134 protein-coding genes and 1 tRNA gene are annotated in these 174,744 nt (G+C 46.7%); 103 read left to right on the top strand and 32 right to left on the bottom strand.

Features of this window, described 5'->3' with window-relative positions; translation table 11 throughout:
* The first annotated feature begins 78 nt into the window (after window positions 1–78).
* Window positions 79–169, top strand: a tRNA-Ser gene (locus tag CWB99_RS12680).
* Between the two features lie 60 nt (window positions 170–229).
* On the opposite strand, the gene CWB99_RS12675 is transcribed toward CWB99_RS12680, so the two are convergent.
* Window positions 230–535: an HPF/RaiA family ribosome-associated protein gene (locus tag CWB99_RS12675; RefSeq protein ID WP_138550623.1), complete on the bottom strand. Its 306-nt coding sequence runs from the start codon at window positions 533–535 to the stop codon at window positions 230–232.
* A gap of 170 nt (window positions 536–705) precedes the next feature.
* Here CWB99_RS12675 and nhaR point away from each other — a divergent pair, with 170 nt between their 5' ends.
* The 34 genes from nhaR (at window position 706) to CWB99_RS12505 (ending at window position 52,816) form a co-directional block, all read left to right on the top strand.
* The gene (nhaR, locus tag CWB99_RS12670) at window positions 706–1,608 is read left to right on the top strand and encodes a transcriptional activator NhaR (RefSeq protein ID WP_138550622.1); all 903 of its coding nucleotides are present in this window, start codon (window positions 706–708) and stop codon (window positions 1,606–1,608) included.
* Window positions 1,609–1,754: 146 nt separating this feature from the next.
* The gene (locus CWB99_RS12665) at window positions 1,755–4,517 is read left to right on the top strand and encodes a cation-transporting P-type ATPase (protein ID WP_138550621.1); all 2,763 of its coding nucleotides are present in this window, start codon (window positions 1,755–1,757) and stop codon (window positions 4,515–4,517) included.
* Window positions 4,514–5,074: a Na+/H+ antiporter subunit E gene (locus tag CWB99_RS12660; RefSeq protein WP_138550620.1), complete on the top strand. Its 561-nt coding sequence runs from the start codon at window positions 4,514–4,516 to the stop codon at window positions 5,072–5,074. The genes CWB99_RS12665 and CWB99_RS12660 overlap by 4 nt, the downstream gene beginning before the upstream one ends.
* On the top strand, window positions 5,071–5,328 hold the full coding sequence (locus CWB99_RS12655) for a monovalent cation/H+ antiporter complex subunit F (protein WP_138546157.1): 258 nt from the start codon (window positions 5,071–5,073) through the stop codon (window positions 5,326–5,328). Before CWB99_RS12660 ends, CWB99_RS12655 begins: the two co-directional genes overlap by 4 nt.
* Complete coding sequence (locus CWB99_RS12650) at window positions 5,325–5,669, top strand: monovalent cation/H(+) antiporter subunit G (protein WP_138550619.1); 345 nt, start codon at window positions 5,325–5,327, stop codon at window positions 5,667–5,669. Before CWB99_RS12655 ends, CWB99_RS12650 begins: the two co-directional genes overlap by 4 nt.
* Window positions 5,656–5,898 carry a DUF4040 domain-containing protein gene (locus tag CWB99_RS12645; protein ID WP_138546155.1) on the top strand — a complete coding sequence of 81 codons (243 nt, stop codon included), beginning with the start codon at window positions 5,656–5,658 and terminating at the stop codon, window positions 5,896–5,898. Before CWB99_RS12650 ends, CWB99_RS12645 begins: the two co-directional genes overlap by 14 nt.
* A gap of 33 nt (window positions 5,899–5,931) precedes the next feature.
* Window positions 5,932–6,693: a Na(+)/H(+) antiporter subunit B gene (locus CWB99_RS12640; protein WP_138550618.1), complete on the top strand. Its 762-nt coding sequence runs from the start codon at window positions 5,932–5,934 to the stop codon at window positions 6,691–6,693.
* Entirely contained in the window at window positions 6,690–6,977 is a 288-nt protein-coding gene (locus CWB99_RS12635) for an NADH-quinone oxidoreductase subunit K (protein ID WP_138550617.1), read from the top strand. The genes CWB99_RS12640 and CWB99_RS12635 overlap by 4 nt, the downstream gene beginning before the upstream one ends.
* Window positions 6,977–8,491, top strand: a complete 1,515-nt coding sequence (locus tag CWB99_RS12630; protein ID WP_138550616.1) for a complex I subunit 5 family protein — start codon at window positions 6,977–6,979, stop codon at window positions 8,489–8,491. The genes CWB99_RS12635 and CWB99_RS12630 overlap by 1 nt, the downstream gene beginning before the upstream one ends.
* The gene (locus CWB99_RS12625) at window positions 8,488–11,718 is read left to right on the top strand and encodes a complex I subunit 5 family protein (protein ID WP_138550615.1); all 3,231 of its coding nucleotides are present in this window, start codon (window positions 8,488–8,490) and stop codon (window positions 11,716–11,718) included. The genes CWB99_RS12630 and CWB99_RS12625 overlap by 4 nt, the downstream gene beginning before the upstream one ends.
* Before the next feature lie 88 nt (window positions 11,719–11,806).
* Window positions 11,807–12,184 carry a hypothetical protein gene (locus CWB99_RS12620; RefSeq protein WP_138550646.1) on the top strand — a complete coding sequence of 126 codons (378 nt, stop codon included), beginning with the start codon at window positions 11,807–11,809 and terminating at the stop codon, window positions 12,182–12,184.
* A 122-nt stretch (window positions 12,185–12,306) separates the two neighbouring features.
* The gene (locus CWB99_RS12615) at window positions 12,307–12,765 is read left to right on the top strand and encodes a GAF domain-containing protein (protein WP_054017184.1); all 459 of its coding nucleotides are present in this window, start codon (window positions 12,307–12,309) and stop codon (window positions 12,763–12,765) included.
* The gene (locus CWB99_RS12610; protein WP_138550614.1) at window positions 12,766–13,050 is read left to right on the top strand and encodes a hypothetical protein; all 285 of its coding nucleotides are present in this window, start codon (window positions 12,766–12,768) and stop codon (window positions 13,048–13,050) included.
* Between the two features lie 8 nt (window positions 13,051–13,058).
* A complete protein-coding gene (gene proQ / locus CWB99_RS12605; RefSeq protein WP_054017147.1) occupies window positions 13,059–13,730 on the top strand; it encodes an RNA chaperone ProQ in 672 nt (223 codons plus the stop codon).
* 10 nt (window positions 13,731–13,740) lie between these two features.
* Window positions 13,741–15,777, top strand: coding sequence for a carboxy terminal-processing peptidase (prc, locus tag CWB99_RS12600; RefSeq protein WP_138550613.1), 2,037 nt, complete (start codon window positions 13,741–13,743; stop codon window positions 15,775–15,777).
* Window positions 15,778–16,018: 241 nt separating this feature from the next.
* Window positions 16,019–17,494: a Na+/H+ antiporter NhaC gene (gene nhaC / locus CWB99_RS12595; protein WP_138550612.1), complete on the top strand. Its 1,476-nt coding sequence runs from the start codon at window positions 16,019–16,021 to the stop codon at window positions 17,492–17,494.
* Window positions 17,495–17,687: 193 nt separating this feature from the next.
* Complete coding sequence (gene pepN / locus CWB99_RS12590) at window positions 17,688–20,279, top strand: aminopeptidase N (protein WP_138550611.1); 2,592 nt, start codon at window positions 17,688–17,690, stop codon at window positions 20,277–20,279.
* A gap of 42 nt (window positions 20,280–20,321) precedes the next feature.
* Window positions 20,322–20,543: a DUF2835 domain-containing protein gene (locus tag CWB99_RS12585; RefSeq protein WP_010386048.1), complete on the top strand. Its 222-nt coding sequence runs from the start codon at window positions 20,322–20,324 to the stop codon at window positions 20,541–20,543.
* Window positions 20,544–20,779: 236 nt separating this feature from the next.
* The gene (locus tag CWB99_RS12580) at window positions 20,780–22,897 is read left to right on the top strand and encodes a DUF1302 domain-containing protein (RefSeq protein WP_138550610.1); all 2,118 of its coding nucleotides are present in this window, start codon (window positions 20,780–20,782) and stop codon (window positions 22,895–22,897) included.
* An 11-nt stretch (window positions 22,898–22,908) separates the two neighbouring features.
* Window positions 22,909–24,276, top strand: coding sequence for a DUF1329 domain-containing protein (locus CWB99_RS12575; protein WP_138550609.1), 1,368 nt, complete (start codon window positions 22,909–22,911; stop codon window positions 24,274–24,276).
* A 108-nt stretch (window positions 24,277–24,384) separates the two neighbouring features.
* Complete coding sequence (locus tag CWB99_RS12570) at window positions 24,385–25,383, top strand: WD40/YVTN/BNR-like repeat-containing protein (RefSeq protein ID WP_138550608.1); 999 nt, start codon at window positions 24,385–24,387, stop codon at window positions 25,381–25,383.
* The gene (locus tag CWB99_RS12565) at window positions 25,383–27,713 is read left to right on the top strand and encodes an efflux RND transporter permease subunit (RefSeq protein WP_138550607.1); all 2,331 of its coding nucleotides are present in this window, start codon (window positions 25,383–25,385) and stop codon (window positions 27,711–27,713) included. Before CWB99_RS12570 ends, CWB99_RS12565 begins: the two co-directional genes overlap by 1 nt.
* Before the next feature lie 202 nt (window positions 27,714–27,915).
* Window positions 27,916–32,754, top strand: a complete 4,839-nt coding sequence (locus tag CWB99_RS12560) for an NAD-glutamate dehydrogenase (protein ID WP_138550606.1) — start codon at window positions 27,916–27,918, stop codon at window positions 32,752–32,754.
* Window positions 32,755–33,011: 257 nt separating this feature from the next.
* Complete coding sequence (gene pyrD, locus CWB99_RS12555; RefSeq protein WP_138550605.1) at window positions 33,012–34,022, top strand: quinone-dependent dihydroorotate dehydrogenase; 1,011 nt, start codon at window positions 33,012–33,014, stop codon at window positions 34,020–34,022.
* A gap of 246 nt (window positions 34,023–34,268) precedes the next feature.
* Window positions 34,269–34,796: a cell division protein ZapC domain-containing protein gene (locus tag CWB99_RS12550; protein WP_138550604.1), complete on the top strand. Its 528-nt coding sequence runs from the start codon at window positions 34,269–34,271 to the stop codon at window positions 34,794–34,796.
* 100 nt (window positions 34,797–34,896) lie between these two features.
* The gene (rlmKL, locus tag CWB99_RS12545) at window positions 34,897–37,008 is read left to right on the top strand and encodes a bifunctional 23S rRNA (guanine(2069)-N(7))-methyltransferase RlmK/23S rRNA (guanine(2445)-N(2))-methyltransferase RlmL (protein WP_138550603.1); all 2,112 of its coding nucleotides are present in this window, start codon (window positions 34,897–34,899) and stop codon (window positions 37,006–37,008) included.
* A complete protein-coding gene (locus CWB99_RS12540; protein WP_138550602.1) occupies window positions 37,001–37,231 on the top strand; it encodes a glutaredoxin family protein in 231 nt (76 codons plus the stop codon). Before rlmKL ends, CWB99_RS12540 begins: the two co-directional genes overlap by 8 nt.
* A gap of 1 nt (window position 37,232) precedes the next feature.
* Window positions 37,233–39,146 (top strand): ATP-binding cassette ATPase Uup, encoded by a 1,914-nt coding sequence (uup, locus tag CWB99_RS12535; protein WP_138550601.1) that lies wholly within the window; start codon window positions 37,233–37,235, stop codon window positions 39,144–39,146.
* 11 nt (window positions 39,147–39,157) lie between these two features.
* A complete protein-coding gene (locus CWB99_RS12530; RefSeq protein ID WP_138550600.1) occupies window positions 39,158–40,879 on the top strand; it encodes a DUF3466 family protein in 1,722 nt (573 codons plus the stop codon).
* Window positions 40,880–41,575: 696 nt separating this feature from the next.
* The gene (locus tag CWB99_RS12525; RefSeq protein ID WP_138550599.1) at window positions 41,576–44,737 is read left to right on the top strand and encodes a glycosyl hydrolase family 18 protein; all 3,162 of its coding nucleotides are present in this window, start codon (window positions 41,576–41,578) and stop codon (window positions 44,735–44,737) included.
* 48 nt (window positions 44,738–44,785) lie between these two features.
* Window positions 44,786–46,375: a lytic polysaccharide monooxygenase gene (locus tag CWB99_RS12520; RefSeq protein ID WP_138550598.1), complete on the top strand. Its 1,590-nt coding sequence runs from the start codon at window positions 44,786–44,788 to the stop codon at window positions 46,373–46,375.
* A gap of 19 nt (window positions 46,376–46,394) precedes the next feature.
* On the top strand, window positions 46,395–49,037 hold the full coding sequence (locus tag CWB99_RS12515) for a glycosyl hydrolase family 18 protein (RefSeq protein WP_138550597.1): 2,643 nt from the start codon (window positions 46,395–46,397) through the stop codon (window positions 49,035–49,037).
* 87 nt (window positions 49,038–49,124) lie between these two features.
* On the top strand, window positions 49,125–51,881 hold the full coding sequence (locus tag CWB99_RS12510) for an Ig-like domain-containing protein (RefSeq protein WP_138550596.1): 2,757 nt from the start codon (window positions 49,125–49,127) through the stop codon (window positions 51,879–51,881).
* 206 nt (window positions 51,882–52,087) lie between these two features.
* Window positions 52,088–52,816 (top strand): hypothetical protein, encoded by a 729-nt coding sequence (locus CWB99_RS12505; RefSeq protein WP_138550595.1) that lies wholly within the window; start codon window positions 52,088–52,090, stop codon window positions 52,814–52,816.
* A gap of 119 nt (window positions 52,817–52,935) precedes the next feature.
* Here CWB99_RS12505 and CWB99_RS12500 read toward each other — a convergent pair whose 3' ends face one another.
* Both CWB99_RS12500 and CWB99_RS12495 read right to left on the bottom strand, forming a co-directional pair.
* The gene (locus CWB99_RS12500) at window positions 52,936–53,343 is read right to left on the bottom strand and encodes a phosphate ABC transporter substrate-binding protein (protein ID WP_138546131.1); all 408 of its coding nucleotides are present in this window, start codon (window positions 53,341–53,343) and stop codon (window positions 52,936–52,938) included.
* Between the two features lie 10 nt (window positions 53,344–53,353).
* Entirely contained in the window at window positions 53,354–54,427 is a 1,074-nt protein-coding gene (locus CWB99_RS12495) for a porin (protein ID WP_138550594.1), read from the bottom strand.
* Between the two features lie 205 nt (window positions 54,428–54,632).
* Between CWB99_RS12495 and CWB99_RS12490 the strand changes: the two genes are divergently transcribed.
* From CWB99_RS12490 to CWB99_RS12475, 4 genes are all read left to right on the top strand, one after another.
* Window positions 54,633–56,255, top strand: a complete 1,623-nt coding sequence (locus CWB99_RS12490) for a methyl-accepting chemotaxis protein (protein WP_138550593.1) — start codon at window positions 54,633–54,635, stop codon at window positions 56,253–56,255.
* 399 nt (window positions 56,256–56,654) lie between these two features.
* Entirely contained in the window at window positions 56,655–57,386 is a 732-nt protein-coding gene (locus tag CWB99_RS12485; protein ID WP_171045332.1) for a tetratricopeptide repeat protein, read from the top strand.
* The gene (locus CWB99_RS12480; protein WP_349304470.1) at window positions 57,272–58,408 is read left to right on the top strand and encodes an ATP-binding protein; all 1,137 of its coding nucleotides are present in this window, start codon (window positions 57,272–57,274) and stop codon (window positions 58,406–58,408) included. Before CWB99_RS12485 ends, CWB99_RS12480 begins: the two co-directional genes overlap by 115 nt.
* Before the next feature lie 83 nt (window positions 58,409–58,491).
* Window positions 58,492–58,902 (top strand): MAPEG family protein, encoded by a 411-nt coding sequence (locus tag CWB99_RS12475; protein WP_138550590.1) that lies wholly within the window; start codon window positions 58,492–58,494, stop codon window positions 58,900–58,902.
* Window positions 58,903–58,915: 13 nt separating this feature from the next.
* On the opposite strand, the gene CWB99_RS12470 is transcribed toward CWB99_RS12475, so the two are convergent.
* From CWB99_RS12470 to CWB99_RS12450, 5 genes are all read right to left on the bottom strand, one after another.
* Window positions 58,916–59,389: a hypothetical protein gene (locus CWB99_RS12470; RefSeq protein ID WP_138550589.1), complete on the bottom strand. Its 474-nt coding sequence runs from the start codon at window positions 59,387–59,389 to the stop codon at window positions 58,916–58,918.
* A 159-nt stretch (window positions 59,390–59,548) separates the two neighbouring features.
* On the bottom strand, window positions 59,549–60,088 hold the full coding sequence (locus CWB99_RS12465; protein ID WP_138550588.1) for a TetR/AcrR family transcriptional regulator: 540 nt from the start codon (window positions 60,086–60,088) through the stop codon (window positions 59,549–59,551).
* A complete protein-coding gene (locus CWB99_RS12460) occupies window positions 60,085–60,585 on the bottom strand; it encodes a DUF2867 domain-containing protein (protein WP_138550587.1) in 501 nt (166 codons plus the stop codon). The genes CWB99_RS12465 and CWB99_RS12460 overlap by 4 nt, the downstream gene beginning before the upstream one ends.
* A 146-nt stretch (window positions 60,586–60,731) precedes the next feature.
* Window positions 60,732–61,517 (bottom strand): nucleoside-binding protein, encoded by a 786-nt coding sequence (locus CWB99_RS12455; RefSeq protein ID WP_249331872.1) that lies wholly within the window; start codon window positions 61,515–61,517, stop codon window positions 60,732–60,734.
* A 133-nt stretch (window positions 61,518–61,650) separates the two neighbouring features.
* On the bottom strand, window positions 61,651–62,964 hold the full coding sequence (locus CWB99_RS12450; RefSeq protein WP_138550586.1) for a Na+/H+ antiporter NhaC family protein: 1,314 nt from the start codon (window positions 62,962–62,964) through the stop codon (window positions 61,651–61,653).
* 444 nt (window positions 62,965–63,408) lie between these two features.
* On the opposite strand from CWB99_RS12450, the gene dapB reads away from it, so the two are divergent.
* From dapB to CWB99_RS12365, 17 genes are all read left to right on the top strand, one after another.
* Window positions 63,409–64,212, top strand: a complete 804-nt coding sequence (gene dapB / locus CWB99_RS12445; protein ID WP_138550585.1) for a 4-hydroxy-tetrahydrodipicolinate reductase — start codon at window positions 63,409–63,411, stop codon at window positions 64,210–64,212.
* 206 nt (window positions 64,213–64,418) lie between these two features.
* Window positions 64,419–65,555 carry a glutamine-hydrolyzing carbamoyl-phosphate synthase small subunit gene (gene carA, locus CWB99_RS12440; protein ID WP_138550584.1) on the top strand — a complete coding sequence of 379 codons (1,137 nt, stop codon included), beginning with the start codon at window positions 64,419–64,421 and terminating at the stop codon, window positions 65,553–65,555.
* 18 nt (window positions 65,556–65,573) lie between these two features.
* On the top strand, window positions 65,574–68,792 hold the full coding sequence (gene carB, locus CWB99_RS12435) for a carbamoyl-phosphate synthase large subunit (protein WP_138550583.1): 3,219 nt from the start codon (window positions 65,574–65,576) through the stop codon (window positions 68,790–68,792).
* Window positions 68,793–68,837: 45 nt separating this feature from the next.
* Window positions 68,838–69,314 carry a transcription elongation factor GreA gene (greA, locus tag CWB99_RS12430; protein ID WP_046003103.1) on the top strand — a complete coding sequence of 159 codons (477 nt, stop codon included), beginning with the start codon at window positions 68,838–68,840 and terminating at the stop codon, window positions 69,312–69,314.
* A 130-nt stretch (window positions 69,315–69,444) separates the two neighbouring features.
* Window positions 69,445–69,759: a TraR/DksA family transcriptional regulator gene (locus CWB99_RS12425; protein WP_138550582.1), complete on the top strand. Its 315-nt coding sequence runs from the start codon at window positions 69,445–69,447 to the stop codon at window positions 69,757–69,759.
* A 13-nt stretch (window positions 69,760–69,772) separates the two neighbouring features.
* Window positions 69,773–70,024: a YdcH family protein gene (locus CWB99_RS12420; RefSeq protein ID WP_058795273.1), complete on the top strand. Its 252-nt coding sequence runs from the start codon at window positions 69,773–69,775 to the stop codon at window positions 70,022–70,024.
* 436 nt (window positions 70,025–70,460) lie between these two features.
* Complete coding sequence (locus CWB99_RS12415) at window positions 70,461–74,033, top strand: hypothetical protein (protein WP_138550581.1); 3,573 nt, start codon at window positions 70,461–70,463, stop codon at window positions 74,031–74,033.
* Complete coding sequence (locus tag CWB99_RS12410) at window positions 74,015–76,078, top strand: hypothetical protein (RefSeq protein WP_138550580.1); 2,064 nt, start codon at window positions 74,015–74,017, stop codon at window positions 76,076–76,078. Before CWB99_RS12415 ends, CWB99_RS12410 begins: the two co-directional genes overlap by 19 nt.
* A gap of 143 nt (window positions 76,079–76,221) precedes the next feature.
* Entirely contained in the window at window positions 76,222–78,603 is a 2,382-nt protein-coding gene (locus tag CWB99_RS12405; protein ID WP_138550579.1) for a type I restriction-modification system subunit M, read from the top strand.
* A gap of 4 nt (window positions 78,604–78,607) precedes the next feature.
* Entirely contained in the window at window positions 78,608–79,912 is a 1,305-nt protein-coding gene (locus CWB99_RS12400; RefSeq protein WP_138550578.1) for a restriction endonuclease subunit S, read from the top strand.
* Window positions 79,913–81,325 carry a DUF262 domain-containing protein gene (locus CWB99_RS12395; protein ID WP_138550577.1) on the top strand — a complete coding sequence of 471 codons (1,413 nt, stop codon included), beginning with the start codon at window positions 79,913–79,915 and terminating at the stop codon, window positions 81,323–81,325. It abuts the gene before it with no gap.
* Window positions 81,318–83,306: a DUF262 domain-containing protein gene (locus tag CWB99_RS12390; protein ID WP_138550576.1), complete on the top strand. Its 1,989-nt coding sequence runs from the start codon at window positions 81,318–81,320 to the stop codon at window positions 83,304–83,306. The genes CWB99_RS12395 and CWB99_RS12390 overlap by 8 nt, the downstream gene beginning before the upstream one ends.
* A gap of 38 nt (window positions 83,307–83,344) precedes the next feature.
* Window positions 83,345–86,416: a type I restriction endonuclease subunit R gene (locus CWB99_RS12385; RefSeq protein WP_138550575.1), complete on the top strand. Its 3,072-nt coding sequence runs from the start codon at window positions 83,345–83,347 to the stop codon at window positions 86,414–86,416.
* Window positions 86,417–86,675: 259 nt separating this feature from the next.
* On the top strand, window positions 86,676–86,972 hold the full coding sequence (locus tag CWB99_RS12380; RefSeq protein WP_138550574.1) for a hypothetical protein: 297 nt from the start codon (window positions 86,676–86,678) through the stop codon (window positions 86,970–86,972).
* Window positions 86,973–87,607: 635 nt separating this feature from the next.
* Window positions 87,608–90,385, top strand: coding sequence for a collagenase (locus CWB99_RS12375; protein WP_138550573.1), 2,778 nt, complete (start codon window positions 87,608–87,610; stop codon window positions 90,383–90,385).
* A gap of 169 nt (window positions 90,386–90,554) precedes the next feature.
* A complete protein-coding gene (locus CWB99_RS12370) occupies window positions 90,555–91,244 on the top strand; it encodes a transporter substrate-binding domain-containing protein (protein WP_138550572.1) in 690 nt (229 codons plus the stop codon).
* Between the two features lie 75 nt (window positions 91,245–91,319).
* A complete protein-coding gene (locus CWB99_RS12365) occupies window positions 91,320–92,219 on the top strand; it encodes a hypothetical protein (RefSeq protein ID WP_138550571.1) in 900 nt (299 codons plus the stop codon).
* 1 nt (window position 92,220) lies between these two features.
* On the opposite strand, the gene CWB99_RS12360 is transcribed toward CWB99_RS12365, so the two are convergent.
* The 4 genes from CWB99_RS12360 to CWB99_RS12345 all read right to left on the bottom strand — a co-directional run bounded on the left by CWB99_RS12360 (window position 92,221) and on the right by CWB99_RS12345 (window position 96,913).
* A complete protein-coding gene (locus CWB99_RS12360) occupies window positions 92,221–92,661 on the bottom strand; it encodes a VOC family protein (RefSeq protein WP_138550570.1) in 441 nt (146 codons plus the stop codon).
* 95 nt (window positions 92,662–92,756) lie between these two features.
* On the bottom strand, window positions 92,757–94,715 hold the full coding sequence (locus tag CWB99_RS12355; RefSeq protein WP_138550569.1) for a pre-peptidase C-terminal domain-containing protein: 1,959 nt from the start codon (window positions 94,713–94,715) through the stop codon (window positions 92,757–92,759).
* Between the two features lie 3 nt (window positions 94,716–94,718).
* On the bottom strand, window positions 94,719–95,417 hold the full coding sequence (locus CWB99_RS12350; RefSeq protein WP_138550568.1) for a DUF1566 domain-containing protein: 699 nt from the start codon (window positions 95,415–95,417) through the stop codon (window positions 94,719–94,721).
* On the bottom strand, window positions 95,414–96,913 hold the full coding sequence (locus CWB99_RS12345; RefSeq protein ID WP_138550567.1) for an ethylbenzene dehydrogenase-related protein: 1,500 nt from the start codon (window positions 96,911–96,913) through the stop codon (window positions 95,414–95,416). The genes CWB99_RS12350 and CWB99_RS12345 overlap by 4 nt, the downstream gene beginning before the upstream one ends.
* A gap of 182 nt (window positions 96,914–97,095) precedes the next feature.
* Between CWB99_RS12345 and CWB99_RS12340 the strand changes: the two genes are divergently transcribed.
* The 7 genes from CWB99_RS12340 to CWB99_RS12310 all read left to right on the top strand — a co-directional run bounded on the left by CWB99_RS12340 (window position 97,096) and on the right by CWB99_RS12310 (window position 105,799).
* Entirely contained in the window at window positions 97,096–98,304 is a 1,209-nt protein-coding gene (locus CWB99_RS12340) for a GGDEF domain-containing protein (protein ID WP_138550566.1), read from the top strand.
* A gap of 107 nt (window positions 98,305–98,411) precedes the next feature.
* Complete coding sequence (locus tag CWB99_RS12335; RefSeq protein ID WP_171045331.1) at window positions 98,412–99,467, top strand: DUF2066 domain-containing protein; 1,056 nt, start codon at window positions 98,412–98,414, stop codon at window positions 99,465–99,467.
* Between the two features lies 1 nt (window position 99,468).
* Complete coding sequence (hda, locus tag CWB99_RS12330; RefSeq protein ID WP_138550564.1) at window positions 99,469–100,173, top strand: DnaA regulatory inactivator Hda; 705 nt, start codon at window positions 99,469–99,471, stop codon at window positions 100,171–100,173.
* A gap of 192 nt (window positions 100,174–100,365) precedes the next feature.
* Window positions 100,366–101,346: a phenylalanine--tRNA ligase subunit alpha gene (gene pheS, locus CWB99_RS12325; protein WP_046004550.1), complete on the top strand. Its 981-nt coding sequence runs from the start codon at window positions 100,366–100,368 to the stop codon at window positions 101,344–101,346.
* A gap of 13 nt (window positions 101,347–101,359) precedes the next feature.
* A complete protein-coding gene (gene pheT, locus CWB99_RS12320) occupies window positions 101,360–103,747 on the top strand; it encodes a phenylalanine--tRNA ligase subunit beta (RefSeq protein ID WP_138550563.1) in 2,388 nt (795 codons plus the stop codon).
* Between the two features lie 2 nt (window positions 103,748–103,749).
* The gene (ihfA, locus tag CWB99_RS12315) at window positions 103,750–104,049 is read left to right on the top strand and encodes an integration host factor subunit alpha (protein WP_010384797.1); all 300 of its coding nucleotides are present in this window, start codon (window positions 103,750–103,752) and stop codon (window positions 104,047–104,049) included.
* Window positions 104,050–104,236: 187 nt separating this feature from the next.
* On the top strand, window positions 104,237–105,799 hold the full coding sequence (locus tag CWB99_RS12310) for an EAL domain-containing protein (RefSeq protein ID WP_249331870.1): 1,563 nt from the start codon (window positions 104,237–104,239) through the stop codon (window positions 105,797–105,799).
* A 55-nt stretch (window positions 105,800–105,854) separates the two neighbouring features.
* Here the strand turns inward: CWB99_RS12310 and CWB99_RS12305 are convergent, their stop codons facing one another.
* Complete coding sequence (locus tag CWB99_RS12305; protein WP_138550561.1) at window positions 105,855–107,477, bottom strand: alpha-glucosidase family protein; 1,623 nt, start codon at window positions 107,475–107,477, stop codon at window positions 105,855–105,857.
* A gap of 730 nt (window positions 107,478–108,207) precedes the next feature.
* Between CWB99_RS12305 and CWB99_RS12300 the strand changes: the two genes are divergently transcribed.
* From CWB99_RS12300 to CWB99_RS12270, 7 genes are all read left to right on the top strand, one after another.
* On the top strand, window positions 108,208–111,003 hold the full coding sequence (locus tag CWB99_RS12300; RefSeq protein WP_138550560.1) for a TonB-dependent receptor: 2,796 nt from the start codon (window positions 108,208–108,210) through the stop codon (window positions 111,001–111,003).
* 81 nt (window positions 111,004–111,084) lie between these two features.
* Complete coding sequence (locus tag CWB99_RS12295) at window positions 111,085–112,602, top strand: tryptophan halogenase family protein (protein ID WP_138550559.1); 1,518 nt, start codon at window positions 111,085–111,087, stop codon at window positions 112,600–112,602.
* Window positions 112,603–112,691: 89 nt separating this feature from the next.
* On the top strand, window positions 112,692–114,548 hold the full coding sequence (locus CWB99_RS12290) for an alpha-amylase family glycosyl hydrolase (RefSeq protein WP_138550644.1): 1,857 nt from the start codon (window positions 112,692–112,694) through the stop codon (window positions 114,546–114,548).
* Window position 114,549: 1 nt separating this feature from the next.
* Window positions 114,550–116,040, top strand: a complete 1,491-nt coding sequence (locus CWB99_RS12285) for an MFS transporter (RefSeq protein WP_171045330.1) — start codon at window positions 114,550–114,552, stop codon at window positions 116,038–116,040.
* A 19-nt stretch (window positions 116,041–116,059) separates the two neighbouring features.
* The gene (locus tag CWB99_RS12280; protein ID WP_138550557.1) at window positions 116,060–118,453 is read left to right on the top strand and encodes a glycoside hydrolase family 15 protein; all 2,394 of its coding nucleotides are present in this window, start codon (window positions 116,060–116,062) and stop codon (window positions 118,451–118,453) included.
* Window positions 118,454–118,702: 249 nt separating this feature from the next.
* Window positions 118,703–120,091, top strand: a complete 1,389-nt coding sequence (locus tag CWB99_RS12275) for a fibrinogen-like YCDxxxxGGGW domain-containing protein (RefSeq protein ID WP_138550556.1) — start codon at window positions 118,703–118,705, stop codon at window positions 120,089–120,091.
* 516 nt (window positions 120,092–120,607) lie between these two features.
* A complete protein-coding gene (locus CWB99_RS12270; RefSeq protein ID WP_212748516.1) occupies window positions 120,608–120,991 on the top strand; it encodes a DUF805 domain-containing protein in 384 nt (127 codons plus the stop codon).
* A gap of 23 nt (window positions 120,992–121,014) precedes the next feature.
* Here the strand turns inward: CWB99_RS12270 and CWB99_RS12265 are convergent, their stop codons facing one another.
* Complete coding sequence (locus CWB99_RS12265; protein ID WP_138550554.1) at window positions 121,015–121,389, bottom strand: nuclear transport factor 2 family protein; 375 nt, start codon at window positions 121,387–121,389, stop codon at window positions 121,015–121,017.
* A gap of 107 nt (window positions 121,390–121,496) precedes the next feature.
* On the opposite strand from CWB99_RS12265, the gene CWB99_RS12260 reads away from it, so the two are divergent.
* Window positions 121,497–122,375: a LysR family transcriptional regulator gene (locus CWB99_RS12260; protein ID WP_138550553.1), complete on the top strand. Its 879-nt coding sequence runs from the start codon at window positions 121,497–121,499 to the stop codon at window positions 122,373–122,375.
* A gap of 288 nt (window positions 122,376–122,663) precedes the next feature.
* Complete coding sequence (locus tag CWB99_RS12255) at window positions 122,664–123,518, top strand: hypothetical protein (protein ID WP_138550552.1); 855 nt, start codon at window positions 122,664–122,666, stop codon at window positions 123,516–123,518.
* Window positions 123,519–123,593: 75 nt separating this feature from the next.
* Here the strand turns inward: CWB99_RS12255 and CWB99_RS12250 are convergent, their stop codons facing one another.
* Complete coding sequence (locus tag CWB99_RS12250; RefSeq protein ID WP_138550551.1) at window positions 123,594–124,412, bottom strand: substrate-binding periplasmic protein; 819 nt, start codon at window positions 124,410–124,412, stop codon at window positions 123,594–123,596.
* A 261-nt stretch (window positions 124,413–124,673) separates the two neighbouring features.
* Here CWB99_RS12250 and CWB99_RS12245 point away from each other — a divergent pair, with 261 nt between their 5' ends.
* From CWB99_RS12245 to CWB99_RS12220, 6 genes are all read left to right on the top strand, one after another.
* Entirely contained in the window at window positions 124,674–125,870 is a 1,197-nt protein-coding gene (locus tag CWB99_RS12245) for a serine hydrolase domain-containing protein (protein ID WP_138550550.1), read from the top strand.
* Between the two features lie 219 nt (window positions 125,871–126,089).
* Entirely contained in the window at window positions 126,090–126,980 is an 891-nt protein-coding gene (locus CWB99_RS12240; RefSeq protein WP_138550549.1) for an NAD-dependent epimerase/dehydratase family protein, read from the top strand.
* An 86-nt stretch (window positions 126,981–127,066) separates the two neighbouring features.
* Window positions 127,067–128,065, top strand: coding sequence for a hypothetical protein (locus CWB99_RS12235; RefSeq protein ID WP_138550548.1), 999 nt, complete (start codon window positions 127,067–127,069; stop codon window positions 128,063–128,065).
* Window positions 128,066–128,257: 192 nt separating this feature from the next.
* Window positions 128,258–128,761, top strand: a complete 504-nt coding sequence (locus tag CWB99_RS12230) for a hypothetical protein (protein WP_138550547.1) — start codon at window positions 128,258–128,260, stop codon at window positions 128,759–128,761.
* A gap of 52 nt (window positions 128,762–128,813) precedes the next feature.
* Entirely contained in the window at window positions 128,814–129,419 is a 606-nt protein-coding gene (locus CWB99_RS12225; protein WP_138550546.1) for a DsbA family protein, read from the top strand.
* A 149-nt stretch (window positions 129,420–129,568) separates the two neighbouring features.
* Window positions 129,569–130,417 (top strand): S1 family peptidase, encoded by an 849-nt coding sequence (locus CWB99_RS12220; protein ID WP_249331865.1) that lies wholly within the window; start codon window positions 129,569–129,571, stop codon window positions 130,415–130,417.
* Between the two features lie 123 nt (window positions 130,418–130,540).
* Here the strand turns inward: CWB99_RS12220 and CWB99_RS12215 are convergent, their stop codons facing one another.
* The 6 genes from CWB99_RS12215 to CWB99_RS12200 form a co-directional block, all read right to left on the bottom strand.
* Window positions 130,541–131,218, bottom strand: a complete 678-nt coding sequence (locus CWB99_RS12215; protein WP_138550544.1) for a hypothetical protein — start codon at window positions 131,216–131,218, stop codon at window positions 130,541–130,543.
* Between the two features lie 4 nt (window positions 131,219–131,222).
* Window positions 131,223–131,993 carry a hypothetical protein gene (locus tag CWB99_RS12210; protein ID WP_138550543.1) on the bottom strand — a complete coding sequence of 257 codons (771 nt, stop codon included), beginning with the start codon at window positions 131,991–131,993 and terminating at the stop codon, window positions 131,223–131,225.
* A 425-nt stretch (window positions 131,994–132,418) separates the two neighbouring features.
* On the bottom strand, window positions 132,419–132,553 hold the full coding sequence (locus tag CWB99_RS24810; RefSeq protein WP_283235354.1) for a hypothetical protein: 135 nt from the start codon (window positions 132,551–132,553) through the stop codon (window positions 132,419–132,421).
* A gap of 13 nt (window positions 132,554–132,566) precedes the next feature.
* Window positions 132,567–132,698: a hypothetical protein gene (locus CWB99_RS24805; RefSeq protein ID WP_283235353.1), complete on the bottom strand. Its 132-nt coding sequence runs from the start codon at window positions 132,696–132,698 to the stop codon at window positions 132,567–132,569.
* Between the two features lie 186 nt (window positions 132,699–132,884).
* The gene (locus CWB99_RS12205; RefSeq protein WP_138550542.1) at window positions 132,885–133,142 is read right to left on the bottom strand and encodes a hypothetical protein; all 258 of its coding nucleotides are present in this window, start codon (window positions 133,140–133,142) and stop codon (window positions 132,885–132,887) included.
* Window positions 133,143–133,998: 856 nt separating this feature from the next.
* Window positions 133,999–135,213, bottom strand: a complete 1,215-nt coding sequence (locus CWB99_RS12200; protein WP_138550541.1) for an endonuclease/exonuclease/phosphatase family protein — start codon at window positions 135,211–135,213, stop codon at window positions 133,999–134,001.
* Between the two features lie 117 nt (window positions 135,214–135,330).
* On the opposite strand from CWB99_RS12200, the gene CWB99_RS12195 reads away from it, so the two are divergent.
* Window positions 135,331–135,771 (top strand): hypothetical protein, encoded by a 441-nt coding sequence (locus tag CWB99_RS12195; RefSeq protein ID WP_138550540.1) that lies wholly within the window; start codon window positions 135,331–135,333, stop codon window positions 135,769–135,771.
* 80 nt (window positions 135,772–135,851) lie between these two features.
* On the opposite strand, the gene CWB99_RS12190 is transcribed toward CWB99_RS12195, so the two are convergent.
* Complete coding sequence (locus CWB99_RS12190) at window positions 135,852–136,691, bottom strand: alpha/beta fold hydrolase (RefSeq protein WP_138550539.1); 840 nt, start codon at window positions 136,689–136,691, stop codon at window positions 135,852–135,854.
* Between the two features lie 154 nt (window positions 136,692–136,845).
* On the opposite strand from CWB99_RS12190, the gene CWB99_RS12185 reads away from it, so the two are divergent.
* The 6 genes from CWB99_RS12185 to CWB99_RS12160 all read left to right on the top strand — a co-directional run bounded on the left by CWB99_RS12185 (window position 136,846) and on the right by CWB99_RS12160 (window position 142,493).
* Window positions 136,846–138,210 carry a DASH family cryptochrome gene (locus CWB99_RS12185; protein ID WP_138550538.1) on the top strand — a complete coding sequence of 455 codons (1,365 nt, stop codon included), beginning with the start codon at window positions 136,846–136,848 and terminating at the stop codon, window positions 138,208–138,210.
* Window positions 138,207–139,658 (top strand): cryptochrome/deoxyribodipyrimidine photo-lyase family protein, encoded by a 1,452-nt coding sequence (locus tag CWB99_RS12180; protein WP_138550537.1) that lies wholly within the window; start codon window positions 138,207–138,209, stop codon window positions 139,656–139,658. Before CWB99_RS12185 ends, CWB99_RS12180 begins: the two co-directional genes overlap by 4 nt.
* Before the next feature lie 15 nt (window positions 139,659–139,673).
* Window positions 139,674–139,826, top strand: a complete 153-nt coding sequence (locus tag CWB99_RS12175) for a DUF2256 domain-containing protein (RefSeq protein WP_125717458.1) — start codon at window positions 139,674–139,676, stop codon at window positions 139,824–139,826.
* The gene (locus CWB99_RS12170) at window positions 139,819–141,381 is read left to right on the top strand and encodes a cryptochrome/photolyase family protein (RefSeq protein WP_138550536.1); all 1,563 of its coding nucleotides are present in this window, start codon (window positions 139,819–139,821) and stop codon (window positions 141,379–141,381) included. The genes CWB99_RS12175 and CWB99_RS12170 overlap by 8 nt, the downstream gene beginning before the upstream one ends.
* Before the next feature lie 63 nt (window positions 141,382–141,444).
* Entirely contained in the window at window positions 141,445–142,095 is a 651-nt protein-coding gene (locus CWB99_RS12165) for a flavin reductase family protein (protein ID WP_138550535.1), read from the top strand.
* A gap of 29 nt (window positions 142,096–142,124) precedes the next feature.
* Window positions 142,125–142,493, top strand: coding sequence for a hypothetical protein (locus CWB99_RS12160; RefSeq protein ID WP_138550534.1), 369 nt, complete (start codon window positions 142,125–142,127; stop codon window positions 142,491–142,493).
* A 16-nt stretch (window positions 142,494–142,509) separates the two neighbouring features.
* On the opposite strand, the gene CWB99_RS12155 is transcribed toward CWB99_RS12160, so the two are convergent.
* The 3 genes from CWB99_RS12155 to CWB99_RS12145 all read right to left on the bottom strand — a co-directional run bounded on the left by CWB99_RS12155 (window position 142,510) and on the right by CWB99_RS12145 (window position 144,335).
* Window positions 142,510–142,863 (bottom strand): DUF6768 family protein, encoded by a 354-nt coding sequence (locus CWB99_RS12155; protein ID WP_138550533.1) that lies wholly within the window; start codon window positions 142,861–142,863, stop codon window positions 142,510–142,512.
* Window positions 142,860–143,378 (bottom strand): RNA polymerase sigma factor, encoded by a 519-nt coding sequence (locus tag CWB99_RS12150; RefSeq protein WP_138550532.1) that lies wholly within the window; start codon window positions 143,376–143,378, stop codon window positions 142,860–142,862. Before CWB99_RS12150 ends, CWB99_RS12155 begins: the two co-directional genes overlap by 4 nt.
* Before the next feature lie 63 nt (window positions 143,379–143,441).
* On the bottom strand, window positions 143,442–144,335 hold the full coding sequence (locus tag CWB99_RS12145; RefSeq protein WP_138550531.1) for a LysR family transcriptional regulator: 894 nt from the start codon (window positions 144,333–144,335) through the stop codon (window positions 143,442–143,444).
* Window positions 144,336–144,433: 98 nt separating this feature from the next.
* Here CWB99_RS12145 and CWB99_RS12140 point away from each other — a divergent pair, with 98 nt between their 5' ends.
* From CWB99_RS12140 to CWB99_RS12080, 13 genes are all read left to right on the top strand, one after another.
* On the top strand, window positions 144,434–145,420 hold the full coding sequence (locus CWB99_RS12140) for a zinc-dependent alcohol dehydrogenase family protein (RefSeq protein ID WP_138550530.1): 987 nt from the start codon (window positions 144,434–144,436) through the stop codon (window positions 145,418–145,420).
* Between the two features lie 81 nt (window positions 145,421–145,501).
* Window positions 145,502–145,954, top strand: a complete 453-nt coding sequence (locus CWB99_RS12135; protein WP_138550529.1) for a sodium:calcium antiporter — start codon at window positions 145,502–145,504, stop codon at window positions 145,952–145,954.
* Window positions 145,955–146,201: 247 nt separating this feature from the next.
* Complete coding sequence (gene astB, locus CWB99_RS12130; protein WP_138550528.1) at window positions 146,202–147,539, top strand: N-succinylarginine dihydrolase; 1,338 nt, start codon at window positions 146,202–146,204, stop codon at window positions 147,537–147,539.
* A gap of 112 nt (window positions 147,540–147,651) precedes the next feature.
* Window positions 147,652–148,083 (top strand): GNAT family N-acetyltransferase, encoded by a 432-nt coding sequence (locus tag CWB99_RS12125; RefSeq protein ID WP_138550527.1) that lies wholly within the window; start codon window positions 147,652–147,654, stop codon window positions 148,081–148,083.
* Window positions 148,084–148,213: 130 nt separating this feature from the next.
* Window positions 148,214–149,101, top strand: coding sequence for an ABC transporter six-transmembrane domain-containing protein (locus tag CWB99_RS12120; RefSeq protein ID WP_138550526.1), 888 nt, complete (start codon window positions 148,214–148,216; stop codon window positions 149,099–149,101).
* Window positions 149,091–150,236, top strand: a complete 1,146-nt coding sequence (locus tag CWB99_RS12115) for an efflux RND transporter periplasmic adaptor subunit (RefSeq protein ID WP_138550525.1) — start codon at window positions 149,091–149,093, stop codon at window positions 150,234–150,236. The genes CWB99_RS12120 and CWB99_RS12115 overlap by 11 nt, the downstream gene beginning before the upstream one ends.
* Complete coding sequence (locus tag CWB99_RS12110) at window positions 150,233–153,325, top strand: efflux RND transporter permease subunit (protein ID WP_138550524.1); 3,093 nt, start codon at window positions 150,233–150,235, stop codon at window positions 153,323–153,325. The genes CWB99_RS12115 and CWB99_RS12110 overlap by 4 nt, the downstream gene beginning before the upstream one ends.
* Before the next feature lie 54 nt (window positions 153,326–153,379).
* The gene (locus CWB99_RS12105) at window positions 153,380–154,279 is read left to right on the top strand and encodes a helix-turn-helix transcriptional regulator (RefSeq protein WP_138550523.1); all 900 of its coding nucleotides are present in this window, start codon (window positions 153,380–153,382) and stop codon (window positions 154,277–154,279) included.
* Window positions 154,280–154,300: 21 nt separating this feature from the next.
* Complete coding sequence (locus CWB99_RS12100) at window positions 154,301–154,630, top strand: gamma-glutamylcyclotransferase family protein (RefSeq protein WP_138550522.1); 330 nt, start codon at window positions 154,301–154,303, stop codon at window positions 154,628–154,630.
* Window positions 154,631–154,848: 218 nt separating this feature from the next.
* Window positions 154,849–156,594 (top strand): PAS domain S-box protein, encoded by a 1,746-nt coding sequence (locus CWB99_RS24800; RefSeq protein WP_138550521.1) that lies wholly within the window; start codon window positions 154,849–154,851, stop codon window positions 156,592–156,594.
* Between the two features lie 278 nt (window positions 156,595–156,872).
* Entirely contained in the window at window positions 156,873–157,595 is a 723-nt protein-coding gene (locus tag CWB99_RS12090; protein WP_138550520.1) for a substrate-binding periplasmic protein, read from the top strand.
* Between the two features lie 156 nt (window positions 157,596–157,751).
* Window positions 157,752–159,779 carry an amidohydrolase family protein gene (locus tag CWB99_RS12085; RefSeq protein ID WP_249331863.1) on the top strand — a complete coding sequence of 676 codons (2,028 nt, stop codon included), beginning with the start codon at window positions 157,752–157,754 and terminating at the stop codon, window positions 159,777–159,779.
* 714 nt (window positions 159,780–160,493) lie between these two features.
* Window positions 160,494–160,934 carry a hypothetical protein gene (locus CWB99_RS12080; RefSeq protein WP_138550518.1) on the top strand — a complete coding sequence of 147 codons (441 nt, stop codon included), beginning with the start codon at window positions 160,494–160,496 and terminating at the stop codon, window positions 160,932–160,934.
* A gap of 114 nt (window positions 160,935–161,048) precedes the next feature.
* Here the strand turns inward: CWB99_RS12080 and CWB99_RS12075 are convergent, their stop codons facing one another.
* Both CWB99_RS12075 and CWB99_RS12070 read right to left on the bottom strand, forming a co-directional pair.
* On the bottom strand, window positions 161,049–161,474 hold the full coding sequence (locus tag CWB99_RS12075; RefSeq protein WP_138550517.1) for a hypothetical protein: 426 nt from the start codon (window positions 161,472–161,474) through the stop codon (window positions 161,049–161,051).
* Between the two features lie 128 nt (window positions 161,475–161,602).
* Window positions 161,603–162,412: a fascin domain-containing protein gene (locus tag CWB99_RS12070; protein WP_138550516.1), complete on the bottom strand. Its 810-nt coding sequence runs from the start codon at window positions 162,410–162,412 to the stop codon at window positions 161,603–161,605.
* A 353-nt stretch (window positions 162,413–162,765) separates the two neighbouring features.
* Here CWB99_RS12070 and CWB99_RS12065 point away from each other — a divergent pair, with 353 nt between their 5' ends.
* From CWB99_RS12065 to CWB99_RS12055, 3 genes are all read left to right on the top strand, one after another.
* Window positions 162,766–163,629: a hypothetical protein gene (locus tag CWB99_RS12065; protein WP_138550515.1), complete on the top strand. Its 864-nt coding sequence runs from the start codon at window positions 162,766–162,768 to the stop codon at window positions 163,627–163,629.
* A gap of 629 nt (window positions 163,630–164,258) precedes the next feature.
* The gene (locus CWB99_RS12060; protein ID WP_171045329.1) at window positions 164,259–165,710 is read left to right on the top strand and encodes an alkaline phosphatase; all 1,452 of its coding nucleotides are present in this window, start codon (window positions 164,259–164,261) and stop codon (window positions 165,708–165,710) included.
* Window positions 165,711–166,431: 721 nt separating this feature from the next.
* Entirely contained in the window at window positions 166,432–169,626 is a 3,195-nt protein-coding gene (locus CWB99_RS12055; RefSeq protein WP_138550513.1) for a carbohydrate binding domain-containing protein, read from the top strand.
* Between the two features lie 248 nt (window positions 169,627–169,874).
* Here the strand turns inward: CWB99_RS12055 and fur are convergent, their stop codons facing one another.
* The 5 genes from fur to CWB99_RS12030 all read right to left on the bottom strand — a co-directional run bounded on the left by fur (window position 169,875) and on the right by CWB99_RS12030 (window position 172,323).
* The gene (gene fur, locus CWB99_RS12050; RefSeq protein WP_010384733.1) at window positions 169,875–170,321 is read right to left on the bottom strand and encodes a ferric iron uptake transcriptional regulator; all 447 of its coding nucleotides are present in this window, start codon (window positions 170,319–170,321) and stop codon (window positions 169,875–169,877) included.
* Between the two features lie 100 nt (window positions 170,322–170,421).
* Window positions 170,422–170,949: a flavodoxin FldA gene (gene fldA, locus CWB99_RS12045; RefSeq protein ID WP_138545604.1), complete on the bottom strand. Its 528-nt coding sequence runs from the start codon at window positions 170,947–170,949 to the stop codon at window positions 170,422–170,424.
* Between the two features lie 14 nt (window positions 170,950–170,963).
* Complete coding sequence (ybfE, locus tag CWB99_RS12040; protein ID WP_010384731.1) at window positions 170,964–171,242, bottom strand: LexA regulated protein; 279 nt, start codon at window positions 171,240–171,242, stop codon at window positions 170,964–170,966.
* Window positions 171,242–171,463, bottom strand: coding sequence for a DUF2788 domain-containing protein (locus CWB99_RS12035; RefSeq protein WP_046004500.1), 222 nt, complete (start codon window positions 171,461–171,463; stop codon window positions 171,242–171,244). The genes ybfE and CWB99_RS12035 overlap by 1 nt, the downstream gene beginning before the upstream one ends.
* A gap of 86 nt (window positions 171,464–171,549) precedes the next feature.
* Window positions 171,550–172,323: an alpha/beta fold hydrolase gene (locus tag CWB99_RS12030; protein ID WP_138550512.1), complete on the bottom strand. Its 774-nt coding sequence runs from the start codon at window positions 172,321–172,323 to the stop codon at window positions 171,550–171,552.
* 125 nt (window positions 172,324–172,448) lie between these two features.
* Between CWB99_RS12030 and seqA the strand changes: the two genes are divergently transcribed.
* Window positions 172,449–172,991, top strand: a complete 543-nt coding sequence (gene seqA, locus CWB99_RS12025) for a replication initiation negative regulator SeqA (protein ID WP_138550511.1) — start codon at window positions 172,449–172,451, stop codon at window positions 172,989–172,991.
* Between the two features lie 9 nt (window positions 172,992–173,000).
* On the top strand, window positions 173,001–174,638 hold the full coding sequence (gene pgm / locus CWB99_RS12020; protein WP_138550510.1) for a phosphoglucomutase (alpha-D-glucose-1,6-bisphosphate-dependent): 1,638 nt from the start codon (window positions 173,001–173,003) through the stop codon (window positions 174,636–174,638).
* Window positions 174,639–174,744 lie beyond the last annotated feature (106 nt).

The following is a 174,744-nucleotide window of genomic DNA, read 5'->3' as shown; positions in this document are numbered from 1 at the left end:
AAATCCCTATCTCTCCGCCACTAATTTTACGATAATTTGCCAAGTGAAGTTCACCGGCGAGTTTATACAATCTGATTTGGAGAGATGGCTGAGTGGTTGAAAGCACCGGTCTTGAAAACCGGCATACGTTAATAGCGTATCTAGGGTTCAAATCCCTATCTCTCCGCCATATTAAGGCCGCAAGTCTCAGTCTCGCGGCCTTTTTACTTACTTCATCTTGCACTGGTTGCTAACCTGATAGCCTCAGTGCGCGTTTTACGTAACGTTTAGCCCGGTGAGCGCAGGCGTTAATCGCATCAGACGCCTTATCTGCCACCTCATTCACTTCAACCTGCTGATAGCCTCTCAGCCCTACTCGGATCGTACAATGAACTTGTTGAATGTCGTCTAACTGGTTTTCATCCATCAAAAGATAAACTTCGACTTTGTCAATTTGCCCTGCATAGCGGCCAAGCATTAGCCTGATTTGTGCATCTACATGATTGTTTTCGGCTTCTGTCGCGTCACTATGGGATGAAAACACATCTACCCACATAATTTACTCTCATTAATTGATTTAAAGTTCGTTTATCTGCTTAAACGTCGCCTGTAATGTGATCGTGCTACCTCATCAAGCGTATCAATCGAAAAGAATTAAGTGAAATCGTTTGTTCTATATACTACAGTTCGGATTATTCGAAGTGTTGTTTATTGTGAGGAAGCACTATGCAGGATGTTATTAACTACAAACACTTAAAGTACTTCTGGGCTGTTGCGCATGAGGGCAGTATTGCCAAGGCCAGTGCTAAACTAAACATTACCCCGCAAACCATCAGCGGTCAGCTGTCGTTGCTCGAAGAACGAGTTGGGAACGAGCTTTTGCAAAAAGAGGGGCGGGGACTGCGACTAACCGACACCGGCAGAGTCGTATTGCGTTACGCTGATGAGATCTTTGAGTTGGGTAATGAGCTGAGTGATGTTTTAAAAGGCAACAGTGCTGTGGGCCCGGCAGAGTTTATTGTCGGCGCCTCCAGTGTATTGCCCAAAACCATAGTCCATAAGATTATTGAGCCTGCCATGCATATTGAGCAGGACATTCGCCTGACCAGCCTGGAAGGGCCAGTAGACAGTATGCTTGCAGATTTGGCGGTTCATAAAGTTGACCTAGTGTTGAGTGATGTGCCTGTTACAGGGGCGTTCAGCGTTAAGGCGTATAACCATTTGCTGGGAGAAAGTAGTATTACCTTTTTGGCGGCCCCTGCACTTGCCAGACAATACGCCAAGAATTTCCCTATGTCGCTTAATAATGCACCTTTATTACTGCCGACACAGCAACATGAGATCCGCAAAGAGTTTGATTTTTGGCTAAGCGATCAGAATATTCACCCTAATATCGTGGCGCAGTTTGACGACAGTGCGTTAATGAAATCGTTTGGTCAGTCTGGTTTGGGGCTGTTTTTTATGCCCAGTACCATTGCTCAAGATGTGTGTGACGCGTTCCATGTACGCCCGGTGGGTGAGTTGCCAAACATAAAACAAAAGTTTTATGCGATTTCAGCAGAGCGAAAAATCCGCCACCCGGCTATTGTTGCCATATTCAACGAAGCCAAAGCGTCGTTATTTAAATGAACTACGTTATTAAAGTGGCAAAAGATCAACCTTGTGCCAGAATTAAACTTCGTATTTTTCGACGCTTTAAATTTAATAATTCGAGTTTTACATATTGTTGCCGCACCCTAATATGAGGTTAATACAACTAGCTCCCGAGGTGTTTTATGCAAGATCTGAAAGACTGGCACAGTCAACACTCAGAAGAAGTACTCAAGCAGTTCGAGGCCGACCCGGAGCGAGGTTTATCTTCGCAACAGGTCGACAGGCAACAGGCAGAATTTGGACCAAATGCCATCACTAAACACGATGGAGACGGGCCGATAAAACGGTTTGCCCTGCAGTTCCATCAGCCTTTGGTTTACATCTTGCTCTCGGCAGTGGTGGTGACGCTGGCACTCCAGGAATGGGTCGACGCCATCGTCATTTTTGCTGTGGTGCTACTCAACGCCATCATTGGCTTTGTACAAGAATCCAAAGCGATCAATGCCATCAATGCCTTGTCTGGCAGTATCAAATCAACCGCAACCGTGATCCGTGACGGGGTAAAAACGACCATTGCTGCACAACAGCTGGTGCCTGGCGACATTGTATTGCTGCAGGCCGGTGATAAAGTGACCGCGGATATGCGCCTGGTGAAGGTCAGAGATTTACAGGTTGATGAGTCGGCACTGACCGGTGAATCCGTACCTGTGGAGAAAAATCTGGAGGTGCTGGCGAAAGAAGCGCTGCTGGGAGACCGCCAGAATATGGCGTTTTCGTCGACGCTGGTGGTTTACGGCACCGGCGTTGGGGTGGTCACTGAAACAGGCGATAACACTGAGATAGGTAAAATTTCTGAACTGATCGCTACGACGCCAACGCTGGATACACCGTTGACCAAACGCATCAAGCAATTTAGTCATGTTTTGTTATATGCGATTGTCGGTCTGGCTGCGATCACTTTGCTGATAGGGTATTTGCACGGACAACCACTACTTGATTCCTTTATGGCGGCGGTAGCTTTGGCTGTGGGGGCTATTCCGGAAGGTTTGCCTGCAGCAGTCACGATTATGTTGGCCATTGGCGTTTCCCGCATGGCTAAACGTAAAGCCGTTATTCGTAATCTCCCCGCGGTTGAAACGCTGGGAAGTACCACCATTATCTGCTCCGACAAGACAGGTACTTTGACCAAAAATGAGATGACCGTAGAGCAGATCTACAGCGGCGGGCAGCTCTATGCGGTATCTGGCAATGGTTATGATCCTGCCGGTGAGATCCAAACTCACATGCCGCAGTCTGAGTTACAGTCAGCCACAGTTGAGGCCAACACCCAGCCTGGTCTTTATGCAACACTCAGAGCTGGTGCGCTGTGCAACGATGCTCAACTCTTGGCACCGGATACAGAAAATGCACAGTGGCGTATCAGTGGTGACCCGACCGAGGCAGCATTGCTGGTGTCTGCACGAAAAGCCAACATGGCCTCAGAAAGCCTGAATGCCAAACGAGTTGATTGCATACCGTTTCAATCAGAATACCAGTACATGGCCACCCTGGATGACGTCGACGACACGCGCATAATCCATATGAAGGGGTCCATCGAGAGTATTCTGCCTAAATGTCGGTTTATGCTTAATGAGCAGGGCGCCTCAATTCCTCTTGATCAGGGGGCGGTAGAGCAGCAAGCCGAACGCTTGGCTGCTAAAGGCTTGCGCGTACTGGCTTTTGCCAGCAAAGCGACAAGTCGGGAGCAAACGAGCCTGAGCCATGACGATGTTGCTCAGGAGCTGGTGTTCCTGGGGCTACAAGCAATGATAGATCCGCCTCGTCCTGAGGCCATTGAAGCTGTTGCTGCCTGTCACAGAGCCGGGATCCGGGTCAAGATGATCACCGGAGATCATGCGTTGACTGCCACCAGTATTGCCAAGCAGCTCGGAATTATTCAACCGCAAAGCGCAGGAAAAACCGTTACGGGCTATCAGCTCGGCGACCTATCGGAGCATGAGTTCAGTGATATTGCCAGTAATAATGATGTGTTTGCACGGGTCAGTCCTGAAAATAAACTTCAACTGGTGAAATCGTTACAGGCTGAAGGCCATGTTGTGGCCATGACAGGGGATGGTGTTAATGATGCTCCCGCGCTCAGACGGGCCGACATTGGTGTTGCCATGGCACTCAATGGCACTGAAGTGGCAAGAGATGCGTCGGATATGATGCTGACCGATGATAACTTTGCCACTGTGCGGGCTGCTGTTGAGGAAGGTCGGGGTGTCTTTGACAATCTGAAGAAGTTTATTGTCTGGACCTTGCCAACCAACGGTGGTGAAGGCCTGGTGATTTTGCTTGCGGTGTTACTTGGCGTGTCATTGCCTCTATTGCCGGTACATATTCTATGGGTCAACATGACCACTGCCATTTTACTCGGTTTGATGCTGGCGTTTGAGCCCAGAGAAAAGGGCATTATGGACCGTCCACCCTACGACCCAGATGCACCTATCATTGACAGGATCTTAATGTGGCGAATTTTGTTGGTGTCCTCTTTATTATGTATCACGGCCTTCGGTTTATACGAGCTTGAATTAATGTGGGGCGCGACTGAAGCGCAAGCCAGAACCGTCGCAGTCGCTATGTTCGTGGTCGGTGAAGCATTCTACCTGTTCAACTGTCGCTCGTTGGATCGGTCGGTATTTTCGGTTGGCTTGTTTTCAAACCGCTGGATCTGGATAGGCATCGCACTGATGATGGCATTACAGTTGCTGTTTACTTACCTGCCCTTGATGAACGACTGGTTCCAGAGTGCGCCTATCTCACTTGAGGCCTGGTTACGAGTTATCGCCTGTGGTTGGTTGATCTCCCTGATTGTTGGAGCTGAAAAGCACCTGCGCAGTCGCAACAAAGAACCACAGCCAACCTCAGATTCAAATACCAACAGAGTGAGTGAATCAATATGAATAAAAAGACGCATTCTCACAATTCAGACAAACGGACCTTGCTTATTCGGGCAGTGATATTCAGCGCTTTATGGCTGCTGCTCACGAAAGGGGTTTGGTCCTCCTGGGCAATAGGTATCTTCGTTGTACCTGTGTCAGTTTGGATGAGCATGCGTCTTTTTCATAACGCGGCAGCTGAGCCTGTTCATTCTGTAACAGGGCAGCTGCATTATGGTCGTCTGTTGCGCCTGCTGCCGTATTTTTTGCTTAACTCGTTGAAAGGGGGAATACAAACAGCGCGGCTGGCTTTTGCTCACCGCATTGAAATGCGGCCTGGGACGGTTTCCTATCCGCTACGTTTGCCTTCGGGCCATACACAGCTGTGGTTTATTCACCTGATCAGCTTGTTACCAGGCACGTTGAGTGCCCAACTGAATGGTGATTCCTTGTTGGTACACATGCTGGAAGTAAATGAAAGCAATTATCGGGATGTGATTGACTGTGAACAAAAGATAGCCTATTTGTTTGATTTAGAAATAGATAAGCAAGTGGTGCCGGTTTTGAAGGAGCAACTATGAGTGAGTATTTAAACCTGGTTATTACAATTTTAACGCTGGTTCTGCTTGGCGGGCTGTGGCGGCTCTGGCTGGGTCCGTCAAAGCTCAATCGAATACTGTCTCTGCAATTGTTTGGCACCATAGGCGTTGCGATTTTGGCGCTGCTGGCAGTCGTATATCAACAAAGTGCTTTATTCAACGTAGCGCTGGTATTGGCCCTGCTGGCTCCAACCGCAACGGTCATTTTAGTCAAAATGGGAGACACTAAATCATGACGCTTTTGGATTGGTACAGTGTCGTTATGGTGACGCTCGGCGTGTTCTTTTTCATTGCTGGGGGCGTTGGTCTGTGGCGTTTTCCAGATGAGTTATCCCGGCTGCATGCGCTGACCAAGGCCGACAATCTGGGCTTAGGGTTTGTCGTATTAGGGGTGTTACCTCAGGTTGTAGAAGTGGCAGATGCAATTCAACTATTGTTGATCTGGGTCGCAGTGATGCTGGCAGGAGCCGTCTCTTGCTATTTATTGGCCAGTCACTCAGATTTGGAGCAAGATGAACTCTCGGTAGAGCACCGAAGCAGACTGGAGGTTCAGGAGGAAATACATGATAAGCGGTGAATTATTTATCGACCTACTATTGGGAATTGGGGCCTTAGTAACCGCAATATTGTGTCTCACAGCTAAAGACCTATTTCAGGCGATTTTACTGTTTATCAGCATGGGTCTGCTAGTTACGCTTGCCTGGGTCAGGCTGGGTGCGTGGGATGTTGCCATCGCAGAGGCGGCGATTGGAGCGGGTTTGACTGGCGCATTGCTTATCGCCACACGTCGACAGCTCAACCAATAAAACTGCGTTAAATAATAACAAAAGAGGTAACTTATGTTTAATAACATGACGTTAAGTGACAGTGCAAAACAAGAAGCAGACTTGCCCGGTTGCGTCTTGTTGATTGTTGGTATGGTGGTTGTTGCAGCCTGTTTTTTTCTGGCTATGTCCCTGGTCCAGTTTCAGCCAACAGACCAACCGCTAGTGACACTGGTTGCCTCTAACCTGGAGCAAAGTGGTGTAGAGAACCCGGTTACGGCCGTGCTACTTAACTTTCGCAGTTATGATACCTTGCTGGAAGTTGCGGTGCTGTTGATTGTTGCCCTGGCAGTGATGCCCTTCAGTTTACAAGACACCAGGCTGCCATTTATTAAAGTATCTGAACCCATAGAGCGAAGTTTGGTACTTGAAGCTTTCCTGCGGTGGTTGTTACCGGCGATAGTGGTTACATCCGGGTATTTACTTTGGACTGGTGCGGCATTGCCTGGCGGTGCGTTTCAGGCAGGTGCATTGTTGGCAGGCGCAGGGATTTTGCTGCTACTTGCCGGTCATCATAGTTTTAACTTCAATGCACTAGCCGCACGCCTGTTGTTGGTGGTTGGCTTAGCCATGTTTTTGTTGGTCGGTGCAGGTGTCGTCCTGTCAAGTGGCATTGCGTTGGCCTATCCGGTGGCTATGGCTGGCACGTTAATTCTGGTAATAGAAGTGGCGGCGACAATAACCATAGCGGCGGTCTTGGTTTTGCTATTTTGTGCGTTGCAGATTGAGCCTTTGGGCCCACAGCCAAATCGTGTTGAGAAGGAGAAGCACTTATGACACAAGCTTTGTTGTATGGTGTATTTGGTATAGCACTGTTCGGTATTGGTCTGTTTGGCGTCTTGGCAATTGCCCATGTCGTTAAGAAGATACTCGCCATCAATATTTGTGGTGTGGGGGTGTTTATGGTGTTTATAGCTAATGCCTCATCCGGCGCTGCACCAGATTTTGTCCCACACGCTATGGTATTAACTGGGATCGTGGTCGCGGTCGCAGGTACGGCAATGGCTTTGTCTTTGGTGGTTCGGATCAACGCACTTGAAAAGCCTGAGGAAGACGCTTAATGCCAGTAATCGACGTTGCTTCTTTACTACCCCTGCTGATTGCGATCCCCCTGGTTGGGGCTATTTTCTCGGTATTGCTGAGTACCAAATATGCGCAAGTGCTGATTGGGCTGCTTAGCGCACTGGCCTTGGTGCTCGTAATTGGACTCATCTTGGTCAATTTGCCTTCTGTAGGCACTGAGTTTACGACACCGCTGAGGTATGTCCTTGCGGGCTGGGAGGCTCCTTTGGGTATTGCGCTAAGCCTTGATGGGTTCTCAGCTCTGCTGCTGTCATTGACCGTTTTTTTGGTCACAGTATTGACCTTTTATTCTGCTTTCTATTTCGCAGCATCACCTGCACGTGTGCGCTTTTGGCCTCTGTGGTGGTTGTTGGTGGCGGGGATCAATGCGCTATTTCTGTCTGCTGACATTTTCAATGTCTATGTGACACTCGAAATTATCGGATTGGCAGCGGTTGCTCTGGTCGCGTTAAGTGGCAATAAAGCGGGCCTGACGGCAGCGTTGCGTTATTTATTAGTCGGTCTGTTAGGGTCTCTTTGCTATCTGCTAGCTGTGGCTTTGTTGTATCACGTCTATGGTACTCTAGACTTTGCACAGCTTGCAGCCAAAGCTGAATCAAATCCATTAAGCTGGGCTGCATTGGCGCTAATCACTGTGGGTTTGGTGCTAAAAACCGCCCTGGTTCCATTGCACTTTTGGTTACCTCATGCTCATGGCAGTGCACCGGCACCAGTTAGTGCTATTTTGTCCGCTTTGGTTGTCAAAGCGTCGTTTTATTTGTTGGTACGATTTTGGATGGAGATCCTGGCACCCGCCGTTACCAATGAAGCGTTAATGCTATTGGGCATATTAGGAGGGGCAGCTATTCTTTGGGGGTGTGTGCAGGCACTCAGAGCAAAGCGTCTCAAACTGATGGTGGCATACTCGACCGTCGCGCAAATTGGTTATCTGTTTTTGCTGTTTCCACTTTTGATGAGTACTGAGGAAGCATCGGCATCACAACTGGCTGCCCAGCAGCAAAGTGCGCTCGCCGCGGTGTCTTATTTTATTGTCGCCCATGCCTGTGCCAAGGCAGCGATGTTTATTGCTGCCGGCAACATCATACATTCGCTTGGTCATGACGACATTGCTAAGCTGCAGGGCATGGCAAAGTATATGCCATTGAGCTTGTTCACTTTTGCGATAGCAGGAGGCAGTTTAATCGGTCTGCCACCCAGCGCAGGCTTTATCGCCAAATGGTTATTGCTCAATGTTGCCATTGATACTCACCAGTGGTGGTGGGTTGTGATCATTCTTACCGGCGGACTGTTGGCAGCACTGGCGATATTCAGAGTGCTGGACCTGGCATTTATTAAACCGGAGCAGGCGTCTGATCACGTTGCCCCTGATAGCTGGCAGAAGGTGCCTGTGGCTATGCCTGCCAGCGGCCTGGCGTTGGCCCTGTGTACTATGGCGTTGGGTTTCAATGCTGACCTGATCATTGACCTGATAGCGATAGGAGGCGGCGAATGATGTGGCAAAGTACTCTGCCTTTATTGATTTTACTGAGCGCACTGGTATCCGGGGTTGCGATATTTTTTGTCAGCGACAACAAGCCTATACTCAGAAAAACCCTGAACTTTCTTGGGGCCGGCAGCTGTGTTGGCCTGATCTTAGTGATGATCTCAGGTGTGTACCAGGGACAGGTTTTTGAAACGCGTTTGCCTTTGCTGCCCAATATGGATCTGGTTCTTCATGCTGATGCTTTGTCCTTGCTGTTTGTTGCGCTATCCGGTTTTTTGTGGCTATTAACGACGATTTATGCCATTGGCTATCTGGAACAATCACCTAATCGTAGCCGCTTTTTCGGGTTCTTTAGCCTGTGTGTGTTCGCAACCATAGGCGTCGCGCTGGCGGGTAACTTAATCACCTTTTTGATTTTCTATGAGTTACTGACGCTGACAACTTATCCTCTGGTAGTCCATAAGGGGAATAAAGCCTCGCTGGCGGCAGGACGTAAATATTTGATCTATACCATGCTAGGTGGCGCCAGTTTGCTCGCCGGTGTTGTTTGGTTAAAAGCTCTGGCTGGGTCATTGGACTTCACCGCGACGGGGATCCTCGCGTCCATGCCCCATCTAGACCCATTACACCTGAAGGTAATTTTTGCCCTCATAATTATAGGGTTAGGGGTAAAGGCTGCATTGATCCCTCTGCATGGCTGGCTACCTTCTGCCATGGCTGCACCTGCTCCTGTGAGTGCGTTGTTACATGCGGTTGCTGTGGTTAAAGCGGGGGCATTTGGCATAGTACGGGTTGTTTATGACGTCTTTGGGGTTGAATTTGCTCAGGAGCTCGGGCTGACCATCATTCTGGCCGTGATGGCTTCTGTGACAATTGTTTATGGCTCTACCCGAGCCGTGTTCCAGGATGATCTTAAACGCAGGCTGGCTTATTCAACGGTCAGTCAGGTTTCCTACATTGCACTGGGCACTGCCATTGCCGGGCCAATCGCCACAATCGGCGGCATTGCACACCTGGTCCATCAGGGGTTGATGAAAATCACCATGTTCTTCTGCGCCGGTAGCATAGCAGAAACTCTGGGTGTCACTAAGGTCAGTCAGATGAATGGGGCCGGAAAACGAATGCCGTTAACCATGTTGGCGTTTAGCCTGGCGGTGCTGGGCATGATAGGGATCCCACCGGCTGCGGGTTTTATATCAAAATGGTATCTGGGGACCGGTGCGCTCGAGGCAGGCTTTTATTGGGTATTGGGGGTACTTATTATCAGTAGCTTGCTCAATGCTATCTACTTTCTACCTATCCTATATGCAGCCTGGTTTAAACCACAGCAGGGGGCCTGGCCAAAAGAAAAACCCAGAGGGCGGCTAGAAACGCATTGGATGCTCATGCTACCACCCGTAGTGACTGCACTACTGGCGCTCAATGCAGGCTTGTTTGCTGATGCCCAGTTTAGCCCGCTGAATTGGGTGAAGCTAATAGCAGCCCGAGAATATGGCAGTGAGTTTGTATCAATACTGGCAGCCAGTTCGCAACAAATTCCTGCAATATGGCTGGCGCTTGGTGCACCGTTATTGTGTGCGCTATTGCTGGTGCGCAAGCAAATGCAGGAGGTAGCACACTGGTTTTTACCTTTATCGGCAGGTATCGCGTTGCTTGCCTATGCAATTTCTGGACAAGGCACTAACACCACGCCTTGGTTATTTTTTGGCAGTGTACTGACGCTAAACGATACGACATCGACTTTCTTTCTGCTTGCTGCTTGCCTGTGGCTGCTGGCTGCGGTTTTTGCCGTTAATTTTGTCAAAGCTGATGAGCGCAAAGTTAGGTTCTGCCTGTTTTTCCTGCTAGCCATGTGCGGTAATTTTGGGCTTGTGCTGGCCCAGGATATTTCAGGCTTTATCAGCTTCTTCACCTTGATGAGTCTGGCTTCGTACGGCCTGGTTGTGCACTTTGATACGGATGAAGCCCATCAGGCGGGCAAATCATACATGCAATGGGCTGTACTGGGAGAGCTGTTGCTCTTTACAGGACTCGCAGGTCTGGCATTTGGATCAATTGATCCGTCCTCAGCTGGAAATCTGGAGCAAACTTATCCGGCCTGGGCAATCGGGTTTTTACTTGCCGGGTTTGGGGTAAAGGCAGGCTTGTTTGGCTTGCACGTATGGCTGCCAATGGCCCACCCGGTGGCACCTGTTGCAGCCAGTGCACTGCTAAGCGGAGTTATGGTGAAAGCGGGGCTGCTGGGGTGGCTTAAATTTATTCCTTTTGGTGAGGTGGCCTTTGCAACTTTTGGTTCTGTGCTCGTGGTGCTCGGGTTGTTTGCTGCATTTTTTGGTGTTCTGGTAGGGGTTACACAGGATAATCCTAAAGCCTTACTTGCATACTCAACTATGAGCCAGATGGGCATTTTGATTGCGGCTGTTGGCGTTGGGCTGAAATATCCCGAGTTGTGGTCCTTATTGCTGCCTGCAATTGTGTTGTATACAGTTCATCATGGCCTGGCCAAGGCTGCACTGTTTCTTTTTGCGGGCATGAATAGCACTTTAACATGGCACAAATATCGCTGGGTTTGCTGGCTGGCTGCTGCATTACCCGCCGCCGCACTGGCCGGGTTACCACTAACCAGTGGTGCGGTTGCCAAGGTCGCGCTAAAGGATGTCGTCGAGCGGGATTTGCTTATGGGAACAGTCCTACCGCTGACAGCAATAGGGACCACCTGGCTGATGATGCGATTTTTACAGTTGATTGCACAAAAGCGACCAAAAACGGCGACTGGCCAACCTGATGTACTTCAGATAGGTGCGTACGGCGCATTATTGGTATTGGTGACAGTGCTGAGTTATTTGATACCACAAGCCAATGACGTATGGGCTACTCAACTGACTGTGACAAGCTTTTGGAGCAGTGCATGGCCTGTACTTCTCGGTCTGGGGATTTATTTTATAACACGAGCATTTGTTGACAATATGGGAGCATTACCGGCCGGAGATATCAATGTTGCCTATTCGGAAGCAGGCAGCCTGGTACGTCTTGGTGCTGATACCCTCTCGCAGGGATTAAAATTGTTAAAAGATGAAATTGAGAATACCTCTTGGCAGTTGCCTCAGCGTGTGGTTTATCGCCAGGCGCGTGTAGTTGGTCTCGCGATGGCGGCCGTACGTTCATTGATGACGCCGGGCGTATTGTTTGCATTGCTTTTGTGCATGCTGCTATGGGCGATGATAGCAGCAAGATAAGCTTATACGACCAAAGTTGACTTGTGATACTTGTGTTTCGCGTCAACACTGAATATCTCTGTGCAAAGTTATAAAGGTGAAAGAGATGATCAAAAGGCAAGTGGCAAAAGCGGTGGCATATTCGTTGTTATCACCGCTTATCGTTGGCATAGTGCTCGGCGGGTATTATGCGCTGCTAAGTGGCCAGAGCAAGATTTTGTTTCAAATACTTATGACGGCCGTCGCCAATGCCCATATCGTTGGCCTGTCAATGGCATTCTTTGTTTTGCCGGCTTATATAATGCTTCTGCGCCATAACAAGTTGAGTTATTCTGGGGTTTTAACTGCAGGCATGCTCGGAGGTGCCTTGTTTAGCTATATATTTGTTGCAAGCTCTGGCATGGTTTTCATTATTAATGCAGTGATGGCGGCGCTGGGAGGCGGGCTGTTTTTGTTCAGTTTACGGCGTAACACTCAGAGTGCCTGATGGCTTTTTGTACAGTGCGGCGTTGTTTTACACTAATTTAATAGTTTTTCTGTCTAAAAGGTTTCATTTAGCTGCACGAAAGAGTACCTTTACCTCTTATGTAAATTTGTTGAATGACCGCAATGCAGAAGAAAAAGTTCTACGATACTCTCAGCCTACAAGCTCAGGCCCTGATTGGTGATGAGCATAATTACATCGCCAATATGGCAAACCTCAGCGCCCTGTTATTTACCTCAATGGAAGACATAAACTGGGCAGGCTTTTACCTGTTAGATGGTAAAGATGAGCTCGTATTAGGTCCTTTCCAGGGCAACCCAGCCTGCATTCGTATCCCGTTAGGTAAAGGCGTTTGTGGGACTGCGGCCGCTGAGTTAACGACTCAGCTCGTCGAAGACGTACACAGCTTTGATGGTCATATTGCCTGTGATGCTGCGTCAAACTCTGAAATTGTTATTCCCGTTATGAGAAACGGTGAATTGTTTGCTGTATTGGACATTGATAGTCCGAGTTTGGCTAGATTTGACGATGAAGATAAACTTGGCCTGGAAGCACTGGTAAAATGCTTTGAAGGTACATTGTAAATGAAAGAATTACTCAACGTTCAGGACTACCTGTTTTCCAATTTTGATGTGGGAGACTGGGAAGGGGAAGAAGAGCGAGTTGCTGAGACGCTGAATGAGCTTATCCACGTAGCCTGGGACCTGCTTCCCGATGATCTGGAATGTGAGAAAATCGATTTAATTATAAATGGAATATGGGAACATCTGCGCGGCGAGCTGGCGCTTGTCGAAGCCGAGTATGATGAACTCGTCGACTGGGTTACACATTACATTCAGTCATCTCTTGATGAAAATATTGAACTATAGGTTTAGACATGGAAACCACAAACAAGCTAAAAGATATCAAAGAGGTTCTCGACTTTTTATATGCCGAGTTTCCTCAGTGTTTTAAACAAAAAGACGGTATTAAACCGCTGAAGGTTGGCATATTTAAAGATATTGCTGCCAGAATCGAAGGCTCTGACAAGGTCAGTAAGACACAGGTTCGTCAGGCATTACGCAAGTACACTTCTTCTTGGCGTTATTTAGAAGCCGTCATCAACAATGAGTTCCGTGTTGATTTAGATGGAAACGATGCTGAAAAAGTTGAGCAAGAGCACGTAGAGCACGCGCAAAAGGCGTTGGAAGAATCACGTGCAAAAATGGCTAAACGTAAAAAGCCTCAACGTCCCAGACAGGATGGCCGTGGTGAGCGTCGTCGCGATGGTGACACAAAATCTTACAAATCACGTGGTGATAACAAGCACCGCCACGGGAATAAAAACGCTAAAGTTAATGCTAAGCCTGAGCAGCAGCAACGTCGTAGTTCAGGGAAAGTTGAACCTCTGCCAGCAAATGAGGTCAAGGTAAATAATAAGGTTAAAGTGAAGTTAGGACAGGCTCTGGTTAATGCAACCATCACAGAAGTCAACAAAGATGAAGTTCATGTTGAGTTAGTGACAGGAATGCAAGTTAAAACCAAAGCAGAAAGCCTGTTTATTCTTTAAGGAGTTGTGTATGAGTAATAAGTTACCTTTAGTTGGTGTAATCGCACTGTTTGTATCTGGCGTGTGCTCAGCTGCAACACAGACGGTGACGGAAAAAGATATTCCCATATTGGAACCTGAAATCCAGCATGCGACGGCAACCAAAAGGGTAACCAGTAAATTTACTCGTGAACACTATAAGCGCTTTAAGTTAGACGATGCGTTGTCTGAGCAGATATTTGACCGTTATATCGAAAACCTCGATTATAATAAGTCTCTTTTCCTGCAGTCTGACATTGACAAATATGCAGGGTATAAAAAGCAATTCGACGACGCTTTGAAAAAGGGCAAGCTCGATTTTGCTTTTGCTATGTTCAACGACAGTATGCAACGTCGCTATGAGCGCTTTAACTATGCAATTTCTCTGTTAGATACAGAAATGAAGTTTGATAAACCAGACGAATTTGTGTTTGACAGAGAAGACATGCAATTTGCCACGACTCAGGCCGAGCTGGATGAGTATTGGCGTCAGCGTGTTAAGTCTGATGCGCTGAGGTTAAAACTCACAGGCAAAGACTGGGCCGGCATCAAAGAAGTCCTGACCAAGCGTTACAAAAACACCATCAAGCGCCTGGTACAGACCAATAATGAAGATGCTTTTCAAATTGTAATGAATGCATTTGCACGTAGCATCGAAGCTCACACTTCTTATTTGTCACCTCGTCGTGCCGAACAGTTTAAGATGGATATGGAGCTTGAACTAGAAGGCATTGGTGCAGTACTAGGTTACGATGAAGATTACACCATCATCCGCAGCCTGGTGCCTGGCGGTCCAGCGGACAAGACGGAAAAGATAAAGCCTGACGACCGCATTGTTGGCGTTGCACAAGATGGGGAAGAATTTGTCGACGTGATTGGCTGGCGTCTTGATGATGTCGTTGATCTCATCAAAGGTCCTAAAGGAACCAAAGTAAGACTACAGTACCTTAAGGGAAGTGATACGCACGGGACACCTAAGGTTGTTGAAATCGTCCGAGATAAAATACGCCTTGAGGACAGAGCCGCAAAATCGGAAATCTTCGAAGCAAAATATTCAGATCTCACCAGCAAAATAGGCGTGATTGAGATCCCAAGCTTCTACAACAATCTGTCGAAAGATGTGAAAAAAGAGCTTGAAAAGCTCAAAGAACAAAATGTTGATGGGATCATCGTTGACCTTAGACAAAATGGCGGTGGTTCCTTATATGAAGCGACTCAGTTATCAGGTTTATTTATAGACAAAGGCCCGATAGTCCAGATACATACCGCATATAACCGTGTCGAAGCGCAAAAAGACAGTGATGGGGTGACTTATTATAACGGCCCACTAACTGTGCTGGTTGATCGTTATAGTGCGTCGGCTTCAGAGATATTTGCAGCGGCGATGCAGGATTATGGGCGTGCTGTGGTCATTGGCGAACAAACTTTTGGTAAAGGAACGGTTCAACAACACCGTGGCCTTAGAAAGACCTATGACCTGTTCGACAACGCACTAGGCAGCATTACCTATACTATTGCCAAGTTCTATCGTATCGATGGTGGCAGTACGCAAAACAAAGGCGTAATTCCAGATATTTTATTGCCTTCTGCAGTAGAGCCAGCAGAGTGGGGCGAGAGCCAGGAAGACAATGCTTTACCTTGGGACAGCATTGTCAGAGCCAAGTATCAACAGTTGGATGACTTGGATCCGACCATTAAATATTTGAATGAGCGTCATGGTTTGCGGATAGCCAAAGAGCCTGAATTTGCTTACGTTTACGACGATATTGCGCGATATAAAGCCCAAAAAGACGACATCTCGATTTCTCTGGTTGAAGCTGAGCGCACAAAAGAGCGTGAGGAGCGTGATGAGCGTGCGTTAAAACGGACCAATGAGCGTCTTAAACGCTTAGGGCAAGAGCCTGTAAAAGATTTGGATGATGTACCAGATATCATTGCTGAGCTGGATCCTTACCTGGAAGAAGCAGCACTGATCACACAGGACATGATCAACTATGGTCGCCTGGCAAAAAACGAGGCAGGTGACTGAGTCTCTGGCTGCAAGTAAGACGTGCAGAAGGCTAAACTATGAAAAGGCGCATTGAGCGCCTTTTTTCGTTACCAGTGCGTGGGAAATTTGTTATTATTGTCAGCTGCAATATTAAAAATAGTCGGGCAGGAATATGCCTGGCGCTGTCTTGGGCGCAGATTCACGTGTTGTGCTTAACATTGAACTGACCCGACAGAGATAATAATAAAGCACTCCATTAAGTGCGAAGGAGTATTCTGGTTTGAGACAACAAAAACAAGCATCCTATCTGGATGCCTTTATTCCTATTGTGGTATTGGTCAGCTTATTAGGCGCTGCGGTATACCTTTACGGTGATAACTCTTCTTCGGGGCCGAACCAGATAGCCCTGTTATTTGCTACCTTTACAGCCGCGTTGATAGGGCTGAAGAATGGCTTTACCTGGAAAACACTCGAAGAGGCAATGATCAAAGGGATCACCATCTCGTTAGGCGCCATTCTCATTCTACTCATGGTAGGTGCTTTGATTGGCACCTGGTTACTGTCTGGCACAGTACCAACCTTGATCTACTATGGTTTGCAAATAATTCACCCTTCCTGGTTTTATGCTGCTGGCTGTTTGATCTGTGGCATTGTCGCTATGAGTATTGGTAGCTCCTGGACTACGGCCGCAACCATAGGTGTGGCATTACTCGGTGTGGCCAACGGCTTAGGGCTCGATCCGGTTGTTACCGCCGGTGCGGTGATCTCAGGTGCTTATTTTGGTGACAAATTATCACCGCTCTCAGAAACAACTAATTTGGCGCCTGCGGTAGCCGGCAGTGATCTGTTCGAGCATATTCAGCACATGTTGTGGACCACAGTACCAAGCTTTGTCATCGCTCTGATTATCTTCATCGTAATGGGATTCAATGCCGATGTATCGAGCGAGTCCGGCAAAATAGACGAAATTGCGACGATTCTGGAAACAAACTTTAATATTGGTTTGGTGAACCTGGTACCCTTGATCATTCTGCTTGCACTGGCAATTAAAAAAATGCCAGCCTTTCCTGCCATCTCTATCGGTGCTGTGATTGGTGCAATCTGGGCATTACTATTCCAGGGGGATTTGATAGCAAGTCAGGTCAACCCGGATGAAGGTGTATTGGTTAGTCACTTTAAACTGGTTTGGGCTACTTTCTTTGACGGATTCAGCCTGGAAACCGGCAATGCTAAAATGGATGATCTGCTCAGTGGCGGCGGCATGTCCAGCATGTTAACGACCACCTGGTTGGTAATGACTGCATTGATGTTTGGTGCAATCATGGAAAAAACGGGGTTACTAGAGCTGTTTGTTAAGAGCATTCTCAAGGTTGCGAAAAGCACAGGCTCACTGATCGCTTCAACCGTCGCTACTTGTTTTGGTACTAACCTGGTAGCAGCCGATCAGTACATCGCAATCGTAGTTCCGGGTCGCATGTTTAAAGAAGAATACAAGCAGCGGGGGCTGCGCAGTGTCAATCTTTCAAGAACGCTTGAAGATGGTGGCACGATTACGAGTCCACTCATCCCGTGGAATACCTGTGGTGCTTACATGCAAAGTGTACTGTTGATCAACCCTCTGGATTATGCGGTCTATGCGTTTTTCAACCTGATCAACCCATTCCTGGCGATAGTCTATGCCTATCTGGGTATTAAGATTTTGAAAATCAAGCCAAAGGCAATGCAACAGGCTGAGACCACAGCTAACGCGTCGTAATTGCTAACACATAACAATAAACAAAGCGCCTCACTTAATTTGAGGCGTTTTTGCACGTCTTCAATTCATAAATCCCTTTGCCCTCAGCGCAGGCCGTTCTACAATAAAGATATTGATTTATACTCATTTTTTACTTTTTGCTTCGTCGCGTCATGCGTACTTCAGCAACTGTAAATTGATAATAGGAATTGTCATGACCTCAAAACCTCAGGCCAAATATTTGCATGATTATCAGCCGCCCACACATGTAGTTGAAAACCTCTCCCTAACGTTTGAACTGGACCCGCAACACACTAAGGTAACCGCTCGGTTTATACTAACAGCACAGGGCGACACCAGCTCTGTTATACTAGATGGCGTTGAATTGACACTGAACTCAGTGCATGTCGATGGACAGGTGCATACCAATTATAGGTTACACGATACGGGCCTGGAGTTATTCGGGCTGGGTGAGCGCGCTGAAATTGAAATAGTTAACACCATTTCACCTGGGGCAAATACATCGCTTGAAGGTCTGTACCTGTCAGATGGCGCGTATTGCACGCAATGCGAGGCAGAAGGTTTTCGTAAGATAACTTACTTCCTGGATCGCCCAGACGTACTGACGACCTATAACGTAAAGATAATCGGCCCTAAACAAATGCCGTACCTTTTATCCAATGGTAACAAGGTCGACAGTGGTGAATTATCAGACGGTCGCCATTATGTTTGCTGGGAAGATCCCTTTAAAAAGCCTTCTTATCTTTTTGCCTTGGTGGCAGGGGATTTCGATGTACTGACGGATCAATTTGAAACACGAACGGGGCGTAAAGTTGATTTACAGCTGTTTGTTGATAAAGGAAACCTGAGCAAAGCACCTCATGCAATGACCTCTCTGAAAAAGGCCATGGCCTGGGACGAACAACGTTTTGACCTGGAATACGACCTCGATATTTATATGATAGTGGCGGTCGACTTTTTCAATATGGGTGCGATGGAGAACAAAGGTCTGAATGTTTTCAACAGCGCCTGTGTACTGGCAAACCAGGAAACAGCAACGGATCGGGATTTCCATATCATAGAGTCGATCGTCGGACATGAGTATTTTCACAACTGGACTGGCAACCGCGTGACCTGTCGCGATTGGTTTCAGTTGAGCCTTAAAGAGGGCCTCACGGTATTCCGTGATCAGGAGTTTAGTAGTGACCTGGGCTCTCGCGCACTGAACCGCATAGATGCCGTCAATACGGTCCGTACACATCAGTTTGCTGAAGACGCAGGGCCTATGGCGCACCCAATCAGGCCACAACAAGTAATCGAAATGAATAATTTCTATACGGTCACTGTGTATAACAAAGGCGCTGAAGTGATCCGCATGATGCATACCATCCTGGGTGAGGCTGGTTTCCAAAAGGGTATGAAGCTCTATTTTGAGCGTCACGATGGGCAGGCTGTGACTTGTGATGACTTTGTAGCCGCCATGAGTGATGCCAATGGTAAAGATTTAAGCCAGTTTAAACTCTGGTATAACCAGGTTGGTACGCCAAAGGTCAGCGCTCGCACGAATTATGACGATCAACAAGGGGAGTTTACCCTCCATCTGGCGCAAAGCCATGCAGATAATGACCCGGTAGAAGCCCCACTGCATATTCCGGTTGCTATAGAGCTGCTTGATAAGCAAGGACAGGTAATTAAGGTGCCTGAGTCGACTGCCAAGCAGGGTAAAGTCCTGGAGCTGACCGAGAAGCAACAAAGCTTTGTATTCTGTGGACTCGAAAGCGAGCCTGTGATTGTGTTACTTGAAGGATTCTCCGCACCTTGTTTATTGAGTTACGACTATCAGCAGCACCAATTGCTCCACATTGCCAAGTTTGCAAGCAGTGATTACGCACGTTGGGAAGCCATTCAGCAGCTATACAAGGCTGAGATTAAGACACTGGTAAAAACTCAGGCGTTTTCTGAGTATCAGTTGCCCGAATGTTTGACGCAGGCACTAAGCATGTTACTTGACGATCTCAGCGGTGATTTATCAATTTTAGCTGAACTATTTACTGTACCTGGTTTCGATGCGCTCAGTGCGGAGTACACCCCAGTTCCCGTTGCGCAGCTGGATCAGGCTATTTCTACCGTAGAGTACCAAATAGCAGAACAACTTAAGCCAGCCTGGTGTGCAGCTTATTCTCAGCTTCAGGATGATGGCAGCCTCGACGCTGTGGCTGTGGCAATTCGCACAATGAAAAACAAATGCCTGTTTTATCTTGCCCAGGTATCGGACTCACAGATCCAAGGCTGGATACAGGCGCAAAGTGAAAGCCACAATATGACATTAAAACTCGGGGCGATCAGGGCAGCAGTGAATGCCCAGCACGTGCTGACGCAGTTGTTGTTAGATGATTTTGACAAACAATGGCAGTCAGATCTGTTGGTAATGGACAAATGGTTTGCGCTGCAAGCAAGCCGACGCGATGAGCGCTGTATAGACAACATTTTGTCACTTTACACCCACCCTTGTTTTGACAAAGCCAATCCAAACCGGGTACGTGCACTCATCGGTGCTTTCACGCGTACTAATCCGCGTCATTTCCATCGCGAAGATGGCCGGGGCTATGAGGTGCTGGCCGATCTGATCGCAGAGCTAAACCAGGTTAACCCGCAAAATGCTGCCAGGATCATTACACCTTTGTTGTCTTTCAAACGCTTTGACGAGACTCGTCAGGGCCTGATGAGGGCGCAGTTAGAGAAATTAGCGCGCTTGCCTGAACTGAGTGATGATTTGTACGAAAAAATTGACAAAGCGCTGAACTAACAGCGCTTTTAGTTGTGATATGTAAAGGTTTTTATCCACAAAATGCATGAGTATTACTTTTACATGGATTTGAGCCATGAACAGTGCATGGCGTATTACCATGGACACGTTGAGTTTATACAGGTCGTTGAGGATGGTGGGAAGCGGATCCGCTTCCCCGCTCATCATATCAGGCGGCATGTCTCAACTTTAGGGGTCCGTGGGCGCTTTCGTTTGTTGCTTGATGAAAATAACCGCTTCGTAGCGTTGGAAAAAGTAGTTTGATGACAATTATGCGACGAGACATAAAGTATTTTTGTTAAATCGGTTTGTTTTAAACTTAAATTACGTGTTATAACTACTCTGGTAGGACGTCTTACCATGAGTGAAATGCGCTCCAATGAGATAAAAATGCACCGATCAGACGCGTATTATTTGTAATTTAAAGCTATCGCTTCTATCGTTACGACAACAAAAAACAATAACTTGATAAGAATTACCCGCCAAAGGGGGGAGAAATAATGATAAAAACATCGCGCTTTGTGAAGAACAAGATCATGCTGGGCCTTAGTGCTGCATGTCTTGGTGTCGCTGGCACTGCTGCGCAAGCCGCCACGTTCCAAGTTGGTGATTTTGATGTAACCTTTGATTCTACGTTTTCTTATGGCCAAAGTATTCGTATAGAAGACCGTGACTTTGACCATATAGGTAAAAGTAATCACCCACGCTATAACTGGACAGGTTATAATGCCTCGTTAGGCAACACCATCTATTCATCTTCTCAGATCTGGTCGCAGCAGGGTGCATACTCAAACAATGGTGATGCCGGTAATTTAAACTTTGACTCGGGTGACACATTTTCTCAGTTGCTAAAAGGAACACATGAATTTGGCATTACGAAGGACAACTACGGTTTCTTCTCTCGCTTCATGTATTTCAAAGATTTTGCAATGGAAGATGGTGACTTTGCTTACACTAACCCAGTGTCAGGCCAAAAAGTGGATCCCTGTGCAGACGACGATACTAAGGAGCAGGTATGTTCAGATTTACGTTTGTTAGATGCGTTCGTTTGGGCTGATTTTGACCTCAATGGTGGTCAAACCCCATTATCTGTCAGACTTGGTCGTCAGGTTGTCAACTGGGGTGAAAGTACACTGATCAGCCATGGTATCAACGTAAACCCGGTGGACATTGACCGTCTGAAAGCGCCCGGGGCTGAACTTAAAGAAGCCTTTATTCCGGTTGGTATGTTCTGGGCTTCACTCGGCCTGACAGACAACGTAACGTTGGAAGCCTTCTATCAGTACGAGTGGCACGAGACTCGCCTTCCCGCGACAGGGAGTTATTTCTCTACTAACGACTTCGCGTCAGAAAACGGTTACAACCAGAATATTCAGCTCGGCTTTACCGCTAACCCTGATATAGACCTGACACACCTGACGGAAGCGCTTAACAACCTGCATACAAACTGGATGGGGGCATTAGCTGCTCAAGGTTTGGATGTAACTGACACAAATGTACTGCAAAGTGAAGAAGCCATTTCTCAGTTAACGTCAATGTATCTGGCTTATCCAACCAAGGTAGCTCTTAAGGGCAAAGGCCACAACGGTAAGATAGAGCCAAAGGACAGCGGTCAGTTTGGTGTTCGACTAGGTATTTTCGCGCCTGAGCTTAATGATACTGAGTTTGCACTATACTACATCAACTATCACGCGCGTCGACCGCTAATTTCGGGTAAAGCGTCTGACTTCCGCGCCGAGTCAATTGCTGCTGATCTTGAATATATCAAAAACAACACACTGGATGCCGATAATTTCACCAATTTGAAAGCCTTCACGCAGGGGTTGATTGAATACCCTGAAGATATCAAGTTATATGGTTTGAGCTTTAATACCGCAATCGGTGAAACAGCGTTTTCTGGTGAATTTGCATACCGTCAGGACGAGCCACTACAGATCGACGACGTAGAACTGCTGTATGCCGGTATGCTGGAGCAATTGGCATTGTCAGGCATCCGCGAAGACGTTGCTGGCTTGTCTCAGTTGAGTAAGGGCGATCAAACTGCTTATGTTGGTCCTGGTGAAATTGCACAAGGCTACATTTTGAAAGACACAATGCAGCTGCAATTTACGGCAACGCATTTGTTTGGTCCGTCACTGGGGGCCGATAGTTGGGCATTGGTTGGTGAAGTGGGTGGTGTCACCATTAAAGACATGCCTAGTTATGATGAGTTACGTTTGAACGTTGCCGGAACTGGTCGAAGTGGCACAATCGAAGGGGTTAAAGATTACGAGTATGACCTGCTCCATGCAGCGATTTCAAACGGACCTGAAGTGAACCCTTTCCCTACGGCTTCGGCATGGGGCTATCGACTCATCGCTAAAGGTGAGTACAACAACTTGTTTGCAGGCGTCAATATGTCACCGCGCATTGTATTTTCTCACGATGTTAACGGTATCACGCCAGATCCTATGTTCTTGTTTGTTGAGGACCGTAAATCACTGGGCCTGACGCTGAACTTCAGTTATCAAAATGCCTGGTCATTTGACTTTGGTTATAACGCATTCTGGGGTGGTGGCAAGACCAACACATTCTCAGATCGCGACTTTGTTTCATTTAATATCAAGTATTCAATTTAAGGGCTTTCAATATGTTTAGAAAACCTACTATGCTTGCTGCAACAATTATAACGATGATGGCAGCACCGGGTGCATTTGCAAAAATGACCCCAGAAGAAATTGCGCGCCTGGGCGCCGACCTGACGCCAATCGGTGCAGAAAAAGCAGGTAACGCAGACGGCAGTATCCCAGCCTGGACAGGCGGAATCACTAAGCCTCCCGCAGGGTATAAAGTGGGTATGCACCACCCAGACCCGTTCGCAGATGACAAAATATTGTTCACGATTGATAAAAACAACCTGGACAAACATAAAGATAAATTGAGCCCAGGTCAGGTTGCCTTGTTTGAAACGTATCCAGACACGTTCAAAATGCATATCTACCCGACTCGACGCAGTGCTTCATATCCGCAGTTAGTGTACGATGCGACGAAAAAATATGCCGCAACAGCACAGCTAATTGAAGACGGTAACGGTATTAAAGATACTGCAATTGGTATCCCGTTCCCGATCCCTAAGAATGGCTTAGAAGCTATCTGGAATCACTTGCTTCGCTATCGCGGTTTGTCTATTGCACGTTTCGGCGGGCAGGCAATGCCAACTGCATCGGGCTCATACAACATCATCGGCTTTGATGAAAAACTGTTGGTTAAATACTCCAGCCCTGAAGTTACCCCTGAAGAGCTAAAAGAGTCTAATGTTCTGTTTAAGTTTAAACAGAAAGTGACTCAGCCTGCAAACCTGGCTGGTACTGCTTTGTTGGTACATGAAACAATGGACCAGATCCTGACACCTCGTCAGGCATGGACATATAACACAGGTCAACGTCGAGTGCGTCGTGCTCCGAATGTAGCATACGATGCACCAGGAACTGCGTCAGACAGTCTGCGTACAACAGACGATTTCGATATGTTCAACGGTTCACCTAACCGTTATAACTGGACATTGAAAGGAAAGCAGGAACTTTATATTCCATATAACAGCTACAAACTTCACAGTGATAAGCTAAAGTATGATGATATTCTGATGGCAGGTCACGTAAATCCTGAGCACGTTCGTTATGAAAAACACCGTGTCTGGGTGGTTGAAGCAAACCTGAAAGAGGGCACTCGCCATATTTATAAGAAGCGTGTTTTCTACATTGACGAAGATAGCTGGCAAATCCATGTTGCCGACCTGTACGATAACCGTGACCAAATGTACCGCGTCGCAATGGCACATGGTTTGAACTACTATGAAGTGCCGACGCACTGGAGTACGTTGGACGTGTATCACGACCTTAACTCTCGTCGTTATCTGGCAATTGGCCTGGATAATGAAGAAAGCATGTATGACTTCAGTCAGTCTTTCCAGGACAATGAGTTCACACAAAGCGCTTTACGCCGCGAGGGCAGACGATAAGCGTAACTGCCGGCTAGTGCTGGCAATGCGCAACTCCTCAGGGGCCACAGTAGTGGCTCCTGACTTGCACTTCCTATTCTCTCTCACAATAATTTTCGAGTATTCATCATGATTAAGAAGTTAGTCGCAACCACGATTGCTGTTCTGGCAATGCAAAGTGATGCAGTAGTCGCAGCTTCTGATGCACTAATGGTGGCACATCCACAGCGCACATTACTAACAGATATCAGTTTTACAGGCTCCCGGCTCGTTGCAGTTGGCAAATATGGCACGATCGTCACAAGTAGTGATGGGAGTAACTGGCAACAAGCCCAGGTTCCCGTGCAAAGCTTATTAACTGCAGTGACTTTTGTAAGTGAAAGTAAAGGCTGGGCATGTGGTCATGACGCTACAATTCTGAACACCGAGGACGGTGGTCAGAGCTGGCAGATCCAGCAACATTTACCTGACATCGAAAAGCCCTGCCTGGATATTACCTTTGCTAATGAGCAAATTGGATATGCTGTGGGTGCCTATGGCATGATGTACGAAACCACTGACGGTGGAAAAAACTGGCAAAAGCGCTTTATTGATGCCTTTGTCCATCCAGATGACATTGAGTATCTGGCCGAACTAAAAGAAGAAGACCCCGTCGCTTATGAAGACGAAACAGCCTTCATTCTCCCTCACTTTAACTCACTTATGATTGATGGTTCAGACCATTATCTGGCTGGAGAAATGGGCCTGTTTGCTGTCAGTAAGGACGCCGGAAAAAGCTGGCAGAGAATGCCAAGTTTTTACGCAGGCTCACTGTTTTCAGTAAATAAAACGTCTGATGGCCGTGTACTCACAGCCGGACTGCGCGGAAATGCGTTTATTTCCGACTCTGATCTCTCCTCGTTTAATCGCTTGGCACTCAGTAAAACCACAACCATTAATCAAGTTCTGTCTGTTGAAAAGCAGCAGTACCTCTTCGCAAACAGCGGTGTGATTTTCAACCGAACCCAAGACGGGTTATCCAGTAAGCAGCTGAAAAATGGCAAATCCATTATGGCCGGCGTTTTATTCAATGGAAAACTGGTCCTGGCGACTGAACAAGGGATCCAGATAGTAGAGGCTAAACACTAATGCAGTCATTGTTAAACCAACTTGTGTATGTCGTGTTCAGACACAGAGTTGCGATGATCTTTATGTTCATTGTGGCCACTTTGTTTTTGGGTTATCGCACAACCCACATCCAGCTCGATGCATCTTTTAATAAAAACATTCCGTTAAATCATGAGTATATGAAAGTATACCTCAAGCATGAAAAGCAATTTGGCGGTGCGAACAGTATTCTTATTTCGGTGTGTGATGCAGACGGCGATATCTTTAACCCCGAGTTTTTTACCCAATTAAAAGCCGTTCATGACCAACTTTACTTTATTCCCGGTGTAAACCGTCCTCTGGTGAACTCGATTTTTGCACCGAGCGCGCGTTTTGTTGAGGTTGTGGAAGATGGATTTGCCGGTGGCCCTATCATTCCAGCCAATTTTACGGCAGATGAAGCTGGTCTGGCGGTTGTTAAACAAAATATAGAAAAAGCCAAAGTTGTAGGACGTATGGTGGCCAGTGACTACTCCTGTGCCATGGTGACTGCCCAGTTAATGGAAATTGACCCTCAAACGCAGGAAAAGCTCGATACATTGGCGTTTGCTAAAAAACTGGAAAGTGAAATTCGTGCACCACTCAGTACAGATAAAGTCTCTATCCATATTATCGGTTTTGCCAAGATGGCTGGCGATATAGCGGATGGTGCAAAGGGCGTTGTGCTATTTTTTGCGGTCGCGATTTTGTTTACCTTTGTGATGGTGTGGCTATTCTGTAAGAGCTTCAAGTTAACACTCTTGCCTATTATGTGCTCCTTGATTGCCGTGGTATGGCAAATGGGCCTGCTCACTATACTTGGGTTTGGTTTAGATCCCATGTCTATCCTGGTGCCTTTCCTTGTCTTTGCAATTGGTGTGAGCCATGGTGTGCAAATGATCAACGCGATTGGTAAAAAAGTGGCGGAAGGCGTGAGCAGTAAAGTGGCAGCCGAAGCGAGCTTCAAAGCCTTGTTAATCCCGGGCGGTATCGCTTTACTATCAGATACTGTGGGCTTTTTGACCTTGCTTGCCATCGACATCGGCATCATTCGTGAACTGGCGATCACCGCGAGTTTAGGTGTGGCTGTGATTATTTTCACTAACCTGATTTTGCTACCAATTCTGGCGTCTTACTACAATTCCAGCAAAATTCACCGTGTCGATGATGGCAATTCTCTGAGCCACAGGTTATTTACGGCGTTGCGTGAAGCCTTAGTTAAAACCACTGACAAACGTGTTGCACGCGTTATTCTACTGGTAAGTGCGGTGCTATTTGGTCTGGGCTACTGGCAATCTCAGCATATGCAAATCGGTGATCTACATGCCGGAGCACCCGCGCTACATGAGGATGCGCGTTATAATCAGGATACTTTCCTGATCTCTGACCGCTACGCAATTTCATCTGACATCCTTAAAGTATTGGTAGAGGCTTATCCTGCTGCTTGTACTGAGCATGATACGATGGATAGGATCAGTCGTTTCCAATGGCGTGTGGAAAACTTACCGGGCGTTCAGTCAGCTGTGTCTTTGAGCTCAGTCGCGCAGTCAGTCAACGCGGGTTATAACGAGGGTAATCTGAAATGGCAAACCCTGCCGCGTAACAGTTCATCTCTGGTGCAGGCTACGTCTCGAGTAGAAACGAGTACCGGTCTGCTAAATGGTGATTGCTCAGTGATGCCTATCATCATTTTCATGGCCGACCACAAGGCCCAGACCATAGATAGTGTGGTGTCTCAGATCAAGGCTTTTGCTAAGGAAGAGGGCACAGATACTGTGCAATTTAAACTTGCATCAGGCCCCATTGGTGTAATGGCTGCAACGAACGAGTCAGTATCGGCGGCGCAGCTACCTATGATGATCTACGTGTATGGCGCAGTGATTATACTATGTCTGATTAGCTTCAGAAGTATACGCGCGACTATCGCCGTTGTATTGCCTCTGTATATAGTATCGACTCTGGCACAAGCATTGATGGTTAAACTCGAAATTGGCCTGACTGTCTCGACCTTACCAGTAATCGCTTTGGGCGTGGGCATTGGTGTCGACTATGGTATTTATATCCTGTCGTCAATGATGACACAGCTCAAACAAGGCATGCCACTTTCACATGCTTATCGTAATGCGCTGGCTGAAAGAGGCAGTGCAGTCTTGTTCACAGGGATCACATTAGCGATAGGTGTCAGCACCTGGATTTTCTCGGCGCTCAAGTTCCAGGCGGATATGGGGATATTATTAACCTTTATGTTCCTGGTTAATATGCTGGGTGCGGTTTTATTATTACCTGCAATAGGAACCTTAATCTGGACAGACCAGAAAAAAAAGTGTGAATAAAAGTGCTTATAAATGGCCGGTTTCGGCCATTTATATCTATATTTAGTGAATATCTGACCAACCGGCTGAAAAGGCTATAATGTTTTCGTCGAAAAGGCTTTTTATTAGCGCCAGAAAGGTTAAAATTCACATGACTCCACGCTAATAAATGGCTGTACAAATAATCTACCGTTCAAAGGTGGTATAGATTAAGGAACACATAATGACACAAAATGAAGGTCCAGCATCGGTTATCCTGGATAACGTCACCAAGCTGATCCACAAAAAAGTTCATGCCGAAAACGTGTCGCTCGTTGAAACTTTTGCCAAAGCCTTGTACAGCAATATGTCTAAAGAGGACTTGGCACATCGTAACGACAGTGACTTATACGGAGCCGCATTGAGTCTTTGGAATTCTCTTGAAAAGAATGCCACTGACGATGCGGTTATTCGCGTTTTCAACCCTGAAGTCGCCAAAGATGGCTGGCAATCCTCTCACACGATCGTAGAGATCATCGCGAAAGACATGCCATTTTTGGTTGATTCTGTGCGCATGGCGCTTAGCCGTAAAAACATCGTGTCTCACTTACTGTTACATAGCCCGCTTAAAATCAAGCGCGACAGTAATAATAAGATCACTGCACTATCAAATTTAAAAGCAGATCAAGAATCATCGTCGACCAAGACGGTGTTTTTCATTGAGATTGATCGTCAGACCGATGCTAAGGCAATCAAAGAGTTCACCGAGGAACTGGAATCAGTATTGAAAGACGTGTCTGTAGCCGTTGAAGACTGGAAGCCAATCCGCGACAAGCTGGTTGCTGTCAGTAAAGAGATCCCAACGCGTCACCATGACTGCTCTCAGGCAGAAGTCGATGAAGCGGTTGAGTTCCTTGAGTGGCTATCTTCAGATAACTTCACCTTTATGGGCTATCGTCAATACGACTTAGTGCCTGTACAAGGGGATCACGAATTACGCGCAGTGCCAGACACTAGCCTGGGTTTGATGAAAAACTCAAGCCACGATGGTGGTCGTCTGCTTTCAGAATTGCCAGAAGTTGCGCGTAAAGAAGCGCGCAGTAAAAACCTGCTGATTTTAACTAAGACTAATTCATTGTCTCGTGTTCATCGTCCAGCTTACATTGATTATGTCGGTATCAAGCGTTTTGACGAGCAGGGCAATGTGATCGGCGAAGACCGCTTCATTGGTTTGTTCTCATCAAGTTTTTATAACAATAGTGCGGCAGATGTACCAGTCCTTAAGAGCAAGATCCAACGCATTATGGAGCAGTGTGACTTTGCAGAAGGGACACACGCTTACAAGGCAGTACTGAACTTATTGGAAACGTACCCACGTGATGAACTGGTACAGGCCCGTGAAGCCGAGCTATTAGAAGTTGCGACAGGTGTTTTGCAAATTCAGGAACGCGACATGTGTCGTCTGTTCGTCCGCCGTGATGTATACGGACGTTTCTTCTCATGTATGGTCTATGTACCCCGTGAGCGCTATAACACGGCACTACGTCGTGAAACTCAAAAGTTATTGGCAGATGCATTTAAGTCCAATGAAAAAGTTGAGTTTACGACCTTTTTCTCAGAGTCCACACTGGCGAGAACGCATTACATCGTGCGTGTGGCAGATAACAGTATTAAGTACAACGTGAAAGACATCGAAAACAATCTGGCAGAAGCCGCTCGCACTTGGGAAGATAAACTACAATCTGCATTGCTTGGCAGCAATGGTGAAACCCGTGGTAACGAGCTAAACCGCAAATATGCTAACGCGTTCCCACACTCATACAAAGATCAGGTTTTACCTAGTGCCGCTGTGGTCGACATTGAGAAGCTTGAGCAACTGAGCGATGAGAAAAAGCTGGAAATGCTTTTCTATCGCCCTCAGGAAGAAGCTAACAGTGAAATCGTACGCCTGAGCCTGTTCCATAAAGATGTACCAATTCACCTTTCCGATGTTATGCCTATGTTGGAAAACTTTGGCCTGCGCGTCATTGGTGAAACACCTTATGCAATCAAGAGCAGCGATGGTCAGGTAAACTGGATCATGGATTTCTCTATGATGATCGACTCCAAAGGCATTGCTGATTTCGATAAAGTTTCAGCACGTTTTCGCGCCGCATTGACTAACGTGTGGAATAACCGTCTGGAAAGCGATGGTTTCAACCGCATGGTATTGCTGGGTGGCATGACCGGTCGTGAAGCGTCTATTTTGCGTGCGTATGCCAAGTATATGCGTCAGATCGGTGTGACATTCTCGCAATCTTATATCGAAAATACCTTTGAGCACTATCCACACATCGCAGCGCAAATTGTAGAGCTGTTTGTGAAGAAATTCTCTCCTGCAAAGAAAGCGGCACAGAAAACGCTGGACAAGCTGATTGAGAAAATCTATCTGGAACTTGAAAACGTTGCGAACCTGGATGATGACCGTATCATTCGCATGTACGTTGACATGATCAACGCGACACTGCGCACTAACTTCTATCAAAAAGAAGCGGACGGCACAAACAAGTCATATATTTCATTTAAGATTAATCCTCGTGCCATTCCAGAAATGCCACTGCCGTTACCAGCGTTTGAAATCTTCGTCTATTCACCGCGCGTAGAAGGTGTTCACCTGCGTGGAGGCAAGGTAGCTCGTGGTGGTCTTCGCTGGTCTGACCGTCGTGAAGACTTCCGTACTGAAGTTCTGGGTCTGGTTAAAGCGCAGCAGGTTAAAAACACAGTAATTGTACCTGTTGGCTCAAAAGGTGGATTTGTATGTAAGCAACTGCCTAATGACCGCGAAGGCTTCTTTAAAGAAGGCCAGGAATGCTACAAGATGTTTATCCGTGGCCTGTTAGATATCACAGATAACATCAGTCATGGTGAGATAGTACCGCCGGTAGACGTCGTACGTCATGACGAAGATGACCCGTATCTGGTTGTTGCCGCAGACAAAGGCACCGCGACTTTCTCTGATATTGCCAATGGCATTGCTGAAGAATACAACTTCTGGTTGGGTGATGCATTTGCCTCTGGTGGTTCAATCGGTTATGACCACAAGAAAATGGGTATCACAGCGAAAGGTGCGTGGGAGTCTGTTAAACGTCATTTCCGTGAAATGGACATCGACTGTCAGACTACAGATTTCACCGCGGTTGGTATCGGTGACATGGGTGGGGACGTATTTGGTAATGGTATGTTGCTGTCTAAGCACATTCGCCTGCAGGCAGCCTTTAACCACATGCACATTTTCATCGACCCGAACCCGGATGCAGCAAGCTCTTATGTAGAGCGTGAACGCTTGTTTAATCTGCCTCGCTCAAGCTGGGAAGATTATAACAAAGAGCTGATCTCGGAAGGGGGCGGCGTATTCTCTCGTGCGGCCAAGTCAATTAACCTGACGGCTGAAATGAAAAAGATGCTGGGCACCAAAAAAGCCAGCATGACACCAAACGAGCTGATAAAAGCCCTACTTAAAATGCCGGCTGACCTGTTATGGAACGGCGGTATCGGAACATATATTAAAGCTAAGTCTGAATCCAATGCAGACGTAGGCGACCGTGCGAACGACGGTTTACGTATCGATGGGTCAGAACTGGGTGCTAAGATCTTCGGTGAAGGTGGTAACCTGGGTGCAACGCAACTGGGTCGTATCGAGTTTGCCGAGAAGGGCGGACGCATTAACACCGACTTCATTGATAACGTAGGTGGTGTAGCATGTTCGGATAACGAAGTAAACATCAAGATCCTGTTAAACGGCCTGGTTGCTGAAGGCGATCTGACCAAGAAACAGCGTGACGAATTGCTGTATGCCATGACGGACGAAGTGTCTGAACTGGTACTGGCTGACTGTTACCGTCAAACACATACCTTGTCTATCACTAAGTCGAAAGGTCCGGCAACACTGAAAGAAAAGATCCGCTTTATTCATGCGCTGGAAAAAGAGGGTAAACTGGACCGTACCATCGAGTTCTTGCCAACTGATGAAGAGCTGGCTGAGCGTGCTGCGGCAGGGTCTGACCTGACTCGTCCAGAGCTGTCTGTATTGGTTTCTTACTCTAAGATGGTGTTGAAAGAATCACTGGTTGTCGATGAGATTTCGGAGAATCCATACTACCGTCAGCTGTTAGTGAATTCATTCCCGGTGCCGCTGCGTGAGCGCTTTAACGCGGCGATGGATAACCACCCACTGCGTAAAGAAATTATTGCGACTAAACTGGCCAATAACATCGTTAATGATATGGGTCTGAACTTCATGATCCGTATGCACGAGGAAACCGGTGCAACGGAAGCAGAAATTGCGCTTTGCTATTCAATTGCCAGCGAAATTTTTGAAATGAAGGATACCTGGCAGTCAATCGCAGCACTGGATAACCATATTCCTTCGGCTGTTCAGACTGAAATGCTGTATCAGCTACGCCGCACTGTACGTCGTACCACACGTTGGTTCTTGCGTCACCGTAACAAAGGTATGACGATTGAAGAAACCATCGCGTTCTTTGCGCCGACCTTTGCAGATCTAAGCAACAACCTGAACAACTACATGGTTGAAGAAGAAAGTGCACGTTTGGCTGAAAAAGCCGATGCACTAATCGCACAAGGTGTACCAGAGCAAATCGCTATGCGCATTGTTTCTCTGTCTAGCTTGTTCTCAGTCATGGACCTGGCAGAAGTAGCTGCAAACTCGGGCCGCGCAATTGATGTGGTGTCTAACACATACTTCAAACTGGGTGCGAATATGGGTCTGCACTGGTTCCTGGATCAGATCACTGCACAACCTGTTGCAAACCACTGGCAGGCGCTTGCACGTGCCTCTTACCGTGAAGAGCTGGACTGGCAACAACGTGCATTGTCTGAAGTTGTATTGAACAGCTTTGAGGGCGATGACCACGATGTTGACTCACTGATCAATCAGTGGATGGAAAATCAGTCTACTTTACTGCTACGTTGGCAGCAGATGCTGGCTGAGTTTAAAACGTCGCAAAGTCATGACTTTGCGAAGTTCTCAGTGGCATTGCGTGAACTGATGTTGTTGAGTCACAACTGTGACACTTCCAAATAGAAAATAACCCGTTAAAATACCCCGGCTTTGCTGGGGTATTTTTTTATCCCAGATTTGAAATTGATACCAAGTCGCTTCATTAATAGTCTAATCATTGTGAGGCAAGAAAATCTCGACGATAACCAGGCAAAGATTTTGCTGGTTAGTTGTACTAAATAAAAAATCTTTTACTTAGTCAGCGGCAGATTTTATCCTTTAAATTGGTTACGCATGAATGTGCTTGGTGTCATACGTTACTAGGAACTTAAGGAGTCTCCATGTTTTATGATTTAGCGCGTCGCTATATGTTCAGTAAAGATGCCGAGTGGGCTCATGATTTTGCACTCGGAAATTTACGCCGCTTCGCGAATACCCCATTAAGTATGGCCTGGTCACAGTCACTTCCAAAGAAACCGGTTAATTTTCTGGGTCTCGAGTTTGATAACCCTGTAGGGCTCGCGGCAGGCTTAGACAAAAATGCAGAGTGCATTGATGCGTTCAGCCAGATGGGTTTTGGGTTCATTGAAGTTGGTACAGTTACACCCAGACCCCAGGTTGGCAATGACAAGCCACGCATATTTCGTTTGCCAGAAGCCAATGCCATCATTAACCGCATGGGATTTAATAACAAAGGGGTTGATAATCTGGTTGCGAATGTTAAAGCAGCTCGCTATCAGGGGATCCTGGGTATCAATATTGGTAAAAACAAAGACACACCAAATGAGCAGGGCAAAGACGACTATATCCATTGTATGCGTAAAGTTTTTGAGCACGCGTCATATATCACAGTCAATATTTCCTCACCTAATACGCCGGGATTGAGGGATTTGCAGTACGGCGAGGCCTTAGATGACTTGTTGCAAAGTCTGAAAAATGAACAGGTTGATTTGATAGAGAAGCATAAGAAGTCGGTTCCTATGCTGGTCAAAATTGCCCCAGATGTGGATGCAGTGCAATTGCAGCAAATTGCTGAGTCGTTAGTGAATAACCGCATCGATGGTGTGATTGCAACCAATACCACATTATCACGTGACGCGGTCAAAGGACTGGAACATGCTGAGGAAGCCGGTGGTTTATCTGGTCGTCCGGTACGTGAAAAGTCCACCCAGGTTGTTAGTGAACTAAAACGCATGACACAAGGCAAGCTACCTATTATAGGTGTAGGCGGGATCGACAGCGCTGCAGCGGCAAAAGAAAAGCTTAATGCCGGCGCAGATTTAGTGCAGGTATACACAGGCTTTATCTATGAAGGCCCTCAGCTGATCAAAAAGATTGTCACAGAGATCTAACCAGCTGTTCTATAAGTAATTGAATGTATGTGTAATTAATCTGTAATATTGTGGCGCATACAGCAAAGCTTCACTTAAACGATCATTTTTTCGCAAGGATGATCGTTTTTTCCTTATAAAGATCATTCATATAACGCAATGATCTAAAACAATTTGTTATTACAAAAATTTTTACACTGTGATAATTCGCGATATACTTCTGAACAGGTCTTAAATACGTAACACATTGATATCAGGAGGTCAGTTTTGCAAGCATCCAAAGAGTGGCGTTGGATAAGATGTAGCCACAGAAACAGACTGCTTGTGGACTTAGGCGACGACCTTCAGTTGTGTACGCCGTTTCGTCTAAGACAACTCACGGAAGACTCACTACACAGCGTCGATATGAGTGTGGATGAAGCCGCCTTCTACCGTAATGTGTACGATTATTTACTCGGATTTAAAGTCTGGTCCGAGCCACAATGTTGCCAAATTGCACTCAATGCCACCGCGGCTAAATTCCATTTACTCCCCGTGCAAGCTAAAAGCTGGTTTTTTAAAAGCTATACAGGTGGCCAGCCTCTGGTGGATGCGGTTATCACGTTACATTCGAAGTGCCAGCCAGGTGAATTCTTGATTGTGGATCATAATCACGAGAGCAGCCTGTGTATCAATCTTACCCATGGATTTATGTTAGATGAGAACATCGAGCTTGAGCAATTTCAGGCTATTAAAGTGCTCAACGACAGGGTACACCCGCTTATTCAGGCACATAAGCTTACTCAATCAGCCTGATAACAACCCAATCATTCTGGCTTATGTCATATGACTAGGCTGCACACACAGGTGCTTGCTGTGTTATACTCGCTGCAATTGAAATTACTGAGTATTTACATTGCAGTTTATCGCCTTAACGTCTATCGGCATTGAAAACCTGTTGCTTGAAGAGCTTCAGTCTCAGGGACTTGAAGTCGTCAAACAAACTGTCGGTTCAGTTCGCTTTACCGCGGATAGCCTGGCAGTTCAAAAATTCTGTATGACCACGCGTTTCGCAACACGTGTGATGATGCTGATTGATGAGCACGAAAACATCAACAACAAAGATGACTTGTATAAATTTGCTCGCTTTCAGGGCTGGCAGGAATGGTTTGGTCCAAAACAGACGTTTGCGATTGAATTTAACGGCACTAACCGGGAACTGAAAAACACGCAATTTTCTGGCCTGGTGATCAAAGACGCCATTGTTGATTATTTTCAGGACCTTTACGAGCAGCGTCCATCAGTCGATAAGCAAGATGCCAATGTTCGCGTTATAGCTAAGCTCAATAAACAAAAGATCGCGCTTTATATCGATTATTCTGGTCCGCGTCTGTCGGACAGAGGGTATCGTACCAAACAGGGTAGAGCACCTATCCGCGAAAATCTGGCTGCCGCTTTGGTACAGCGCAGTGGTTGGCTGAGCGATACATCAAAACCTCTGTTTGATCCATGCTGTGGCTCAGGCACTTTACTGATTGAAGCTGCCAGTATGGCACTGAACATCCCTGCCAATCTGAACAAAGACTTTGCCTTCAAGCGCTTACCAGGTTTTCGTGACGCTAAATTTAAGGAACTGAAAACTGAGTTAAAACAGGCTCAACTGGATAAGCCCTTGTGGATCATTGGTCAGGATATTGATGTCCAGGTCTTGGACACCGCCAGAGGAAATGCGAAGCGAGCAGGACTGGAGGACGTCATTCGTTTTAGCGAAGGGGATGCCAGTAAACTGACCTGTGTTGCTAAGCGCCCGGGGACATTACTAAGTAACTTACCTTATGGTGAGCGTTTAGGGTCAATGGCGGAGCTGATCAACCTATATCGAGGTATGGGCGAGCGGTTTAAAAAGCATTACAAAGACTGGTCTTTGGCGTTACTTGGCACAGATGAAGCACTGTTTAAAACGCTGAAACTGTCGTCGAAAAAACGCTATAAGTTTAAAAACGGTCCGCTTGATGTGGCATTGTATCTGTATGACATGGACGAGCGTCAGGTGGCACAAAATGAACAGTCGGGAGCGTTGCATTTTGAACAATCTCGGGCGTTTGCTAACCGAGTGAAAAAGAACAGGCAGTCATTAAAAAGCTGGCTTAAAAAAGAACAGGTTCAGGCTTATCGCGTCTACGATGCCGATATCCCAGAGTATAATGTCGCAGTGGATGTCTATGGTGACAGTGCTGTAGTGTTTGAGTATGCTGCACCGAAAGAAATAGATGAGCAGATTGCAAATAAGCGCCTTCAGGACATCATTACCTTGACTGCTGAGACCTTAGACATCGACCCCAGCAATATAGCGGTTAAGGTACGTAAAAAACAAAAAGGCCAGGAGCAGTATAACGCGCTCAGTAAGCATAATCGGGTGCAAGTGGTTGAAGAGTTTGGCGCCAAGTTCAAAGTTAACTTGTTCGACTATCTAGATATCGGGCTGTTCTTAGATCACCGACTCGCCAGACGCTATATTCAGCAAAATGCCAAGAACAAACGCGTACTTAACTTGTTTGCATATACCGGCAGTGCGTCGGTCCACGCGGCACTTGGTGGCGCAAAAGCCGTGACTACCGTCGATATGTCTAAAACTTACCTGAAGTGGGCAGAAGAGAACTTCGCGTTAAATGAGTTGCGTAACCCACGTTTTAGGTTTGAGCAGGCAGACTGCCTCAAATGGCTTGAGCACGCACAAGGGCAATATGACTTAATCTTCCTCGATCCGCCGACCTTTTCGAATTCAAAGCGTATGAAAGAGGTGTTTGACGTTCAGCGCGACCATATCCAGCTGCTTGAATGGGTGAAGAAAATTCTTAGCCCGGGTGGTACCTTGTTGTTCTCTAATAACAAGCGAGGCTTTAAGATGGATGAAGTCGGTCTGATGGGATTGGGCCTTAAAGCGGAAAACGTATCAGATAAAACCTTGTCGCCGGACTTCAAGCGTAATAAACAAATCCACAACAGCTGGTTGATCACCCATGGCTAAACTCACATTATTTTATACTGACGGTTGTCATCTTTGTGAGCAGGCATATGAGCTGGTCCTCCGGTGTGTCACCAGTGACGCTGTCATACATAAGGACATAGTGGACGATCCTCAGTTGATGGCTGAGTATCAGACATCAATTCCCGTACTTAAGTCAACAGAGAGTGCCAGAACCCTGTTCTGGCCTTTTACAGAACAAGATATAAAAGAGTTGTTAAAGTAAGATGGATTTAATCAGAATTGCGAGAGCCCAGCTGGCTTTTGGTACTCACCCCCTGTTAGACCAAGCCGACGCGGTGATTGAAGCCGGAGAGCGGGTCTGTATTGTTGGTCGTAACGGCGCCGGAAAGTCAACCCTGCTAAAAGTGCTGGATGGCCAGGTTCAACTGGATGATGGAGAAATCAACCGGGTATCAGGGTTAAAAGTTTCACGGTTGGAGCAAGATCCGCCAAAAGGCGCACAAGGCAGTGTATTTGATTACGTAGCCGGTGGCCTGCCTGATATCGCTCAACTGCTGATTGACTATCACAATGTCAGTGAAGCCTTGCAGAGCGATCACTCGAGTAATCTTTTGAGTCGACTTGAGCGTTTATCCGCTGACATTGAAGCGAAAGATGCCTGGCGCTTTGAAAGTCGTATCAAGCTCGTTTTAACTCAGTTACAGCTAACCGCCAATATGAAACTGGAAAAGTTATCTGGTGGCTGGTTACGCAAAGTAGCTCTGGCAAAGGCTTTGGTGAGCGATCCAGATCTGTTACTGCTGGATGAACCGACCAACCACCTGGACATGAGTAGTGTTGAGTGGCTTGAACAGTTCTTGAAAGAATTCAAAGGCGGGATTGTTTTTATATCGCACGACCGGGCATTTATCCGCGGCGTTGCGACTCGTATTCTTGATCTGGACCGCGGTAAGCTTATCTCTTATCCAGGTGATTATGCTAAGTACCTGGAGCAAAAGGCGCACGATCTCAAAGTTGAAGAGGCACAAAACGCCTTGTTCGACAAAAAGTTAGCCGAAGAAGAAGCCTGGATCCGGCAAGGGATCAAAGCACGGCGTACGCGTAATGAAGGCCGTGTCAGAGCCCTCAAAGCACTGCGGGTAGAGCGCAAGCAACGTGTTGAGCAAGTCGGCAAGACTGACTTTAACATTGAATCAGCTGAACGTTCAGGCAAATTGGTGTTTGAGGCGCAACATATTGGCCATGCCTTTAAAGATAAACGCATAGTCGATGAATTCTCGACTTTGGTTATGCGCGGTGATCGGGTTGGCTTAATTGGTCCCAACGGGGTAGGTAAAACGACGCTACTCAAAATTCTCTTTGGTGATATTGCTCCGGATAAAGGTAAGGTTAAGCAGGGCGTTAACCTCGAAGTCGCCTATTTTGACCAGTATCGGGAAAAGCTGGATGAAGAGAAAACGGTTCAGGACAATGTCGCTGAAGGTAAGCAGGAAGTACAAATGGGTGGCCGAAGCCGCCATGTTCTGGGGTATTTGCAAGACTTCTTGTTCCCGCCAGCACGAGCGCGCACGCCAGTTAAAGCATTGTCGGGTGGAGAGAAGAACCGCCTGCTGTTGGCCAAGTTATTCCTCAAACCTTCAAACGTTTTGGTACTGGATGAGCCAACCAATGACTTGGATATCGAAACACTGGAGCTGCTGGAAGAGATCATCAACCAGTATCAGGGAACAATCCTGATTGTCAGCCACGACAGGGAATTTATCGATAATACCTGTAACAGCGTATGGGCGTTTGAAGGCGAGGGTAAAGTCACAGAGATTGTCGGTGGTTTTAGTGATTTTGAGGCGTACCGGGCGCAACGGCTTGAGCAGCAAAAAGCACTGGAAAAGCTCGACAAAGAGAAGCAACAGGCGAGCGATAACAAAAAAACCGCCAATAAAAACAAATCGGGCAAGTTAAGCTACAAATTAAAGCTTGAACTGGAAGCATTGCCGGGTAAAGTAGAGGCTCTGGAAAACGAGCTCGAAGAGCAGCAAAACCTGGTGAATTCACCGGAGTTTTTTAAGCAAGATCCTGAAACGACCCAAACCGCGTTGAACCATTTGGCTGACCTTGAGTCCAAGCTTGAAGCCGCGTTTGAGCGTTGGGAAGAATTAGAAGCATTACAGAATCAGTAGTAAGGATTGAAATGAAATATTCACTTATGGCCGCCAGTATTATTTTCGGCCTATCTGGTCAGGCAATTGCCGCGACCTACAAACTCACTGAATTACCAACCAGCGACATCGGCAAAATGCAATATGTCTCTGATGTCAATGAAAGTGGTGAGGCCGTTGGCTATGTGACAGGTTTGTTTAACTTGCCAGTAGACATTAGCTATATTAACTTTTCGGACACGTCGCTCACCGAATACTACAAACTCTACAAGGATGATTCAATAGAGAAAGGTGAAGCCATCGAATTCACCTTAGATGATATCGAAAATGGTGACGCGCTTTCAACAGATGCAGAAGCGCACACTTTTATGCTGAGCTATTTATCGTCTGGTGCGCAAAGTGCTAGCGCTGAATTCCAAAAAATCAGTTCTAAAGCAGGGCTCGAATTTACCGGCACCACTGCTAATCAGATTGACATATTTGATGTAGAGTCGCCCGACTATGCGGGACTGACACGTTCTGTCAGTAATGCAATGACTGCCATCGCGGCAGATGGCACTGTGGTAGCCTGGGGGTCTGCGCCTTTTAAAAAAATCACGTTTACCCCTGATGGAGAAAGTGAAGCAAAAACCTACTTTGTTCGTGACTGGCATGCGCGTGGATTAGTGATATCTCCAGGTGGCAAGCGTGTTACTCTTGAGCCCCCGTTTACTGAATATGGCGGCTACAGCATTGCAAATGATATAACCCTGACAGACGAAGGTAACTACCTGATTGTTGGTCAGGCCTCTGTAGGTTTACCTGAAAACAGCCAAACCACGATTACTGACAACTGTGATGATAAAGATGAACCTGAAGCGGTGTGTATCTGGCGTCAGGGAAGGGGGGTCTATGATTTGCGAGCTTATCAATGGACGTTGGATAAAGATTTCAATGTCATTGATACAAAAGATCTGGGTATTGGTCTGGAGCGTAAGGATGATGAAAACAACCCGTTCTATAGTTCTGCATTTGCCATCAATAAAGCAGGTATTGCCGTAGGTAAGTCCAGAGTCAGGATCGACGATAGCCTCAAAGCCTTTGAAGAGCCAGGCTATTATCAGGATGGTCAGTTTTTCACTTTGCGCGAGCATGATGACATTTATCAGGCAGGGTTTGCTGTTGATATCAACGACAGCAATGTGATTGCGGGATACGTAGGCAGGCAAAACCAGGGCACCTTATTCGACGTGACCGGGTATTACTACGACATGAATGATAAAAAATTTGTAGAGCTCCCTACCTATTTCAATGGCTCAGACACTGTTGTCAGAGATATTAATAATGCTGGATATATGGTTGGTGAAGGCGAGGTTGAGAAAAATGTTACTAGTCCTCGCACTGAAGGTTTCATTTTTAAAATCGGCGATGAGACGCTAACTAACATCAATGATTTACTACCTTGTAAAAGCGATGACTTTCCATATACCGTATCCGAAGCGATCCGCATCACGGATGACAATACGATATATGCAATTGCAACCAAAACGGTTGGAAAGCTAGACTCGCTGGGGAAACCAGATAAAGACGCGAATGGCAATGATGCATCAGAGTCAATCGCGGTGCCTGTGGTGCTGACTCAAACCGGTGGCACTGAGCTGGATCAATGTGTTGCGCCGGAAGCGGAAACTTATGAGCGCCAGTCAGCTTCTCTGGGCTGGTTGTCTTTACTTGCATTTCCATTGGCGTGGACGCGTCGCAGACGCCGCAAATAACACCTACCTGCAAGGCCCAGCCGTTTGCGGCTGCGGCCTTGTTATTTGCCTGATTTATCAAATAAGTACTTATAGCTACGTTTGGTCAGTGGAAACTGCTCACCCAACCCACACGCATTTCAATATCTATTTACGTTTTATCCGAGACATTCTATATAGCTGCACGTTCAAACGCAGCCAGTTCCCTTAATTGCTCAAAATTTAACGGATTTTTGTCGGTTTTGAGAGACACTCATCTGATTATGACTGACGATTGGCAGCGGTAAAAACGCTTTTTTTGTTTGATTTTTACTCTGCTTCTTTACTCATTGCAAGCGTATCTGATCCTCAAAAAAAGCTACGGATGAGAATGCGCCGATCCTAAAGTGCTAATTTATTTTATTTTAGCCATCCTTATGGCTGTTCTTACCAGTGCCGTTTGTAAACAATAAATTCCACTGAGGAACGTTCCAAATATATTGTTATTCATAAAAGTGCAACAAATAAATAATCTTCATAATAAACAAGGGGGTAACGGAATTCTAGTGTGTTCACAAGAATAGAGGGAAAGTAATAATGTACTAGAATATTATTTTCAACTAGTTACTTGTTATGTTTTTTTGCATCGATACACTGCCTCCACCTGCACCGATGATAGGAAATAACGCCATTTTCATTGATGTTAGGTTAAAAAGAAAAACAAGTGAGGATGCATTTATGCAACTAATTAACATAAAAAAACCAGCCGTTAAGCTAAGCGCAATAGCGCTGGCATTAACGGCACACCACGCGAGTGCGGCAGTGGATTGTAGTGGGATACCCCAGTGGCAGGCCGGACAGGTATATACGTCCGGCCATAAAGTGCAACAAGATAACGTTGCATACAGGGCAAATTGGTGGAACCGCTCATCACCTAAGCTGCGCTCCGGGCAATGGCAGGAATGGCACAAACTGGGTGCTTGTCACGGGGGGGAGCAACCTAACCAATCACCTGTGATTGACCTGAAGCAGCCGGATAGTGATATGAAGGTGACAGAAGGCGAAAAGCTTCAGTTTGTTTTCAGTGCACACGACAGCGATGGCGTCGTCAAGCAGGTTTCAATCTATCACAATGAGGTTTTGGTTAAGGTACTAGACCAGGCGCCTTATGTGCTCAACTGGAAGGCGCGTGTTGGTGAGCATGTTTTCCATGCCGTTGTGATTGATGACGAAGGTGCAAAGTCGGTATCGGCAAAGCGCTCAGTGCAGGTGACAGCCGTACCGCCGGAAGAAAAAAACACCGCACCTGTGTCACGTCTGACAGCTGAGTTACCCAGTGAACTGGAAGTTGGCAGTGCAGTTCGCCTCACATTGCGAAGTCATGATAAAGAAAATGACAGTTTAACTCAGGTACTGACGCTTAATGGTCAAGAGATTAAACGCACAGAGTTGACTGAAGCACATTATGAGTGGTCTGCTTCATCTGCTGGACGTCATGAGTTTACTTTGCAGGCAACGGACGAGCATGGCCTGGTGTCTGAGTCCATCCACCGTACCTTTGTTGTCAAAGAAGCTGGGGATGGTCAAACAAGTCAGCTGGACTGTTTACCGGCCGGTCTATATCGCACGCCCGGCGTAACCAGTGCCTATTGTGATGTATACGATAGTGAAGGTCGGGAGAAGATGGGTGCTGATCATCCACGGCGCGTGATTGGTTACTTTACCAGCTGGCGCCATGGTAAAAATAACCAGCCAAGCTATCTGGTTAATGATATCCCCTGGGACAAGATCACCCACATCAACTATGCCTTTGCCCATGTAAACAGTCAGAATGAGCTAAGTATTGGCGACCCTAAAGCTGAGGGCAATGCGGCAACCAATATGACCTGGCCGGGCGAAGCCGGTGCCGAAATGGACCCAAGTCTGCCGTATACCGGTCACTTTAACTTATTGAATCGTTACAAAAAGCAGTATCCACACGTCAAAACCATGATCTCCGTTGGCGGCTGGGCTGAGACGGGCGGTTACTTTGATGAAACAGGCAAACGCGTCAACAGCGGTGGGTTCTACACCATGACCACCCACGCCGATGGCAGTGTTAATCACGAAGGGATACAAGCATTTGTCGCAAGTTCTGTGACCTTCTTACGTCAGTATGGCTTCGATGGACTGGACATTGACTACGAATACCCGTCATCAATGAAGGACTCGGGCCACCCTGAAGATTTTGAACTCAGCAACCAGCGCCGTGCTGGCCTGAATAAGTCTTATCAGGTTCTGATGAAGTCACTGCGTGAAGCGCTGGACAAGGCGGGTGAGCAGGATGGTAAGCACTATATGCTGACCATTGCTTCTCCGTCCTCAGGCTATCTGCTAAGAGGAATGGAAACTTTCCAGACTGCACAATATCTTGATTTTGTTAACATCATGAGTTACGACCTGCACGGCGCCTGGAATGACCATGTTGGCCACAACGCGCCTTTGTATGACACGGGTAAAGACACCGAGCTGAAAACCTGGAATGTCTATGGCACCAGAGAATTTGGGGGAATTGGTTATCTCAATACAGATTGGGCCGTGAATTATTTCAGAGGTGCATTGCCTACCGGGCGGATCAACATAGGTATCCCTTATTACACCCGCGGATTCAAAGATGTGCGTGGCGGTGAAAACGGCCTTTGGGGGAGAGCACCTCTGCCGGATCAAAATGCGTGTCCGAAAGGGACGGGGATTGGCGAGAAAAACAAATGTGGTAATGGTGCCATTGGCATCGACAATCTCTGGCATGACGTTGAAAACGGGAAAGAAGTTGCAGCAGGTTCTAACCCTTTATGGCACGCAAAGAACTTGCAACACGGTATCAACCCAAGCTATCTAACCGACTATGGCCTGACACCTGCTACAGATCCGGATGATGTACTGCGTGGCGATTATGTGCGGCATTACGATGACATCGCTGTCGCGCCCTGGTTGTACAATGCGCAGAAAAAAGTCTTCCTCTCTATGGAAGATACCGAATCCATGCAGACTAAGCTCAATTATGTGGTTGAAAAAGGTCTGGGTGGCGTGATGTTCTGGGAGCTGGCCGGCGACTTCGACTACCATGCGGATAAAGGTGAGTACTTCATGGGCTCGACTATGACGAGCCTTGCTTACAACACCTTCAATCAAGATGGGTCCGACTACGCAACGACACAGGGTGATGCCGAGTTCGCGGTACCTGAGATGGCAGTTGATATTCGCTTTGATGCCAAAGATTTCCCGGTTGGCGATCAGAACTACCCGATCAGACCTACATTTGAGTTCACGAATCACTCGGAGCTGGACCTGAGCGGGGCAACTATCAGCTTCAATGTGCCAGTATCAACCTCTGCGATTTTCAAGTCCAACTGGAACGCCCGCAAAAAGCTGGGCATGAAAGTAGAGCATGATGCCAGCAACACACGCGGTAATAACATTGGTGGCTTTGACAACGAATTCCATCGTTTCTCTATTACCCTGAAAAACGAGTGGGGTGGCCAGCTGGAGTCGTTTAAGCCTGGCGAGACCGTGAATGCTCAGGTTATGTACTACATGCCGATCACGGGGCCCGTTAACTTTGTTATTGAAAAAAATGGTAAGCAATATGCCTTCAGTAGTGAATACCCCCAACTACCTGTAGCGAAAAAGTCGGACGACACATCCGGTGGTAATCCACCACAGGGCTCAAGTTGTCAAGGCGTTGAACTGAGTAATATCAACCAGTATCCCCAGTGGCCTCGCACTAATTGGGCAGGTACACCGAGCCATGCACTCGGTGGCGATATGCTGATCCATAACGGTTACGTCTACAAAGCAAAGTGGTGGACCAATGCAACACCGTCTAATGGTGGTGCCTGGCAGCAGGTTTGCTCGCTTTAATCCTCAAAAAATAGCGGTGGCATAACTGCCACCGCAGGAGATAACCCTATGAAATATAATAAAACCCTATCGGCTATGGCCGTGGGGATGACCTTGGCTGCTGCCAATCAGGCGCTTGCACATGGCTATATGGACTTTCCGAAGGCCCGTCAGGCGATTTGTCAGGAGCAGGGCGGTTTCTGGTGGCCAAAAGATGGTTCCAAAATCCCTAATGCAGCTTGCCGTGCCGCATTTTTGAAATCCGGCCATGTGCAGTTTATCCAGAAGCATGAATTTGCCGTCAATACAGCAGAGTTTAACGATCAAAGTGCGGTTGAGGCGAACATTCCCGATGGGACTTTATGCCATGCTGGCGATAAAAATAAAGCCGGCATGGGTTTGCCCTCAAAAGACTGGCAGAAAACCCCTGTGACGGTCGATGGTAAAGGGCAAATCAAGATCCGTTATCGCGCCACAACGCCGCACAACCCGAGTTTTTGGCAGTTCTATCTGACCAAGCCGGGTGTTGATTTTGAAAACAAAGCGCTCAGCTGGGCTGATCTGGAGCTGGTGCAAAGTCATGGCAATATTGACTTTTTTATGGCACCCGACGGTAAACGTTACTACGAGATGACAGTGGCCATTCCTGACAAGTTTTCAGGCGATGCTGTCCTGTATAGTCGCTGGCAACGGGATGATGTGGTCGGAGAAGGTTTTTACAACTGTAGTGATATTACTATCATCAGAGACGCTGACCCCCAGCCGCCACAAAGCTGGCATAGCGCCGGGTATTATCTGCGTCAGGGGCAGCAGGCCAATATTGGCGACACGGTCTGGCTGCGGGCGTTCGACGGCAACGGCAAAGAACTTATACAGGAAAAGCTCACCATTTCTGAGCAGCGTCTTGCCGACTGGCCAGCGTATTTTGCGACTCAGCTCAATGAGGCGTTTGCTGCACTGATCCGTATTGGGGTGCAAGATGAGCATGGCAATATTCACTTTGATGCAACCAATCTGGCGAGCAATCAGGTTTTTGTGAGCGACCAGGCGCATACCTTTAATCTCAGTGTGGTTGCAAAGCCTGTGAATACACCACCGACAGTGCATACCCCGGCCGTATTGACGGTGCAAGAAGGACAAAGCGCACATTTGCATGTGCATGCCTTTGATGACCAGCAAAGCAGACTGGATTTCGACTGGCAGTTGCCTGCCCAGATCAGTTACACCGGCAACGGCGCAACCATCACAATCACGGCCCCACAAGTAGATAAAGACACGCAATTTAGCGGCAAAGTCACTGTTTCCGACGGGCAACTTAGCACCTCAGTCAATCTAGTCATTGCCGTGACCAACCAAAATGATACCCCGGCGCCGCCTGATAGTGATGCCTGGCAGGCGGATAAGGTCTATACCGGCGGAGACATTGTCAGCTTTAACGGCAGCCAATATCGCGCCAAATGGTGGGTTCGCGGGCAACGTCCCGATACAAGCCATGCCTGGGAGCGCATTGCGTCACCTTCTGAACCAAAAGACCAATGGCAAGCCTCCGTGGCTTACGCCGGCGGCGCAATTGTGCGCTATCAGGGCGAGCGTTATCAGGCGCGCTGGTGGACCCGAGGCCAGCAACCTGGCAAACACAGCGTGTGGAAAAAACTATAACAATTTAAGAGGAAAAAACATGTTTAACTATTTGATCAGTGCGGCTGCAGTCGCATCAGCTTTATCAGTAGCGACAGCTGTCGCCGCACCATCAACCCCCAGTATTAACTGGAAACCGCAAAACTACTCCTTTGTTGACGTCAACATTTACGGCAGAGGTTCCTACAAACAGCTGATCCAGGCCAAAGAGGTGGTCGATATCGCCATTGAATGGAATGCCTGGTCAGGCAAGGGGGGTGACAGTTACAAAGTGTACTTTGATGACAAGGTGGTCAATGAAGGTAAACTGGCGAAAGGCACCACCAGCGGGGTGATCCGCTTCCCTTATCATAAATCAGGGCGTCATGAATTGCGTATTGCATTGTGTGATGCGTCGGGCTGTGCCACCTCTGCCAGCAAGCCTATCGTGATCGCGGATACCGATGGCGGACACCTGGAGCCGCTTAAGCTGAACGTCAACCCCAATAACAAAAAGTATGACACCGACCCCAATACAGTGGTAGGTGCCTATTTTGTTGAGTGGGGAATATATGGCCGAAACTTTGATGTGACCCAGATCCCGGCAGATAACCTGACCCACCTTTTATATGGTTTTATTCCGATTTGTGGCCCGAATGATTCGCTGGCTGAGATAGAAAATGGCAATAGTCTGCGCGCTTTAAAGCTGGCCTGTGGTAGCTCTGAAGACTATGAAGTGGTGATCCACGACCCCTGGGCTGCGGTGCAAAAGGCACTGCCTGGGATCAGCAGTAAAGATCCAATTCGTGGCACCTATGCGCAATTAATGGCGCTGAAACAACGCAACCCGGATCTGAAGATCTTGCCTTCGGTGGGGGGCTGGACTTTGTCAGACCCATTTTTTGATTTTACGGACAAAGCAAACCGCGACACCTTTGTGAAGTCAATGCGCGAGTTCCTGACCACCTGGAAATTCTATGACGGCGTGGACATTGACTGGGAATTCCCCGGTGGTGATGGTGCTCACCCTGATTTGGGCGCCAGCACGGATGGCGAAACCTATGTGTTGCTGATGAAAGAGCTCAGAGAGATGTTGGATGAGCTGGAAATTCAAACCGGTCGTGAATACGAATTAACTTCAGCCATTGGTACTGGCTGGGACAAAATCGAAGATGTTGATTATCGCGACGCTGCGCAGTACATGGACTACATCTTTGCCATGACCTATGACTTTTACGGTGGCTGGAACAATGAGACAGGCCACCAGACTGGCATTTACTGTGGTTCACACCTGAGTTCAGATGAATGCCGGGGCACGGGTGTTGATGAGCAAGGTGAGGCAAGAAAAGGTCCTGCTTACACACTGGACAATGCAATTCAGTTATTGCTTAAGCAAGGTGTTCCCAGCGAAAAACTGGTCGTCGGTGCAGCCATGTACGGACGTGGCTGGGAAGGGGTATATCCAAAAAATGCCAAAATCGCCGATAACCCGATGACGGCACCAGCCAATGGTAAGTTGCGTGGCAGCACGTCACAGGGCGTTTGGGAAGCGGGTGTCATTGACTATAAGGGCCTAAAGGCGCACATGATTGGCAGTGGTGAGCAGGGCATTAATGGCTTTGAAGTAGGTTATGACACCACAGCTGAAGCGGCCTATGTGTGGAATCGCGATACCGGCACCCTGGTGACCTATGATAGCCCACGTTCGGTCAAAGCCAAGGGTCAGTATGTCCGTGAACACAATCTGGGTGGTTTGTTTGCCTGGGAAATTGATGCGGATAATGGCGATATTCTCAATGCTATGCACGAAGGTTTGGCTGGGAAAGTGACTGAGCCAGTACCTGTGAACAAAGCACCCATCATCACTATGCCGGCTAACCTGACGTTGGCGGCGGGTGACATCTATATCCTTACTGCCGACGCGCGAGATCCGGAAGGTAAGGCACTGACGTATCGCTGGTCAGGCGATGCTCAGCTGAATCTGCAAAGCGAGCATGACAGCGTTATCGTGGCGGCGCCGAATGTCACTCAGGACGCGGTGTTTACGGTCACCTTGCAGGTTTCTGATGGGGTGAACCAGGTACAGCGCCAAGTCAAAGTAATGGTGAAAGCCCCTGAGGTTGAAAACAAAGCACCAGTTGTTGGAGACATAGCGAGTATTCGCCTGGATGAAAAGTCCAGCAAAACGCTGACTGTGGGGGCCACTGATCCAGAAGGTAAAGCTCTGAGTTATCAATGGAATGTGCCGGGTCATGCAATCAGTGGTCAGGGCGCGTCTGTCACCCTGATCGCCTCTGAAGTGGATAAAACACAGACTGTGACCGGGACTGTGACCGTCAGCGATGGCGTCCATGAAGTACAACGTCAATTCAACGTCACAGTAAAAAATCTGACTGAAACACCTGAACCGACCCCTGGTGATGGCAACACCACCTGGGATGCCAATAAAGTGTATGTAGGCGGCGACAAGGTGTTTTACAAAGGTGTGGAATATCGCGCTCGCTGGTGGACACGAGGTGCGTTGCCTTCCAATGGCGGTGTATGGCAGGAGATCATCCCAGACGATGGCAAAGTACGTGCCTGGCGCAGTGACCTGGTTTATACCGGCGGTGACAAAGTAACACATGGCGGCGAAACCTGGCAGGCACGCTGGTGGACCCGTGGTCAGACGCCTGGCAGTAACGGTGTGTGGCGCAAGCTATAAATTAATTGGCTGTTACGGATAACTCCCGTGAGCGCAGGGATGCGCTTCTAAAGATAAATAAAAACAACGAACAAAAAGAGTAAAATCATGTATAAGTTATCACCCATAGCTTCTTTTCTCGCTGCAGTGAGTGTATTTGGTGCTACTGCAAACACCGCACCGATCAGTGTCCACAGTAACAAACAGCTGGAATCTCAGCTGATTGAACAGTTGCAGCAGTCAACGCGCTTTTTCCAGTCCCGTCAGGCAAGTACTCAGCCAGACTTTGAATTTAAAACCCACAGCCGCAGCGAAGATGGCAAGCACCTGCGTCGCAGTCAGTATTACCAGGGAATACGGGTACACGGTGGTGAAATTGTGACCCATCATGATGCGCAAAACCTGCTCAGTGTGTGGTTTTCCCCGGAGGGGAATATCACGGGTGTCAGTGGCTCAGTGGTGCCGGCGCCTAAGCTGGATTCGGTTGTGGCGTCAATTGATGAAGCGCAAGCTTTGCGCAGCGCAAAAGCCAGTATCCCGAACCTTTTGCTGACTCAGGACGAACAGATTGAGCTGGTGGTGTACCCCTATCATAATGGGTTCAGATTGGCCTATCGGATTAGCTTTTTTGCTGAGACAGAGCAAGCACCCAGCCGACCGGAGTTCTTTATTGATGCCCATAGTGCAGAGGTATTGAGTCATGTTGAAACACTGACCCACGGCAAAATTGGCACAGGTCCGGGCGGCAATGAGAAAATCGGCCGCCACTATTATGGTGAGGATAAGCCAAAGTTTTATGCCACAGAGCGTGAAGATGGGCGTTGTGCCCTGGCACATGAGGATATTCGCGTTATCGACATGGAACACGACATCAGTAATACAGAGACCTTTGTGTTTGATTGCCACGAGAACCAGCATAAGTCAGTTAATGGTGCCTATTCTCCACTCAATGATGCTATGTATTATGGTAAAGCAACACTGGAGATGTTTGATGACTGGTACAGCAGCCGCGCACTGGAAGGCGATTTGGTGATGCGTGTTCACTACCGTGAAAATTACCTGAATGCATTTTGGAATGGCAAGGAAGTAACGTTTGGAGATGGCAACTTGTCTCGTTATGGCGTGTATCCTTTTACATCACTGGGTGTGGTCGCCCATGAAATTGCCCATGGTGTGACGTCACAAAACTCAAAGCTGGCGTACCGTAGCATGTCCGGCGGTGTAAACGAAGCGTTTTCAGACATGACGTCGGAGGCACTGGAGTGCTTTTTGAATCAAAATGCCGATGGCAGCTGCGAAGTAGACTGGTTAATTGGCGCCAGTATTTTCAAAAACCGCACAGCATTGCGTTATATGGATGACCCAACCAAAGACGGCGAGTCGATTGGTCATGCGGATGATTACACCATAGGGATGGATGTTCACTATAGCTCTGGGGTGTTTAATAAAGCATTTTATCATCTGGCAAACACACCCGGTTGGGGCGTGAAAAAAGCCTATGAAGTGATGTTGCATGCCAACAAGCACTACTGGGTTTACAACGGCAATTTTGAGTCGCTGGCTTGCGGGGTAACAGATGCTGCCGAGGAGCTCGGATACGACATAAAAGATGTTGGCGAAGCGTTTAAACAAGTGGGGGTCTTTGCCTGTACAGAAAATAAAGCACCAGAAATCACCATAACGAACCCGGGTGAGGGGAGTCGCTTTAAGATTGAGTCAGAGTTGACCTTCAGTGCTGATGCAAAAGATGACTATGGTGAGGTTGCAAAAGTGACCTTTATGGTGAACGGTAAACAATATCGGACATTGACCGCTGAACCTTTTGAGGTGCGCTGGCAAAGCGGTGAAACCGGTATCTATCAACTCAGTGCTGTCGTAGAAGATAACGAAGGGCTGACAGTCACCTCAGAGCCTGTGCAGTTTACTTTAATAGACCCTGCACAATGCCAGACTCCTCAGTGGAGAGAAAACCAGGTCTATGTGCAGGGCAATAAAGCTGCCTTTGATGGCTATGAATATATCGCCAAATGGTGGAACCGAGGCCAGAGTCCCGAGCATAACTCGGGTTCCTGGGGCGTATGGCAGCGTGGTGTTGAGTGCGGTGTCACTCAGGAGCAGCCAAATCAGATACCTGAATTGGCCTTTTTATCACCAGACAATCACCTCGAAGTGAGTGAAGGCACTAAGGTCGCGGTGGCATTAAATGCAACCGACAGAGATGGCACAATTAAACAGGTACTCGTTAGTGTCCATGGGCAGTTGCTGACTGAGCTTACTCAGGCACCTTATGCATTTAACTTTGATGCAAAACAGGCTGGAGAGTACACCCTCAGTGCGGTTGCCATAGATAACAAGGATGCCCGCTCCGCGGTGGTAACACGCACAATCAAAGTGAATGCAGCAAAAAGTGAGGCTCATGCACCAGAAGTAACTTTGAATAGCCCTAAAAATGGCAGTGAGTTTGCCCCGGAGCAGCCGATAGCACTGCAGGTCAGTGCCTCTGATAAGGATGGCGACCTGGTTCAGATCCGGTATTTTGTTAATGGCAAACAGGTGGCCAGCAGTCACACAAAGCCATACTCTGCTTCGGTGACTCTGAACGAAGTGGGTGCCTATGAGGTATATGCGGTGGCCAGCGATAAGGGGGGACTGCAAACTCGTTCAGCCACGCACAAGATAAGCATCAAAACTAAGACACCGCAATGTCGGGTTGGTGCCTGGTCCGCCAATACGGTTTATACCGCTGGCGATCAGGTGAGTTACAACGGGCGATTGTTCCAGGCCAAGTGGTGGACACGCAACCAGAATCCGGCCGACAACGCCAGCCGCTGGGCAGTGTGGAAAGTGATGGGGGCATGTAACTAAACTAATATAGGGGCCTGATCGGTCAATGACGTCAGGCCCTCTTTTTTACAGTGAAAAAGCCAGCCAAGCCCTTAAAAAGGCCTGCACAATCACAACCAGAGTATGGTGTTTTATTGCACAAAGGGTAACATTTAATAACACATAAGCCATTGTTACTCATACATATCCAGATACAATATGACGCACTTGCAGTTTAAGGACAACACATGATGAGGATAAAAACACTGGGTGTACTGGCGCTATCGGGCATGTTAACAGGCTGTGGTTCAGGCAGCGACGGAACGACTCCCGGGCCGGATTTGCCTCCTCAACCCAGCGCGAAAAAATCCAACACAGTCACCGAAGGGTTTGAGGTTCGCATATACAATCGACTGGTGGAACAAGACGCGCAAAACCCTGAATATAATCGAGACACTCCGTATCAGGCAGCTGAGGAAGTGACCTATCAGGACATTGTTTTTGGTCTGGATACTCAAACGATGTCGGTCACAGCGGCATCCTGGCTTGATATACCGCACTCGTTTTCTTTGATCACAAAAGCCTATGCTTTGTCGCCCGTGCCGCCTCAAACAGAAGAAAACATCGTCTCCATTGATATTACTTCAGCCACAGACTTTAGCCAGGCCTATCCGTCCGGTAGCAATCTAAATGCACTATTTTCGGTAACTTACGCTGATGCACTGAATAAGTACTACACCTACAAAAACGAGACGAAAACGTTTTTTACGGTTGCGGAGTATGTGCAATATGGTCAGCTTAATGGTGGGCTAAACGCTGGGTTTACACGCAATCTGGTGTTGAATACCGGGCCAGACTATCCAGCGAAGATGACGTTTTATATCGAGATTGAGTTGGATAATGGCAAAATCTTCTCCCTTGAAACGCAAGAGGTTACCTTCAAGCTCGCTGGTGAGGAAGGGGTAACTGAACCCTAGCCCTTATTAAATGGGTTCGCTGGGGCGTCAGAGCGTAATCTTAGTCTCACAATTGCAAAAGCCGGTATATAGAACCCGGCTTTTATTTTGGAACAAAACGTACATTTCTGTATATTCAGTTAGTATTGCTGTACTACCTTAACGGCATCCGTTACCGCGTCGGATGATACAAAACCAATTGTGTCTGGGTTTGCTGAGACCATCTTGAGCACTTCCGCATCATTTGATACTTCTTTGGGTGGCGTTCCTTTGCCGGTAAAAATCAGTTTTGACCAGTAAGCTTTGAGCTGCGCAGACGACTTACTGAGCGCTTTGTTATTAAACTCATCGGTGACTGCATTTCCGGCTTCCTGTGAAACCGGGATAGCTTTGTTTCCGTTGGAGAATGACTTCTCTTTACCTGTAAATATACGCTTAATTGTTGAGGTATCGAAACTACTGTCATTGCTGGGATGAACTACAACGGATACGCCGGCAAAGGCATTCAGCGCCGACGACAATAACACTACACCTATTAATTTTTTCATGTCATTTCCCCTAAAAAACTAAATCAATACCAAGCGTGAGTGATTCGCTGTCGCCTGCGACTGCCAGTGCTGTGGAGTCGTCCTCGACTTTGTCGTACTGTACCTTAAAGGCGGCTGATGGATGAAAATCCCATCTGACCCCTACGGCACGGGTGTCGTGTTTTTCCGGGTCGTCACCATCTTTTTGCTCAAAGTTGGAGTACATAATATAGGGAGTGATACTGTCAAAGCGATAACCGGCGCTGATCATATAGGTATCCAGGTCACCATCCAGATCGAGGCGGTTAAATTCAGATAAAATAAAGACATTACCAAAGTCAGCATTAGCGGCCAGACCATAAAACTTACCATCTCGCGAATCCGAACCATTCCACATTTCAGGTTCACCGTTACGGAAGCGTTTGTTGGTGTAGCGCATATGCGTAAAGCGCAGCTCTAGCCAGTCGTAACTGAGTTGTACTACTCCACCTAAAATGTCCTCCCAGATTTCGCGGGTTGGCGTCTGGAAGAAAAACTCAGAAAGGAGTTTGTTTTCGGTGTCATCCTCGCGTCCAGTATAGACGTTGGCAGATACCCCCCAGTCACCAATTGAACCGCTATATAACAGGTTGACCCCTTCATAGTTAAAGATTTGCCAGGTGTAGTTGTCAGCAGGGGCTCGCATCCATACATAGGCGTAACCCACGTCATAAAAGTCAGAGTAGTAGAATAATGGCAGACGCTTTTTACCGGCTTGCAGTGTCCAGCTGTCGTTAATGTCGTATGAGACATAGGCCCATTCAAATTCGGCATCATAGTCATTGGCACCGCGGGCAACGATCTGTCCCGTGACGCTTAACCCCTCACCAAGATCGCCGCTGACCTGTAATCCGATTAAGGATTCCGGCGAGAGTGAAAAGTCTTCTTTATAGGCACTGACTATGGGGTAATCGGCTAAAAAAGTGGGCTCCAGGCCAAACTGAGGCACGCCCGACCCACTTAGGACCTGACCTCCTGTGATACTGGCAAACCCGGATATGTTGACCTCGGCATGAAGCGCTGTCGACGATAAAGCTGCGACCAAGAGAGTAAATTTTAGTTTCATGGATAGCTCCGCTAAACTCGTGTTATTGGCACGGCTAAGTATAGTTAAATATGCGAAAAAGAAAGTTTTATTGAATAAATTACGAACAGCGCTAAGCTTTAGCTTGATGGGTGTATGTTAAAGTGGTAGGCGCAAGGAGTCAGGCTGCCTGTTGTACATCAGAATCGTTTTTACGCTAATTTAGCGTCAGCTTACAAGGTGTGATATGTCGATACTGTCTGGCTTAAAAAACTTAAGTATTTCTAAGAAAATACATGCTCTTACCGTGGTCGCCGTTGCTGCTTTTGTTGTTCTGGTGATGATCAATTATACCTCTTTGCTTGAAAATCAACGTTCTTTGGATGAACTGGAAAACCAGACTTACAAGCTGCTCATTTTAACGTCTAAGAATGTCACCACAATGCAAGTCATTGACGAAACGTATACGCAGTCAGTCACCTTTGGGGACGCTGAATTGATCGAAAAGGCCCAAAATATGAGTGCTGAGTTACTCGATAGCCTACGTCAGATACCTGCGTTAAATGATAACTTTCCGACCGCCTCTACCATAGATGACATCAGAGCCTATGAGACCATCGCCAGAAATATTGCCAGTAGTATGCTCGATGGCACCGCTGACTTTTCGACCCTGCCACAAAAAGCAAACCAAAAGAGAGACCTGTTTGAAGGCGTGATGCAGCGCCTTAGTGATGATCAGAAACGTGCCGATGCACGCTTTTTTGAGCTGGTGAACAACACCAAAATGAATGCCGATAGTGCATTGGGAATGATGTTCATTGTCGCAATCGTTTCTTTAATCATCGTGATTATTCTCGCCGTACTGATTGCAAAGGGGATAAGCTCAGCGGCCAAAGAAGCGGCCAGCAACCTACACTTGCTCGCCGAAGGAAAGGGGTCACTCAGCTCGCAGCTAACGGTACACTCAGAAGACGAAATTGGTCAGGTTTCAAAAAACTTTAACTCTTTTATAGGGTTACTAAGAGCAACTGTGGTGGACGTTGTTGCCGTAGTTGAACCTTTGACCAAAAACTCGACGCGACTGGTAGAGGGCATGCAGTCTGCAGAGCATGCAACGCAAAGACAGTCCAGTGATGCCGAAGTTGTCAGGCAATCAATGGAAGAAATGAAACAGAGTGTGGGAGATATTTCTCAGTCGGCTGCCAGTGCATTTCAGGCTGCTGAGCTGGCCGAAGGTGCGGTTGATGAAAGTATGAAGCAAATCGATGTGTCGGTTGCTCAGTCGCAGGAACTCAGTGCGGAGATCAATAAGGCCGCCAGCACTATCAACAAACTCGCGGACGACACTCAGAATGTCACTCAGATCCTGAATGTAATTACCTCAATCGCCGAGCAAACGAATCTTTTGGCGCTCAATGCAGCGATAGAAGCCGCCAGAGCGGGTGAGCAGGGGCGTGGATTTGCGGTAGTCGCTGACGAAGTACGAGAGCTGGCTTCGCGGACGGCAAAATCAACCAATGAAATACGTGAGCTCATTAATGTGCTGACCGTGGCGGCATCCGATTCGGTAAAAGCCATGAACAGTGCGCGGGATATGGCAACCAACAATGCGGAGGCCGCGCAAGCTACAGGCGCATCTATCCAGTTAATCTCAGAGCAGATACTTGCTATCAACGGGATGAACTCACAAATAGCCACTGCCACCGAAGAGCAGACCTCCGTTGCTGCTATGGTTGTGACCAACGTATCTAACATGCATAGCTCGTTTGAAGAAACCATGACGGCTCTGTCTCAAGTTGGTGATGTGGCCCAGAATCTACATAAGCTGTCAGACAACTTGCTCAGCTCAACGTCTAAATTTAAGGTGTAACACAAACAGCAGCGAGCAGTGACTGCTTGGGTGGCGTCATTGTTCACTTCTTAGGTGTGTTCCCTTTTTTTGGGGGGGATGTTTTGGCAGTGTTTAGCGATCTCCGTCGGTTTCGACTTGTGCTGTTACTTTACTGAGCATATCACCTTACATGTTTGTGTCTGTATTCGAGTAAAAAGCTATCGGACGCAAGTCTTAGTTCAATAAATGTTGATAATTGATGTAAGCTTTGACAAAAGCAGACGTAACTGTTTCAGGTAGTATCATGGCCGAATTCACATTTCGCTTTAAACTCATCGCGTGCCTTTCGTTTTGCCTCCTATTTAGTTCGTTGTGCATGGCGGACCCCTCCGTCACTCCAGAGGGAATGGCCAAAAAAATTGAGCACAGTAATGGACTTTGAAAAGGCACTCGCTGATTTTTTTGCAAAGCCTGAATTTATATCGCAATTTGCAGGATACCTACAGAGCATCTTCGATTCATCAAAGTCTGGCCTCTCTATACAGAAGAATGAATCTCTACGAAAAGGTGTTGTTTCATCAGAACAAGGCTATCCAGATAGCGCTACAGCTTAAAGATGACAGAAAGCTGGGAGTTTATTACAGCAATATGGGTACCTACCTTGAAGAGCTTGGTGACTATAACAGTGCTATTGACTCGTACACTAAATCTTTGGAATACAGGAAAGTACTGGATTATAAAATGGGTATGATCCACACCTACAATCGCTTAGGCTCTGCATATCGTTTAGCTAAAGACTATAGCAACGCTGAAAATAGCCTTCTGGCAGCGCAGCGTTTGAAGCAGGAGATCAATCGCTTTGACACCAACATATCTACTTACTTGGATCTGGGGCGATTACACATAGACGCTGGAGATCTGAAAAAAGCTGAAGACTATCTTAACAAAAGTTTGCCATTGTATCTGGGGTCACCATGGGAAGACCGGATAGCTGAGATTTATCAGGCATTCGTGCAATTGTCGTTGCTGCGGGTGTTATCACGCGAGATAATCGACTGGGTAACTTACAATTACCTGACGCTCACATTGGCTCTGATCTTGGCACACTCAAAGCGTCCGTTCATCCACAAGACTACCCAAGGTTACAGGAGGCGTTTAACGCACACCTAAGCGGAGAAAGTGACTATTATGAGGTGAGTTACCGGGTTAAAGACAAGCAGGGTAACTGGTTGTGGGTGTTGGACAGAGGGAAAGTTACAGCACGAAACGAGGATGACGAAGCCATCAGAGCGTGTGGCACAATCAAGGATATTTCAGAACTTAAGGCCACAGAACTGGCGCTGGCAGAGCTCAATAAATCCCTTGAAAAGCGAGTGGAAGAACGAACCGAGCGTTTGCAACAATCAAGAGATGAGCTGGCAAATACCCTGGAAGAACTCACCGCAACGCAATCTACGCTGGTAGAAGCACAAAAAATGGCGTCTCTTGGACGTCTTGTCAGTGGTGTTGCTCATGAACTTAACACACCACTGGGCACAGCTATAACAGCAAGCTCAGTATTAACTCAGTCTTTGCGAAGCTTTAAGGATAAACTGGACAGTGGCAAGCTGACATTGAGCGACACTCAGGCCTTTATCGAAGTTTCAGAGTCTAGTGCGCAATTAATGGATAGTAACACAACACGTGCCGCTCAGCTGGTTAAGCGCTTTAAGCAGGCATCTGCACATGAATATGTCAGTAGTGACGACTCAATTGAATTGAAATCCTTTATCGCGACATTTCTGGCATATCGGACAAAGGAAAGCAAGGCTGTGGTTGAACTCGACTGTCATGATTCAATCTGTATTCGCAGCAATGGGCAAGCACTCGAAAAAATACTGGAAGACTTGCTTTCAAATGCCATAGACCATGGTTTCAGCGCAGCTGAGGGGCGCATATTGATTCAAGTCAGGCAAAAAGAAGAAGCGATAAGCTTACTGTTTTCAGATAATGGTAAGGGGATTGACGAGGCTGAACTTACACAGATTTTCGAGCCATTCCATACTACTGCGCGCCATAAAGGTAACGTTGGCTTGGGTTTATATATGGTATTTAACCTGGTGACCTATGTACTGAATGGCAGCATTCAGTGCACACCCAATGTGCCAAAGGGCTGCACATTCGAGCTGGTTTTTCCGTCAAAAAGACTATAGATTTTTGCAGTGACTGAGTTGAATTAATCGATTCTTTAGGTCAATGTATATGCACCCAAAATAAATACAATAAGGAGCTTTGCGTGACGGAGTTACTGGTCCCATATCAACTGACTATTCTGGTGCTCGGGTTAACGGGTGGTTTGTTTTTAATTCAACTGGCGGTTGTGGATATTATTGCAATTAAGCAAAAGCATCCGCCCGGCGTTGCGGTGACGCAGGACCCTCAAACGCTGTTGTTTCGTAGTAACCGAGTATTTGCCAACAGCAACGAAACAGTGGGGATCTTAATACTGGTGGTGCTTTTTGCGGTTTTCTCGGGTACACATCCGGGTTGGCTAAACGGATTAGCTGTCACATATTTGCTATCCAGAGTCGGACATATGGTGTGTTACTACTTAGACCAAAAACTACTGCGTAGCATTTCTTTCGGTGTTTGCTATCTCAGTCTGTTGGGTATTTTTATTAGTGGCATGGCCGCCTGGTTAAGTTAATCCTGGCGCGTATTCAGGTTATGGCGCGAATAATGATCCCGGGATCTGTGATCCCTTCTTTTTTCAGCGCCTCCTGAATGTTTTTGATCATGTCAAAATACTGCTCCTGCAACTGCATCAGATACTGGCTTTTCATTTCTGTCAGCTGTTGCGTTGCCTCATCGGGTTCTCGCTCCGTTTGTAATGCCATTAACTCTTCTTTGAGTAAGGTCATTTCCTCTTTGAGCTTTTCCAGACGCTCCAGCATTCGCTGGATATAGGCAGGGACATCTTCAAATTCCTCAGCGTCTTCTTTGGCTTTTTCTCCGGACAGTACATGCTTGTCTTCATTAGATAAAGTTATGCCTTGGGCTTCTTCTGCGGTGTCTGTTGCAGACGGCGTCGTCTGTTGTTCTTTGGTTGCAGTCGCTTCGTCAGGCGTTGGTGCGGCAGGTTTGGCTTGAAAAAGTGAAATGTCTCTGGGTGTCTGGTGAATTATAAATGTCATAGCACTTTCCCTGATCTCGCTTGGCTAAACATACAAAGTATTGATTAATACTTTTATCTTAATCTCTATCGACAATCATTTGGACATCTTTAGGATTAAAACCACTACAAATGCGACGGCCTGTGACAATCAAGCCGTTTCCTAAAAAAGCGGCGCGATTCATAATAATGCCTCCAGTTGCGTTTTCGCTTGTCGGGAACTCAGTGTCAGGCATTCCTGAACGGACAGGCGAGGGTAGAGCTGCTGTAGCCCCAGAAAGCTGGCATAGCTGGTGGCTGCTAGTTGCTCTGCCTGTGTTGAGTCTAAACCTAATTCAAGGTAACAGGTTTTAAGATAATGCTGACGCTGAGTGTCTATGGTGCACAAGTGATGCTGGATGCTGGTATCTTTCAGGGCCCAGGCGCGAATATGCATTTCAGCTTCAATGTCCGTTGCTGCAATGGCTTCATCGAGGCGTTCCAGCCTGGTTTTGGGGCAGGGCTGTGTATCGGCAATGGCAATCAGGCGTGCTGTGGCTTGCTCATACCAGTAAGTCATCAATGCATCGATAAAAGCCTGGCGATTTTTAAAGTGATGATAAAAAGAGCCTTTAGTCACTTTTTTACGGCTGCACAGGCGATCTATAGTCAGGGCGCCTGGTCCACTGCGGATCAGCGTTTTTAGTGCAAATGCGAGCCAGCTTTGTTTTGCGTCGCTCATAATCTGCCAGCCTTCTTGGCATTGTGAATAACACTGCGAGCGATGATATGATGAAAGGGTAGAATGGCAGTGAGGTAAATGCGACCCGTTAAGGTTTTTGGATTTACCAAAGTGGATACAATCACCGTGTTTTGTTGTTTTTTGACGCTCAGATAAAAGGTCATATGGCGGTCTTCAGCGCTGCTGATAATCTCCTCTGGGTACTTTTCGCAAACGTTCAGAAAGCCTGCCTGATCGCCTACATCCAACTCATCACTGGCGGGCACCATAGTGCTTTGCCCGACTGAAAAACCAAATGCAGCAACTAACTTATTTCTGAGTCGCATCAATTGTGATACCCACCCGGGCATCGTATTAAAAATCCGGTATTGCAACTGGCTGGGTGTCAGGGATGGTGTGTCGAGTGTAACTTGTAATGCGTCACGAAAATGGTGCGCACATGCTTTGGCCTGAAGGCGGTCAGGCACTGAGGTAAGGCTCATAATCTGACTAAACATAAACAACTCCGTTTGATGATAATTGAAAATACCATACTGTATGGTATGTTTTTGTGCAATGGGTTTGCGTGTTTTTTATTCGAAAGTAATAGCAAGGGGGGGACGTAAGCCGGGTCAGTGACAATGACCCGGCAAAAGAGCGAGGCTTAGAATGTCCAGGACAGGTGCACCTGAGGAACAGATTCATTGGTGTCTGTGCCCAGTTTATTTCGCCAGTACTGCCATTCGACACCCAGCATCAGCTGGTTTTCGGGCATTTCCAGTGCGTGACCCAGATCCCAGCGCAGAATAGGTTGCGCCAGTAGCCAGCCTTTCACATCGCCACCCACTTCGTTATCACGGCCGGTAATGTATTCCACATGACCCGTAAACTCAAACTTGTGTCCGCCAATGGTAAACGGGTAGCCCCAGGCCACATCCAGCATATAACTGTTGGTTTCTTTTGGCGCGCCACCGGCATTCACGCCGCGACTGTCGTCGATATAGCCGGTCAGGGTGGTAGAAAAGAAATTAAACCCGTCGATATTCCAGGAGAGTTTTACGCCTGGCAGATATTTCATCACCTTGGCATCGCCCGCGGCGTTAAAGCCCATCACAATCCCAACGTCCTGAAGTGGTGAGTCATTAAACTTCAGATCTGTCAGCTTCCCCAGGCTCAATGTAGAGTACCATTCGCCGTAAAAGTCGCCATCCTGATAGCCATCGTCCAGATCGTCTGTGCTGTAATCGATAAAGAAGAAGTTATCGCCATAACGGTAACCGGAGGCATGTTGCAGAGAATAAATCGTCTGATTGGCCTTTTGCTGACTAAATGGATTTTTAAATTCACCGTGATTAAGGTGTAGCTGAGTGTTACTCCAGTCAGCCGCCGCAGCCGTACCAGCACCAAGCATAAGACTCAGAGTGAGCGCAGAAAAAAGTGGTGTTTTCATTGTTTCTCGTGTGTATGGGGTTATAAACAGCTGAATTATAAACGCAAATCAACAAACAAGTGGAATAAAAACACGCATTTTCTTGGTTTAGGACAAATAATGGCACCCTGAGGATGCCATTTCTGTTTGGTGATTAGTCTTTATGGCGGCGCAAACATATAACGGCAATGGCCGTAAACGCCAGAATAAAGCAGTAAAATGAAGAGGTGGAGACTTCCCAGGGGCTGATCTTAAAGGTCGCGCCCAGCAACAAAGCCTGTGCGCCATAAGGCAGCGAGCCCTGCATGACGCAGGCAAAAATATCCAACAGACTGGCTGAACGCTTGCCTGAAATCTTGCCATCATCCGCCAGCTTTTTAGCAACCGGACCGGCGACAATAATACTCACAGTGTTATTAGCGATACACAGGTTACTGGTTAGCACCAGCGCGGCAATACCCAGCTGATCGGCCACTTTTCTGTGCCATTTGGCAATGATGGCCGTGATTGCCTGGATCTTGTGAGCCAGGTAATCCAGCCCGCCATTGACGCGAATGAACTCAGACAAGCCGCCGATGAACATAGACAACAGGAAAATTTCCTGCATATCACTGAAGCCTTTATACACGTCTTTAACAAAAGCGGCGCCCTGATAATCTCCTGTGAACCCCATCAATGCGGCAAAGATAATACCGCTAAAGAGCACCACAAAGACGTTAATGCCGATCACTGCCAGTACCAAAATAAAGGCATAGGGCAGTACCAACAGCCAGTCAAACGGTTTGGTTTCAACCGCCTGTGGCTCAGGTGTTAAAAACACCAATAGTGCAACCGTAAGGGCAGCAGCAGGCAGGGCAATTTTCAGGTTTTCTCTGAACTTGTCTTTCATTTCACAGCCCTGCGTACGGGTTGCTGCAATGGTGGTATCCGAAATGATAGACAGGTTATCACCAAACATCGCACCGGAGACAATAGTACCGGCCATCAGAGCGGGATCGATACCGGTTTTGACTGATACCGCGTAGGCAATCGGGCCAATCGCACCGATAGTACCCATTGACGTACCCATGGCAGTCGAGACCACAGCGGCAATTAAAAACAGCCCGGGTAACAACAGGCTTGGCGGGATCAGAGACAAGCCGGCATTGACGACGGCGTCAACGCCGCCTGTGGCACTGGCCACCGATGAGAACGCACCGGCGAGCAAGTAAATTAAGCACATGGTAATGATGTTGCTGTGCCCGGCGCCTTTAATAAAGGTTTCAACGCTCTGGTTGATGGTGCCTTTGTTGATCCAAAACGCGATCACTATGGCAGGCAAAATGGCTACCGGTGCCGGTAGCTGATAAAAAGCATAGTCGACGCCCTGTGATTGCAGGTACAGACCTGCGCCCAGGAACAGGCCAACAAAGGTTAAAAGAGGTAGCAAAGAAAGTTTTGCTTGTGTGTGATTTAAGTGTGGCTGCATAGCACTCCCCAAAAACTAACCACAGCCAACGAGTCCATTATTAGCTGCATTTAAACTACATCGCCCGCAATAATTGAAATCGGCGAGGGCGGAAGTTTATATGGTTAGACGTCTAAAGTCCATTGTGTTTCGTTATTATATTTTTCTATCTATCTGAGCGTTTAGCTTTGAGCGTGAGCAGAGCTTTTGATAGCTCACAACACGACTTTAAAGTGTGCTCGGCCTTGCTGGTTGCACGTCAATGACGAGTCTGCAAAACAGGATAGATTCGTATTATTGTCAACTGACTATGACACAGAGATAGGGTAAACTCTAGAGCACAAAATTAATCACCCGGCATAAAAGCGGGGTGATCGAGCTTATCTCTCTTGCGCTGAAAATCGGGAAAATACGTTTCCGTACCACCAAACAGGTGGCATATCTAACACAAAGGAAAACCGTAAAATGACACAAATCGGTATTTTTGGCGCCAATGGCCGTATGGGCCTGGCGCTGATTGAAGCAGTCCAACAGTCTCAGCATTGCCAGCTTGGCAGCGCATTCGTCAGAGCTTCATCGCCACACCTTAACCAGTCTATTGCCACGTTACAGCCGCAAGCACCTGCCGGATCGACCTTCAGTTCTGAACAGCAACTGGGCTCTGAGCTGGATGTATTAATCGATTTTACCCTGCCAGAGGGCATGCTTGGTCACCTGCAACAGGCTGTGGCCAACAAAACACCTATGGTGATTGGCACAACCGGCCTGAGTGCAGAGCAAATGCAGGCATTAGAAACCGCCTCTGAGTCTATTCCGATTGTTTTTGCACGTAACTTTAGTGTGGGCGTGACGCTGATGCTGGACCTGGTGCAAACTGCCGCGGCAAAGCTGGCCGATGAAATGGACATTGAAATCTTTGAAGCCCATCACCGTAATAAAGTCGACGCACCGTCGGGGACCGCACTGGCGATTGGTGAAGCCATTGCCGAGGCAAAAGGCTGGGACCATGACCAGGTTGCACGCTATGACAGAACTCAGGTACATGAGGCTAAAAGTCAACAAGAAATTGGCTATTCAGTGCTCAGAGCTGGCGATATAGTTGGTGAACACACGGCTTATTTTGCCACTATGGGAGAAAGGCTGGAATTAACACACAAAGCAACATCAAGATTAACCTTCGCATCAGGTGCTGTAAGGGCTGCGCAGTGGTTAAAAGATAAGCCGAACGGACTTTATTCCATGCAAGATGTGCTTGGATTGAAGAGGTAAGCTTACTATTTTAACGTGTTCGTTAGTAAAAGTCGCTAAAAACCTTATTTTTTTATTTTTTACGCGAATTATTAGACGAATCTGAGAAAGTGCTGTAGACTATAACGAATTTGCCAAAATTTTAATAACTGCGTGTTACCAAGCGCTTTGTAGACGGGAAAACAAGCGTTGGCTTGCTCCCGTTTTTTACTATCTAGGAGGTTAACTTGACTAAATCCGCTCTCTTAGTCCTTGAAGACGGCACTGTGTTTCGCGGTACTGCCATTGGCGCTGACGGCCTGTCCGTTGGTGAGGTAGTATTCAATACGTCTATGACGGGATATCAAGAAATTTTGACGGATCCTTCTTATGCAGAACAGATTGTGACGCTGACTTATCCACACATCGGGAATACCGGTACCAACAGTGAGGATGAAGAAGCCGATAAAATCTGGGCTAAGGGTCTGGTAATTCGGGATTTGCCATTGCTTGCAAGTAATTTCCGTAACGAGCAATCGTTAAGTGACTACTTAAAAGCACGCAATATCCTTGGGATTGCCGATATAGATACGCGTAAGCTGACGCGTATCTTGCGTGATAAGGGCGCTCAAAATGGCTGCATCATCGCGGGCGATGAAATTGATGAGCAGCAGGCACTGGAAGCGGCAAAAGCGTTTCCTGGCCTTAAAGGGATGGATTTAGCGAAAGTCGTAACAACAGAACAGACTTATGAGTGGCGTGAAGGGAGCTGGACTTTAGGTCAGGGCTTCCAGACTCTGAGTGCTGAAAATGAGCAATTCCATGTTGTTGCGTATGATTTTGGTGTGAAAAAGAACATTCTTCGCATGTTAGTAGACCGTGGCTGTAAACTAACTGTAGTACCAGCAGAAACCTCCGCTGCAGAAGTACTGGCGATGAATCCTGACGGTATTTTCCTGTCTAATGGCCCTGGCGACCCAGCGCCTTGTACCTACGCAATCGATGCGATTAAAGCTTTCTTAGAAACTGACACGCCTATTTTTGGTATTTGTTTGGGCCATCAGTTACTGGCGCTGGCCTCAGGTGCACAAACGGTGAAGATGAAGTTCGGTCACCACGGTGGTAACCACCCGGTGAAAGACCTGGATCGTGACGTGGTAATGATCACAGCACAGAACCATGGTTTTGCTGCGGATGAAGCAACTTTGCCAGATAACCTGCGTGCAACGCATAAGTCGTTGTTCGACGGAACCTTGCAGGGCATTCATCGTACCGACAAACCGGCATTTAGCTTCCAGGGTCACCCAGAAGCAAGCCCGGGTCCGCACGATGCAGCACCGCTGTTCGACCACTTCATTGAATTAATGCAAGCACGTAAAGCCTAAATTAGAACCGGAGTAACAATGCCAAAACGTACCGACTTAAACAGCATACTGATCCTGGGCGCAGGCCCAATCGTCATCGGCCAAGCCTGTGAGTTTGACTACTCTGGTGCTCAGGCGTGTAAAGCGCTAAGAGAAGAGGGCTACCGGGTTATTCTGGTTAACTCAAACCCGGCAACCATCATGACTGACCCGGAAATGGCAGATGCGACTTACATCGAGCCAATTCACTGGGAAGTAGTTGAGAAAATCATTGAAAAAGAAAAGCCAGATGCGGTACTACCGACTATGGGTGGTCAGACTGCTCTAAACTGTGCGCTTGACCTGGACAAGCATGGTGTACTGGCTAAGCACGGTGTTGAGCTGATCGGTGCAACTGCGGATGCCATCGACAAAGCTGAGAACCGCGAGCGCTTCGACGCGGCAATGAAGAACATTGGCCTTGAGTGTCCTCGCGCAGAGATTGCCCACTCAATGGATGAAGCGCACGACGTACTGTCGCGCATTGGCTTCCCGTGTATCATTCGTCCTTCTTTCACTATGGGTGGTACCGGTGGTGGTGTTGCTTACAACATGGAAGAGTTCGACGAGATTTGTACCCGTGGTCTTGATCTGTCTCCAACCAACGAGCTACTGATCGACGAGAGTTTGCTGGGCTGGAAAGAATACGAAATGGAAGTGGTGCGTGACAAAAACGACAACTGCATCATTGTGTGTTCTATCGAAAACTTCGACCCAATGGGTGTTCATACCGGTGACTCAATCACAGTTGCACCAGCACAAACTCTGACTGACAAAGAATATCAGATCATGCGTAACGCTTCGATGGCGGTACTGCGTGAGATTGGCGTAGAAACCGGTGGTTCAAACGTTCAGTTCGGTGTTAACCCGGATGATGGCCGTATGGTTATCATTGAAATGAACCCACGCGTATCGCGCTCATCTGCACTGGCCTCAAAAGCAACCGGTTTCCCGATCGCTAAAATTGCGGCTAAGCTGGCAGTGGGTTATACCCTGGACGAGCTACAAAATGACATCACAGGCGGTGCAACCCCTGCGTCATTCGAGCCGTCAATCGATTACGTCGTGACTAAGATCCCACGCTTTAACTTTGAGAAGTTTGCCGGCGCTAACGACCGTCTGACGACACAGATGAAGTCAGTGGGTGAGGTGATGGCCATTGGTCGTAACCAGCAAGAATCACTACAAAAAGCACTTCGTGGTCTGGAAGTGGGCGCAACGGGTCTTAACCCAATTGTGGCACTGGACGACCCGAAAGCGAAAGAAACCATCATTCGTGAACTACGTGAGCCAGGCGCTGAGCGTATCTGGTACATCGCCGATGCAATGCGTCACGGCATGAGCGTAGAGGAAGTGTTCGAGCTGACCAAAGTTGACCGCTGGTACCTGGTTCAGATTGAAGACATTCTGAAAGACGAAGCAACCATCGCTGAAGTGGGTATGGCCGGTCTGAACAAAGACTTCCTGCGTCGCCTGAAGCGTAAAGGTTTCTCAGATCCGCGTATCGCAGAAATTGCGGGTGTGTCTGAAAAAGAAATTCGCAAAAAGCGTCACCAGCTGGATATCCTGCCGGTTTATAAGCGCGTTGATACCTGTGCTGCGGAATTCAGCTCAGACACCGCTTACATGTACTCATCTTACGATGAAGAGTGTGAAGCGGCACCGTCTGACAAAGACAAAATCATGGTTATCGGTGGTGGTCCTAACCGTATCGGTCAGGGCATCGAGTTCGATTACTGTTGTGTACACGCTGCGCTGGCAATGCGTGAAGACGGCTACGAGACCATCATGGTTAACTGTAACCCTGAAACGGTTTCAACTGACTACGATACGTCAGACCGTCTATTCTTCGAGCCTATTACGCTGGAAGACGTGCTTGAAATCGTGCGCGTTGAAAAGCCAAAAGGGGTGATTGTTCAGTACGGTGGTCAGACACCACTGAAACTGGCGCGTGACCTTGAAGCGAACGGTGTACCAGTAATTGGTACTTCTCCGGACGCGATTGACCGTGCGGAAGACCGTGAGCGCTTCCAACAGCTGGTTGAGCGTCTTGACCTGCTTCAGCCTGAAAACGCAACGGTAACGTCACTGGAAGAAGCGATTGCTAAATCTCAGGAAATCGGCTTCCCGCTGGTTGTACGTCCTTCCTATGTACTGGGTGGTCGCGCGATGGAAATCGTGTACGACGAAGATGACCTGCGTCGTTACATGACCGAAGCGGTATCTGTGTCTAACGAAGCACCAGTATTGCTGGACCGTTTCCTGGATGACGCTATCGAGGTAGACGTTGATGCGATCTGTGACGGTGAGAACGTCATCATTGGCGGTATCATGGAGCACATTGAGCAAGCCGGTGTTCACTCAGGTGACTCAGCTTGTTCATTGCCTGCACACTCATTGTCGCAGGACATTCAGGACGTAATGCGTAAGCAAGTGCGTGACATGGCACTTGAGCTGGGCGTGGTTGGTCTGATGAATACTCAGTTCGCAGTCAAAGACGGTCAGGTTTACCTGATTGAAGTGAACCCGCGTGCTGCGCGTACTGTCCCGTTTGTTTCTAAAGCAACCGGTGTTGCGCTGGCAAAAGTGGCGGCCCGTTGTATGGTTGGCCAGTCACTGGAAAGCCAGGGCGTGACGAAAGAAGTTATCCCGCCTTACTACAGCGTAAAAGAAGTGGTACTGCCATTTGCTAAGTTCCAGGGTGTTGACCCTATGCGTGGTCCTGAGATGCGCTCTACCGGTGAGGTAATGGGTGTTGGTGAAAACTTCGCCGAAGCCTTCGCAAAAGCGCAATTAGGTGCATCAAACGCTTTACCACGTGGTGGTCGCGCGCTACTATCTGTTCGCAATGGTGACAAGGCACGTGTTGTAGAGCTGGCTAAGACCATGAAAGCCATTGGCTTTGAGCTGGATGCAACCAAAGGTACAGCACAAGCTCTGGAAGACGCCGGCATCGAAGTACGTCGCGTAAACAAGGTATTTGAAGGTCGTCCACACATTCTTGACCGCATCAAGAACGGTGAGTACAGCTACATTGTAAATACCACAGAAGGCCGTCAGGCCATCGAAGATTCGAAGGTGTTACGTCGTGGTGCACTTCAGCATAAGACTAACTACACCACTACGCTCAACGCAGCGTTTGCAAACTGTACAGCCAATGAGGCTGACGACAGAAGTTCTGTAAACTCTGTTCAGGAGCTACACCAGCGTTTGAACTAAGAAGAACAAGGCCAGGGCGCAAGCCCTGGCAATGAGTGAGATACTATGCAATCAATTCCGATGACAGTACGAGGCGAAGAAATGCTTCGTGAAGAACTGAACCATTTAAAGAAAGTCGTCCGTCCTAAGATCGTTGCCGACATCGCGGAAGCGCGTGAGCACGGCGATCTGAAAGAAAACGCCGAGTACCACGCTGCACGTGAGCAGCAGGGATTCTGCGAAGGCCGCATCCAGGAAATTGAAGCCAAACTGTCTACATCACAGGTTATTGACGTCACTAAAATGGCAAACAATGGCAAAGTGATCTTTGGCAGCACGGTGACCATAGTCAATGTTGATACAGACGAGGAAGTGACCTACAAGATCGTAGGTGACGACGAGGCAGACATTAAAAACAATCTGATCTCGGTTAACTCGCCTATTGCACGTGGTCTTATCGGAAAAGAACTGGATGATTCAGTGACCATTCAAACTCCAAACGGTAGCGTTGAATACGACATCATCGAAGTTGAATATGTCTAGATTTGTCTAACCTATAGCACCAAAAACCCGACCCAGTGTCGGGTTTTTTATTGCCCACTCCTTAACCTTGTGCCAGATCAAAGAGCCGCAAAAGCAGCGCGTTATGATGAGTTTAACAAAGGAGAACATCATGACTGCTGACCAATTAACGAGTTTTCTCAAATCCAAACAAAATGAACTGAGTCAACGGATAGCCGCCATTGAAGCCGATTTCAGAAAGGGCCGGTCGGCCAACTTTGCAGAACAAAACACAGAGCGCGAAAACGACGATGTACTGGATGAAATCCATCAGGAAGCCAAGCAAGAGCTGGAGATGGTCAATAACGCGATACTGCGAATAGAGCAGGGCACCTATGGCCTGTGTCAGCATTGTGAAGAACAAATCAATCCGCAGCGCTTAAACGCTCTGCCTTACACAACGACTTGTATTAAATGCGCAAAATAGAAAGGACCGTATTATGACAATTGAAAAACATGACTTGCACCACGAATTTCCTGAATATAAAGACGAGATCCACCACCTGAAAATGAACGACGCGCACTTCGCTCGCCTGTTCAAGGAGTACCACGAGTGCGATCACGAAGTACATCGCATTGAAACCGGCGCAGAGAACACCTCTGACGACTACCTTGAATCACTGAAAAAACAGCGCCTGCACCTAAAAGACCAGCTGTTTTCTATTATTAAGAAGTCGCAAACTGTTGCTTGATTCTCAAGTGCGCCCATCCGGGCGCACGCTTACAATGAGATTTAGGCCAGATAATTTAGAGGTTGTTATTATCACTTCATGACAGTATTAGCTGAATTTAATGACGAAAAAGCAGTTAAGGCAATAACAAATCAATAGAGCAATCATAAACAAGGCTGTGCATCCAATAACCTGGAATTAATATCCTTTTAAGCTGGCTGATGAATCATCACAAAGCTCTACATTATATAACCTGTATTTATTCTTCTTTCTTCAGAGTGAAATGATCTAGATCATTATGTATCGAAGTCGAAGAACCTATCTAATTTACCCGTTACGTGGTGAAAATAAATATCGCAGTTTATTTTTTGTGTATATTTATTGTAAATTCATGGTAAGGGTTCAGTGTCATTGGATTGGTCATTGAGATATCACGCACTGCGTAGGGAGTATTAAATTGAATGTATCTATAGAAGCGTTTCGTCATTTTGATTTTCGGCTCATTCCTGAACCATCGCCGCTTGATCTTGTCATTACTGAATCGCTCGAAAGTCACACTAAAGTTAATGGCACCAAATCTGGCGCTTTGCTTCCACTACCGTTTCAGACTGGGATCGGAAAGACATACACGGCATTAAACTTTTTGCTCCAGCAGATGCTTGATCAAGTGCAAGATGAATTACAGGAAGAAGAGAGAGGTAGTAGATCCAAGCGTTTACTCTATTACGTTACTGATTCAGTAGATAACGTGGTAAGCGCGAAAGCAGACTTGTTGAAGTTAATTGAAAAGCAAACCGTCAAGGGTGAGCCTCGCTTTACTCTAGAACAGCAAGAGTATCTTACAGCGCAAATAGTCCACCTACCTAACCAGTCAGAGCAGTTATTGCAATGTTCTGATGCCGTCTTAAATGAAGTAATAGTCGGATTTGATTTGAACGCCGAGCGCGATGTTAAAGCAGAATGGAGCGCTATCTCGGGCCTAAGGCATCATGCGAGCAAGCCAGAAGTTAAAGTTTCTTTAAGTCGTCAAGCCGGTTACTTTTACCGCAATTTAGTTGCCCGCTTGCAAAAGAAACAAAAAGGGACCGATAGAATCTCGCTGAATGGCTCGTTACTGACCTCTGTTGAAGCACTTCTGCCGGGAGAAAAAATCCGCAATGGAAGCGCTCATGTTGTTTTCTTAACGACGAGCAAGTTTCTGAAAGGCTTCCACAATACCCGCTCGCGCTACAGTCCATTACGCGATTTAAGTGGTGCGGTGCTTATCATTGATGAAATTGACAAGCAAAATCAAGTCATCCTTTCCGAACTGTGTAAACAACAAGCGCAGGACTTAATTTGGGCTATAAGAACTCTGAGAGCAAACTTTCGAGATCACCAACTTGAGAGTTCGCCTCGCTACGACAAGATTGAAGACCTGTTTGAACCACTGCGTGAGCGACTCGAAGAGTTTGGCACCAAGTGGAACCTAGCGTTTGCGTTTAATACGGAAGGACCTAACTTGAATGAACGACCTGTTCGGTTGTTTTCAGATAGAAGCTTCACGCATGTAAGCAGTGCCACTCATAAGCTGTCATTAAAATCAGATCTATTGAGGCAGAAAAATCTCATATTTAGTGATGATAAAGTGGAAGGTTCTCTCATTGAAAAAAATGGGCTTTTAACCCGCTTTGTCAATGAAGCGGATGTTATATACCAGTGGTTTCTTCGCACTATGCGTAAAGCCGTGTTTCAGTACTGGGAGAACGTTCGTAGCCTTGAAATTGAAGGGCGCGAAAATAGAAGCCTAGAAGGAACGTTTCAAGAAGCCGTTCAATCCCTGCTTACTCACTTTAACCTACAAGAATTTGAGTCTGCTGTTTACGAGTCTTTTGATACTAGGGGGCTGCGGCAATCAGCGGGTGGACAAGCGAGCAAGTTGAGTTCTAGCAAGAGCTACCATCATACCGGAATGAAACTTGTTGAAGTCGCCCATAATCAGGGGACTCGCGATACCGTAAATTGTAAAGCGTCATTCTTAAATCTTTCACCATCGGGTGTCTTGGCGGATATGGTTGATGCCGGAGCTGTTATTCTCGGTATAAGTGCAACAGCGAGAGCTGATACCGTAATACATAACTTTGATTTTAAGTACTTGAATGAGCGTTTGGGTAAAAAGCTTTTGTCTTTGTCGAGAGAGCAAAAACTGCGGGTAAATGATTATTATCATAGTAAGCGCAACTATAAAGATAACGGTGTAATTTTAACGGTCAAGTATCTCAATAGCCGAGATGCGTTTCTTGATACTTTGTTAGAAGAATATAAGCCGGAGGCTCGCTCAAGCCACTTTATCCTAAATCACCATCTGGGTATTGCTGAGTCAGAGCAGGCATTTGTTCGGAGCTGGCTGTCTAAGCTCTTAGCGAGTATTAAAGCGTTTATGTCAGTTCCTGATAATCGTTATATGCTGTCGCTGTTAAACCGTACTCTTGATACAACACGACAGGATATTAATGATTTCATCCAGTTTTGCTGTGATAAATGGGCGATAGAATTTAATGTTCCAACCAAGACATATTTTGGCGTGAACGCTGATTGGATGAGGTTAGTTGGCTATGATGAAATTTCCAATCACCTAAACACAGAAGCAGGGAAAGTCGTTGTATTCAGTACATATGCTTCAATGGGTGCTGGTAAAAACCCTGATTATGCAGTCAATTTAGCGTTGGAAGGTGGAAGCCTAATATCCGTTGCCGATGTCACTTATAGCACCCAGCAGCGAAGCGATATAGACAGTATATATCTTGAAAAACCTACTCAGCTAATGTTGTCAGATGATTATTCGCATACTGCTAACCAGCTTTGTCAGTTTCACCAAATCTTATCTTTGCAAGAGAACGGAGAGTTGTCGCCGAAAAGTGCTGAAAGCTGGTGTCGTCAGCAACTTATGGGCATGAGCAGAGAACGCTCTTTACAGCAATATTACCAAACAAGTGACTACCAAAGCGCGGTAAGGAAATACATTGAGCAAGCGGTAGGAAGAGCCGGGAGAACATCTCTGAAACGAAAACAAATTCTCTTGTTTGCTGATTCCAGTTTGAAAGAAATTCTGGCGGAAGAGAGTAGAGACCCAAGCTTGTTTTCGCACGAATATGTTGCTTTGGTTGATAAAGCGAAATCAGCTAATAAGTCTTTAGTTGAGGACAGGGTTGTTCGACGTTTATTCAATCTTGCTCAAAGAAACAACAAAGACGGTATGCAGTCAATCAAAGCACTAGTTCGTCGTCTACATAATCAACCTGCATCTGATAATGATATTCAAGAGTGGCAAGACATTAGAACTCAGTTACTTCGCTATCCGACGATTGTCTCTCAACCGGAGCGATTTAATCGATTGTACTTACAGTCTATGACCAACGGTTACTACCGTTATCTGGGTAACTTAGATGGTGATCCGAATGCCTTCGAGTTCTTTGATAGAGTGTCTACTGGCGATATGGTTTCTGAGGAAGCATGCAGCCTAGCTACGTTAGTTCAGAACCAATATGTGAGGCCGTGGTTTGAACACAAAGGTTTTGCCTGTTCGTGGCAAAAAGAAGCGTATGTGATGACGCCAGTTATGTTTACCAACATTTATAAGGGAGCATTGGGCGAGCAAGCGGTAGAGGCGGTGCTAACAGCATTCGATTTTATCTTTGAAGAAGTTCCAAATTCTATTTACGAGCGATTTGATAATAGAGTCAAATTTGCAGGGGTTGAGCAACCGATCTGGCTAGACAGCAAATACTGGAAGCATGAAGGTAATGAAAGCAGCGAAGATTACAGTTCGAAAATTTCATTGGTAGAAGAAGAGTTTGGACCTTCGAAGTTTATTTACGTGAATGCGTTAGGTGATGCCTCAAAGCCGATTAGATATTTGGACTCGTGCTTCGTAGAAACCTCACCACAGTTAGCTAAAGTTATTGAAATTCCGGCACTAATTGATGATAGCAATGCCGATACCAACCTAACCGCAGTACAGGAGTTGATAAAATGGTTACACAACAGCTAGAACCTTCCTCACACGGTCCTTTATCAACCTTAGTGGAACAAATATCCATTGACACTGATTGGGTTGATAGAAGCTTCGTGATTTACTGTGTCAGTTTTAAAGGAATAGACTTCTCAGAACGACCTAAGCGTTTAGTAACATTAGCGTCTGAAATCTATAAGTCAGGAAGTGTTTATTGTTTAGTCAAAGGTGCCAATAAAGAAGCGTGTTATTGGGTGCTGTTACCAAAGGACGCCAAATTAGACCTCAAAGACACGTCTTTGGCTATCAAACCAGTTAACGCTGCCGAGCTACCTACATGGCAATTGGCCCGTTTACTGATTAAAGCGATACCAAAAGTATTGAGTGGCGCTACGCCAGAGATAAAGCGCTTTGAAAGTGAAGGCTTATATTATCTAGTCAAAAGCAAAAAGTTACCGAAAGGTCACTCAGGCTATGAATTAACGACCGTGGAAATCGATTTAGCGCCATGTGCAGCGCTTGGATTCAAACAAACACTGTCAATGAGTGCCAAAACGTTTTCTCCTTTGTCTTGGTTTACGTTAGAGAACGGAGAGATACAGAAAAAGGCAAAGTTTGCTACACGTTATCAACTTGATGATGTGGGGATGTTGGTAAGCAAATCCATAAAGGGAGACTACATCAAGAAGCCGCTTTACTCTAATGCGAAAAGTCGAGTTCAGGCGATTGATATAACCAAAGAATCTTATAGTGGTTTTCAACTATCTAAGGTCGGTATTCTTGAGCAGTTCATGCAAGATCTTAAGCAAGCTTATGGCGATTCAGTTTCAGTGAAGTTGCAGCGGATTCCCGGAGAAAAGCACAGGTTCGTTTCAGATACGATTGTCAAAAATCACTATGTCGGGCTGTTTGATACGTTGAAAGAGCATCGTTTGGTGATCTGTGATTTAACCAAAAACAAAGATACTGATGCTGCACTAACCTTGCTTCATGGTATCGAGCATCTTGATATAAACGCAGAAATAGCTGAAGTTCCGATTCGTGGGGCACTGAATATCCTAATTGTTGGTAATAAAGACACCTACAAGTCAGCTGAAGAAGACCCGTATCAGGTTTATCGCAAAAAGTACCAAGACACAGTTTTTCAGTCGTGTTATCCAGAGCGCTTATGGAACCGTCAAGGCCAGCCAAACCGCCATGTGGTGGAGGTGCTGTTAAAAGAACTACTTATCAAGCTAGAAGTTCATACAAAAAAGCATTTGATTGAATACCCAAGAAGCCCTGAAGGATGTGTATATTACATGCCTCATCGACCACAAGGCGAATTTTCAGAGGTTCGAGACGGGTCCTGGCCAGTGTATGCGTCTAAGTTAGTGGGCGATGAATGGCAATATACACAAGCGATTCAAGAGGAGCTTGAAGATATTGAACTCGATTTAGGTAATGATAAATGGCAAGTATTTCAAGGATTCCAACGTTCCCCTTATATTTATTGGCCGGAGACGGGGGACTATGCCATTTTCATTGATACGGGTATTCAAATGCTGCCGGAATTTGAAGCGGTTGCGGAGCGATTGCGTGAGCTTAAAAAAGGACGAGCCCAAGATGTCCCGATTGCATTGTTGACTCAGTTCATTGAAGAAAACCCAGAGAGTAAAGTAATCAACAAACTGAGAGCGATATTGTCTGAGTGGGATGATACGACCCCTCTACCGTTTGATGAGTTTTCGACAATTGCATACAAAAGCAATGATGAAAAACAATTCTATGATTGGCTGCGCGAACAAGGATTCTTCTTAAAAACATCGATGAGAGGACAAAGTGAGGGGTTCTTTAATGCATCTTTAGGTTTCTTCTATAACCGAGAGCAGGGTATGTACTTTGCTGGTGGTAAAGGCAGTCCACAGAGCAAAATCGAGACCTTTAGCCATTTATACCTGATAAAACATTCGTTTGATGCATTACCTGAAGAGGTAGAAAGTTTGTTTGATGTATATCACTTAAGACATCGCTTACCAACCGTAACGCCTTATCCATTTAAGCATCTACGTGAGTATGTTGAGATGCAGCGTTTTAAATCTTGATAGTAGGCTAAACTAAGGAGCTAGTAGCGAGCAGAAACCAATGTTTTATTCGCTACTAGCGTCAAAAGTCAGTAAAATCCTTCCCAATTATCCCTGTTGTTATTGTTTGAATTTCAAGCAACTATCGTTTTAAGAAGAATATTATGGACCACTCAGTACATAACAAACTCGTTTCATTTATATGGTCGATTGCCGACGATTGTCTTCGTGATGTCTATGTTCGTGGTAAATACCGCGACGTTATCTTACCTATGGTGGTGCTACGCCGTCTGGATACGCTTTTAGAACCATCCAAAGAAGCAGTATTGGAAGAAGTTAAATTCCAAAAAGAAGAAATGAATGAAACTGAGCTTGATGATGCGCCATTATGTGCAGCATCAGGTTATGTGTTTTACAACACTTCCAAGTGGACCCTCCAAACGCTATTCAGTACTGCGACCAATAACCAACAGATTCTGCTGGCTAACTTCGAAGATTACCTCAACGGTTTTAGTGACAACGTAAAAGAGATTGTTGAGTGTTTTAACCTGAAAGCTCAAATCCGCCACATGGCGGGTAAAGACGTGTTGCTAGATGTGGTTGAGAAATTTGTCTCGCCATACATCAACTTAACGCCAGAGGTTAAAGAAGATCCTGAGGGCAACAAACTACCAGCGCTCAGCAACCTTGGTATGGGTTATGTATTTGAAGAATTGATCCGTAAATTCAACGAAGAGAACAACGAAGAGGCGGGCGAGCACTTCACCCCACGTGAAGTTATCGAGCTGATGACGCACCTTGTCTTTGACCCAATCAAAGATAACTTGCCACTTTCAATCACAGTGTATGACCCTGCATGTGGTAGTGGCGGTATGCTGACAGAAACACAGAACTTTGTTGAAGAAAAGTACCCAGCATCAAACCGTGATATCTACCTCTACGGTAAAGAGATCAACGATGAGACTTACGCTATTTGTAAGTCAGATATGATGATCAAAGGTAACAACCCAGAGAACATCCGTGTTGGTTCAACCCTTTCTACCGATGAATTCTCATCAGAGCGCTTTGACTTCATGCTTTCTAACCCGCCTTACGGTAAGAGCTGGGCGAGTGAGCAAAAGCACATCAAAGACGGTAAAGATGTCGTAGATGGTCGCTTTAAAGTGAAGTTAAAAGATTACTGGGGTGTTGAATCAGAACAAGATGCGATTCCTCGTTCAAGCGACGGTCAGTTGCTGTTCCTTATGGAAATGGTCACCAAAATGAAGTCGCCGCAAGTCAGCCCGTTAGGGGCTCGTATTGCATCGGTTCACAATGGTTCAAGTTTATTTACCGGTGACGCAGGCAGTGGTGAAAGCAATATTCGTCGTTATATTATTGAAAATGACATGCTGGATGCGATTGTTCAGTTGCCAAACAACCTGTTCTACAACACGGGTATTACTACGTATATCTGGCTTCTAAATAACAACAAACCTGAAAGCCGCCAAGGTAAGGTGCAACTGATTGACGCTAGCTTATTGTTCCGCAAACTGCGCAAAAACTTGGGTAACAAAAACTGCGAGTTCTCACCAGAACACATTGCGGAAATTGTCTCGACCTATCTAGATAACCAATCCGTTGAACGTGCAATTGATGAGAAAGGCGATTCGGTCGGTATTGCTGCGCAAGTCTTCAAGAACCAAGATTTTGGTTACTACAAAGTCAATATTGAGCGCCCAGATCGCCGTAGTGCTCAATTCCGTGCCGACCTGATTGAGCCATTACGTTTTGAAAAATCACTGCGTGAAGTGATGGAGTATTTGTACGCCGAATATGGCGAGCAAGTCTATGATGCTGGGTTTGTTAAAGGGATTAAAAACGAGATCACCAAGTGGTGTGAAGAAAATGATATCAGCCTAAACAAAACAGCGAAAACCAAATTACTGGATACGAAAAACTGGATTAAACAGCGCACACTGGTGAATGCAGCAAGCCAGTTGCACAGCAAGATTGGTGATGATGTTTACAACGACTTTAACCAGTTCAAACAATCAGTAGATGCAGAGCTTAAATCACTGGGGCTTAAACTTGCGGCAACTGAGAAAAAAGCCATTGTTGATGCGGTAAGCTGGTATGACGAGAACGCAGAAAAAGTCATCAAGAAAGTCGCTAAGCTAAAGCAAGACAAGTTAGTTGACTTGCTAGAAAACTACGAATGCGAGCTGCAAGACCTACCCGATTTCGGTTACTACCCAACGGGCAACCACAATGAGTTCGTGACTTATGAATCAAGCTCAGACCTGCGTGACAGCGAATCCGTGCCGCTTGAGCAAAGCATTTATCAATACTTCCTTGATGAAGTGAAGCCACATGTGGATGAAGCATGGATAAATCTTGAATCCGTCAAGATTGGTTATGAGATCAGTTTTAACAAGTATTTCTATCGCCACAAGCCTCTGCGTTCTATGGATGAAGTTGCGAGCGACATTATTGCACTCGAGCAAAAAGCAGAAGGTTTGATTGCTGATATTCTTGGAATCTCTGTGGCTAAGGTTCAGGGGTAATCTAATGAGCAATACAGTTATTGAGCAGATACCAAAGTACGACTCCTATAAAGAGTCAGGTGTAGAATGGCTGGGTGAAATCCCTGAACATTGGTCGCTAACTCCTAACAAGCGCATTTTCAACCTAAAGAAAAAGTTGGTTGGTAAGCGTTCTAGTGAATATGATCTTTTATCCCTGACCTTAAAAGGCATCATCAAGCGAGATATGGATAACCCAGAGGGTAAATTCCCCGCAGAGTTTGACACTTATCAGGAGGTAAGCTCAGGAGACTTCGTATTTTGCTTGTTTGATGTAGAAGAAACTCCTCGAACCGTTGGTTTATCTAAATTTGATGGGATGATTACTGGTGCATACACCGTATTTAACCCTAGTGAACAATATAGTAGAGAGTTTCTATACTATTTTTATCTTAATTTAGATACAGATAAAAAGCTTAAGCCTCTCTATAAGGGTTTAAGAAATACGATTTCAAAAGAAGTTTTCTTTAGCTTTAAAGCATTTGTGCCTCCTATTAATGAGCAGGTAAAGATAGCCAAGTACCTTGATAGAACAACAGCACAAATCGATGAAGCGATCGTAATCAAACAAAAGCAAATCGAGCTACTAAAAGAGTGCAAGCAAATCATCATTCAGCAAGCGGTGACGCAAGGCTTGAATCCTGATTCACCTATGAAAGATTCTGGTGTGGATTGGATTGGAACCATTCCAGAGCACTGGGAGGCGATAAAGCTAAAGCACTTGTTTAAAGAAACCACTTCTCGTACAAAGACGGGAGAGGAAACTCTTTTGTCATTAAGAATGGAGCGTGGTCTTGTTCCGCATAATGAAGTATCAGATAAGCCGATTTCTGCTGAAAATCTAATTGATTACAAGATGGTAGAGCCTGGTCAGATGGTAATGAACCGAATGAGGGCTGCAATTGGTATATTTGGGATTCCTTCTCAGGCGGGTTTGGTTAGCCCAGATTACGCTGTATATAATGTCTCTCAAGAAATAGTAGCTGAATTCTACTTACTGCTTTTCAAAACTCAGATTATGGGGACTCAGTTTCGTTTAGCTTCAAAGGGGATGGGTACTGGTTCTTCTGGGTTTATGCGTTTGTACAACGAAAACTTTGGAAATATTAAGGTACCTTTTGCTCCTTCAGTGGAGCAAAAAGAAATATTGGAAAAAATTGAAAAAGAGTCTTCAAAACTAAATAGAGCTATCGATAACCTAAATCTTTCGATAGACAAGCTTAAAGAATACAAAACTACCCTCATCAACAGCGCAGTTACAGGCAAAATCAAAGTGACGGAGCTGGCGTAAATGGCGGTTGTTGTTGCTAGCTGCACACTAGAAAAGCTGTTTTCTGGTGTACCGATTTTATCTTCAGACGGTAAGGTTGAAAAAGACGTTCACGGGATGCTTTCCATCCCTGAATATCAGCGCCCATATCGCTGGAATGAAGAACAAATCACCCGTTTATTGAATGACTTTAAGCTTCATCAGCATGAGCTAGCTGGTAAGCCTGAAGCGGAGCATTTCCCATTTTACTTGGGCAGTGTCATTTTGCATCAACAAGGTGACAAGCTGAATATTATCGATGGTCAGCAACGCCTGACCACAATGGCGTTGGTTTCTTACTTAGCAAATAAACACTCCGACCTTGAGTTAGTTTATGAATCCCCAGAGAGCCAACAGCAAATCAAACACAACCTTGGTTGGCTGTTTACCCAAGAAGCTTCATTGGTTGATGTCGATTTTGCGCAAATCAACATCACCTTGGTAGTGACAGACAGCGAAGATGAAGCCTACCGATTTTTTGAAACCCAAAACACGGGCGGGGTGCGTTTAGCAGGGCCAGATATTATCAAAGCTCACCATCTGCGAGCCGTTGATGAGAAAGACAAATCTGCGGTAAACACCTTTGCTACTCGTTGGGAAGCGCTGGGGGATTTAAACCCTGTTGTTGATATTTTGCTGCGTGGTCGCTATTGGCAATACCTTAACTTCCGAGACTACCCGCTTCACAACCAAACTCAGCAAGTGCGTAATAGCATTGTTACCGAGCTGGCAGAGCAAACAGGCAAAGGCGACGATATTGCATTTGGCAGAATTGCTCGTACTTACATGCCAAATGGCGGTGAGAGCTTGGCTCAGCCTCAAGTCGGCTATGAACTGCGCCAGCCGTTAAATAGTGGTGCCAATACCATTCACTATTTGCAGTATTTTGAGCAGCTGCGCCAAACCTACTTGTTGAATAATACAGCGCAAGGTGAGCTTGCTGGCTTTTACGAGTTTTATCAAAAGCTGGTCTGTAAACTTGATGGCTGCGGCTATCTTAAACAGCTCTATGACGCATGCCTGTTGCTCTACATCAGTCAGCATGGGCAGCGAAGCCTAGAGGTAGCAGCGAAAAAACTTTTCCGCGTGGTTTATTCTCGTCGAGTAGAGAACCAGAAAGCAGTAAAGGAGAAATCGGTTCCTGCTTTTGCCAAAGAAACCCCAGTGCTGGATTGGATTGCAATGAGCTATACCCCAGAGCAGTGTTTTGCACAGTTAGATAGTTTCAAGTTGTCGGTCGACAAGAGTGGCTTTGACAAAAACAGCGTTAAAAAACGTTTCGTCGAAAAAGTATCTCAATACTTTGGCCTGGATATAGAAAAGCAAGATTATGCCAATCAATTTGGCCCTGCATTTAGCCAGCACATCTCTGCGTTAGGAGCAAAACATGGGTGATCATTTATCAGTGCAAACTGAGCTTTTGACGCTCGAGAAAATCTACACCGAAAACTACCAGTTTTCTATTCCTAGCTATCAGCGTCCTTATGTCTGGTCAGACGATGATGTCTTACTGCTGTTCAGAGATATTAAAGAAGCGTGTCGATTAAAAGAGCCAAACTATTTTATCGGCACCATCCTGTCGTCTCGCATTGAACAAGATGGAGAGCGGATCTATGAGTTGATCGATGGCCAGCAGCGCACGACAACGCTAATGCTCATGACCATTGCCTTTAAATACGCAGGCATTAAATCTGATCTTGCAGGGCTTGCTGTTTATACATCGAGTGATGGTGAAGATAAGCCACGTCTCCAATTCTCAATTCGTGAGCAAGTTCAGCAGCTTTTGGGTGGCCTAGCGGGGCTAAATAACTATCAAGTGCCGTCTAAGGAAACGATCGCCGACAATGCTTATTTGAAACAGATGGGCGTGGCGTTAGATGTATTGACCAAAGAGGTAGAGAAACTCAAATCAGATGATGAGGTGAGTGCCGAAGCCATGGGGGATTACCTCTACCGCCAAGTTCAATGGGTAAATAACATTGTGCCAACACAAATGGACTTAAACCGATTGTTTGCCACCATGAATACCGCTGGCATTCAGTTGGAACAAGCGGACATTTTAAAGGCGAAGCTCTTCAAGCACATTCATACTGACAAAGCACAGTATGATGCAATGTGGGTGGCGTGTGAGCACCTGGAAAACTATTTTGAACGCAATGTACGCAAAGTATTCCCTAATGCTGATTGGTACCATATTGAACCCGAACATTTGGCGTCTTTTGATGCTGAACGCTTCGCTGCAAAAGATGAAACGTCAGAGGCGTTACCTGGCTTGTCGATTGCTCAGTTAGCGTCACAAGTTAAAGTAAGTTCAATTCCTGATAACACCGAGCAAGAGAAGTTTGAAACCTACGATTTGGATGTTGAAACAGTTTACTGTCGCCCAATCATCAAGTTCCCGCTGTTATTGATTCACGCTTACCGAGTCTACTTGGCGCTTAATGATCATAATGATATTGAGCCACGTCTGCATAGTGATCGCTTGTTGGAGATATTCGAGCCACTTATCAATGGTGATGAGCAATCGGTAAAGCTGTTTATCGAAACGCTATGGCAGGTTCGCTACCAGTTTGACCGTTGGGTTGTGAAATGGGTTGAACGTGACGATGCGACAGATGCGCAGCTTGGTTTAACGTATCAATCTCGCAGCAAGTCGAATGACACTTGCTACATCAACCGAACGCAGAAAGAGTTAAGTGACATTGTTCTTTTGCAAAGTGTTCGCAACTTTACCGGTGAGCGCAGCGCTCAGTATTGGTTAACGCCATTTCTTTCAGGCTTGATCCGTTCGAGTATCATACAAGACTCTGAGGCGCTAGAGCTGCTAGAAAATATCGACAACAAAATGTCACTATCAATCGATACTCAGAAAGAGGCAAGCTTTGCAATGGCTGAGGGCTTGGAGCCTAACTACCAGAGTTGGCAATCACAATCGACGTACTTTGAACAGTCGTTAGGGACGAGTTTCGAGCACTACTGGTTTCAAAAGCTTGAATATTTGATTTGGAAGCAAATGAAGGTTTCAGAATCTTCGTTGACTACTGAAGAATTGAAGAAGTTTAAAAAGTACCGAATTACGTCCAAAAATTCAGTAGAACATGTTCATCCTCAAAATGATGAATATAACAATAGGTTAGACTGTAAAACGTTAAATTCATTTGGTAATTTAGTACTACTTAGTCCTGGTGAAAATTCTTCTTACAGTAATCAAGACGTTGACAAAAAGCGTATCGATTTTGATAAGAAGCACCATTTCGACGCACTGAAACTAAGAGAAATATTTGGTGCTAAAGGCCAGGGTTCATGGGGTAAACAGCAGATAGATGAACATCTAGAGGACATGATGACTGTTTTTGAACAGCACTACGAACATTAATAAAGACTCTGAATAATCAAAACAAACAACGGGAATTTATGGTTAGTAAAACAAATGAGCAGGCACTAGAGGCCGCAATAGAAAAAGGTTTAACCGGTATTTGTAAAGAAGAGCTAGCGTTGGGTGAAGCACCGCTTAATTACAATAACGCGCTTTATCTTATTGGCTCTCCAAGTGACTTTGACAAACAGTATGCTTTAGATATCCGTTTGTTTTGGCAGTTTCTCGAAGATACCCAAGCGAGTGAGCTAGAAAAGCTCAAACGCACCAGCCCTCACGATTGGCAGAGAAAGATCCTCGAGCGCTTTGATCGTATGATCAAGCGTCATGGTGTATTGCGGCTATTGAAAAAGGGGCTAGACGTTGATGACGCGTTTCTAACGTTAATGTATCCAGCACCTCTCGCAAGTAGTTCTGAGAAGATAGAAAAAGATTTCGCAGCCAACTTGTTTAGCGTGACTCGCCAAGTTTGTTATTCCAATGCAAACCCATTGGAAGAGATCGACATGGTACTTTTCATCAATGGTATTCCGCTGATTACTCTTGAACTTAAAAACCATTGGACGGGACAAAGTGCTGCTTATCATGGTCAGAAACAGTACCGAGATGATAGAGACGCTAACCAACCTCTGTTGAACTTCGCACGTTGTTTGGTTCATATGGCGGTTGATACCGATGAAGTCTATATGACGACCAAACTGGCAGGTAAAAAGACATTCTTCCTACCGTTCAATAAAGGCTTCAATCTAGGCAAAGGAAACCCGACTAACCCATATGGCCACAAGACGGCTTACTTGTGGCAAGAGGTGTTTCGCAAAGAAAGCATCGCTAATATTATTCAGCACTTTGTTCGCCTTGATGGCAGCAGCAAAAAGCAGTTGGACAAACGAACTTTGTTCTTCCCTCGATACCACCAAATGGATGTCGTACGTCGCTTGGTTGATCACTGCTCAGTTAATGGTGTTGGGCAAACCTATCTGATACAGCATTCAGCGGGTTCAGGTAAGTCTAACTCAATTACATGGGCTGCATATCAGCTCATTGAAACTTATCCTATCAGCGATGATCTACCAGGGAGTAGAGGAAAAGAAGTGCCTCTATTTGATTCGGTCATCGTTGTTACTGACCGTCGATTGCTCGATAAGCAGCTACGCGACAATATTAAAGAGTTCTCCGAAGTGAAGAACATTGTTGCGCCTGCGTTTAAATCGTCTGAGCTAAAGTCAGCATTAGAGAATGGCAAGAAAATCATAATTACCACCATTCAGAAGTTTCCATTCATTATTGATGGTATTGCAGATTTAAGTGATAAGCGTTTTGCCGTCATTATTGATGAGGCCCACAGCTCTCAGTCAGGCTCCGCTCATGACAATATGAACCGTGCAATGGGCAAGAGGGAAGTGGCAGAGCTGGAAGATGCTCAGGACAAAATCCTACAGGCAATGCGCTCTCGTAAGATGCGTGGAAATGCCTCTTATTTTGCTTTCACTGCAACGCCCAAAAACACCACTCTAGAAAAGTTTGGTCAGCGACAAGCGGACGGAACTTACGCTCCTTTCCATTTGTATTCGATGAAACAAGCGATCGAAGAAGGGTTCATCCTCGATGTTATTGCCAACTATACGACTTATAAGAGTTATTACGAGATTGAAAAATCAATCCAAGATAACCCTGAGTTCGATAGTAAAAAAGCGCAGAAGCGTTTGCGAGCGTATGTAGAGGCAAGCCAAGAAACCATAGATACGAAAGCCGAGATCATGCTTGAACATTTTCTCAAACATGTGATTAAGGGTAAGAAGCTAAAAGGCAAAGGCAAGGGCATGGTGGTGACTCAAAATATTGAGTCAGCTATCCGCTACTATCGAGCGTTAACTAGGCAACTCGATAAGGTGGGTAACCCATTTAAAGTTGCCATTGCCTTCTCTGGCACCAAAGAAGTTGATGGAATTGAATACACTGAAGCAGATCTCAATGGCTTCCCAGAAGGTGATACCAAAGATTACTTTGATGTGAACTACAAGCGTAAGGATTCGGACTCCCCAATTCCTAAGCATGTAGATCAAGATACTTTTCGTTTGTTGGTCGTGGCGAATAAGTATTTGACAGGTTTTGATCAACCGAAGCTTTGTGCCATGTATGTGGACAAGAAGCTGGCGAGTGTACTGTGTGTGCAAGCGCTGTCTCGTTTGAACCGTTCAGCACCAAAGTACGGTAAGAAAACGGAAGATCTGTTTGTGTTGGATTTCTTCAACTCAGTGGATGATATAAAAACCGCATTCGACCCTTTCTATACATCGACAACGCTTTCTGAAGCGACAGATGTCAATGTTCTTCATGAGCTAAAAGATGATATGGATGGCACTGGTGTTTATGAGTGGTTTGAAGTTGAGGAATTCAACAAGCTTTTCTTTGAAGGAAGAGATGCTCAGGACCTAAGCCCAATCATTGACATAGCAGCTGCGCGTTTTAACCACGAGTTAGAACTTGAGAACGAATTTAAAATCGATTTCAAAGTGAAAGCCAAGCAGTTTGTGAAAATCTACGGTCAGATGGCATCTATCATGCCTTATGAGGTCGTTCAGTGGGAAAAACTGTTCTGGTTTTTGAAGTTTTTGATTCCGAAGCTTTCCGTCGAAGACCCGGATAAAGAAGCATTAGACTCGTTACTAGATTCCGTCGATTTGAGCTCTTATGGATTACAAAGGGTTAAGCTTAACCACTCCATCGAGCTAGATGACTCTGAAACTGAGTTAGATCCTCAAAACCCGAACCCGCGTGGGGCACATGGCGCTGAAAGTGAGAAAGACCCGTTAGATGAGATCATCCAAATCTTTAACGAACGTTGGTTTCAAGGTTGGAGCGCAACCCCAGAAGAGCAACGAGTTAAGTTTGTGAATATTGCTGATAGCATCCGAAATCACCCAGACTTCGAAGCTAAATACCAAAACAACGCAGACCCTCATACTCGAGAGCTAGCGTTTGAGAAAATGTTGAAAGAAATCATGCTTCGACGCCGTAAAGACGAATTAGAACTCTACAAGCTGTTTGCCCAAGACCCAGCTTTTAAAGCGTCTTGGACGCAAAGCATGCAACGTATGGTAGGGATGTAAAAGCCTCTATATTAAAGAAAGCTTTATTAAATAACTTACCCTGGGAATAAATTGATTCACAAAAAAGTTTGAATTTTTCAGTTTTTGACCAGAAATTAGAAGCCTAAGTGTGAACAACGAGTATTATAAACCGTTGCTTAACTTGACATATGCGCCCATCTGGGCGCACACCTACATACTTTGAAACGATTTGTCATACTCCTCTGGACCCACCTTTGCTACACTTCCTGCATCATAGTTATCGCATATAGGAAGTGTTATGTTTTCTTTAATCAAAGGGTTACTGTTTAAGTCGCTGAAAAACCAGGCGGGCCGAAAGGTGGCTGATGCTGTTGTTGAAAAATGTGTTCAGCAGGGCATGGAGTATATGCGAGGGCGTGGCGTTGAGGGACAGCGGCAGGGCAGTGATCTGGATGGATTGATCGTCGGGCTGAATAACCTGACGGCAAAGCGGCTCCCCGATGGTCAATATCCGATCAGATTAGAGCATCGGACTCTGATAGTCACGATTGAGCATTATGGCATAGTGTCTATCACTGAATTACATAACAATTAACCTGCGCAGAGTGATGGGCGGCTAACTCTTTCTTCAGCCGCATTATGTGCTGTTTTAGCGCGGCACTCAGATGATGAATGGTTGCCAGGGTCTTGAGTGGGCTTAGTAGCAGCGCCTGACTGGCAAAAGCGCATCAATTCAGGCACTGTCTGCACTTAGCTAATCTTACAAGCTGGATACTGTCACAGACTTCATCGTTTCTTTCCCTATACAGATCTGTATGGCAATGAATGTTCTATTTTTCACGCTTATTGGCGGTGCTACACGTTAACCATATGGGTACACCTGCCTTTAGTCTATTGCTTTTCACTTTTGCTTCTCACCGCATTGTCATACAGCTTGGTTAACAGGTTGCTGATAACTGCAAAACTGTACAGCCGGTTTGTTGATGTTTTTGCTATATATTTTTGGTTCATTGGGCGGTTTTTCGAACAACAAACAGGGCAAGCGCACTCTTTTTTCTGTCACATAACCGCTAACTTTCTGACTTAAATGAATAAATAATGCTTAAAAGGAAAAGTAAGGAGGCATATTCAATAAAATTATATAAATTATATTGTATACATAATGAAATCGGTGTTAATAATATGTCACCTCTTATGGGGTTTGGATACACATTTTAATAAGGTTACATTATGAAAATAAAAGCAATACTCGCTGCGCTTCCCTTGCTATGCACTAGCGTGCAGGCAACGCAGCAACAAGTTGAGAGACAATTTAAACCACTGAACGCTGCCGATTTACAGTTGGCTCATGGCGACGAAGGTCATAACCACACTGCACAAGACAATGCACCAACAGCAGCCCGTGACTCTGTAATGCATTCGCATTTGCCGGTAGCAATGCACTTGGCTTCATCACAGGTCGATGTGGCAAGCAGTTGCGACCTGGCGGCTTTTGCCAATGCCAGTGCATCCACGATTGTTGCGCAAGTCTCCGGACAGGGGGCAAGTTGTGTCAATGATCTGTTCAGTGCACCTTCTGACACTCAGGTTGCCACCTTTACAACCGCAAAAATGCTGGCCGTCGCTGCGCAGGCAAAGACCTTGTCTGTGAATTATTCAGGGACTGGCAGTGCCGATCTGGAAGCGTTTTTCTTGTTTATTCGGGCCGGTTTTTACGTCGAGTTTTATAATGACTCAGTGACTTTCGACGGCAGTGTGCAAACTGCGGTGAAAGACGCGCTGGATGCGTTTGTGGCCAATAGCCATTTCTATGACAACAACGATGCGCATGGCGAAGTACTCAGCGAGGTGATCACCACCATGGATTCTTCCGAACTTCAGCATGTTTATCTGCCAGTCGTGAAAGCCTGGTTGTCGCGCTGGAGCGAAAGCTATGCGACCAGCTGGCATATGCGTGGTGCGGTGAATGGCATATTTACCGTTTTATTTCGCGGTCAGTGGAACAGCGATTTCGTTGCGCTTATCGGTAAAGATGCAGAGCTGGTGAATTTACTGGCTAACTTTACCAAACAAAGCTGGATGCTGGGGTCGGATGCTGAATTCATGATCATTAACGCCGGCAGAGAGCTTGCCAGGCTCAAAAACTATACAGGAACATCAATCCAGCCAGCTGTCGATACAGCCCTGAAATCTCTGTTCTCTACTTACCAGAGCTATGGCTATGGTGATGGGATCTGGCTTGGTGCCGCTGATATCGCGACCTATTACGCGGATTGTAGTGATTTCGGGATCTGTGGGTTTAAAGAGGAGCTGGTTGGTAAAGCATTGTCGCAGAGCTATCAGTGTAGCAGCACTATCCGTATTCGCTCTCAGGAGATGACACAGGCGCAGCATTTGTCTGCCTGTGACACCATGGCAGCAGAAGAGACGCGCTTTCATACCATGCTCGAAACCAATCAAACACCCGTCGCCGATGATAACAACACCATGCTGCAGGTTAATATCTTTAACAGCAGCGCAGATTACAAGAAATATGCGGGTCCGATATTTGGTATTAACACCGACAATGGTGGAATGTATCTGGAAGGAGATCCGAGTGTTGTCGGTAACCAGGCAAACTTCATCGCTTATGAAGCCAGCTACGCTAAGGCTGATCACTATGTGTGGAATCTGGAGCACGAGTATGTGCATTACCTCGACGGACGATTTGACCTGTATGGCGACTTTAATGCCCCAACGGAGGCCATTGTCTGGTGGAGCGAAGGGGTGGCAGAATATGTGGCCAACCTGAATGACAACCAGGATGCCATAGATACGATAAAAGACGGCAGTACCTATCAGCTGGGTGAGATTTTTGAAACCACTTACGACGGCTTTGATCAGGACAGGATCTATCGCTGGGGTTATCTTGCTGTACGCTTTATGATCGAAACACACAAAGATGAAGTGAATGCCATGCTGGGAGAAACCCGGGTCGGTAACTGGAGTGCTTACAAGGCGCGTATGAATAACTGGGCTGCGCAATATGACAACGAGTTTACCCAGTGGACGCAACAACTGGCAGGCGACACAAATCAGGCGCCGACAGCGGTTATAAATGGTCCTTATCAGGGCACAGCCGGCGCATCTGTGAGTTTTAGCAGTCAGGGCAGTTCAGATCCGGAAGGACAGTCTCTAAGCTATGCGTGGCAGTTTGGAGATGGCGGGCAGAGTACACAAGCGGATCCAGTTCATACTTACCAGGATGCCGGTAGCTACACAGTAACACTCACTGTGACTGACAATCAGGGGCTGGCACATCAGGTGACAACGCAGGCAACGATCAGCGCAGATCAGGGGATTGTTGAGTTACAAAATGGCAAGGCTGTGCCTGTTGCCGGTGCCCAGGATGAACTGACATACTTTAAGATTCAGCTTCCAGCGGGCGCAACGAACCTGACCGTCAGTACCAGTGATGGCAGCGGAGATGTTGACTTGTATCTGCGTCACGCTCAGCAACCTACGCTGGATACCTACGATTGTCGGCCTTATGTTGGCGGCAATGCAGAGCGTTGTGACGTTGCGACACCAAAAGCTGGTGAGTATTATATTATGCTCAGGGGCTACAATGCTTATGCCGACGTTAACTTGATTGCCAGCTATACCGCGCCGGTAGCGGCTTTACCTGATACCTGTGTGACTCAGGGGAGCGTGTCTGGCGGGCGGCTGTCAGAGGGCGTTGCTGTGTGTATGGGCAGTCAGGATCCAATGTGGTTTAGTCTGGAAAACGTCAGTGGCCAGCAGAGTATTCGAATCGAAACAGCCCATGGTAACGGTGATCTGACACTGGAGTACAGTAACCAGGGGTGGCCCAACGACAACAATGTTGAAGCCGGATCTTACCGGGCAGGTAACAGTGAGTGTATTAACCTGAGTGAGCAAAGCCAGTATTGGGGTTACCTTAAGGTCAGTGGCGCACCTGTCGGTGCGACTGTACAAGTGACCTATAACGATGGGTGGTGCAATTAACCGTTAAGAGAATTTAACTAATGTGCTTGAAGGTTGGGGAGACTGGCTCTAGATTTAAAGAGTCTTCTCAGCCTTTTTATGGCAGTCATTTGTGAAAATAAACCTGTTGATAGTCAGCTTCACCTTAACCCTTTTCAGTATGCTATTACCCGCATATGCAGCTGAACGAATGAATATATTTGTCTATCACAACAAGCCCCCTTACATTATGAATCAGGCAGAGCAACAAGGTTTGTACTTCGACTTTGTGGCATTACTTAACGCCTCGCAGTCTCACACCCGCTACAAACTGGTTTACTTGCCTCGCAGACGTATCGAGCGGGATCTCAATGAACAGACCTTAGATGGTGCGGTACTGGGTGTGCATCCCGTCTGGTTTAAAGACCCGGACAAGACTCGCTACTTATGGAGTGAGCCACTGATGTACGATACCGATGAGTTTGTATCCTGTGCCGAAAATCCCTTTGAATATGATGGGGTGGCCTCAATGAGCAATAAAAAGTTTGGTGGTATTTTGGGTTATCACTATTTTCGTACAGTCAAACCGGTCAGCGCCGGGGTGTTGGAGCGGGTCGATGCCAACAGCGAGGAGGGCTTACTGGAGCTGGCGCTGCGCGAGCGAGTCGACTTTGCCATTGTCAGCCGCTCTACACTGAATTACTTTATTAAGAAAAACCGCTGGCAAAACCACTTTTACCTGTCAAAACAACCCCACGAATCTTATTACCGGGCCATTTTGTCGCCCAGACAACTTCAGCCGCAGTTTGAGCGCTTGTCAGAATTACTCAATGATAGCGCTTTGCGCATAAAGCTGGCGCAATTAATGACCAGCTATCAGGTAGAGCCTGTATTGCCCTGATCAAACTGGACTGCGTGCACATAAGAATAAAGTTGCCTATATTTAAGTCGAGGGTCGGCAAAAAGGAGTGGTGGCATGTGGCAACGTATTTTATGGTTCTTTGGGGCGACATTGATTGCCTCAATCTTCACGAGCTCACACAGTTTAGGGGCCGATCTGGTGCGCTACAATGTGTCCAAAGCATACGCTGACCCTAAACAGGATTATTATATTGCGGTACTGCGCCTCGCTTTGAACAAAAGCCGCGATAAATATGGCCCCTATCAGTTAAGCGAAAACTCATTTGATCACACACCTCAGGGCCGCACACTCGAAATCCTGGAACAAGGAAAGTTGTTGGATGTACACTGGACTATGACGTCTCAGCAACGAGAAACTCAGTTGGCCGCCGTTTACGTACCGCTCCTTAAGGGGATGATGGGCGCGCGGATATTTTTGGCCCATAAAGACATATTGCCTAAGCTGAACCAGCTTCACTCACCGGCTCAGCTCATGGACCTTTTTATCGGCAGTGGGATTGACTGGCCGGATACAAAAATCTACGAGAAAAATGGTTTTATTGTGGTCACCAGCGTTGCGTCGTTGTTGCCCAGAATGCTGGAAGAAAAACGGTTTGAGTTATTTCCTCGTGCGCTTCATGAACCCTGGGCTGAGTTGCCAAACCTTAAGGGGGTCGTTGTGGAGCCCAGATTTGCGTTTTGTTATCCCACGGCCATGTATTTTTTTGTCAACAAGCACAATACGCGATTAAAAGCGCGGCTGACTTATGGCTTACAAAAAGCCATTGATGATGGCTCGTTTAACCGTTTGTTTGTAGCACATCCGATCACGCGTGATGCCATCAGGTTAAGTAAATTTAATGAAAGACAGACGTTAAAGCTGCAAAACCCGGAGCTTAGCGCCAGAACACGTGATGTGCTGATGAATGCAAGGTATGTCTGGGCACCGCTTCATCGCTGCCTTTCGACGATTTAAGTTACCAGCTTCCGGTATTTTCCATGCTCAGCCAGGGCTCTTGCGGTGGCAGAGGCTCTCCTTGCTGTAACAGTTCAATCGAAATACCGTCGGGAGATTTAACAAAGGCCATGTGCCCACATCTTGGTGGACGGTTAATGGTAACGCCCGCAGCCTGGAGCTTGTCACACAGCGCGTAGATATCTTCTACGGCAAACGCCAGGTGACCAAAATTCCGCCCGCCCGTATATTGCTCTGTGTCCCAGTTATAAGTTAGCTCAAGGGTAGGGGAAAAGCTGGATTTAGCCTCTTCCAGTTGGTCAGGTGCTGCCAGATAAACCAGAGTAAAGCGCCCGGCTTCACTGTCTTTACGTTTAACTTCTACTAATCCCAGCAGGTTACAGTAAAAGTTTAATGATGCATCCAGGTTTTCAACCCGAACCATAGTGTGCAGATATTTCATAAAATTGCCCCTGTTTGTTCAGGTGTCAAAGATAAGGGCAGATGAGTAAAAATCAAGGAGAGTAGGGTGATTACTCTCCTAGTTGCGTCAGACTATCAATACTCTGCGGTTAATGTCACGCCGCTGAAGTCTTTATAGGCTTTGACAGAAATATGCCAGGTGCCCGTCTGAGGTTGCGTTTGTGTGCAGGTTTCTAAATTGCCGTCTTCATAAGGGCGACAATCATATCGAGAAGAGGTAGGCTGCGCACCAAAACGCACATACAGATCGGCATCACCAGTGCCGCCAGAGGTGCTCACGGTGAGCTTAGTGGCACTGGCAGGCACGTCAAAGGTTTTGTGGATCCAGCTTCCTGCGGTCGCACTCAACCCGCTCCATACTTGCTTGTTGCCATCGCCCGGTGGGGTACCCAGATCATACTGGCCGACTAATGATACGCCCGAGAAGGCTTTGTAACCGCGGACAACAATATAATAGGTACCCGCCTGTACGTTGCTGATGGTACAGGTTTCATTATTGCCATCTTTATAGGGGCGGCAGTCATATGTTGAGGTCGTTGGTTTTTGCGCAAAACGTACATACAGGTCGGCATCGCCACTACCGCCACTCATAGTAAAGCGCAGATTGCTTGCGCCCTCTGGTACAACCATAGTGAACACCTTTTCACTGTCGGCACTGCCTGCGAGGTTACCGACTGGCTGGCCATTTTGTAGCTCATTGCCCGGGTCAACCGGACCACTGTCTCTGTCAATGATTGAAAGCGAATTGGCGGCACGCTTAAGCGTCATGGTTTCTCCAAGCTCACTGGCATACCACCAACTGATATTGGCAGGCAGAGCAAGCGCGTCGGCTGCGCGTTGTTCACGTGTGAGTGTATCAGCACCGGCAGTAAACTGAGCCGTTTGCACTTTCATGCTGTCAGCAGTCACACTTAACACTTTAAACTGCTGAATACTGGCTAAATCAATGGTCCAGCTTTTCGGATCGTTGGCTGAACGAGCGGGGGCACCCCAGCTACCTTCACCCACATACACGGTGCCGCCAGTGGTCGTTTTGGTAAACCCTGAACCCGAAGGTTGCAACGCTTCGGTCAGCTTATTGATGTGCGTATCAGATTCAACGACCAGGTTCATCCTATGCTGATAGAACAAGTCTGCCCACCAGGTATGCAAAATAGTATTGTCCGATTTCCCTGAGTAATGTGGGTACATAGGCTTGTGATACTGAGCAATACGCCATTTGGCGCCGGCACCACTGCTTTGCAGGTCTTGTTTAAGCCAATTGTTCATGGCGGTTGCATAGCTAGACCAGCCACTGTCTTTGTATTGGCTGTTTAAGGTATAGACGCGTAGCAGGTTAGCGACGTTAAAGGCACCATAACTATCTTTATTAGTACATGTTCTGTCTTGGTCATAATCAACCCCAAAAACCTGGCACAGGGTTTTAAAGTTGTCGCCTTCATGGTTACCAAAGGTGGCAACAAATGGGTAGATGCGTTTGTAGCTTTGCCCATCGATAACGTCATCAGAAAAGGTCAGCTGCCAGTCTTTCAGGTATTCACGCATTTCCTGGGCTGAATTGGCATTGGTATAATCGCCCCCATGCATAATAAACAGAGGGCGGATCTTGGCTATCAGCGCATTGCCTTCACGTCGTGTTGTCCAGCCTGTTCGAGTGTCTCCGCCCGCGACCGCAACAAACCCTGTGGTGGTGTCTGGCGCCGTCTTAAACCACATCCGCTGACCACAGCCGGCGTTGTCGCACACCCGATAGTAGATGGCTGTGTTGGCACTGAGCCCTGTTAGTGTGACGAACTGGCTGTTGAGACTACCATCAAAAACGGCGGTTGCGGTGGGCTGCTTTACCTGCCAGTTTTGTTCATTCGTGGTGGTGCCATATTTGACAAAATGTCCGTTTCCACCTGTAGGTGTAAAGCCCACCGTGGCCTGATGACTGGGATCGGTATCCCAGATTAGGCGATGATAGTCACTGGCACTGTATGCAGCTGAGGTAAATAAGCTTACGGTAGTGAGGCCTGCTAAAAGCACTCTCATATCCTAGTTTCCTGTTGTTGGTTGATGAGTCACGCCTGAGATGCGTGAAGAGTGATGCTCTGATGGCAGATCGGCCACCAATAGCACGAATGCGGCATTGCGATAGGGCAACGAATACTGTTCACCAGTATGAAAATTGACGGCCAGAGCGCCTTGTTTAAAGCGTCGGTAATGGCCAGACAGAGGTTGAGAGTGATCGGCACTCCAGTAGTCTCCGTGCTTCATATGGGGGAAAAAGTCCTGAGCGATATGGGCATGACCCGGACGGGCCGGTGCCTGCACCAAGCTGCTTAGCTCTTGTGCGCTGGGGAGTCGCCATTGAGTCAGGCCACACAAAGCTGTTTGTCTGGTCCTGTTGATCAGGTCCTGGGTATCGCAACGACTCGTTTCAAAATAGCAATCGCCAAGGTTGGCTTCGCCTCTTGCCCGGTCTGAAGTGCGGGGGGCGCCTGACAGGTACCAGGAGTATGTCCAGTAGCCATCATGGATGTTTTCGCTGTCGGTTTTAACCTCCCACACCAGTTGCTGTGCCGTATCCAGCACACAGGACCAGGGTCCTTGCCATGGAGACAGTGGACTGCCATGTTTATCCAGTTTGACAAACCTGGGATGTGGCTGCGCCACCGGCGCTGCCGGGTCCAGCCAAAGCACAGAAGCCACAATAAAAACAGCAGCCAGCGACATGAGCAATCGGGCGATCATAGCGGGTACCTCAAAATTGCAGGGCGCATATGGCGGGTATGTCCAACCTGTGCATGATCAAAGGCGGAAAACCACATGCAGGTGCCGTTTGTGAGCGGTACATCGTGCTCAGAGCCTGTGTCGTGCTTGCGCACTAACTCCAGCGTCCATACGCCGTTGTCCCAGGTTCCCCGTGCCCTGACATCGGCACGGTCACCTTCAAAGCGATTGGAGCGATAGAGAATCGATGACAGTGTACTGCCTGGGGCAAAATCATCGTTTTCTGCGGTGTAGGGGGTGCTGCCAAACCAGGGCAAGACGCTCAGGTGTGCGTTGCTTTGATGGGGTAATCGTTTCGGGGTAACTAAACCTGGTTTATACCATTGCCAGTTCATCACATAGGCGCCGCTCTCTTTGCCGTCTGGCTGGTAGCCTGCCGTATATCTGCGTTGGCCTTTTTGTTCTTTGGCAGGGGGGCCGAAAAAGTTGTCGTCCGCTAAGTACATGTCGTTGGTACGAACCGCTTTCCAATGCCACAGGTCGCGAATTTTTCCATCCATACTGGCGTGGAACCCCTTGCCATGCCAGTTTGGCGGTTTACCATCAAGCGGGCGGTTGCCCAGCTGAGCAGTATTATCAGCTCCGACTTCGCAAGAGTGCGACAGCATAACGGCTAGTTTGTCTTCATAAAATGTACGCTCATCGAACTCATAAAACCCATTTTGCTGAATTTTCCAGCCTGCTTGCGTTTTTAACAAAGGAAGGTGATTGGTGCTCATACTTGAGTCTGTCCAGCGTACGAGAAAATAGCTTTCCTGGCTGTTTGCCAGAGCCTGCACCTGAATGGTGCTGCGGCCATCATCAAAGTTGATCCCCCCGTGTGTCTCTATTGTGTAAACTGGCGCCCTCTGCCAGTGTGACTCATCACCAAGACCGTCGATCTCGATAAACTCCTCGGGCGCGAGTGATGCAACAGTCAAGGTTTCACCGGAGTGTTGAGCTGCGCTGTATAAGAGTAAGCCTCCGGCAGTGACGCTGATAACAACCGCGATACTGTGTTTGTCTGGCTGCTTTGGCAGTAAAGCGGATATAACGTATTTGCCATGTTGGATGAAGTAGGCCCATCCGTGCATGAGCAGGTATATGAGCAATAACCAGAAACTGTAAAAATGCAGAGGCTGTGCGATTACAACAAATCGCCCCAGCCAGAGCAGCCATCCGGAGCTCAGTAATACCAGTATGATTAGGTAACCAAACCGGTTCACCCACAGGTGATAGTGACTCGGGCTGCTGCGATATGGGCGCCACAAACAAAGTAACAGGTATCCCGCAGCCAGAGCAGATAATAAACTGGCACTGCCGATATGCCAGAAGTACAGGTTCCCCTGAGGTAACAGAGCACTGAGGAATTTTAACCCGTCCTGAGTGAGCAATGAAAACCTCAGGCCGGTAAACAGACTGCAGATCACCAATACGATGGTCAGCATATGAAGAAAAACAAAAGTAGCCTTACGCATGTCAATGTTTGTTATTTTTGTGTTTAAAAAGTGTAAATCTAAAGGGTTGCGGTTTTATGTCAAGCCCTAACTTGTGTGCCAGCTCAGGTGCGGCTCTCCCTGCTTTTCTTTGTACATTCCCTCAAAACCTCGACTAAACTAACTTAAGTACCAAATGTAGGATGCAATAGAGTGAGTAAAGGATGAGTAACTTTGTGTTAGAGACGATGGATTCCCTAAATAGTGGTGAAGTGATTGACAGCATGACGGACATAGTGGCCTGCTTAAATACCAGTGATTCTATCCAGCGTTTTTTGCTGGACATACACTGTATTTTGCAAAAGGTGACCTATGCGGACAACTTTTACGTTGTGTTGTTTCGCGAAGACGGCAGTCTGACTTTTCCTTACTTCCATGACGTAAAAGATGATATTAACCCCTCAGATTTGGAAGCTTTGTCACTGGACGAAATCGCCCATTCATTGACGGCCTATGCGTTACAGTCACAAAGTGTATGTAATTTTAAAAGGGAGCAGTTACACCAGTTGGTGGCACAAGGTCGATTAAAGATTCTTGGCACTGTTCCAAAGCAATGGCTGTGCTTTCCGCTGGTTAATCGCAATAACTTTATGGGTGCGTTTATCATCCAGTCTTATCGGCGTGAAGATGAATACTCGGGCGTGATCGTCGATGTGTTATACACCATCAGCCATGTGATCTCTTCTGCGCTGGATGCCTTTAATAACCAGCAAGCTCTGGTAGAAGCCAACAAAGTGTTGCAAAACTACCAAAGTGAGTTAGAAAGCAAAGTAGCCGAGCGGACCCAGGAGCTTGAGTCCAGTCTGTCCGAACTACAAAAAGAAATTCGGACCCGCGAAGCGCTTCAGCAGCGGCTGGAGCATGAAGCCTTACATGATACGCTAACGGGCCTGACCAACCGAAAATTCTTATTCCGGGAGCTGAATAACCTGGCCGAGCGTTCAAAGCGCGGCCCGGTGTCCGTACATATTTTGTATCTCGATTTAGACGATTTTAAACCCATTAACGACAATTTCGGTCATCACAGTGGGGATATCGTGTTACAGGACGTGGCGCAGAGAATTAAAAGAGACCTGCGTAGTTATGACGTGTTATGTCGCCTCGGCGGAGACGAATTTGTTGTGGTACTCTCCGAACCGCTTGAAAAGCCGGTGTTAATGCAGATCTGTTCACGTCTGATAACTTGTATTTCGAGCCCAATCCAGCTCGAAGGTGGGCAGCAGGTGCAATGTGGTTGCAGCATAGGTATCGCCAATAACACAGGTGTATTCAGCGCCGAGGCTTTGCTGAAGTGTGCAGACAGTGCTTTGTATTCTGCAAAAGAGCTGGGCAAGAATCAGGCATATTTTTACGACGAGTCTGAGATCCGGTGATTAAAACCTCAATCCATCTTAAATGTTGAAAATCAATCTTCGTTGGTTTTTGCTTTGCAACTGCGATTGCATTAGGATCGGGTTTTCTCCTTAACTTTTTGGTTGTTATGGCACTAAGATTATTTTTACTGAGTTTGTTTGGCTGGTGTATGGCCGCAAGCGCGGTCGAGGTAACAGATCTGTACGAGGCTACGTTGCAGGTAGATAACAAGACTCGTGCTAAGCGCGTGATCGCCAGCCAGCAGGCACTGGACCGCGTAATCCAAAAGTTGACAGGCCGCACTGAACACCTGAACCACCCGCTGATCCGCCAAAGTAAAAAACGTATTTCTGACTATATGCTCAAATATGAGTATATCGAGTCGGCAGATGGCGATATCAAAATACGGGTGAAGTTTGAAGCAGATAAAGTAGAGCAGCTGGTCAGAGACAGTAATTTGCCTTTGTGGGGCAACCGTCGGCCCATGATTGCCATCTGGTTAGTGATTGAAGACAACCTGCGACGTGAGTTTGTGACACAAGAAAGTTACCCCCAACTGGAACGACTCATTTATGACACCGCGGCCGAGTGGGGGATCCCTGTGGTGGTGCCGCTGATGGACCTGGCCGACCGGGCTCAGGTGGGCATTGCTGAGGTATGGGGGAACTTTTCCCAGCCAGTTGAAGCGGCATCTATGCGTTATAACGCAGAGCGGGTGATCACCGGACGGCTGTTTAAACAACCCAACAGCAGCAGTTGGCAACTAGACTGGCGTTACACCGACACCGATCAATTTGAATCGACGCAGCAAGTGGGGGATAAGCAACAGCTGCTTATCGCCATGATCAATGACATGTCAACGGCGCTGGCTGCTGAATATGTGATTGACCCCAATCGCTCTTATGCCACGAATAGCACCGTCTTAACGGTTGATAAATTGACTTCATTCAGCAAAATCGAGCTGGCCAGAAGGCAGTTACTGAGCATCAGCACGGTACAGGATGTCGATGTGATTTATCGTCAGGGCGATTTGGTGAAGTTTGAAGTGGAGCATGGCTCGTCTGTGGTTGATTTGCAAAAATCACTTAAATTAGAGCGCGCTTTTAGTGTGTATGTTGACCCGCGTGCATTTTATCAGGTGGCCAGTGCCAATAACCTCAGATACAGCTGGGTGGGGCAGTAGTATGATGCAGCCTATGCAAATGGCTTTGCCAGTAACCCTGCCCGACGATGAAACCTTCAGCGCTTATTTTGGGGGGGAGGGCTCGCTGGAGGTAACACATCTGAAAAACGCACTTGAAGCAATTCATCAGGATTTTCAGTTTACTTATCTTTGTGGTCTGGGTGACTCCGGTAAGTCACACCTGCTTTATGCCACCTGTATTCATGCTCAGGAACAAGGCCTGTCTACAATTCTGTTGTCGCTCAGAGAGCTGATTAACTTCGGGCCTGCGGTGTTAGATGGACTGGAAGCGCTGGATGTTGTGTGCATTGATGATGTGCATCTGGTCGCGGGCAATGAGCCCTGGGAAAAAGCACTGTTTAACTTTTTTAATCGGTTTAACGAGCCAGGTAAGTGTTTGGTGGTCACCGCCGATCTATTGCCGAATATGCTCAATCTAAGCCTGCCCGATCTGGAATCGCGTTTTACCTGGGGTACCACGTTTCAGATCCGTTCGATGAGCGATGATGATAAGGCCGAAGCGCTGGTTAAACGGGCCAAAATGCGGGGCCTTGAACTCAGTGATGAATGTGCCCGATTCCTGCTGACCCGACTTAGTCGGGATATTCGTGCCCTGTTGGATGTATTGGATAAACTGGATCATGCCTCCATGGCGGCACAGCGAAAGTTGACTATCCCCTTTATTAAAACCACCCTGAACTTATAACCCCTTGCTGTGGAATTTATGAACGCCGGTATCACAAATTCCACTAAAAACCTCAAACCAGCCCAAAATCAACTGACAACCTTTAAATTGTCCATGAAAAGCCCCTAATTTGGGCTAGAATCTGCCCCGTTGTTTCAGTTATTATAACCGATTCAATCAAAGGCAAATTACCTCAACAAGATCAGGTATAAAATGAACTTAGAGAATATTTTAGCGCAAGCGCTGGACGCTGTTGCAAACGCGAGCGAAGTTGCGCAACTTGAGGAAGTCAGAGTTAACTACCTTGGTAAAAAAGGTGAGATCACTGGACTACTAAAAACCCTGGGTAAACTGGCACCAGAAGAACGTAAAGAAGCGGGTCAGGTGATCAACCAGGCAAAAAATCAGGTTCAGACCGCGATCAATGACAAGCGTGAAGCGCTGGAGCAGGCCGCACTGGCTCAGAAGCTGGCAGCAGAAACTATCGATGTGACTCTGCCTGGACGTACTATGCCACAGGGTGGTTTGCATCCGGTAACACGGACTATTGAGCGAATCGAACAGTTCTTTGGTGAGCTGGGCTTTGCGGTAAAATCTGGTCCGGAAGTTGAAGATGACTTCCATAACTTTGATGCACTGAATATTCCAGAGCACCACCCGGCACGTGCCGATCACGATACGTTTTACTTTAATCCTAAGCTGGTTTTGAGAACCCAGACAAGTGGTGTTCAGATCCGCACTATGGAAGCTGAGCAGCCGCCACTGCGTATTATTTCTCCTGGCCGGGTATATCGTAACGATTACGACCAGACACATACGCCAATGTTCCACCAGGTTGAAGGCCTGATGGTAGACACAGACGTGAGCTTTACTGAATTGAAAGGTATTTTGCACGATTTCTTGCGTAACTTTTTCGAAGAAGACATGGAGATCCGTTTCCGTCCATCTTACTTTCCGTTCACTGAGCCTTCGGCAGAGGTAGACGTGAAAGGCAAAAATGGTAAGTGGTTAGAAGTCTTAGGCTGTGGCATGGTACACCCGAACGTACTGCGCTCAGTTGGCATTGATCCTGAAAAATACACCGGCTTTGCCTTTGGTATGGGTGTAGAGCGTCTGACTATGCTGCGTTATGGCGTCAATGACTTACGTGCTTTCTTCGAAAACGATTTAAAATTCCTAAACCAATTCAGATAAGAGCGATACAACAATGAAATTTAGTGAAAAGTGGTTAAGAGAATGGGTTAATCCTGCGATTGATACCGAGGCTCTATCTGAACAGTTATCAATGGCCGGCCTGGAAGTCGATGGTGTCGATCCGGTTGCAGGTGAGTTTGACGGCGTAGTTATTGGTGAAGTGGTTGAGTGTGGTCAGCACCCGGATGCAGACAAACTGCGTGTAACCAAAGTAAACGTTGGCGAAGACGAGCTGCTGGACATCGTCTGTGGTGCGGCAAACTGCCGTGCGGGCCTGAAAGTGGCTGTAGCGAAAGTCGGTGCAGTTCTGCCTGGCGGCTTTAAGATCAAAAAAGCAAAATTACGTGGTCAGCCTTCACACGGCATGCTGTGTGCGTTTGAAGAGCTGGGCATGGCTGAAAGTTCAGATGGTATTTTAGAGCTACCAACTGATGCACAAATTGGCCAGAGCATCCGCGAATACTTTAACCTGGACGATGTCACCATCGACGTTGATCTGACGGCTAACCGCAGTGATTGTCTGGGTATTAAAGGTCTTGCGCGCGAAGTGGGCGTATTAAATGGCATTGATGTCAATGAGCTGGCTATCCCGGCCGTTGAACCTACTATTGATGACAAAATTGAGATTGAACTGGTGAACAGCCAGGCTTGTCCTCGTTACCTTGGCCGTGTGGTGAAGGGCATCAACCTGGATGCGGTGACGCCTCTGTGGATGGTTGAAAAACTGCGTCGCTCCGGCATTCGTTCAATCGATCCGGTTGTCGATATCACCAACTATGTGCTGCTTGAGCTGGGCCACCCAATGCATGCCTTCGACTTGAATGCCATTGAAGGTGGGATCAAAGTACGCAGCGCAGCAGAAAACGAAGAGCTGGTATTGCTGGATGGCAATACGGCCAAGCTTAAGCCAAGCACGCTGGTCATTGCCGATCACAACAAAGCACTGGCGATGGCCGGTATCTTCGGTGGTGAAAACTCCGGTGTTAAAGAAGGCACTACAGACATCTTGCTTGAAAGTGCATTCTTCAGTCCTCTAGCGATTGCCGGTCAGGCACGAAGCTATGGTCTGCATACCGATGCATCACACCGCTACGAGCGTGGTGTTGATTATCAACTACAGCGTGACGCCATGGAGCGCGCAACGGCGTTGCTACTTGAGATTGCGGGCGGACAGGCAGGCCCGGTTGTAGAAGCTGTGTCTGAGTCAGATTTGCCAGAAGCAAAATCAGTGACATTGCGTCGCGCACGTCTTGACCGCGTTATCGGCTACCATATTGAAGACAGCAAAGTGACAGACATTCTGACGCGTTTGGGTCTGGATGTGACTTTTGCCAACGACAGCTGGACAGCCACTGTACCAAGCTACCGCTTTGACATCAGCATTGAAGAAGATCTGATTGAAGAAGTTGCACGCGTGTTTGGTTACAACAACATTCCAAACGTTGCCCCAACAGCGGCGTTAAAGATGACCGATCATCAGGAAGCGCGTTTACCGGTATCTCGCCTGCGTAATGAACTGGTTGCACGTGGTTATCAGGAAGCGATCACCTACAGCTTTGTCGACCCGAAGAAGCAACAACTTTTACATCCAGAGAGCGATGCACTGGTATTGCCTCACCCAATTTCTGTCGAAATGTCGGCGATGCGCGTGAGCCTGATGCCAGGATTGCTTAATGCGGTGGCGTACAACCAAAACCGTCAGCAGTCACGTATTCGTTTGTTCGAACATGGCCTGAAATTCATTAAAGATGAAACGGCTGAAAATGGTGTTCGTCAGAGCCCTGTTATTGGCGGTGTAGTTTATGGTAATACGCACAGTGAACACTGGGGTATTGCAAGCCGTAAAACCGACTTCTTTGATGTGAAAGGGGACGTTGAAGCATTACTGGCTCTGTGTAACGATAAAGCGCGTTTCAGCTTTAAAGCACAGGCATGTGATGGGCTACACCCAGGTCAATCAGCTGCAATTTACGCTAATGGCGAGCAAGTCGGCTTCATTGGTGCGGTTCATCCACAACTGCAAAAATCACTGGATCTGAATGAAACCGCGTATGTTTTTGAAGTTGAAACAGCGGCAATTGCACAGCGACAGCTTCCAGAAGCGGTTAGTATCTCGAAATTCCCGTCAAATCGCCGTGATATTGCTATTTTAGTTGCAGATGATGTAAAAATAGGCGATATTTTAGAAAGCATTGAGAAAGTTGGCGGAAATCAATTAGTTGACCTAAACTTATTCGATGTGTATAAGGGCAAAGGTATTGAGCCTGGTTATAAGAGTTTAGCCATTGCTCTAACACTGCAAGCCGTTGATAGAACGCTCGAAGAGAAAGACATCAACGACACTGTAGAAATCGTGGTGGCCGAATTGGCCAAACAATTTAATGCATCGTTGAGGGACTAGATATGGCGCTTACTAAAGCCGACATAGCTGAACACCTATTTGAGAAATTGGGGATAAATAAAAAGGATGCCAAAGACTTAGTTGAAGCGTTTTTTGAAGAAATCCGCTCAGCGCTGGAAAGTGGAGAGCAGGTAAAGCTGTCCGGTTTTGGTAATTTCGATCTGCGCGATAAGAAAGAGCGCCCAGGTCGTAATCCTAAAACTGGTGAAGATATTCCCATCTCGGCACGTCGTGTTGTAACTTTCAGACCTGGTCAGAAGTTAAAAACGCGCGTAGAAGTGGGTACCAGTAAAAACCTGTGATCACGCAGTGGGCTAAGTAGTTAACCGCAGGGAGTATTTCCTGGGTGCTTATAGGCTATCTGTCTGATAATTAAGAAACCCTGGCGTAAGCCGGGGTTTTTTGTCATAAAAACTTCATTTATCTGTTTTACCATCTGGCCTTTGTATTTGAGTTTGGAGTGCGAAGTTGACCCAGGGTAATCACTCCTTGACTGATCGTATCAAAAATATCATCGTCGCCTGGTTAATTAGCTCTTTATTATTTGGGCTGCTTGCGATCTTTGTCTACGTTCAGCAAAAAGATGCCGCCAAGCAATCCGTTCAGGCCGCTTCCGAATTGATCAGACTGGAACTGGACTCACAACTTCACAATATAGATGTCTTCCTTAAGCAGGCAGAGCAACTAAATACGCACTGTGATGCCAACACCATAGCTTTGATGAGAGAGCAGGTTTTTGTAAATCCTGCATTGAGTGAAATTGGTATTGTCGATCAACAGGGGCGCCTACTGTGTAATTCATTTGGCCGTCTGACACCTCCCGTACAAACCACTGAGCCAGTTAAACAATCCGGATTAAGATATCACGGTCCGATCATCACGGACTTTTTACAAGTCCCCGCATTTGTACTGGCACGGACACGCAGCGATGGCTTCGAGGTTAATGCATTACTGCCAACCAGCTGGCTGAGCGACACATTAGATATTACCCGGCATAGAAATCTGGCGTTTATTGCTTTGCTTGATGGTGACTCAGGAGTACCCATTTTTTTGCGTGGAAAATATACGTTGCCACTGGGTGAGGCGCTTTTTCCGATGCGCGATATGGTTGAGTTTGAAGGGCGCTTCGATGATGGAACACAAAAGTATATTTTTGCTCGCCCGCTTGCAGCCTTACCGCAACTGACCATTATGGTTGCCAGCGATGCCAAGCAACTTTCCACGATCCAACCTGTATGGTTGCTAACCCTGTTGCTTTTATACTCAGCCAGTCTGATTGGACTCACTATGTTGTTAAACTACTATGACCGTCGCGTACTGAGTAGCCGCGCACTTTTGCTCGGAGCCATCAGCAGACATGAGCTTTTTAACGTTTATCAGCCACTGGTGGATGCTACGACCCGTGAGCTTGTTGGTGTTGAGGTGTTGGTGCGCTGGCAACACCCGGTAGAGGGCGAGCTTAGCCCGGCCTACTTTATCCCCGAAGCAGAACGAGATGGCAGTATTCTTGACCTGTCGATTTATCAGATTGAGAAGGCGCTGACGGAATTGAGCGAGATTGTTCAAAATCACCCTAACTTTAAGGTGTCGTTTAACGTCAACGGATACTTGTTAACCTGCAAAGACTACCTTGAGGTTCTGCACAAAGCGAATCTGGTTATCCCTCGCCTGACCATAGAGTTGACCGAGCGAGATGTATTATCTCAGGCGCAGATACACTCGGTGTTGCAGTCATTGGTAGAGCAGGGCGTTGAGATAGCGATAGACGACTTTGGTACAGGCTACAGTGGTTTACATTACCTGCAGAGCTTTCCGATTGATCTACTCAAAATAGATCAAACCTTTGTTGCTTCTATTGGGATGGAGAACCTGCAATCCCCTGTACTGAATGCTGTGATAGAGATGGCGGCTAAGCTTGATAAAAAACTGATTGCGGAAGGAGTGGAAACGGCCCATCAGGCGGAATACCTGTCCCGGCAGGGAGTGTCAGTACATCAGGGGTGGTACTATTACAAAGCGATGCCTGTGCACGAACTGAAGCAAATTTGCTAAGTTGCATCAGGTAAAGGCATAAAAAGCCCCGCTGTCGGGGCTTTTGTTCAAGGGGTTACAATGAAGCAAAGTAGCAACCAAATCCGGGCAGGGATAATTGGCTGTGTTCATAGTGACCATTGTGATGAACAATTTCCAGGTGCTGTGCATGGGCTTTAACATCCATTGCAAATTGTGTTGGTTGCTCACCGAGGTTGAATACACATAGCACCGTTTTACCCTGATGACGTCGATAAAATGCCAGCACAGGTTCTGGCGTATCAATAAATTCGATATCACCGACCTGTAGCTCAGGCATGGTATTACGCCAGGCCATAAACGCCTGATAGCGGGCTAGAACAGAATCAGCTGAGTCAGTCTGCTGAGAAACTGCTTGTGACTGATGTGCCGGTGATACGGGTAACCAGGGTTTTCCTTCAGTGAAGCCCGCATGTTCACTTTGCTCGTTCCAGGGCATAGGGGTGCGACATCCGTCACGACCCTTAAAATTTGGCCAGAAGGTAATCCCATAAGGGTCCTGCAAATCCTCAAAAGCAACATCTGCTTCGCCCAGGCCCAGCTCTTCCCCTTGATACATACATACACTGCCGCGCAGCGAGCCAAGCAGGGCTGTTAGCATACTTGCTTGTCGCGCATCGACCGTTTTTCCGTCTTTTGACCAGCGGCTTGCGACACGCTCAACATCATGGTTGCTGAATGCCCAACACGGCCAGCCTTCAGTCATGGCTGCTTCAAGGCGAGATACCGTTTCACGGATGTAACCCGCACTGTAGTCTTTCGTCAGCAATTCAAAGCTATAGCCCATGTGCAGCTTATCGCCACCTGAGGTGTATTCAGCCATGGTTTGAAGTGAGTCCTCTGACGAAATCTCACCCAGACTTACGGTGCCCGGGTAGTGATCGAGCAGGGCGCGGATCTCGGCCATGAAGGCGAGGTTTTCAGGCTGAGTGTTGTTGTAATAATGGTACTGGAACGCATAGGGGTTGTCTTCGCTAAATCCACGACCCTGGCGTAACTCTTTAGGTTTAGCCGGGTTGTCACGCAGCTGTTGATCATGGAAACAAAAGTTGATGGCATCAAGACGGAATCCATCTACGCCTTTTTTCAGCCAGAATTCCACGTTATCCAGTACAGCCTGACGTACCTCTGGATTGTGGAAGTTTAAGTCAGGTTGCTCGGTCAGGAAATTGTGTAAGTAGTACTGGCAGCGGCGCGAGTCCCACTGCCAGGCCACGCCACCAAATATAGACAGCCAGTTGTTTGGTGGACTGCCGTCAGGCTTAGCATCTGCCCAGACATACCAGTCAGCTTTAGGGTTAGTCTGACTGGCACGGCTTTCGCTGAACCAGGGATGCTCATCTGAGGTATGGCTAAGTACCTGGTCAATAATGATCTTAATATTGCGCTGATGTGCTTTATCAATCAGCTCGTCAAAGTCTTCAAGGCTGCCAAACATAGGGTCAATATCACGATAGTCGCTAATATCGTAGCCAAAGTCCTTCATTGGTGACTTAAAAAATGGCGAGATCCAGATGGCATCTACGCCAAGCGATTTAATATAGTCGAGCTTGCTTATGATCCCCTGAAGATCGCCAATTCCATCATTATTGGTATCACAAAAGCTGCGAGGGTATACCTGGTAAATAACCGCGCCTTTCCACCATTCATTTTGAGCCATGCACTTTCTCCTGCGCCGTGCAGTCGGGTTGTCGTATACGAGTTTACCTCTGGGGCCATCTCTTAACTCTCTGTATTGAGTAGCATAATAACTGTAGTCAATTCAGCCGGGTTGAGATCAGGTTTTTAAGTAAGCGGGTTACGCCAACACGGAATATTAACAATGGCGAAGAGCATACGGCATGCTTTGATATGAGTAAAAAGCCTGCATACGTATGCAGCGCAATTAGTTACGTCTGAAAAAGAAGAAAAGAATAAATGCAGACTTGTCGGTGTACTTTACCAATGTTGATTCCAATTTCGGGTCTCCGTGTTTTATCTGTGTTACAGTAAGATTAATTGGTAATACCAATTTCCATTGGTAGAGTGTGAAGGAAAAATGTGGCAAGTTTTATCGACGATTAACTGGCAGATATTTTAATTTCGTTAAAACTTAGTGAACCTGAAGAAGCATGTATGACCAGTTTTTCGGGAGAGATTGTTGCGCTAACATTTATAAACTTTACAGTAAGTTAGCTTGTTTGATGGTGAACATTCTGTGAACAGCTTTCGCTGCAAGTTGCGTTGAATACGTATGCATAAAGTTGTTTGCGTGTTGAACGCAGCGCTACTATTGCCGCTGACAACAAAATTACCGCCTGTATAAATCGTTGTAGCGCTCCACGGATCACCGTGTGACGAATTAACAAACAACTAGGCGTCATAAAAATGGTTAATTGGGATAAAACACTATGTCTATGTTCAAACCAAGTATGCTAACGCTGGCATTTGTTGCAGCGGGTATTAACACGAGCGCATTTGCGGAAGACACGCAGGGGCAAGCTGACACTGCAAAAAAGAAAGTGGAAGTTATTGAAGTTAAAGGATTTAGGGGCAGTGTTGTAAAATCGATCAACACCAAACGCTTTTCTCCAGAAGTGGTCGAGTCTATTTCAGCAGAAGATATTGGTAAGCTGCCAGATTCATCTATCGCTGAATCTATAGCTCGACTGCCGGGCCTGACTTCGCAACGGCTTGATGGCCGCTCCAGTAAAGTGTCTATTCGCGGCTTTGGTGAGAACGAAGGCGCGACGACTTTTAACGGTCGTGAGCAAGTCTCTATTGGTGACAACCGGGGCGTAGAGTTTGACCTTTACCCTTCAGAAATAATGAGCGGTGTGACTGTTTACAAGACGCCTAGCGCAAACCTTGAAGCAGAGGGGATTGCTGGCGTCATCGATATGCAAACCGTTAAACCTTTGAGCATGGGCGAGCGCGTTTTTCAGGTGAATACCGCATACGAGCAAACGGGTTTTGATAAGCTTAACCCGGATGGTAATGATAAAGGATATCGCGGCACGTTTTCGTACATTGATCAGTTTGCCGATGACACCATAGGTGTTGCATTCGCGCTCACTACCATGTCTTCACCAAATCAGGAAAAACGCTGGAATGCCTGGGGTTACCCTGAATTTGAAGCAAATGGTAAGAATTACTCAATTCTGGGTGGCGCTAAGCCATTTGTACGTTCATCGACACTTGAACGTGATTCTGCGATGTTTGTTTTTGAAGCCGCGCCTAACGATCGATTATCTATGGTGTTTGATGCACTGTACGTTGATTTCAAAGATGAAAAGATCCTGCGCGGTATTGAGATCCCATTCGCCTGGGGTCAGGGCACAATTTTACCTGGGTCAGCAACTGTTGATGACGCATCTGGCTTTATTACCAGCGCAACCATTTCAGAGCAACGCCCGGTGGTTAGAAATGACTACGAAGATCGCGACGCAGAAATGACGTCACTTGGTTTTAATACCAAGTATGAGTTGACTGACACTTTGCAGCTTGAGTTAGATGCCAGTCATTCAAGTGTAGAAAGAAAAATTTGGAGTCTGGAAAGTTACTCTGGCACAGGCCGTGGTGACAGTCGCGGTGTGGCGGATAACATTGGCTATGCGTTTAACGGCGGAAACACCGGTGCTCAGTTCACTCATGAGCTAGATTACAGTGACTATGACTTAATCAAGCTGGGTGGTCCGTTGTCTTGGGGTGGCAGTGCTGCATTGAATGAAAAGTACAATGTAACGGGCACAGATTACGAAAACACACTGCAAGATGGCTTCATTAACGCGCCAGTGTTGGAAGACGAGATCAACTCATTGAAACTGGCAGCCAAACAAGCACTGGAGAGTGACCTGTTTAGCTCAGTTGAAGGTGGCGTATCTTATCGTGAGCGAGAAAAAACCAAGCAGTCAGAAGGTTACTTCATGACGGTTTCCGATGCGTCTTACCCGGACAATCTGGCACTGCAAGCGATCCCTGAGCAATACAGACTGGGCACAGCTAATCTGGACTTCATCGGTATGGGCAACATGGTTGCTTATGACTCACGCGCTATGGTGAGAGACGGTAAGTTTGATTTGCTGGCAGAGAGCCTGACCAACACCAGCCATGCGTCTAAATCATGGGGTGTTAAAGAAGAAGTGATGGCTGCGTATGTTCAAGCCAATATCGATACAGAGATTGCCAGCCTGCCATTAAAAGGTAACCTTGGTCTGCGTTACGTGAAGACCGACATCAGCACGCAAGGGACAGAAGCAGGCATTGACGGCAACGGAAAAGTGGTACTGGAAAACAGCAATGTTGACCATAGCTATAACCACTTGTTACCAAGCCTGAATTTATCATTGGCGATTGATGATGAGCAAACAGTTCGATTTGGCTATGCAAAGACCATTTCACGTCCGCGTATGGATGAAATGAACTCATCGGTCACACGCCATTACAGAGAAACGCCAGACAACGAAGGTAATAACTGGGAAGTGAAAGGCGGTAATCCGTATCTGGAGCCAAAAGAAGCTGACGGTTACGACATTACCTATGAAAACTACTTCCACTCAGAGGGTTACTTCTCGGTTGCCGCTTTCTATAAAGATCTGAACAACTGGATTTTCGATGCTTCTGTCCTTGAAGATTTATCGGGCGTTGTTAACCCGGCAACTGGCTTAGTGCCAGAAAATCCAACGGCAACGCGTCACTTGAAAGTGAATGGCGGAGGCGGTGACCTGTGGGGTTATGAGCTGTCTGTGACTTTACCATTTAGCCTGTTCCACGATAGCCTGGAAGGCTTTGGTTTGATTGCCAGCCATACCGGTGTTGAATCAGATGTTAAAGATCACAATGGCAATGAATATAAGCTGCCTGGTCTGTCTGACAAAGTTCAAAGCCTGACGGTTTATTATGAGAACCATGGTTTGCAATTCAGAACAAGCATGCGTAAGCGCAGCGAGTTTAAAGGGGATATCTATGGCACTGGTTTTAACACAGTACAGGTAGATATTCTTGGAGAAACGATTTGGGATGCGCAGTTAGGTTATGATTTTGGCGATGCTGGCTTTAAAGAGTTAGATGGCTTGGCTGTGAACATCCAGGTGCAAAACATCACCGAAGAACCGTTTACTGCATTGTCCGGTGATAACGCATTGCAGGTTCGCGACTATCAGGATTATGGCCGCACCCTATTGTTAGGGCTCAGCTATAAGTTTTAATATGGCGATCAGCGCAATATTAACCAGCTAACAATCAGCCTCTGGTGCGTTTTGCATCAGAGGCTTTTTTTGGAGTGAAGCATGCAAAATACGGGTGTCAAAGAATTAATTATTCTGGGAGGTGGTACCGCTGGGTGGATGACCGCGGCAATGCTTTCCCGAATTTTCAGAGACAAGCTTTCAATTACTCTCGTGGAGTCAGACGAGATTGCGACTATCGGTGTTGGCGAAGCCAGTATTCCACCTTTGGTTGACTTTAATCGGGGGCTAGGCCTGGATGAGCGTGAATTCATAACCCGTACACAAGCGACCATAAAACTTGGGATCGAGTTTACCAGATGGGGGAGTGCCAGCGCACAGTATATGCATGCGTTTGGTAGTATTGGCAAACGCTTTGGATTTTGTGACTTTCATCATGTCTGGCAGCATGCGCAGCACATGGCCGAGCAACACGGCACAGCCAAAAGTACATTGTGGGACTATTCGCTTAACTTTCGAGCTGCAAAAGCGGGGCGCTTTGCGCATCTGCCTGTGATACCAAACACCCGTTTACCAGGACTTGAATATGCCTATCATTTTGATGCCGGACTATATGCGAAGCTATTAAAAGAGGTTGCGCAAAAGCAAGCGGTTATCCGCAAAGAAGGCAAGGTCACGGAGGTAAAGCTTGACCAGCAAACTGGTGAAGTGTCTGAGTTGGTCATGCATGATGGTGCTTGCTTAAGCGCTGACATGTTCATTGACTGTAGTGGTCTGAGTGCCATGTTAATAGACAAAACACTCAATGTCGGCTTTGACGACTGGAGTCACTGGCTGGCATGTGACAGTGCGCTTGCCATACCCACAGAACACGGCGATGTGCCTTTACTTCCTTATACTCAGTCGATTGCACATGGTGCTGGATGGCAATGGCGGATCCCACTGCAGCATCGGGTCGGCAACGGATTAGTTTTTGCCAGTCGATTTTGCAGTGAAGCGCAGGCCCGAGAGGTATTACTATCAAATCTTCAGGGCAAACCACTTGATGAGCCAAAGCTGATCCGCTTCAAAACGGGGATGCGTCGTAAGCAGTGGCATAAAAATGTCTTTGCTATCGGATTATCCAGTGGGTTTTTGGAGCCGCTTGAGTCAACCAGTATACATTTAATACAAAGTGCAATCATGCGGTTAATCCGGCATTTTCCAGTGTCAAAGCAACCCGACATGCAACGCGCAGCTTGCAACTCAGAGTTTAGCCAGGAGATGAAGCAGATCCGAGATTTTATTATTTTGCACTACAAAGCTACTAAGCGCGACGATACGGCTTTCTGGCGTTGGTGCAAAGATATGGAAGTCCCGGAGTCACTTGAACAAAGGTTGGCGCTGTTTCAACAGAGCGGGGCTGTTATGCGTGATGAGGGTAACCTATTTAGCAATCTTGCCTGGCAGCAGGTGATGTTAGGCCAAGGCATAAAACCTGGTGCACTGCATCCGCTTGCAATGCAATTCAGTCACGAACAAGCATCGGACTTATTAGACAGTCTGGAAACTTTGATCCAGCATACGGTGGATCAGTTACCGACACATCGGGCATTCATAGATAACATGACACAAAAGTGAATAGCCGCTCTGAATACGTATGCAGGCGGTTCACCCGTGATTATCAAGTCAGTAGACTCATTAAAAATACTAAAAATGACAATATTATGATGACAATAAAACCGCTGGTGATTGCCCTTGGGCTGATCACCGGCTCTGTGGTACTGAGTGCCTGCAACAGTACTAACATCAACAAGACGACGGTCACCGAAACTCAGAGTCTGGCAGCGCAGCACAGCGACGCAAAGCCAGTTGTTTATCAGGTTTTTACCCGCCTGTTCGGTAACACCAATAGCAACAATATTCCCTGGGGCACAAAAGAACAAAATGGCGTAGGCAAGTTTGCTGATTTCACCCCAAAAGCCCTGTCTGAAATCAAAGCTATGGGCGTGAGCCACGTCTGGTATACCGGGGTTTTACATCATGCCCTGGTGGGGGATTACACCGAGTATGGAATAGCCCTGGACGACCCGGATGTGGTTAAAGGCCGTGCGGGCTCACCTTATGCCATAAAAGACTATTACAATGTGAATCCGGATCTGGCCGTTAACCCTGCCAACAGGCTGGCTGAATTCGAAGCCCTGATCGCCCGTACCCATGAAGCAGGTATGAAAGTGGTGATTGATATTGTGCCCAACCACGTTGCGCGAAATTATCAATCGCTCAGCGCACCACAAGGTGTCAGCGACTTCGGCGCGAACGACGATACCTCAGTGACTTATGCCCGTGATAATAACTTTTACTATGTGACCGGCGAAGATTTTAGCGTGCCTAGCTCGCAAAACTATCAGGTACTTGGCGGCGAGCCACACCCGCTTGCCGATGGCCAGTTCACTGAAAGCCCGGCCAAATGGACCGGCAACGGCGCACGCGCGGCCCAGCCCCATATTCATGACTGGTATGAAACCGTAAAAGTGAACTATGGTGTTAAGCCCGATGGCAGCTACGACTTTGCAACACTACCGGCGCATTATGCCCAGCTTGATTATCGCGAGCACTATGCATTCTGGCAGGATAAAAAACTGCCCGACAGCTGGTATAAGTTCCGCGATATCACCTATTACTGGCTGGATAAAGGCGTAGATGGCTTCCGTTATGATATGGCCGAGATGGTGCCGGTTGAGTTCTGGAGCTTTCTCAATGCGTCTATCAAGATGAAAAACCCCGACGCCTTCTTGCTTGCCGAGGTGTATAACCCAACGCTTTACCGTGCTTATATTGAACAGGGCAAGATGGATTACCTGTACGACAAAGTGGGCTTGTACGACTCACTCAAGGCCCTGATGCAGGGCAAAGGCACGGCGCAGCAGGTGCTGGATGTGCATGCCAGTGTTAAGGATATCGCACCGCACATGTTGCACTTTTTAGAAAACCACGATGAGCAACGTATTGCCAGTCCCGAGTTTGCAGGTGATGCCAATAAAGGCAAACCCGCCATGGTGGTGAGTCATTTGATCAGTCAGTCACCAACCTTGTTGTATTTTGCTCAGAGCGTGGGTGAAGACGGCTCAGAAATGGCCGGATTCGGTAAACCCAGCCGCACCAGTATCTTCGATTACATCGGGGTACCGGCCCATCAGGCCTGGATGAACCAGGGCAAGTTTGATGGTGCCTTGCTGAGTGAAGAGCAAAAGGCGTTGCGCGCTTATTACCAAAAACTGATGAACATGGCCTCATTCAGTGCCATAGCACAGGGTGAGCTAGTCTCGACACCAGTCACAACGCGTAGCGGTCAATCCGCAACCAAAGTCATTGGGTTTGCCCGTCAGAGCGAGTCACAACGTTTGGTTGTGGTCAGTAACTTTGATGCAGAAGCCCCCCAAACTGTCTCTGTCACTTTGCCAGATGGCTGGCAGGGTAAAGCAATTGACAGACTGGAGCAGCATGGGCAGGTTGCGCTTAACAATAATCAGCTGACAGTCACCCTGGCACCGCTGGCCAGTGCGGTCTTTGAACTAGAGAATTAATATGCAAAAACAAAAACCACAACTCAGTTTCTGGCAGATCTGGAACATGTGCTTTGGCTTTCTGGGGATCCAGTTTGGCTTTGCACTGCAAAACGGTAACGTGAGCCGGATCTTTCAGACGCTGGGCGCCAAAGTCGATGATATTCCCATTCTCTGGGTTGCCGCACCACTTACAGGTCTGATCGTACAGCCAATTATTGGCTACTGGAGTGATCGCACCTGGGGCAAGCTGGGCCGCAGACGACCTTTCTTTTTGTATGGCGCCATTTTGACCACCTTGTCGTTATTCTTTATGCCGAACTCTCCGACACTTTGGATAGCGGCGGGTATGTTGTGGATCATGGATGCGTCAATCAACGTTACCATGGAGCCATTTCGCGCACTGGTGGGTGACAATCTCAACGAAAAGCAGCGCGCCAATGGCTATGCGATGCAAAGCTTCTTTATTGGCGTGGGTGCCGTGGTGGCATCTGCCTTGCCCTGGATGATGACCAACTGGTTTGGGATCAGCAATACCGCTGAGGCAGGTCAGATCCCAGAGTCTGTTAAGTATGCCTTCTATTTCGGTGGTGTGGTGCTGTTTTTGGCGGTGGGTTGGACCATCCTAAAAACCAAAGAGTACACCCCACAACAGCTGGCTGAGTTTGCCGGTGAAGCGGTTGAAGCGCAAACCAGCCAAAGCTATCAGGTGATCAACTATGCACGCTCGGCACTTGTTTCTGGCGTGATTGGTGGGGGGATCCTGGCTGCTGTAATTGGACTGCAACTAGAAAAAGAGTTGTATCTGCTGAGCGGGTTGTTCTTATCCTTTACGTTGGTCCTGTTAATTGCTGGCTACCTGCAGCAACGCGGCAGCACCTCAGGTGGCTTTTATAATGTTATCTACGATGTCTTTACTATGCCCGGCACCATGCGCCAGCTTGCAGTGGTGCAATTCTTCAGCTGGTTTGCCTTGTTTGCTATGTGGATCTATACGACCTCGGCAGTCACCAGTTTTCACTATGGTACCAACGACGTAACCAGCAAAGCCTATAACGATGGGGCCGACTGGGTGGGTGTATTGTTTGCCGCCTACAACGGTTTTGCCGCACTGGCTGCCGTATGTATCCCTGTGATGGTGAATCGCCTGGGCATGCGTGGCGCACACTGCATTAACCTAGTGCTGGGCGCAGGCGCATTATTGAGCTTTAAAATGATAGCCGATCCGAGCCTGCTTTGGCTGCCGATGATTGGCATTGGCTTTGCCTGGGCCTCAATCCTGTCGCTGCCTTACGCCATGCTGAGTAATTCGTTGCCAGCTCATAAAATGGGCGTCTTTATGGGGATCTTCAACTTCTTCATCGTGATCCCGCAGCTGATGGCGGCCAGTGTACTTGGCCTGATCCTGAGAAACCTATTTGATAATCAACCGATTTTTGCATTAGTGGTTGGTGGTGTGTCGTTCCTGCTCGCAGCGATTGCTGTGATGCGGGTGAAAATTGAACAACAATAACACCACCCAAGGAGACTTTATGAAAAAACTATCTAGTTTAACTCTGGCACTGGTTGCTGCCGGACTTGTGGGCTGTGGCAGCGCAAATTACGCCGATAAACCGCAGACTACAGCACCAGGCGCACCGGGTGACAAGCCATACTGGGCGTACTCTGGTAAAACCGGTATTGGTACTTCCTACGAAGCTTACAAGCAGGGCCAGTATTCAGATCAAGCAAGTACGCAAGCCGTATCAAAAGTGTGGTTTTCCATCGCCAAGGGCATGATCACAGAGACTATGTTTGGTCTTATTCACCAGGCGCAGATCAAAGACATGCAATTTATTGTTACCGGCCCGGATTTTACGGTAACGGAACAAGATGCGCTGGACGTCAGTATCGATTACCTCGATAAAGACGCACAAGGTCGTCCGCTGTCTTTAGCATACAAAGTGACAAGCAAAGACAAGCAAGGCCGTTTTACGCTAGAGAAGCACATATTCACCGATCCTGACGGGCAAACGCTGTTTGTCCGGGCGAAGGTACATACTGAGCGAGATGGCGTGAAGCTGTTCGTTAATGTGAATCCGTATGTGAATAACAACGGCCTGAACGATTTTGCGAAAGTCACAGAGCAGGGCCTGGTTGCCTGGGAAGGAGACAATTACCTGACACTGCAAAGCAGGACGGGCTTTAAGCAAGCAAGCGTGGGCTTTACCGGTCAGAGCGATGGTCTGGCAGAGCTTAAAGCAAGCCAGTCAATGGCACAGCGTTACACCAACACAGGCGCACAAAGCGGCAACGTTAATTGGCTGGCGGAGCTGGGTGACGTCGACAAGCAGGCGACATTCGACCTGGCACTGAGTTTTGGCACATCGCAAAGCGCGAGTTTCCAGGAAGGTGCTCAGTCACTGGCCCGTGGTTATCAGCAGGTGCTGGCCCACTACAATGGTGAGGGAGAAGCCATTGGCTGGCGCGACTATCTGAACAGTCTTGAGCCAATGCAAAAGCTCAGCGGTTACACGGCCGATCAGGGCAAACTACTTTATACCAGTGCTTTGGTGTTAAAGGCGCAGGAAGATAAAACCCACGCAGGAGCCCTGATCGCTTCTTTGTCTAACCCCTGGGGTGACACCGTGGCGGCTGAGCAAGGCCACACCGGTTATAAAGCGGTCTGGGTACGCGACTTCTATCAGGTGGCAATGGCATTTTTGGCTATGGGCGATCCGCAAACCGCACTGACTGCATTTGAATATCTGGAAAAAGTTCAGGTCACAGACAAGACGCCTGGCAACCACGGCGACACCGGCTGGTTCTTACAAAAAACCCATGTTGACGGTGAGCTGGAGTGGGTAGGCGTGCAGTTGGACCAAACTGCTATGCCAATTATGCTGGCGTGGAAACTCTGGCAGGCCGGTGTACTGAGCGATGAGAAGCTTGCTTACTGGTACAAGCGTATGCTCCAGCCAGCGGCCGAGTTCTTAGTCGATGGCGGGTTGGCAAGAATCCTCTGGAACGACACTCAGATCACACCACCGGCAACACAACAGGAGCGTTGGGAAGAGCAAGATGGTTATTCACCATCGACAACCGCTGCCGTTATCGCGGGCCTGGTCGCTGCCAGTGACATTGCGAAACTGGCCGGAGATAAAGCCGGCAGTGAGCGTTATATGGCAACAGCCAAGCGTTACGACAGTGAAGTGGAATCGACTATGTTCACCACTGAGGGTAACCTGCCTTCTAAGCAAAGCGATGGTAAATATTTCTTCCGCATTGGCAAAGACGCTAACCCGAATACCGATACTAAGCTAAGCGACAACAACGGCCGTGCGGGTATGGATAAGAAGCAGATCATTGATGGTGGCTTCCTGGAGCTTGTGCGCTACGGCGTCAGAGCGGCAGATGCCAGCAGCATTACCAATACCTTGCCAGAGTATGAAGATGAAAACCTGCCGGAGAACCTGCGAGTTAAATACAGCTTTAACTTTGCCGGGGATCCTAATAGTTATCCGGGCTACCGCCGCTATGGTAACGACGGTTACGGAGAAGACGAAGTGCGTGGAACCAATTATGCTGAGCAGGGTCAGAACACAGCCGGTCAGCGTGGTCGGGTATGGCCTTTCTTCACCGGTGAGCGCGGTCATTACGAAATCGCAGCGGCCAGCCAGGCTAATGGATTGGATGACAATGCGGTTAAGCGTATCAAATACACTTACATCAAAGGCATGGAGCACTTTGCAAACGAAGGCCTGATGCTGCCTGAGCAGGTGTGGGATGGCGTGGGTGTGAATCCGTTCGGTTATACACTGGGCGAGGGCACAAACTCTGCCACACCACTGGCCTGGACGCATGCTGAGTATGTGAAGCTGGTTCGATCACTTGCCGATAAGCAAGTCTGGGATCATTACCCGATTCTTGAGCAGGCGCTTAAATAGTCGGTTTCTCTCGACAACAAAACGCGGTATATCTGAGGGTTACCGCGTTTTTTATTTACTGATATTTAATCTAGCAATTTATTATCAGACTTAAGCTCAGGGTCAGCATCGAGAATAGACTTAGATCACACTTTTGTACTTAAAATTTCATTACTTCAATTCTATTGTAGGTTTAATTCCTCGATTATTGTATTATAAATCCAATAATTTATAGGAAATTAAATACCCAATTATAATAAGGGAAGAGTAATGAATAGAAAAACTTTAATATCTCTGTTTATGGCTTCTGCATGTTCTGTTAATGCACAGGATTTACAGTTTAACCAAATTACAGAGCAGGGTACCTCTGTCGGAAAAGCGGCGCAGCAAGCAATATTTACAGGTGTTGCGAGCTTTAATGACTCCACTGCTGGTACCGTTTCTGTTGTTGACAATAACGATGGCACCGTAAATATCTCATTCTCTGAGTGGCCTTATCTGGATGGTGCGCATCTGAGTGAAACTGTGTCAACCTTTGTCTTAGATTATGGGCGACACCTTCAGTCAGACGGTTCTATCTGGGAGGTTGGAGTGGTTGACCTCAATGGCAGTAGTCAAATGTTGTCTTTTTCAGAGACAATGCCGCAAGTTCCGTTTGTCTTTCTGACTGGTCAAACGCGCAATGGTGTTGACCCCTACACTGCCAGAGCGAGTCACGTTACACGACTAGGTTTTAACGCTCAAGTTCAGTATCAGGAAAGCAGTACTGGTTCTGAAGTAAATGAAAAAGTGGCTTACCTTGCTATTTATACGCCAAATAGTGAAGGTCGGCTTGATTCAGGTATCTCATACAAGCTCGAACAGGTGAAAGCTACTGATCAAATTACTCCAGTGGGTGAGCATGATATTTTTCTTCATGAAGAGCAGTCTAAAGATACAGAGTTAACGCATACCACAGAAGTTGTTAATGTACTTGAATTGAATGGTCACTTGTTTGCGCAGGACATTACAACCCTGGGCAGTGATACGATGACCGTTCGCGCGAATCTAAATGTTCGCGAGCCTGAAGCGCCTGAGCCACAAAGCTGTCAAGCTATTCTAAGCGCAGATCCCAGCGCGCAATCTGGCTATTATACACTGGATGTGGATGGCAGAGGTGGTCTGAGCGAGTTCACGACTTACTGTGATATGGAATATCAAGGTGGTGGCTGGACTTTAGTCAGCATCAGGTTTGCACCTAATAAAAACTATGATGGCTGGCCAAACGACTTAACCGGTTTTATGGTCGAAGCGCAGAACATTACATCACTTGATGACAATTACCACCTGCCAGACGCACATTGGCAATATATCAAAGATACCTATAGCGAGCTGATGATGACAATGCCCACCTTCAATGGTGCGTATGCGATTGCTGATATTTCTGTGCTTAAAAACGCAAATTGTGTGCCTCTTCAGGACACGCTTGGTTTAATTCCGGGCGAGACGGGAGAGAGGAGATATCGGTTATTTTGGCATGAAAACTCAGGCTGTTCAGGCTCTGGTTCTGATTATTCAATGCTAGACTATCAGAATATTTACGGTTATTCCAAGATCTATAAATCTACAAATATTGTGACTTACGTAAGTCAACAGACTTCATATGTGTATGTTCGCTAGCTGAGTCTGAGATAGCAGGTTCTTAAACCTAAGTGTATGGTTTTCATTGCATATTAAGTAGAGAACCATTATTAACCAAACCTAGTGTCAAGCATTAGTCTTTAACTGATAAAACGCGGTACACCCTGAATGTACCGCGTTTTTTCCTTTGTGTAATACCTTTGCCTTATCTTATCGCTGTGGTATGAACTCATTATGGGTTTGCCTGCGTCTCAAAGTTAACCGTTTGCAATATCGGGAAGATTTTTAACCGTTTTTCTCTATACTTTATGGCAACTAATAGGGAGCTCAAGTCTGAGCAGTAATATAATACTGTCAAGATTGGATTAGCCTATGTATTGAGTGTGCTTTGGGCACCCTCGGTTCTCTATTAGTTAAGTCGCTGACGCCGTGCTGAAGTAAACGGCCAATAGAATGGCCTTTGGTAAGAAAGTATTTAATGCCATTTACGCTTTGTTTGCCGCAATCTTCAGATTGCAGCAAGTTAAATAGGAAAAATAAGGAGAAGTAAGAATGATCGACAGTTATTTATCTGTTTTAAAAAACTATACGGAATTCAAGGGTCGAGCTAGACGCAAAGAGTATTGGCTGTTTATGCTATGCAATCTCATCGTCATGATTGTGCTGGGTTTGATTGATATGATGCTGGGATTGTACTCTGAGGAAGCGGGTGTTGGTCTTGTAAGTGGCTTGTATGCACTTGCCGTTATCATTCCAAGTATTGCAGTCGGTGTACGCCGTTTGCACGATATTGGCCGCAGTGGTTGGTGGTTGCTGTTAACATTTGTGCCTTTAGTCGGCCCTCTGGTACTGCTTGTATTTAATGTGATGGACAGTAAGCCGGGTGAAAACGAATACGGCCCTAACCCAAAAGAAGCACCACAAGCTGAGCTTGCTTAGCTTTGCGCAGTTTCCTGGGTGGCTTAACGCTCGCCCAGGATCTCAAAATCATCACTTTGCAGACGAGCTCTGCCGTCTTGCTCAACCACCCAATGTTCAGCGTGGATCTTGCCAAAGGCTTTGTTCATCGTCCAGTTTGCACTGAGTAAGTAACCTGCTTTTGGGTGCTTTTCCCATACGACGTCGAAATAGACTACATCACTGAACCCCTGGTCGATAATGTCCTGCCAAAATGCTCTTATATCATCAGTTCCTGTAAACATGCCTACAGGGCGCGCCTGCATAGTACAAGTTGATGCATATTGTGCAGCGCAGCCAGCGGCATTTTGTCGGTTAAATGCATCCTGCCAGGCTTGAATACCAGCCTGACATAAAGCCAGTTCTTGTTGGTCTGTCATCGAGAGACTCCGTTTGTTTTGTTTCAGTGAGATTAGAATAGTGGTTTTAATTGTTCTGAAAAACAAAGATAATAGAAAACACTGTTTAGTTATTCCATACAATCAATATGCGCCAACTTGGAAAAATGTCGTTGTTTGCCCACGTCGTCGAAGCCGGTTCCCTGTCCGGCGCAGCAGAAAAACTAGGTTTGTCAAAATCAGTGATCAGTCAGCATTTAAAAGTGCTTGAGCAGGAGTTGGGGGTGGTGTTGATCAAACGCACAACTCGTCGACAGTTTCTGACTGAGCCGGGCAAGCGCTTTTATGAGGCGTGTAAATCACTCAATCAGATAGCCGAAGCGGCCTGGGAAGATATTCAGGCCCAACAGGTTGAACCTGAGGGAAGCGTACATATTACAGCGCCGAATGCACTGATAGAAAGCCTGCTCACTCCGATTATTGGTGAATTGATGCAACAGTACCCAGGTGTGCTAGTCAAGCTAACTTGTGATGATCAGCACCTCGATATGATGGCGCACAACATAGATATTGCAGTCCGTATTGGTACGTCTAAAGACAGCACACTCAAGCAAAAAAGGCTGGGTCGCTTTCGCGATGTACTATGCGGACATGCACGTTTTTCAAAAGAGAAACTGACGCAGGCTCCTTATATTGCAAATGCCTGGGAAGGCGCGCTGATAACGCATCAATTTATAACGGAAAATGGTGAAGAAAAGACGCTAACTCCTAAGGTTAGTTGCATCACAAATGCATTTCATAGTACCGTTTCACTAATCCGGGCTGGGGCAGGAATAGGCTTAGTTCCGGACTTTTATTTAAAGCACTTTTTGAAGGATGTCACTGTGCTCCTGCCACAGGCCAGTCTGTCCGAAAATTCGGTTTACTTGCTCACTCCCTTTTCCAAGCATACACCTATGGCTGTCCAGGTATGCATGGATGCGCTGAGTGCGGGTATTCAGGATAGGTTGTCTGAGTATGACAGGTAAAATGATATCAGGAGGCATAATGAAACGTCGAATGTAACAGTATCCAATGCCTTGTATGAGTGATCTAATTGCCAAGCTGATTTGCGAATGCAGATCGCTTGGTACCTCCCTTATAACAGTGTTTTCCGACATTGTTTTTTGCGCTTTGCCAGGTGGAAAAATACTTAACGATATTGATATCCAGTATTAATATTAATGAAATGATGATTATAAATTAATATTGCGTTGACGGGTGGTTGAGCTTGTGGGCATTATGTAGCCAGTATAACAAAAGGAAAGTGCATAAAAATGAACAAGTATACTGGATTGCTTTGTCTTTCGTTATTGCCCACTCTACTGCTTGGGGCATGCGGAGGCAGTGGGGGAGATGGTGCGTCTGATGTGGATAATCAAAACAGCTCAGAGCAGAATCAACCACGAGAAGGGGCAGCCGATTTAGTCAAAAATTACATCAAGCCCGCTTCTTTGGTAGTCAACTCTGATGTAGAACATTATCAAATTGCTATGGTGGGTAATAGCCACTCCAGTGGCCTTGCCCCAACTCTTAAGCACGCGATTGAAACTATGTCGCCTGATAAAACCGTCAATGTTGAAGTGTTGGGGTTTGGCTTTACTGACAATTTGATTGGCGACTATGAAGTAGTTAAGCGCTTTACGCAACCTGATACACCCTGGACACATTTGATAATTCAGGGTCAGAAATACTCTCAGTCTATGTCTAAGTATTATTCTACAGAGGCAACCAGGCAATGGGTAGCAATGGCCAAAACACATGGCGCTACGCCCATTTTGTTTCCGGAGCACCCACAAAGGGGGAATACTGTGGAAGGCGGCTATGTTCATGGTATTCACAAGTCTATCGCTGCCGCAGAGCCAAGTTGTCTGGCACCCATTGCAAAGGCCTGGTACGGCACGATTGCCAGCAGGCCAGAACTAACACTACATGCTGCAGATGGCAATCATGCTGACTCCTTGGGTATCCTGTTAAGCTCTCTGGTATTCACGCAAATCATCACCGGACAATCCGTAGATAAAGGGTCTACCAGCATTGTGGCCGGGGTGTCACCCGAACTGCAAGGAGAGCTGGCTCAACATGCGGCACAGGCTATTGCTGAACAACCAGCCTGCCCGGAGAACATTTAAAAAGGATAAAAGTGCAGGAATATGACGGTATTTATCTCTGGTGCGATAAAACAGGACAATGAATGTATTACGGGTTTATCGATAGTGTTTTTCCTGCAGGCCATACTTTTTGGCTATCACTGCAAGCCGACCATCCAGTTGTAACCTGAGCACACCCAGGTCAAGCGCCAGTGAAAGTTTTTCGCTACTCGTCAGTTTGGGAGAAAAGGCAATATAAGCGCTCTCCAGGGGACTGACTGATCCAACGGACTTGATTTGGTCAATGATCCCCATTCTTTTAGCCTGAAACCAGACTACCGGACCGGCATCCACATAGACATCAATACGCTTACTGGTTAGCAGTAGCAGGCTGCGTTTAACAACATTGTCTCCGGATATTTGTGTAATGTAGCTATTGGGAGACGTGCGGTGAGATTTTATATAGGCATTTAGCAAGTGACCGTAGTCGTAGCCTTGCACAACACCAAGGCGCACTTTGTTGAGGGAGTGTTGGTTGTTGAATGCCCAGGTGTTCTCTGCCAGGGTGAATAAGGTATTTGGGCTGAGTTTGAGAATAGGGACTTTTGGAAAATAAAAGTCTGGCGCGTCATCTTTGAACGCGCCCACGATAGCATGAATTTTCCCTTCACGGGCCTGATGAATGGCTCTGAGCCAAGGCATTTCAATGTACCGCACCTCATACCCGGAGATTGCCAGTGCTTCGGTGGCAACATCAATCATAAACCCTTTGTCTTTATCATTCTCTCCACAGTTCACTGGGCACCAGTTGTCTCCAGCAATCAGGACCAGCCTGTCGCTGTTTGATAATACCGCCAGCGGAAACAAGAACAGACAAAAAAGTGTGATACGTAGCATATTGCGGTAAATGAATGATGATACTGGGAGTCTAGTCAAAAAACGTCAGTCCGGCAACGTAGAGAAGATCGCCTCGGTTGTCAGTCTCATTTTTTGATATTAACAAAGTCGCTTATGAAGCTCCTGCAAAGTCAACACAGCATTGTACTGTTATCGCTAAGCACTATTGTTTTCTATAATGCACTGAATTTAAATAATATATTTTCTCAATACCTTAAAGTCATATAGAAATCATCCAAAAGTCAGGCACAGAGGAGCTGCTTTAGCTAGGTTACCGCTTGTACAAAAAGGAGAGCTAACATGATCAAACAAAAGATAGTAACGAGCTTAGTGGTAACCCTACTCATGGGCAGTTTTAGTCAGTTAATAATGGCAAAGTGTACTCAGCCCATTGAGGCTACGCAGGCTGAATTAGAGGGAGGGTACCGGGATGTTACAGAGCTCAAAAGCGCATTTATTGATACAGCGCCACAGCGAAAAAACGACGGTTTGGCTGTCGGAACGACCGGAGTTGATGGTGGTAACAGGGCGCTGCTAGTAAAATTGGCACAAGAAATAGAAAACAACATGCATGGGCAATTTGACAGCCTACTTATCGCCCACAAAGGCAAGCTGGTGTTTGAGTCCTATTATTCCCGTGGCCGCATCAACCTGCCACATTATCAGGCATCTGCAACCAAAGTGTACACCAGCATGGCACTTGGCAGGGCCATTCAGCTGGGTTATCTGAGCATGGCAGATCTGGACAAACCTGTGGTGAGTTTTTTAAAGGGTCTGGATACCAGCAAGCTGACAACAGGCAGTGATAAAATCACGCTCAATCTGGCCCTGACCATGCGCTCAGGTATTCGACTGAGTGACGAGCAAAAGAAAGGATTGGAACAAATATCTGAACAGCTTAAAGGTCAGCAACATGCTCAGGCGTTGCTGGAGCGCAGTGCTCCCATCAGTGCACAAACGCAGACATTTAAATATCAGGATGACCCGATGCTGATCATGCATGTGATTGATGCCGTGGTGCCCGGGACAGCAGAAGCGTTTATCAAGCAGGAGCTACTTGATAAGCTGGGGATCGAACAATATCGTTGGCAAACAGCTGATAACGGCCTTCCTGAAGCTGGCTGGCGAGTCAACATGACATCCCGTGATATGCTCAAGTGGGGCACGTTGGCCAGCAACAAAGGTATGTGGCAGGGTGAACAGTTGATCCCGCAAGGTTACATCACAAAAGCAATCAGCCCTCAACTCTATACTGGGGATGAAGACATGTTTGGGGGCGGTAAAGATGTATCTAAACAGGGCTATGGATATTACTGGTGGAACGCTGAGCTTCAATCAGGTGAGAAACGTTTCTATAGTGTGTCTGCCCAAGGGGGTGGTGGTCAGTATATTATTTTGGTCGAAGAACTTGGCCTAGTTGTTGTGGTGACTGCCAATCGAAGGGAAAACAGCACACTGCAATTAATGGCAGAACGGGTGTTACCTGCCTTTATGTAGCAGCAAATGGAGAATACCTGTCAAAGGGCTATTCTCCTTTGTAAAACAATTAATTGGTATTTTACGAGTACAGGATCATTTAAAAGAAATTTATGCAGACACGGTCAGCATGGCCCGGTGCAACTGCGATTTGAGTATTACACAGGCTCTGCCGGTTGAGGCCTGCGCTGACAAAGTGACAGACTGGCTGCAGTCGTTGCGAGGATAAGGTAAAAGACAGTGAAGGTATTGGTAACGGGCTCGGCAGGTAGAGTTGGGCGGGCAATTTATATTAAGCTGATGCGTGAATACGAGGTGGTTGGCTTAGATAAAACACCTTGTTCAACGGCTGACTTTGTTGGGGACATTCGCGATAGCGATTTGTTAAACGAGGCGGTTGAGGGCATTGATGTGGTTGTCCATACCGCAGCTCTACATGCTCCTCATGTAGGGCTGGTTGATGAAGATATGTTTCAGTTCGTCAATGTAGAAGCGACAAAACAACTCGCTTTGGCTGGAGTTCAGGCGGGGGTTAAGCACTTTGTTTTTACCAGCACGACGGCCTTGTACGGTCATGCTTCTACACCTTCAGGGCGAGCTGGCTGGATCACCGAGCACACCGTACCTCAGCCAAAGTCGGCTTATCATCGAAGTAAGATATTGGCAGAGCAAGCATTACACACTATTTCGACAGAGCATAGTTTGCCGGTAACGGTGTTACAAATGTCGCGCTGTTTTCCTGAGCCTGCAGATCTGATGGCAATCTACAGGCTGACACGTGGCATTGACGCAAGAGATGTGGCGACGGCACATCTGTGTGCCATACAAAAAAGGTTGACGGGCTTCAGGCGTTTTATCATATCCGGCGCCACACCTTTTAACCGCGCCGATTGTGAGCGTTTATACCAAGATGCACCGGCAGTCATCGCTGAAAAATGCCCTGACCTGGTGTCGGCATTTAAGCAACGTAACTGGTCTTTGCCCAAGTCTCTTGACCGGGTATATGACTCTTCGGCCGTACGGCAACAACTGCAATGGCAACCAACACATGATTTTAATCGAGTATTGGAGATGCTGGATACCGAAACTGCTGAGGTATTACCCTGTATACGTGGTCGTTCGCTGCCATAAACAAATTGTGCAAAAACTCGCAGAATTCGCTCAAAGTTTGTTCGGCCTGGCCGATACCAAACTACATGGATGGGAGCGGAGGAGCTATGAAAATTGAAAATGCACAAGTTAACATGAGTAATAAGCATGAGGGGCAGGCCCATGTTTATGAAAAGCGGACTGAAATTTCGGACCCACCAACGTCTGAGAACGTTAATCCTATCCAGTCTGGTAATGGGGACCAGACCTTACAGGGGGAGGTGGCGGACGTAGACAGTACATCGACAGAGCTGGATATGCAGACCAGCGCCAGAATGTACATCCTGAAATTGCTGGTTGAAAAACTTTCAGGCAGTGACGTTCAGTGGTATGACGCTGTGGTGGGAAAAGATATTTCACATGCTGAAATGTCCGAGATTATGTCGGCGGGAGAGCAGGCAAATGCCAGCCCAACTGCGCCGACACAGGTTATCGTTGAGCGGTTGGCTCACGAGAGCCAGTCAAACGTCTTCAAAGCCGATGGGCAAATTCGGCTTGAAAGCGGGGAGCAGATCAGTTTCGCGTTTAAGTCTGTCTTCGAGCAGTCACATACCAGTTATGAACGGACCATTGAAAACGTCAATATGAAAGATCCTCTGATCATTAGTTTCACCAATCGTGCCGTAGAATTGGACAGCGAGCGTATGGATTTTGATATAGATGCTGACGGCGACGCAGATACCTTTGCGCAACTGAAAAAGGGATACGGTTATCTGGCATTGGATCTCAACCAAAACAATCAAATCGACGATGGTAAGGAGCTGTTTGGAGCGCTCAGTGGCAATGGGTTTGCCGATCTGGCCAAGTATGACGACGACGGAAACGGCTTTATTGATGAAAATGACAGTATCTTTGACAGCCTAAAGGTTTGGGTCAAAAACAAAGAACAGGATGAATTAGTGTCACTCAATGATGCCAGCATAGGTGCAATTGCGTTACAAAACGCAGATACGCCAATGAACATCAGATCAGATGGGCAGCTACAGGGAGCGATTCGAAAGTCGGGGTTTTATCTCGATGAGAATGGAAAACCAGGCCTCGTCCAGCAGGTTGATTATGTGGTTTAAACCCAAAGACATTTAATATAAGTACTTACCCTAAATGCAATTGTTTGGTGTAGAATACCGGGCGATTGTATGAGGGTAGGCTTAACTGACTTGTGTCACACCATCAGCCCAGCGATTCTCTTACAATCCTAGTACTCAGTTAGCACGTATTGGCTAACTCACAGTCGTTTTTGTATTTATTTAGGTTGTATTATGAAATTTAAGATACTCGCCGTGTTGCTTATGCTTGGTGCTGTCACTGCATGCCAGACAACACTTCACCCCGATAACCGTACATCTATCAGTAATATCATCATTGAAGAGCCATCAGATAAAACGTCGCAAGACAGTGAAGTCAGGCTATCTAATGTAGCAGTAGGAAAATATGATAGAAAAGGGGGCAAATTTGCTCTTAGCCTGAAATCGTCTAGCTACATAGTAGGTAACTACCAGATCACACCACACTGGGTCATTGAGCCTGCCAACCTGGATACTTTCAAAGAGCTACTTTCAAATTACTTAAAACCTGAAGAAGAGAAGGAGTTTACACTGACGGTCGATCTTGGTTCTGCGGGGAATGTACTTGTTTTGCAGGGTGAAGAGCGGTTGTATCTCAATAATTTTTTGAAGGGTTCTTTCGTATTTACCAAAGAAACCGTTGCTGAGCTGTATCAGTTCATCAATAAGCCCTATGTGTTACCAGAAAAAGCTAAGTAACAGTGGCGGTGCTTTTTAAAGCAATTTTTTAATCAAGGATGGTGAAAAAGCGATGCGATTTATCTACGTAATGGATCCCATGTGTGGCTGGTGTTACGGGTTCCAACCTGAGTTAGAACTGTTTCTGGCTAAATACCCACAAGCGCAGGTAAATTGGATTATGGGTGGGCTGGCACCAGATACTGACCAGCCTATGGCGCAGGCATTGAGAGAAACCATCTCATCGTACTGGCATCAGATTGAAAGTAAAACCAAGGTGTCATTTAACCATGATTTTTGGCGGTTCAATACCCCAATACGTGCAACTTATCAGGCTTGTCGAGCAGTGATTGCTGCACAATGTATACGGGAAAACAGTTCGATGGACATGGCAAAAGCCATTCAGCGAGCCTACTATCAGCTCGCACAAAACCCTTCTTTGGATGATACACTGATAGCGTGCGCAGGCTCCATTGGGCTCGATAAGCCAAAATTTCAGGAAGTACTGGGCTGTGCTCAGACCCAAGCCCAACTCAACCAGCATCTGGATTTAGCACGTCGTTTAAGGGTTTCTGGCTTTCCTGCGTTGTTTTATGTTAACGAACAGGGTGAAGCTTACCCTCTGACACTAGGGTTTTGCAGCGCAACAGAACTTGAGCAGCGCTTTGGCCAACTGTGAGCAGCGCATTGGCCAACTGCCAACTGAATGAGTTGTAATCGATCCTTACAAAATGAAACGGCCAATAAACAACATATAAGCTGCTATTTGCTAGATTAATCCGCAAGTCTCTGCATATCTGACAACTGTTAGAAATAAGGATTAATACAGTGAAAATTAGCAGTTCTATCCTCTTTACAATCGGTTTGTTTAGCTCGTTAGCCAACGCCATCGTTATTCGACACGATGTACCCCAGCAGTATTATGACGCTTCGCTTTCTGACTTCCCGCCATTGGCAACCCTTTATAACATAGGTGTTCATGGCACTTTGATAGCGCCCGACTGGGTACTGACAGCAGCCCATACCGTGTTTTGTATGAACGCGGGGCAATCTATAAAAGTGGGAAATGAGCTGGTTAAAATATCACAGCGTTTCAGTTACCCCGAATATCGATTAGGCAAGCAACACGACATTGCTTTGCTCAGGCTGTCTCAGCCAGTGACGAGTGTGAAACCGGCTGAGGTTTACAATATGCAGGACGAACAAGGTCAAGTGGTGTGGTTTATTGGAGCTGGTGGTTTCGGTACCGGTGATCAGGGAGAAACAGTCAATTATAAGGACAATAAAGGGAAGTTAAGAAAAGCGCAAAATAAGATCGTCAAAGTAACAGACGCTGATATTGTCTTTAAATTTGAAGAAGGGAGCAAAGGAGAAGCGTTGGAAGGGGTCTCTGGTAATGGTGACAGCGGCGGACCTGCCTATATCAAACAAGATGGACGCTTAGTATTACTCGGTGTGAGTTCACGAACAGATTCCTGGTTTTACGATGTCGGTGAATATGGCGTTACTGAGCTATATACCCGAGTTTCGTCTTATCAGAGCTGGATTGAGCAAGTGATCGGCGCGCAAAGCGATGCTGAAAGGCGTCAATTAGCCAGCGTGGATCCCTTTTTGCACGAAAACATGGAAGAGAAAAGGATGGATGCTTTGTGCAGCTCACTGTCCCTTGAAAAGTGAGTTAGCCAAAAAAGTAAGCTATTTTTTAATTGTCTCAGTTTTTTATACGGAACTCAGTATCAAATGACCTTCGCTGAACATAGTCGCATGGAGCAGGGTTCAGAGAAGGTCAATCCAGTTTTATCAGCTGAGGGCTTGCTGGAGTTGCTGCATATAACGATCGCCATCAATTACATTGCCAAACGAGATAACACGCTTCGATTGTGTATCAACAAAAACCGGCTGTTCTTTTTTACCGCTATCCACAATGATGTTTAGTGACATAGACAGCTCTTTGGGCGGGCTTTGTGAATGTAAGTCCTGAGACTTGTCCATATAGAGCACACATCCTTCCTCTAATACAAAGTCGCCATTGAAATGAATATCAATCTCTTCGCCTTCTTCATAGGTGCTGCCTTTATGTTGATACTCATACATGTGTGTTGTATAACCACTGCCACTTAATCCCAGCGTCAATAACTCGAAATTGTGGTCGTGACATAAGCCATATGCGAACAGGTTTTCATCATCTTTAGTGTAGTCACTGTCTGTTCTTGGTTCCCACACAACGGCACGTAGCATCAAGGTATCATCTTTATATAGTACAAATGAGTTCTTACCATATGAATTGGCTTCGGGGTGCTGAAGTGATTGCATAATATGATCTAATACATCGGGAATATTTGCTCTCAGTCCCATTAACTGGTCTACCAGGCCTGGCGTGTCACACAGTCTTTGACCTTCTTTTACATTGTTTTTAATAAACGCCATCAATCCTGCAATGGAGTTAGGGGCAACGGTTTTTGGTGAGTAAAATTCCATATGACTAACACGCCTCTTCAAATTCTGTTAACTGAGCCAGGGTAGCTTTGGCTTGCGCTCTGATGATTTGGCAGGGGTCTTCTAAGAACTCAATTAAAGTACTTTTTGCCAGCTGATGATCCACCTTGAACAGTTCCACCAGTGCTTGCCAACGAATGGCATTTATTCTGTGTTTGGTGAGTGCACTCAGGTACGGGGCGCCTGTTACACCAAATTGAGGTAAAAATCCGATAAGGACCTTATATCTTTCCAGATTTTGAGTACCAGAGTAACTCGCGATTTTATTGCCCGTTGCAATTTCATATTGCGGGCATACGTCTCGCGTGACTGATTTATTGTGCAGGGCAACGACGACTTTTTCTTGTTGTCCATGAAATACATAAGCGTAATCTTTTGCCAGTATTGTCAGATTCTTAGTTTTAGTAAGGTTATTTTCATCGGGTAGTGCAAGTACACCATTGAGCTCCGGATAGACGCCCACTGCGTAATGATGATCAGAAATAACACAGTATAAAGACTCGGATGCAAACGTGTTTGCTACACCACTGTGAGTTGCAAAAGCATCCAAAGTAATCAGCATTAGCCAGGTATCATCTTCATATAGTGTAATACCCCTGCGGCCGATTTTACCCAAAGAAGTGCTATCTTTGCACGCAACCATGCGCTCAATTTGTGTTTTGAATTGCTGCTTTTCCACATAGTCAAAGAATGCGTTTTCGAGACCTTCAACTGAGCTGCTTGTCGATAACATACTTATAAAGTTATCAGTCATCATATGCCGTCCTTTTATACTGCCATAATACGAAATTGTTTCGTGAAAAGAGGTGAAGTAGCGATACCACTGCTACTTCGACCTATCTATCGCGCTATCTACTTACCTGATACCGATAAACTCAGGTGGAAGTGAAGTACCATAGCCGCCTGCGATTTCTTTCAGGTTAAGTGCTTCAATCGTTTTTGGTGTAAATGTTTTTGGATTGTTCATTCTCATATCCTCAATTAAAATTTGTTAGTGTGGATTTGCTCGTGGTAGCCGAAGAAACTTGGACCGACGATGCCAGCTACATTTCGCTAATTAATGGATACCGATGAATTCAGGCGGTAATTCAATACCATATCCGCCAGAGATCTCTTTAAGGTTTAGCGCTTCGATTGTTTTTGGTGCAAACGTTTTTGAATTTTTCATTGTTATATCCTCAGTTAAAACTTAATGTTTTCGATTGGCTCGTGGTAGCCGATGAAAATTGGACGGTCAATCCCGATACCGCCACCGGTAACGTTTTTTAGTTGTAGTTCTTCGATTGTTTTAGGTGTAAATTGCTTCGCTTTTTTCATTGTTTTTCCTTAATTAAAACTTAATAACATCAATTGGATCTTGGTAGCCAATAAATACTGGGCGGTCAATGCCTGCACCGGTTACGGCTTCTTTAAGTTGTAATTCATCAATTGTTACTGGGCTGAATGATTTTGATTTGCTCATTGTAATTGTTTCCTTTATTAGGGCTGGCCGATGAAAATTGGTGGCTCAAAAATGCCGCCGTTAACAGCATACTTTACTTCTAATGCATCAATAACTTGTGGTGTAAAGGTTTTACTCATGGTATTACTCCAGTTATTTACATAAAACGAGGCTTTTTAAACGCTTCGTTATATGTTCTTGTTATTTTTAGTCTTCAGGGAATGTAGGTACAATATCAGGCGGAAGCTCACCACCAGAGATAGTGCGTACACAATCATTTGTAAGTGTTTTCATGTTGTTTATACCTTTTATGTCAAGTTCATGAACTAAGCTGACGTTACGTTTTTTGAGCGCCTCACCTAGTCGACGCCACTCAGAATGGATGAAAAGTTTGGCAAATGCAAAATACACGGGATTTGTAAAATAACCATTAAAAACAACGGTTTGGCTTTTTTTGTTATACACGGGTAATAACTAGGTTGTTCAGTAATATTACTTGCGTAAATAATGCTTAAAAAATGTATTGTGAAAGGTTTCTGATGATAACCTTTTACAGTAATGGTCATCTTATGACGAGTGAGAATTACTTGGTGAGTTTTAGCTGCTCTTCACGTCTATTTACTCTTTGTTTCACTCTAAAGTGTATTTCAAATTTGCCTGATGGATTTTAAATCGCTAGTGCAATGCATAATATGTGGAGGTGGTTAAATTAAAATCAGGGAGAAGGGGAGGGGCTATTGTCTGAAATTAAATAGATGCCACCTAAGTGATATAGTCTGGTAAGTTCACTGCCTGACAATGAACTCTTCATTTTATATGGTACAATGAACTTGATGACGCATTCAAAATTTACATCGTAATCACCGTTTTTAAATGATTGAGGTGATGTTTTTTTAAAGGTATAAGGTTTTATCGGATCATGAATTACTGTAATTGAGGGAAGTTAGATGAATTCACCCCTAAACGAAGAGAGCTCACAATATGATGACTACAGAAAATATGGTATGTATTTGCTGTTAGGGATACTTTTTTTCGGTTTTATCTTAGAGGTTTTTATTGGAAGTCCGAAAGATCGTGCTTTTCATTGAAATGTTGGAGCAGGGACAGGTTATTGAAATCAACTTTTTTGACAAAGATCCGTCTAATCGCCCGGATCAGATGTTCAATTTGAGCGTGAATTATGAGCGGTGTCATGGCGCGCAAGACAAAGATCAATAAAGCGATAAGACCTGCACAGAATCTGGCATCACAACTTTAAAATGAGTTGGTTCGCATAAAAGCACGCGATGCCAAAAAGTATCAATAAAGGATGTCTTGTCCTTTATAGGTGGCTTTCACACTCCAGTGCAGGCAATACAATATCTACCCACACCAGACGATGATCTGATGATGAGGCTCTGTCTGCCACCAGCTCTGCGCCCACCTCGTCACTCGCTGGCCAGAACACACCACTGCCGCTGACGGCAAGATCAGCAGAGGGCAGCACGTAATCTGCTCGCATTCCCCAGTGCGCGGTATGGGTAGCTGAATGTGGATTGTCCGGCTTATTGAGTTGCCCACCTTGTGAAGTTGGTGCAGGATAGGCGTTAACGCGCGGGTGGGTTAGCAACTGATCAATGGCACCCGGGTAGGCATCACCATCAACAGAGCTGGCATTCAAATCGCCCAGGATCACAAATGACTCATCTGCAAATCCACCAGCTTGTCTTTTGTCGTCATAAATGTAGTCGTTACCTGAAGCGCTAATGTAGTCTTTCCACAATCTTAGCTCATCATGATTACGCTTGCCGTTTCTGTCTTCCGGACCATCAAACACCGGTGGTGTAGGGTGGCTGGCCAAGACGTTGAGCTGTTTGTTGCATATCTGTACAGGAATATCCCAGTGCGACTTCGAGGATAAGCGCATGGCGGATACCTCCTGTGCAGAATACCAGCTGCTGCCATCCGCCTGAGTTGGCATCAGATTGTTTGGCATATCTTTCCAAAGGAAGTGCTGAAACGTTCTTATCTGATCTTGTTTAATCGGGTATCTGGACAACAAGACCATGGCATACTGGCCAGGATACTTGCCAAACCCATAATGTGTCAGGCGGGTATCATCACCGGAAAAAGGGGTTTTTACGCCGGTATTAACAGGTGCCAGATACACATAAGGATAGTCGATGGGGTCAAAGCCATTTTGCGATACTTCAAGGTAGTCTCGCTTGAACAGGTTAATGCCTTGCTCTGGGTCTTCTATATAGTCGAACTCATTTAGCAGAATAATGTCGGGCCGGGTGCGTTGAATGATCTGTGCGATATTATTTATCTGCTCATACTCGCCACTTTTTAACGCAAAGGTTAACGCATTACCAGAGAGTGACTGTTGATTCGACATATCATAATTAGTCGCCTCCATACTGACATTAAAAGTGGCCACTCTCAGAGTCTGCTGACTTGTTGGCTGTGAGTCTGAGGAGAGTGTGGTTGAAGTGCTCTGACAGCCTGTATTTAGAACGGTGGCAGCCAGTACTAAAGGTAAGAAAATCGGTTTCATTGTTAGCCTGATACAGATGAATACTCATTTCACTATACCGTTTTTCTGCAAAGAAATGTGTTAACATTTCGTTGTGAGTTTGATTCTAAGTCTAGGTTAAATAAGGAGCTTACCGGTATGAGTCGACGATATGGCATTGTTTTATTACTGCTCGCAACCCTTGCCGTTTTCTTAGTTGCCATTGCGCATATGTCATGTATTTACTTTGGTCCGCAGTGCTATGCGGCACAGATGGCACCGCCATTTGTGGTGGAGTCTGCTCGCGCAGGCACGCTGATGGCACCACTACTGACAGTGGCTGTATCTGCTATTTTTATCTTACTGGGTTGCTATGCGCTATCTGCCGCTCGGTTTATTCGACGATTGCCTTTTTTGCGGCTGGGTATTTATAGTATATCTGCTGTCTGTATTGTACGGGGGGTGTTGCCCATTCAATTGTTTTTTCGTTATCCGGAAAAAATCAGTGAGCCTGTACTAATAGCTGGCATTGTCTGGTTACTTGTCGGGCTGTGTTATTTGTTTGGTTATCGGGCGGTCATAAAACATACCATGCATTAAGCTCTGTCAGCCGCGACCTGCATTTTGCAATTCGCTCAGGACACCCGGGCAAAGGTGTCCTGACCAGATTAGCCTTGCTCTCAAAGCTTGGCTTTAGTCACCATCGCCTCTATGTGTTTGATTGCAATCCAGGGATCGCTTTCATCAAATAAGTGCGAGGCGTATTTCATCGTTACCGCTTCGGTATTTTTGTTCAGCTTAGCCAGCTTCTTTTGTGAGTCGTTCCAGGTTTGTGTGTAGACATCGATATCAGCATAACTCATTTTGGTTTGTCTTATGGTTACATGGGGGATGCCGCGCGATAAAACAGTGACAGGCAGATCATCTTTAATTTTATAAAGCGCAGAATGGCTGGATGCCTCGGCAAAGTCCTCGAACGAGTTATGCTCACGCTCCCAGTTGATGATCATCTCCATCGTGTCCCAACCGGGTTTTGACATGTTTGCTCTCATGGCGTCGAACCAGGATTCATGGGCTGTGTCTATCAGCACCATTCCTTTTACTTTTTCCGGATATTTACTGGCATAGGCACGGGCGACAAAACCGCCAAAAGAATGTGGCACCAGCACCAGAGATTCGACTTTCAAGTGTTCAACCAGCTCAGCCAGTTCGTCGCGCAGTTCAACCATAGTTCTGACCTTAGGGTTTTCGTACTGGCTTTTGCCATAACCAGCCCGGTCATAAAAACACAACCGGTAACCCTCAGGGTTGGCATTGTGTAACGTGTTTTTATAGGTGGTGTGGGCATCAAGCCCCATCCCGGAGACCAGTAATGCCGTGACTTTACCTTGTCCCTGACAGGCATAGGCCAGCGTCTTTCCCCCGATCTCAGTATATTGATAATTGTGGGCATCCTGTGGTTGGCCTGCCTGGCCTGCAAACGCGGTGCCCAGCAGCACGACTGTGGCGAGTTTATTCATAGTGCAAGTTCCTGTTGTTTATTATTTGATTCACCACAGCTAGCTTAACGCGGTTTTTATTGAACTTTCAATAAAAACTGAAACTTTGTCGCTGAACTTTTTCTTTTCCGGGTTCGTAAAAGGTGGAACATAACCAAATCTAACAGGGCTGCGCGTGAAAAAAACACTTTACTGGTTTACACAAGATCTGAGGCTGGACGATAATCTTGCACTGGATTTTGCTGCTCAAAATAGTGATGCGTTGATGTTTGTGTATGTGATTAACCCAAGGTATCGCACCCAGACCAATCATCACTGTAAATTACTCGGCGACAGACAGGCAGCGTTCATCGCTGACTCCCTTATTACGTTAGACAGCCAATTAAAAGCCTGCGGGCACAAGCTCTTAGTGCTTGAAGGTGAGCCTAACCTCTTGTTACCGGAAACGGTATCAAAGTGCCAGATAAATCAGGTGATCTGTGCGGAACCGATTGGCTTGTATGAGCGTACTATAGTGCAGCAGACGCGTCGGGCACTGGGATCTGTCCCTGTACACAGCTTCTGGCAACATACTTTGTTTGACCAAGCTCAAATCCAGACATTAAACAGCGATTTAGGCAGTTTTACTCAGTTTCGTAAGCGGGTTGAAAAGGCGCCTTTGTCAGTGGTGACGTCCTGCCGTTTTGACCCCAGCAACTTACCGGCACCACTGGTCATTGAGGATGACACCCTGGCTTGCATACAGTTGGAGCAGTGGCAAGCACAGCTCCAATCAAACCTGTCAGAAACCAGAGTACCACTGGATTTTCCAGCCGGTGAAGAAGCCGCTCAGGCACATCTTAAAGACTATTTTGACAGCGGTGTAGCAAGTAGATATAAACAGACCCGCAATGAACTGGATGGCTGGCTGAACTCAACAAAAATGAGTCCTTACCTGGCGCTGGGCAACTTGTCACCCCGCCAGGTTTGGTGGGCAACCGAAGCGTTTGAGAAGCAAGTGGAGGCCAATGAGTCGACCTACTGGATCAAGTTTGAGCTGTTGTGGCGTGAATACTTTCAATGGCTTAGCCTCAAGCTTGGAGCAAAGCTCTACCGTTTTCAGGGGTTGGCTCAGTCAAAGCCCTTAACTACTTTTATGAGTGAGCGTTTTCAACGCTGGTGTGAAGGTTGTACTCCCTCTGCTTTGGTTAACGCACTAATGAACCAGCTCAACGAAACGGGATACATGTCAAACCGGGGCAGACAAATTGTCGCCAGTTATTTTGTGCACGAACTGGGGCTGGACTGGCGCTACGGCGCAGCTTATTTTCAGCAACAACTGCTCGATCATGATGTCGCTTCAAACTGGGGGAACTGGCAGTACATCGCGGGCGTTGGTGTTGACCCTCGGGGTGGTCGTCACTTTAACATTGAAAAGCAGGCACACCTGTATGACGAGCATGGTTTGTTTGTACAAAAGTGGCGTGGTGAGCAAGGCGTCACGGCACTAGACAGTGCAGATGCTGCGGACTGGCCGATGCCAGCAGAGGTCGGTGCATGAGTGTTGCGGTTGTCTGGCTTAAACGCGATCTCAGATTGTCTGACCACGAACCTTTGTGTCAGGCGATAACCAGTGGCGCACCTGTACTTCTGCTGTACTGTTTTGAGCCTATGTTGCTGGATGACCCGCATTATTCTCCCCGCCATTGGCAGTTTGTTTTACAGTCTTTACAGGATATCAGGCAACGTATTCCGGACGGCGCGCTATGGGTTTCAGACAAACCTGCGCTGGATACGCTGGAGCACATCCACAACACGTGGCAGATATCGGGGTTGTATTCTCATCAGGAGATTGGACTGGCCAACACGTTCGAGCGAGATAAGGCGGTGTCAGCATGGTGTACAACACAGGGGATACACTGGTCAGAGTCCCGCAGTGGTGCAGTGCAACGCGGGCTGAGACAACGACAGAATTGGGACAAGCAATGGCAGAAAACCATGCGTTCCATATGCGCGACGCCTGACTTGTCTCAAATAATTTGGTTTAAGTTGCAAGCGAGCGAAGGAAGACTTGACGAAATCCAGCAGAGGTTTAGTGTCCCTCCTGGTACTTTTCAGCCTGGCGGAGAGTCTGAGGCGCATCGTGTTCTGGAAGCATTTTATCAGGGGCGGGGAAAAGGGTATTCATACAGCCTCTCAAGCCCCTTGCTGAGTCAGCAGGCCTGCTCGCGTATGTCTGCTTATCTGGCATGGGGCAATATCAGTTTGCGTCAGGTGTACCAGAGTGTGCTGGCCCACTGGCAAATGGTTGGCTGGCGCCGCACTCTGGTGGCCTTTTCCTCCAGGCTGCACTGGCACTGTCACTTTATTCAGAAGTTTGAAAGTGAATGCGAGATGCAGTTCAGGCACATTAACCGTGGCTATGAGCAGCTACCGCGCTGCACAGGCTATGAGGCGCAGCGCAGGTTGCACGCCTGGAAGACGGGCAACACCGGGATCCCCATGGTGGATGCCTGCATGAAGTGCCTGCTCGCAACCGGTTATATTAACTTTCGCATGCGTGCCATGCTGGTCAGCTTTTTATGCCATCATCTGGAGCTTGACTGGCGCTCCGGGGTAGATCATCTCGCGCGACTATTTCTGGATTTTGAGCCTGGCATTCATTACAGCCAGTTTCAAATGCAGGCCGGCGTGACGGGGATCAACACCATTCGAATTTACAGCCCGGTAAAGCAGGGGGAAGAAAAAGACCCCGATGGCGAATTTGTGAAAACCTGGCTACCTGCACTCAAAGATATTCCTCCGCCGCTGGTCCATCAGCCCTGGGCACTTTCCCCAATGGAGCAGCTGATGTATGGCATTGAACTAGGCAAAGACTACCCCGAGCCGATTGTTGATTTAAAGCTAAGCTATAAAGCAGCCCAGGAATTGCTGTGGCAGTGGCGCAAGAAACCTCAGGTAAAAAAAGAGGCGCAGCGGATCTTAAAACGACACGTACGGCCGAGTTAAAAGCTGGACAAGAGAATGAAGAAATCACAGTTACCGCAAAAAACCTGTCCGGTCTGCCTGCGCCCTTTTTCCTGGCGCAAGAAATGGCAACGGGACTGGCCTAATGTTAAGTATTGCTCCAAGCGCTGTGCAGGCAACAAGTCAACACAAAGAGAACCTCATGAGTAAGCAATTGAGATTAATCCTGGGCGATCAGCTCAATGCTGGTCACACCTGGTACAAAGAAAAATCCGACGATGTATTGTACGTGGTGGCCGAGCTGCATCAGGAAGCCAGTTACACACGCCATCATATTCAAAAGGTGTGCGCGTTTTTTGCTGCAATGCAAGCCTTTGCGCACGCGCTTGAGTCGGCCGGGCACCGGGTACTTCACCTGACACTGGATGATACTCAGGATTTTGCCTCTCTACCTGAACTACTGACGCATCTGTTTAGCGAGTACAACATCGGTCATTTTGCCTATCAGCTCCCTGACGAATATCGGCTGCGCACGCAACTGGCACAGTTTCGTGAGTCGCTTTCAGTTACATCAAGTGTGTATGACACTGAGCATTTTTACCTCGCCGATGAACAGCTAAGCCGTTACTTTAAGCGCGACAAGCGTCATCGTCTGGAGCACTTTTATCGCAAAATGCGCAGTGAATTTAACGTGTTAATGGTTGATGGTGAGCCGCAAGGAGGGCAGTGGAACTTCGACAGCGATAACCGCAACAAACTCAAAGCGGCGGATCTTGCCGATATCCCCGAGCCTCTGGTGTTTGCTAACGATGTTACTGACATTTTATCGCGACTGGAACGCCACCAGATCAAAACCATAGGGCAGGCAGATAAGCAGTTATTGTGGCCCGTCAATCGGGTTCAGGCAAAAGACTTACTGACGTTTTTTTGCCAACATTGTTTGCCATCTTTCGGTCGATTTCAGGATGCCATGACGGGCAAGCTCATAGAGCTGGGTGAGGATCGGGGCTGGAGTTTATACCACTCTCGTTTATCTTTTGCGATCAATGCCAAAATACTCAGTCCAAAAATGGTGGTCGATGCGGCCATTGCGGCATTCGAGCAGTCTCAGGGGACCATCAGCCTGGCTCAGATCGAAGGTTTTGTCCGTCAGATCATTGGCTGGCGTGAGTTTGTGCGGGGGATTTATTGGGCCAATATGCCTCAGTATGCACAGCTCAACCATTTGCAGGCCAAGCGCAGCCTGCCATCCTGGTTCTGGAACGGTGAGACCAAAATGCGCTGTCTCAGCCATGCCATCACCCAATCGCTGACCTATGCCTATGCGCATCATATCCAGCGCCTGATGGTCACAGGTAACTTCTGTCTGGTGGCTGGCATTGACCCGGATGAAGTGGATGACTGGTATCTGGGTATTTATATCGACGCCATCGAATGGGTTGAAATGCCAAACACCCGGGGCATGAGTCAGTTTGCCGATGGCGGCATTGTTGGTTCTAAGGCCTATGCGGCCAGTGGGAACTACATTAAAAAAATGAGCGACTATTGCGGGGATTGCGCCTACAAGGTGATAGAAACCGTGACTGATTCTGCCTGTCCGCTCAATGCCTTGTACTGGCACTTTATGCAGCAGCACCATGCGCAGTTTGCCAGTAACCCGCGCACCAAAATGGTATACAGCAACTGGCTGAAAAAGTCAGACGAAGACAAACAAGCCGTACTCGAGCGCGCCAGGCAGATACTCGATAATATTGAACGGCTTTAATACTGGCGTCCCGGGAGGCGTATCAGTGCATTAGAAACAATGATAAATGAGGAAGGTATATAGATGATCAAACAGCTTAGTCGGGAAGATCTGGCAAATATGCAAGAGCGGGAAAGGGCACGGCTCGTAAATAGCTTGTCCGGGTTTAAAAGTGCCAACCTGGTCGGCACACAAGATACACAGGGCAACCCAAACCTGGCCATTGTCAGCTCGGTGTTTCATATCGGTGCCAATCCGCCGCTGATAGGCATGATTATTCGCCCGGATACTGTGCCAAGAGATACCCTGAGTAATCTCAAAGCCACAGGTTTTTATACACTGAATCATGTGAATGCGGAAATCTGGCAACAAGCGCACCAGACTTCAGCGCGTTATGCGCCCGGCGTTTCTGAATTTGCGCAGGTCGGGCTGGAGGTTCAGCAAGTAGCGGGCATTGCTGCGCCTTATGTGGCACAAAGCCAGCTTAAGTTTGCGCTGGCGTTGCGCGAAGTGCAAAAGCTGGAGATTAATGGCACCATTATGGTGATTGGTGAGGTAATGGACATCCAGCTGCCGCAGCAGAGCATTAAAGCCGATGGTTATATCGATATTGAGTCTCTCAATACGGTCGCTATATCCGGACTCGACAGTTATCATAAAACCCAAAGGCTGGGCCGTTTGAGTTATGCTAAGCCTGAGCAGCCGCCCAGAGCGCTGAGTCTGGACGGCGAATAGCTATCACAAAAAGGAGCATTAAAAGTAAGGTGACAACCGCTTTTTATAAGATATGGCATTCAACCATTGCAGCAACGCTGTTATTAGCCTGTAGCACGGTTCTGGCAGCGCCAAAAATAGAGGTAACAGACTCGCGGGTAAACGGAGTGTATTTGGTATCCATATCTGATCCAGACGCGCCGGCGACTGAGTTGCTTACATTGTGGCTGAGCGCGGCAAAAGAGTTGTGTGCGGGTACCGCCTATCGCGTTGAGCCTAAAGGTCATCCGGTGGTGCGGGAGAAACGCTGCAGCGACGCTGTGAAGTTAGTCCAGAATGACTTGCAATGCCTTGAGGTAGATGCCAGCGTGTTCGGAAAAGTGATCTGTGAACAAGCTCCGCCGTCAGCATCTGGCTAAAAGCGGAGCCCTGCGCTTATTTGTTTAATCGCATCGCCAGAGCATTGATCTCCCGAAGGACACTCTGGCGATTCATTTCCATAAAGATCCACAGTTTGGTGGCAATTTGCACCAGTAACCCGGCGATAAACCACACCGCCCAGAAGACCTGATCCATCACCGCCGTGGCAATATAAAAACGATAACCGCTGTATACAAAACCTAGGGTGATCAACAGGGCGTTGATAGACACCAAAATCACCCAAAAGCGGGTATTGCCCTGATATACATTGCCCAGCATAGTGAACAGGCCTTTTTCCTCAGCGAGGATCGGGGCCATCTCGGCTTGCTCTTGTTGTAATGCTTTACTAATCTCTTTGTCTAAATTCATGATGCTTGCTCCTCGTTAACCATGGCATGCAATTGGGCTCGTGCGCGGTTTAATCTCGATTTAACGGTGCCCTGGGGGACATCCAGAATATTGGCGATGTCTCTGAGCGACATCTGCTCTAAATAAAATAAATACACACAGTGGCGCTCGTCATCGCCAAGCTGATGTATCAGTGCCAGAATGCTCAGCGAGGTATCCAGATCCGGTGTCTCGTAAGCTTGCTCTGGTTGGCTGTCTTCGAACCGACTTTCATTTTGCTTTTGACTGATAAAGCGTCGATAGATGGCCCTGAACACCCAGGCGCGAAAAGCACTGGGCTCTTTGAGCTGCCCCAGCTTTTTTGCCACACTGGTCCAGACGTCCTGGCAGATATCATCTGCACAGGCGCGCTGGCCACTGAGTTTCATTGCAAATCGCCAGCTTGGCTGATAAAACGCTTCGCATAAGGTTTCGAAAGCACGCCGGTTGCCCTGCTGGGCGGACAATACCAGTAATGCGGCCTTTGATGGTTTCATGCTATTCCTTGTGGCTTTTTCTACAAGACGGCGCAGCACATAAAAAGGTTCACGAACATCACATTATTTTTCCCAGTAAGGTATGTCACCGAAATAGCTAGTCAGATAATCGATAAAAACCCGTACTTTAGGCGCGAGTAACCGGGAGCTGGGATAAACCAGCCAGATGGCGGTATCAGACTTCAGAGGGTAGTCGGGCAACACCTCAACTAACTCTTCAGAGTGTAATGCCTGATAGGCACTCCAGCGCGAGTTAATGGTGATCCCAAGGCCAAGCTGGCAGGCTTCTCTGATAGCATCGCCGTTGTCTGCGCGCAGCTGACCCTGAACTTTAATGGTCTGGATGCCGTCAGGGGTTTGAAAAGACCAGTGTTCCAGCCCAGAGAGCGTAATACAGGCATGATCCCGCAAATCTTCAGGGCTTTGTGGCTCTCCTTCAAGAGCCAGATAATCGGGAGCCGCAGTGAGCAAGCGAGTGTCTGTTGCTAACCTCTTGGCCACGAGAGTGGAGTCTTTCAGGGCGCTATTTCGGATGGCCAGATCAAACCCGCCTTCAACCAGATCCGCAATGGTGTCGGAGAGTTTCAGGTCGAGCTTAATGTCCGGATAAAGCGCAAAAAAACCGGGCAAAGCCGGCAGAACGTGCATGCGGCCAAACGAGGCGGGCATGGTCAGCCTTAGTGTGCCACTGGGTTTGGTGGTGCCTGCGCCGATGGCGGCGCGGGCGGCTTCAACGCCATTCAAGACATCCTCAGCATGGGGTAAAAACGCCAACCCTTCTTCGGTCAAAGCGACCTTGCGGGTGGTGCGGTGCAGCAGTCTTACGCCTAACTCGGTTTCAAGCTTATTAATATGGCTGCTCGCAACAGCGGCTGACAGCCCCAGATCGCTACCTGCCTGGCTAATATTGTGCGTAGAGGCGGTGCGTACAAATAGTTTCAGGTGATCAATGTTCATTATCAATAGAATGAATAAAGTGATTATAAAATTTAGTCTATTATCAATCTTATAAAAGGCAAGTATAGTTTTGTTCATCAACACAGGAGAGCACAATTATGAAAGCAATGGTTTTAAATCAATATGGCGATGACGCTGAGTTCAGTGAAACAGAGGTTGCCAAACCGAACGTGAGCGCCGGTCATGTGCTGGTGCAGGTGGCAGCCAGCAGTGTTAATACCGTGGATACCATGATCCGTACTATGGGTGAGGCACTGCCTTTGTCACCTGCATTGCCTGCTATTTTGGGTATGGACTTTGCGGGTATAGTGGTTGAGGTAGGCGAAGGTGTAAGCGGCTTTGCGGTAGGCGATGAAGTTTACGGCTGTGCCGGTGGACTGGCTGACTTACAAGGTGCGCTGGCGGAATATATGCTGGCGGATGCAAAACTGATTGCACGTAAACCGCGCAATCTGAGTATGCGCGAAGCAGCGGCGTTACCCCTGGTTGGGATCACAGCCTATGAAGGGTTACAGCGTGGCGGCATTAGCGCAGGCCAACAGGTGCTAGTGCATGGCGGCTCTGGTGGGGTCGGTCATGTGGCTTTGCAGTTAGCCAAACATTTTGGCGCCCGTGTTTATTCTACTGGCGGCGGTGAAGCTCAGCTGGATTTAATTCAGCATCTGGGCGCCGAACCAATCAACTATAAAACCGAGTCGGTTGCCGACTATGTTGCTAAGCACACCGATGATAAGGGGTTTGATCTGATCTTTGACTCAGTGGGAGGTGCTAATATGGCAAACTCGTTTGAGGCGGCCGCACTCAATGGTCATGTTGCCTCAACGGTGGCTATGGTGGACCTTGATCTGTCGCAAGCGCACTTTAAAGGGTTGTCGTTGCATGTGGTCTTTATGCTGATCCCCATGCTACATAACCACAAACGTGAAGCACATCATCACATTCTGAACGAGTTAACAAATATAGTCGAAGCTGGTGAGCTAAAGCCTGTACTGGATGAACAGCGTTTTGAGTTGGCTCAGGCAGGGCAAGCACATGCACGTCTGCAAAGTGGTCAGGCGATGGGCAAAGTGGTGATTGATGTTTAGCGCTATTTGTTAGTATCTTTTGTAAAAGAAAGGAAACAGCGTCTAAAGTATAAGTGCTTAATTGACAAGGACTAACAACTTATGATGCTGGATTTGGGACTCATTTTAGCGGGTATTGCCATGCTGACACTCGGTGGTGAGGCGCTGATCCGCGGTGCAGTGGCAGCGGCGCGGCGATTGCGCGTTTCTCCTTTGCTCAGTGGCCTGATGATTGTCGGGTTTGGCACTTCAGCGCCGGAGCTGGTGGTCTCGATGGACGCTGCCGCTCAGGCTCAGCCCGATGTAGCCATTGGCAATGTGCTGGGCAGCAATATCTTTAATATCCTTGGGATCCTCGGTGTTTCTGCTTTACTACAACCACTCCCTGCTCACCCTCGCGTATTGCAGTTTGATCTGTGGGTGCTACTTGCCAGTGCATTTATTTTGTTGTTTTTTCTGTTCACCGGGCGTCGCCTAAGTCGACTGGAAGGCGGCGTGTTGCTTAGCGCCTACATAGCTTATCTTATCCTCAGTTTTAAAGTCTTTGGCAGCTAGTCAATATGAGGTGGAGCCTGCTTCTATCTGCCAATGGATACGCCATTAGACAGACCGATATGGCATAGCTTTTGACTCTGTCACTGTGGAAAAATTAAAGCCTTGCGAGCATTAAAGTCTAACTTTATGAAATATATGAAGTTATATAGGCTTAGACAAAAAGCAAGGCAGATCATCAACAAGAACAATAACCAATCTGGTGCAATTGGGGTCCCATACCTGACAACTTGCACCAAAAGGGGGCAATATGAACTACTACGAAGTGAACTTTGATGGCCTGGTTGGCCCAACTCACAATTACGCCGGGTTGTCTTATGGTAACGTGGCGTCTAAATCAAATGCCAACAAAATCTCGAACCCAAAACAGGCGGCATTGCAGGGGCTCGAAAAAATGTGGCATCTGGTTCAGCTCGGTCTGCATCAGGGGGTGGTTGCACCCAATGCGCGTCCGGATCTTGCTACCCTCAGGGCCTGTGGCTTTACAGGCTCAGACAGTGAGGTGATCAGCAAAGCGGCAAAAGCACAACCTCAGCTGCTGAAGGCATGCTACTCAGCTTCTTCAATGTGGACAGCGAACGCGGCGACGGTATCACCGAGCTGTGATTCGGCCGACGGGAAACTACATATCACGCCTGCCAATCTGAATAACAAGCTTCACAGGGCCATTGAAGCGCCTCAGACAAGTCAGATCCTCAAAGCCATGTTCAGTAATCCTGACTTTTTCAGTCATCATGATGCACTGCCACAGCACCCATTGTATGGCGACGAAGGCGCGGCAAATTATACACGTCTGGCAGATAGCTATGGCCATCAGGGGCTGGCATTATTTGTCTATGGAGAGGATGCCCATACTCAGGTAAAACCTCAGTTATTTCCAGCAAGACAGACTCGCCAGGCATCGGAGGCAGTTGCCCGCAGTCACCAGTTAGACCCGCAAAATACCTTGTTTATCCAGCAAAACCCAGAGGTGATAGATCAGGGCGTATTTCACAATGATGTTATTGCCATTGGTAACGAAAATGTCTTTTTATTTCATGAGCAAGCATTTTATCAGCAGCAAACTGTGATAGAGCAGATAAGTGCGCGCTATCAGGGAGACAGGCCACTTCACCTGATTGAAGTTAAGAATGCAGATATCAGTGTTGAAGAAGCTGTTAAAAGCTATATTTTTAACAGCCAACTAGTGAGCCTGCCCTCGGGTGGTATGGCCATCATTGCACCCGGAGAGTGCCAGATGGTGGGCAAGGTTGAGCAGTATTTATCTGCATTGTGTCAGGCCAGTAACCCGATCAGTGACGTGATCTATATGGACCTCAAGCAAAGCATGCAAAATGGTGGCGGGCCAGCTTGCTTACGCCTGAGAGTAGCCTTGTCTGAGCAAGAGCTCAGTGCTGTGAATCAGTCGTGTTTACTCAACGAGCGCTTATATGATCAATTACGTGACTGGATAAACACGCACTACCGCGACAGATTGAGCGAAGCCGATCTCGCAGACCCAAGTTTGATGGCAGAGAGTCAGATGGCTCTGGATACGCTCACGACTATCCTGAATTTAGGGTCAGTTTACCCGTTTCAGCAGGCGTAGACAGAGTTGTCTGGCACAATTTTCAATTGCGGGCTTGCCAGAGTTAAGGGTTAGCAGTTTTAATGGTCTTGATAATAACAAACAAGACCATAAAACACTTCGAAGGAACATTATGTCTGCCTATACCATCAGCACTGACACGACACTGCTTAATTTTGACGTGATTTATCACTTTATTTCTGACTCTTACTGGGCGAAGAACATACCCCGCGATGTGATGGCCAGGGCTATCGACAACTCACTGTGTTTTGGCGCGTTCAGCGAAGCGGGGGAGCAAGTGGGCTTTGCCCGGGTTATCACTGATAACGCAACCTTCGCCTATCTTGCGGATGTGTTTATTCTTGAGCAGCACAGAGGTCAGGGAGTAAGTAAAATGCTGGTTGAGGCGGTGATGAAGCACCCTGAGTTACAAGGCTTGCGCCGAATTATGCTGGCAACCAAGGATGCTCATGGCTTGTATGCCCAATTTGGTTTTGAGACGCCGGACGACCCGAGTATTTTGATGCAAATATGTCAGCCAGATATTTATCAGAGAAAGACATAATCGCCATACTTATGCGCTATAGTGCGCGCCTCACAGAGCGTTAAAAAGTGTAAAGCGCAATCTGGGACACTTTTTTAGTGTCCTGATCTGTAACACTGGCTTCCTGTTTGTAGTACTAGCGGAGCCTGTTGTGAAACTCCTGAACCCAATTTCCTTTACTGCGATTATTCGCACTAGCCCGGTTAAGATCTTTGCCACCTGGACTATGGTGATCATAGAAAATATCTTGCTGATTTTGTTACCTTTGTTCATCGGCCACGCCATTGATGGCGTGTTAGAGCAGTCACTGACACCGTTAACCTGGTTTGCACTGGTGCTGGTGGCGCTGGTAGTGATCAGTGTCCTGCGGCGCTTTTATGATACCCGTGTATTTGGTGATATTCGAGTTTGGTTGGCTGAAATGTTGGCCTATAAGCTACGCGCTGCTCCGGTGTCAGTAAAAGACGCGCGCCTGACTATGTCACGTGAGCTGGTTGATTTTCTCGAAAATGACTTGCCAGGTGTGTTTACCGCTGTGATTCAACTGGTCGCCACTGTGGTGATACTGGCGTCATTTCACTTGTATCTGGCCTATAGTGTTGTATTGGCTGCGGCACTGATGTGTCTAATTTATGCGCTGTTTCATGACCGTTTCAGTCTGCTTAATAGCAAGCTTAATGACCAACTTGAGCAACAGGTTTGGGTGCTGAGCCACAGACCGCTTGGTGCAATCAGTGCACACTTTGAACGCCTTAAACGATGTGAGATCCGACTATCCGATACTGAAGCCTGGGTTTATGGCCTGATCTTCCTTGTACTCTTTGGTGCTGTGCTTGGTAATTTGTGGATGGTGCAGCTGATCCCCGATATCAGTGTTGGCCAGGTGTTCTCAATTGTGACCTATTCCCTCGAATTTGTAGATACCGCAATTATGTTGCCCATCACATTGCAGACGCTGTCTCGCCTGAGCGAAATCAGTAAACGACTAAACCAACCCGTTGATATCGTGCCTAACCAGGAGGTGATCCATGATGTTTAAAGCTCGTTTTCCGGCCATTGCTGCCGGCGCCACATTACTCTTATCATTGGTGACTGTGGTGCTTATGACACCCGTTGAACCCATGTCTCGGGTTGAACAAATTGTGGTGCCATCTGTCTCTGTGTTGACTATAGAGCGTACTGAACTGACGCCCACATTATCAGTCCAGGCGCATACTCAGGCACGCTGGCCGGTGCAATTGAAGGCAACCAGCAGCGCCAGGTTAGAGTATCTGGGCACGGATATGGAGCCGGGTAAGCATGTGAAAAAAGGTCAGGTACTGGCACGGCTCAATACTCGGTTACTTGAATCTCAGCTTTTTGAGGCTCAGAGCACATTAAAACAGGCAGAACTCAATTTACAGCAACAGCTGCATGAACAAGAGGTCGCACAGAGCATGCGGCCCGCTCAAAGCAGCACGGCATTTGCCAGAATGGAACCGCATCTGGCGGCGGCACGAGCGGAACTGGCACGCGCACAACAAAATGTAAAAAGTGCACAACAATTGCTGGATGACGCCATTGTTATAGCTCCTTACGATGCCATGATCACACAGCGCTTTGTGAGCCCGGGAGAATGGATGGAAGCCAGTCAGACTCTGTTCGAACTGGTGGCCAGCGACAGCATGGATATTCATGTGCCCCTGTCACAGCATGACTGGGACAGGATAAGTAAAGCTGATCTCGATAAAAATGTGATTAAAGTACACAGCCGCTCAGGTGCGAGCTGGCCGGCATCTGTGCGTTATGTGTCGCCACTGGTCAATGAAACAACGCGCCAGCGAACGTTAGTACTGACGGTGTCCGATCCCTATCATCACGAAACTCAGTTGCTCCCGAACCAACAGGTGAAAGTGCAGTTTGAGCTCAAAAATGAAGGAGCCTTATATGAACTGCCACTGAGCGCTGTTGATCCGGACGAATTTATCTGGGTGGTAACAGCGCAGCAACAGCTGCGTCAGCTAAATGTCCGGGTTATCGAGGTGAGAGCGAACAGCGTGATTGTGTCACTGATTGACGAGCAACCCGCTTCATTGCAGGTTGTGCGCTTCCCACTGCGTTCCATGATGGCCAAAAAGCATGTAAACCCGGTTACAGAGGCGTTGCAGATTGCAGACAAGCAGGAGGCGCTATGAGCTGGCTAAGCAAATGGTTTATTGATAACCCTGTGGCTGCCAACTTATTGATGGCGATGATTATTGTAGGTGGTTTACTGGCGTTTGGTCAGCTCAGAGTTGAGTCTTTTCCTCAGATTGCGCCATCCAGTCTTAGTATTCACGTGGCATATCCAGGCGGTACAGCAAGGCAGATTGACGAAAGCATTACACAACGTGTTGAGGAGTCGGTCAGCTCGGTGGCAGGGATAAAACAAATTACCAGTCAGTCGCAGGCTGGATTGTCTACCGTAACCATTCGCAAAAAGCCCGATGCGGATCTTGGCAAGTTACTGGAGGAAGTGCGCAATCAGGTCAATGCTATCAGCCATTTTCCGGCTCAGGCTGAAAAGCCCATTGTTACCCGGGATGAATTTACCAACCTGGCGGCATTTGTCATTGTTTCTGCGCCGCGCAGCGATGAGGCTTTGCAACAAGTTGCCAGGCGCATAGAGCTGGCCTTAAAAAAGCACCCAGACATTTCCAAAGTCAGCAACTGGGGGGCGCGTGAGCCAAGGTTATACATTGAACCTGACCCTGAAGCACTGCTGCGCTATGGCATGACCCTGGAGCAGCTTGCGGGCACTATGGTGCAGATGTCCCTGGAAACACGCAGTGGGCAACTGCAACATGAAGGCGGACGCATTACTTTGCGCGGGGATGGCTATCTGAGTGCTCTGGGTGAGTTGAAAAAGCTGCCTGTGATAAACGGCCCGGCGGGAGAAGTGACTTTAGGCGAGATTGCAACTGTGCGCCGGGGTTACGAACGCAGCGACGCCATCGTTCGCAACAATGGCATACCAGGCATAGCACTGATGGTCAGCACCAGTCAGAGCGACAATCTACTCGATGTCAGTACGGCAATTCGTGACACCATTGCTGAGCTAAAACCTGCGCTGGCAGAAGACATTGAGATCACCACCATGGCAGATATGGCCCCTTATATCGAAGAGCAGCTGCAGCGGCTGGGCAGCAGTGCCTGGCAGGGGTTACTGATAGTTATTTTACTGTTAGGGGTCTTTCTAAACCTGAGACTGGCATTTTGGGTCGCAGCGGGGATCCCGGTTGCCATCTGTGGCACTTTATATGGTATGCAGTTGCTGGATTATAGCCTTAATGACATCACCTTGTTTGGCTTTATTTTGGTATTGGGCATTTTGGTTGATGATGCGGTCGTTGTCGGTGAAGCCATTGATGAACACCAAAACGGCAATGCCAACTACAAGCAAGCCGCCTATACAGGCGTTGAGTCTGTGACCGTCGCAACCGTGTTTGGTGTACTAACTAGTATTGCGGCGTTTTCGCCTATGCTCTGGATTAACAATGATCTGGCAAAATTGTTTGCAGGGTTTTCGGCTGTTGTTATTCTGGCATTGTGTTTTTCACTGGTCGAAAGCAAGTTTATCCTGCCATCACATCTGGCCGCAATGTCTCGTAAAGGGACGCGAAGCGAGATTGTCGCCACGGTTCAAAACAAAGCGCGCTGGGCACTAACTCAATTTATTCAGCGCATCTACAAACCCATGCTGTGTGTGAGCCTGAAGCATAAAAGATCCACTTTGGTGATGTTTTTATCCGCTTTTGTATTGGCCTATGGTCTTTGGCTGGGTGGCGCGATACGAAGTACTTTATTTCCGGATATTCCTGGGCGATATGTGACTGCGAAGGTGACTTTGGAAGAGGGGGCGCCGCTTGGGTTGCAGGCACGGGCGTTGAGCCAGCTTGAGCTCAGTGCGCAGAAAGCCAACAACACTTTGCAAGCAGACTATGCCCTAAATGCAGCTCCGATGAAAAATATTCTGGCGTGGTCCAATGGGTTTGGTGAGCTTGAAGTGACCGCTGAGCTGACCTCGGAAGCACTCAATGTACTGCCGGCCAACACACTTAGTGACGCCTGGCGTGAGTATGCAGCAAACATAGAGGGCAGTTACGCGCAGCACTTTAGTGCCGCAGAGCCTCCGGCAGGGGGCACTTTTCTGGCCATTTCATCCCATGATGTTGTGCAGGCAAAGCAGGTCAGCGACCTGTTACGTGAAAAGCTGGCAGGTTTGCCCGGCGTGAAAGACGTACGAGATGACCACCAGGCAGCACAGCGGCAGATCCGGATCAGGCTAAACGCATTTGGTCGCCAGTTGGGGCTCACCCAGGCACAGGTTGCTGAGTTGGTTGCCAATGCGCTTGGTGAGCGAGAAGTGCATAGGTTGTTATATCAATCTCAGGAACTAAAAGTGGTTTTGCGCTTTGCACAGCAGGCGGTACGAACAGAGCATGAATTAAAGGATATGCGGGTAATACTCAATGATGGGCAGAGTGTTGCACTGGGTGATGTGGCCCAGTTAAGTTATGAGTACGAACCACAGGCGTTACAGCGCCGGGACCGCTCACGGGTGATCAATCTCTACTGGTCTCAGGATCGTTCTTCAGGTTCACCGGAACAAACGCTGGCATTACTGGCCAAGGAGATTGAGACACTAAAAACCCAATATCCTGAGGTGGGTATCAAGCCTGCGGGTGAGTATGAAGAAATCGACGAAGTGAGCAAAGGTTTTAAAGCGGCATTAATACTGACATTAATGCTAATCTATGTGTTGCTGGCGATCCCACTTAAGTCCTACTGGCAGCCGCTTATCATCATGGCGGTGATCCCCTTTGGGTTTGCCGGTGCCATTTTTGGCCATGCCATAATGGATCTGCCGGTCAGCTTATTGTCGTTGTTTGGTATGATGGCGATGACTGGGATTGTGGTGAATGACGCCCTAGTACTGATGACTCGCTTTAATAGCGAATATCGCAAGGGCATTGAGACCACTGAGGCGCTGATAGTGGCAGGTACCGCTCGTTTCAGAGCGATTTTCCTGACCACAGTGACCACTGTGTGCGGTTTATTGCCTTTGTTGTTCGGGACATCTGAACAGGTGCAGTACTTAAAACCTGCCGCGGTATCTCTGGTATTTGGTGAGTTATTCGCAACTCTGATCACTTTGTTCTTAATACCTGTGTTGCTTGGTTTCAGCTATCGTAAAACCCGCCGAGCAGTTCCATCAGCCAAGGAGGTAGTGACGGTCAGTTGACTTGGGTCACAGCCTGGGCGATAGTTGTCGCTCAGGATTTACCAGTGAGCCCGTATGTCTGAGAACAAAGATCCCGCGTTTAATCTGGTGCCAGAAATTGCTTTACTGGCACCTCTGCCCGATCACATGCGTAAACGATTTGAACAGGCATTGCTGTTGATGCACGAGCAACTTGAAGAGGGGTTGACCTGGCAGCAGATCGCTAAAAAAAGTGCCATTTCTGCATTTCATTTTCATCGTCAGTTTAGCAAGTTGTTCAATGAAACCCCGGGACGTTATTTAAGTCGGGTCCGGCTGCAATATGCGGTGTATTATCTGCTGTATCACAATACGTTGTCGGTCACAGACATTGCTCAGTTATGCGGCTTTGCTTCTTCGCAGGCCTTGGCCAAAGCACTTAAACGCGACCTCGGGTTAACTGCTAAAGCGGTGCGTCTAATGGCTCAGCAAGCAACTCCAGCGCAAACAACGGTATTAATGAATAAACTGGCTCACCCTGGGGAGTCTGGCTCACTTGAGAAACAACTCGCAGAGGCCTTGCCATGCACTCGAGCGTTTTTTGACACACGTTTCTTTAAGCGCATCTCCACGGAGACAACCGATTGGGACCAGATCCTGGACCACTATGGAGAGAAATCAGTAGGATTGCTGGGGATCACACCAACCACCGAGCTTGAGAAAAGCTGGTCGGATATTCATACTCAGATAGGAAAAGTGGTAGGTCGGTCAGAGAATTATGAGCTGGAGGTCGCAGCCGGTCACTACTTTTGCTGCCGGGCTTATCTTTTATCGGATGTGGCCTATAGTCAGGTGCTGCACACTTTATTTGAAAAAGCCCAACTTGCCGGTTACGAGGTCGATCCCGAGGGTCACTTTATAGAGTGGATCGAAGAGGTCGATATGGAGCAGTACGGGGGGATCACGATGCAATTTCAGATCCCCATTCTGTCCTAAATGCATGTTCACGGTGGCTAAATGGCAAGTCTATTTGTATATGGTACATTAGCTCCTGGGTGTCCCAACGAGCACGTTTTGGCCGATGTAGATGGCCAATGGCAACCAGGTAAAGTGAGTGGCCAATTGCGCAATGCAGGCTGGGGTGCTGAATTAGGGTACCCGGGACTGATTCTGGACGATGGCGCACAACAGGTCTCTGGTCTGGTCTTTACGTCTGAACAATTGAGTGCTTATTGGCACAGACTGGATGAATTTGAAGGAGCGCACTACACCAGAGTACTGACGGATGTTGAGCTCGATAGCGGCGCGATAATACAAGCGTGTGTATACACCCTCGCGCAAGGTTAGTCTAATGATTAAAACGTTACTTCACTGTTTGGGGTAATACGGCCTTTCTGTCTTACGCAAAACATGCTCACTTGTAGCTCTAAAGCTGCGCCGATAATTGACACTTTTCGAAAATTCGGTCTACTTTTAATTAACCGCAGTTTAATGCATGTGTGATTGCAACCACCAGGTATTAAGCCTGCGAGCGCGTGCTTTCACCTATGCTCAGAGGTTAATTGATGATTCAGTCACTCTTCTCCGGTAAGTCGGATAACACTCAAGCTATCCTTGATCAGGCCATCGATGCCGTGATCAGTATCAACACCAAAAACAACGTTACTTATATGAATGCGGCAGCAGAAAAGCTGTTTGGCTACAGTAAAAGTAAGGTAATTGGTAAAAATGTCAAAATGCTTGTTCCCCGGGAATTAGCGACTAACCATGATGAATACGTCAATGCCAACCGCAACGGTGGGCCAGATAAAATTGTCGGCACGTCGCGCGATATTCAGATTGAAACTCGCAGTGGCGAGAAGAAGTGGTGCAGTTTGTCGTTGTCTAAGGTTCGCCAGTCAGATGGTATTCATTACACCGCATTTATTAAAGATATTACCGTACAAAAAGAAGCACAAGAGCGGATCGACCAGACGCTTGAACAGTGTATTGACGCTGTTGTATCCATTGATCACAGCAACATAGTGACGTTCTTTAATCCGGCGGCCGAACGTTTGTGGGGCTATCAACGAGATGAAGTGATAGGTCGCAATGTAAAAATGCTCGTGCCAAAAGCAATTCAGGGCAACCATGATGAAATGGTTAATCTCAATCGCAGGACTGGTGAAGATAAAATTGTCGGTACGTCGAGGGATGTGGAAATTGAGCGCAGTGACGGTCAGGTGTTGTGGGCTAACTTGTCTTTGTCGAAAGTTAATGTGGCCGGAAAAATAGCTTATACCGCATTTGTTAAGGATATCACCGCAGAAAAAGCTCAGCGAGATCAGATTGCGCTACTTTCGTTGGTTGCTAACGAAACAGATAATTCTGTGATCATCACAGATGCAAACGGACTGATTGAGTATGTAAACCCCGGATTCACCAAGTTATCAGGGTTCGAGCAACACGAAGTATTGGGTAAAAAGCCAGGCCATGTTTTGCAGGGCAAGCATACTTCATCGGACACCAAAAAACGGATAAAAAAGAATCTGGAGCAGCGCACCCCGTTTTATGAAGAGATCCTTAACTATACAAAAGAAGGCGACCCTTACTGGATAAGTTTGGCAATCAATCCGGTATTTGATGACAAGGGGAGTCTGATCCGCTTTGTATCGATTCAGGCGAATGTGGACAGTACTAAGCGTGTCGCATTGGAAAATGATATCCGCCTCAGAGCCATAGGTGAGGCAAATATCGTGCTGGAGTTTGATCCTCTGGGTGAGCTGACACTGATCAATCCCATGGGTCTCAGTGCGCTGGGCGCCAGCGATAAACGTGCCGTGCAGCAAATGCTAAAAACCTTGTCGACTTACCTCAGTGACGAGCAGTGGCAGTCGATACGCAACGGTCAGTTCGTTAAAACCCAGCTTGCCCTGCCAACTGGTTTAAGTGAAGTGCAGATAGACGCAGCCATTTCTCCTGTGTTAGATGAAGATGGCAACTTAAATAAAATCTTGCTGTACGGCACAGATGTGTCCGAGCGCAATGCGGTACTGACTGAAACGCACCATGCCATGGCGCAGGTCCTGTCAAAGATCAGCACCATCATTAATACCATCAACAGTATTTCGGACCAGACCAACCTGCTGGCACTTAATGCGGCCATTGAGTCGGCCAGAGCTGGTGACGCGGGCAGGGGCTTTGCGGTTGTGGCAGACGAGGTTAGAAGCCTGGCGATGCGTACGACAGAATCGGCGGGAGAAATCGGCGGTTTAATTGATGAAACGCGACAGCATGTGGATCAGCTGAGTAGTTACATTCAGGCAAAGTAAGCTAAGTGGCTAGGCTGTTAGTTTCTCCAAATAAAGTACATAACAGGTCATGCTTTTTGCGCAAAGGTATGAATGGCAATAAGTCCCTTTAGTTGATGGTCTGAATCAGCAAGCCCATGGTCAGGCGCTTACTTTGACCGACCACCCAGCTGGCTGTAATTCTATGACTATTCCGCACTATTTTTAAAGTGCTAATCATCCCAATGATTTCCTCAGACGTATATAGGTTATGTGCCTTGACATAATTCTGGTTTTAATACTCTTTAAGTTGGTTACACATGCGGTATGTTAATTTAATTGTTTTGGTTTCACTTCTGCAATGGTCTTTAGTCGCTACAGGCCAGGATTCACCCCTGGCAGGTTTAAGTCAGCTCAAAATTGTAACTGAAGACCTGCCGCCATATCAGATGTCAGGCAAGAATGGGCAAGTAGAAGGCGTGGCCGCTGATAAAGTAACGAAATTACTGTCCGATTTGAATGTCAAAGCCGACATTGAGGTTATGCCATGGGCCAGGGCATACAAAACAGCAGTAGATGAACCAGGAACTTTGATTTTCTCAATTGTAAGAACACCGGACAGAGAGGCCCTGTTTCACTGGGTCGGTGTGCTGATGAGCACTAAAACTTATCTCATTGCGCTGCAAGATCGAAGCGATATTAAAGTAGAGAAACTCTCTGATCTGCTTAACTACAAGGTTGGGGTAAAGCGTGACGATGTGGTGTTCCAGTATCTGTCAGGAAAGAATATGCTCGACACCATAGTTGTGTTGCCCGAGACCTTGGTCACAGTAAAAATGTTGCTAAGAGGCCGAGCGGACATAATAGCTGCATCTCCAGTACACCTGGACTATATGTGCGGAAAAATTGGCTGTAAACGAAGCGATTTTAAATTTTTATTTGAACTGGATGAACTTAGCAGCGACTTTTATCTTGCCGCCAACAGACAAACGCCACCTGAGGTGATCTCACTCCTAAAACAACAGCTCATGGAGCCAGACTAAGCATTGAGGAGTTACAACGCAGAACATGCGCTTAATTGGGGCCCAATTTCCGTTTCTAAGATAATCCAAGTATTTAAAATCATGGTGTTTTTGAAAATTTCACAGTTGAATATGATATAAATGTTGTTGATTAAAATCATATTTAAGGAAAACACAGTGAAACAAAACACGATAAGGAATTTTGCAGCGCGGCACTTATTCGCTGCAACAGCTGTTCTTTCAGCTGTTTATTTGCCCACTGCACTTGCACAAACCATAGTGAATAACATCTATTCAGAAAAAGGGCTGGCTGGCACAATGAGCCAGACACAGTTAGATACGAATACATACACATCACAGGCCCGGTTTGGCTGGAATAACCGTCGAATTGTGATTGATGAAACACTCAAACTTGACGATAAAGGCAGGATATTGGGTTTTGAAGTCCAGGGGCAGTCTGCTTTTGGCGCGGACATCAGTGAATCTTATGTGTGGGAAAATGGCCATGCAAAATGGCAAAATGATGATGAGCACAGTAGTGCGAACACAACCCAACCCACATTTTATGTGCCAAAAAACAGTACACTGGCAATCGATAATGCGCTGATCCGTTACCTGATCAAAAATGATCTTGATCAGATCGAAGTGTTGCCCCACGGGAAAATCACATTCACAAAGCTGGACTCGGTAAAGCTGGGTGATGAGCAAGTCTATTTGTATGCCAAATCCGGATTAACCATGACGCCAGATTTTGCCTGGTATGATGAAGAAGGTAATTACTTTGCCCAGAGCTGGGGTGGCATGTATGTCATTCGTGACGGCTTTAGTACGGCACAGTTTGAGCAACTAAAGGTCCGTCAGCTAAAAGCAGAACAAACATATCTGGAGAACTTGGCTGAGCAGCTTACTGAATACCACTCAGCGTTGCTGTTAGATCAGGTGAACGTATTCGATGTAGAAAAGGGGATCACACTCAAAGGTCAGCAGGTATTGATTGAACAAGGCAAAATTGTTCAGGTCGCGCCGAAAATCAAGCTTAGTAAAAAGGTGGCAACAGTAAATGGTCAGGGCAAAACCTTGATCCCTGGTCTGTGGGACATGCATGGCCATTTAAGTAAAGATACCGGGATCCTGAACATTGCTACCGGTGTAACCAGTGTACGGGACATGGGCAATGAACATCAGAATCTGATGGAGATCCAGGCTTTGTTTGATACTGGCAAAGTACTGGGTACTCGTGTGTATCGCGCCGGTTTCATGGACAAATACAGTGAAAACTCTGCCGGCTTAAGTGTTAAAACGCTGGAAGAAGCGCTCGAGATGGTGGATTTTTTTGCCGATAATGGCTACGTCCAGATCAAGCTCTATTCGTCTATCGATCCTAAATGGGTTAAGCCGATAGCACAGCGGGCGCATAGCCGCGGGCTGCGCCTCAGTGGCCATATTCCGGCCTTTATGACCGCAGAGCAGGCCGTGCATGCCGGGTATAATGAGATCCAACATATCAATATGCTGTTTTTGAACTTTCTGGCGGGTGAAAAAGTCGATACTCGCACCAAGCAACGTTTTTCTTTGATCGGTGAAAAAGCCGCAGAAATGCCGATGACGGGCAAGGAAATGGATGCCTTTATTAAGCTGCTGGCAGATAACAACGTAGTTATTGACCCTACCGTATCTACCTTCAGAAGCCTGTTGATGAGTAAAAACAAGCAGATTGACCAAGAGTTTGCGGAGATTGCACCGCATTTGCCACCTAATTTTGTGCGCAACCTGAAAGGGGCTCAGATGCAGGTTGAGGAAGAGCACCAAAGTGCCTATCATAACTCGGGAGACGCTTTGCTGAAAATGGTTAAAATTCTCTATGACGCAGGCGTACCTATGGTTGCAGGCACAGACAGTGTCCCCGGATTTACCTTACTTCGAGAGCTTGAGTTATACACTATGTCCGGTATCCCTGCGACGGAGGTCCTGAAAATGGCCACAATCGATAGTGCCAGATTGATGGGGGTGGCACATCAGACAGGCTCTATAAGTGAAGGTAAAGTGGCTGATCTAATCCTGGTCGATGGCGACCCGAGTCAGGATATCAAGGCTCTGAGAAAGCTCTCTCTGGTGATTAAAGGGTCCCAAGTATTTAAACCGGAAGCCATCTTTGAGCAAATTGGCATCACACCTTTTACCGAGGCAAGCCGCATAATACTTTAATACGTGCGGTGCAAGCTGGTGCGCCGCCAGCTTGCGCTAAAAAACAACAATATACAACATGGGCATTTACCACAGTGAAAAAACCTAAGACAACCATGCCTGTGGATGAATTAGCAAGAGCGTATCCGATCTTCGATGCAGTCACAGGGTGGTATTTCAGATGTCGGGAGGTGGGACCGGGGCAATATCTAGCGCAGGGGCGAGATCAATGGGACCGAAGTGTTAGTGCATACAGTACAGATCACGACACGGCACTTGCTGACTGTACTCAGCTTGCTCGCGAACTTCAGCACCGCGAGCGCTTTTCTTAATTATGACATTTGCGTGAAATATTTGTGCATCGGCCTTTGTTGGTTGCTTTTTGAGCAAAATGGCAACACACTGTTTGTTACCAATATTGGTGCAATAATGTAAAGGTGAAAATAATGACATTGATACTCAACAAGAAGAAGGTAAAAAACCTGTCTGGGCAGGTAGCCCTCGGTAATGGCAAAACACGTCAGGTTCGCGGGGCGATTTCCGCGATGGGATGTGGTCCAATCTCAGATCCAAACTATTCCTGTCCTGTTTCTGTTAATGGCTACACTTGCTAATCGATAGGTTTGCTAAAGGGCGTGCCTAAGTTGTATGGTCAGGCCCTTCAATAGCCAATTATCAAGATATATAGTTCTATAAAAAAGTGGCTCACCAGAACACAATACGGGAGAAAGCAAAGTGGACTATAAACATACCCAAATAGGTACCGCCATATTGGCCGTGATGGGCATATCTGCACTGGTTCTTGCCTATAGCGCTGTCGTTAAACCCGAAGACAACGCTAGTTTTGCTTTTGTAGTCGTTGTCATCATCGCCATTTTGTTTAGTTCGCTGACGATTAAAGTGGGTGAAGGGCAGATCCGTTGGTTTTTCGGCCCGGGCTTTTGGCGTAAATCACTCGATTGCAATCAAATAGACTCGGCAAAAATCATAAAAACAAAATGGTACAATGGTCTGGGTATTCGCCAGCTATCCACCGGCTGGTTATATAACGTCTCCGGTCTGGACGCCGTTGAACTCACACTGAAAGACGGCACCACCGTCAGCTTAGGCACCAATGAGCCAGAGCAGTTACTTACTGCAATTGAAAAAGCATTGGCGACCTGTGGAGCCAAATAGGTTCGGCAAATTATTCGACTCTTGCTTTTCGCACGTCTTTAATTTTTCTTTTAAGCCAAAGTAGCGGGTGCTAAATTGAACGTGTGGCCTTGTCCATCTCCACTAAACTTGATCTCATTTCTTTGATGTATACTTTAGCCATATCCTCTCAACTGAAACACCAACCATTATTATTAGAAGTAAGACGCCGGTATATAAAAAGACCAGATAGAGAGGAGGTAAAGAAAAGCTTGCTAATCGAAAACTTGAAAGTGATACGGCCACAAGCCCACTCATTAAAGAGCAAATAGTGACATGTGCATAGGATAATCTAAGCCAGAATTTGCCATAAATAGCAAAAATTGCTATACAGCCAGATAGCACACAAGTAATGACTGCTTCTGTTCGATGTATGAATGCCATACTTGTTTTGTCAGGTGCAAACGGGTAGGTTGGATTTTCCGGCGCGAGAAATACACCAGTCAACAGTCCCAAAAGAGAAAGCGCTTGAAGTAAAACCTGCTTTTTCAATATATTTTCTCGTGACAAAGAGCGCTTCATGATGGCATATCCACCTTGGTTGATTAGGCCAAACAACCTAGCATTTTAATCAATGCTGCTCCAGTGTACCGGATATCATGATATTAGTAGCATGGCTGGTTATACAGCCATGCAGATTTGTGGTTTGTCTAAAAATGGATTCTAAACATTTCCCAGGAACATGGGTATGTGGCATTACACCCAATCACGGTTGGGTAGACATTTGCGCCAGAACCACCGTTACCAGACGCTTGCAAGTAATATCCGTTGACGGATTTGAGGGCGACTTTGTCTCCGTTTTGTATCAAAGCGCCAGGGTTGTTTGGGAGTTCGATGGTAAACGTTTCCCAAATGGACGCTGCGGTTCTGTTGGCGTTGAGTTCAGCGCCCCCGCCTTGCTCTGCAACAAAATAGTAGCCTGAAGTAGTCTGAATATGGACCTGATCGCCACTATTCAGGTCGCCACCGTTGATATCAATCAGATTAAACTGCTCCCAAGGCCCAATAGCCAGACGGTTTGCATTCACTGTGCTACCACCATTACCTTCTGCGACGAAGAAGTATTGTCCACCTGTTTCAAAGGATACGTTCGAATAGGTCGTCGGGCCGCAGGGTTGGGTAGTAAATGTGAGATCTTCACCCTGAATGGTTGTGCGGGGTGGTTTGGGGTCCCCTCGAAAGCGAAAGTGATACTGTGTGCCGCAATTCAGGTTGGAAATTTGTGCACTCACAGGGCCATTAACACCTGGCGGAATTGCCAGAGCACCGTTTCCATAACTAGTCGTTTGCCCATAGTCAAAAATCTCACCACTGAGACCGATTGTTGAAGAGGAATATCCGTTCAATTGGGCTGAAGTTTGCGTGATATTACTGGCAGGTTGGGTTAGATACTGAGTTCCGGCATGTGCCAAAAAAGTGCTACTAAATAACGCACACAATATAAATTTTGAGATAGTCATTGCCTGGCTCCTTGTGTGGATGGCTGTCAGGGATAACAGCCTTGAGAGTCTAGACGCCGATACTACAAATACTATTACACTGCCTTACATGGCCATTACTTGAGCATACGAGCCTGTTGTAATCGCCATTGTCGCTAAACATATGATGCGATAAGCGGTAGTTATATGGCAAAACATGTATAGAACCTGAATTCAGGTCGATGGTGCGTACTAGCTTTGCAAGCAAAAACATGTGAATGTGGTACTCGGTAATTGATTGTAAGTAACTGTAATTTAGACTTTTTATAGTTTAAAAAAATGCTAATGTGTGCATGTTTTTGGATGACAACGCATTACTAAAAAGGAATATCTGTATGAAAAGCACATTAAATACACTATTAAAAGTATCGTCAATTATCGCGTGTAGCTCTATGGCCACTGCTTATGCTCAAGACAGCTCACTTATGTCCTGCTATTGGCAAGTAGAGAAACAAAACGAGGTCGGTATCTGGGAAAGACAGGTATGTGTAAACCCAGTAGATGCGAATTTACCGGCTGTATTAGTCGCCAGCAGAGTAAATATTCCGAGCTACGGCGTTTGCAGTATCAACTGGCTAGATGGGTATCGTACTGAGCTTAAAGGCACAGTGAAAGTTGAAGGAAATAAGGCTAATTGTGGTGGACATGCTGTTTCTTTTGAGCCGGCTCCGGATACTCGCATCGTCGACGGGCTGGAGGAAAAACGCCTGGATTGTCGCTGGAATAATGCGGGCGGCAACGCTCATAAGCTTATGTGTGATGACATTGAAGGGCGCACATTAACTATGCCCATTGCGACTAAAATGCAAGCAGCCGGATCGACAGAGTGTGTCATGAACTTTAACGGCTTTACGCTCAACTATTTCTCAGGTGGAGTAGCTGTTTTAGACAAGAAGCCCACTCATAATGCCTGTGACGTAGGCCCTGTTTATTTTAGAGCTTACCCTGCTCAGCGTATGGTGGACGGGTTTGAAGAAACCTTGCTGCAATGTACGTGGCGAGATGTTAACGCCAGTGCTCGTATTAAGTCTTGTTCTAACGTAGGTACGCCAAATAAAGACGTGACCGTAGCGATTGAAGTGAATGGCAGACTGCAGTCTTTAATAGATACGGTAAATAATCAATTATCCGATGGGGAAATTGTCGAAGACAACACCCTAAACCCAATCTATCCGGCGCTTTACTTCAGAAAACACTAGAGCGGGATGAAAAGTGTGAGGTAAATAGCCGCAGTACCCGTTTAGGATAATGAAATAGGGCATCAGGGACGCTAAATAATATACTTGCTTAAGGGTCCAGTATTATCTGGGCTCAACATCTATGTAACCCCTAAAACCTTGTTTGAATTGCTACTTCAGCATACTTTATATGGGGGTTGAGTTGCTCAGCAGATTGCATTTTTCTGTGATCTATCTTTCTCACCTGCCCGAGTAATAGAGATAAAAGCCGCATCAGTCAGTTTCGGTTAATAATTGTACAACTCAAGGGTCATTAAATACCATGCGTTTAGTTTTACTACACTTAGGTCCTGAAAACTCAGCTTAAATGCGACAGGATGGGATGCGGTAACCAAAAATAGAATCAACAGATTGTGTTATGTTATACTGTATCGTTGGTTTCTGTACTTACTGCACGGAAAACATTTATACGACACTGGTATGTTATTTATATGACTGCTGAGAGCAATTTGTAAAACGAGTACTTGATGATGCATACTCTCTTAAGAACAACCCTTATTACGTCTGTAATCTTTACGGCTTCATGTGCAAATCACACTGAGTCTAATCCTAAAACGACAAAATCCGCAGCACCAAAAAACATTATTTTAATGATATCTGATGGTAACGGATTCAACGGTTGGCTGGCAGCCGATTACTATCAAGGTCTGGCAGGTAAGCAAACTTATCAGGTGACGCGCCCGGATGGCACTGCGCCATTGGTCTTTGGGCTTGCTCACAATGCGCTAAATCTGATTGATGCGCAGGGATTGCCATTACCAAAGGGGACAGACGTTGCGAAGGCCGCAGGGGCTGTGGCGCAAGGGTATGACCCGACAACTCGCTGGACGCGTTTTGAAAATGCCATGGTCAACGATTATACTGCCTCCGGTAGCTATACCTCCTATACTGACAGTGCCGCTGCGGGTACTGCACTGATGAGTGGCCGAAAAACTTCTGTTGGCCGCATCAATATGGACTGGAGCAATAGCGAGCGATTCGAAACCATAGCTCAACTAGCTATGAAAGAGGGGCTGTCTGCGGGCACGGTAACCTCCGTAATGATATCTCATGCAACCCCCGCCGCCGCAATAGCCCATAATAGCTCACGCAATAATTACGCTGATATATTTAACGAAATGCTGGCATCGAATTTGTCGGTAATAATGGGAGCCGGTCATCCATTATATGGGGCGAGCGGGGAGGCAAATGTATCTGTGGATGAAATAGACTATAAATATGTCGGTGGTAAGCAAACGTTTGTGTCACTTGACAATCAAAGTGGCAAAGATGATGTCTCCTTCGTCGATTCGCTCGTTGATTTTAAAGCGCTCGCTCAGGGTAAAAATATCCCGCAAAGGGTCATTGGTATTGCTCAATCTGGCTCTACATTACAGGCTGGCAGAAAAGCTCTTCCCGATGCCAATACCCCGTCCGGAATGGCTTATAACACCAATGTACCAGATCTCGCGACTATGAGCTTAGGTGCACTAAATGTACTAGACCAGGATCCGGATGGTTTTTTTGTGATGATCGAAGGTGGTGCGGTTGACTGGATGGGTCACGCCAACAATATGCCAAGGTTTATAGAGGAGCAAATTGACTTTAACCAGGCTGTTGATGCCGTTATAGAGTGGGTAGAAACCAACTCAAGCTGGGATGAAACCCTCCTTATTATCACATCAGATCATGAGTGCGGCGGGATCTGGGGAGAAGGTACCTGGACAAATAGTGCTGGTGGTTTTGTGGCAGAAGACAGAAGCAAAGAATCGCTGGAAACAGCACGTTTCCACCCTAAAGAGGATACGTTTAATGCGTTTCTTGCTGTTCAGAATCGCGGGAAAGGAAATATTCCCGGATATCAGTGGGCTTCTCGCAATCATACCAATGAGCTAGTGCCGCTGTGGGCAATCGGGGCTGGCAGCCAGCGTTTTAATGAGTTTACCCGTTCAGATTTAAAAGCTGCACAGTTGTGGGGCAAGCCCTACAACTGGAACGGTAACTATGTTGACAACACAACTGTGTTTGAAGTGATGGAAGCTGCTTTACTACGTAAGCATTAATAGTATATCAGACTGACAAATTAGCCGACTTTTGTCGGCTAATCTAATCAAAAATCTACTTTATTTAGCATCATTCTCTTGGGGCTTTGTACATGCTTTCGCAGCGCCGATTCTAGCATTTCTATACAAACTTGGCAGGTTGGTTTAATGCGGTTCTTTCAAGCTTTGGACGACAAAATTTTTTCATCAAGTGGTTATAGATAGGGGTCAGAGTTGTCATACCTAGCAGTTGTAAAATCTTGCATGCTGTTAAATCGAAGGAGCGTAGTTTCCTAATTCATTTGATAATTTGCACCTGTGCGAACTAACATTCGTGTTCAATGTTTGAAACAGCAATGTACTGGTATAAACAGCTAAGGGGTGAAAAGCTGTTCAGTCGTGGATTCAATCAGCACAAAGTGAAAGTACTCAATAGAGCGGCTGGGGGGGATGCCTGGGTATCAGAAAAGCAGCTGAAATCGCGGTGTCGCCTAAGCTAACTGGATTTGTTCAACAAGGCCCACCTTCAAGCTCTTTTGATACATTTTCTCGATGAGGCTTGATTTTATCATTATTCTCTCCTGCATCAATAAGTGTCATTACGGGAAGCTTGATCACTGAGAGGCTAAAGCGCTATTATATAGTCAGATAGCTATAATACTAACATAAGTTTTATTAAAGATTTTTTCCATCTTAATAATTTTTTTATTTTTGGGAAACCATTATAAATGCGACTCTTATCATGACAAAAAACAACTTTTCAGTTATGTGCTCACTGTTATTAATTCTGGCCCTTTTAAAATGGGGGGACGCCTTTGGTCAAGACAGTCTTTTACTGTCTGAGCATTTCGATGACTCTTCTTTGCAACTTCCTTGGGTTAGATGGCAGTCTACAAAACAAACTGCTTTTATTGAAAATAGTGTATTGAACATTAAGACGAATAACAGCTGGCAAGTTGTTCAGAGGCCATTGCAAGAATTTGATAATGGAAATTATTTAATAACGTTTGTAGCAAAAAGTGAGAAAAACTCTAGGCTTAGAATATTAATCGAAGACAATAAAAGTAAAGAAATTTTATATAGTAAGGTGGTTTCTCTTGACCAGCAGTGGGAAAGTTTTTCTGAGTATTTCCAAGTGAACTCGCTTCAAAGCTCTCCGGTGCTAAGAATCTTCCCACAGGATCGGCTTGAAGTTGAAGGGGAAGTTAGTATTGATAGTATTTCAGTTGAGAAAGTAGATAAAATAGCTATAGAGCAGCCGTATATATTTGCTGATAGGTTTGATTCAAGTAAGCTGAATAGTAGGTGGGAAAGATGGCAATCTACAGAGAGTACGGCTTATATAAAAAACAATTCTTTGCAAATAAATACAAATGATTCCTGGCAGGTTGTTCAAACCAAGTTAAATTTTGATAGACTTGGTCAATATGAGATTTCCTTCGAAGCTAAGACAAATGAAAACACCAGAATGAGAGTGATGGTTGAGGATTTTACAAGTGGAGAAGTATTATCTGAAATTATTATTGGAAGTAATGAGCCGTGGAGAAATTACAACCTGTATCTAGATGTTAAAAATAAGTTCGAAAGGCTGTATTTCAGAATATTCCCTTTGGATAGAAAAAATGAAAATGGAGTTATATACTTTGATAACTTTAATATCATTAAAAAAGATAGTTTGATTGGAAATGCGGGATTTGATAAAAGCAAATATGATTTGTCTCCCTGGATGAGGTGGCAGTCTTCAGAAGCGACGGCTAATGCTGAGAATAATGTTCTCAGTATAAAAACAAGTAACTCTTGGCAAGTAGTTCAACAAAATATTGTTTACCCTGAGGTGAATAAAAAATACCAGGTATCTTTTTTGGCTAAAACCAATCCAGAAACAAGTCTGAGGGCTTCAATATATGACTTTACCGAGGGAGTGACATTGGGCTCTTTGACTATCGGAAAGGGAGAAGAATGGAAAAGATTTCATTTTAATTTCACATCTCCAAGCGAGTTAGGTAATACGGTAGCGTTAAGGTTTTATCCGCAAGATCGTGAGGCGTTAAATGGTGTGGTTTATGTAGATGATGTCAGCATTACTAAAGAAAAAAATATATCTTTAGATTTTGGTGTTATCTATGATGCGCATGATGGTTACTTTAGTTATAAAGATACAAAGATAAAAGGTGTCAATGAATACTCGATTTCAAAAGACCAGAAATACTTTGTCTATACTAAGGCTGTGAAGGGGAAAAGCTTCGAACTTTTTAAAGTTAATCAACTGAACGGAGAAGAGGAGAGGGTCACGTTCACAGACTCGCTAGTTTTCTCTCCAGCAGTAGATGAACATGGGAATTTTGCTCACCTTGAGTCAAGTAACAGTGTGTCATCCTCCAAAGTGTTTATAAATAACACTAACATACCCAATCAACCACTCGGATTGAACAGACACTTGAATATTGTTGGTGAAAAGCTCTATTTCACAAACTCGGATTACCAAAGCAACAGGCATACACTAGCTATCTATGACCTGAATTTGAAGTCACTAGAGACCATACATTTACCCGGTATTCCTCAGAAGATGAAGCCGCTCGGAGAGGATAAGTTAGTAATCCAGCTACATGGCGATGCTAATAACAAGCTATCAGTGTACAGTTTTGATATTAATACTAGAAACTTAACACTGCTATCTAACCCTGAGCTCAGCTCTTTCTTCAGTGTGGAGGAAAACGGGCATCTTATTGTCCAAGAGCTAAGTGGAGATACCAACTTAAAATTATTCTTTTATTCGACAAACCTGTACAAGTATTCGCAAATTGGTGAACCTTTTTCCATCGGGGACAATAAATTAGGCAGGCTGAGTTGGAATCAATCTTATAGACTAACTGGGCTTGTAGACATATTTCGAGTAACTCGTTCTGACTTCTTTTTAAGTCAAGTTGAAAATACGATAAATAACCTTTTGTCTGTGACGAATCAACATCAAGGTTTTGTTCCTTTCGGGCAGGCCCCACATTTGTGGGCGACGACAAAGTACTCAATTGACAAGTCATCACCTATTAACCTGCTTATCGATGATGCAACTATTCTTCATGCAATGCTTTATGCAGTGAGATATATGCCGATTGAGCCAGCGACTAGAGCGAAAGTAATTGAACTCGCCGCAAGTGCTTACGATTACTACGATAATGAGTTTGACGGAGAACATTACAGAATTGCTTATGGTATACCTTATGCGCTAGATGGTTTATGGGCCCCTAACAACTTCCAAAATAAGTATGGTCTGTCATTACTATACTTGTATCAATTGACTAACGAGGAAAGGTACTTCAATAGGTTGAAGTTGCTAGCAACGAGATTTTTAAATGAAGTAAACTTTACAAACGATGGCAGAGTACTTTGGCAGTACTGGCCAGCATATTTTTATAATGGTTGGTCCGAGTCTAGTGGTATCAGTAAGAATCTTCCAAGCCGAGCTCCAACTGTTAGCACCCTTTACGAAGATATAGCACATGCTGCAGTGAGTGTAGATTTTTTAATTAAGCTTATAGAGTATACAGATATCGTTAATGATGAGAGCCTGTTTATTAGTCGGCTGGAAAATACAGTTGAAGGGTTTTCATTTGGTGATAGCTATTCAAGATTCATTAGCGGTGATATAGATTATCAGCCAGCAAGTGAACTTTTTACGCCTTTAGAGGGGTGGGCCCAGATGAAACATCAGAAGATATTAAGCAGCTATATCAACTATATTCCTATGTACTATCCATATTTTGATAGTATGTCCAGAGTTTCAGACTATATAAATGCAATTGATCTGAGTTCAATGAGAGATTCAGCTAAGCTAGAAGTGGTAAGTAATTTTTACGATGTGAATCTCAATGTTGTAAAAACAGAGAGTTCAGCTCACTTTAGTCCAGAAGATATACTGATTTCACTGGGAATTGAATAACTCTACTGCGATATTTCGGATCTACACAATGGACGGTGAGTCAGACATTAAGAAAGACCCGTTGAAGTTCGCAATATTATTTTGCTCCGTGCCAGGAGTATAATTGCGAAAAGTGAGCTTCTACTAGTGCCTTGTTACCTTATTCTAAAGTAGATTGGAACCTCAACCCTATTGCTCTTATGTGGAGCTAATACACAAAAAAGGCCGACTATTGTCGGCCTTTCTAATGAAATTGCGACTAAGTAAGCTTAGTTACCGTTTTCATCGCCATAGTTTTTACACGCTTCTTCATCGTTACACTCACCATATAAATACAGCGAGTGGTTGGTCAGCTTAATGCCATTCTCTTTGGCAATTTCTTCCTGACGACGTTCGATAAGCTCGTCTTCAAATTCGATGACTTTACCACACTTAAGACATACCAGATGGTCATGGTGTGTACTGCCTGACAATTCAAATACAGACTTACCACCTTCAAAGTGGTGACGGGTCACAATGCCTGCGTCGTCAAACTGGTTTAATACGCGATAAACGGTTGCAAGACCGATTTCTTCGCCCTTGTCCAGCAGGATTTTGTATACGTCTTCGGCACTGATGTGCTGGTTATCAGGACACTGCAAGATCTCTAAGATCTTAATACGTGGCAGGGTAACCTTTAAACCCGCTTTTTTTAGCTCTAAGTTGTGATCAGTCATTAATCTGTCTCAATTTGTCTAATTTCAGTTACTACTTAAGTCTAGCACGACACAGACTTAAAAATAGTGTGCTTTGGATAACTAACCCGGCCAGGGGTCGTTAGTCTTCCAGCTCGCTTAGGCACATTTCTTCATATACCTGAGCAGACCACTTTTTAACACGTTCTTCTGTCAATTCAGGCTGACGGTCTTCGTCAATTCCCAGACCAACAAAGTGACCGTCGTCAACCAGGGCTTTAGAGGCTTCGAAGTCGTAGCCTTCGGTCGACCAGTTGCCGATCACGATTGCGCCACGTTCAGTGACGATGTCGTTGACCATGCCCATTGCATCGAGGAAATACTCAGCATAGTCTTCCTGGTCACCGCAACCGAAGATTGCGACCAGCTTGCCTTCAAAATTGATTTCTTCCAGCTCAGGGAAAAAGTCATCCCAGTCGCACTGTGCTTCACCGTAGTACCAAGTAGGGATACCAAAAAGAATCAAGTCAAACTCTTCGATATCTGCTTTGCTGCTCTTGGCAATGTCTTTTACGTCGACTAATTTTTTGCCCAATTCTTTTTGGATCATTTTTGCAACGTGTTCGGTGTTACCCGTGTCACTGCCGAAAAAAATACCTACGCTTGCCATTAACTACTTACCTTTTATCTATTAATCGCTAATTTTTCTTGCAAAATGGTTTCTATCAGCGCGCTACGACTGATGTTTTGCTCTTCGGCCATATCGCTCAATGCCTGATATAGCTCAGAGGAAATTTTAAACTCGACGCGCTTTAACCCTCTTGCTCTGTCTCTTTTAATCTGATTGCGCTTGTTGATCTTTAGCTGCATCTCTCTGGGGAGAGGATTTGTCTTTGGCCGACCAGGGCGCTTTTCATTTTCAAACAAGTCGATAGTGGTTCTATCTAATTCAGACTTGGCCATTAACCAACACCCGCACCTTGCCAAAATACTTGTATCAGGCCCTTGGCGATAAAGCCTGAGCACCCTAAAAATAGCACTAACCAGACAATGTATCGACCAAACTTGGGCACGTCTCCTTTCTTTAGGACGTCCTGAATGGCCATACCTATAAAGAAGAAAATCCCGGCGAGAGCAAAGTAAAGACCAATGGTTTCAAACTCATTCATAAATTCGTTGATCATCTTTGCACTACTCAAAATATAAACGGCGGCTACTATACCATACCTGTTACCGATAAATTAAGTTTGCTGAGAAAAAACTGGGGTAATTATTGAATAAAATCAATAATTGAACGATTGACGGCTTGCGGTTTCTCTGCGTGCAGCCAATGTCCGGCACCCTGGATGATTTTTGCTCTGGCATTGCTAAAGGCTTGCATGATGGCGTCTTTATGTTCTGCCAGAATATAATCTGAGTTGTTTCCTTTCAGGAACAGGGTATCACACAAACAAGAATGAGTTGTATTTATATTTGAGATGATCTTATCATAGTTGGCCTCTATGACAGCCAGGTTAAAGCGCCAGTTGAATTCACCATGTTCGCCTTTTGCCAGGCTTTTGAGCAAAAAGCCGCGGACGCCTTGTTCGTCTATAAAGGCCTTCATTATTGTGTCGGCTTCAGTGCGGCTAGTTACCTGTGCAGAAGCAACAGCGTTTAATGCCTGGATAATACTGTCATGGCGTGGGTGATAATTCACTGGGGCTATGTCCAGCACAACCAGCTTGTGGATTTTACTTTCATCCAGCATAGCCACTTGCATGGCGACTTTTCCACCCATTGAATGGCCAACCAGGTGTGCTTTTTCTATTTTAAGATGCTCCAGTAAGGTCAGCACGTCCTGGGCCATACTTGGATAATCCATCACGTCACTTTTGAACGACAGGCCATGATTGCGCAAGTCAAGATTGATCACTGCGTAAGACTCGCCCAATGCGCGGGCTATAATATTTAGGTTCTCCAGCGAGCCAAACAGGCCGTGAAGTAACACAACGGGCTCGGCACTGCCCAGTGGCTGTCCCGATAATTTGTAGTTAAGCAACATAATACCTCCGGATCCGGCGCATAGTTTGCCAGTGTTGAAAGCAAAATCATAGCCGTAGAGGAATAAGTTAAATTTAGATATAATCCCGAGAAGATGCAGTAGATGTATAAAATGACAGGACAAGCATGAAAAAAATAGAAATAGATGACGAGCTATATCAGTACATTGCCAGTAACACGCAAAGTATTGGTGAAAGCGCTTCCCAGATCCTGCGTCGTTTATTGAACCTGAACTCAGTGGCGCAGCCAGTTCAGGAAACCGCACAGCCAGTAGAATCGACAGCTCAACCTGAGGTCGAGCCAGAGCCAGCAGCGGTTTCAAGTGAGCCTTCAGGTAACGTATTTGATATTCTCAACAAAGAAGAGCTGGCTATGCAAAAAGGCGTAGTCGGGCGCTTTTTGTTTATTCTGGCGGCATTTCATCGCAGCCACAAAGTAGATTTCCATAAAGTTCTGGAAATTAAAGGGCGAGATCGCATTTATTTTTCGACCAGTAAAGCAGCGCTGCTCGAAAGCGGTAGTAGTACGAACCCGAAAAACATTGCAGACAGTCAGTACTGGGTTATGACAAACTCAAATACGACGCGCAAAAAAATGATGTTGCACGAAGTTGCGCTCATACTTGGTTATTCGGCGCAACAGGCAGAAACTATCCGAGACTACCTATAAGGAAATGTGATGGCAAATCACCCCAATGCAGGCAAACCAGCACCGTTAAGTCAACTGGCTAATATTCCCAAACTGGTATCGGCTTACTACCTAAATGAGCCTGATCTGGAGCAAAACCCGGAGCAGTGCGTTGCTTTTGGCACGTCAGGTCACCGAGGCTGTTCATATAATGTGAAGTTTAACGAGTCTCACATCCTGGCCATCACCCAGGCTATCTGTGACTATAGGAAAGCCAACAATATTTTTGGACCCTTGTTTTTAGGTAAAGACACTCATGCGTTGTCGGAAGCGGCGTTCAACTCTGCCATCGAAGTACTGGTCGCCAATGAAGTCCATGTAGTGACTCAGGAAAATGACGATTATACGCCAACCCCAGTGATCAGCCATGCGATTGTTTGCCACAACCAGACTCATCCACATGAGCTGGCCGATGGCATTGTTGTGACACCTTCACATAATCCGCCTGAAGATGGTGGTTTTAAGTACAATCCCCCGAATGGTGGACCGGCTGATACTGATGTGACTAAGTGGATTGAAGATCGCGCTAATCAACTATTAATCGAAGATTTGGTTGAAGTGGAGTTGTTCCCATTTGCTAAAGCCAGTCGCTCAGGATTTGTGAAATACGTCGATTTGATAACACCTTTTGTGGAAGATTTGGCTAACATTGTCGACCTCGAAGCCATTGCGAAAGCGGGTATACGTATTGGTGTCGATCCGCTTGGTGGCTCTGGTATTAACTTCTGGCCAGTGATCGCCAAACAATATGGCTTAGACCTTACGGTTGTGAATGAGCAAGTTGACCCACGCTTTGCCTTTATGCCTTTGGATAAAGACGGCAAAATCCGTATGGACTGCTCTTCTCCATTTGCGATGGCCAATCTGGTGGCGATTAAAGACGATTATGATATCGGTATTGGCAACGATCCCGATTATGATCGTCACGGTATTGTCACTAAAGACGGTCTGATGAACCCAAATCACTTCCTGGCCGTGTCGATAGACTACCTGCTTAAGCATCGTGACTGGGGCAGTGAGATTAAAATTGGCAAAACCCTGGTATCCAGCGCCATGATAGATAAAGTGGTTAAAGGCAACCAGCGCGAAGTGTACGAAGTACCGGTTGGTTTCAAGTGGTTCGTTGAAGGCCTGAGCGAGCAATGGCTGGCATTTGGCGGTGAAGAAAGCGCGGGCGCATCTTTCCTGCGCCGCAACGGTGAAGTCTGGAATACAGATAAAGATGGCTTTATTCTGGGCTTGCTGGCTGCGGAGATCCTGGCTGTGACCGGTAAGACGCCGTCACAATATTATCGTGAGCTGGAAGCGCAATATGGCACGCCAGTTTACAAGCGCATTGATGCACCGGCATCACCTGAGCAAAAAGCCAAATTAAAAGCCTTAAGCCCACAAGATGTGACGGCCAGCACGCTCGCCGGTGACGCCATCACAGATATTCTGACCGAGGCTCCAGGCAACAATGCCGCCATTGGTGGATTAAAAGTAGTGACCGAGTCGGGTTGGTTTGCGGCTCGTCCATCAGGCACCGAAGACATTTATAAAATCTATCTTGAGTCGTTTAAAGGCGAAGCGCACCTTGCAGAGCTGGAACAGGCGGCCAAGACATTGGTAGATAGCGTGATCCGCTAACTTTAAGTGATAAAAGGCCATACGTTGTGATGGCCTTTTTTTATACCTACTATTTAGTTGCTGAAATCTGATACCAATTTGCTAAATTAAGTGTTCTATTTTGAGG

Origin of the sequence: Pseudoalteromonas rubra, assembly GCF_005887095.1 — a bacterium.
Classification (GTDB): domain Bacteria; phylum Pseudomonadota; class Gammaproteobacteria; order Enterobacterales; family Alteromonadaceae; genus Pseudoalteromonas; species Pseudoalteromonas rubra_E.
This window is presented reverse-complemented; position numbering and strand designations above follow the sequence as displayed.

What these genes read in the sequence shown, in the direction of transcription:
- CWB99_RS12030 (WP_138550512.1), bottom strand. Translation starts at nt 172,323, where the DNA reads ATGTTGCTTAACTACAAATTATCGGGACAGCCACTGGGCAGTGCCGAG.
- CWB99_RS12585 (WP_010386048.1), top strand. Translation starts at nt 20,322, where the DNA reads ATGCATGAGTATTACTTTTACATGGATTTGAGCCATGAACAGTGCATG.
- CWB99_RS12260 (WP_138550553.1), top strand. Translation starts at nt 121,497, where the DNA reads ATGCGCCAACTTGGAAAAATGTCGTTGTTTGCCCACGTCGTCGAAGCC.
- CWB99_RS12110 (WP_138550524.1), top strand. Translation starts at nt 150,233, where the DNA reads ATGAGCTGGCTAAGCAAATGGTTTATTGATAACCCTGTGGCTGCCAAC.
- astB (WP_138550528.1), top strand. Translation starts at nt 146,202, where the DNA reads ATGAACTACTACGAAGTGAACTTTGATGGCCTGGTTGGCCCAACTCAC.
- CWB99_RS12375 (WP_138550573.1), top strand. Translation starts at nt 87,608, where the DNA reads ATGAAAATAAAAGCAATACTCGCTGCGCTTCCCTTGCTATGCACTAGC.
- CWB99_RS12275 (WP_138550556.1), top strand. Translation starts at nt 118,703, where the DNA reads ATGAATAGAAAAACTTTAATATCTCTGTTTATGGCTTCTGCATGTTCT.
- CWB99_RS12245 (WP_138550550.1), top strand. Translation starts at nt 124,674, where the DNA reads ATGATCAAACAAAAGATAGTAACGAGCTTAGTGGTAACCCTACTCATG.
- CWB99_RS12125 (WP_138550527.1), top strand. Translation starts at nt 147,652, where the DNA reads ATGTCTGCCTATACCATCAGCACTGACACGACACTGCTTAATTTTGAC.
- seqA (WP_138550511.1), top strand. Translation starts at nt 172,449, where the DNA reads ATGAAAAAAATAGAAATAGATGACGAGCTATATCAGTACATTGCCAGT.
- CWB99_RS12385 (WP_138550575.1), top strand. Translation starts at nt 83,345, where the DNA reads ATGGTTAGTAAAACAAATGAGCAGGCACTAGAGGCCGCAATAGAAAAA.
- uup (WP_138550601.1), top strand. Translation starts at nt 37,233, where the DNA reads ATGGATTTAATCAGAATTGCGAGAGCCCAGCTGGCTTTTGGTACTCAC.
- CWB99_RS12635 (WP_138550617.1), top strand. Translation starts at nt 6,690, where the DNA reads ATGACACAAGCTTTGTTGTATGGTGTATTTGGTATAGCACTGTTCGGT.
- CWB99_RS12640 (WP_138550618.1), top strand. Translation starts at nt 5,932, where the DNA reads ATGTTTAATAACATGACGTTAAGTGACAGTGCAAAACAAGAAGCAGAC.
- dapB (WP_138550585.1), top strand. Translation starts at nt 63,409, where the DNA reads ATGACACAAATCGGTATTTTTGGCGCCAATGGCCGTATGGGCCTGGCG.
- CWB99_RS12335 (WP_171045331.1), top strand. Translation starts at nt 98,412, where the DNA reads ATGGCACTAAGATTATTTTTACTGAGTTTGTTTGGCTGGTGTATGGCC.
- greA (WP_046003103.1), top strand. Translation starts at nt 68,838, where the DNA reads ATGCAATCAATTCCGATGACAGTACGAGGCGAAGAAATGCTTCGTGAA.
- CWB99_RS12490 (WP_138550593.1), top strand. Translation starts at nt 54,633, where the DNA reads ATGTCGATACTGTCTGGCTTAAAAAACTTAAGTATTTCTAAGAAAATA.
- nhaR (WP_138550622.1), top strand. Translation starts at nt 706, where the DNA reads ATGCAGGATGTTATTAACTACAAACACTTAAAGTACTTCTGGGCTGTT.
- CWB99_RS12290 (WP_138550644.1), top strand. Translation starts at nt 112,692, where the DNA reads ATGACAATAAAACCGCTGGTGATTGCCCTTGGGCTGATCACCGGCTCT.
- CWB99_RS12140 (WP_138550530.1), top strand. Translation starts at nt 144,434, where the DNA reads ATGAAAGCAATGGTTTTAAATCAATATGGCGATGACGCTGAGTTCAGT.
- CWB99_RS12495 (WP_138550594.1), bottom strand. Translation starts at nt 54,427, where the DNA reads ATGAAACTAAAATTTACTCTCTTGGTCGCAGCTTTATCGTCGACAGCG.
- CWB99_RS12525 (WP_138550599.1), top strand. Translation starts at nt 41,576, where the DNA reads ATGCAACTAATTAACATAAAAAAACCAGCCGTTAAGCTAAGCGCAATA.
- CWB99_RS12655 (WP_138546157.1), top strand. Translation starts at nt 5,071, where the DNA reads ATGAGTGAGTATTTAAACCTGGTTATTACAATTTTAACGCTGGTTCTG.
- carB (WP_138550583.1), top strand. Translation starts at nt 65,574, where the DNA reads ATGCCAAAACGTACCGACTTAAACAGCATACTGATCCTGGGCGCAGGC.
- CWB99_RS12580 (WP_138550610.1), top strand. Translation starts at nt 20,780, where the DNA reads ATGATAAAAACATCGCGCTTTGTGAAGAACAAGATCATGCTGGGCCTT.
- CWB99_RS12165 (WP_138550535.1), top strand. Translation starts at nt 141,445, where the DNA reads ATGATCAAACAGCTTAGTCGGGAAGATCTGGCAAATATGCAAGAGCGG.
- CWB99_RS12420 (WP_058795273.1), top strand. Translation starts at nt 69,773, where the DNA reads ATGACAATTGAAAAACATGACTTGCACCACGAATTTCCTGAATATAAA.
- CWB99_RS12615 (WP_054017184.1), top strand. Translation starts at nt 12,307, where the DNA reads ATGCAGAAGAAAAAGTTCTACGATACTCTCAGCCTACAAGCTCAGGCC.
- proQ (WP_054017147.1), top strand. Translation starts at nt 13,059, where the DNA reads ATGGAAACCACAAACAAGCTAAAAGATATCAAAGAGGTTCTCGACTTT.
- CWB99_RS12215 (WP_138550544.1), bottom strand. Translation starts at nt 131,218, where the DNA reads ATGGAATTTTACTCACCAAAAACCGTTGCCCCTAACTCCATTGCAGGA.
- CWB99_RS24805 (WP_283235353.1), bottom strand. Translation starts at nt 132,698, where the DNA reads ATGAGCAAATCAAAATCATTCAGCCCAGTAACAATTGATGAATTACAA.
- CWB99_RS12300 (WP_138550560.1), top strand. Translation starts at nt 108,208, where the DNA reads ATGTCTATGTTCAAACCAAGTATGCTAACGCTGGCATTTGTTGCAGCG.
- CWB99_RS12115 (WP_138550525.1), top strand. Translation starts at nt 149,091, where the DNA reads ATGATGTTTAAAGCTCGTTTTCCGGCCATTGCTGCCGGCGCCACATTA.
- CWB99_RS12170 (WP_138550536.1), top strand. Translation starts at nt 139,819, where the DNA reads ATGAGTAAGCAATTGAGATTAATCCTGGGCGATCAGCTCAATGCTGGT.
- CWB99_RS12460 (WP_138550587.1), bottom strand. Translation starts at nt 60,585, where the DNA reads ATGTTTAGTCAGATTATGAGCCTTACCTCAGTGCCTGACCGCCTTCAG.
- CWB99_RS12235 (WP_138550548.1), top strand. Translation starts at nt 127,067, where the DNA reads ATGAAAATTGAAAATGCACAAGTTAACATGAGTAATAAGCATGAGGGG.
- CWB99_RS12065 (WP_138550515.1), top strand. Translation starts at nt 162,766, where the DNA reads ATGAAAAGCACATTAAATACACTATTAAAAGTATCGTCAATTATCGCG.
- CWB99_RS12515 (WP_138550597.1), top strand. Translation starts at nt 46,395, where the DNA reads ATGTTTAACTATTTGATCAGTGCGGCTGCAGTCGCATCAGCTTTATCA.
- CWB99_RS12070 (WP_138550516.1), bottom strand. Translation starts at nt 162,412, where the DNA reads ATGACTATCTCAAAATTTATATTGTGTGCGTTATTTAGTAGCACTTTT.
- CWB99_RS12355 (WP_138550569.1), bottom strand. Translation starts at nt 94,715, where the DNA reads ATGAGAGTGCTTTTAGCAGGCCTCACTACCGTAAGCTTATTTACCTCA.
- CWB99_RS12365 (WP_138550571.1), top strand. Translation starts at nt 91,320, where the DNA reads ATGTGGCAACGTATTTTATGGTTCTTTGGGGCGACATTGATTGCCTCA.
- CWB99_RS12660 (WP_138550620.1), top strand. Translation starts at nt 4,514, where the DNA reads ATGAATAAAAAGACGCATTCTCACAATTCAGACAAACGGACCTTGCTT.
- pheS (WP_046004550.1), top strand. Translation starts at nt 100,366, where the DNA reads ATGAACTTAGAGAATATTTTAGCGCAAGCGCTGGACGCTGTTGCAAAC.
- pepN (WP_138550611.1), top strand. Translation starts at nt 17,688, where the DNA reads ATGACCTCAAAACCTCAGGCCAAATATTTGCATGATTATCAGCCGCCC.
- CWB99_RS12055 (WP_138550513.1), top strand. Translation starts at nt 166,432, where the DNA reads ATGACAAAAAACAACTTTTCAGTTATGTGCTCACTGTTATTAATTCTG.
- CWB99_RS12565 (WP_138550607.1), top strand. Translation starts at nt 25,383, where the DNA reads ATGCAGTCATTGTTAAACCAACTTGTGTATGTCGTGTTCAGACACAGA.
- CWB99_RS12255 (WP_138550552.1), top strand. Translation starts at nt 122,664, where the DNA reads ATGAACAAGTATACTGGATTGCTTTGTCTTTCGTTATTGCCCACTCTA.
- CWB99_RS12210 (WP_138550543.1), bottom strand. Translation starts at nt 131,993, where the DNA reads ATGATGACTGATAACTTTATAAGTATGTTATCGACAAGCAGCTCAGTT.
- CWB99_RS12155 (WP_138550533.1), bottom strand. Translation starts at nt 142,863, where the DNA reads ATGAATTTAGACAAAGAGATTAGTAAAGCATTACAACAAGAGCAAGCC.
- CWB99_RS12100 (WP_138550522.1), top strand. Translation starts at nt 154,301, where the DNA reads ATGGCAAGTCTATTTGTATATGGTACATTAGCTCCTGGGTGTCCCAAC.
- CWB99_RS12530 (WP_138550600.1), top strand. Translation starts at nt 39,158, where the DNA reads ATGAAATATTCACTTATGGCCGCCAGTATTATTTTCGGCCTATCTGGT.
- CWB99_RS12450 (WP_138550586.1), bottom strand. Translation starts at nt 62,964, where the DNA reads ATGCAGCCACACTTAAATCACACACAAGCAAAACTTTCTTTGCTACCT.
- CWB99_RS12465 (WP_138550588.1), bottom strand. Translation starts at nt 60,088, where the DNA reads ATGAGCGACGCAAAACAAAGCTGGCTCGCATTTGCACTAAAAACGCTG.
- CWB99_RS12370 (WP_138550572.1), top strand. Translation starts at nt 90,555, where the DNA reads ATGAATATATTTGTCTATCACAACAAGCCCCCTTACATTATGAATCAG.
- CWB99_RS12150 (WP_138550532.1), bottom strand. Translation starts at nt 143,378, where the DNA reads ATGAAACCATCAAAGGCCGCATTACTGGTATTGTCCGCCCAGCAGGGC.
- CWB99_RS12280 (WP_138550557.1), top strand. Translation starts at nt 116,060, where the DNA reads ATGAAAAAACTATCTAGTTTAACTCTGGCACTGGTTGCTGCCGGACTT.
- prc (WP_138550613.1), top strand. Translation starts at nt 13,741, where the DNA reads ATGAGTAATAAGTTACCTTTAGTTGGTGTAATCGCACTGTTTGTATCT.
- CWB99_RS12135 (WP_138550529.1), top strand. Translation starts at nt 145,502, where the DNA reads ATGATGCTGGATTTGGGACTCATTTTAGCGGGTATTGCCATGCTGACA.
- CWB99_RS12610 (WP_138550614.1), top strand. Translation starts at nt 12,766, where the DNA reads ATGAAAGAATTACTCAACGTTCAGGACTACCTGTTTTCCAATTTTGAT.
- pyrD (WP_138550605.1), top strand. Translation starts at nt 33,012, where the DNA reads ATGTTTTATGATTTAGCGCGTCGCTATATGTTCAGTAAAGATGCCGAG.
- CWB99_RS12410 (WP_138550580.1), top strand. Translation starts at nt 74,015, where the DNA reads ATGGTTACACAACAGCTAGAACCTTCCTCACACGGTCCTTTATCAACC.
- CWB99_RS12060 (WP_171045329.1), top strand. Translation starts at nt 164,259, where the DNA reads ATGATATCTGATGGTAACGGATTCAACGGTTGGCTGGCAGCCGATTAC.
- CWB99_RS12350 (WP_138550568.1), bottom strand. Translation starts at nt 95,417, where the DNA reads ATGATCGCCCGATTGCTCATGTCGCTGGCTGCTGTTTTTATTGTGGCT.
- CWB99_RS12505 (WP_138550595.1), top strand. Translation starts at nt 52,088, where the DNA reads ATGATGAGGATAAAAACACTGGGTGTACTGGCGCTATCGGGCATGTTA.
- CWB99_RS12295 (WP_138550559.1), top strand. Translation starts at nt 111,085, where the DNA reads ATGCAAAATACGGGTGTCAAAGAATTAATTATTCTGGGAGGTGGTACC.
- CWB99_RS12560 (WP_138550606.1), top strand. Translation starts at nt 27,916, where the DNA reads ATGACACAAAATGAAGGTCCAGCATCGGTTATCCTGGATAACGTCACC.
- pgm (WP_138550510.1), top strand. Translation starts at nt 173,001, where the DNA reads ATGGCAAATCACCCCAATGCAGGCAAACCAGCACCGTTAAGTCAACTG.
- hda (WP_138550564.1), top strand. Translation starts at nt 99,469, where the DNA reads ATGATGCAGCCTATGCAAATGGCTTTGCCAGTAACCCTGCCCGACGAT.
- CWB99_RS12575 (WP_138550609.1), top strand. Translation starts at nt 22,909, where the DNA reads ATGTTTAGAAAACCTACTATGCTTGCTGCAACAATTATAACGATGATG.
- CWB99_RS12075 (WP_138550517.1), bottom strand. Translation starts at nt 161,474, where the DNA reads ATGAAGCGCTCTTTGTCACGAGAAAATATATTGAAAAAGCAGGTTTTA.
- CWB99_RS12090 (WP_138550520.1), top strand. Translation starts at nt 156,873, where the DNA reads ATGCGGTATGTTAATTTAATTGTTTTGGTTTCACTTCTGCAATGGTCT.
- CWB99_RS12285 (WP_171045330.1), top strand. Translation starts at nt 114,550, where the DNA reads ATGCAAAAACAAAAACCACAACTCAGTTTCTGGCAGATCTGGAACATG.
- CWB99_RS12035 (WP_046004500.1), bottom strand. Translation starts at nt 171,463, where the DNA reads ATGATCAACGAATTTATGAATGAGTTTGAAACCATTGGTCTTTACTTT.
- ybfE (WP_010384731.1), bottom strand. Translation starts at nt 171,242, where the DNA reads ATGGCCAAGTCTGAATTAGATAGAACCACTATCGACTTGTTTGAAAAT.
- CWB99_RS12390 (WP_138550576.1), top strand. Translation starts at nt 81,318, where the DNA reads ATGGGTGATCATTTATCAGTGCAAACTGAGCTTTTGACGCTCGAGAAA.
- CWB99_RS12675 (WP_138550623.1), bottom strand. Translation starts at nt 535, where the DNA reads ATGTGGGTAGATGTGTTTTCATCCCATAGTGACGCGACAGAAGCCGAA.
- CWB99_RS12105 (WP_138550523.1), top strand. Translation starts at nt 153,380, where the DNA reads ATGTCTGAGAACAAAGATCCCGCGTTTAATCTGGTGCCAGAAATTGCT.
- CWB99_RS24800 (WP_138550521.1), top strand. Translation starts at nt 154,849, where the DNA reads ATGATTCAGTCACTCTTCTCCGGTAAGTCGGATAACACTCAAGCTATC.
- CWB99_RS12510 (WP_138550596.1), top strand. Translation starts at nt 49,125, where the DNA reads ATGTATAAGTTATCACCCATAGCTTCTTTTCTCGCTGCAGTGAGTGTA.
- CWB99_RS12570 (WP_138550608.1), top strand. Translation starts at nt 24,385, where the DNA reads ATGATTAAGAAGTTAGTCGCAACCACGATTGCTGTTCTGGCAATGCAA.
- CWB99_RS24810 (WP_283235354.1), bottom strand. Translation starts at nt 132,553, where the DNA reads ATGAAAAAAGCGAAGCAATTTACACCTAAAACAATCGAAGAACTACAA.
- CWB99_RS12195 (WP_138550540.1), top strand. Translation starts at nt 135,331, where the DNA reads ATGAGTCGACGATATGGCATTGTTTTATTACTGCTCGCAACCCTTGCC.
- CWB99_RS12650 (WP_138550619.1), top strand. Translation starts at nt 5,325, where the DNA reads ATGACGCTTTTGGATTGGTACAGTGTCGTTATGGTGACGCTCGGCGTG.
- pheT (WP_138550563.1), top strand. Translation starts at nt 101,360, where the DNA reads ATGAAATTTAGTGAAAAGTGGTTAAGAGAATGGGTTAATCCTGCGATT.
- CWB99_RS12540 (WP_138550602.1), top strand. Translation starts at nt 37,001, where the DNA reads ATGGCTAAACTCACATTATTTTATACTGACGGTTGTCATCTTTGTGAG.
- CWB99_RS12665 (WP_138550621.1), top strand. Translation starts at nt 1,755, where the DNA reads ATGCAAGATCTGAAAGACTGGCACAGTCAACACTCAGAAGAAGTACTC.
- CWB99_RS12625 (WP_138550615.1), top strand. Translation starts at nt 8,488, where the DNA reads ATGATGTGGCAAAGTACTCTGCCTTTATTGATTTTACTGAGCGCACTG.
- CWB99_RS12405 (WP_138550579.1), top strand. Translation starts at nt 76,222, where the DNA reads ATGGACCACTCAGTACATAACAAACTCGTTTCATTTATATGGTCGATT.
- CWB99_RS12520 (WP_138550598.1), top strand. Translation starts at nt 44,786, where the DNA reads ATGAAATATAATAAAACCCTATCGGCTATGGCCGTGGGGATGACCTTG.
- CWB99_RS12455 (WP_249331872.1), bottom strand. Translation starts at nt 61,517, where the DNA reads ATGAAAACACCACTTTTTTCTGCGCTCACTCTGAGTCTTATGCTTGGT.
- CWB99_RS12360 (WP_138550570.1), bottom strand. Translation starts at nt 92,661, where the DNA reads ATGAAATATCTGCACACTATGGTTCGGGTTGAAAACCTGGATGCATCA.
- CWB99_RS12340 (WP_138550566.1), top strand. Translation starts at nt 97,096, where the DNA reads ATGAGTAACTTTGTGTTAGAGACGATGGATTCCCTAAATAGTGGTGAA.
- CWB99_RS12225 (WP_138550546.1), top strand. Translation starts at nt 128,814, where the DNA reads ATGCGATTTATCTACGTAATGGATCCCATGTGTGGCTGGTGTTACGGG.
- CWB99_RS12645 (WP_138546155.1), top strand. Translation starts at nt 5,656, where the DNA reads ATGATAAGCGGTGAATTATTTATCGACCTACTATTGGGAATTGGGGCC.
- CWB99_RS12470 (WP_138550589.1), bottom strand. Translation starts at nt 59,389, where the DNA reads ATGACATTTATAATTCACCAGACACCCAGAGACATTTCACTTTTTCAA.
- CWB99_RS12380 (WP_138550574.1), top strand. Translation starts at nt 86,676, where the DNA reads ATGTTTTCTTTAATCAAAGGGTTACTGTTTAAGTCGCTGAAAAACCAG.
- CWB99_RS12190 (WP_138550539.1), bottom strand. Translation starts at nt 136,691, where the DNA reads ATGAATAAACTCGCCACAGTCGTGCTGCTGGGCACCGCGTTTGCAGGC.
- ihfA (WP_010384797.1), top strand. Translation starts at nt 103,750, where the DNA reads ATGGCGCTTACTAAAGCCGACATAGCTGAACACCTATTTGAGAAATTG.
- CWB99_RS12175 (WP_125717458.1), top strand. Translation starts at nt 139,674, where the DNA reads ATGAAGAAATCACAGTTACCGCAAAAAACCTGTCCGGTCTGCCTGCGC.
- fur (WP_010384733.1), bottom strand. Translation starts at nt 170,321, where the DNA reads ATGACTGATCACAACTTAGAGCTAAAAAAAGCGGGTTTAAAGGTTACC.
- CWB99_RS12400 (WP_138550578.1), top strand. Translation starts at nt 78,608, where the DNA reads ATGAGCAATACAGTTATTGAGCAGATACCAAAGTACGACTCCTATAAA.
- CWB99_RS12180 (WP_138550537.1), top strand. Translation starts at nt 138,207, where the DNA reads ATGAGTGTTGCGGTTGTCTGGCTTAAACGCGATCTCAGATTGTCTGAC.
- CWB99_RS12200 (WP_138550541.1), bottom strand. Translation starts at nt 135,213, where the DNA reads ATGAAACCGATTTTCTTACCTTTAGTACTGGCTGCCACCGTTCTAAAT.
- fldA (WP_138545604.1), bottom strand. Translation starts at nt 170,949, where the DNA reads ATGGCAAGCGTAGGTATTTTTTTCGGCAGTGACACGGGTAACACCGAA.
- CWB99_RS12345 (WP_138550567.1), bottom strand. Translation starts at nt 96,913, where the DNA reads ATGCGTAAGGCTACTTTTGTTTTTCTTCATATGCTGACCATCGTATTG.
- CWB99_RS12630 (WP_138550616.1), top strand. Translation starts at nt 6,977, where the DNA reads ATGCCAGTAATCGACGTTGCTTCTTTACTACCCCTGCTGATTGCGATC.
- CWB99_RS12305 (WP_138550561.1), bottom strand. Translation starts at nt 107,477, where the DNA reads ATGGCTCAAAATGAATGGTGGAAAGGCGCGGTTATTTACCAGGTATAC.
- CWB99_RS12500 (WP_138546131.1), bottom strand. Translation starts at nt 53,343, where the DNA reads ATGAAAAAATTAATAGGTGTAGTGTTATTGTCGTCGGCGCTGAATGCC.
- CWB99_RS12395 (WP_138550577.1), top strand. Translation starts at nt 79,913, where the DNA reads ATGGCGGTTGTTGTTGCTAGCTGCACACTAGAAAAGCTGTTTTCTGGT.
- CWB99_RS12265 (WP_138550554.1), bottom strand. Translation starts at nt 121,389, where the DNA reads ATGACAGACCAACAAGAACTGGCTTTATGTCAGGCTGGTATTCAAGCC.
- CWB99_RS12145 (WP_138550531.1), bottom strand. Translation starts at nt 144,335, where the DNA reads ATGAACATTGATCACCTGAAACTATTTGTACGCACCGCCTCTACGCAC.
- CWB99_RS12425 (WP_138550582.1), top strand. Translation starts at nt 69,445, where the DNA reads ATGACTGCTGACCAATTAACGAGTTTTCTCAAATCCAAACAAAATGAA.
- CWB99_RS12230 (WP_138550547.1), top strand. Translation starts at nt 128,258, where the DNA reads ATGAAATTTAAGATACTCGCCGTGTTGCTTATGCTTGGTGCTGTCACT.